This window comes from Pseudomonas sp. A-RE-19 (assembly GCF_019956555.1).
Lineage (GTDB): Bacteria > Pseudomonadota > Gammaproteobacteria > Pseudomonadales > Pseudomonadaceae > Aquipseudomonas.
In genome coordinates, this window is the sequence record NZ_JAHBDQ010000022.1 from 55,344 (window position 1) to 282,399 (window position 227,056).

General features: G+C 59.5%; 225 protein-coding genes, 4 tRNA genes and 1 riboswitch (2 of these 230 only partly in view). Of the genes, 72 read left to right on the forward strand and 157 right to left on the reverse strand.

Annotated elements, in window-relative coordinates:
• The 3 genes from KGB14_RS15305 to KGB14_RS15315 all read left to right on the forward strand — a co-directional run.
• Positions 1-123 carry the final stretch of a urate hydroxylase PuuD gene (locus tag KGB14_RS15305; RefSeq protein ID WP_223487634.1) on the forward strand. The gene continues 1,176 nt to the left of window position 1, outside the view, so the window shows 123 of its 1,299 coding nt (coding positions 1,177-1,299); its start codon lies off the left edge, out of view; the stop codon is at positions 121-123.
• Positions 124-288: 165 nt separating this feature from the next.
• On the forward strand, positions 289-432 hold the full coding sequence (locus KGB14_RS15310) for a hypothetical protein (protein WP_223487837.1): 144 nt from the start codon (positions 289-291) through the stop codon (positions 430-432).
• A 512-nt stretch (positions 433-944) separates the two neighbouring features.
• Positions 945-1,730, forward strand: a complete 786-nt coding sequence (locus tag KGB14_RS15315) for an outer membrane protein OmpK (RefSeq protein WP_223487635.1) — start codon at positions 945-947, stop codon at positions 1,728-1,730.
• 118 nt (positions 1,731-1,848) lie between these two features.
• Here KGB14_RS15315 and KGB14_RS15320 read toward each other — a convergent pair whose 3' ends face one another.
• Positions 1,849-3,021, reverse strand: a complete 1,173-nt coding sequence (locus KGB14_RS15320) for a patatin-like phospholipase family protein (protein WP_223487636.1) — start codon at positions 3,019-3,021, stop codon at positions 1,849-1,851.
• Positions 3,022-3,056: 35 nt separating this feature from the next.
• Positions 3,057-3,989 carry a lipid A biosynthesis lauroyl acyltransferase gene (locus tag KGB14_RS15325; RefSeq protein WP_223487637.1) on the reverse strand — a complete coding sequence of 311 codons (933 nt, stop codon included), beginning with the start codon at positions 3,987-3,989 and terminating at the stop codon, positions 3,057-3,059.
• A 118-nt stretch (positions 3,990-4,107) separates the two neighbouring features.
• Between KGB14_RS15325 and minC the strand changes: the two genes are divergently transcribed.
• From minC to KGB14_RS15365, 8 genes are all read left to right on the forward strand, one after another.
• On the forward strand, positions 4,108-4,845 hold the full coding sequence (gene minC / locus KGB14_RS15330) for a septum site-determining protein MinC (RefSeq protein WP_223487638.1): 738 nt from the start codon (positions 4,108-4,110) through the stop codon (positions 4,843-4,845).
• Positions 4,846-5,046: 201 nt separating this feature from the next.
• A complete protein-coding gene (minD, locus tag KGB14_RS15335; protein WP_223487639.1) occupies positions 5,047-5,859 on the forward strand; it encodes a septum site-determining protein MinD in 813 nt (270 codons plus the stop codon).
• A complete protein-coding gene (gene minE, locus KGB14_RS15340) occupies positions 5,859-6,113 on the forward strand; it encodes a cell division topological specificity factor MinE (protein ID WP_223487640.1) in 255 nt (84 codons plus the stop codon). The genes minD and minE overlap by 1 nt, the downstream gene beginning before the upstream one ends.
• A 181-nt stretch (positions 6,114-6,294) precedes the next feature.
• Positions 6,295-6,930, forward strand: a complete 636-nt coding sequence (locus tag KGB14_RS15345) for an RluA family pseudouridine synthase (protein ID WP_223487641.1) — start codon at positions 6,295-6,297, stop codon at positions 6,928-6,930.
• A gap of 50 nt (positions 6,931-6,980) precedes the next feature.
• Positions 6,981-8,087 carry a hypothetical protein gene (locus KGB14_RS15350; RefSeq protein ID WP_223487642.1) on the forward strand — a complete coding sequence of 369 codons (1,107 nt, stop codon included), beginning with the start codon at positions 6,981-6,983 and terminating at the stop codon, positions 8,085-8,087.
• Positions 8,088-8,162: 75 nt separating this feature from the next.
• Positions 8,163-9,452, forward strand: coding sequence for a M18 family aminopeptidase (locus KGB14_RS15355; protein ID WP_223487643.1), 1,290 nt, complete (start codon positions 8,163-8,165; stop codon positions 9,450-9,452).
• A gap of 122 nt (positions 9,453-9,574) precedes the next feature.
• Positions 9,575-9,751 carry a hypothetical protein gene (locus KGB14_RS15360; protein WP_007898847.1) on the forward strand — a complete coding sequence of 59 codons (177 nt, stop codon included), beginning with the start codon at positions 9,575-9,577 and terminating at the stop codon, positions 9,749-9,751.
• 77 nt (positions 9,752-9,828) lie between these two features.
• Positions 9,829-11,964, forward strand: coding sequence for a mechanosensitive ion channel family protein (locus KGB14_RS15365; protein ID WP_223487644.1), 2,136 nt, complete (start codon positions 9,829-9,831; stop codon positions 11,962-11,964).
• A 195-nt stretch (positions 11,965-12,159) separates the two neighbouring features.
• Here KGB14_RS15365 and KGB14_RS15370 read toward each other — a convergent pair whose 3' ends face one another.
• Complete coding sequence (locus KGB14_RS15370; protein ID WP_095633750.1) at positions 12,160-12,873, reverse strand: UTRA domain-containing protein; 714 nt, start codon at positions 12,871-12,873, stop codon at positions 12,160-12,162.
• A gap of 350 nt (positions 12,874-13,223) precedes the next feature.
• Between KGB14_RS15370 and KGB14_RS15375 the strand changes: the two genes are divergently transcribed.
• The 6 genes from KGB14_RS15375 to KGB14_RS15400 all read left to right on the forward strand — a co-directional run bounded on the left by KGB14_RS15375 (position 13,224) and on the right by KGB14_RS15400 (position 18,581).
• On the forward strand, positions 13,224-14,291 hold the full coding sequence (locus tag KGB14_RS15375; protein WP_223487645.1) for an ABC transporter substrate-binding protein: 1,068 nt from the start codon (positions 13,224-13,226) through the stop codon (positions 14,289-14,291).
• A 180-nt stretch (positions 14,292-14,471) separates the two neighbouring features.
• On the forward strand, positions 14,472-15,278 hold the full coding sequence (locus tag KGB14_RS15380; RefSeq protein ID WP_223487646.1) for an alkaline phosphatase family protein: 807 nt from the start codon (positions 14,472-14,474) through the stop codon (positions 15,276-15,278).
• A 5-nt stretch (positions 15,279-15,283) separates the two neighbouring features.
• The gene (locus KGB14_RS15385) at positions 15,284-16,120 is read left to right on the forward strand and encodes an ABC transporter permease (RefSeq protein WP_223487647.1); all 837 of its coding nucleotides are present in this window, start codon (positions 15,284-15,286) and stop codon (positions 16,118-16,120) included.
• A complete protein-coding gene (locus KGB14_RS15390; protein WP_223487648.1) occupies positions 16,107-16,907 on the forward strand; it encodes an ABC transporter permease in 801 nt (266 codons plus the stop codon). The genes KGB14_RS15385 and KGB14_RS15390 overlap by 14 nt, the downstream gene beginning before the upstream one ends.
• On the forward strand, positions 16,904-17,893 hold the full coding sequence (locus KGB14_RS15395) for an ABC transporter ATP-binding protein (protein ID WP_223487649.1): 990 nt from the start codon (positions 16,904-16,906) through the stop codon (positions 17,891-17,893). Before KGB14_RS15390 ends, KGB14_RS15395 begins: the two co-directional genes overlap by 4 nt.
• A 34-nt stretch (positions 17,894-17,927) precedes the next feature.
• Positions 17,928-18,581 carry an HAD family hydrolase gene (locus KGB14_RS15400; protein ID WP_223487650.1) on the forward strand — a complete coding sequence of 218 codons (654 nt, stop codon included), beginning with the start codon at positions 17,928-17,930 and terminating at the stop codon, positions 18,579-18,581.
• 114 nt (positions 18,582-18,695) lie between these two features.
• On the opposite strand, the gene KGB14_RS15405 is transcribed toward KGB14_RS15400, so the two are convergent.
• Positions 18,696-19,658, reverse strand: coding sequence for a zinc-binding dehydrogenase (locus KGB14_RS15405; RefSeq protein ID WP_223487651.1), 963 nt, complete (start codon positions 19,656-19,658; stop codon positions 18,696-18,698).
• Between the two features lie 279 nt (positions 19,659-19,937).
• Between KGB14_RS15405 and KGB14_RS15410 the strand changes: the two genes are divergently transcribed.
• Entirely contained in the window at positions 19,938-22,019 is a 2,082-nt protein-coding gene (locus KGB14_RS15410) for a carboxy terminal-processing peptidase (protein WP_223487652.1), read from the forward strand.
• Positions 22,020-22,164: 145 nt separating this feature from the next.
• Positions 22,165-23,955 (forward strand): bifunctional diguanylate cyclase/phosphodiesterase, encoded by a 1,791-nt coding sequence (locus tag KGB14_RS15415; protein WP_223487653.1) that lies wholly within the window; start codon positions 22,165-22,167, stop codon positions 23,953-23,955.
• Positions 23,956-24,164: 209 nt separating this feature from the next.
• Here the strand turns inward: KGB14_RS15415 and KGB14_RS15420 are convergent, their stop codons facing one another.
• The 6 genes from KGB14_RS15420 to KGB14_RS15445 all read right to left on the reverse strand — a co-directional run bounded on the left by KGB14_RS15420 (position 24,165) and on the right by KGB14_RS15445 (position 27,679).
• Positions 24,165-24,488 (reverse strand): hypothetical protein, encoded by a 324-nt coding sequence (locus tag KGB14_RS15420; RefSeq protein ID WP_223487654.1) that lies wholly within the window; start codon positions 24,486-24,488, stop codon positions 24,165-24,167.
• 498 nt (positions 24,489-24,986) lie between these two features.
• Positions 24,987-25,394: a sel1 repeat family protein gene (locus KGB14_RS15425; protein WP_223487655.1), complete on the reverse strand. Its 408-nt coding sequence runs from the start codon at positions 25,392-25,394 to the stop codon at positions 24,987-24,989.
• The gene (locus KGB14_RS15430; protein WP_007898892.1) at positions 25,395-25,766 is read right to left on the reverse strand and encodes a hypothetical protein; all 372 of its coding nucleotides are present in this window, start codon (positions 25,764-25,766) and stop codon (positions 25,395-25,397) included.
• The gene (locus tag KGB14_RS15435) at positions 25,763-26,104 is read right to left on the reverse strand and encodes a helix-turn-helix domain-containing protein (protein ID WP_223487656.1); all 342 of its coding nucleotides are present in this window, start codon (positions 26,102-26,104) and stop codon (positions 25,763-25,765) included. Before KGB14_RS15435 ends, KGB14_RS15430 begins: the two co-directional genes overlap by 4 nt.
• A gap of 112 nt (positions 26,105-26,216) precedes the next feature.
• Positions 26,217-26,672 carry a YkvA family protein gene (locus KGB14_RS15440; protein WP_223487657.1) on the reverse strand — a complete coding sequence of 152 codons (456 nt, stop codon included), beginning with the start codon at positions 26,670-26,672 and terminating at the stop codon, positions 26,217-26,219.
• A 293-nt stretch (positions 26,673-26,965) separates the two neighbouring features.
• Positions 26,966-27,679: an FKBP-type peptidyl-prolyl cis-trans isomerase gene (locus tag KGB14_RS15445; RefSeq protein WP_223487658.1), complete on the reverse strand. Its 714-nt coding sequence runs from the start codon at positions 27,677-27,679 to the stop codon at positions 26,966-26,968.
• A gap of 269 nt (positions 27,680-27,948) precedes the next feature.
• Here KGB14_RS15445 and KGB14_RS15450 point away from each other — a divergent pair, with 269 nt between their 5' ends.
• Both KGB14_RS15450 and KGB14_RS15455 read left to right on the forward strand, forming a co-directional pair.
• Complete coding sequence (locus KGB14_RS15450) at positions 27,949-29,781, forward strand: di-heme-cytochrome C peroxidase (protein WP_223487659.1); 1,833 nt, start codon at positions 27,949-27,951, stop codon at positions 29,779-29,781.
• A 3-nt stretch (positions 29,782-29,784) separates the two neighbouring features.
• The gene (locus KGB14_RS15455; RefSeq protein ID WP_223487660.1) at positions 29,785-30,921 is read left to right on the forward strand and encodes a catalase family protein; all 1,137 of its coding nucleotides are present in this window, start codon (positions 29,785-29,787) and stop codon (positions 30,919-30,921) included.
• A 206-nt stretch (positions 30,922-31,127) separates the two neighbouring features.
• On the opposite strand, the gene KGB14_RS15460 is transcribed toward KGB14_RS15455, so the two are convergent.
• The 4 genes from KGB14_RS15460 to KGB14_RS15475 form a co-directional block, all read right to left on the reverse strand.
• Positions 31,128-31,204 (reverse strand) — tRNA-Asp (locus KGB14_RS15460).
• A gap of 19 nt (positions 31,205-31,223) precedes the next feature.
• A tRNA-Val gene (locus KGB14_RS15465) sits at positions 31,224-31,299 on the reverse strand.
• Between the two features lie 186 nt (positions 31,300-31,485).
• Positions 31,486-31,562 (reverse strand) — tRNA-Asp (locus KGB14_RS15470).
• 18 nt (positions 31,563-31,580) lie between these two features.
• Positions 31,581-31,656: transfer RNA gene (locus KGB14_RS15475), tRNA-Val, on the reverse strand.
• 161 nt (positions 31,657-31,817) lie between these two features.
• Here KGB14_RS15475 and rdgC point away from each other — a divergent pair.
• The 3 genes from rdgC (at position 31,818) to sugE (ending at position 34,281) form a co-directional block, all read left to right on the forward strand.
• Positions 31,818-32,738 (forward strand): recombination-associated protein RdgC, encoded by a 921-nt coding sequence (gene rdgC / locus KGB14_RS15480; RefSeq protein ID WP_223487661.1) that lies wholly within the window; start codon positions 31,818-31,820, stop codon positions 32,736-32,738.
• Between the two features lie 143 nt (positions 32,739-32,881).
• Positions 32,882-33,847 (forward strand): bile acid:sodium symporter family protein, encoded by a 966-nt coding sequence (locus KGB14_RS15485; protein ID WP_223487662.1) that lies wholly within the window; start codon positions 32,882-32,884, stop codon positions 33,845-33,847.
• Positions 33,848-33,966: 119 nt separating this feature from the next.
• Positions 33,967-34,281: a quaternary ammonium compound efflux SMR transporter SugE gene (gene sugE, locus KGB14_RS15490; RefSeq protein ID WP_018925158.1), complete on the forward strand. Its 315-nt coding sequence runs from the start codon at positions 33,967-33,969 to the stop codon at positions 34,279-34,281.
• Positions 34,282-34,388: 107 nt separating this feature from the next.
• On the opposite strand, the gene KGB14_RS15495 is transcribed toward sugE, so the two are convergent.
• From KGB14_RS15495 to KGB14_RS15510, 4 genes are all read right to left on the reverse strand, one after another.
• Entirely contained in the window at positions 34,389-36,263 is a 1,875-nt protein-coding gene (locus tag KGB14_RS15495) for an MFS transporter (RefSeq protein WP_223487663.1), read from the reverse strand.
• 99 nt (positions 36,264-36,362) lie between these two features.
• Positions 36,363-37,514, reverse strand: a complete 1,152-nt coding sequence (locus KGB14_RS15500) for a TDT family transporter (RefSeq protein WP_223487664.1) — start codon at positions 37,512-37,514, stop codon at positions 36,363-36,365.
• A 105-nt stretch (positions 37,515-37,619) separates the two neighbouring features.
• Entirely contained in the window at positions 37,620-37,931 is a 312-nt protein-coding gene (locus KGB14_RS15505) for a cupin (RefSeq protein WP_223487665.1), read from the reverse strand.
• Between the two features lie 41 nt (positions 37,932-37,972).
• Positions 37,973-39,166 (reverse strand): MFS transporter, encoded by a 1,194-nt coding sequence (locus KGB14_RS15510; RefSeq protein WP_223487666.1) that lies wholly within the window; start codon positions 39,164-39,166, stop codon positions 37,973-37,975.
• Positions 39,167-39,257: 91 nt separating this feature from the next.
• On the opposite strand from KGB14_RS15510, the gene KGB14_RS15515 reads away from it, so the two are divergent.
• Together KGB14_RS15515 and KGB14_RS15520 are read left to right on the forward strand one after the other, a co-directional pair.
• Complete coding sequence (locus KGB14_RS15515; protein WP_223487667.1) at positions 39,258-39,797, forward strand: TetR/AcrR family transcriptional regulator; 540 nt, start codon at positions 39,258-39,260, stop codon at positions 39,795-39,797.
• 250 nt (positions 39,798-40,047) lie between these two features.
• A complete protein-coding gene (locus tag KGB14_RS15520; protein WP_223487668.1) occupies positions 40,048-43,518 on the forward strand; it encodes a PAS domain-containing hybrid sensor histidine kinase/response regulator in 3,471 nt (1,156 codons plus the stop codon).
• A 141-nt stretch (positions 43,519-43,659) separates the two neighbouring features.
• On the opposite strand, the gene rmuC is transcribed toward KGB14_RS15520, so the two are convergent.
• Both rmuC and KGB14_RS15530 read right to left on the reverse strand, forming a co-directional pair.
• Positions 43,660-45,024, reverse strand: a complete 1,365-nt coding sequence (gene rmuC, locus KGB14_RS15525; RefSeq protein WP_185047204.1) for a DNA recombination protein RmuC — start codon at positions 45,022-45,024, stop codon at positions 43,660-43,662.
• A 175-nt stretch (positions 45,025-45,199) separates the two neighbouring features.
• The gene (locus tag KGB14_RS15530; RefSeq protein WP_223487669.1) at positions 45,200-45,523 is read right to left on the reverse strand and encodes a sel1 repeat family protein; all 324 of its coding nucleotides are present in this window, start codon (positions 45,521-45,523) and stop codon (positions 45,200-45,202) included.
• Between the two features lie 993 nt (positions 45,524-46,516).
• On the opposite strand from KGB14_RS15530, the gene KGB14_RS15535 reads away from it, so the two are divergent.
• From KGB14_RS15535 to KGB14_RS15545, 3 genes are all read left to right on the forward strand, one after another.
• The gene (locus KGB14_RS15535) at positions 46,517-46,741 is read left to right on the forward strand and encodes a hypothetical protein (RefSeq protein WP_007898912.1); all 225 of its coding nucleotides are present in this window, start codon (positions 46,517-46,519) and stop codon (positions 46,739-46,741) included.
• Between the two features lie 274 nt (positions 46,742-47,015).
• Entirely contained in the window at positions 47,016-47,498 is a 483-nt protein-coding gene (locus KGB14_RS15540) for a hypothetical protein (RefSeq protein ID WP_223487670.1), read from the forward strand.
• Positions 47,499-47,643: 145 nt separating this feature from the next.
• The gene (locus KGB14_RS15545) at positions 47,644-48,915 is read left to right on the forward strand and encodes an OmpP1/FadL family transporter (protein ID WP_223487671.1); all 1,272 of its coding nucleotides are present in this window, start codon (positions 47,644-47,646) and stop codon (positions 48,913-48,915) included.
• A 92-nt stretch (positions 48,916-49,007) separates the two neighbouring features.
• Here the strand turns inward: KGB14_RS15545 and KGB14_RS28475 are convergent, their stop codons facing one another.
• The 13 genes from KGB14_RS28475 to cobO form a co-directional block, all read right to left on the reverse strand.
• Entirely contained in the window at positions 49,008-49,130 is a 123-nt protein-coding gene (locus KGB14_RS28475; protein ID WP_263294632.1) for a hypothetical protein, read from the reverse strand.
• Entirely contained in the window at positions 49,127-50,335 is a 1,209-nt protein-coding gene (locus tag KGB14_RS15550; RefSeq protein ID WP_223487672.1) for an MFS transporter, read from the reverse strand. The genes KGB14_RS28475 and KGB14_RS15550 overlap by 4 nt, the downstream gene beginning before the upstream one ends.
• Positions 50,336-50,387: 52 nt before the next feature.
• Complete coding sequence (locus KGB14_RS15555; RefSeq protein WP_223487673.1) at positions 50,388-50,792, reverse strand: MarR family winged helix-turn-helix transcriptional regulator; 405 nt, start codon at positions 50,790-50,792, stop codon at positions 50,388-50,390.
• Positions 50,793-50,943: 151 nt separating this feature from the next.
• Entirely contained in the window at positions 50,944-51,675 is a 732-nt protein-coding gene (locus KGB14_RS15560) for an adenosylcobinamide-GDP ribazoletransferase (RefSeq protein WP_223487674.1), read from the reverse strand.
• 2 nt (positions 51,676-51,677) lie between these two features.
• A complete protein-coding gene (cobC, locus tag KGB14_RS15565) occupies positions 51,678-52,253 on the reverse strand; it encodes an alpha-ribazole phosphatase family protein (RefSeq protein ID WP_223487675.1) in 576 nt (191 codons plus the stop codon).
• Positions 52,250-53,305 carry a nicotinate-nucleotide--dimethylbenzimidazole phosphoribosyltransferase gene (cobT, locus tag KGB14_RS15570; protein WP_223487676.1) on the reverse strand — a complete coding sequence of 352 codons (1,056 nt, stop codon included), beginning with the start codon at positions 53,303-53,305 and terminating at the stop codon, positions 52,250-52,252. Before cobT ends, cobC begins: the two co-directional genes overlap by 4 nt.
• Positions 53,302-53,823, reverse strand: a complete 522-nt coding sequence (gene cobU / locus KGB14_RS15575) for a bifunctional adenosylcobinamide kinase/adenosylcobinamide-phosphate guanylyltransferase (protein ID WP_223487677.1) — start codon at positions 53,821-53,823, stop codon at positions 53,302-53,304. Before cobU ends, cobT begins: the two co-directional genes overlap by 4 nt.
• Before the next feature lie 122 nt (positions 53,824-53,945).
• The gene (locus tag KGB14_RS15580; RefSeq protein ID WP_411740788.1) at positions 53,946-55,406 is read right to left on the reverse strand and encodes a cobyric acid synthase; all 1,461 of its coding nucleotides are present in this window, start codon (positions 55,404-55,406) and stop codon (positions 53,946-53,948) included.
• 8 nt (positions 55,407-55,414) lie between these two features.
• On the reverse strand, positions 55,415-56,407 hold the full coding sequence (cobD, locus tag KGB14_RS15585) for a threonine-phosphate decarboxylase CobD (protein WP_223487678.1): 993 nt from the start codon (positions 56,405-56,407) through the stop codon (positions 55,415-55,417).
• Positions 56,400-57,308 carry an adenosylcobinamide-phosphate synthase CbiB gene (cbiB, locus tag KGB14_RS15590; protein WP_223487679.1) on the reverse strand — a complete coding sequence of 303 codons (909 nt, stop codon included), beginning with the start codon at positions 57,306-57,308 and terminating at the stop codon, positions 56,400-56,402. Before cbiB ends, cobD begins: the two co-directional genes overlap by 8 nt.
• Positions 57,305-57,955, reverse strand: coding sequence for a 5,6-dimethylbenzimidazole synthase (gene bluB / locus KGB14_RS15595; protein ID WP_223487680.1), 651 nt, complete (start codon positions 57,953-57,955; stop codon positions 57,305-57,307). Before bluB ends, cbiB begins: the two co-directional genes overlap by 4 nt.
• Positions 57,952-59,352, reverse strand: a complete 1,401-nt coding sequence (locus KGB14_RS15600) for a cobyrinate a,c-diamide synthase (RefSeq protein ID WP_223487681.1) — start codon at positions 59,350-59,352, stop codon at positions 57,952-57,954. The genes bluB and KGB14_RS15600 overlap by 4 nt, the downstream gene beginning before the upstream one ends.
• Complete coding sequence (gene cobO / locus KGB14_RS15605; RefSeq protein ID WP_223487682.1) at positions 59,349-59,960, reverse strand: cob(I)yrinic acid a,c-diamide adenosyltransferase; 612 nt, start codon at positions 59,958-59,960, stop codon at positions 59,349-59,351. Before cobO ends, KGB14_RS15600 begins: the two co-directional genes overlap by 4 nt.
• 80 nt (positions 59,961-60,040) lie before the next feature.
• A riboswitch (cobalamin riboswitch) is annotated at positions 60,041-60,275 on the reverse strand.
• A gap of 154 nt (positions 60,276-60,429) precedes the next feature.
• On the opposite strand from cobO, the gene KGB14_RS15610 reads away from it, so the two are divergent.
• Both KGB14_RS15610 and KGB14_RS15615 read left to right on the forward strand, forming a co-directional pair.
• Entirely contained in the window at positions 60,430-61,014 is a 585-nt protein-coding gene (locus KGB14_RS15610) for a hypothetical protein (RefSeq protein WP_223487683.1), read from the forward strand.
• A 68-nt stretch (positions 61,015-61,082) separates the two neighbouring features.
• Entirely contained in the window at positions 61,083-62,396 is a 1,314-nt protein-coding gene (locus KGB14_RS15615) for a PQQ-dependent sugar dehydrogenase (protein WP_223487684.1), read from the forward strand.
• 111 nt (positions 62,397-62,507) lie between these two features.
• Here KGB14_RS15615 and KGB14_RS15620 read toward each other — a convergent pair whose 3' ends face one another.
• The 6 genes from KGB14_RS15620 to KGB14_RS15645 form a co-directional block, all read right to left on the reverse strand.
• Positions 62,508-63,170: a class I SAM-dependent methyltransferase gene (locus KGB14_RS15620; protein WP_223487685.1), complete on the reverse strand. Its 663-nt coding sequence runs from the start codon at positions 63,168-63,170 to the stop codon at positions 62,508-62,510.
• Positions 63,171-63,260: 90 nt separating this feature from the next.
• A complete protein-coding gene (locus KGB14_RS15625; RefSeq protein ID WP_223487686.1) occupies positions 63,261-63,797 on the reverse strand; it encodes a C40 family peptidase in 537 nt (178 codons plus the stop codon).
• Positions 63,798-63,962: 165 nt separating this feature from the next.
• Entirely contained in the window at positions 63,963-64,598 is a 636-nt protein-coding gene (locus tag KGB14_RS15630; protein WP_223487687.1) for a C40 family peptidase, read from the reverse strand.
• A 227-nt stretch (positions 64,599-64,825) separates the two neighbouring features.
• On the reverse strand, positions 64,826-65,530 hold the full coding sequence (hda, locus tag KGB14_RS15635; protein WP_007898944.1) for a DnaA regulatory inactivator Hda: 705 nt from the start codon (positions 65,528-65,530) through the stop codon (positions 64,826-64,828).
• A gap of 236 nt (positions 65,531-65,766) precedes the next feature.
• The gene (locus KGB14_RS15640; protein WP_223487688.1) at positions 65,767-66,834 is read right to left on the reverse strand and encodes an AI-2E family transporter; all 1,068 of its coding nucleotides are present in this window, start codon (positions 66,832-66,834) and stop codon (positions 65,767-65,769) included.
• 31 nt (positions 66,835-66,865) lie between these two features.
• Positions 66,866-67,915: a DUF2066 domain-containing protein gene (locus KGB14_RS15645; protein WP_223487689.1), complete on the reverse strand. Its 1,050-nt coding sequence runs from the start codon at positions 67,913-67,915 to the stop codon at positions 66,866-66,868.
• 390 nt (positions 67,916-68,305) lie between these two features.
• Here KGB14_RS15645 and purM point away from each other — a divergent pair, with 390 nt between their 5' ends.
• From purM to KGB14_RS15670, 5 genes are all read left to right on the forward strand, one after another.
• On the forward strand, positions 68,306-69,364 hold the full coding sequence (gene purM, locus KGB14_RS15650; RefSeq protein ID WP_008013877.1) for a phosphoribosylformylglycinamidine cyclo-ligase: 1,059 nt from the start codon (positions 68,306-68,308) through the stop codon (positions 69,362-69,364).
• Complete coding sequence (gene purN / locus KGB14_RS15655; protein WP_223487690.1) at positions 69,364-70,014, forward strand: phosphoribosylglycinamide formyltransferase; 651 nt, start codon at positions 69,364-69,366, stop codon at positions 70,012-70,014. The genes purM and purN overlap by 1 nt, the downstream gene beginning before the upstream one ends.
• Before the next feature lie 8 nt (positions 70,015-70,022).
• Positions 70,023-70,736, forward strand: a complete 714-nt coding sequence (locus KGB14_RS15660; protein WP_223487691.1) for a DUF3108 domain-containing protein — start codon at positions 70,023-70,025, stop codon at positions 70,734-70,736.
• A gap of 238 nt (positions 70,737-70,974) precedes the next feature.
• Positions 70,975-71,391, forward strand: a complete 417-nt coding sequence (locus KGB14_RS15665) for an OsmC family protein (RefSeq protein WP_223487692.1) — start codon at positions 70,975-70,977, stop codon at positions 71,389-71,391.
• A gap of 61 nt (positions 71,392-71,452) precedes the next feature.
• The gene (locus KGB14_RS15670) at positions 71,453-72,313 is read left to right on the forward strand and encodes a pirin family protein (protein WP_223487693.1); all 861 of its coding nucleotides are present in this window, start codon (positions 71,453-71,455) and stop codon (positions 72,311-72,313) included.
• A gap of 166 nt (positions 72,314-72,479) precedes the next feature.
• Here KGB14_RS15670 and KGB14_RS15675 read toward each other — a convergent pair whose 3' ends face one another.
• The 4 genes from KGB14_RS15675 to KGB14_RS15690 all read right to left on the reverse strand — a co-directional run bounded on the left by KGB14_RS15675 (position 72,480) and on the right by KGB14_RS15690 (position 76,186).
• Positions 72,480-73,208 carry a dienelactone hydrolase family protein gene (locus tag KGB14_RS15675; protein WP_223487694.1) on the reverse strand — a complete coding sequence of 243 codons (729 nt, stop codon included), beginning with the start codon at positions 73,206-73,208 and terminating at the stop codon, positions 72,480-72,482.
• A gap of 66 nt (positions 73,209-73,274) precedes the next feature.
• Entirely contained in the window at positions 73,275-75,179 is a 1,905-nt protein-coding gene (gene htpG, locus KGB14_RS15680; protein WP_223487695.1) for a molecular chaperone HtpG, read from the reverse strand.
• Positions 75,180-75,260: 81 nt separating this feature from the next.
• A complete protein-coding gene (locus tag KGB14_RS15685; RefSeq protein ID WP_223487696.1) occupies positions 75,261-75,713 on the reverse strand; it encodes a PaaI family thioesterase in 453 nt (150 codons plus the stop codon).
• Positions 75,710-76,186 (reverse strand): PaaI family thioesterase, encoded by a 477-nt coding sequence (locus KGB14_RS15690; RefSeq protein WP_223487697.1) that lies wholly within the window; start codon positions 76,184-76,186, stop codon positions 75,710-75,712. The genes KGB14_RS15685 and KGB14_RS15690 overlap by 4 nt, the downstream gene beginning before the upstream one ends.
• 156 nt (positions 76,187-76,342) lie before the next feature.
• Here KGB14_RS15690 and KGB14_RS15695 point away from each other — a divergent pair, with 156 nt between their 5' ends.
• Positions 76,343-76,588 (forward strand): hypothetical protein, encoded by a 246-nt coding sequence (locus tag KGB14_RS15695; RefSeq protein ID WP_223487698.1) that lies wholly within the window; start codon positions 76,343-76,345, stop codon positions 76,586-76,588.
• Positions 76,589-76,665: 77 nt separating this feature from the next.
• On the opposite strand, the gene KGB14_RS15700 is transcribed toward KGB14_RS15695, so the two are convergent.
• The 12 genes from KGB14_RS15700 to sdhC form a co-directional block, all read right to left on the reverse strand.
• Positions 76,666-77,067, reverse strand: a complete 402-nt coding sequence (locus tag KGB14_RS15700; RefSeq protein WP_223487699.1) for an MAPEG family protein — start codon at positions 77,065-77,067, stop codon at positions 76,666-76,668.
• Positions 77,067-77,804 (reverse strand): DUF599 domain-containing protein, encoded by a 738-nt coding sequence (locus KGB14_RS15705; protein WP_223487700.1) that lies wholly within the window; start codon positions 77,802-77,804, stop codon positions 77,067-77,069. Before KGB14_RS15705 ends, KGB14_RS15700 begins: the two co-directional genes overlap by 1 nt.
• Positions 77,805-78,073: 269 nt before the next feature.
• Complete coding sequence (gene brnQ / locus KGB14_RS15710) at positions 78,074-79,387, reverse strand: branched-chain amino acid transport system II carrier protein (protein ID WP_223487701.1); 1,314 nt, start codon at positions 79,385-79,387, stop codon at positions 78,074-78,076.
• Between the two features lie 396 nt (positions 79,388-79,783).
• On the reverse strand, positions 79,784-80,665 hold the full coding sequence (sucD, locus tag KGB14_RS15715) for a succinate--CoA ligase subunit alpha (protein ID WP_008032672.1): 882 nt from the start codon (positions 80,663-80,665) through the stop codon (positions 79,784-79,786).
• On the reverse strand, positions 80,665-81,831 hold the full coding sequence (sucC, locus tag KGB14_RS15720; RefSeq protein ID WP_007898980.1) for an ADP-forming succinate--CoA ligase subunit beta: 1,167 nt from the start codon (positions 81,829-81,831) through the stop codon (positions 80,665-80,667). The genes sucD and sucC overlap by 1 nt, the downstream gene beginning before the upstream one ends.
• Positions 81,832-82,027: 196 nt before the next feature.
• Entirely contained in the window at positions 82,028-83,464 is a 1,437-nt protein-coding gene (lpdA, locus tag KGB14_RS15725) for a dihydrolipoyl dehydrogenase (RefSeq protein ID WP_223487702.1), read from the reverse strand.
• Between the two features lie 110 nt (positions 83,465-83,574).
• Positions 83,575-84,789, reverse strand: coding sequence for a 2-oxoglutarate dehydrogenase complex dihydrolipoyllysine-residue succinyltransferase (odhB, locus tag KGB14_RS15730; protein ID WP_223487703.1), 1,215 nt, complete (start codon positions 84,787-84,789; stop codon positions 83,575-83,577).
• A 42-nt stretch (positions 84,790-84,831) separates the two neighbouring features.
• Positions 84,832-87,663, reverse strand: a complete 2,832-nt coding sequence (locus KGB14_RS15735) for a 2-oxoglutarate dehydrogenase E1 component (RefSeq protein ID WP_223487704.1) — start codon at positions 87,661-87,663, stop codon at positions 84,832-84,834.
• A gap of 262 nt (positions 87,664-87,925) precedes the next feature.
• A complete protein-coding gene (locus KGB14_RS15740; protein ID WP_223487705.1) occupies positions 87,926-88,630 on the reverse strand; it encodes a succinate dehydrogenase iron-sulfur subunit in 705 nt (234 codons plus the stop codon).
• Positions 88,631-88,641: 11 nt separating this feature from the next.
• Positions 88,642-90,414, reverse strand: coding sequence for a succinate dehydrogenase flavoprotein subunit (gene sdhA / locus KGB14_RS15745; protein ID WP_223487706.1), 1,773 nt, complete (start codon positions 90,412-90,414; stop codon positions 88,642-88,644).
• Between the two features lie 3 nt (positions 90,415-90,417).
• Positions 90,418-90,786: a succinate dehydrogenase, hydrophobic membrane anchor protein gene (gene sdhD, locus KGB14_RS15750; protein WP_052967227.1), complete on the reverse strand. Its 369-nt coding sequence runs from the start codon at positions 90,784-90,786 to the stop codon at positions 90,418-90,420.
• Entirely contained in the window at positions 90,780-91,154 is a 375-nt protein-coding gene (gene sdhC, locus KGB14_RS15755) for a succinate dehydrogenase, cytochrome b556 subunit (protein WP_223487707.1), read from the reverse strand. The genes sdhD and sdhC overlap by 7 nt, the downstream gene beginning before the upstream one ends.
• 363 nt (positions 91,155-91,517) lie before the next feature.
• Between sdhC and gltA the strand changes: the two genes are divergently transcribed.
• Positions 91,518-92,807, forward strand: a complete 1,290-nt coding sequence (gene gltA / locus KGB14_RS15760) for a citrate synthase (protein ID WP_007936034.1) — start codon at positions 91,518-91,520, stop codon at positions 92,805-92,807.
• Between the two features lie 1,144 nt (positions 92,808-93,951).
• On the opposite strand, the gene KGB14_RS15765 is transcribed toward gltA, so the two are convergent.
• The 3 genes from KGB14_RS15765 to KGB14_RS15775 form a co-directional block, all read right to left on the reverse strand.
• The gene (locus tag KGB14_RS15765) at positions 93,952-95,610 is read right to left on the reverse strand and encodes a cation acetate symporter (protein WP_223487708.1); all 1,659 of its coding nucleotides are present in this window, start codon (positions 95,608-95,610) and stop codon (positions 93,952-93,954) included.
• Positions 95,607-95,918 (reverse strand): DUF485 domain-containing protein, encoded by a 312-nt coding sequence (locus KGB14_RS15770; protein WP_007939152.1) that lies wholly within the window; start codon positions 95,916-95,918, stop codon positions 95,607-95,609. Before KGB14_RS15770 ends, KGB14_RS15765 begins: the two co-directional genes overlap by 4 nt.
• 274 nt (positions 95,919-96,192) lie before the next feature.
• On the reverse strand, positions 96,193-97,044 hold the full coding sequence (locus KGB14_RS15775) for a glycine betaine ABC transporter substrate-binding protein (protein WP_223487709.1): 852 nt from the start codon (positions 97,042-97,044) through the stop codon (positions 96,193-96,195).
• Between the two features lie 329 nt (positions 97,045-97,373).
• Between KGB14_RS15775 and KGB14_RS15780 the strand changes: the two genes are divergently transcribed.
• A complete protein-coding gene (locus tag KGB14_RS15780) occupies positions 97,374-98,927 on the forward strand; it encodes a beta (1-6) glucans synthase (protein WP_223487710.1) in 1,554 nt (517 codons plus the stop codon).
• Positions 98,928-99,040: 113 nt separating this feature from the next.
• Here KGB14_RS15780 and KGB14_RS15785 read toward each other — a convergent pair whose 3' ends face one another.
• Positions 99,041-99,409, reverse strand: coding sequence for a hypothetical protein (locus KGB14_RS15785; protein ID WP_223487711.1), 369 nt, complete (start codon positions 99,407-99,409; stop codon positions 99,041-99,043).
• Between the two features lie 223 nt (positions 99,410-99,632).
• Between KGB14_RS15785 and KGB14_RS15790 the strand changes: the two genes are divergently transcribed.
• On the forward strand, positions 99,633-100,931 hold the full coding sequence (locus tag KGB14_RS15790; protein WP_223487712.1) for a serine/threonine protein kinase: 1,299 nt from the start codon (positions 99,633-99,635) through the stop codon (positions 100,929-100,931).
• A complete protein-coding gene (locus KGB14_RS15795) occupies positions 100,924-101,712 on the forward strand; it encodes a VacJ family lipoprotein (protein ID WP_223487713.1) in 789 nt (262 codons plus the stop codon). Before KGB14_RS15790 ends, KGB14_RS15795 begins: the two co-directional genes overlap by 8 nt.
• Before the next feature lie 193 nt (positions 101,713-101,905).
• Here the strand turns inward: KGB14_RS15795 and KGB14_RS15800 are convergent, their stop codons facing one another.
• The gene (locus KGB14_RS15800; RefSeq protein WP_223487714.1) at positions 101,906-102,820 is read right to left on the reverse strand and encodes a DUF808 domain-containing protein; all 915 of its coding nucleotides are present in this window, start codon (positions 102,818-102,820) and stop codon (positions 101,906-101,908) included.
• Positions 102,821-102,954: 134 nt separating this feature from the next.
• Between KGB14_RS15800 and KGB14_RS15805 the strand changes: the two genes are divergently transcribed.
• Positions 102,955-103,563 carry a TetR/AcrR family transcriptional regulator gene (locus KGB14_RS15805; protein ID WP_223487715.1) on the forward strand — a complete coding sequence of 203 codons (609 nt, stop codon included), beginning with the start codon at positions 102,955-102,957 and terminating at the stop codon, positions 103,561-103,563.
• 126 nt (positions 103,564-103,689) lie between these two features.
• Here KGB14_RS15805 and KGB14_RS15810 read toward each other — a convergent pair whose 3' ends face one another.
• Together KGB14_RS15810 and KGB14_RS15815 are read right to left on the reverse strand one after the other, a co-directional pair.
• A complete protein-coding gene (locus KGB14_RS15810) occupies positions 103,690-104,148 on the reverse strand; it encodes an REP-associated tyrosine transposase (RefSeq protein WP_223487716.1) in 459 nt (152 codons plus the stop codon).
• A 215-nt stretch (positions 104,149-104,363) separates the two neighbouring features.
• Complete coding sequence (locus KGB14_RS15815) at positions 104,364-104,804, reverse strand: GlcG/HbpS family heme-binding protein (protein ID WP_223487717.1); 441 nt, start codon at positions 104,802-104,804, stop codon at positions 104,364-104,366.
• A 266-nt stretch (positions 104,805-105,070) separates the two neighbouring features.
• Here KGB14_RS15815 and gcl point away from each other — a divergent pair, with 266 nt between their 5' ends.
• The 8 genes from gcl to KGB14_RS15855 all read left to right on the forward strand — a co-directional run bounded on the left by gcl (position 105,071) and on the right by KGB14_RS15855 (position 114,641).
• Positions 105,071-106,846 (forward strand): glyoxylate carboligase, encoded by a 1,776-nt coding sequence (gene gcl / locus KGB14_RS15820; RefSeq protein WP_223487718.1) that lies wholly within the window; start codon positions 105,071-105,073, stop codon positions 106,844-106,846.
• A gap of 148 nt (positions 106,847-106,994) precedes the next feature.
• Entirely contained in the window at positions 106,995-107,777 is a 783-nt protein-coding gene (gene hyi / locus KGB14_RS15825) for a hydroxypyruvate isomerase (RefSeq protein ID WP_223487719.1), read from the forward strand.
• A 154-nt stretch (positions 107,778-107,931) separates the two neighbouring features.
• Complete coding sequence (locus KGB14_RS15830; protein WP_223487720.1) at positions 107,932-108,822, forward strand: 2-hydroxy-3-oxopropionate reductase; 891 nt, start codon at positions 107,932-107,934, stop codon at positions 108,820-108,822.
• A 148-nt stretch (positions 108,823-108,970) separates the two neighbouring features.
• A complete protein-coding gene (locus KGB14_RS15835) occupies positions 108,971-110,251 on the forward strand; it encodes a glycerate kinase (RefSeq protein ID WP_223487721.1) in 1,281 nt (426 codons plus the stop codon).
• Positions 110,241-111,656 carry a pyruvate kinase gene (gene pyk, locus KGB14_RS15840; RefSeq protein ID WP_223487722.1) on the forward strand — a complete coding sequence of 472 codons (1,416 nt, stop codon included), beginning with the start codon at positions 110,241-110,243 and terminating at the stop codon, positions 111,654-111,656. The genes KGB14_RS15835 and pyk overlap by 11 nt, the downstream gene beginning before the upstream one ends.
• 118 nt (positions 111,657-111,774) lie before the next feature.
• Complete coding sequence (locus KGB14_RS15845; RefSeq protein ID WP_223487723.1) at positions 111,775-112,689, forward strand: urea transporter; 915 nt, start codon at positions 111,775-111,777, stop codon at positions 112,687-112,689.
• A 21-nt stretch (positions 112,690-112,710) separates the two neighbouring features.
• On the forward strand, positions 112,711-113,535 hold the full coding sequence (locus KGB14_RS15850) for an ion transporter (protein ID WP_223487724.1): 825 nt from the start codon (positions 112,711-112,713) through the stop codon (positions 113,533-113,535).
• A 107-nt stretch (positions 113,536-113,642) separates the two neighbouring features.
• Entirely contained in the window at positions 113,643-114,641 is a 999-nt protein-coding gene (locus KGB14_RS15855) for a sulfate ABC transporter substrate-binding protein (RefSeq protein ID WP_223487725.1), read from the forward strand.
• Between the two features lie 171 nt (positions 114,642-114,812).
• Here KGB14_RS15855 and KGB14_RS15860 read toward each other — a convergent pair whose 3' ends face one another.
• Positions 114,813-115,442: a hypothetical protein gene (locus tag KGB14_RS15860; RefSeq protein WP_223487726.1), complete on the reverse strand. Its 630-nt coding sequence runs from the start codon at positions 115,440-115,442 to the stop codon at positions 114,813-114,815.
• 232 nt (positions 115,443-115,674) lie between these two features.
• Here KGB14_RS15860 and KGB14_RS15865 point away from each other — a divergent pair, with 232 nt between their 5' ends.
• The gene (locus tag KGB14_RS15865; RefSeq protein ID WP_223487727.1) at positions 115,675-116,880 is read left to right on the forward strand and encodes an MFS transporter; all 1,206 of its coding nucleotides are present in this window, start codon (positions 115,675-115,677) and stop codon (positions 116,878-116,880) included.
• Between the two features lie 79 nt (positions 116,881-116,959).
• Here the strand turns inward: KGB14_RS15865 and KGB14_RS15870 are convergent, their stop codons facing one another.
• The 12 genes from KGB14_RS15870 to ccmA form a co-directional block, all read right to left on the reverse strand.
• Positions 116,960-117,364, reverse strand: a complete 405-nt coding sequence (locus tag KGB14_RS15870) for a type II toxin-antitoxin system HicB family antitoxin (protein ID WP_223487728.1) — start codon at positions 117,362-117,364, stop codon at positions 116,960-116,962.
• Positions 117,364-117,576, reverse strand: a complete 213-nt coding sequence (locus KGB14_RS15875; RefSeq protein WP_223487729.1) for a type II toxin-antitoxin system HicA family toxin — start codon at positions 117,574-117,576, stop codon at positions 117,364-117,366. Before KGB14_RS15875 ends, KGB14_RS15870 begins: the two co-directional genes overlap by 1 nt.
• A 320-nt stretch (positions 117,577-117,896) precedes the next feature.
• Positions 117,897-118,301 (reverse strand): hypothetical protein, encoded by a 405-nt coding sequence (locus KGB14_RS15880; RefSeq protein WP_223487730.1) that lies wholly within the window; start codon positions 118,299-118,301, stop codon positions 117,897-117,899.
• Positions 118,302-118,315: 14 nt separating this feature from the next.
• Positions 118,316-119,518: a c-type cytochrome biogenesis protein CcmI gene (gene ccmI / locus KGB14_RS15885; RefSeq protein WP_223487731.1), complete on the reverse strand. Its 1,203-nt coding sequence runs from the start codon at positions 119,516-119,518 to the stop codon at positions 118,316-118,318.
• Positions 119,511-119,984: a cytochrome c-type biogenesis protein gene (locus tag KGB14_RS15890; protein WP_223487732.1), complete on the reverse strand. Its 474-nt coding sequence runs from the start codon at positions 119,982-119,984 to the stop codon at positions 119,511-119,513. Before KGB14_RS15890 ends, ccmI begins: the two co-directional genes overlap by 8 nt.
• Positions 119,981-120,517 (reverse strand): DsbE family thiol:disulfide interchange protein, encoded by a 537-nt coding sequence (locus tag KGB14_RS15895; protein ID WP_223487733.1) that lies wholly within the window; start codon positions 120,515-120,517, stop codon positions 119,981-119,983. Before KGB14_RS15895 ends, KGB14_RS15890 begins: the two co-directional genes overlap by 4 nt.
• Positions 120,514-122,517, reverse strand: coding sequence for a heme lyase CcmF/NrfE family subunit (locus KGB14_RS15900; protein ID WP_223487734.1), 2,004 nt, complete (start codon positions 122,515-122,517; stop codon positions 120,514-120,516). The genes KGB14_RS15895 and KGB14_RS15900 overlap by 4 nt, the downstream gene beginning before the upstream one ends.
• Before the next feature lie 3 nt (positions 122,518-122,520).
• Entirely contained in the window at positions 122,521-122,976 is a 456-nt protein-coding gene (ccmE, locus tag KGB14_RS15905; protein WP_008026817.1) for a cytochrome c maturation protein CcmE, read from the reverse strand.
• On the reverse strand, positions 122,973-123,149 hold the full coding sequence (ccmD, locus tag KGB14_RS15910; protein WP_223487735.1) for a heme exporter protein CcmD: 177 nt from the start codon (positions 123,147-123,149) through the stop codon (positions 122,973-122,975). The genes ccmE and ccmD overlap by 4 nt, the downstream gene beginning before the upstream one ends.
• Complete coding sequence (locus KGB14_RS15915) at positions 123,146-123,901, reverse strand: heme ABC transporter permease (protein WP_056742065.1); 756 nt, start codon at positions 123,899-123,901, stop codon at positions 123,146-123,148. The genes ccmD and KGB14_RS15915 overlap by 4 nt, the downstream gene beginning before the upstream one ends.
• A gap of 93 nt (positions 123,902-123,994) precedes the next feature.
• The gene (gene ccmB / locus KGB14_RS15920; RefSeq protein WP_105339828.1) at positions 123,995-124,663 is read right to left on the reverse strand and encodes a heme exporter protein CcmB; all 669 of its coding nucleotides are present in this window, start codon (positions 124,661-124,663) and stop codon (positions 123,995-123,997) included.
• Entirely contained in the window at positions 124,660-125,295 is a 636-nt protein-coding gene (gene ccmA / locus KGB14_RS15925) for a cytochrome c biogenesis heme-transporting ATPase CcmA (protein WP_223487736.1), read from the reverse strand. Before ccmA ends, ccmB begins: the two co-directional genes overlap by 4 nt.
• 197 nt (positions 125,296-125,492) lie before the next feature.
• Between ccmA and KGB14_RS15930 the strand changes: the two genes are divergently transcribed.
• Both KGB14_RS15930 and KGB14_RS15935 read left to right on the forward strand, forming a co-directional pair.
• A complete protein-coding gene (locus tag KGB14_RS15930) occupies positions 125,493-127,067 on the forward strand; it encodes a flagellar hook-length control protein FliK (protein ID WP_223487737.1) in 1,575 nt (524 codons plus the stop codon).
• Complete coding sequence (locus tag KGB14_RS15935; RefSeq protein WP_223487738.1) at positions 127,064-127,393, forward strand: EscU/YscU/HrcU family type III secretion system export apparatus switch protein; 330 nt, start codon at positions 127,064-127,066, stop codon at positions 127,391-127,393. Before KGB14_RS15930 ends, KGB14_RS15935 begins: the two co-directional genes overlap by 4 nt.
• Positions 127,394-127,510: 117 nt before the next feature.
• On the opposite strand, the gene KGB14_RS15940 is transcribed toward KGB14_RS15935, so the two are convergent.
• From KGB14_RS15940 to KGB14_RS16270, 67 genes are all read right to left on the reverse strand, one after another.
• Entirely contained in the window at positions 127,511-128,032 is a 522-nt protein-coding gene (locus KGB14_RS15940; RefSeq protein WP_223487739.1) for a hypothetical protein, read from the reverse strand.
• Positions 128,033-128,457: 425 nt separating this feature from the next.
• Positions 128,458-128,850 (reverse strand): DUF2802 domain-containing protein, encoded by a 393-nt coding sequence (locus tag KGB14_RS15945; RefSeq protein WP_223487740.1) that lies wholly within the window; start codon positions 128,848-128,850, stop codon positions 128,458-128,460.
• Complete coding sequence (locus KGB14_RS15950) at positions 128,851-129,336, reverse strand: chemotaxis protein CheW (protein WP_008072653.1); 486 nt, start codon at positions 129,334-129,336, stop codon at positions 128,851-128,853. It lies immediately after the preceding gene.
• Positions 129,337-129,419: 83 nt separating this feature from the next.
• Positions 129,420-130,286 carry a CheW domain-containing protein gene (locus tag KGB14_RS15955; protein WP_223487741.1) on the reverse strand — a complete coding sequence of 289 codons (867 nt, stop codon included), beginning with the start codon at positions 130,284-130,286 and terminating at the stop codon, positions 129,420-129,422.
• Positions 130,287-130,403: 117 nt separating this feature from the next.
• A complete protein-coding gene (locus KGB14_RS15960; RefSeq protein WP_030130563.1) occupies positions 130,404-131,192 on the reverse strand; it encodes a ParA family protein in 789 nt (262 codons plus the stop codon).
• Between the two features lie 43 nt (positions 131,193-131,235).
• Positions 131,236-132,126 (reverse strand): flagellar motor protein MotD, encoded by an 891-nt coding sequence (gene motD / locus KGB14_RS15965; protein WP_223487742.1) that lies wholly within the window; start codon positions 132,124-132,126, stop codon positions 131,236-131,238.
• 15 nt (positions 132,127-132,141) lie between these two features.
• The gene (locus KGB14_RS15970; RefSeq protein ID WP_223487743.1) at positions 132,142-132,882 is read right to left on the reverse strand and encodes a flagellar motor protein; all 741 of its coding nucleotides are present in this window, start codon (positions 132,880-132,882) and stop codon (positions 132,142-132,144) included.
• Positions 132,882-134,012 (reverse strand): chemotaxis response regulator protein-glutamate methylesterase, encoded by a 1,131-nt coding sequence (locus KGB14_RS15975; RefSeq protein WP_223487744.1) that lies wholly within the window; start codon positions 134,010-134,012, stop codon positions 132,882-132,884. The genes KGB14_RS15970 and KGB14_RS15975 overlap by 1 nt, the downstream gene beginning before the upstream one ends.
• Positions 134,013-134,061: 49 nt before the next feature.
• A complete protein-coding gene (locus KGB14_RS15980) occupies positions 134,062-136,314 on the reverse strand; it encodes a chemotaxis protein CheA (RefSeq protein WP_223487745.1) in 2,253 nt (750 codons plus the stop codon).
• 54 nt (positions 136,315-136,368) lie between these two features.
• On the reverse strand, positions 136,369-137,157 hold the full coding sequence (locus tag KGB14_RS15985) for a protein phosphatase CheZ (protein WP_008072644.1): 789 nt from the start codon (positions 137,155-137,157) through the stop codon (positions 136,369-136,371).
• Positions 137,158-137,179: 22 nt separating this feature from the next.
• Positions 137,180-137,551, reverse strand: coding sequence for a chemotaxis response regulator CheY (locus KGB14_RS15990; protein WP_003183998.1), 372 nt, complete (start codon positions 137,549-137,551; stop codon positions 137,180-137,182).
• 166 nt (positions 137,552-137,717) lie between these two features.
• On the reverse strand, positions 137,718-138,458 hold the full coding sequence (gene fliA / locus KGB14_RS15995; RefSeq protein WP_007894214.1) for an RNA polymerase sigma factor FliA: 741 nt from the start codon (positions 138,456-138,458) through the stop codon (positions 137,718-137,720).
• Positions 138,455-139,285, reverse strand: coding sequence for a flagellar synthesis regulator FleN (gene fleN, locus KGB14_RS16000; RefSeq protein ID WP_223487746.1), 831 nt, complete (start codon positions 139,283-139,285; stop codon positions 138,455-138,457). Before fleN ends, fliA begins: the two co-directional genes overlap by 4 nt.
• A gap of 116 nt (positions 139,286-139,401) precedes the next feature.
• The gene (gene flhF / locus KGB14_RS16005) at positions 139,402-140,727 is read right to left on the reverse strand and encodes a flagellar biosynthesis protein FlhF (RefSeq protein ID WP_223487747.1); all 1,326 of its coding nucleotides are present in this window, start codon (positions 140,725-140,727) and stop codon (positions 139,402-139,404) included.
• Positions 140,728-140,738: 11 nt separating this feature from the next.
• Positions 140,739-142,868, reverse strand: a complete 2,130-nt coding sequence (flhA, locus tag KGB14_RS16010; protein ID WP_223487748.1) for a flagellar biosynthesis protein FlhA — start codon at positions 142,866-142,868, stop codon at positions 140,739-140,741.
• 254 nt (positions 142,869-143,122) lie between these two features.
• Entirely contained in the window at positions 143,123-144,262 is a 1,140-nt protein-coding gene (gene flhB / locus KGB14_RS16015; RefSeq protein WP_223487749.1) for a flagellar biosynthesis protein FlhB, read from the reverse strand.
• Between the two features lie 3 nt (positions 144,263-144,265).
• Complete coding sequence (gene fliR, locus KGB14_RS16020; protein WP_223487750.1) at positions 144,266-145,048, reverse strand: flagellar biosynthetic protein FliR; 783 nt, start codon at positions 145,046-145,048, stop codon at positions 144,266-144,268.
• Between the two features lie 3 nt (positions 145,049-145,051).
• The gene (fliQ, locus tag KGB14_RS16025) at positions 145,052-145,321 is read right to left on the reverse strand and encodes a flagellar biosynthesis protein FliQ (RefSeq protein ID WP_007948918.1); all 270 of its coding nucleotides are present in this window, start codon (positions 145,319-145,321) and stop codon (positions 145,052-145,054) included.
• A complete protein-coding gene (gene fliP, locus KGB14_RS16030; RefSeq protein ID WP_223487751.1) occupies positions 145,318-146,076 on the reverse strand; it encodes a flagellar type III secretion system pore protein FliP in 759 nt (252 codons plus the stop codon). Before fliP ends, fliQ begins: the two co-directional genes overlap by 4 nt.
• Complete coding sequence (gene fliO / locus KGB14_RS16035; protein ID WP_223487752.1) at positions 146,076-146,537, reverse strand: flagellar biosynthetic protein FliO; 462 nt, start codon at positions 146,535-146,537, stop codon at positions 146,076-146,078. The genes fliP and fliO overlap by 1 nt, the downstream gene beginning before the upstream one ends.
• Positions 146,538-146,996 carry a flagellar motor switch protein FliN gene (gene fliN, locus KGB14_RS16040; protein WP_411740787.1) on the reverse strand — a complete coding sequence of 153 codons (459 nt, stop codon included), beginning with the start codon at positions 146,994-146,996 and terminating at the stop codon, positions 146,538-146,540. It abuts the gene before it with no gap.
• A gap of 66 nt (positions 146,997-147,062) precedes the next feature.
• Entirely contained in the window at positions 147,063-148,031 is a 969-nt protein-coding gene (gene fliM / locus KGB14_RS16045; protein ID WP_223487754.1) for a flagellar motor switch protein FliM, read from the reverse strand.
• Between the two features lie 9 nt (positions 148,032-148,040).
• On the reverse strand, positions 148,041-148,544 hold the full coding sequence (gene fliL / locus KGB14_RS16050; protein WP_223487755.1) for a flagellar basal body-associated protein FliL: 504 nt from the start codon (positions 148,542-148,544) through the stop codon (positions 148,041-148,043).
• A gap of 224 nt (positions 148,545-148,768) precedes the next feature.
• Entirely contained in the window at positions 148,769-150,148 is a 1,380-nt protein-coding gene (locus tag KGB14_RS16055; RefSeq protein WP_223487756.1) for a flagellar hook-length control protein FliK, read from the reverse strand.
• A gap of 105 nt (positions 150,149-150,253) precedes the next feature.
• Positions 150,254-150,601, reverse strand: a complete 348-nt coding sequence (locus tag KGB14_RS16060; RefSeq protein WP_223487757.1) for an Hpt domain-containing protein — start codon at positions 150,599-150,601, stop codon at positions 150,254-150,256.
• Between the two features lie 31 nt (positions 150,602-150,632).
• A complete protein-coding gene (locus KGB14_RS16065; RefSeq protein ID WP_223487758.1) occupies positions 150,633-152,339 on the reverse strand; it encodes a fused response regulator/phosphatase in 1,707 nt (568 codons plus the stop codon).
• A gap of 5 nt (positions 152,340-152,344) precedes the next feature.
• Positions 152,345-152,644: an STAS domain-containing protein gene (locus KGB14_RS16070; protein ID WP_223487759.1), complete on the reverse strand. Its 300-nt coding sequence runs from the start codon at positions 152,642-152,644 to the stop codon at positions 152,345-152,347.
• 165 nt (positions 152,645-152,809) lie between these two features.
• Positions 152,810-153,259, reverse strand: a complete 450-nt coding sequence (gene fliJ, locus KGB14_RS16075) for a flagellar export protein FliJ (protein ID WP_223487760.1) — start codon at positions 153,257-153,259, stop codon at positions 152,810-152,812.
• A gap of 6 nt (positions 153,260-153,265) precedes the next feature.
• Entirely contained in the window at positions 153,266-154,624 is a 1,359-nt protein-coding gene (fliI, locus tag KGB14_RS16080; RefSeq protein WP_223487761.1) for a flagellar protein export ATPase FliI, read from the reverse strand.
• Positions 154,614-155,414, reverse strand: coding sequence for a flagellar assembly protein FliH (gene fliH, locus KGB14_RS16085; RefSeq protein ID WP_223487762.1), 801 nt, complete (start codon positions 155,412-155,414; stop codon positions 154,614-154,616). The genes fliI and fliH overlap by 11 nt, the downstream gene beginning before the upstream one ends.
• A gap of 7 nt (positions 155,415-155,421) precedes the next feature.
• The gene (gene fliG, locus KGB14_RS16090) at positions 155,422-156,441 is read right to left on the reverse strand and encodes a flagellar motor switch protein FliG (protein WP_003184041.1); all 1,020 of its coding nucleotides are present in this window, start codon (positions 156,439-156,441) and stop codon (positions 155,422-155,424) included.
• On the reverse strand, positions 156,434-158,221 hold the full coding sequence (fliF, locus tag KGB14_RS16095) for a flagellar basal-body MS-ring/collar protein FliF (RefSeq protein ID WP_223487763.1): 1,788 nt from the start codon (positions 158,219-158,221) through the stop codon (positions 156,434-156,436). Before fliF ends, fliG begins: the two co-directional genes overlap by 8 nt.
• 15 nt (positions 158,222-158,236) lie before the next feature.
• Positions 158,237-158,566 carry a flagellar hook-basal body complex protein FliE gene (fliE, locus tag KGB14_RS16100; RefSeq protein WP_008072611.1) on the reverse strand — a complete coding sequence of 110 codons (330 nt, stop codon included), beginning with the start codon at positions 158,564-158,566 and terminating at the stop codon, positions 158,237-158,239.
• A 277-nt stretch (positions 158,567-158,843) separates the two neighbouring features.
• Complete coding sequence (locus KGB14_RS16105; protein ID WP_223487764.1) at positions 158,844-160,229, reverse strand: sigma-54-dependent transcriptional regulator; 1,386 nt, start codon at positions 160,227-160,229, stop codon at positions 158,844-158,846.
• Between the two features lie 5 nt (positions 160,230-160,234).
• Positions 160,235-161,440: a sensor histidine kinase gene (locus KGB14_RS16110; protein ID WP_223487833.1), complete on the reverse strand. Its 1,206-nt coding sequence runs from the start codon at positions 161,438-161,440 to the stop codon at positions 160,235-160,237.
• A gap of 128 nt (positions 161,441-161,568) precedes the next feature.
• Positions 161,569-163,044 (reverse strand): sigma-54 dependent transcriptional regulator, encoded by a 1,476-nt coding sequence (locus KGB14_RS16115; protein WP_007894189.1) that lies wholly within the window; start codon positions 163,042-163,044, stop codon positions 161,569-161,571.
• Between the two features lie 168 nt (positions 163,045-163,212).
• Complete coding sequence (locus KGB14_RS16120) at positions 163,213-163,509, reverse strand: flagellar protein FliT (RefSeq protein WP_223487765.1); 297 nt, start codon at positions 163,507-163,509, stop codon at positions 163,213-163,215.
• Positions 163,510-163,519: 10 nt separating this feature from the next.
• The gene (gene fliS, locus KGB14_RS16125; RefSeq protein WP_223487766.1) at positions 163,520-163,915 is read right to left on the reverse strand and encodes a flagellar export chaperone FliS; all 396 of its coding nucleotides are present in this window, start codon (positions 163,913-163,915) and stop codon (positions 163,520-163,522) included.
• Positions 163,916-164,041: 126 nt separating this feature from the next.
• The gene (fliD, locus tag KGB14_RS16130; RefSeq protein WP_223487767.1) at positions 164,042-165,478 is read right to left on the reverse strand and encodes a flagellar filament capping protein FliD; all 1,437 of its coding nucleotides are present in this window, start codon (positions 165,476-165,478) and stop codon (positions 164,042-164,044) included.
• A gap of 82 nt (positions 165,479-165,560) precedes the next feature.
• Positions 165,561-165,926 (reverse strand): flagellar protein FlaG, encoded by a 366-nt coding sequence (locus KGB14_RS16135; RefSeq protein WP_028939988.1) that lies wholly within the window; start codon positions 165,924-165,926, stop codon positions 165,561-165,563.
• Between the two features lie 71 nt (positions 165,927-165,997).
• Positions 165,998-166,849 (reverse strand): flagellin domain-containing protein, encoded by an 852-nt coding sequence (locus KGB14_RS16140; RefSeq protein WP_223487768.1) that lies wholly within the window; start codon positions 166,847-166,849, stop codon positions 165,998-166,000.
• Positions 166,850-167,102: 253 nt separating this feature from the next.
• Positions 167,103-167,372: a hypothetical protein gene (locus tag KGB14_RS16145; protein WP_223487769.1), complete on the reverse strand. Its 270-nt coding sequence runs from the start codon at positions 167,370-167,372 to the stop codon at positions 167,103-167,105.
• Complete coding sequence (locus KGB14_RS16150) at positions 167,369-168,661, reverse strand: motility associated factor glycosyltransferase family protein (RefSeq protein WP_223487770.1); 1,293 nt, start codon at positions 168,659-168,661, stop codon at positions 167,369-167,371. The genes KGB14_RS16145 and KGB14_RS16150 overlap by 4 nt, the downstream gene beginning before the upstream one ends.
• A gap of 97 nt (positions 168,662-168,758) precedes the next feature.
• Positions 168,759-169,685: a ketoacyl-ACP synthase III gene (locus KGB14_RS16155; RefSeq protein WP_223487771.1), complete on the reverse strand. Its 927-nt coding sequence runs from the start codon at positions 169,683-169,685 to the stop codon at positions 168,759-168,761.
• A gap of 229 nt (positions 169,686-169,914) precedes the next feature.
• Positions 169,915-170,967 carry a pseudaminic acid synthase gene (gene pseI / locus KGB14_RS16160; protein WP_223487772.1) on the reverse strand — a complete coding sequence of 351 codons (1,053 nt, stop codon included), beginning with the start codon at positions 170,965-170,967 and terminating at the stop codon, positions 169,915-169,917.
• Complete coding sequence (pseG, locus tag KGB14_RS16165) at positions 170,964-172,463, reverse strand: UDP-2,4-diacetamido-2,4,6-trideoxy-beta-L-altropyranose hydrolase (RefSeq protein WP_223487773.1); 1,500 nt, start codon at positions 172,461-172,463, stop codon at positions 170,964-170,966. Before pseG ends, pseI begins: the two co-directional genes overlap by 4 nt.
• Positions 172,460-173,167 (reverse strand): pseudaminic acid cytidylyltransferase, encoded by a 708-nt coding sequence (gene pseF / locus KGB14_RS16170; protein WP_223487774.1) that lies wholly within the window; start codon positions 173,165-173,167, stop codon positions 172,460-172,462. The genes pseG and pseF overlap by 4 nt, the downstream gene beginning before the upstream one ends.
• Positions 173,164-173,784 carry a pseudaminic acid biosynthesis-associated methylase gene (locus KGB14_RS16175; protein ID WP_223487775.1) on the reverse strand — a complete coding sequence of 207 codons (621 nt, stop codon included), beginning with the start codon at positions 173,782-173,784 and terminating at the stop codon, positions 173,164-173,166. The genes pseF and KGB14_RS16175 overlap by 4 nt, the downstream gene beginning before the upstream one ends.
• Positions 173,785-173,816: 32 nt before the next feature.
• On the reverse strand, positions 173,817-174,974 hold the full coding sequence (gene pseC, locus KGB14_RS16180) for a UDP-4-amino-4,6-dideoxy-N-acetyl-beta-L-altrosamine transaminase (protein WP_223487776.1): 1,158 nt from the start codon (positions 174,972-174,974) through the stop codon (positions 173,817-173,819).
• Entirely contained in the window at positions 174,971-175,972 is a 1,002-nt protein-coding gene (pseB, locus tag KGB14_RS16185; RefSeq protein WP_223487777.1) for a UDP-N-acetylglucosamine 4,6-dehydratase (inverting), read from the reverse strand. The genes pseC and pseB overlap by 4 nt, the downstream gene beginning before the upstream one ends.
• A gap of 30 nt (positions 175,973-176,002) precedes the next feature.
• On the reverse strand, positions 176,003-178,936 hold the full coding sequence (locus tag KGB14_RS16190; RefSeq protein ID WP_223487778.1) for a TIGR00180 family glycosyltransferase: 2,934 nt from the start codon (positions 178,934-178,936) through the stop codon (positions 176,003-176,005).
• Between the two features lie 51 nt (positions 178,937-178,987).
• Positions 178,988-179,725, reverse strand: coding sequence for a cephalosporin hydroxylase family protein (locus tag KGB14_RS16195; RefSeq protein ID WP_223487779.1), 738 nt, complete (start codon positions 179,723-179,725; stop codon positions 178,988-178,990).
• Between the two features lie 17 nt (positions 179,726-179,742).
• Positions 179,743-180,813, reverse strand: coding sequence for a class I SAM-dependent methyltransferase (locus KGB14_RS16200; RefSeq protein ID WP_223487780.1), 1,071 nt, complete (start codon positions 180,811-180,813; stop codon positions 179,743-179,745).
• A complete protein-coding gene (locus KGB14_RS16205; RefSeq protein ID WP_223487781.1) occupies positions 180,803-181,660 on the reverse strand; it encodes an NAD-dependent epimerase/dehydratase family protein in 858 nt (285 codons plus the stop codon). Before KGB14_RS16205 ends, KGB14_RS16200 begins: the two co-directional genes overlap by 11 nt.
• The gene (locus tag KGB14_RS16210; RefSeq protein ID WP_223487782.1) at positions 181,657-182,883 is read right to left on the reverse strand and encodes a class I SAM-dependent methyltransferase; all 1,227 of its coding nucleotides are present in this window, start codon (positions 182,881-182,883) and stop codon (positions 181,657-181,659) included. The genes KGB14_RS16205 and KGB14_RS16210 overlap by 4 nt, the downstream gene beginning before the upstream one ends.
• Entirely contained in the window at positions 182,880-183,440 is a 561-nt protein-coding gene (locus tag KGB14_RS16215) for a dTDP-4-dehydrorhamnose 3,5-epimerase family protein (RefSeq protein WP_223487783.1), read from the reverse strand. The genes KGB14_RS16210 and KGB14_RS16215 overlap by 4 nt, the downstream gene beginning before the upstream one ends.
• Positions 183,437-184,519 carry a CDP-glucose 4,6-dehydratase gene (rfbG, locus tag KGB14_RS16220; RefSeq protein ID WP_223487784.1) on the reverse strand — a complete coding sequence of 361 codons (1,083 nt, stop codon included), beginning with the start codon at positions 184,517-184,519 and terminating at the stop codon, positions 183,437-183,439. The genes KGB14_RS16215 and rfbG overlap by 4 nt, the downstream gene beginning before the upstream one ends.
• Complete coding sequence (gene rfbF, locus KGB14_RS16225) at positions 184,501-185,274, reverse strand: glucose-1-phosphate cytidylyltransferase (protein ID WP_223487785.1); 774 nt, start codon at positions 185,272-185,274, stop codon at positions 184,501-184,503. The genes rfbG and rfbF overlap by 19 nt, the downstream gene beginning before the upstream one ends.
• 267 nt (positions 185,275-185,541) lie before the next feature.
• The gene (locus KGB14_RS16230; RefSeq protein WP_223487786.1) at positions 185,542-189,114 is read right to left on the reverse strand and encodes a glycosyltransferase; all 3,573 of its coding nucleotides are present in this window, start codon (positions 189,112-189,114) and stop codon (positions 185,542-185,544) included.
• Positions 189,115-189,209: 95 nt separating this feature from the next.
• Entirely contained in the window at positions 189,210-190,775 is a 1,566-nt protein-coding gene (locus KGB14_RS16235) for a flagellar hook-associated protein 3 (RefSeq protein ID WP_223487787.1), read from the reverse strand.
• 13 nt (positions 190,776-190,788) lie between these two features.
• Positions 190,789-192,849 carry a flagellar hook-associated protein FlgK gene (gene flgK, locus KGB14_RS16240; protein ID WP_223487788.1) on the reverse strand — a complete coding sequence of 687 codons (2,061 nt, stop codon included), beginning with the start codon at positions 192,847-192,849 and terminating at the stop codon, positions 190,789-190,791.
• A 23-nt stretch (positions 192,850-192,872) separates the two neighbouring features.
• The gene (gene flgJ, locus KGB14_RS16245; protein ID WP_223487789.1) at positions 192,873-194,171 is read right to left on the reverse strand and encodes a flagellar assembly peptidoglycan hydrolase FlgJ; all 1,299 of its coding nucleotides are present in this window, start codon (positions 194,169-194,171) and stop codon (positions 192,873-192,875) included.
• A gap of 11 nt (positions 194,172-194,182) precedes the next feature.
• Positions 194,183-195,271, reverse strand: a complete 1,089-nt coding sequence (locus tag KGB14_RS16250) for a flagellar basal body P-ring protein FlgI (protein ID WP_223487834.1) — start codon at positions 195,269-195,271, stop codon at positions 194,183-194,185.
• Between the two features lie 27 nt (positions 195,272-195,298).
• Positions 195,299-195,994, reverse strand: coding sequence for a flagellar basal body L-ring protein FlgH (gene flgH, locus KGB14_RS16255; RefSeq protein ID WP_223487790.1), 696 nt, complete (start codon positions 195,992-195,994; stop codon positions 195,299-195,301).
• A 52-nt stretch (positions 195,995-196,046) separates the two neighbouring features.
• Positions 196,047-196,832, reverse strand: a complete 786-nt coding sequence (gene flgG / locus KGB14_RS16260) for a flagellar basal-body rod protein FlgG (RefSeq protein WP_008011001.1) — start codon at positions 196,830-196,832, stop codon at positions 196,047-196,049.
• A 45-nt stretch (positions 196,833-196,877) separates the two neighbouring features.
• Complete coding sequence (locus KGB14_RS16265) at positions 196,878-197,618, reverse strand: flagellar basal body rod protein FlgF (RefSeq protein WP_223487791.1); 741 nt, start codon at positions 197,616-197,618, stop codon at positions 196,878-196,880.
• 272 nt (positions 197,619-197,890) lie between these two features.
• Positions 197,891-199,453 carry a sigma-54-dependent transcriptional regulator gene (locus tag KGB14_RS16270; protein ID WP_223487792.1) on the reverse strand — a complete coding sequence of 521 codons (1,563 nt, stop codon included), beginning with the start codon at positions 199,451-199,453 and terminating at the stop codon, positions 197,891-197,893.
• 402 nt (positions 199,454-199,855) lie between these two features.
• Between KGB14_RS16270 and phhA the strand changes: the two genes are divergently transcribed.
• The 6 genes from phhA to KGB14_RS16295 all read left to right on the forward strand — a co-directional run bounded on the left by phhA (position 199,856) and on the right by KGB14_RS16295 (position 204,369).
• Positions 199,856-200,641: a phenylalanine 4-monooxygenase gene (gene phhA / locus KGB14_RS16275; protein ID WP_223487793.1), complete on the forward strand. Its 786-nt coding sequence runs from the start codon at positions 199,856-199,858 to the stop codon at positions 200,639-200,641.
• A gap of 105 nt (positions 200,642-200,746) precedes the next feature.
• A complete protein-coding gene (locus KGB14_RS16280; protein ID WP_123495984.1) occupies positions 200,747-201,103 on the forward strand; it encodes a 4a-hydroxytetrahydrobiopterin dehydratase in 357 nt (118 codons plus the stop codon).
• Entirely contained in the window at positions 201,103-202,296 is a 1,194-nt protein-coding gene (locus tag KGB14_RS16285; RefSeq protein WP_263294634.1) for an amino acid aminotransferase, read from the forward strand. Before KGB14_RS16280 ends, KGB14_RS16285 begins: the two co-directional genes overlap by 1 nt.
• A gap of 356 nt (positions 202,297-202,652) precedes the next feature.
• A complete protein-coding gene (locus tag KGB14_RS28480) occupies positions 202,653-202,784 on the forward strand; it encodes a hypothetical protein (protein ID WP_007902501.1) in 132 nt (43 codons plus the stop codon).
• A 72-nt stretch (positions 202,785-202,856) separates the two neighbouring features.
• A complete protein-coding gene (locus KGB14_RS16290) occupies positions 202,857-203,051 on the forward strand; it encodes a hypothetical protein (protein WP_223487794.1) in 195 nt (64 codons plus the stop codon).
• Between the two features lie 103 nt (positions 203,052-203,154).
• Positions 203,155-204,369, forward strand: coding sequence for an MFS transporter (locus KGB14_RS16295; protein ID WP_223487795.1), 1,215 nt, complete (start codon positions 203,155-203,157; stop codon positions 204,367-204,369).
• On the opposite strand, the gene arfB is transcribed toward KGB14_RS16295, so the two are convergent.
• The 5 genes from arfB to KGB14_RS16320 all read right to left on the reverse strand — a co-directional run bounded on the left by arfB (position 204,366) and on the right by KGB14_RS16320 (position 208,943).
• Positions 204,366-204,779 (reverse strand): alternative ribosome rescue aminoacyl-tRNA hydrolase ArfB, encoded by a 414-nt coding sequence (gene arfB / locus KGB14_RS16300; protein ID WP_007938537.1) that lies wholly within the window; start codon positions 204,777-204,779, stop codon positions 204,366-204,368. The genes KGB14_RS16295 and arfB overlap by 4 nt on opposite strands.
• 396 nt (positions 204,780-205,175) lie before the next feature.
• Positions 205,176-205,862, reverse strand: a complete 687-nt coding sequence (locus tag KGB14_RS16305) for a DUF4225 domain-containing protein (RefSeq protein ID WP_223487796.1) — start codon at positions 205,860-205,862, stop codon at positions 205,176-205,178.
• Positions 205,855-206,355: an Hcp family type VI secretion system effector gene (locus KGB14_RS16310; RefSeq protein ID WP_223487797.1), complete on the reverse strand. Its 501-nt coding sequence runs from the start codon at positions 206,353-206,355 to the stop codon at positions 205,855-205,857. Before KGB14_RS16310 ends, KGB14_RS16305 begins: the two co-directional genes overlap by 8 nt.
• A gap of 227 nt (positions 206,356-206,582) precedes the next feature.
• Positions 206,583-207,995, reverse strand: coding sequence for an amino acid permease (locus KGB14_RS16315; protein ID WP_223487798.1), 1,413 nt, complete (start codon positions 207,993-207,995; stop codon positions 206,583-206,585).
• 735 nt (positions 207,996-208,730) lie between these two features.
• A complete protein-coding gene (locus tag KGB14_RS16320) occupies positions 208,731-208,943 on the reverse strand; it encodes a hypothetical protein (protein WP_223487799.1) in 213 nt (70 codons plus the stop codon).
• Between the two features lie 14 nt (positions 208,944-208,957).
• On the opposite strand from KGB14_RS16320, the gene KGB14_RS16325 reads away from it, so the two are divergent.
• Both KGB14_RS16325 and KGB14_RS16330 read left to right on the forward strand, forming a co-directional pair.
• A complete protein-coding gene (locus tag KGB14_RS16325) occupies positions 208,958-209,095 on the forward strand; it encodes a hypothetical protein (RefSeq protein ID WP_038979531.1) in 138 nt (45 codons plus the stop codon).
• A gap of 67 nt (positions 209,096-209,162) precedes the next feature.
• Positions 209,163-210,128, forward strand: a complete 966-nt coding sequence (locus KGB14_RS16330; RefSeq protein WP_223487800.1) for a leucyl aminopeptidase — start codon at positions 209,163-209,165, stop codon at positions 210,126-210,128.
• A gap of 204 nt (positions 210,129-210,332) precedes the next feature.
• Here KGB14_RS16330 and rluB read toward each other — a convergent pair whose 3' ends face one another.
• The 3 genes from rluB to KGB14_RS16345 all read right to left on the reverse strand — a co-directional run bounded on the left by rluB (position 210,333) and on the right by KGB14_RS16345 (position 213,180).
• Positions 210,333-211,598 (reverse strand): 23S rRNA pseudouridine(2605) synthase RluB, encoded by a 1,266-nt coding sequence (gene rluB / locus KGB14_RS16335; protein WP_223487801.1) that lies wholly within the window; start codon positions 211,596-211,598, stop codon positions 210,333-210,335.
• Positions 211,599-211,889: 291 nt separating this feature from the next.
• Positions 211,890-212,198 carry a cupredoxin family copper-binding protein gene (locus KGB14_RS16340; RefSeq protein ID WP_223487802.1) on the reverse strand — a complete coding sequence of 103 codons (309 nt, stop codon included), beginning with the start codon at positions 212,196-212,198 and terminating at the stop codon, positions 211,890-211,892.
• Positions 212,199-212,211: 13 nt separating this feature from the next.
• On the reverse strand, positions 212,212-213,180 hold the full coding sequence (locus KGB14_RS16345) for a metallophosphoesterase family protein (RefSeq protein WP_223487803.1): 969 nt from the start codon (positions 213,178-213,180) through the stop codon (positions 212,212-212,214).
• A gap of 155 nt (positions 213,181-213,335) precedes the next feature.
• On the opposite strand from KGB14_RS16345, the gene KGB14_RS16350 reads away from it, so the two are divergent.
• Positions 213,336-213,848 (forward strand): sigma-70 family RNA polymerase sigma factor, encoded by a 513-nt coding sequence (locus tag KGB14_RS16350; protein WP_223487804.1) that lies wholly within the window; start codon positions 213,336-213,338, stop codon positions 213,846-213,848.
• Positions 213,841-214,584: an anti-sigma factor family protein gene (locus KGB14_RS16355; protein WP_223487805.1), complete on the forward strand. Its 744-nt coding sequence runs from the start codon at positions 213,841-213,843 to the stop codon at positions 214,582-214,584. Before KGB14_RS16350 ends, KGB14_RS16355 begins: the two co-directional genes overlap by 8 nt.
• A 46-nt stretch (positions 214,585-214,630) precedes the next feature.
• Here KGB14_RS16355 and scpB read toward each other — a convergent pair whose 3' ends face one another.
• From scpB to KGB14_RS16375, 4 genes are all read right to left on the reverse strand, one after another.
• Entirely contained in the window at positions 214,631-215,629 is a 999-nt protein-coding gene (gene scpB, locus KGB14_RS16360; RefSeq protein ID WP_223487806.1) for an SMC-Scp complex subunit ScpB, read from the reverse strand.
• Between the two features lie 11 nt (positions 215,630-215,640).
• Positions 215,641-216,399 carry a segregation and condensation protein A gene (locus KGB14_RS16365; RefSeq protein WP_223487836.1) on the reverse strand — a complete coding sequence of 253 codons (759 nt, stop codon included), beginning with the start codon at positions 216,397-216,399 and terminating at the stop codon, positions 215,641-215,643.
• 60 nt (positions 216,400-216,459) lie between these two features.
• Positions 216,460-217,089 carry an L-threonylcarbamoyladenylate synthase gene (locus tag KGB14_RS16370; RefSeq protein WP_223487807.1) on the reverse strand — a complete coding sequence of 210 codons (630 nt, stop codon included), beginning with the start codon at positions 217,087-217,089 and terminating at the stop codon, positions 216,460-216,462.
• 166 nt (positions 217,090-217,255) lie between these two features.
• Complete coding sequence (locus tag KGB14_RS16375) at positions 217,256-218,104, reverse strand: PHP domain-containing protein (RefSeq protein ID WP_223487808.1); 849 nt, start codon at positions 218,102-218,104, stop codon at positions 217,256-217,258.
• Positions 218,105-218,191: 87 nt separating this feature from the next.
• Here KGB14_RS16375 and KGB14_RS16380 point away from each other — a divergent pair, with 87 nt between their 5' ends.
• From KGB14_RS16380 to KGB14_RS16405, 6 genes are all read left to right on the forward strand, one after another.
• Positions 218,192-218,788 (forward strand): septation protein A, encoded by a 597-nt coding sequence (locus KGB14_RS16380; RefSeq protein WP_123360256.1) that lies wholly within the window; start codon positions 218,192-218,194, stop codon positions 218,786-218,788.
• Between the two features lies 1 nt (position 218,789).
• A complete protein-coding gene (locus tag KGB14_RS16385; RefSeq protein WP_223487809.1) occupies positions 218,790-219,089 on the forward strand; it encodes a YciI family protein in 300 nt (99 codons plus the stop codon).
• A 110-nt stretch (positions 219,090-219,199) separates the two neighbouring features.
• On the forward strand, positions 219,200-219,610 hold the full coding sequence (locus KGB14_RS16390; RefSeq protein WP_223487810.1) for a translation initiation factor 2: 411 nt from the start codon (positions 219,200-219,202) through the stop codon (positions 219,608-219,610).
• A gap of 7 nt (positions 219,611-219,617) precedes the next feature.
• Complete coding sequence (locus tag KGB14_RS16395; protein ID WP_223487811.1) at positions 219,618-220,295, forward strand: response regulator transcription factor; 678 nt, start codon at positions 219,618-219,620, stop codon at positions 220,293-220,295.
• Positions 220,296-220,562: 267 nt separating this feature from the next.
• A complete protein-coding gene (locus KGB14_RS16400; RefSeq protein ID WP_223487812.1) occupies positions 220,563-221,012 on the forward strand; it encodes a Spy/CpxP family protein refolding chaperone in 450 nt (149 codons plus the stop codon).
• A 175-nt stretch (positions 221,013-221,187) separates the two neighbouring features.
• Positions 221,188-222,528, forward strand: a complete 1,341-nt coding sequence (locus KGB14_RS16405; RefSeq protein ID WP_223487813.1) for a sensor histidine kinase — start codon at positions 221,188-221,190, stop codon at positions 222,526-222,528.
• A gap of 117 nt (positions 222,529-222,645) precedes the next feature.
• Here the strand turns inward: KGB14_RS16405 and KGB14_RS16410 are convergent, their stop codons facing one another.
• Positions 222,646-223,212 (reverse strand): nitroreductase family protein, encoded by a 567-nt coding sequence (locus KGB14_RS16410; protein ID WP_223487814.1) that lies wholly within the window; start codon positions 223,210-223,212, stop codon positions 222,646-222,648.
• Positions 223,213-223,334: 122 nt separating this feature from the next.
• Here KGB14_RS16410 and KGB14_RS16415 point away from each other — a divergent pair, with 122 nt between their 5' ends.
• The gene (locus tag KGB14_RS16415) at positions 223,335-224,789 is read left to right on the forward strand and encodes a TrkH family potassium uptake protein (RefSeq protein WP_223487815.1); all 1,455 of its coding nucleotides are present in this window, start codon (positions 223,335-223,337) and stop codon (positions 224,787-224,789) included.
• Here the strand turns inward: KGB14_RS16415 and KGB14_RS16420 are convergent.
• Entirely contained in the window at positions 224,746-225,807 is a 1,062-nt protein-coding gene (locus KGB14_RS16420) for an AraC family transcriptional regulator (protein WP_223487816.1), read from the reverse strand. The genes KGB14_RS16415 and KGB14_RS16420 overlap by 44 nt on opposite strands.
• Positions 225,808-225,964: 157 nt before the next feature.
• Here KGB14_RS16420 and KGB14_RS16425 point away from each other — a divergent pair, with 157 nt between their 5' ends.
• Positions 225,965-226,276 (forward strand): Mpo1-like protein, encoded by a 312-nt coding sequence (locus tag KGB14_RS16425; RefSeq protein ID WP_223487817.1) that lies wholly within the window; start codon positions 225,965-225,967, stop codon positions 226,274-226,276.
• Between the two features lie 99 nt (positions 226,277-226,375).
• Entirely contained in the window at positions 226,376-226,966 is a 591-nt protein-coding gene (locus tag KGB14_RS16430) for an HD domain-containing protein (RefSeq protein WP_223487818.1), read from the forward strand.
• Between the two features lie 80 nt (positions 226,967-227,046).
• On the opposite strand, the gene KGB14_RS16435 is transcribed toward KGB14_RS16430, so the two are convergent.
• Positions 227,047-227,056, reverse strand: partial view of a UDP-2,3-diacylglucosamine diphosphatase gene (locus tag KGB14_RS16435; RefSeq protein WP_223487819.1) — the 3' portion only. Its footprint extends 806 nt past the window's final position; the window shows 10 of its 816 coding nt (coding positions 807-816); the start codon falls outside the window, past its right edge — the gene reads right to left on this strand; it ends in the stop codon at positions 227,047-227,049.

A 227,056-nucleotide genomic window follows, 5' to 3' on the forward strand; every position in this document is an offset into this window, starting at 1 on the left:
CCGCGCATTCAGGCCCAGGCCGTCGCCAGCCAGATCATGCCATTGGGCAACATCACCCAGATGACCCAGCAGGAGCGTGACCTGATCGGTGCGTGGATTGTTCAGGGAGCGCCGACCAATTAAGTAGCAAAAGCATCGCGGGCAAGCCCGCTCCCACAGGGTTTGTATTGCCTGTGTGGGAGCTGGCTTGCCTTCGATTGGCCGCAACGCGGCCCACCTGATTAGAAAACAGCTGCCAGCAGCACTGCAGCTGTAAATCACAAGAATAAAAAAGATCCGAGGTGTTGCATGTCCGAGCTATCCGAAGCCCGCATCCCCGACGCACCCGCCATTCAGCGCTTACCCCTTCTGCAACTGATTCTGGTCAGTCAGCAACACGTTCTGCTGATGTATGACGCAGCCATCAACGACTGCCACGCCCACCCGCATTGACACAGTAAAAACACAACCCCTGTGGGAGTGAGCCGGCTCGCTCCCACAGGGTGGCTGCCTGCGCCTCAAACAATAAAAACAAGAGAGAGCAACAGATGATTCGTACCCAGACAAGCCTGTCGTTCAGCGGCATCGGGCTGACCCCCAACCGTGCCCCAAACCTGTCGCCGGTGCTCTGTTGCGGGGCACTTGAGCCGTGGCGCGGGAGTCAGTATTCTCCGCGCCCGCCCAAATCCGCACTAAAAAAAAGCGTGGATTTAATTCCTGACCAAAAAGCCAACTTACCCCGGCTCCGGACAGTACCAAGGCATTGCGAAATGACGCTCAATCGACTGTTTTCGAACAGCCGAACGGGCATTTTCTGGTTTTTTGAAAGCCTTGGCTCAGCTCTTGCTATCAGCACCAAAGCTGACCGAATGGATGACTTTTTACAGCAGCAAGAAAAGGCGCCACACCAGAGCGCCGACCTTAGAAAAATAACGTGGAACCACCTACTTTTTGGGAGCAACCGAATGAAACGTACGTGCACCAGCCTGATGCTCGCGGGAACCTTGTTGGCCGGGGGCCAGGCAATGGCCGGCGACTTGCTGCAATGGCAGAACAACAGCCTGACCTACCTCTATGGCAAGGACTTCCAGGTCAACCCGCGCATTCAGCAAACCGTCACCTTCGAGCACGCCGATGCCTGGAAATACGGGGACAACTTCCTGTTCGTCGACAAGATTTTCTACAACGGCAAGGATGACAGCAGCGTCGGCTCCAACACCTATTACGGCGAAATCAGCCCGCGCTTGTCGTTTGGCAAGATCTTCGACCAGAAACTGGAGTTCGGGCCGGTCAAGGACGTGCTGCTGGCCATGACGTACGAGTTCGGTGAAGGCGATACCGAGTCTTACCTGATCGGTCCGGGTTTCGACCTGGCGATTCCCGGGTTCGACTACTTCCAGCTGAACTTCTACCAGCGTCACACCGAGGGCAGCCGCCCGGGTGACAACGTCTGGCAGATCACCCCGGTCTGGGCCTACACCATTCCCGTGGGCGATTCGAACATCCTGATCGATGGTTTCATGGACTGGGTGGTCGACAATGACCAGAACAGCAAAGGCACCTACCACGCCAACCTGCACTTCAACCCGCAGATCAAATATGACTTGGGCAAAGCCCTGAACATTGGCGAGAAGCAGCTGTACGTCGGCGTCGAGTACGACTACTGGTCAGACAAGTACGGGATCAAGGACAGCCAGGCCTTCAAGACCGATCAAAGCAACACGAGCTTGCTGGTGAAGTTCCACTTCTGATCGTAAAAAGCATCGCGGGCAAGCCACGCTCCTACAGGTTTTGTGTCGTTCACCGGTTATGTGAACGACTCAAATCTGCAGGAGCGAGGCTTGCCCGCGAACAGCCACGCCGCCAATCTCAAGCCGGAACCGCAGGCTCCACCAACCCCAGAAACCGGCACAACTCATCCCGCTTGGCCAGCGCATCGCGCCGACCCAAATCGATCAACTCGCTGCAATACCCCGACTCGAACAGCAGATAACTCAGCACACCCGCCCCGCTGGTTTTGGTCGCCCCCGGCCCGCGTAAAAACAGACGCAAGGCCGCCGGCAACTCCTGCCGATGCCGCGCCGCGATCTCATCGATCGGCTGACTCGGCGAAATCACCAACACCTCCACTGGCGCCGCCCCCAATGCACGACTCGGCGCGCCGTCGGGCAGCAGATGGCTGAACTGATTCAGACGCTGCAACAACTCGATGTCGCTTTCCAGGCTGTCAATGAACGTACTGTTGAGCAAGTGCCCGCCGACTTGCGCCAGCGTCGGCTGCTGACCCGTGTAGGCACGTTGCAGCGGCTGTTGCGGGTCGACTCCTCGCGGGTTGCCGCTGACGCCCACCACCAGCACCCGGCTGGCGCCCAGATGCAAGGCCGGGCTGATCGGTGCCGATTGACGCACCGCACCATCGCCGAAATATTCTTCACCGATTTTCACCGGCGCAAATAGCAACGGAATCGCCGAACTGGCCAGTAAGTGTTCGACGCTCAATTGAGTCGGCACACCGATCCGCCGATGACGCAACCAGGACTCGATGGTGCCGCCGCCCTGATAAAACGTGACGGCCTGACCGGACTCATAGCCAAACGCCGTGACCGCCACTGCCTTCAGTTGCTTTTGCGCGATGGCATCGGCAATTCCGGACATGTGCAGTTTGTCGTTGAGCAAACCGCGCAGCGGCGAGCTGTTGAGCAGGGCCACTGGCACCGGAGCGCCAATACCCATCAGATTGTGACTGACAAAGCGGGCAGCTTGGTGGATCACCCCCGGCCAGTCGCTGCGCAACACCAGATGGCTGCGGAAACCTTGCCAGAAGGCGGTCAGACGCTGAATCGCACCACGAAAATCCGTTGCCCCACTGGCCAGGCTGACCGCGTTGATCGCACCGGCCGAGGTGCCGACGATCACCGGGAACGGATTCGCCGCCCCCACCGGCAGCAACTCGGCAATCGCCGCCAGCACACCCACCTGATACGCCGCCCGAGCCCCGCCGCCGGAAAGTATCAATCCTGTAACCGGTTCAGCAGAACTCATCGCAACACTCCATGGTGCTTAAAGGGATCGGTGACTCAAGCGCGTTTGGCGTACAGCTTCGGCTCGCCCGGTGGACGGCTCTTGAAGCGTCGATGCGCCCAGAGGTATTGCTCCGGACATTCGCGCAAAGCACTTTCGACCCACTGGTTGATTCGAATGCAGTCAGCCTCTTCCGTCTCGCCGGGAAACCCCTCGAGCGGCGCATGAATCATCAACCGATAACCGCTGCCGTCAGCCAGGCGTTCCTGAGTGAACGGCACCACCAGCGCCTTGCCCAGCCGTGCGAACTTGCTGGTAGCGGTGACCGTCGCCGCCTGAATCCCGAACAGCGGTACGAAGATACTTTGCTTGGCGCCGTAGTCCTGATCCGGCGCGTACCAGATCGCTCTGCCTGCCCGCAGCAGTTTGAGCATGCCGCGCACGTCGTCACGCTCCACCGCCAGCGAGTCGAGGTTGTGCCGCTCGCGGCCCCGACGCTGGATGAAGTCGAACAAAGGATTTTTGTGTTCGCGGTACATCCCGTCGATGGTGTGCTGCTGACCGAGCAACGCCGCGCCGATCTCCAGCGTGGTGAAATGCACGGCCATCAGAATCACGCCCTTGCCGTCGCGCTGAGCCTGCTTCAAATACTCCAGGCCTTCGACATGGGCCAGTTTCGCCAGACGCTTGCGCGACCACCACCAGCTCATGGCCATCTCGAAGAAGGCGATGCCGGTGGAGGCGAAATTTTCCTTGAGCAGGCGCTTGCGCTCGGCAGCGGACTTTTCAGGGAAACACAGCTCGAGATTGCGCTTGGCAATGCGCCGTCGGTCGCCGGCCACCCGGTACATCAATGCACCCAGGGCACGACCGATAAACAGCAACGCCGGATACGGCAGCTGAACAATCAGCCACAACAGCCCCAGGCCACACCACAGCGGCCAGAAACGCGGAGAAAGAAATGCTGTTCGAAAACGCGGGCGATCCATTAAAGCTTCCGTCAAGACAGTGGCCGCGCATTCTACATCGTTCGACCCGGCTTGCGGCCTGCGGGCGTTCTCGTTATAAGTCTCGGCACTTTTAGTGACAAGCCGTTGTATGCCGACCATGAGCCAAACCGAACCGCTAGACCAAGATCCCGTGTTCCAGTTGAAGGGCAGCATGCTCGCCATTACGGTGCTGGAACTGGCCCGTAACGACCTTGAGAACCTTGATCGGCAACTGGCCGCCAAGGTCGCCCAGGCGCCTAACTTCTTCAGCAACGCGCCGCTGGTACTGGCCCTGGACAAACTCCCGGCCAGCGAAGGCGCGGTCGACTTGCCGGGCCTGATGCGCGTTTGCCGTCAGCATGGCCTGCGCACCCTGGCGATCCGAGCCAGCCGCATCGAAGACATCGCCGCCGCCATCGCGGTCGATTTGCCAGTGCTGCCGCCCTCCGGCGCCCGTGAACGACCGCTCGACCCGCACGAAGGCGAAATAAAGAAAAAACCGGAAAAACCACCGGAACCGACCATCAAACCGACGAAAATCATTACCTCGCCAGTACGTGGTGGCCAACAGATTTATGCCCAGGGTTGCGATTTGGTGGTGATTTCGTCGGTCAGCCCGGGGGCGGAACTTCTCGCCGATGGGAACATCCATGTATACGGCCCGATGCGCGGTCGTGTGTTGGCCGGCGTCAAAGGTGACACGAAAGCCAGGATTTTCTGTCAGCAAATGACCGCTGAACTGGTCTCCATCGCCGGCCACTACAAGGTTTCCGAGGATTTGCGACGCGATCCATTGTGGGGCGCAGGCGTACAAGTCAGCCTGTCGGGCGACGTGTTGAACATCATTCGGCTTTAACGGATACTGCCGCATTTTCCAAGCATCTCTAAAACGTAGCGAAAACGGCTCAAACGAAGTAGGAAAAAGGCCAAAAGCAGTGTTTACCGGGGGTAAACGCCGCTCAGAACCGGATTCCAGCCAAGGCTGTCCGACTGCAGTAGTTTTTCAAGAGATGTTTTTCAGGGGCTAAACGTCCTTTTTCCTTAGGGGTAAAACACCTTGGCCAAGATTCTCGTGGTTACATCCGGCAAGGGTGGTGTGGGTAAGACCACCACCAGCGCCGCTATCGGTACCGGCCTCGCACTGCGTGGTCACAAAACAGTTATCGTCGACTTCGACGTTGGTTTGCGTAACCTCGACCTGATCATGGGTTGCGAGCGCCGCGTGGTGTATGACTTCGTCAACGTGGTGAACGGCGAAGCCAACCTGCAACAGGCCCTGATCAAAGACAAGCGCCTGGAAAACCTCTACGTACTGGCCGCCAGCCAGACTCGCGATAAAGACGCGCTGACCGTAGAAGGCGTGGAAAAAGTCCTGATGCAGCTCAAGGAAGACTTCGATTTCGTAGTCTGCGACTCCCCGGCCGGTATCGAAAAAGGTGCCCACCTGGCCATGTACTTCGCCGACGAAGCGATTGTCGTGACCAACCCGGAAGTCTCCTCCGTACGTGACTCGGACCGCATGCTGGGCCTGCTGGCCAGCAAATCCCGTCGCGCCGAAAGAGGCGAAGACCCGATCAAGGAACACCTGCTGATCACCCGCTACCATCCAGAACGTGTAAGCAAGGGCGAAATGCTCGGCGTCGAAGACGTCAAGGATATTCTCTCGGTGACATTGCTCGGCGTGATCCCTGAATCCCAGGCAGTGCTCAAGGCATCGAACCAGGGTATTCCGGTGATTCTCGACGACCAGAGCGATGCTGGCCAGGCGTACAGCGATACCGTTGACCGCCTGCTGGGCGAAAGTCGCGAACACCGGTTCCTTGATGTCGAGAAGAAGGGATTCTTCGAGCGCCTGTTTGGAGGTAGGTAATGAACCTTTTTGACTTCTTTCGTGCCAACAAAAAGCAAAACACCGCGTCGGTAGCGAAAGAGCGTCTACAGATCATCGTGGCGCATGAACGCGGCCAGCGCAGTACGCCGGACTACCTGCCAGCCTTGCAGAAGGAACTGGTGGAAGTGATCCGCAAGTACGTCAATATCGGGTCCGATGACGTGCACGTCGCTCTGGAAAACCAGGGCAGCTGCTCGATCCTGGAACTCAATATCACCCTGCCAGATCGCTGAGTCGATCCGGCGGGAGCCACGGCGGCTCAGGCTCTCCAGCACTTTGTAGGAGCGAAGCTTGCTCGCGAAGCAGGCAACTCGGTCTATCTGATAGACCGAGGTGATGCTTTCGCGAGCAAGCTTCGCTCCTACAGGGCGCGGGGCCTGAGCCGCCGTTGGCGTTTGTTACGAGGCTGTTTTAATGCCGTTGTCCAACATCCGCATCATCCATCAGGACGCCGCCGTATTGGTGGTGGACAAGCCGACCCTGTTGCTCTCTGTCCCTGGCCGGGCCGATGACAACAAAGACTGCCTGATCACGCGCCTGCAAGAAAACGGCTACCCGGAAGCGCGAATTGTCCATCGCCTGGACTGGGAAACCTCCGGCATCATTCTGCTGGCCCGCGACCCGGACACCCATCGCGAACTGTCTCGACAATTTCACGACCGAGAAACCGAAAAGGCCTACACCGCCCTGTGCTGGGGACAACCGGAACTGGACAGTGGCAGCATCGACCTGCCCCTGCGCTACGATCCGCCGACCAAGCCACGTCACGTGGTAGACCACGAGTTCGGCAAGCATGCCCTGACCTTCTGGCGCGTGCTGGAGCGCTGTGGCGACTGGTGCCGCGTCGAGCTGACGCCGATCACCGGCCGCTCTCACCAGCTGCGCGTGCACATGCTCTCCATCGGCCACCCGTTATTGGGTGACGGGCTCTACGCCCATCCGCAAGCCCTGGCTGCCTGGCCACGCTTGTGCCTGCACGCGAGCATGCTGAGTTTCACCCATCCCCAGACCGGCGATCGCTTGCGTTTCGAATGCCCGGCACCGTTTTAAGCACTGCCTGACCAGCAGTCGCCCGCGTTAACAAAAGGATCCCTATCCGGATGCGTTGTACCGATTCCCCGGCAACACCCGTCAAAAAAACCCGCAACCAACTGCTCTACCTGATCTACGGCAACCAGGATGTTTACCGGCGCGAAGCCAAGTTCAGCATCCTGACCGCGCTGTCCCATGCAAAGAAAGGCCAGCCGCCGTGCATCAGGATCCTCACGGATCGCCCGCAGGACTACGCCGGCTGGCCGGTTGAAACCGTGCGCCTGACCGAGCAAACCCTGACCCGGTGGCAGGGCGAAAACGGCTATCCCCATCGCCGCAAGGCCTGCGCCATCGCCGCCGGCCTCAAGCTTGCCGAAAAGACCCTGTTCGTCGATACCGACACCCTGTTCGTCAGCGACCCGAATCTGATCTTCAAACAGATTCAACCCGGGCATTATTTGATGGACCGCTTCGAGTACGACTGGCAGTACGTCTGTGAGCGCGACGATTACGTGAAGCTCGGCAAATGCCTACGCACTCATGGCATCACCCCGGACAACGGCTTCAAGCTTTACAACAGCGGACTCTGCGGCGTGACCGACGGCGATACACCGCTGTTCGAAACGTCGATCCAGTTGATCGACGAATGGACCCGCGACGGTTTCGACATTCACACCATTGAGCAAATCGCCCTGTCGTTTGCGATGCGCGACCAACCGGTGTGTGAAGCGAAAAGATACATCTATCACTACTTCGCGGAAAAACGCTTCTTCCATGCGATGCAGGCGTATTTCTTCTCCCGGCATGGCGAGCAGTTCAGCCAGAATCTGGTGGAGTTGTGCCGCGATGTACCGCGAGTCAAACCGTTCCCATCAGCCTGGCAACGGCTGAAAATCAAATGGAAATTGCGCAACCAGAGCGGCGCGATGAGAAAAGTCGGGCGCGATCTGTTGTATGGCAGTGCAGCGCCCGATCACCCGTACTACACAGCATGCCGACACGAGTGGTGGGAAAGTGCCTCGCGGGAGATTCTGCGCTGGGATAAAAGCCGTCAGAAAAAGCTGCTGGACACCCATCGCAATCGCTGGCCCAAACAACTGCCCAAACCAGAAAAGCCTGGCGATGAGCAGCTCATCATGAAGTACCTGAAAAAGCGGGTAGCCGCAGCCGGTTGACATGAGCAGCGAACGTCAGGCCCAAAGCCCCAAGCCAATACGTTAAACTCCCGCCACTGCTGTCTGGAGCTTCTTATGCGCGAAGAGTTGAACCAAGGCCTGATCGACTTCCTCAAGGCCTCCCCTACCCCGTTCCATGCCACCGCCAGCCTTGTTCAGCGTCTGGAAGCGGCCGGTTTTGTGCGTCTCGACGAGCGCGAGCCGTGGACCACCGAAGCCAATGGTCGTTACTACGTCACCCGTAACGACTCTTCGATCGTCGCGTTCAAAATGGGGCGTCATTCGCCCCTGCACGGTGGCATCCGCCTGGTCGGCGCGCACACTGACAGCCCGTGCCTGCGGGTCAAACCCCAGCCGGAGCTGCAACGCCAGGGTTTCTGGCAATTGGGCGTCGAAGTCTATGGCGGTGCACTGCTGGCGCCGTGGTTTGACCGCGATTTGTCCCTGGCCGGCCGCGTGACCTTCCGCCGCGATGGCAAGGTCGAGAGCCAGCTGATCGACTTCAAGGCGCCGATCGCCATCATTCCGAACCTGGCCATTCACCTCAACCGTGAAGCCAACATGGGCTGGGCGATCAACGCCCAGACCGAGCTGCCGCCGATCCTCGCGCAATTCGCCGGTGACGAACGCGTGGACTTCCGCGCCGTGCTCACCGACCAACTGGCCCGCGAACATGGCCTGAACGCCGACGTGGTGCTCGATTACGAGCTGAGCTTCTACGACACCCAAAGCGCTGCGATCATTGGCCTGCATGGCGATTTCATTGCGGGTGCGCGCCTCGATAATTTGCTGTCGTGCTACGCCGGCCTGCAAGCTTTGCTGACGGCCGAAACCGACGAAACCTGTGTGCTGGTCTGTAACGATCACGAAGAAGTCGGCTCCTGCTCGGCCTGTGGCGCCGACGGTCCGATGCTTGAGCAGACCCTGCGTCGCCTGTTGCCCGAAGGGGATGAATTCGTACGGACCATTCAGAAATCGCTGCTGGTCTCGGCCGACAATGCCCACGGCGTGCACCCCAACTATGCGGACAAACACGACGCCAACCACGGCCCGAAACTCAACGCCGGCCCAGTGATCAAGGTCAACAGCAACCAGCGCTACGCCACCAACAGTGAAACCGCCGGGTTCTTCCGCCACTTGTGCATGGCCGAAGAAGTACCGGTGCAGAGCTTTGTGGTGCGCAGCGACATGGGCTGCGGCTCGACCATTGGCCCGATCACCGCCAGCCACTTGGGCGTGCGCACCGTGGACATCGGTCTGCCGACGTTCGCCATGCATTCGATCCGTGAGCTGTGCGGCAGCCATGATCTGGCGCATCTGGTCAAAGTGCTGAGCGCGTTCTACGCCTGCCCCGAGTTGCCGTAGTCCTCAAGGATCAACACGATCCCCTGCAGGAGCAGCCTTTGGCAGCTCCTGCACATACATCACTACCATTCGTCCGAAAGCCGCCTAGACTTGCAGTACCCCTCCCCGACAAGGCTGTCACCATGATCTCGCTGTCTTCGTTCCACGCCATGCTGATCCCGATTCTTTCCGGGATGATCATGCTGGCCATCGGCTTCAACTTCCGCGACAAGAACGCCGGGGTGTTCGCGATGTGGGTCGGCATGCTGATGATCCTCGCCACCGTGATCTACAAGATCCTCGCCAAACTCAACGAATAAATCCTTGCGCCTGGCTCGCATTGATTTTGACGGGCTCGTACACTCGGCCGATTCGCTCATCCGAGGTTGACCGCCTAGTGTTCGCTCGTCTTTTTGCCCTGCCCTGTTTGTTCCTTGTCTGCCTGATGACGCTGTTGCCGATGGCGCCTGCCCAGGCAGTCAGCTTGCCAGGGCTGCTCAACAACTCGGCAAAAGCCCAGCCAGAAGCGCAAGAGCCATTGGGGCAATCCCTGGATGAAGTCATCAAGTCTCTGGAAAACGATCAGCAGCGGACCAAACTCCTGGCAGACCTGAAGAAGTTGCGCGATGTCACTAAAAAAGCTCAGCCAACCACCGAAGAAGGCGTGCTGGGCCTGATCGGCGGCACCCTGGCCAGTTTCGAAAAACAATTTACCGGCGCCGACAGCCCCCTCATGCGCTGGTCCGAAGAGGTCGAACTGGCCAAGGATGAATTGACGGCATTGCTGCTGCCGGCCAACGAATGGTTGCCGATCATCTTTGCCTTCGCCGTGATTCTAATGGTCTGGAGCCTGCTGGCCGCTGCCCTGATCTGGCTTGGGCACCGGGTGCGCATGCGCTTTGGCCTGACCGAAGAACTGCCGCAACACCCCAAGGCGCTGGACATGCTGCGCTTCGCCTTGCGCAAGCTCGGGCCGTGGCTGATTGCCTTGGTCATGACGGTTTACATGACCTACGCCCTGCCTTCGTCATTGGGTAAAAGCCTGGCCATGGTGCTGGCTTATGCGCTGGTGGTCGGTACCTGTTTCTCGGCGATCTGCGTCATCGCGTTTTCCGTGCTGGATGGCCCGCATCGCCACCGCGCCTTGTACATCCTGCGGCATCGGGCCTTCCGCCCGTTGTGGCTGATCGGCAGTTTCGCCGCCTTCGGTGAGGCCCTGAGCGATCCGCGTCTGGTTGAAAGCCTCGGCAGTCATCTGGCCCATACCTCGGCGACGTTGGCCAATGTGCTGGCGGCAATCTTCACCGGTTTTTTCATTCTGCGTTTCCGTCGGCCCATTGCCCATTTGATCCGCAACCAGCCGCTGTCCCGGCGCCTGACTCGCCGGGCCTTGAGCGACACGATCGAAATTCTCGGCACTTTTTGGTATCTGCCGGCGCTGGTGTTGGTGGGCATCTCGCTGTTCGCCACCTTCGTCTCCGCGGGTGATACCAGCACGGCCTTGCGTCAATCGCTGATCTGCACCGTGCTGCTGGTGTTGTGCATGGTCATCAACGGCTTGGTGCGCCGCCATTCACTCAAACCGCAACGCGGCGTGAAGCGCCACGCGCTGTACTCGGAACGCCTGAAAAGCTTCTTCTACACCCTCGCCCATCTGCTGGTATGGCTGGCGTTCATCGAACTCGGCCTGCGCGTCTGGGGCATGTCACTGATCCGCTTCACCGAAGGCGAAGGCCATGAGGTCAGCGTCAAACTGTTCAGCCTCAGTGGCACGCTGATGTTTGCCTGGCTGATCTGGATCCTCAGCGACACCGCCGTGCATCACGCCCTCACCCGCTCACGCAAAGGCCTGGCCAATGCCCGCGCGCAGACGATGATGCCGCTGATCCGCAACGTGCTGTTCGTGGCGATTTTCATCATTGCGCTGATCGTCGCCCTGGCGAACATGGGCATGAACGTCACGCCGTTGCTGGCCGGTGCCGGCGTGATCGGTCTGGCCATCGGTTTCGGCGCGCAGTCGCTGGTGGCCGACCTGATCACCGGGCTGTTCATCATCATCGAAGACTCCCTGGCTATCGACGACTATGTGGATGTCGGTGGCCACTTGGGGACGGTCGAGGGTCTGACCATCCGCACCGTGCGCCTGCGGGACATCGACGGCATCGTCCATACCATTCCGTTCAGCGAAATCAAAAGTATCAAGAACTACTCCCGGGAATTCGGCTACGCAATCTTCCGGGTGGCGGTGCCCTCCAACATGGACATCGACGAGGCGATCAAACTGATGCGCGAAGTTGGCCAGAAAATGCGCACCGACCCGCTGCAACGACGAAACATCTGGTCGCCGCTGGAGATTCAGGGCGTCGAAAGTTTCGAGTCCGGCAATGCGATTCTTCGCGCACGCTTCAAGACCGCGCCGATCAAACAGTGGGAAGTTTCCCGGGCGTTCAACCTGTCGCTCAAGCGGCACCTGGATGAAGCCGGGCTGGATCTGGCGACACCGCGCATGAGTGTGCATGTCGCCAAGGAATAAAAAGCTTTTGTAGGAGCGAGGCTTGCCCGCGAAGAGGGACTATCAGCCAACATCAATGTTGAATGTGAGTCCCTCTTCGCGGGCAAGCCTCGCTCCTACGCAAGAGCATTTAAATCAAGATCAAAAGATCGCAGCCTGCGGCAGCTCCTACAGGGGGAATCGTGTAGGCAAGTGATGTGCAGTTGAATGTGTGATCTACACCACATCCACCCCGACATGAATTGCATCATGGCGCCAAAACTCCAGGTCACAATCGATCAACCGCTCGTGCTGATCGTAGTTGACCCGGGCAATCCGCAACCCCGGGCTGCCCACCGACACCCGTAAAGCCGCCGCCGCGTCCACCGACAACGCCGTCGGCACAATCTCGAAACGCACCCGCCCGTAGTGCAAGTCGTAATGCCGTGCATACAACTCGGTGATCGACTGATTCAAATCGAAATCGAGAATTCCTGGAAAATACTGCGGATTCAAATAGTGCTCCACGTAAAGCACCAATCGCCCGTCAATCCGTCTTGAGCGGCAGATCTGGATCACGCTCGACAGCGCCGGCAACTGCAACCAGGCACACACTGCCGCCGACGCCGGTTGCAATCGCGCCGAGATCACCTCGGTGGACGGCACCCGCCCCTGTGCACTGACCATCGCGTGAAAGTGACTGCGCTGCATCAGGTTATAAGCCAGCCGCGGTGGCGACACGAACCAGCCGCGCCGTTCCTCGCGGTAAATCTGGCCCTGGGCTTCCAGTTGCAACAATGCCTCACGCACGGTGATCCGCGTGGTACCGAACAACTCACTGAGCTTGCGCTCCGCCGGCAACTTGCTCCCAGGCGCCAACAGGCCATGGTCGAGCTGTTCCTGCAGAACCTGCCCGATGGCTGTCACCGCTTTGGTTGTCTCGATGCGCATCAACGTTACCTATCTGGACTAGACCAGCACTGATTCAGGGCAGAACCGCGATTCAAATCGATTCCTTCAACTGCCTGCAAGCCTAGGCACTGCACATGACTGGCAGATGACAAAGCCGCCGAACGGTTACGCCAGACACCTGCAATTTTATGGCCAAGTCCCTTTCATATCAGCCCTTTAGCCATGGTCTACGCTTATCTCGCACCCTGCGTATCCGAGCGCAGAAAATTCAGGCTGACCGGTCGTCGACATCAAAATGTCATCGAGGCCGCCTAAATTGGCTCAGGTATTGCTGACCTAGACCAACACAACCGCAATCGCAGCGTTGAAAACGCCCAAAGGAGCTTCGGATGAAACAGTTTTTCCTGGCATCACTGTTAGGCTCGACCATTGCCCTGTGCACCACCGCCATGGCGGCAGATAGCGACCTGAAAACCCTGGAAGCCGCTGCGAAAGCGGAAGGCGCCGTCAACAGCGTCGGCATGCCCGATGACTGGGCCAACTGGAAAGGCACCTGGGAAGACCTGGCCAAGAAGTACGGCCTGAAACACATCGACACAGACATGAGCTCGGCCCAGGAAATCGCCAAGTTCGCCGCCGAAAAAGACAACGCCAGCGCCGACATCGGCGACGTCGGTGCCGCCTTCGGCCCGATCTCGGTCAAGCAGGGCGTGGTGCAACCTTACAAGCCCACCACCTGGGAACAGATTCCGGACTGGGCCAAGGACAAGGACGGTAACTGGGCACTGGCCTACACCGGCACCATCGCGTTTATCGTCAACAAAAAGCTGCTGCACGGTTCCGAGGCACCGACCAAATGGGCCGACCTCAAGACTGGCAAGTACAAAGTCTCTATCGGTGACGTGAGCACCGCGGCCCAAGCGGCCAACGGCGTACTGGCCGCCGCCCTCGCCAACGGTGGTGACGAGAAGAACATTCAGCCTGCCCTGCTGCTGTTCGCTGACATCGCCAAGCAAGGCCGCCTGTCCATGGCCAACCCGACGATCGCCACCATGGAAAAAGGTGAAATCGAAGTCGGCGTGGTCTGGGATTTCAACGGCCTGAGCTACAAAGCCAAGATGGCGAACCCGGATGACTACATCGTGCTGATTCCATCCGACGGCTCGGTGATTTCCGGTTACACCACCATCATCAACAAATACGCCAAACACCCGAACGCCGCCAAGCTGACCCGCGAATACATCTTCAGCGATGCTGGCCAAATCAACCTGGCGAAAGGCAACGCCCGTCCGATCCGCGCCGAACATCTGAAGCTGCCGGAAGAGGTCAAGGCCAAGCTGCTGCCTAACGAGCAGTACAAAAAAGTTACGCCGATCAAAGATGCCGACGCGTGGGAAAAGACCTCCAAGGCGCTGCCGCAGAAGTGGCAGGAAGAAGTCATCATCAACATGCCGTAAGGCTGTAGATCCCCATTCGGGGATCTGATGGAGATCCAATGTGGGAGCGAGCCTGCTCGCGATGAGGGACTGTCAGCCAACATCAATGTTGAATGTCAGACCGCTATCGCGAGCAGGCTCGCTCCCACAAGGGATTGGTTGCGTACTTGAATCATCTGTTTTTGCGGAGTTCCAGCCCCTATGAAGCACAACGTCATCCTTGTCGTGCTCGACGGCCTCAATTACGAAGTCGCGCGCCACGCCATGGGGCATCTGCAGGCTTACGTTGGCGCAGGACGCGCGGCACTCTACAAACTGGAGTGCGAACTGCCGGCCCTGTCCCGCCCGCTTTACGAATGCATCCTGACCGGCGTTGCGCCGATCGATAGCGGCATCGTTCACAACAACGTCTCACGCCTGTCCAACCAGCGCAGCATCTACCATTACGCCACTGACGCGGGCCTTACAACCGCCGCCGCGGCCTATCACTGGGTCAGCGAGTTGTATAACCGTTCGCCGTTCGTGGCCGCTCGGGATCGTCATACCGACGACCCCAAACTGCCGATCCAGCACGGTCACTTCTACTGGAACGACCACTACCCGGACTCACACCTGTTCGCCGACGCGGAACACCTGCGCCTGCGCCACGCGCCGGACTTTCTACTGGTCCACCCCATGAACATCGACGACGCCGGGCACAAGCACGGCCTCGACACCCCGCAGTACCGCAACAGCGCCCGTTCGGCCGACATCATTCTCGCTGACTACCTGCAAGGCTGGCTCGACGCCGGTTACCAGGTGCTGGTGACGGCTGATCACGGCATGAACAACGACCGCTCGCATAACGGCCTGCTACCCGAAGAACGCGAAGTACCGCTGTTTGTCTTCGGCGATGCCTTCAGCTTCAACGCCAGCGCCGCACCAAAGCAAACCGAAATCTGCGGCACCGTTTGCGAATTGCTGGGCGTGCCCCACGACAAACCTGTGTGCCGGGAGCTGCTCAAGTGAACGCCATGACCCGTAGTAAATGGCTGGCCGCTCTGTGCCTGGTGCCCTTTGCGATTTTCTTCTTCGTGTTCCAGATTGCCCCGTTGCTCTGGGTGATGATCAACAGCCTGCAATCGGAAGAGTTCGGCTGGGGCCTGGCCAATTTCAGCAAAATCTTCAACTCGAAGTTCTATTTGCAGGCGATCCAGTACAGCCTCGAGATCAGTTTCTGGTCCAGCGTGTTCGGCATCATCATCGCCGTACTCGGCGCCTACTCCTTGCGCCGGGTCGACTCGAAACTGCGCAACTTCGTCAATGCCTTCGCCAACATGACCAGCAACTTCGCCGGCGTGCCCCTGGCCTTCGCGTTCATCATTTTGCTGGGGTTCAACGGCACCTTCACCATCATGCTCAAACAGGCCGGGATCATTCAGGACTTCAACCTGTACTCGAAAACCGGGCTGATCATTCTCTACACCTACTTCCAGATTCCCCTGGGCGTGCTGCTGCTCTACCCGGCGTTCGACGCCTTGCGCGAAGACTGGCGTGAGTCCGCCGCGTTGCTGGGCGCCAACGGCTGGCAATTCTGGCGGCACATCGGTTTGCCGGTGCTGACCCCGGCGCTGCTGGGCACATTCGTAATCCTGCTGGCCAACGCCCTTGGCGCGTACGCCACGGTCTACGCCCTGACCACCGGCAACTTCAACGTGTTGCCGATCCGCATCGCGGCGATGGTCTCCGGCGACATTTCCCTCGATCCGAACCTGGCCAGTGCTTTGGCCGTGGTGCTGGTGGCGTTGATGACCCTGGTGACCATCGTGCATCAGCTGCTGTTGAAGAGGAGCTACCATGTCTCGCGCTGAACTGGGCCCCGTCGGTGTCTACCACCGCGTCGTGGTCTATTTGCTGTTTGCCATTCTGTTGTTGCCGCTGCTCGGAACGTTGATCTACTCGATCGCCAGCAGTTGGTCCGCGACGATCATGCCCAGCGGCTTTACCTTCAAGTGGTACATCCAGCTGTGGAGCGATCCGCGCTTTCTCGACGCATTCGGCCAGTCGCTGCTGGTGTGCGTCGGCTCGCTGATCCTGTCGGTGGTGCTGATTCTGCCGCTGCTGTTCGTGGTGCATTACCACTTCCCGAAACTCGACGCGTTGATGAACATCCTGATCCTGCTGCCCTTCGCGGTACCGCCGGTGGTGTCGTCGGTGGGACTGTTGCAGCTTTATGGCTCGGGGCCGTTCGCCATGGTCGGTACGCCGTGGATTCTGATCGGTTGCTACTTCACCGTGGCGCTGCCGTTCATGTACCGGGCGATCACCAACAACCTGCAAGCAATCAACCTGCGCGATCTGATGGACGCCGCGCAACTGCTCGGCGCCAGCACCTGGCAGGCGGCATTCCTGGTGGTGCTGCCAAACCTGCGCAAGGGTTTGATGGTGGCGTTGTTGCTGTCGTTCTCGTTCCTGTTCGGTGAATTCGTGTTCGCCAACATCCTCGTCGGTACCCGCTACGAAACCCTGCAGGTCTACCTCAACAACATGCGTAACAGCAGCGGCCATTTCACCAGTGCGCTGGTGATTTCCTACTTCTTCTTTGTGCTGGTTCTGACCTGGGCGGCCAATATCTTGAACAAGGACAAAAGCGAATGAGCTATGTCAGCGTCCAACATCTACAGAAAAACTACGCAGGCACCACGGTGTTCAGCGACATCAACTGCGAAATCAAGAAAGGCGAATTCGTCACCCTTCTGGGCCCGTCCGGTTGCGGCAAGTCCACCCTGCTGCGCTGCATCGCCGGCCTGACCTCGGTGGACGGCGGCAAGATCCTGCTGGAAGGTCAGGACCTCGTCCCGCTGAGCCCGCAAAAACGCGGAATCGGCATGGTGTTCCAGAGTTACGCCCTGTTCCCGAACATGACCGTGGAACAGAACGTCGCCTTCGGCTTGCGCATGCAGAAGGTCAACGCCGACGACAGCCACAAGCGCGTCACCGAAGTACTGACACTGGTGGAGCTCAATGACTTCGCCGCCCGTTACCCACATCAACTGTCCGGTGGCCAGTGCCAGCGTGTCGCCCTGGCGCGCTCGCTGGTGACCCGGCCTCGGTTGTTGTTGCTGGATGAGCCGCTGTCGGCATTGGATGCGCGGATTCGCAAGCACCTGCGCGAACAGATCCGTCAGATCCAGCGCGAATTGGGCCTGACCACGATCTTCGTCACTCACGATCAGGAAGAAGCCCTGACCATGTCTGACCGAATCTTCCTGATGAATCAGGGAAAGATCGTACAAAGCGGCGATGCGGAAACCCTCTACACCGCGCCAGTCGATATTTTTGCCGCAGGCTTCATCGGCAACTACAACCTGCTGGACGCCGACAGCGCGACGAAACTGTTGCAACGACCGATCACCCATCGCCTCGCGATTCGCCCGGAAGCCATCGAGCTAAGCCTCAACGGCGAACTCGACGCGCAAATCCGCAGCCATAGTCTGTTGGGCAACGTGATTCGCTACCGGGTGGAAGCCCGGGGCGTGGAATTGGTGGTGGATGTGCTGAACCGCTCGGCGGCCGACCTGCATCCCGATGGTCAGCGCCTGGCGCTTTCCATCGATCCGACGGCCCTGTGTGAGGTAGCCTGATGACTTTGCTGATGTTGAAGAGAGAACTGCACTGATGGCCCTGGCAATTTTTGATCTGGACGAAACCCTGATCCACGGCGACTGCGCCTCGCTATGGAGCGAACAGATGGCCCGCCTCGGCTGGGTCGATGGCGAATCCTTCCTGCGTCGCGACAAGGAATTGATGGATGCGTACGGCAGGGGCCATCTGGCCATGGAAGACTACATGGCCTTCAGCCTGGAGCCGATGATCGGTCGCACACCGCAAGAGCTCGAGCACTTGGTGACGCCTTGGGTAGAAGACTTTATCGAGCCGATCATCTTCAGCGACGCCACCAAAGCCATCGCCGCCCATCGCAAGGCGGGCGACCGGATCCTGGTGATCTCCGCCTCGGGCACGCATTTGGTCAAGCCAATTGCCGACCGTCTGGGCATCGACGAAATTCTCGGCATCGAGCTGGAAGTGGCGCATGGGGTGTACAGCGGCAATACCGTTGGCACGCTGACCTACCGCGAAGGCAAGATCACCCGCTTGTTGGAGTGGCTGGATGCCGAAGAGGAAAACCTGGAAGGCGCGAGCTTCTATTCCGATTCACGCAACGATTTGCCGCTGCTGCTCAAGGTAGATTTCCCACACGTGGTGAACCCGGATCCGGTTCTGCTCGAACACGCCGAAAAGGCCGGCTGGCCGATCCATATCTGGAAGTAAGTTGGCCCCTGTGGGAGCGAGCCTGCTCGCGATGAACGATAACGCGGTCTTGCAGATAAACCGCGTCGCCTGAATCGCGAGCAGGCTCGCTCCCACAGGTTCAGTGCATTGTCGTCAAACCAGGCTCTCGTCGATCACCAACACCAACTTCCCCGATACCTTATTGGTCGCCAGCTCCGCAAACGCCGCTTCGGCATCCTTGATCGCAAATGTCCTGGCCAGTTGCGGGCTCAACCGCCCTTCGGCAAACAGCGGCCAGACATGCTGACTGAGATCGCTGAACAGATCGGCCTTGAACTGATCGTCACGGCTGCGCAGGGTCGAACCCAGCAGTTGCACGCGCTTGGCCAGCACCTGCGCCAGATCCAGTTGCGCCTCACGCCCGCCCATCAAACCGATCAGCACCCAACGCCCATCGCGCGCCAGCAGCTTGAGGTTCAACGCCGCGTAGTTGCCACCCACCGGGTCGAGGATCACGTCGAACGGCCCCAGATCGTTCAAGCTGTCCAGATCGCCGTTGCGCACCACCCCACCCTGCGCACCCAACGTTTCACAGTAGGCCAGACGCTCGGCAGAACCGACGCTGACCCAGCACGGGTTACCAAACGCCTTGCACAGCTGAATGGCAGCTGAACCGATTCCACTGGCTCCGGCGTGCAGGAGAACTTTCTCACCCGGTTTGAGCGCAGCCAATTGAAACAAATTCAGCCAAACGGTCGCATACACTTCCGGCAATGCTGCCGCCTCGGCCAGGGACAAACCTTCGGGAACCGGCAACACATGCCGTCCGTCGACAACTACCTCCTCGGCCATCCCACCCCCGGCCAGCAAGGCGCAAACCCGATCCCCGACCTGCCAGGAAGAGCCCGGACCGACCTCGCTGATCACCCCCGAACACTCAAGACCCAGTACTTGACTGGCTCCCGGTGGCGGCGGATAGAGCCCCGCCTTCTGCAACAAATCGGCGCGATTGAGTCCCGCTGCCGCCACTCGGATACGAACTTGTCCTACATCGCACGTAGGACTCGGCTCTTCAACCCACTCCACTCGCCCCTCAACGCCTTGCAATGCTTTCACAGTGCCTCCATAGTGAGTCTGGACTGAGCCCGAAGCTGTAGCGCCGGGCTTTTTGCATTATGCGACCGGCCCCAGGGTCTGTACGAAAGCTCGCCAAGCGGCGATCAGGCAAGGCAAAAACAGGCGAGGAAGCGGAATTCAGGTTCCTGAATGAGCATTCCGAGCCTGTTTTAACGCAGCACGATCGTCGCACAGGCAGTTTTCGACAGAGTCTAGGGGTACCGGCGACTTCATAGACGGCCTAATATGCGTTATCAATTGTCCCCGCGTCGAATCAGCATGAAGCATTTGTTCTCCAGCACCGCCCTCGCTCTTGTCATTGGTCTCGGTCTTTTGCCGATGTCGACCAATTCGTTCGCAGCCAATAGCTGGGACAAGCTTCAGCCCGATCGCGACGAAGTCATCGCCAGTCTGAACGTCGTCGAATTGCTCAAGCGTCACCACTACAGCAAGCCACCGCTCGACGATGCACGTTCCGCGATCATCTACGACAGCTACCTCAAGCTGCTGGATCCATCGCGCAGCTATTTCATGGCCAGCGATATCGCCGAATTCGACAAATGGAAAACCCAGTTTGACGACTTCCTTAAAAGCGGCGACCTGAACGCCGGGTTCACCATCTACAAGCGCTATCTGGACCGCGTCAAGGCGCGTCTGGACTTTGCCCTTGGCGAGCTGAACAAGGGCGTCGACAAGATCGACTTCACCACCAAGGAAACCTTGCTGGTCGATCGCAAGGATGCCCCTTGGCTCAAGACCACCGCCGAGCTGGACGACCTGTGGCGCAAACGCGTCAAGGACGAAGTGCTGCGGATGAAGATCTCCGGCAAAGAGCCAAAGCAGATCCAGGAAACCCTGACCAAGCGTTACAAAAATCAGCTGGTGCGACTGGACCAGACCCGCGCGGAAGACATCTTCCAGGCGTACATCAACACCTTCGCCATGTCCTACGATCCGCACACCAACTATCTGTCACCGGATAACGCGGAGAACTTCGACATCAACATGAGCCTGTCCCTGGAGGGCATCGGCGCCGTGTTGCAGAGCGATAACGATCAAGTGAAAGTCGTGCGCCTGGTGCCTGCCGGCCCGGCCGACAAGACCAAGCTGGTTGCACCGGCCGACAAGATCATCGGTGTGGCCCAGGGCAACAAGGAAATGGTCGACGTGGTCGGCTGGCGCCTGGACGAAGTGGTCAAGCTGATCCGTGGGCCGAAAGGCACCGTGGTGCGCCTGGAAGTGATCCCGGCCAGCAATGCACCGAATGACCAGACCACCAAGATCGTGCCGATCACCCGCGAAGCGGTGAAGCTGGAAGATCAGGCGGTGAAGAAGTCGGTCCTCAACCTCAAACAGGACGGCAAGGACTACAAACTCGGCATCATCGAGATCCCGGCCTTCTACCTGGACTTCAAGGCCTTCCGTGCCGGCGATCCGGACTACAAGAGCACCACCCGCGACGTCAAGAAACTGCTGACCGAGTTGCAGAAAGACAAGGTCGACGGCGTGGTCATCGACCTGCGCAACAACGGCGGCGGCTCCTTGCAGGAAGCCACCGAGCTGACCAGTCTGTTCATCGACAAAGGTCCGACCGTACTGGTGCGTAACGCCGATGGCCGGGTCGATGTGCTGGAAGATGAAAACCCTGGGGCGTTCTACAAAGGCCCGATGGCGTTGCTGGTCAACCGTTTGTCCGCCTCGGCGTCGGAGATCTTCGCCGGTGCCATGCAGGACTACCATCGTGCCCTGATCATCGGTGGCCAGACCTTCGGCAAAGGCACCGTGCAGACTATTCAGCCGCTGAACCATGGCGAACTGAAACTGACCCTGGCCAAGTTCTACCGGGTTTCCGGTCAGAGCACCCAGCATCAGGGTGTGCTGCCGGACATCGATTATCCGTCGATCATCGACACCAAGGAAATCGGCGAAAGCGCCCTGCCGGAAGCCATGCCGTGGGACACCATCCATGCGGCCATCAAGCCTGCGCTTGACCCGTTCAAACCGTACATCACGCAGCTCAAGTCCGAGCATGACGTGCGCACGGCCAAAGACGCGGAGTTCGTGTTCATTCGCGACAAACTGGCCCTGGCGCAAAAGTTGATGAGCGAAAAAACCGTCAGCCTCAATGAAGCCGACCGTCGCGCACAACACGCCGATATCGAAGCCAAGCAACTGGCCATGGAAAACATCCGTCGCAAGGCCAAGGGCGAAGAACCGCTCAAAGAACTGAAGAAAGAAGACGAAGATGCCGTTGCCGCCGAGCCGGACAAGACCAAGCCAGAAGACGATGCCTACCTGAGCGAAACCGGGCGGATTCTGCTGGATTACTTGAAACTCAACACCGCGGTCGCCAAGCACTAAGTTGTTCCAATCAGGATGATGGCAATTTAATGCTGACGCTCCCCGGAGCGTCATCAAACAGTCATCATTCTGTCGTGAAATACAGGACTGGGCGTGCTCTTTAACGAGAGTACGCCCGGTCCTTTTTTTATCGCCAGAGAACGCCATGACCACGACCGAACAGCTGAGTGCCTTGAGTTCAATACTGACTCAAAGCGGTTTGCACAGCCTGTTCCAACCGATCATTTCCCTCTCTGAACGACGTATCATCGGTTACGAAGCCCTCAGCCGTGGCCCCTCCAACAGTCCGCTGCACTCCCCTGTCGCCCTGTTCGCTGTTGCCCGCCAGGCCGGTCGCCTCAGCGAGCTGGAGATCGCTTGCCGTCAAAGTGCTTGCCGCCGTTTCAATGAGCAGCAACTGCCCGGCAAACTTTTCCTCAATGTGTCCCCCGAATCCCTGCTTGAAGCCGCCCACCAACCCGGACGCACCCTGCAACTGCTGCAGGATTTCGGCATACCGCCGAGCCAGGTGGTGATCGAACTGACCGAACAGACCCCGACCGACGATTTCCAGTTGCTGCAAAACGCCCTGCATCACTATCGGGCAATGGGGTTTTCCATTGCCCTGGATGATTTGGGCGCCGGTTATTCAAGCTTGCGGCTCTGGTCAGAATTGCGCCCGGATTACGTCAAGATCGATCGGCACTTTATCGACGGCATTCATCAGGACGCGCTCAAGCGTGAATTCGTCGGCTCGATCCTGCAGATCGCCAAGGCTTCCCGGGCAAAAGTGATTGCCGAAGGCATCGAATTACCGGAAGAGCTCGCGGTATTGACCGAGATGGGCGTCGATCTGCTGCAAGGCTATCTGCTCTGCCGACCACAAGAGCATCCGCCCCGCGATGCCCGAACCTTGATGCCCAAACCAAACAGCGCTGCAGCGATACTGAACGAAGAAGTCAGCGATCTCAGCGCCTTGCTCAACGACCTGCCGGCGGTGACCAGCCACACCCCGACCGCCACCGTGCTGGAAGCCTTCCGTCGCCAGGCCAACCTGAACTCCCTGGCGGTGCTCGACGAACAAGGCCAGCCCTGCGGCATCGTCCACCGTCATTCGCTCTCGGACGCCCTGCTCAAGCCCTTTGCCACCGACCTGTTTGCCCGCAAACCCATCAGCCGCCTGATGAGCGACGACTTCCTCGCCGTGGAAATGAGCCAGTCGCTGCAACAGGTCAGCCGCTTGATCACCAGTCGCGCCCGACAACGCATCGAAGAAGACTTCATCATCACCCTCAACGGCAGCTATCTGGGACTGGGCCGAGTGATCGACGTGCTCAAGCTGATTACCGAACTGAAAATCCAGCAAGCGCGCTACGCCAACCCGCTGACCCTGCTACCGGGCAACGTGCCGATCCAGCAATGCCTGACACGGCTGCTACAACAGGAAAGGGAATCGGTGATCTGCTACGTGGACATCGACAGCTTCAAACCCTTCAACGACATCTACGGCTACGGTCGTGGGGATGAAGTCCTGCTGTGCCTGGCGCAATGTCTGAGCGACCGCGTCGACCCGGCCCGCGACTTCGTCGGCCATATCGGCGGCGACGACTTCCTGCTGGTGCTCGGCCCGGAAGACTGGCGCAAACGTCTGAACCAATTGCTGGACGACTTCCACAGCCAATGCCGACGCTTTTACCGCAGCGAACACCTGGAAGCCGGCTGCTTCATCGCCCCCAACCGTCAGGGCGTAAGACAGGAGTTCCCGCTGCTGTCCCTGTCTATCGGCGTGGTGCATTTGCATCCACAGGCCTGTGGACAACTCGATGCGAGCCAGTTGGCCGAGATGGCCTCGCAGGCCAAGCACCACGCGAAGAATGTGCCGGGGTACAGCGTGCATGTGATTGATAGCCTGGCGGTGCCGGCAACCGAGGAAGCGTTGGTTGCCGGACATCGGTGATGGCTGCGATCTTTTGATCTTGCTCTTGTGGCGAAGGCCGGCTTAAGACGCAGAACCTGTGGGAGCGTGGCTTGCCCGCGAAGAACGATGACGCGTAATGCCTGAAAAACCGCGGTGCCTTCTTCGCGGGCAAGCCACGCTCCCACAGGATATTCGCTTAACTTACCTGCATTGGGGCAAGCGCCCTCGTCACAAAAAGCTGTTCGGCGCTATTCCGAAGGCCGAGCCCGCAACCGCCGCCCAATCACATCCAGCACATCACACCCATCGCGCAGTGGAATGGCACAGAGCAAGGCAAAGTCGCTGAGTATCGTCGAATCACACTCGACCGAGCCGCGCATGGACAGGTTCTCAAGCACCTGGGTGACGGCGCGGATTCGATAGCTGGCGGCGTCGGTCAGAATGTCCAGCGGCGCGTGGGTATCGACGAACAGCGTGGGCATGTCGTTGCAGTTGCTGGTGAGCGCCATGAAGCGGCTTTTGGGGTGGGGAGTTGGTTTTTCGTAGGGTGGATCAGGATGAAGTGTTGGCATTTGAGACCTTCCGATGAAAATGGGAGCTGCCAAAAGCCTTCCTACAGGCTTGGGTGGCAGCTATACGCGGGGTAGGAATACCGAGCATCGGAGACTCGACCACGCCGAAGCGTGCCCGCGCACAGCCGCCGCAACAGAGCTTACGGACGCACACTGTCGGCCGCAAACCAGGTTTCGACGCTTACGCATTACCGATGCTAATAAAGGGTTCCTACACCCCACCACTGAATTTTCAGTGACCATCAAAGGCTATCGGGTGAACTCATTTCGCACCAGTTCATGCAAATCGCTACAACTTGAAGGAAATCTCCGATGGATCTACCCGGCAATAAACGCGCGAGACTTTGCGGGGGATCAATCAGGAAAGAAGCCGGGAAAGGATGATGTTGATGTAGGGCGATTCGCTAATGGCGATTCATTAATCCACAAACAGGCAAAAACGCAAACGTGGCGGGAGGTTTCCCTCACGCCACGTTAATTTGTCAGACACGCAACGGTTTAATCCACAGAACCGCGGGATGCCAACTCTTTCAACTTGATCTCAGCCAACGGATGCCCGGCCTTCAAGGCGATACGCCAAAACCGCGCTGCTTCAACCGGATCCGGCGCCTTGCTCGGCGTTCCCGCGAGACTGATCACGCCAACCTGATAGGCCGCCTTGCCATCCCCCGCCAACGCGGCCAGGCGCAGCAATCGCATGCCCTCCTCGCGAGCACCAAGACCGACGCCGCGAAAGGTCAGAATGTGGCCGTAGAAGCTCTGGGCGCCGACATCGCCCAGGTTCGCCATGCGCGCGAACTGGCCCTCGAGCCAACGCCAGCCTCGCGGCTGACGCACAAACCACGACCAGTGGAACAACCGGCGGGCCAGCCAGTAACTGGCCCGCGCCTTGAGTCGCAAAAACACTCAGGCTTCCGCCGACTCGGGGTACTCGTATTCGAACACCCGCACCACTTCCGAGGCATGCCAGGACGCGGCAGCCACGCCATCGGACGGGCCGGAGAAGCGCCCGAGGCGCTCGACACATTCAAAGAAGCCGGTGCGCGGCAAGCGACTCGCGCCCTGGCTGATCACCAACGAGCTGCGCAACGGCTGCTCGGCTCTGGCATCCAGCGCGGCCAGATGTTCAAGGGCTGCGGTCAAGGTTTGCATGGCGGGCGTGGGTAGCTGCAAACGCTCCAGCAACGCCCGATAAGTCAAAAGATGGCGCTGACGACGCGCCTGATCCAGCTCCCCCAGCAATCCGTCCCAATGTTGACGACTGATGCGTACGCTCACGATTCATCCCTCCATCCTGGCACCGTCAATTCCCAGGCGAGGCTGCGGCGAATAGCAGCGTCGGGTTGACGCTCACCGCTTTCGATCAAGGCGAGATATGACGGGCTGATGCCTACCGTGCGGGCGAGCGCCTCAATGGCGATGCCCTTCCCTTCGCGCAAATTGCGTAGTTGATCCAGACCCGGAAGAATCTGGTCGGGTGCCGCCGCGGGAGGCACTGTGGCCTCGCGCGGTGGTTGTTGCTTGATGCCTGCTGCTTTCAGTAGAGCCTGATACTGAGCCCATGGCAGAACCGCATATTCGGGCTCGCCTTCGCGTGTAATTATCTGAATATCCATGACTACCCCGTAGGACAACGACACTTAGCGAGTCGGCGCTTTTCCTTAGAAGTGTAATCCTAACAGCGGCCAAGGTCGCGGGGGGCATGAATATGGATGATCCTGAATCGGTTCAGGTTTTTTTCGGGCCCTGAAGTTGCAGTTGTTCCGGGGTATCGGGCAGGCGTTCTACCACCGCGAGTTTTTCCGGCAGCTGGCGTTTGCGCCAGGCGCGGAAAGCGTTGAGTTCGTCATCGAGGACTTTCATCAGCCAGGCCAGCACCGCAATGTCGTCGAGCATGCCGAATACCGGGATGAAATCCGGGATGGCATCCACCGGGCTGAGGAAATACATCAGCCCGGCCACCACCGAAACCATGGCTTTCGGGCTGATGGCCCGATACTCACCACGCCAGTAGGCCAGGCAGAGTGCCTGCAACAGGCGCAGATCGTCTTTGAGCTTGCCCAGACGATTGCCCTGGCTGGCACCTTTGCTGGCAACAGCGAACAGCAGCGTCGGCAAACGACCACGGGCGAGCAGGCGTCCGGCCAGAGGCAGAAAACGAGCGAAATTCCAGGGTGCTTTCATCATTTTCTCCCGCTGAAATGTTATCCACACAAATTGTGGATAACCTTGTGAACAGAGCTATTTTTCACCGCTGAAAGCCCCGTTTCATAAGGGCCTGACTCAGATCGGGCGTTTTTTACTCACATAAAAAAACCCAAGATTTCATTGACTTGGCGCCTCGGCCCGTCTAGCGCCGCGTCCTCAATGGCTATGACTCCAGCCGTCAGTATCCGTTCGCCTTGTTTACCCCCGCGGAACGCCAGATGCAACAACGCCCCGCATAAGCGAGGCGTTGTTTTCAGAGCAGACGCAGATTACTTGGTAGCGTCTTGTTTTGCTGGATCCTTGATCCCCAGCAGCTCCAGGTCGAACACCAGCACCGAGTTGGCTGGAATCGCCGGGCTTGGGCTTTGGGCGCCGTAAGCCAGTTCGCTAGGGATGTACAGTTTGTACTTCTCGCCAACGTGCATCAGTTGCAGGCCTTCGACCCAACCCGGAATCACACCGCTGACCGGCAGATCGATCGGGCTGCCGCGCTCGACGGAACTGTCGAAAACGGTGCCGTTGGTCAATTTACCCGTGTAGTGAACAGTCACTACGTCGGTCGGCTTAGGCTGAGCGCCGTCGGCTTTCTTGACCACTTCGTATTGCAGACCGGAAGCCGTGGTGGTGACACCCGCTTTCTTGCCGTTCTCTTCGAGGAATTTCTTGCCGGCGGTTGCCGCCTCTTCGCTCATTTTCGCCAAACGCTCTTCAGCACGCTTTTGCAGTGCTGCGAAGGCTTCAACCAGTTCCTCATCCTTCAGCTTCTGTTCTTTCTTGCCGACGGCATCTTCGATGCCCTGAGCTACCGCTTTGGAATCCAGGTCATCCATGCCTTCCTGAGCGAGGCTTTTGCCCATGTTCAGGCCGATACCGTAGGAAGCTTTTTGCGCCGGGGTTTTCAGCTCTACGCTGGTCTGCGAATCACAACCCGCAAGTACCAGGCCAACCAGGGCCACCGCCGCCGCCAACCGATGCTGTTTCATGCTATTTCCTTGTTCATGCGCCTAAAGGGCAATCGAGTAAAGCCGCGAGCTTATCAGGCCGCCACGACCAATGGCTACCGGCATGAGAGCAGCAAACGCCTGAGAAGTTCAGGTGTTTAAACGCATTTGGGCAATAGAAGGATGAAGCTTCTGTCATTTAGCTCTTACAGACTCAGATACCGGTTCCCACAGCCTCTGGCGTAATGGCCTCTTGCCGCACTTCGTCAGCTGAGGCATAAGAGAGCTACAAATTGACAAGGATGTTTATTTTGCGCCTTCTATTCCGCTTGCTGATTCTGATCGCAGTATTGCTGGGGCTGGGCCTCGCCGTGGTGCTGTACTACGTCGCCAACCCGAAATTGCCGGCCTCGTCACCGGCGCAACAGGTGCATTACCTGGAGCAATGGAGCGCTGCCGACCGCCAGACTTACTACTTCACGCCCCAGGGCACCCAGGTCAAAGGCTTGCGCTATGACTGGTTCAATGCCCTCGAACTGCCCTTCTCGCAAAAACGCTTCGCCGCCCCCGAATACCTCGCACGTTTTGGTTTTCTGATCGATCCGAGCCAGAAAGCCACGCCGGACAATCCTGGTAACCTGCCCGTCGGTTTTGCCCGCCATCAAAACCCCGGCAGCCCGGACGAGTTTCTGGACATCACCTGCGCCGCCTGCCACACCGGCGAATTACGCTTCAAGGGCCAGGCTGTACGCATTGATGGCGGCTCGGCCCAGCATGTGTTGCCTTCCAGCGTTCCTACCTTGCGTGGCGGCAGCTTCGGGCAGGCACTGGTGGCCAGTCTCGCCTCGACCTATTACAACCCCTGGAAATTCGAACGTTTCGCACGCAACGTTTTGGGTCAGGACTACGACGCAGGGCATCAACAGCTGCGTAAAGATTTCAAAATCTCCCTCGATACGTTCTTGAAAGTGGCCTGGAACGATACCCATCGAGGCCTCTACCCCACCGAAGAAGGCCCCGGCCGCACCGATGCATTCGGGCGTATTGCCAACGCCAGCTTCGGCGACGCGATTTCTCCCGCCAACTACCGCGTGGCCAACGCACCGGTGGACTACCCGCAACTGTGGGACATGTGGACCTTCGACTGGGTGCAGTGGAACGGTTCGGCGCAGCAACCGATGGCCCGTAATATCGGTGAGGCCCTGGGTGTCGGCGCTACGCTGAATTTCTTCGACAGTAACGGACAGCCGCTCAAGGGCGACGACCGCTACCCGTCCAGTGTGCGAGTGCGTGATCTGCACCGTATCGAAGAAACCCTGCAACGACTCAAACCGCCTGCCTGGCCGGAAGCCTTGTTGGGCAACATCGACAAGCCCCTGGCCGCAAAAGGCCGAGAACTTTTCGCTGAAAACTGCGCCGGTTGTCATGTACCCCGCGTCACCCAAAGCGACGGCAGAGCAGTGCAACATCTGAAATTGCTGCCGGTGGAGGTGGTTGGCACAGATGCTGGCGCCGCCAACAACATTGCCGACCACCGCTTCGACCTGACGGCCTTGCAGTGGGATCCGGCAGAGCTTGCGCAACTGGACGTACAACTGCACCCCAAACCCACAGAGCCATTGGATATGAGCCAGTTGTCAGTGGCCAAGGGACTGGCTTACGTCACTGCTTTCGTGGGCAATCAAGCCTACCGCGAAGCCAATGTGACACCCGCAGAGCGCCCGAACCTGGACGGATTCGGCCTGCCGATCGGCGTTCAGGAATTGCGCAGCTACAAAGCTCGACCACTGGCGGGCGTCTGGGCCACGCCGCCGTTTTTGCACAACGGTTCGGTACCGAGCATTTATCAACTGCTCTCGCCTCAGGATGAACGCGCCACCACGTTCTACAAAGGCACCTTCGAATACGACCCCAAACATTTGGGTTATCGCACCGAAGCCTTCACCAACGGTTTCGTGTTCGACACGCGCGTCACCGGCAATCACAACAGCGGCCATGAGTTCCGCGCAGGCGAGCGTGGGAACGGCGTCATTGGTCGCCTGCTGCAACCGGAGGAACGCTGGGCACTGCTGGAATACCTGAAAGTGTTGGGCGGCCCGCTGGAGTCGCAATTGCCAGACCGCCGCCTCAGTCAAAAGGATTGACCCATGCTGATTACTCTCTGGTTGCGCCTGGGCGCCTTCCTCGGCCAAACCCTGCTGTGGTTGCTGGGTCTGGGCGTGCTCGGCTGGACCCTGATCATGGCTTTCTCCGCCTGGCAGCATCGCGGCCCGGTATCGGCTGAAGAACTGATTCCGGACGGCGAAGCGGCAATGACTCAGGACATCATCCAGACGGCCGTGCGAATCGTCGATCAACACCGCGAAAGTACCCGCTACCTGCGCGATGCCCATGCCAAGGCCCATGGTTGTGTGAAGGCCGAGGTTCAGGTGCTGCCGGATCTGGCGGTGGAGTTGCGTCAAGGCGTGTTCAGCGAACCCGGCAAAACCTGGCAAGCGACGATGCGGCTGTCCAATGGCAATGCGTATCCGCAGTTCGACAGCATCCGCGATGCCCGTGGCATGGCGATCAAACTGCTCGACGTGCCGGGTAAACAGTTACTGAGTGACCGGCAAGGGCGCAGCGAACAGGATTTCGTGATGTTCAATCATCCGAACTTCTTTGTCAGCGATGTCGCCGAGTATCGTCAGAATGTGGCCGCTCAGGCTGAAGGCAAAACGGTGATGGCGTTCTTCCCGGATTGGGACCCGCGCACCTGGCAGGTTCGCCATCTGTTTATTGCGCTGGCGACGCTCTCTCCTGCCCCGGCAAGCCCGACGCAGACCACTTATTTTTCGGTTTCGCCGTACAAGTTTGGTGAAGCCAACGCCAAATTCCGGGTGATGCCGGATCCAGATAACTGCCCGGTCTACGCGCTGCCCAAGCAAAATCAAAACCTGCCGAACTTCCTGCGCAGTGCGCTGAACCAGCAGCTGTCGACCGATCGGGTGCCGGCCTGTTTCGTTTTACAGATCCAGCGTCAGAACCCGAGCCAATACATGCCGATCGAAGACACCAGTATCGAATGGCGTGAGCGCGACGCACCTTTCGAAACCGTGGCCCGGATCAAACTGCCCGCGCAGGATTTCGACACCCCGGCGCTGAATCTCCAATGCGACAACCTGTCGTTCAACCCATGGTTCGGCCTTGAAGCCCATAGGCCGATTGGGGGGATCAACCGGTTACGTAAAGCGGTGTACGAGGCCGTGAGCGACTACCGACACCGCCGCAACGCCGAACAATAGGCGACACAGAAACCGTAGGAGCCAGGCTTGCCGGCGAAGGCGTCCTTAAGAGCGCCTTCGCCGGCAAGCCTGGCTCCTACAATTACCCGAACAGGTCGCTTTTTCAGTGGAGAGACTGCACAAAGCCAAATCCCAGACAGCAAAAAGCCCGCATCAAGCGGGCTTTCCGTGGTGACCTGGCGTTCAGTGTTCCAGGTTACCGAATATGGCGCAGCGGACGGGACTCGAACCCGCGACCCCCGGCGTGACAGGCCGGTATTCTAACCGACTGAACTACCGCTGCGCGTAGCGTTGAAAGTAAATGGTGGGTGATGACGGGATCGAACCGCCGACATTCTGCTTGTAAGGCAGACGCTCTCCCAGCTGAGCTAATCACCCTTTACCTTCGTTGCGGGGCGCATTGTGCCACAGATTTTCATAAAGTGTTGATTTAATTGATAAAAAATCAAAAAAATCTGAAAACCGGTAAAACGACACACCCTGCAGGAACTTCAGACAGAAAAAAACCCGCGTTAGCGGGCTTTCCGTGGTGACCTGGCGTTCAGCGTTCCAGGTTACCGAATATGGCGCAGCGGACGGGACTCGAACCCGCGACCCCCGGCGTGACAGGCCGGTATTCTAACCGACTGAACTACCGCTGCGCGTAACACTAAAGCGAATGGTGGGTGATGACGGGATCGAACCGCCGACATTCTGCTTGTAAGGCAGACGCTCTCCCAGCTGAGCTAATCACCCTTCACTTTCGGTGTGGCGCGCATTCTACGGAGCGACCCAACCTCTGGCAAGCACTTTTTTAATTAATTTTCTCATGCCTTCCAAAGGCTTAGAGAAGGGTTGGCCTATGGCACCGCGAAGACAATAATGCCCCCCTTTGTATTAAAGGAGAGACTCACCCCATGTGGTTCAAAAACCTGCTTATCTATCGCCTGACCCAAGATCTGCCTTTTGATGCCGAGGCGTTGGAAACTGCACTGGCCACCAAACTGGCGCGTCCATGTGCAAGCCAGGAGTTGACCACCTACGGTTTCGTCGCGCCATTCGGCAAGGGCGAGGACGCGCCGCTGGTGCACATCAGCGGCGACTTCTTGCTGATCGCCGCCCGTAAGGAAGAACGCATTCTGCCGGGCAGCGTCGTACGCGACGCGGTGAAGGAAAAGGTCGAAGAGATCGAAGCCGAACAAATGCGCAAGGTCTACAAAAAGGAACGCGATCAGATCAAGGATGAAATCATCCAGGCCTTCCTGCCCCGCGCCTTTATCCGTCGCTCGTCGACTTTCGCCGCCATCGCGCCGAAACAAGGCTTGATCCTGGTTAACTCCGCCAGCCCGAAACGTGCCGAAGACCTGCTGTCTACCCTGCGCGAAGTGATCGGCACGCTGCCGGTGCGTCCGCTGACGGTGAAGATGTCGCCGACCGCCACCATGACCGAGTGGGTCACCACCCAGAAAGCCGCGGATGATTTCTTCGTGCTGGACGAGTGCGAGCTGCGCGACACCCACGAAGATGGCGGCATCGTGCGCTGCAAGCGTCAGGATCTGACCAGCGAAGAAATCCAGCTGCACCTGAGCACCGGCAAAGTGGTCACTCAGCTGTCGCTGGCCTGGCAGGACAAACTGTCGTTCGTGCTCGACGATAAAATGGTGGTCAAACGCCTGAAGTTCGAAGACCTGCTGCAAGATCAGGCGGAACAGGACGGTGGCGACGAAGCCCTGGGCCAACTGGACGCCAGCTTCACCTTGATGATGCTGACGTTCGGCGACTTCCTGCCGTCGATGGTTGAAGCGTTGGGTGGTGAAGAGACGCCGCAGGGTATCTAAAGACGTGTGATGCCTACTGTGGGAGCGAGCCTGCTCGCGATAGCGGAGTTTCAGTCAACATCATTGTTGAATGTCAGTCCCTCATCGCGAGCAGGCTCGCTCCCACATTGGTTTTGTGGTGCTACTTAAATAAGGATCAGGCCATGCGCGCACTGGCTGCATTGAGTCGTTTTGTCGGCAACACCTTCGCTTACTGGGTACTGATTTTCGCCGTTGTCGCGTTTCTGCAACCGGCCTGGTTCATCGGTTTGAAAGGCGCCATCGTGCCGCTGCTGGGGTTGGTGATGTTCGGCATGGGCCTGACCCTCAAGCTCGAAGACTTCGCCGAAGTCGCTCGCCATCCGTGGCGCGTGGCCCTGGGCGTGGTCGCCCATTTCGTGATCATGCCCGGTGTGGCGTGGTTGCTCTGCCAGGCTTTCCACCTGCCGCCGGAAATCGCCGTCGGTGTGATTCTGGTCGGCTGCTGCCCAAGCGGCACCTCGTCGAATGTGATGACCTGGCTGGCTCGCGGCGATCTGGCGTTGTCGGTGGCCATTGCCGCCGTCACCACCCTCCTCGCTCCGCTGCTGACGCCGGCGCTGATCTGGCTGCTGGCCTCGGCCTGGTTGCCGGTGTCGTTCATGGAGCTGTTCTGGTCGATCCTGCAAGTCGTGCTGCTGCCGATCGTGCTCGGCGTGGTTGCCCAGCGCGTACTCGGTGATCGGGTTCGTCTCGCGGTAGACGTATTGCCGCTGGTGTCGGTGGTGAGCATCGTGATCATCGTCACCGCCGTGGTGGCCGCCAGCCAGGCGAAGATTGCCGAGTCCGGCCTGCTGATCATGGCCGTGGTGATGTTGCACAACAGCTTCGGTTACTTGCTGGGTTACTTCACCGGACGCCTGTTCAACCTGCCATTGGCCCAGCGTAAATCCCTGGCACTGGAAGTCGGCATGCAGAACTCCGGCCTGGGCGCGGCGCTGGCCAGTGCGCACTTCTCGCCGCTGGCGGCGGTGCCAAGCGCGCTGTTCAGCGTCTGGCACAACATTTCCGGGGCATTGCTCTCGACGTATTTCCGTCGCATGAGCGAGAAGGAGGATCGGAAAATCGCAGCTCAGCAGGCCGCCGACTGATCCGCAAACTTGATCCTCGGGTTAATGATGGGCACTCTATTGCGCAACGCGGGGACGACCTCGCGGCTCGTTCGAGTGATTAATCCGGGGACGACCCCATCCATCGATGGAGGTCTTTGATGTCCTGGATCATTCTGTTTTTCGCCGGCCTGTTCGAAGTCGGCTGGGCCGTCGGCCTGAAGTACACCGACGGCTTCAGCCGCCCTCTTCCTACCGCACTGACCGTCGCCGCCATGGCGATCAGCCTTGGCCTGCTGGGCCTTGCCATGAAGGAATTGCCGCTGGGCACAGCCTATGCGATCTGGACGGGCGTGGGTGCGGTGGGCACCGTGATCGCCGGGATCATCTTGTTTGGTGAGTCCATGGCGCTGTTCAGGCTGGCCAGTGTGGCGTTGATCATTACCGGGTTGGTTGGGCTCAAGGTTAGCGCTTAGGCCACTACCGCAATCGCGAGCAGGCTCGCTCCCACAGTGGATTTGTGAACGGCGCAGAACCATTGTGGGAGCGAGCCTGCTCGCGATGAGGCCCGCAAAGTCACCGACTATCTAACCGCCCCACGCAACTCCCCCACCAACCCTTGCAATGTCGCCGGCTCAGCCGCTTCAACGGCCACCGCCGGCCCCGCCACCAGGGTCACCCGCGACCACAGCCTGCGAAACACGCCCTTGTCCGGATCACGGCTGAAGAAACTCCCCCACAAACCCTGCAACGCCAATGGAATCACCGGCACCGGCGTTTCTTCGAGAATCCGTGTCAGCCCGCCCTTGAACTCATTGATCTCGCCATCGGCGGTCAACTTGCCTTCAGGGAAAATGCACACCAGCTCGCCATCCTTCAGATATTGGGCGATACGGGTGAAGGCTTTTTCGTAAATCTGAATGTCCTCCTGACGCCCGGCGATCGGAATCGTCCCGGCCGTGCGGAAGATGAAGTTCAGGACCGGCAGGTTGTAGATTTTGTAATACATCACAAAGCGAATTGGCCGACGCACTGCGCCGCCAATCAGCAAGGCATCAACGAACGACACATGGTTGCAAACCAGTAGCGCCGCGCCTTCATCGGGAATCAGATCCAGATTGCGATGCTCGACGCGGTACATGGAATGGCCGAGCAGCCAGATCATGAAGCGCATGCTGAACTCAGGGACGATTTTGAAGATGTAAGCATTGACGCCGATGTTCAGCAGCGACACCACCAGGAACAGCTGCGGGATCGACAGCTTGGCGAGGCTCAGCAAGACGATCGACACAATCGCCGACACCACCATGAACAGGGCATTGAGAATGTTGTTGGCGGCGATCACCCGCGCCCGTTCGTTCTCGACAGTACGCGACTGGATCAGCGCATACAGCGGCACGATGTAGAAACCGCCGAAGACCCCAAGCCCGAGGATGTCGATCAATACCAGCCAGGTGTGACCAAACCCCAGGACTTCGATCCAGCCATGGCCGGCAACGCTGTCTGGAATCCCGCCGGAATGCCACCACAACAGCAAGCCAAACACCGTCAGACCGAACGAGCCGAACGGCACCAGACCGATCTCGACTTTGCGCCCTGACAATTTCTCGCAGAGCATCGAACCCAGCGCGATACCGACCGAGAACACCGTAAGAATCAGCGTCACCACGGTCTCGTCACCGTGCATCCATTCCTTGGCATACGCCGGGATTTGCGTCAGATAAATCGCCCCGACAAACCAGAACCATGAGTTGCCGACGATCGAACGCGATACCGCAGGGGTTTGCCCGAGGCCCAGCTTCAAGGTGGCCCAGGACTGACTGAAGATGTTCCAGTTCAGGCGCATTTGCGGCGATGCCGCTGCGGCCCGGGGAATGCTGCGGCTGGCCAGGTAACCGAGTACCGCAATACCGATGATCGCTGCGGACACCACCGGCGCGTAGTTGCTGGAGGACATCATGATCCCGGCACCAATCGTCCCGGCGAGAATCGCCAGGAAGGTGCCCATTTCCACCAGACCGTTGCCGCCCACCAGTTCTTCTTCGCGCAAGGCTTGAGGCAGAATCGAATACTTCACCGGCCCGAACAGCGCCGAGTGAGTGCCCATGGCAAACAGCGCCAGCAGCATCAGCGACAGGTGATCGAACATGAAACCGACCGCCCCCACCGTCATGATGACGATTTCCCCGAGCTTGATCAGACGGATCAGCGCGTCCTTGGCGAACTTTTCCCCGAATTGCCCGGCCAGGGCCGAGAACAGGAAGAACGGCAGGATAAACAGCAACGCACACAGGTTGACCCAGATCGAGCGGTCACCCTCGATTGTCAGCTTGTACAAAATGGCGAGGATCAGCGACTGCTTGAAGATGTTGTCGTTGAAGGCCCCGAGGGACTGCGTGACAAAAAACGGCAGGAAGCGCCGAGTGCGAAGCAAGGTGAACTGAGAGGGGTGACTCATCTTCCATGTGTCCCTGATTTGGGTAGCGAATGGCTTGGATATTGTTATTGGAATATCGAACGTCGATCCAGGCCACACACATTACCTAATCTTTGCCCCTTATTTCTTTAATCCTGCAATGCACGGCGAGACAAACAACTCGCCCCGCCACGCCCCCTGCACCGTACGTTTGGCGACGATCAGCCACATCACCGCCAGCAACGCGACCAATACACAACCAAAGACACTGAAAAACGTCAGGTTCAAGGTGCTGGCCAGTTTCAGCGTGGCCAGGGAGTAGACCCCCAGCGGGAAAGTGAAGCCCCACCAGCCGAGATTGAACGGGATACCGGCGCGCAAGTAACGAAGGGTGATCAGCAGCGCCACCAGCATCCACCAGAGCCCGAAGCCCCACAGCGTGATGCCGGCCACCAGGCCAAGCCCTGCGGCAATCTCACCGATACCCGGCAGACCATTGGCGGAAAAGATCGCCGGTGCGTCGGCGCCCAACAGCAACATGCCCAATGCGCCCGTGCCGATGGGGCCGAGGGCCAGCCAGCTCGAGGCGGCCATGTTTTCGTGGGGCAATTTATGCAACGCCATGCGCAGCAACAGGATGGTCAGAATGCTGAACGCCACCGGCAGGGAAAAGGCCCAGAGTACGTAGCTGGTGACCAGCACCACCAGTTGCGAATGAGCATCGACCAGGTGCGGCGCCAGCAACCCACCACTGGCAGCCGCCACTTCTGCCGCCACCACCGGCAACAGCCAGACGGCGGTCATCTGGTCGATGCTGTGTTCCTGACGGGTGAACATCATGTAGGGAATCAGTACGCCGCAAGCCAGCGACATCGCCACGTCCAGCCACCACAGTACTTCGGCGACATGGATCACGCCGTCACCCCAGCGCGGCAGACCGAACAACAGAAAGCCATTGATGATGGTCGCAAGGCCCATGGGAATGGTGCCGAAAAACATCGAAACCGTGGAATGGCCGAAAATCCGCCGCGCCTCGTCGAAGAACATTGCCCAACGCGCGGCATACATACCTGTGAACAAGACAAACAGAACAATATTGAACAGCCACAGGCCTTCGGCAAACGCATGCAGAGCGGGATTCGACACCGGCAATTGCGCAAGCGCCAGCGCCAATACACCCGTGCCCATGGTCGCTGCGAACCAGTTGGGGGTGAATTGGCGGATGGCTTCTCGAGGGTGCTGCAAATGACTGAGCGGTTTGATACCGGGCTTAACGCTTTGGGTGCATGTCATGGTGAACTCCTGTCCTCTGGTGAGGTGGAGCTCATGGTAGATCCAAATCGAATATCGATATAACGGGCAATATCTCTAACTGTTATCTGCTTTATAGATAACGCATCAGACGCTGCCTTCCGTCTCGATCACCAATATTCTCGCCACACCCAACGGATGAGCCACATGCTCGGTGCCCACCGATGCATAAAAAATATCGCCGACCTCGAGCAGTGTTTCCTTCTCCAGGCCCTCTTCGCGATAACGCATTTGCACTTGCCCATCGAGCACCACGAACACTTCCTGACCGTCGTTTACGTGCCATTTATAAGGCTGATCGGTCCAGTGCAAACGAGTGGTGATGCCGTTCATGTTGGCAATGTCCAGCGCCGCCCAGGCACGGTCGCCGGTGAAGGATTTGCTGCGGATGATCTTCATGGGTCGGTCCGTCGAATGAATGGCAGCGCCAAGGCTAACGGTCATCGAACATCGACGCCACAGGCTTTGGCGGGTTGCTCACGGATCAACCCAAACAGCGCAACGAGCGACAGGATGATGAGCACCGCGCCGTAACCGTCAGTGGTCGCCACCAAACCAAAGGTGCGGGTCAGGTTGCCGGCCAGCAACGACGGCAAGCAGAACGCCAGATAGCTGAGCACATAAAATGCCGACATCAGCCCCGCCCGTTCATGAGGCAAAGCCAGCGGCACGATGCTTCGCAGGGCACCCAGGAAGCCCGCGCCAAAACCGCCGCCCGCCACCAGGGTGCCGAAGAAAAACAACGGCAGGCTGGCGCTGTGTACCGCCAGCAGAATCAGCGCAACGCCTGCCGGCAGCAGGCTCGCCCCCAACAGCAAGACCTTGTCGGCCGGCCGATTGCGCAAGGTGTAGATCATCGATGCGCCCGTTACCGTCAACACGGCCACCGTCGCCCCGCCAATCAAATTTGACGTGGACCCGGTGGCTGTCCGCACCAGAGACGGCGCCAGGGAAGCGAAAAAACCACCGAGCGCCCACACCGCCAGATCTATCGGCAGCACCCGCCACACCATACGCCGCGCTTGAATCGGCACATGCAGGGTCGGCCGTAGCGAGGCCCAGGCACCGGGTTGTCGACTGACGCTTTCCGGCAGACGCCAGACATACAGCGCTTGCATCACAAACAGCGCGAACAGCACCCAATAGGTCAATTGCAGCGGCAGCGGCGCAAACTCGGCCAACAAACCGCAGCCCATGGCGCCCAGCGCCATGCCCAGCAACGGCGCCACACTATTGACCATCGGCCCTTGCTGACGGTCGGTGTCCAGCAGCGCCGCACTCAAAACGGCGGTGGCCATTCCCGTGGCAAAACCCTGCAGGACCCGCGCACCGATCAACCAGGCGACGCTGTCGGCATTGATAAACAGCAACATCGCCAGCATGTTCAGTAACACGGCGGTAAAAATCACCGGTTTGCGCCCCAGATAGTCCGAGAGCGAACCCACTGTGAGCAGCGCCGCCAGCAAGCTGAGGGCGTAAACGCCGAAAATCAGGGTCAGGGTCGCCGCCGAGAACTGCAGGTGCTCCTGATACAAGTGATACAACGGGGTCGGCGCTGTGGAAGCGGCTAGAAAACTGAGTAAGGTGATCGCCAGAAACCACAGGCTGGAACGGTTTGTCGTTAGACGGGACATAAGCACACTCCGCAAAAGCTAATTTTTTGCTTTTGCGGAGTGTGCTACTGGCTTTCGCTTAAAGCAAATTCTTTGTGTTAAGGTCCGCCGCATGGCTATTAAAGAAGGTTTACGCCCTGGCGGCCGCAGCGCCAGGGTTCAGGAATCAATTCATTCGGCAGTCCGCGATCTCCTCGAAGAGCAGGACCGCGCCAGCGTGACCGTCCCGCAAATCGCGGCCCGGGCCGGGGTGACGCCGTCGACCATTTACCGGCGCTGGGGTGATTTGTCGGCGCTGCTGGCCGACGTCGCCCTCGCCCGCATGCGCCCCGACAGTGAACCGGCCAACACCGGCAGCCTGCGCGCTGATGTGCGGGCCTGGGCGGAGCAGTATCTGGACGAGATGAGTTCCGAGCCCGGGCGCAATATGATGCGCGACGTGCAATCCAGCGCCACGCCGGGCTATTGCGTGACGATCATTGGCGGGCAGTTGCAGACGATTCTGGATCGCTATCCCGATCAGCCGAAGCCGAGTGTCGACCGGCTGATCAATATGGTGGTGGCGCCGACGGTGTTTCGCATCCTGTTTTCGGCGCAGGCGCTGGAGGTTGAAGAGTTGCATCGGTTGATCGATATTGCGCTCCGTCAGTGAGGCCGCCTTCGCGAGCAGGCTCGCTCCCACAGTTGATCTCAGTGGACACATAAATTGTGACCGGCATAGATCCAATGTGGGAGCGAGCCTGCTCGCGATGAAGCCCGCACAGGCACCAAAGATCTGACGGTCTCCCCAACCTGCGACACCCCGCCACGCCACGACCTTGGTCGACACTGACTAACTCAGGCGGTCATGCGAGACTGTCCTGACCGGGCGGAGTCCCGGATGTCTTTTGTCTGGAGTTCCCATGTCGCTGTCCACCGGGCTGATCGCCACCGTCGCCCTGGCCTATATGGCCATCCTGTTCGCCATCGCCTTTTACGGTGACCGGCGCAGCGCGCCGTTGCCGCCACGGGTGCGTGCCTGGGTGTACAGCCTGTCGCTGGCCGTTTATTGCACCAGCTGGACCTTCTTTGGCGCCGTGGGCCAGGCAGCCGAACAACTCTGGTCATTCCTGCCGATCTACCTCGGGCCGATCCTGCTGCTGGTCTGCGCACCGTGGGTCCTGCAAAAAATGGTGATGATCAGCAAACAGGAGAACATCACCTCCATCGCCGACTTCATCGCTGCCCGCTATGGCAAATCCCAGTCGCTGGCGGTGGTGGTGGCGCTGATCTGCCTGGTCGGCGTACTGCCCTACATCGCCTTGCAACTCAAAGGCATCGTGCTGGGCGTGAACCTGCTGATCGGCGCCGGCGCCGACGCCATGGGCACGCGCGCGCAGGACACGGCGCTGATCGTATCCCTGGTGTTGGCGCTGTTCACCATCGTTTTCGGTACTCGTAACCTCGACGCCACGGAACACCACCGTGGCATGGTGCTGGCAATTGCCTTTGAATCGCTGGTCAAGCTGTTCGCTTTTCTCGCGGTTGGCGCCTTCGTGACCTACGGCCTGTACGACGGTTTCGACGACCTGTTCGACCAGGCCATGCTCGCCCCGCGCCTCGAAGCGTACTGGAAAGAAACCATCAACTGGCCGTCCATGGTGGTGCAGACCGGTGTGGCGATGATGGCAATCATTTGCCTGCCCCGGCAGTTCCACGTAACCGTGGTGGAAAACATCGAGCCTCAGGACCTGCGCCTGGCCAAGTGGGTGTTCCCGGCCTATCTGGCACTGGCGGCGCTGTTTGTCGTACCGATCGCGCTGGCCGGTCAGATGATGCTGCCCAGTTCGGTGCTGCCGGACTCCTTCGTCATCAGCCTGCCTCTGGCACAGTCTCACCCGGCCCTGGCGATGCTGGCGTTTATCGGCGGCGCTTCGGCGGCAACCGGCATGGTGATCGTGGCCAGCGTGGCGCTGTCGACCATGCTCTCCAACGACATGTTGCTGCCCTGGTTGCTGCGGCGAAACAACGCCGAGCGGCCATTCGAAGTGTTCCGCCAATGGATGCTTTCGGTGCGCCGGGTCAGCATCGTGGTCATCCTGTTGCTGGCCTACGTCAGCTATCGCCTGCTGGGCTCGACCGCAAGCCTGGCGACCATCGGCCAGATCGCCTTCGCCGCCGTGACCCAACTGGCTCCGGCCATGCTCGGCGCGCTGTACTGGAAACAAGCCAATCGCCGGGGTGTATTCGCCGGGCTGGCCACCGGGACGTTCCTCTGGTTCTACACCCTGGTGTTGCCGATTGCCGCCAACAGTCTCGGCTTGCCCCTGAGCAGTCTTCCGGGCTTGGCCTGGCTGCAAGGCAACCCGCTGAACCTGCCGATCACGCCGCTGACTCAAGGCGTGGTGCTGTCCCTGGCGGGCAACTTCACCTTGTTCGCCTGGGTCTCGCTGCTGTCACGCACGCGGGTTTCGGAGCACTGGCAGGCCGGACGCTTCATCGGCCAGGAAATCAGCGCCCGCCCGAGTGCCCGTTCGATGCTGGCAGTACAGATCAACGACTTGCTGCAACTGGCCGCCCGTTTTGTCGGCGAAGAACGCGCTCGTCAGAGCTTCATCCGTTTCGCCTACCGTCAAGGCAAGGGGTTCAACCCGAACCAGAATGCCGACGGTGAATGGATCGCCCACACCGAACGGCTGCTGGCCGGTGTACTTGGCGCATCGTCGACCCGGGCAGTGGTGAAAGCCGCCATCGAAGGTCGGGAAATGCAACTCGAGGACGTCGTGCGGATCGCCGACGAAACCTCGGAAGTGCTGCAGTTCAACCGCGCGCTGCTGCAAGGCGCCATCGAGAACATCACCCAAGGCATCAGCGTGGTCGACCAGTCGTTGAAACTGGTGGCCTGGAACCGGCGTTACCTTGAGTTATTCAACTATCCCGACGGTTTGATCAGCGTTGGCCGGCCCATTGCCGACATCATTCGCTACAACGCCGAGCGCGGTCTGTGCGGCCCCGGCGAAGCGGAAGTGCACGTCGCTCGCCGCTTGCACTGGATGCGCCAGGGGCGGGCTCATACCTCCGAGCGACTGTTCCCCAATGGTCGAGTGATCGAGCTGATCGGCAACCCGATGCCCGGCGGCGGTTTCGTCATGAGTTTCACCGACATCACCGCGTTCCGCGAGGCCGAGCAGGCACTGACCGAAGCCAATGAAGGCCTGGAACAACGGGTCATCGAACGGACCCACGAACTGTCGCAGCTCAACCTTGCCCTGACCGAAGCCAAGGGCGTCGCCGAATCGGCCAACCAGTCGAAAACCCGTTTCCTGGCCGCCGTCAGCCATGACTTGATGCAACCGCTGAACGCCGCGCGGCTGTTCTCTGCCGCCCTCTCCCATCAAGACGACGGCTTGTCCAGCGAAGCCCAGAAACTGGTTCATCACCTGGACAGTTCACTGCGCTCGGCCGAGGACTTGATCAGCGATCTGCTGGACATATCCCGCCTGGAAAACGGCAAGATCAACCCGGATCGCAAGCCATTTGTGCTCAATGAGTTGTTCGACACGCTGGGTGCCGAGTTCAAGGCGCTGGCGCAGGAACAGGGATTGAAATTCCGCGTCAGGGGCAGCGCGTTACGGGTCGACAGCGACATCAAACTGCTGCGCCGGATCTTGCAGAACTTCCTGACCAATGCCTTTCGCTACGCCAAAGGGCCCGTACTGCTCGGCGTTCGGCGGCGCAACGGCGAGCTGTGCCTGGAGGTCTGGGACCGTGGGCCGGGGATTGCGGAAGACAAACAGCAGGTCATTTTCGAAGAATTCAAACGCCTCGACAGCCACCAGACCCGGGCCGAGAAAGGCCTGGGCCTGGGCCTGGCGATTGCCGATGGGTTGTGTCGTGTGCTGGGTCATACCTTGCGCGTGCGTTCCTGGCCGGGGCGCGGCAGCGTGTTCAGTGTCAGCGTGCCGTTGGCTCGGGCACAAACCGCGGCGCCGGCCAAGGCTGCCGAACTCAATGGTCATGTGCTCAGCGGCGCGCAGGTGCTGTGTATCGATAACGAAGACAGCATCCTGATTGGCATGAACAGTTTGCTCACACGCTGGGGTTGCCAGGTCTGGACCGCGCGCAACCGCGATGAATGCGCGACGCTGCTCGGTGATGGAATGCGTCCGCAATTGGCGCTGGTGGATTATCACCTGGACAATGGCGAGACCGGGACCGAGCTGATGGCATGGCTGCGCACGCAACTGGGCGAGCCAGTGCCGGGGGTGGTGATCAGTGCCGATGGACGGCCGGAGATGGTGGCGCAGGTGCATGCGGCCGGGTTGGATTATTTGGCCAAACCGGTGAAACCGGCGGCATTGCGGGCGTTGTTGAGTCGGCATTTGCCGTTGTAGCGCGGCAAGTCTGAACCCTGTAGTGGGGCGATTGACGCCTTCGCGAGCAAGCCCGCTCCCACAGGGGTTTGTGGTGTTCACTCTATTTGTGCAACAACACCAATCCACTGTGGGAGCGGGCTTGCTCGCGAAGCTTTTCGGCTACTCCGGCAACTCGGCCAGGCCATCGACATCCGTCATCGCTCGCTCCAACAGGTCCGCCGGCAAGCTTTTGCTGGCCCGCGCGCCAAGCAATTTGAGCTGCTCGCTGCGACTGACCAGGTTGCCCCGGCCTTCTGTCAGCTTATTGCGTGCAGAGCTGTAGGCCTTGTCCAGTTGCTGCAAGCGATTTCCGACCTCATCCAGATCCTGAATGAACAACACGAACTTGTCGTACAGCCAACCGGCACGCTCAGCGATTTCCCGGGCGTTCTGGCTCTGGCGTTCCTGCTTCCACAGGCTGTCGATAACCCGCAAGGTGGCCAGCAAGGTGGTCGGGCTGACGATCACGATATTGCGGTCGAAGGCCTCCTGAAACAGCGTCGGCTCAGCCTGCAACGCTGCGGAAAACGCCGCTTCGATCGGGACGAAAAGCAGGACGAAATCCAGGCTGTGCAACCCGTCGAGCCGCTTGTAGTCCTTGCCAGCCAAGCCTTTGACGTGACTGCGCAGGGACAGCACATGCTGCTTGATCGCGATCTGGCCGATGGCATCGTCCTCGGCCGCCACATACTGCTGATAAGCCGTGAGGCTGACTTTGGAATCGACCACGACCTGCTTGTCGCCGGGCAGGTAAATGATCACATCCGGCTGGAAACGCTCACCGTCCGGCCCTTTGAGATTGACCTGAGTCTGGTACTCACGCCCCTTCTCCAGGCCCGCGTGCTCAAGCACTCGCTCGAGAATCAACTCGCCCCAGTTGCCTTGGGTTTTCTGCCCTTTCAAGGCGCGCGTCAGGTTAGTGGCTTCGTCGCTCAAGCGCAGGTTCAGTTGTTGCAGCCGCTCCAGCTCCTTGGCCAGGGAAAAGCGCTCGCGGGCTTCAGCCTGATAGCTTTCCTCGACACGCTTTTCGAACGACTGAATGCGCTCCTTCAACGGATCGAGCAATTGGCCCAAACGCTGCTGGCTGGTTTCGGCAAAGCGCTGCTCACGCTCATCGAAAATCTTGCCCGCCAGCTCGGCGAATTGCGCGCGCAGCTCGTCTCGCGAGCCTTGAAGGTCGTTGAGACGCTGCTGATGGCTTTCCTGCTGCTCACGCAGCTCGGCGTTGAGGGAGGCGGCCTGAGCGTCCAGGCGACGCAACTCAGCCTCTTTGCCAGCGCGTTCGATATTCCAGGCATGGGCTGCATCGCGGGCATCATCGCGCTCGATCTGGAGCAGTTCGACTTCACGGCGCACGGCGGCCAGATCGGCTTGCTTGGCCGCGTTGGCCTGGCTCAGGTCAGCGATTTCATCACGACAAGTATCAAGCTGCGCATTCAAGCCATCCTGCGTCAGCTGGGCGATGGCGAGGCGCTCTTCCAGCAACGCCAGTTCGGCCTGCCCCGCGCTCGCCCGACGCTGAAGTTGCCAGGCCAGTGCCAGTAACGGCAGTGCAGCGCCCGCCAGCCCCAGCAATGCGCTGGTCAAGTCCAATGCCATAGCCATTCCTGCCGTTGAGATAAAGCCTGAAGGTTAACCAAGGCGTCAGGTCTTGGACAGCTCAGTCTTCGATCAGACCGAGTTCCTGCTGAGCGCGCCGGTCTCCCGCGCGCGCGGCCTGGCGCAACAAATCCTGGCCAATACGGCGATCCCGGGCATTGCCGCATTCGCGACACATCAACTGGCCAAGGCGACTTTGCGCGGCCACGATACCCTCACGGGCAGGCTGCTTGAGCAAACGTCCGGCGAAGTGTTTGACGTTAGGGTTTTCGCCCAGGCGCGGGCTGTCCAGCAGCCACTCGGCCACACGCATTGAAAAGCGCTTGGGGGTGGTAACACAAGGGGTTATGGAGGTAGCAGAGACTGATTCTGAGCGAAACTTCATAAAGCACTGCGGGACAGATCGGAAGGCGCGCCACTCTACTCTTTTTTTCGTACAGGTAAAGTCGAAAAAAGCCGGCACGCCCGTCCTAGAGCAAGCGCTTGGGACAATCCACAGAAGCTGTGGATAACTCAGTGGACAACCGCCTTTGAACTCGCGCAAAGCCCTGTGGAACGGGGCTCACAGTCAAACTGACGATTTTTTCACCAGTAAAAAAAAGCGATGTTTTTCATTGACTTAAATTTTCGTTACAGGCACCCACTGTCGTTGAGACGAGGATGACAGTGGCATGACAGCTTGCGCAACTTATGTGCACAAGTGCCTTCGAGACGGTTATATCGATGCGCTTTTTCGGCGCGTTTTGGCGGTAACGTTTGGGGATAACCTTGCAAACCCGCGCCACAGACTGATCCCGAGTCGATCCAGCGCTCCGATCAACGGTGAAGTTATGTCCTGTTACGGAGCGCATGCTGGCCCGGGCTCCTTCCCAACGCTCTGTTCGGACCCCATCGGCCAGACAGTCCAGCAGTCTTTTTTGCGAACAGACTTCCCTTCGTCGATTCAATCCGTTAGTATCCGCGGCGTTAGTACCAAGCTGAAAGTCAATTCTGGTCGAACAAATCCCCCCGGTCAGCCTTCCCCAAGGAAGCCTCCACCGACAAAACGGGATCGACCACCTCGATGGTTTCCAGGTAAGCCTTACGCCAACACAGCCTTTGAATCGAAAGCAAAGGGTGTTGCGAAGCTCACTTACTCTGACCGAACCAACCTGCAAATTGATCAGGATCTTCACCCCGGGCCCAGAACCTTTGCCCTTGATGTGTTGCCTGCCCTCCTAAGTACCTACCTGCCAGCCCAAGCGCGCCAATTTATAGCGCTTCAAACTGGCTGCTTTGTTCCAGTCGGGTTCTTCGTTCGACCAATGGTGGTCGTCGTCACTGGAACGTTTTAACTTTGCACGGTTCTTATCCGTGTCGCTTGTAGGAACACCCAATTATGTCTACTCAAATCCACACTCAGGATGCCATTCGCACCCTAACCAATGCTTTTGCTCCAATGAACTGCCTGATCATGGCCGCTCGCAAAGGCTGCTTCAGCTTCACTCTGGTCAATGAACACGGCATCGCTCGTCACAGCGAACGCCTGTACCCTGATCAATACTCCAGCGCAGAACCGCTGCAGGCTGTGATCGAGCGTACTCGTCAGGCACTGGTTGCCTGAGACGCCAGAAAAGCTGAAACCCAAAAGCCCTGCTCAAAAAGCGGGGCTTTTTATTGCCCGATGTTTCTCTTTTGGCCCTCATTGCCTAAGCACTAACCGATATAACGGTTATAACTCGAAGCCGGAAATATTTTAAAAACAGTCCTTTACAGCGAAATAATGACACTACACTTCAACTCAAGCGGCTTGATCCGCTTCCGGCGAGCCTGATTCGATCCATAGCTGCCAAGGCCCCCTTCAGGTGTCGCCGACCACTTCATGATTCGAGGCCTTTATGGGTATCGCTGCCAGCGAACTGTGCCGCTATGTGATCCGTCCGACATTGATCTACCTCGGACGCCATAGCGCAACTGCCGAATCCCTGCTGCTGGGTATTGCCGCCAGTCAGTCAGCCCTAGGGTCAGCCCTGCATGACCGCCGTGGACACGGCTTGTACCGAATCGCCGAACCCCGTCACCAAGCCCTCTGGGATCATTACCTGGCACTCGATCCGGAACGGGCAAGCCTGGTTCGCGGCCTGGCGAGTCAGCATGCTTTTTTAAGCGGGCCGCACCTGGAATTGACCGTCAACCTGCGTTACGCCACCGCCATCGCCTGGCTGCTGGTAGAAGAACAGAATACCCCCCTCCCCGCTCCCGATGATTTGCTGGGAATGGCCCGAATCTGGCGCCAGACCTTTCAGCCCCAAGGTCGTCTGCGAGATTTCACCTGCGCCTGGCAAACCTGTGTTTCATCGTTGAATCAGGTCGCCTGCTGACCCCACCATTTCCGAAGATCGCACAACAGGCGCGATTCTGGTCGGATTGTCCTACAAAACCGCTCTAACTCCAGCGATACAGGCTATAGCGCCCGGACGAAAATGTTGGTAATTTTCGCCCCGGTGATCACCAGGAGTTCTAATAATGAAAAAAGTAATGCTCAAAACCACCCTTAGCCTCGCCGTTGCCATGGCATCCACCCAGATATTCGCAGCTGGCTTTGCCATCAACGAACAAAGTATCAGCGGGATGGGTACAGGTTTTGCCGGTCGATCCTCTGCTGCCGACGACGCAAGCACCATTTTTGGCAACCCTGCCGGTATGTCTCGCCTCAAGCGCGAACAAGTGACAGGTGGCGTTGCATTGCTCGATGCACACACCGACATCAGCCACGCCAGCTCCCGCCCTAACAGCGGCTCCAACGACGGCGACATGGTTCCCTTCCTCGCCGTGCCGATGGGCTACTACGTCAAGCCCATCGACGACCACTGGGCTTTCGGCATCGGCATGTATGCCCCGTTCGGCCTGGTGACTGACTACGAAAAAGGCTTTGCCGGCCGTTACTTCGGCAGCAAGAGTGACGTGAAAATCATGACGTTGCAGCCGACCGTCAGCTACGCCTTCAACGACAAGGTGTCGATCGGTTTCGGTCCGACCATCAACCACATTGAGGGCACCCTGGAATCGAACCTGTCGCTGAACCCGCGCGCGCCGGACGGTGACGTCAAGATCAAGGGCGACGATACCGCACTGGGCTACAACATCGGCGTACTGGTTCAAGCCACCGACAGCACGCGCGTCGGCCTGACCTACCACTCGAAAGTGAAGTACAAGCTTGAGGGTGACACCAAGGTCAACTACAACGTCCTCGCGGCCGTGGGCCAGAATCCAAACCAGAAGTACGATGCTTCGCTGGACCTGACCACCCCTGAATCGGTCGACCTCTCGCTCACTCACGCGCTGAACGACAAGTGGACCCTCTACGCAGGCAGCACCTGGACTCGCTGGAGCCGCCTGAAAGATATCACCGTCGAAAACAAAGGTGTTCCGCGCGCCCTGAACGGTCAGTTCGGCACCATCACCGAAGAACAGAACTGGCACGACACCTGGGCTCACGCCATCGGCGCGTCTTACCAGTTGAACAAGGAATGGGTGTTGCGTACCGGCCTGTCCTTCGACCAGGCACCTACCAACAACGTCAACCGTTCTCCGCGCATCCCGACAGGCGATCGCAAGATTTTCAGCCTGGGCGCCGGCTGGAGCCCGACCGACGACCTGACCATCGACGTGGCGTACTCGTACCTGCGTGAAGAGTCGGTCAAGGTCAACAACAGTAACAACCGTGGCCAGACCTACAACGCCAAGTATGAAAACTGGGCAAACGGTTTCGGTGTAGGCGCAACCTACCGCTTCTGACGGCTTCTCACTCGCCGCCTGAATTGAAAAAGCCCCGCGCTCTTGTACAGAGGCGGGGCTTTTTAGTGGGCGTCAATCGGGGTTTCGAGGCCCTAGCAAGCCCCCATGCCCAACTGCATCAACGCCAGGCCACCCTGACGCCAACCCCACCATGCCAGGGTCAACAGCAATAGGCCGACGGTGATAACCGCTATCCGCGGCCAGAGACTGTTCATGCTGCACTCATCCGGGTTTGCAGACGCGCCACCGGCTGCTCGCGCACCGGCCAGTTCAGGGCTGCAGCCAACAGACTCAAGAGAATCGCCACCTGCCAGATCAAGTCGTAGCTCCCGGTTCGGTCATACACCACCCCGCCCAACCAGCCACCGAGGAACGAGCCGAGCTGGTGGAAGAGGAAAACGATGCCACCGAGCATGGACAAATTTCGTACGCCGAACAAGGTCGCCACCGTGCCGTTGGTCAAGGGCACCGTCGACAACCAGAGAAATCCCATGGTCATGCCGAACAAATAAGCCGTGACCTCGGTGACTGGCGCCCAGAGGAACAACGCAATCACCACCGCCCGCAACAGATACAGACCGGTAAGCAAGCGTGGCTTGGACATCCGCCCGCCAAGCCAGCCCGCGGTATAGGTGCCGAAGATATTGAACAACCCGATCAGCGCCAGCACCGTGGTGCCGACAGAGGCCGGCAAGTGTTGATCCACCAGATAGGCCGGCAGGTGCACACCGATAAACACCACTTGAAAGCCGCAGACAAAGAAACCGAACGCCAGCAGCCAGAACCCCGAATGGGAACAGGCTTCACGCAGCGCTTCAGAGAGGGTTTGCTCATGTCCGAGGACCGGCAGTGGTTTGTCCTTGAGCATGCTCACCAGCGGTATGATCAGCGCTACCACCAGGCCCAGCACCAGCAATGCCGCGGACCAGCCAAGCCAGCCGATCAGCCCCAGCGTGCCGGGCAACATGGCGAATTGACCGAAAGAACCGGCGGCGCTGGCGATCCCCATGCCCATACTGCGTTTTTCCGGCGGCACGGCACGGCCGACCACGCCGAGGATCACCGAGAAGGAGGTGCCGGACAGGCCGATACCGATCAACAGGCCGGCACTCAAGGACAAGGTCACCGCCGAATCGGACAACCCCATGAACACCAGCCCCAGGGCGTACAGAACACCGCCGATCAACACCACCTTCGCGGCGCCAAAGCGGTCGGCCAGTGCGCCGGTGAACGGCTGCGCCAGGCCCCAGATCAGGTTCTGCAAGGCGATGGCGAAGGCAAATACTTCGCGGCCCCAGCCGAACTCGGCACTCATCGGCGCCAGAAACAACCCGAAGCCGTGTCGCACACCCAGGGACAACGCCAGAATCAGCGCGCTCCCCAACAGAACCCAACCGCATGTACGCCACATCGATGTCATTCTTGTTCTCCGGTAGCGGGTATATACCCGCTTAAGTTCGAACAAACTGGCCTCAAGCCAGTTCGTCCAGCAGTTTCAGCAAGGTTTCGCGCTTCTCGGCACCCAGACGGTCGATCAACCGTTGCTGCGCCGCTTCCCAGACCGGCAAGGCCGCTGCCAGACGTTCACGCCCCGTCTCGGTGAGCAGAACGATGCGATTGCGCATGTCCTCACCCTCGACCAGCGTCACCAGGCCTTCACCCTCCAACACCCGCAGATTGCGCCCAAGAGTGCTGCGATCCAGGCCCATGGCTTCGGCCAGAGACGAGATGCTCGGCTGATCCAGACGCTGCAGATTGCACAGCAGAGAATACTGGGCAACGTTGATCCCGAAGCCGTCGAGAGCGCCGTCGTAATACCTGCTGACGCCACGAGCGGCGCGACGCAGATTAGTGCACAAACATTGAGAAGGAAGCATGGTGCGTGTATATACCCGCGGTTAAATGAAAGCAAATTTTTTGAAACATATTACCGTAGGAGCGAGGCGTGCCCGCGAAGGCGGTGTGTCAGTCGATATCAATATTGACTGTACCGCCGTCTTCGCGGGCAAGCCTCGCTCCTACAGGGGTTCAGAGCAGCGCCGCGCCCACCAGCACCGCCACTTCCAGCAATTCCAGCAACGCACCCGCCGTATCCCCCGTCGTCCCGCCCAATCGCCGCACCATCACTTGCCGCAACCAGACAAACAACACCGCCGCCAACACAAGCGCCCACACACCGCTGAGGCCAGCCATCAGCACACAGGCCACCGCACTGATCACCAACACCTGCCGACCGGCCGAACGCGGCAGATGATCGGCCAGCGCTTGCCCCAATCCACCCGGACGCACGTAAGGCGTGGTCAGGAACACCCCCAATAACGCGCTGCGGCTAATCAGTGGAACGATGATCAGGACCACGCTGTGTTGCTGCTCGATCAGCGCCAGCAACGCGGCAAACTTGAGCAGCAACACCAGCACCAGCGTCACCACGGCAATCGGCCCGCTGCGCGGGTCTTTCATGATTGTCAGGGTTCGCTCGCGGTCGCCGTAGCCACCGAGCCAGGCATCGGCGCTGTCGGCCAGGCCATCCAGATGCAACGCGCCGCTGAGCACGACCCAAACACTCAGCAGCAACGCGGCGTGAAGCAACAATGGCGTGCCCAGCAATAGCCAGTTCAGCCCCCACAGAATCGCGCCGAACAGCAAACCGACCAGCGGATAAAACAGCAGCGACCGGCCCAGCTCCTCGGGCGTCGGCATGCCCGGCAGGCGAATCGGCAGGCTGCTCAGAAATTGCAGGGCGATCCAGAACGGCAACATGGTCAGATCGCTTCCCTTAACAAGACACCGGATTCGACCGACAACGAGAACAACGCACCATGGCCGACTTCAACATTGAGCAGCTGTTCTCGAGGCAATCCACGCGCTTGCGCCAGCAATAAACGCATGACGCCGCCATGGCTGATCAGCAAGATTCGCTCACCCGCATAGGCCGCGTGCAGCCGCTCGATTGCCGCCAACACTCGCGCAGAAAAGTCCGCTACCGGCTCACCGTCAGGCGGCGTGAACGAATAGGGATCGGCCCAGAACAAGCCCAACGCCTCGGCGCTGGTTTCCATCAGCGCCGCAGCGCTCTGCCCCTCCCAGGCGCCGAAGTGCAGCTCTTGCAGGTCTTTATCCAGCTGCACCGGCAACCCCAGGTGTGCCCCGAGCTCTTGCGCAAAGCGTGCACAACGCTGCAGCGGTGAACTGACCACGCGATCCCAAGGCCCCTGCTCGACTACTGCGGCGCGCATCTGCTCCCAGCCCTTGTCGGTCAGTGCGTCGTCGAGGCTGCCGCGCAAACCGCCGCCGAGTTCGGTTTCGCCATGGCGCAACAGGTCCAGGCGCAAGGTCATGCCGGGCGATCCGCCACCGCGGCTTCGGCGAATGTCGCCATCTGCCCGTGCAGGTCGCAGGCCAGGCGCAGCAATGGCACAGCCAATGCCGCACCGCTGCCCTCGCCCAACCGCAGGCCGAGGTCCAGCAACGGTTCGGCGTTCAGGGTTTCGAGCACATGACGATGACCCGGCTCGGCACCACGATGACCGAACAGCAACCACTCACGGCAGGCTGGATTCAAACGCACCGCCACCAGCGCGGCGACGCTGCAAATAAACCCGTCGACCAACACCGCAACACCTTCCTGAGCACAGGCCAGATACGCGCCGACCAGAGCAGCGATTTCGAAACCGCCAAGGTTGAACAAGGTTTGCAGCGCATCGCCCCGTTGAGCACTGTGCAACGTCAAGGCCCGTTCAATGACGTGGGCTTTACGGCTGACACCCGCCGCGTTCAAACCGGTGCCCGGCCCGGCCAGATGCACCACCGGGCAATCGAGCAAGGCACAGGCCAAGGCGCTGGCGGCAGTGGTATTGCCGATGCCCATCTCGCCACCGATGAACAACTGCGCACCTGTCGCAATGGCGCGCTGCACGCTGTCGCGGCCGGCCTGCAAGGCGAGTTCGCCTTGAGCCTGAGTCATCGCCGGCCCCTGGACGAAATTCGCCGTGCCCGGGCCGACGTTCAGGTGACGCACACCCGGCAGATTCAACGACGGCGTGACGGTGCCGAGGTCGACCACTTCAAGAGAAGCCCCCAACTGCCGCGCCAACACGCTGATCGCCGCGCCGCCGCTGACAAAGTTGTGCAGCATCTGCCCGGTGACTTCCTGCGGAAACGCCGACACCCCTTCGGCGACCACGCCATGATCACCGGCAAAAATCGCAATCCACAGCTGATCAAGCGTCGGCTTGACTTGCCCCTGCAACCCGGCCAGTTGCACCGCCACCGATTCGAGCTGGCCGAGCGAGCCGGCAGGCTTGGTCAGTTGCTGTTGTCGCGCCTGCGCCTGCTCGACCGCTTGCGCATCGATTGGCTTGCACGGGTTCAGCCACCAGGAGTGAGTCATAACGCAGTTCCTTTCAAAGTCAGGGGCAGGCCGGCGACGGTCAGGACGACTCGCTGACAGCGCTCGGCCAAGGCTTGATGCAGCCAACCGGCTTCATCGACATAGCGGCGAGTCAATTCGCCCAGCGGCACGACACCCATACCGGTCTCGTTGCTGACAAAAATGATTTCACCCGGCAACGACGCCAGGCAGTCCAGCAGGGCTTCGCGTTCGGCCGACAGGCGCTCGGTGTTATCGAGCATTAGCAGATTGGTCAGCCACAGCGTCAGGCAATCCACCAGCAAGCAACGATCGGCACTGGCGTTCTCGCGCAGCACGCGGGCCAGTTCCAGCGGTTCTTCGATCAACGCCCATTCGGCCGGACGGCGGGCGCGGTGATGGGCCACTCGTTCGTTCATTTCACCGTCCAGAGGCTGGCTGGTGGCGATGTAAGTGACATGAAGCTGACTGCCTGTCGCCAGTTTTTCAGCCAGGCGACTTTTACCGGATCGGGCGCCGCCGAGGATCAGTTGCAGCATGGTCATCAACCTTCTAATTGGTGGTGTAGCGACGTACCCCATCGCGAGCAGGCTCGCTCCCACAGTTGACCGCGTTCCAATGTGGGAGCGAGCCTGCTCGCGATGGCGGTCTCGAAATCCCCCTAAAACCCACAGAGTTCACGCAGCAATGAAGTATCCAGATGCTTCTCCACCAAATCCGCCAACCGCTCGATATCGCGCTCGCGCAAGGCGTGGTAATCCACCTCCTGCACATCCTGCAAACCAGCCCAGCGCAACAGTGCACTGCATGCCGCCGGTGACTCGAACAGACCATGCAGATACGTGCCGAAAATCTGCCCATCGGCACTTTGCGCGCCATCGCAGCGACCATCGTCCAGCTGCACGGCGGCGTTTTCCAGCGCCGGCCCGGTGGTCACGCCCGCGTGAATTTCATAGCCGCTGACCTGCGCATCTTCCAGCGCCAGACGCCCATGCACATTGCGTAACTGCTTCTCTTCTTCGAGCTGCGTTTCGAACGCCAGCAAGCCCAAACCGGCACTGGAACCCGGTGCGCCTTCGAGACCCAGCGGGTCATGCACCTGCTCGCCGAGCATTTGCAGACCGCCGCAGATCCCCAGCACTTTTCCGCCGTAGCGCAGGTGGCGCGAGATCGCCGTGTCCCAGCCGTTGGCCCGCAGGTATGCAAGGTCGCTGCGCACGCTTTTCGAGCCGGGAAGAATGATCAGGTCGGCCGGCGGAATCGCCTGACCGGGGCCGATGAATTGCAGGTCCACTTGCGGATGCAGGCGCAGTGGATCGAAATCGGTGTGGTTGCTGATGCGCGGCAGTACCGGCACCACCACGTTGAGCACTTGATCGGCCTTGTCGGTCTGACGCTGATCAAGACCGTCCTCGGCCTCAAGATGCAGGTCCATCACATACGGCAAAACGCCAATGACCGGTTTGCCAGTGCGCGCCTCCAGCCAATCGAGACCGGGTTGCAGCAAGGCAATGTCGCCGCGAAAACGGTTGATGATGAAGCCTTTGACCCGCGCCTGTTCGCTGGCCGACAGCAGCTCCAGCGTACCGACCAAATGCGCAAAAACCCCACCGCGATTGATGTCGGCAATCAGCACCACCGGGCAGTCCACCGCCTCGGCAAACCCCATGTTGGCAATGTCGCCGGCGCGCAGGTTGATCTCGGCCGGCGAACCCGCCCCTTCGACCATCACCACCGGATACGCCGCCCTCAAACGTTCATGAGAGGCCAGTACCGCCTGCATGGCGATCGCTTTGTAGTCGTGATAGGCGACGGCATTCATGGTGGTGACCGCGCGACCATGAATGATCACTTGGGCGCCCGTGTCGCTGTTGGGTTTGAGCAGCACCGGATTCATGTCGGTGTGCGGTTCGAGATTGGCAGCTTGGGCCTGTACCGCTTGAGCACGGCCGATCTCGCCACCGTCGGCGGTCACCGCACTGTTGAGGGCCATGTTCTGTGGTTTGAACGGCACGACACTCACACCCTGGCGCGTGACCCAGCGACACAGCGCCGTCACCAACGTGCTTTTACCGGCGTCTGAAGTGGTGCCCTGCACCATCAAAGTCGCGCCCTGCACCATCAACGTAGTCATTGCGCTTCCTTGACGTAGGCTTCAAGCGCTTGCTCGAGACGCTGCCAATCTGCCTCATCCGCCGGCAAGCCAAAACGCAGGCTGCTGTTGTTCGTGAATAACCGCAGCAGAATGCCGCGTCGGGCCATGAACTCATGCAGCGCTTCGGCGCGCTCGGTGATCAGCCATTGGAACAACGCGCAGCCGCCCTGAGGTTTGAAACCATACTGCTCAAGCAGCAACGCCAGACGTTCGCCCGCCTCATCCGTGCGAATGCGTTGTCGGGTGTGCCCGTCCGTGTCCGTCAGGCAAGCCTGGCCCAGCACACGGGTCGGCCCGCTGACCGCCCAAGGCCCGACCTGTTCGGCCAGTAGTTTGAGCAACTTGCGGTCGGCCAGCACAAACCCCAGCCGCACACCCGCCAGGCCGAAAAACTTGCCGAACGATCGCAGCACGATCAAGCCGATCTGATGGGTGAACGGCGCCAGGCTCAACTGCGGCGTGTTGTCCATGAACGCTTCATCCACCACCAGCCAGCCACCGCGCTGGGCCAGCCGCGTATGCCAGTCCAGCAGGCGAGCCGGGGTCAGGCTCAGCCCCGTGGGATTGTTCGGATTGACCACCACCAGCACGTCGAGGCTGTCGATAAAGAAATCGACTTCCTGCTCCAGCACTTCACGCACGATGTAACCGTTGCGACGCCAGGCTTCGGCGTGTTCGGCGTAACACGGCGACAGCACGCCGACCTTGCCGGCCCGGCGCAAACGCGGCAGCAACTGAATCGCCATTTGCGACCCGGCCACCGGCAACACTTGGGCCGCACCGTAATAGTCGCAGGCAGCCTGTTCCAGACCATCATCGGTTTCCGGCAATCGCGCCCAGGCCCGCAGCGGGATGTCCGGCACCGGAAACGACCAGGGCGCAAGGCCACTGGACAGGTCGAGCCAATCGGCCTCGGCGATGCCATATTGAAGCGCCGCCTTACGTAACCGGCCACCGTGCTCAAGCATAGAATTCAGCCCCCACGCAAAGAATCAGCAGCCATAACCATACCCCGCGCTGGACCAATTGCCAGCCACGGTCGATGGAGTCGGCATCCGCCGGCAGGCCTTCACCCAGTTGTGGACGCTGATGCAGTTCACCGTGATAAATCGCCGCCCCGCCCAACTCGACACCCAACGCACCGGCACCGGCGGCCATCACCGGTCCGGCATTCGGGCTGTCCCAGGTCGGCCCCTGGGTGCGCCAGCACTTCAATGCCAGTCGGGTTTTTCCCAGTAACGCGTAGGTCAACGCCACCAGGCGTGCGGGAATGTAGTTCAGAACATCATCGATCTTCGCCGCGGCCCAGCCGAAACGTTCGAAGCGATCGTTGCGGTAACCCCACATCGCATCGAGGGTGTTGCTCAGGCGATAAAGCACCACGCCGGGCGCCCCCGCCACGGCAAACCAGAACAGCGCGGCGAACACCGCGTCGCTGCCGTTCTCCAGCACCGATTCGGTGGCGGCGCGAGCGACTTCGGTTTTATCCAGTTCGCTGGTCTGACGGCTGACCAGATAACCGACGCGTTGGCGCGCCTCGATCAAGTCATCGCTGCGCAGGGCCTTGGCCACTGGCTCGACATGCTCACCGAGGCTGCGCATTCCGAGGGCGCAATAGAGCGCGAGAATCTCGACGACCCAGCCAACGTAAGGCGCCCAGGAAAGTGCGGTGGCCAGCAAGGTCAGCGGCACGACCGCCATCACCCAGGCCGTAACGCCGTGACTGCGCCAGCCGCGGCCACCGGAGTTGAAGCGTTGCTCGATGCGATCGGCAAAACGACCGAACGCCACCAGCGGATGCCAGCGCTTGGGTTCACCCAGTAGCGCATCCAGCGCGACCGCGGCGACACTCAACAACGCCACACTCATTGACTCACTCCCCAATAGTTTTCATACAGCAACTCGTCGAGCGGACGCGCCTGCGCCCAGCCTTCGAGTACCAGCATCGGCGCTGGATAGAATGCCTCGACCGGCCCCAGGCAAAGAACGGCCAAAGGCTTGGCCCCGGCCGGTAAACCCAACAAGTCCGCCAAGGCTTGCGGCTCGAACAGCGACACCCAGCCCATGCCCAGCCCTTCGGCGCGGGACGCCAGCCAAAGGTTCTGAATGGCGCAGGACAGCGAGGCCATGTCCATTTCCGGCAGCGTACGCCGACCGAAGATATGCCGTTCGCGATCGTCCATCAGCGCGGCGACCAGCACCTCGGCGCAGTCGTTGATGCCTTCGACCTTGAGCTTCATGAATTCGTCGGTGCGCTCGCCGAGGGCTTCGGCGGTGCGGATGCGTTCCTCTTCCACCAGCTGCTGGATCTTGCCGCGCAGTGCCCGGTCGCTGATGCGGATGAAACGCCAGGGCTGCATCAGGCCGACACTCGGCGCCTGGTGCGCGGCTTCGAGCAAACGCCTCAGTAACTCAGGCTCAACGGTGCCGCCGCTGAAGTGACGCATGTCGCGGCGCTCTGCAATCGCGCGATAAACAGCTTCGCGTTCGGCTTCGGAAAATGCGTTGTCGGTCATGGCCGCTTCGCGAGCAGGCTCGCTCCCACAGTGGACCGCGTTTCTTCAGGCGACACACTCTCTAATGTGGGAGCGAGCCTGCTCGCGAAAGCGGTCTCAAGGTCAGGCGCAAACAGCGCAGCAATCGCCAATGGATTGGACGGAAAATAAAAATGCACGTAAGAAGCCGTCATCCGCCCCTCGCGATAAACCGCCTCCGCCCCTCGCCCACCATTGGGGCTCAGCCCACGAGCAATCGGCTCAAGTTCCGTGCTGGTCAACGAGTGGTGATACGTGTGCCCTCGCAGCAAACCTTCCGGCAATTCCACCGACTGCAAGGCCAACGCGGCAAGACGCTTCTGCATCACCGCCTCACCGGCCAGCAAGCCGACCAGCTCAGCACGAGTGCCCTCGACATCGGTCAAGGAATCCAGCAGATACAGCATGCCGCCACACTCGGCCAGCAACGGTTTGCCCGCCGCATGGTGAGCGCGGATCGCGGTCAGCATCGGCGTGTTCTGTGACAACGCCACATGGTGCAATTCGGGGTAACCGCCCGGCAGATAAAGACTGTCTGCCTCCGGCAATTGGGTGTCACGGATCGGTGAGAAGAAAGACAATTCGGCGCCCATGGCCCGCAGCAGATCCAGGCTCGCGCCGTAGGTAAACGCGAAGGCTTCATCCCGGGCCACGGCAATCCGCACTCCGGCAAGTAACGGTTCGGCTGCGATCATTTCAGGCGCGGCAAACTCCACGGCCGGCGGTAGAGCCACGTCGCAACTGCCGGCCAGCGAGGCGGCGGCCGCATCGAGGCGCAAATCGAGGTCATTCAGTTCGCTGGCCTGAACCAGGCCGAGATGCCGACTCGGCAATTCGATCCCGGTCTCCCGGGACAACGCGCCGTACCAGCGCAAGCCTTCAGTCAGGCTGCCTTCGAGCAACTGCGCGTGACGCACAGTGCCGACCCGGTTGGCCAATACACCGGCAAATGGCAAATCCGGCTGATAGCGCGCAAGGCCCAGGGCGAGCGCGCCAAACGTCTGCGCCATGGCGGTGCCGTCGATCACGCCAAGCACCGGCACACCGAAGTGCCGCGCCAGATCAGCGCTCGATGGCGTCCCGTCGAACAGCCCCATGACGCCTTCGATGAGGATCAGGTCAGCTTCGCCAGCGGCCTCCCACAATAGACGCCGACTTTCCTGCTCGCCGACCATCCACATGTCCAATTGATAGACCGGTGCGCCACTGGCGCGCTCGAGAATCATCGGGTCGAGAAAATCCGGGCCGCATTTGAACACGCGAACCTTGCGCCCCTGGTTGCGATGCAAACGGGCGAGCGCTGCGGTCACGGTGGTCTTGCCCTGACCGGAGGCCGGCGCGGCGATCAGTACCGCCGGGCAATGACGTGGTTGACTCACAACTCGACGCCTTTTTGCGCTTTGATCCCGGCCTGGAAGGCATGTTTGATCATGCCCATTTCAGTGACAGTGTCGGCCAGCTCGATCATCTCCGGTTTGGCGCCGCGACCGGTGACCACCACGTGTTGCATCGGCGGACGGGCCTGCAAGTCGCTGAGCACCTGATCGAGGTCGAGGTAGCCGTGCTTGAGGGCGATGTTCAACTCATCGAGCACCACCAGGCCGATGGACGGATCGCGCAGCAATTCGCGGGACACCGCCCAGGCGGCTTCGGCGGCGGCGATGTCGCGCTGGCGGTCCTGGGTTTCCCAGGTGAAGCCCTCACCCATCACATGAAAACGCACCTGCTCCGGGAAGCGCCGGAAGAACAGCTCCTCGCCGGTGCTGTTGCGCCCCTTGATGAACTGCACCACGCCGCACTGCATGCCGTGGCCCATGGCCCGCGCGAGCATGCCGAACGCCGAGCTGCTTTTGCCTTTGCCGTTGCCGGAAAGTACCAGCAGCAGGCCGCATTCATTCGGCGAATTGGCGATGCGTTCATCGATCACCGCTTTTTTGCGCAGCATGCGCGCCAGATGGCGTTCGTCGCGATCGGGGGTATCAGTCATGGGGGAGCTCTCCGTTGAGGCTGGATAACGGCGGGCAGGCACAAGAATAGACGGCAAGAAGCCTGGCATCGCCCACCGTGATGCCGCTGGATGGATCAGGCCGGTCTCCGGGCTCATGAGCGGCGCCAGGCCAACTGCGCGCCTTCCCATATCGATAGTCGACACAGTGGCTCTCGGCGCAGCTTTTACTCATTTACCGTTGCGGGGGCAGCGCCGGGATCATGATCATTCTTCGCTGGAAGAAATCCACTCACCGGCTTCCCTGTTTCACTCTGTCGACCAAGGTCACAGAGCACCTGAAACAAGCCGCGAAGGTTAGAGGGTTGGGGGTGGAGCGTCAATTAAAGCCGGGGCGCCGCTGAGCGAATAACTGCCATCGATCAATAAACTGACGCCAATCTTGTGCCACACTGTCAGCAGTGATATCAAAGAGCCACAACCTGACAACACAATAACAAGGGTGAGCCACATGCAAGGCATGATCATCAGCAATCCGAAGCTGGAATTCCTGCGCCCGGTGCTGGAACGCTGGTTTGACTGTATCGACCGCTACAACGCCGTGCGCGGCGATAACGACACACCTTACTGGTACGACGAAAAAGCCAACCTCGGCCTGCTTTCCGCCGCGGCCTGGATGGCGGAAATGGTCACCTTGCAACAAACGCCGACGCGCAAGCAGAACGAAGAAGGCGAACGCAACGGCCGCGCCGATCTGTTTATCGCCACCCCCGAAGAACGCGCCTACCTTCAGGCCACTCAACGTTGGCCGCGGGTCAACAGCCTGAACCTGACCCAGGCATTGGCAGACATCACCAGCGACGCCAAGCGAATCAGCTACGCCAGCGACCTGAAACTCGGCTGCCTGTTCGTTGCGCCGCAGAAAGCCCAGCACAGCGCCACCCCGGAAGAACTCCAGGACATGGTCGACGACCTGCAAAAGGAACACACCTGCGCCGTGGCCTGGTACTTCCCTTACGCCTACCGCAAGTTGCGCAATGAAGCCGGTCACTACCATCCGGGCATCGCCGTGCTGCTCAAGGAGGCTCGCGGCTGACCGGTTGAACCATCATGCATCTACCCTTCTCTATGATTACGTCAATGCATTCATAGGGAAGATCAGTAATGCACAAACCCCAGCTTGTTTTTATCATCGCGCTCGCCGGAGGGCTCGCCGCCTGTGGTGAAACCTCCAGCCTGCAAGTCTCGGATGGCACAGGCCCTTCGCCCAAACTGCCAGAACCGAATAAAACCCTGATCCCGACGGTGAACATCGCCCCGGCGATCGGCTGGCCTGTAGGGGCGAAACCCATCGCCGCGGCAGGAACTCAAGTCGCGGCGTTTGCCGAAGGCCTCGATCATCCGCGCTGGCTTTACGTGCTGCCCAACGGTGACGTGCTGGTGGCCGAAACCAACGCGCCGCCCAAACCCGATGACAGCAAAGGCATTCGCGGCTGGGTCATGGGCAAAGTCATGCGCCGCGCCGGGGCCGACGTCCCCAGCCCGAACCGCATCACCCTGCTGCGAGACAAGGACCACGATGGCGTCGCCGAAACCCGCACGGTGTTCCTGGAAAACCTCAACTCGCCCTTCGGCATGACCCTGGTCGGCAATGACCTGTACGTCGCCGACACCGATCGCCTGCTGCGCTTCCACTATGAAAACGGCGAGACAGCGATCAAGTCGCAGCCGATCAAGGTGATCGATCTGCCGGGCGGCACGCTGAATCACCACTGGACCAAAAACGTCATCGCCAGCAAGGATGGCAGCAAGCTGTACGTCACCGTGGGCTCGAACAGCAATGTCGGTGAAAACGGCATGGATCAGGAGGAAGGTCGCGCGGCGATCTGGGAAGTGGATCGCGCCACCGGCAACCATCGGATCTTCGCCTCCGGGATTCGTAATCCAAACGGTCTGGCCTGGGAACCTCAGAGCGGCGCACTGTGGACCGCAGTCAATGAGCGGGATGAAATCGGCAGCGACCTGGTGCCGGACTACATCACTTCAGTGAAAGATGGCGGGTTCTACGGCTGGCCTTACAGCTATTACGGCCAGCACGTCGACATTCGCGTCGAGCCGCAAAACCCTGAGCGGGTGGCCAAGGCCATTGCGCCAGACTACGCGGTGGGGCCACATACCGCGTCACTGGGACTGACGTTCGCCGAAGGCAGCAAGTTGCCCGCGCCGTTCACTCAAGGCGCCTTCATCGGTCAGCACGGCTCATGGAACCGCAAGCCACACAGCGGCTATAAAGTGATTTTCGTGCCGTTCAGCGCCGGCAAACCGACCGGTCAGCCGGTGGATGTGCTCACCGGCTTTCTCAACGACGAGGAAAAAGCCATGGGCCGACCCGTGGGTGTGGTGATCGATCAGCAGGGAGGCTTGCTGGTGGCGGATGATGTGGGGAACAAGGTGTGGCGCGTTTCGGCGGCTCAATAACTGCGACACACATCACTGTGGGAGCGAGCCTGCTCGCGATGGGGCCAGCACATTCAAAGACGATGTGGCCTGACGCACCGCTATCGCGAGCAGGCTCGCTCCCACAAGGGATCAGCGCTTACGACAGAGCGTGAGGCCATCTCCCAGCGGCAACAACGACAGATCCACACGCGAGTCATCCTTCAAGGCGCGATTGAGCGCCTGGATGGCTCGGGTGTCTTCGCTCTCGGGATTGTCCTCCAGCACCCGCCCGCTCCACAGCGTGTTATCGAATACCGCCAGGCCACCGACCCGCAGCAGACGCAGCGCATGCTCCAGATAAGCCGGATAGTTAGCCTTGTCGGCATCAATGAAAATCAGATCGAAGTGCCCGCCCTGCCCTTGCCGCTCAAGCTGCGCGAGGGTTTCCAGCGCGGGGGCCAGACGCAAATCGATGCATGCGGCGAGGCCTGCTTCCTGCCAGTAACGGCGCGCGGTGGCGTTGTAATCGCCAGGGAGATCGCAACAGATCAGCGAACCGTCATCCGGCAATGCTGCCGCCATGCACAACGCGCTGTAACCGGTGAAGGTGCCAACTTCCAGCAGACGCCTGGCGCCGATGAGTTTGACCAGCAACGCCAGGAATTGCCCCTGCTCCGGCGCCACCTGCCAGCGAGCCATGGGCAGCGCCTGGGTTTCGTCACGCAGACGCTTGAGCAGCGGCGTTTCCCGCAGGGAAACGTCGAGCAGGTATTGGTACAGAGAATCGTCGAGATTGAGCGTGCGAGCGGTCATGGCAACCTCCGTCAGCGGGTGTTCTCAATGAGTTTCCCCGCCGCACCGGGTTGTGCCTTAAAGCGGCGGGGTAACTGATTGAGAGCGCCCCTAGGGATTATGTGCCAAGTGCTCGGGTTGCAAGACGCGCTTGGCGCTCAGATAGGCTTTCTGCCAGTAAGCCTTGGACAAGCTGTCCAGCTTGACCGTGCCGCCCGTGGCGGGCGCGTGGACGAAGCGGCCTTCGCCGACGTAGATCCCGGCGTGGCTGACCTGGGAGCCGCCATTGGTGGCGAAGAAAATCAGGTCGCCGGTTTGCAGGCCTTCCTTGCCGACATCGGGGGCCTGCATGCCGATCATCTCGCGCGTGGAGCGCGGCAAGGAAATGCCCGCGACATCACGATAGACGTAACCGATCAAACCACTGCAATCAAACCCGGAATCCGGCGTATTACCGCCCCACCGATAAGGCGTGCCCACCAGACCCAGCGCACGGAACAGTACGTCTTCCGCCTCCGGGGAAAAGGCTTGGGAGGGACCGAAAACAACGGGTGCGCGAACCACCGGTGCAGGTGGCGGCGTGCGGCTGGCGCAGGCGCTGAGCAGCGCTGCGAAGAACATGAGTGCGAGGCGGGCCGACATCGTCATAAACAGAACATCCTGATCTGGCTGCGGCTTTTTCCACCGGGAAGGCAGAAAAGAAAACCGCCTGCGCAGAACGCAGGCGGTTTGCCATCAATAATAGATCAGGATTCTAGCGGCTACGCGGCAAACTTCAAGTAAGACTTTAAGTTCGCCTTACAAACTGTCCGCTTACTTGCGTGCCGTAACGATAGTCGGGGCCGCAGCGGGTGCCATTGCGAGTGCACGCTTGGCTTCGATGAAGGTCTTGCTCCAGTAGCTGTCGCCCAGGTTATCGACCCGGACACCACCGCTTTTGCGGCTGCTGGAATGGATGAACTGGTTATCACCCACGTAGATCCCGGCGTGACTGACGCGACCGCGACGGCCATTGGTGGCGAAGAACAGCAGGTCACCCGGCTTAAGATTATTGCGAGCGACCAGCGGAGCATCCACGTTGATCATTTCGCGAGTGGAGCGCGGCAAGTCCATGCCAGCTTCTTCACGGAACAGATAACCGATGAAGCCGCTGCAGTCGAAGCCAGCCTCGGAGGTGCCGCCGAAACGGTAACGGGTACCGATCAGGGACATGCCACGTTCGAGGATGCTGTCGGCCAGAACCGGAAGCTGGTACGACTTGCCGCCGGCGAAGTCTGCCATTTCTTTATCGGTGGCCACATCTTCCTGGAAAAGAACGGAAGATTGCGCGGTAACTGAATTCCTGACCTGCTGTTGTTGCTCTTGCTGGGACACTGGAGAGTGAGCAGCGCAACCGAACAACAGGGTGACGAGTGCGAGAGGCACGAGGGGTGCAAAGCGATTTAGCATGGGCACGACCGTGGCTGATAGTTGTAAAGAAGCCGAGACTATGCCCGCTATCAACCTCATTTGCAAATTCAATCGATCTTTATGTGACTTATCGGTTTCTCGTTTACATCTAAGCGCTTAAGCCCATTTTGAACTTTTGCGCAGCCTGCCACCGTGCGGGAAAGCGGATTCGTTGACGCCTTGAATATGCCGGAACCCGCGAAAAACCTGAGCTGTACCAGTTTTTTTTACCAACCAAGGGTTTCTTTCAGGAACGGAATTGTCAGCTTGCGCTGAGCTTGAAGGGAGGCCTGATCGAGGCGTTCAAGCAGCTCGAACAATGCACTCATGCTGCGGGTACCGCGGGTCAAAATAAAATGCCCGACTTCATCGGTCAGGTGCAGGCCACGACGGGATGCGCGCAATTGCAAGGCACGCAATTTATCTTCGTCAGAGAGCGGGCGCATCTGGAAGATGAGTGCCAGCGTCAGCCGCGACTTGAGGTCGGCCAGCTTCACCGGCAGTTCGCGCGGGGATGTCGAGGCGGCAATCAACAGACGTCGACCGCTGTCACGCAGACGATTGAACAGATGGAACAGCGCCTCTTCCCAATCCGCCTTGCCGGCAACCGCCTGCAAATCATCCAGGCAAACCAGTTCGTATTGTTCGAGGTTGTCGAGGATTTCGATGCCGCGGTCCAGCAACTCGGCCAATGGCAGGTACACCGCCGGCTCCCCCAGCTGTTCGAACCGCAGGCACGCCGCCTGCAGCAAATGCGTGCGCCCTACCCCGTCCTTGCCCCAGAGGTAAATCAGGCTTTCCGTCCAGCCGGCGTCGGCTTCGCAGAGCCGCTCGACATAGCCGAGTGCAGCGGCATTGGCGCCTGGGTAGTAATTGATAAAGGTAGCGTCGTCACGCAGACGCACACCTAGGGGCAGCTGAATCGGTTTCATGCTGACTGAACAGTTCGAAAGGAACCGTTAGTGGCCTCTGTGTAAAGTTTGCGAAGTTTATACCCGTGAAGCTGACCGCACAATGCGACAGACCACAAGCAAAATCAAAGGTTTGCGTTAACACCCTGGTTTTATGACAGTTTCTTTGGCGGTGCATGTGACAGCCGCGCAAGGGAGACAGGCAAACCTGGCATGAAACCAGGCTGCCCGCTACGAGCGATCAAAAAACCTTACCGCTAAGACTCGTCGATACCGCCGTACATATCCGAGTCCTTATACAAATCCTGTACGTGGCGCACCAGGACCATAATCACCGCCGCCACCGGCAATGCCAGCAGCACACCGGTAAAACCGAACAGCTCACCGCCGGCCAGGATCGCGAAGATCACCGCCACCGGGTGCAGGCCGATCCGGTCGCCCACCAGCAACGGTGTCAGGACCATGCCTTCCAGCGCCTGACCGACCATGAACACCGCGACGATACCGATCATGGGATACAGATCGCCACCGAACTGGAACAGGCCGGCAATCAAGGCCGCACCAATCCCGATGACGAACCCCATATACGGCACGATCGCCGCCAGGCCGGCAATCAGACCGATCAACAGCCCCAACTCCAGCCCGACGATCATCAAGCCTGCGGCGTAGATCACGCCCAGCGCCAGCATCACCAGCAACTGCCCGCGCACGAATGCCCCAAGCACTTCATGGCATTCCCCGGCCAGGGACACGAGGCGCTCTTCACGATCACGTGGCAGCAGGCTGCGGATCTTGGCCATCATCAGGTCCCAGTCGCGCAGCAGATAAAAACTCACCACCGGAATCAGTACCAGATTGGCCAGCCAGCCAATCAGCGCAAGGCCTGAAGCCGTCGCATGACTCAGCACCACGCCGACGATGTCGGTGGTCTGGCCCATGTGCTCGCTGATAGCAGCCTTGAGCCTGTCGAACTTCCAGAAGCCTTCCGCCAACCCCATCTTCGATTGCGCCCACGGCAAGGCGGTGTGCTGCAACCAGTCGAGCATTTGCGGTGCCAGCTCATACAAACGAAACAGCTGCTTGGCGAGCATCGGCACCAACACCAACAGCAACGCGGTGACGATCAACGTGAACAAGGCGAACACCGCCACCACGCCCCACGTCCGCGACAGACCGTACTTCTCCAGTCGATCCACCAGCGGGTCAAACAGATAGGCCAGCAGCAGCGCCACCAGGAACGGCGTCAGGATCGGGTGCAACAGGTAAACAAACGCGCAAAGCAGGACCACCCCACCGAGCCAGAACCAACGCCGAGTATCGGCCATGTACCACTCCTGCTTCTATATAAGGAAAAAACTACCAGCGGAAACGCAACATCGGCGTCGGTGCGGGTGCAGCGACAGGTGCAGAGCCAGGTGCCGCAGGCTGAACAGCCACCGGTGCAGGCGCTTGACCAGCCGGAATTTCCTGCAATTTCGCCAGGGACAACTGCGCTCGCAACTGATCGGCGCTGCCATTGACCCGATAGAGAATGCGGTCACCATCGACACTTTGCAGACGCGCGCCAAAAGGCTCCAGCAAACGCCCGAGCGTTGCATAGTGCTCCAGGTTCATGCCCTGCACTTCCAGCAACTGCTCGCTCGATGCCCCCGGCCTGGCGACAAAACGTGGCGCCAAACGCTCGCTGACCGCCAGCATCACTGCATCGGCCACGGCGGCGGTATCGGCGCCCTGCACGCTGCCGGCTTCTTTCTGATCGCCCAGCCACAAACGCCACTTGGCTTGCCATTGGCCACCCTCTTCACGGGCATGCACCGCCAGCAAGGCGTCGGCATTGTATCGGTCAGAGGCGCCCCGCAGCGGCGCCGGGTCGGCACTTTCCAGATTTGGTGCGGTGGCGACGATCTGCTCATTCAGGTCCGCCAGCGGCAAACGCAGCGGCAGGCCACGATGCTGAGCCGCTCGACGCAATGGCGCAGCGCTGGCTTGACCATCGCCGACCAGGCTCGAACCTTCGGTGGAGTCGTTCAACCACCAACCGAGGATCGACGGCCGATTGGCGCCCCACACGGACAACCCGGCACGACGCAAGGCCTGCTCGGTGGTGGCCGGATCGAAATCGATTTTCAGCGCCTCCGGCGGCCCGGCGTCATAACCGAACTGACTGATGATTTGCTGAGGGTCTTTGCGCACGGCCGCCAGAGCAGGGCTTTGCGCCGCCTTGGGGTCGCCGGTCAGGCGCAACACCAGCGTATCCAGCGCCCGCTGAGTCGCCTGGTCGCGCTCCTCCGGTGTCTGGCTGCTGACCGGCTCGCGCACTTGATAGAGGCCTTTGACCGTTTCGGCATGGCTGGTCAGGCTGACCACGGATAGACAGCCCACGAACAAGAATTTAAGAAAGCGCATGAAAGATTCCTGACGACAAGAGCGGCTGGAACAAACCGCATGAACATGAAGACGATTGAGCTAGGCTGTGACCACACACTCAAGCAAAACATTCACACGATCACATTAAGTTTTCGCACTGTCATAACGATAGACGGTTAACGTCGATACCTTATACAGCCATGCGGGATGCCACCAATACGAGCAATATCGGTTTTTTTAACGCGATATGCCTCTGCCCGTCGGCACGAGGATGGCCGCTGCCCCTCAAGCCTGATAAAATCGCGCGCCTTCGCAGACCGGCAACAGCCGGGCACCCTGAAATTCGCGTATGGCAATCGCCCTTCGCCAGCTTCAGTGGTCCCACTGGACTCGGTCGTTACCCCTGAATCCCCCCTAAAGGCCTGGATCATGAGCAAGCAACCCTCCCTGAGCTACAAGGACGCCGGTGTAGACATCGACGCCGGTGAAGCATTGGTCGAACGCATCAAGAGCGTCGCCAAGCGCACTGCGCGCCCGGAAGTCATGGGCGGCCTGGGCGGTTTCGGCGCCCTCTGCGAAATCCCGGCCGGTTACAAGCAACCGGTATTGGTCTCGGGCACTGACGGCGTCGGCACCAAGCTGCGCTTGGCGCTGAACCTGAACAAGCACGACAGCATCGGCATCGACCTGGTCGCCATGTGCGTGAACGACCTGGTGGTCTGCGGCGCCGAGCCGCTGTTCTTCCTCGACTACTACGCCACCGGCAAACTGAACGTCGAAACCGCGACCCAGGTCGTGACCGGCATCGGCGCTGGCTGCGAGTTGTCCGGCTGCTCCCTGGTCGGCGGCGAAACCGCTGAAATGCCTGGCATGTACGAAGGCGAAGACTACGATCTGGCCGGCTTCTGCGTCGGCGTCGTGGAAAAGTCCGAAATCATCGACGGTTCCAAAGTCGCTGCCGGCGATGCCCTGCTGGCGCTGCCGTCTTCCGGCCCGCACTCCAACGGCTACTCGCTGATCCGCAAGATCATCGAAGTGTCCGGTGCAGACATCGAAAACATCCAGCTCGACGGCAAACCGCTGACCGACCTGCTGATGGCCCCGACCCGCATCTACGTGAAGCCGCTGCTCAAGCTGATCAAGGAAACCGGCGCCGTCAAAGCCATGGCCCACATCACCGGTGGTGGCCTGCTGGACAACATCCCGCGTGTTCTGCCAAAAGGCGCACAAGCGGTGGTTGACGTTGCAAGCTGGACCCGCCCGGCGGTGTTCGACTGGCTGCAAGAAAAAGGCAACGTCGATGAAAACGAAATGCACCGCGTGCTGAACTGCGGCGTCGGCATGGTCATCTGCGTCGCTCAAGAGCACGTCGAAACCGCGCTGAACGTACTGCGTGAAGCTGGCGAGCAGCCTTGGGTCATCGGTCAGATCGCCACCGCTGCCGAAGGCGCGGCTCAGGTTGAACTGAAGAACCTCAAGGCTCATTGATGTCCCAGACCTGTGATGTGGTGGTGCTGCTGTCCGGCACCGGCAGTAACTTGCAGGCATTGATCGACAGCACGCGGACCGGCGACAGCCCGGCCCGCATCGCTGCGGTGATTTCCAACCGCGCCGACGCCTACGGCCTGCAACGCGCCAGGGATGCGGGTATCGATACCCGCACCCTGGATCACAAGGCTTTCGAAGGCCGCGAGGCCTTCGATGCCGCGCTGATCGAACTGATCGACGCCTTCAACCCCAAACTCGTGGTATTGGCCGGTTTCATGCGCATTCTCAGCGCTGATTTCGTGCGCCACTATCAGGGTCGCCTGCTCAATATCCATCCCTCGCTGCTGCCCAAATACAAAGGGTTACACACCCATCAGCGCGCGCTGGAGGCCGGCGACGCTGAACACGGCTGCTCCGTGCACTTCGTCACCGAGGAACTCGATGGCGGACCACTGGTCGTACAGGCAGTAATACCGGTAGAGTTGCACGATTCGCCGCAGAGTCTGGCGCAGCGAGTTCACACCCAGGAACACCTGATCTACCCGATGGCCGTGCGCTGGTTTGCCGAAGGTCGTTTATCACTCGGCGAACAAGGTGCTTTACTGGACGGACAGTTACTCGCGGCCAGCGGCCACTTGATTCGAACCTAGGAGATTTTATGCGTCGCGCCCTGCTCTTCGCTTGCGCTCTGTTCGCCCTGCCGTTTGCGCAGGCCGCAGACCTTCAACCCTTCTCCGCCAGCTACACCGCCGACTGGAAACAGCTGCCCATGAGCGGCACCGCCGAGCGCAGCCTGACCAAGGAAGCCAACGGCGCCTGGAAGCTCAGCTTCAAGGCGTCGATGATGATCGCCAGCCTGACAGAAGAAAGCACCCTGACCCTGGACAAGGACACGCTACTGCCGCAGTCCTATCACTTCGAGCGCGGTGGCCTGGGCAAAGCCAAGAAGGCTGATCTGGATTTCGACTGGACCAACAAGATGGTCACCGGCACCGATCGCGGCGACCCCGTCAAGCTTCCGCTCAACCGCGGCATGGTCGACAAGTCCACTTATCAACTGGCGCTGCAACATGACGTGGCCGCTGGCAAGAAAAGCATGAGCTATCAGGTCGTCGACGCCGGCGAAGTCGATACCTATGATTTCCGCGTACTGGGTTCGGAGAAAGTCGACACCAAGGCTGGCCAGATCGATGCGATCAAGGTCGAGCGCGTGCGCGACCCGACACAAAGCAAGCGCATCACCGTGCTGTGGTTCGCCAAGGACTGGGATTACCTGCTGGTCCGCCTGCAACAGGTCGAAACCGACGGCAAGGAGTACAACATCATGCTCCTCGACGGCACGGTCAACGGCAAGACGGTCAAAGGCAGCTAAGCCACAACGACATGAAAGCCCCGCAAACGCGGGGCTTTTTTTCGTCTGGCCATTTCGTTGGGCGGGGGCGATCAGGGCAATCCTGCAGGAGCGAGCGGTTCTGCGTCTTGACTTAGCGGCATCGAGGCAAGGCCGAATCGCCCGGCAAGAAAGTGGAACGCGAACGTGAAGGAATGCTCTATAACTTCAGGCTCTTTTTTGATCGAATGACTTTTTCCTAATGCCTGCGAGGTTTCCCATGACCGTTACCGTCAATACAGTCTCCGCCGAAGGTTTTCTTCACCGCGTCCAGATCGATGACCACGAATTGTTTGCCGATGTGTCGAAAACCTCTGGCGGCGAAGGCACGGCGCCTGAGCCCCATGACTATTTCGATGCAGCCCTCGGTGCCTGCAAGGCCCTGACGCTGAAAATGTATGCCAGGAAAAAGGGCATCCCGTTGACCGGCGTCGAGGTTGAGGTCACGCGCGACAACAGTGAAGAGCAGAAAGGCAAATACGCCCTGCACGTTGAACTCACGCTCAAGGGCGTGCTCACTGACGCCCAGCGCGACGAGCTGCACCGCGTGGCCGATCGCTGCCCGGTACACAAGCTGATTACCACTTCCGAAGTCAGCATCGAAACCCATCTGTCCGAAGGTGCCTTCAGCCAATAGCGGCAAGGGCTGCGCAAGCGGGTTATGCTCCCTGCGTCACCCGCTCAGCCTGGAATGCACCATGAACACGCCACTCGTGATCCGTCCCCGCGCCGAAGATGTCGAAGGCCAGCCGATTCTTCGCCCGCTGCCGTCAGCCAAATGCCGCAACGTCGGGCCTTTCGTGTTTTTCGACCATATGCTCGAAACCCGTTACCCGGCGGGCAAAGGCATGAACATCCGTCAGCATCCGCACATCGGCCTGTCCACCCTCACCTACCTGTTCGAAGGGCAAATCCAGCACAAGGACAGCCTCGGTTCCGATCAGGTGGTGAATGCCGGTGATGTCAGCTGGATGACGGCGGGCAGCGCCATCGCTCACGTCGAACGCACGCCCGAAGCATTGAAGGACAGCGGCTTTACGATGCACGGCTTGCAGATCTGGCTGGCTTCGCCCAAGGATCGTGAACACGGTCCCGGACACTACAGCCATTATCCAGCTGCCACGCTGCCGGTCAGCGATAGCCTTGGCGTGAAGATACGCATGATTGCCGGGTCAGGCTTTTGCCTGGAATCGCCCGTTCCGGTGCTTTCTCCTACGCTGTATGCCGAATTGAACCTGCAAACGGCGACCACGTTGCTGATTCCCACCGAACATGAAGAACGGGCACTGTATGTGTTGAGCGGCGAGGTGCAGCTTGATGGCGAGCTGCTGGAACCGCACTCACTGGTGGTGCTGCCTGCCGGGGAAGAGATGACGTTGTTCGCCCAGAGCGACTGTCATGCTGTGTTGTTTGGCGGCGCGCCGCTGGACGGACCACGGCGGATCAACTGGAATTTCGTGGCCAGCGATCCGGCATTGATCGATGAAGCACGTCGGCGCTGGGCGGCCGGGGATTGGCCGACAGTGCCGGGGGAAAGTGAGCGGATCGAACTGCCCTGAGTTCATCGGCGTCAGTTACACCGCCATCGCGAGCAGGCTCGCTCCCACATTTAGATGTCCAGTGCACACAGATTTTTTTTGCACGAGTGCGGTCCATTGTGGGAGCGAGCCTGCTCGCGATGTGGCCCGCATTAACACCGAGAATGCCGGGGCAAAAAAACAACAATCAGCCCTTGAACACTTCATCCAGCAAGTTATGCATCGACGTGAACGCACGGGCAGCCGTCTTCGCGTCATACATCATTTTTCCCGGCACGTTGGCATGGGGATCGGTGAATGAATGCACCGCTCCACCGTAGCTCAGCAATTGCCAATCCACACCGGCGGCATTCATTTCAGCTTCGAACGCCGGCAGTTGCTCTTTCGGCACCAGCGGATCGGCAGCGCCATGCAGCACCAGCACCGAGCCCTTGATGTTTTTTGCATCGTTCACGTTCGGCGTATCCAGCGTGCCGTGGAACGACACGGTCGCTTTCACCGGCGCTCCCGCACGCGCCAATTCCAAGGCGCAGCAACCACCAAAGCAGAAACCGAACGTCGCCAGTTTCGAGGTATCGACCGTCGTCTCGCCCTGCCCTTGCAGTTGTTCGAAGGCAGCCTGCATGCGTTTGCGCAGCAAGGCGCGGTCATTCTTCAACGGCATCATCGCCGCGCCCGCCTCGTCGCCATTCTGCGGACGAATCGCCTGGCCATAGAGGTCCGCGATCAACACCACGTAGCCCTTGGAGGCCACCGACTTGGCGATTTCCTCGGCACCGGCACTGACGCCCATCCAGTTCGGCGCCATCAACAGACCCGGGTGCGGCCCCTTATGGTCGGCATCGAAGGCCAGACGGCTTTCATACGGCTGGCCATCGATCTGATAGGCGACGGAACGAACAGTGATTTGACTCATGACTCTCTCCCAGTAAAAAACCCCAGAATGAAAAAACCCGCCGAAGCGGGTTTTTATACAACGCGGTTAAACCGACAGTTCAACCAACAGCTTGTTCAAGCGGCGCACGTAAGCGGCCGGGTCTTTCAAGCTGTCGCCGGCCGCCAGGGCCGCCTGATCGAACAGAATGTGCGACAGGTCGCCGAAGCGCTCGTCGCTCTGTTCGTTGTCGAGTTTCTCGATCAACGGGTGAGCCGGGTTGAATTCGAAGATCGGCTTCGAATCCGGAACCTTCTGACCGCTGGCTTCCAGGATCTGACGCATTTGCAGGCCAAGGTCCTGCTCGCCGATGGCCAGAATCGCCGGGGAATCGGTCAGGCGGTGGGAAACCCGCACTTGCGCAACGGAGTCGCCCAACGCGGTCTTGAGACGTTCAACCAGACCTTCTTTGGACTTGGCGACTTCTTCCGCGGCTTTCTTGTCTTCTTCCGAGTCCAGGTTGCCGAGGTCCAGATCACCGCGCGCCACGTCGACAAAGCTCTTGCCGTCGAAGTCGTTGAGGTAGCTCATCAGCCACTCATCGATACGGTCGGTCAGCAGCAGCACTTCGATGCCTTTCTTGCGGAAGACTTCCAGGTGCGGGCTGTTTTTGACTTGCGCGTAGGTTTCACCGGTCAGGTAGTAGATCTTGTCCTGACCTTCCTTGGCGCGGGCCAGGTAGTCGGCCAGGCCTACAACCTGCTCGCCGTCGTTGCCCTGAGTGGACGCAAAGCGCAGCAGGCCGGCAATTTTCTCTTTGTTGGCGAAGTCTTCTGCAGGGCCTTCTTTCATGACCTGACCGAAGTTCTTCCAGAAGCCTTGGTATTGCTCAGGCTCGTTCTTCGCCAGTTTTTCCAGCATGTCCAGAACGCGCTTGGTCAGCGCCGACTTCATGGAGTCGATGATCGGGTCTTTCTGCAGGATTTCCCGCGACACGTTCAGCGACAGGTCGTTTGAGTCGACCACGCCTTTGATGAAGCGCAGGTACAGTGGCAGGAACGACTCGGCCTGATCCATGACGAACACACGCTGCACGTACAGCTTCAGGCCTTTCGGCGCTTCACGCTGGTACAGGTCGAACGGAGCACGGGTCGGCACATAAAGCAGCGAGGTGTACTCGAGCTTGCCTTCAACCTTGTTGTGGCTCCAGCTCAGCGGGTTCTCGAAATCGTGAGCGACGTGTTTGTAGAACTCCTGGTATTCCTCGTCCTTGACTTCAGTGCGAGGGCGAGTCCACAGGGCGCTGGCGCGGTTGACGGTTTCCCACTCAACGGCAGGCTTCTCTTCACCTTCGACGGCTGCCACTTCTTTCGGCAATTCGATCGGCAAGGCGATGTGGTCGGAGTACTTCTTGATGATGTTACGCAGACGCCAGCCATCGGCGAACTCGTCTTCACCAGACTTCAGGTGCAGAACGATGCGAGTACCACGGTCGGCTTTCTCGACGGTGGCGATTTCGAATTCGCCTTCGCCCTTGGACGACCAGTGCACACCTTCGCTGGCAGCGAGGCCGGCACGGCGGCTGAAGACATCAACTTTATCGGCGACGATGAAAGCCGAGTAAAAACCAACACCGAATTGACCGATCAGGTGCGAGTCTTTTTTCTGATCGCCAGACAGGTGTTTCATGAAATCGGCAGTGCCGGACTTGGCGATGGTGCCCAGATGGGTGACCGCGTCGTCACGGCTCATGCCGATGCCGTTGTCTTCGAGGGTGACGGTTTTAGCGTCCTTGTCGAAGCTCACACGGATTTTCAGTTCAGCGCCGCCTTCCAGCAATTCAGGCTTGGCCAGTGCTTCAAAGCGTAATTTGTCGACAGCGTCAGAGGCGTTCGAGATCAATTCGCGAAGGAAAATTTCCTTGTTGGAATACAGCGAATGGATCATGAGGTGCAGCAGTTGCTTCACCTCGGTCTGGAAGCCCAGGGTTTCCTTTTGAGTTTCCACACTCATGGTCATCAAACTCCAATCAGATGGCATAAGCCGCGACCTTGAGAGTCGGCGGCGGGTTGTCATCAGAGTTGGGGGCTGAGATCAGGATTTCAAGGGCTCTTCGATTTTGAAATGAGCGCGGGCCGTGGCAATGGGCTCGACTTCAGTGCTTTGCCAGGCGGTAATTGCCACGTTTGCCACCCGACGCCCCTGCCGGCACACCTGGCATCTGGCCCAGGTATCACGAAACTGCCCCGCGCGCAGGTAGTCGAGGGAAAAGTCGATAATCTTCGGCACCCCCGGCGAGCCGGTGAAAATCAGCAGGTGCAGTGCCGCCGAGAGTTCCATGAACCCGGCAATCACCCCGCCATGAATCGCCGGCAATAAAGGGTTACCAATGTTGTCTTTGTTGGCCGGCAGACGAAACAGCAGCTCATCGCCAACACGCGAACATTCGATGCCGATCAGCCTGGCGTAGGGAATCAGGTGCAACAGCGAGGCGTAGTCCCCCTGCGCGTGAGCCTGTTGAAGTTGCTCCTTGAACGTGTCGCTCATTTCGCACCTCCGGCGATGACGCCGCCAAAACCTTTGGTGCCTTTAACACCCTTGCCCATGCGCATGAAGGTGCCCACTACATGAGCAATGGGTTGTTCGGGGTCGTCCTGATAGGCAAAACCACGCGCAAAAATGACGTCAGTGGTCACTCGGTAGCATTGAGCGAAGCCGTATACGTCCTTGTGCGGCTCGGCGGCGTGCATGTAGTCAATGCGCAAGTCGAGCGTCGGACAGACCTCGAACTCAGGCAGCACGCAAAGGGTGGCCATGCCGCAGGCGGTGTCCATCAGCGAGGTCAGCGCACCGCCATGAATCACCCCGGTTTGCGGGTTGCCAACGATCTGAGGGCTGTACGGCAGAATCACTGTCAGCCCTTCGCTGCTGGCACTGTGAACGCGCATACCGAGCACCTGACAATGGCGCAATGCCGACAGAAATCGCATCGCACGCTCAAAAACGGGGTTTTCGGCCATTTGATAAAACTCTTCTTAGTATCCGGGCTAAATAACAGGCGAACGGGGAAAAGTTCCGCAGCCAAACAAACTTATATATCTGTGCGATTTGAGGAACTTAACCCTGATTGCCGCGCTCGAAAGGCCAGTAGATATTTCCATCAGGAGAAACACCCCATGCGTAAGACTTTAGCTATTGCCTTGATGTTGACCGCTTCCCTCGGTCTCGCTGCCTGCGGTAAAAAACCCGAGGACAAAGCTCAAGATGCTAACCAACATGCCGAGCAAGCTCAGGAAAAAATGAGCGAAGCTCAGGATAAAGTAAACGACGCAGCGAAAGAAAACGCTGAAGCTGCCAAAGCTCAGGCCGAATCGAACGAAGCAGCGACAAAAGAAGCCGCTCCAGAAGCACCTAAAAACTAAAAGCGTTTTTAGTGATAAAAGCAAACCCGCCAAGTGCGGGTTTTCTTTTATCTGCGGATCATGTTTGCCATGCCGTGTTAGACCAACATCGTCCTAAAAGTCGGACTCATCATCAGCAACAACGAACACACTAATCCGACCAACCACATCAAACTGCGCTGCCAGGCCAGATCCCCCCAATAGCACAGCAAGTAAATGATGCGTGTAATCACGAAGATGATTGCCAGCGCATCAATCAGCCATCCGGCCGTCTGCGTGGTGTGCGCCATCAACACCCCGACCGCAAACAATATGAACGCCTCGAAACTGTTCTGATGGGCCGCCACCGCACGGGCGCCGAGGCCTGTCAGTTGCGCCTGTTGCTGACGCGGCAGGTGGTTGTTGTAACCGCCCTGCTCTTTCATGGCCTTGGCCACTGGCATACGTGCCACGTAAATCAACAATGCACTGATAAACACACACCAGAACGGAATACTCATCAAGCAGCCTCCTTGACTACTTCAGGCAATGGCGCCTCTGTAGGTGTATAGACCATGACGTCGAGAACGTCGGAGTGAAACTCACGGCGATACAACACCAGCACGACGCCGGCGCTCATCAACATGAACAACCAGGGGCTGACGAACCACGCCAGCATGGTCATGCCGAAGTAATAGGAACGCAGACCGAAGTTGAACTGGTTGGCGGCCATGGAAATGACACGGGCCGCTCGGGAAGCAAAGGCTTTACGTTCTTGTTCGGAAACATGCCGCTCACCGATCATCGGTGCCGAGCCAACCAGAATCGCCGCAAAGTTGTACTGACGCATGCACCAACTGAATGTAAAGAATGCATAGACAAACACCAGCGCCAGGCACAGTAACTTGATCTCCGACATGCCTTGGGAGGCCTGTTGCACCATCGGGATATCCGCCAGCAACGATACGGCTCTTTCGGAGGCCCCCAGCACGGTGAGAATACCGGCCAGAATAATCAACGTGCTGGACGCGAAGAACGAGGCGTTACGTTCCAGATTACCGATCACGCTGGCATCGGCGATGCGGTTATCGCGCAGCAGCATGCGGCGCATCCAGTCTTCGCGGTACAGATGCAGCACACTGGCCAGGCACGCAGTGTCGCGGCCCTTCCATGAGGCGTAACGGGTGTAGCCGCCCCAGCAGACGACAAACCAGAGCGCGGCGAGGATGTGGATCAGATTGGCGTGGATGAACGACATGCAGGTCCTTGTGATGTAAGAGCGAAGTTCCCGAAACCTTGTGGGAGCGAGCCTGCTCGCGATAGCGGTATATCAGTCAACATCTCTGTTGAACGTAAAGCCGCCATCGCGAGCAGGCTCGCTCCCACATTAGTTTTTTGGCAATGCTTCGACGTTAGCCCAAAAGAAAAGACACTGCATCTCGCCCATAAAAAATGCCCCGTATCGATTGATACGGGGCATTTCAGTTTCTGCTTGATAGGCCCGCTTGTGGCGGGCCATGAAGCAGCTTAAGCCATGGCTTCGGCGCGCTTGCCCAGCAGGCGATCGCAGACCACGGCAACCACCAGGGTCATGACCGACGGCACCAGCCACGCCAGGCCCTGCTCGCTCAGCGGCAGGTGAGCCAGTTGAGTCGGCATCCAGTCCGCCAGACCGGCGCCCTTGAGCGCGTCGATCAGGCCGAAGATGAACGACACCAGCATCACCGGACCGACGATGCGGCCCTGCTCATGCCAGAAGTCCTTGCAGAAGCTCAGGGCGACCAGGGCGATGCACGGAGGGTAGATCGCGGTCAGCACCGGGATCGAGAACGCGATCAGCTTGGTGAGGCCCAGGTTGGACACCAGCAGGGAAAACGCGGCCAGGATGATCACCAGCGTCTTGTAGGACAGTGGCAGTACGCGACTGAAGTATTCGGCACAGGCACAGGTCAGCCCGACCGCTGTCACCAGACACGCCAAGGAGATCAGCACCGCAAGGAAACCACTGCCCAACGAACCAAACGTGTGCTGTACGTAAGCGTGCAAAACCGCCGCGCCGTTGGTAGCACCGGCGGCCACCTCATGACTGCCCGAACCGAGGCGGAACAGGCTGACGTAAACCAGCGCCAGACCCACGCCGGCAATCAGCCCGGCGATGATCGCGTAACGGGTGATCAGCGCCGGCGATTCCACCCCACGGGAGCGGATCGCATTGACGATGACAATGCCGAATACCAACGCGCCCAAGGTATCCATGGTCAGGTAACCATTGATGAAGCCCTGGGAGAACGGTGCCGCCATGTATTCAGGGGTGGCCACGCCGATATCACCGGCCGGCAACGCGAACGCCGCGATACCGAGAGCGGCCAGCGCAATGATCTTCAGCGGTGCGAGGAAACGTCCTACGGTGTCCAGCAGACGCCCCGGGTAGAGCGAGATGAAGAACACCAGCAGAAAGTACACCGAGCTATAGAGAAACAGTGCCAGCGGGCTCTCGCCGGTCAGCGGCGCCAGGCCCACTTCGAACGACACGGTCGCGGTGCGCGGCGTCGCGAACAACGGGCCGACCGCGAGGTAGCACGCGGCTGCCAGCAGGCCACCGGCGACTTTACCGATCGGGCTGCTCAAGGCATCCATCGCCCCACCGACCTTGGCCAGGGCGACAACGGTGATCACCGGCAAACCGACCGCGGTGATCAGAAAACCCAGCGCCGCCATCCAGACATTAGGCCCGGACTGCAAACCGACGATAGGCGGGAAGATGATGTTGCCAGCCCCGACGAACAGGGCAAACGTCATAAAACCCAGCGCCAGGACGTCCTGGCCTTTCAACACTTTCATTAAGGAAATACCACACTACTGAATCGGAATTTAGAGAGGGATTTCCCTTATGGGTGAGGGAAATGCTGTCGGCCCGTATAGGACTGACCCGTTTAGCGCGTCGCTTCCTTGTGGGCCGCGGACGCAAAAATGGCTGCTAGCCTAACGAATTTGCATGACAAACGCACTGTTACAGGGCGAACTATCCGATACACGACATTTCAATGTCGCGTTTTTGCATGTAAATGGTGGACGGTCCGCCATCGCGAGCAGGCTCGCTCCCACATTTAGAACGCGGTCAAATGTGGGAGCGAGCCTGCTCGCGATAAGGCCTTCAATGCCGACACAAACCCCGGAAACGACAAAGGCCACCCGAAGGTGGCCTTTGTCTGGTGGAGCGTCAGTTAAGCGCGAGGCTTACTTGACAGCCCAACCGGTCAGCTCGGCCAGGGCCTTGCCGATGTCTGCCAGCGAACGCACGGTTTTAACGCCTGCGTCTTGCAGTGCAGCGAATTTCTCGTCTGCAGTGCCTTTGCCGCCAGAGATGATTGCGCCAGCATGGCCCATGCGCTTGCCCGGAGGAGCAGTCACACCAGCGATGTAGGAAACAACTGGCTTGGTCACGTGTGCCTTGATGTAGGCAGCCGCTTCTTCTTCAGCCGAACCGCCGATCTCGCCGATCATTACGATCGCTTCGGTCTTCGGGTCTTCCTGGAACAGTTTCAGGATGTCGATGAAGTTCGAACCCGGGATCGGGTCACCGCCGATGCCGACGCAAGTCGACTGACCGAAACCGGCGTCAGTAGTCTGCTTCACAGCTTCGTAGGTCAGGGTGCCGGAACGGGAAACGATACCGACCTTGCCTGGCAAGTGAATGTGACCAGGCATGATGCCGATCTTGCATTCGCCTGGAGTGATCACGCCTGGGCAGTTAGGGCCGATCAGGGTGATACCCAGCTCGTCGCACTTGACCTTGGCATCCAGCATGTCCAGGGTAGGAATGCCTTCAGTGATGCAAACGATCAGCTTGATGCCGCCGAAGGCTGCTTCCAGGATGGAGTCCTTGCAGAAAGGAGCTGGAACGTAGATCACGCTGGCGGTGGCGCCAGTGGCAGCTACAGCGTCTTTCACGGTGTTGAACACTGGCAGACCCAGGTGCTCGGTGCCGCCTTTGCCTGGAGTTACGCCGCCAACCATCTTGGTGCCGTATTCGATGGCTTGCTGGGTGTGGAAACTACCTTGCGAACCGGTAATACCCTGGCAGATAACTTTGGTGTCTTTATTGATCAGGACGCTCATTATTTGCCCTCCGCAGCTTTAACGACTTGTTGAGCAGCGTCGGTCAGGCTGGTAGCAGCGATGATGTTCAAACCGCTTTCTGCCAGTACTTTAGCGCCCAGCTCAGCGTTGTTGCCTTCAAGGCGAACAACAACCGGGATTTTCACGCCGACTTCTTTCACAGCGCCGATGATGCCTTCGGCAATCATGTCGCAACGAACGATGCCGCCGAAGATGTTGACCAATACTGCAGCGACGTTAGTGTCGGACAGGATGATCTTGAACGCTTCGGTAACGCGTTCTTTGGTAGCACCGCCGCCCACGTCGAGGAAGTTGGCTGGTTTGCCGCCATGCAGGTTGACGATGTCCATGGTACCCATGGCCAGGCCAGCACCGTTGACCATGCAACCGATGTTGCCTTCCAGTGCTACGTAGTTCAGTTCGAACTTGGCAGCGTGCGCTTCGCGCGGATCGTCTTGCGACGGATCGTGGAAAGTCTTCAGCTTAGGCTGACGGTACATGGCGTTGGCGTCGATGTTGATCTTGGCGTCGAGGCAATGCAGATCGCCGTCAGCCTTGATCACCAGCGGGTTCACTTCCAGCAGAGCGAGGTCGTGATCCTTGAACAGCTTGGCCAGACCTACGAAGATCTTGGCGAACTGAGCAACTTGCTTGCCTTCCAGACCCAGCTGGAATGCCAGTTCGCGACCCTGGAATGGCTGAGCGCCAACCAGTGGATCGATAGTGGCCTTGAGGATTTTCTCAGGGGTGTCGTGAGCGATTTTCTCGATGTCCACGCCACCTTCGGTGGAAGCCATGAACACGATGCGACGGCTCGAACGGTCAACGACAGCGCCCAGGTACAGCTCTTTAGCGATATCAGTGCACGACTCAACCAGGATCTTGGTGACTGGCTGGCCATTGGCATCAGTCTGGTAAGTCACCAGACGCTTGCCCAACCACTGTTGAGCGAATGCTTTGGCGTCTTCTTTGCTGCGAACCAGCTTTACGCCGCCCGCTTTACCGCGACCACCAGCGTGGACCTGGGCTTTGACAACCCACTCGGTGCCGCCGATTTTGTCGCAAGCTTCTGCTGCTGCTTCCGGGGTGTCTACTGCATAACCGGTGGAAACTGGCAGGCCGTATTCAGCGAACAGCTGCTTACCCTGATACTCGTGAAGATTCATGCTTATTACCGTCTTCGTTAGGTACTGCGCATTCGGTGCTGCACTTGTTCAAGTGCCGCACCACCTGTGACTGCTGCTTGCGTAGCCTTTCCGGGTACCCGGTGCAGCCACGCAAGACTGCGTCCAGCGGACATTCCGCGGTGAGTCTTGCATGCAAGGCTCACGACGGGCCGTACCGCCGTGGTTTCTTATTGTCTTAACGCTTCTTGCGGTTGGCGATGTGGATGGCGCCGCCATTCACAGCCAAGGCTGCTTCGTGCAAGGCTTCAGACAGGGTCGGATGGGAGAAAACCATCATGCCCAGGTCTTCAGCGCTGGTGCCGAATTCCATACCGATCGCGCCCTGCTGAACCAGTTCTGCAGCGCTCGGGCCAATCACGTGGACGCCCAATACGCGGTCAGTCTTGGCATCGGCAATGACTTTCACGAAACCGCCGGTGTCGTTGGCGGCCATGGCACGGCCACTGGCTGCGAACGGGAAGGTGCCAACGTTAACTTCAACGCCTTCAGCCTTCAAGGCCTGCTCGGTTTTGCCGACCCACGCGATTTCCGGGTGAGTATAAATAACCGAAGGGATCAAGTCATAGTTCATCTGGGCTTTGTGGCCCTTGATGCGCTCAACGACCATGATGCCCTCTTCCGAGGCTTTGTGAGCCAGCATCATGCCGCGTACCACGTCACCGATGGCGTAGACGCCCGGCACGGTGGTGGCGCAGTGATCGTCAACGTGCACAAAACCGCGCTCGTCGAGGGTCACGCCGCAATCGGCGGCCAGCAGATCAGTGGTCACTGGACGGCGACCAACGGCTACGATCAGCTTGTCGAAAGTGATGTTCTGTTCGCCGTTGGCATCGGTGTAGTTCACAACGACTTCGTCGCCGTTCACTTTCGAACCGGTCACGCGAGCGCCCAGTTTGATGTCCAGACCCTGTTTGGTCAGGGTTTTCAGCGCTTCCTTGGAAACGGCAGCGTCAGCGGCCATCAGGAAGGTGTCCAGCGCTTCGAGAACAGTCACTTGCGCGCCCAGACGGGACCAGACCGAACCCAGTTCCAGACCAATGACGCCAGCGCCAATCACGCCCAGGCGTTTTGGTACGGATTGGAACTCCAGAGCGCCAGTCGAATCGACGATCACATTCTGGTCGACCGGAGCCGGTGGAATGTCGATCGGACGCGAACCCGGAGCCAGAATCACGTTCTCGGCTTCGATGATTTCTACCGAACCATCAGGCTTGGTGACTTCGACTTTCTTGCCGGCCAGCAGTTTGCCGTGGCCCTGGATCGAAGTAACGCCGTTGGCCTTGAACAGGGTCGCAACGCCGGAGGTCAGGCCTTTGACGATGTTGGCTTTACGGCCGACCATTGCTGGCACGTCCATGGTCACGCCAGCGTGGTTGATACCGTGGATCGCGAAACCGTCCTGGGCTTCGTGGAATTTCCAGGAGCTGTCCAGCAGCGCCTTGGATGGAATGCAGCCGACGTTCAGGCAAGTACCGCCGAGGGCCAGTTTGCCTTCCTTGTCGGTGTATTTCTCGATGCAGGCAGTGGAGAGGCCCAGTTGCGCTGCTTTAATGGCAGCCACGTAGCCGCCAGGGCCCGCGCCAATCACTACCACGTCGAATTTCTGAGTCATGTGTCATTCCTTCTCGAATCAAACCGGACGGCCCCTTTTGGGGACCGTCGTGGGACGAAGCTGGTCATTACGGAAGGGCCGCTCATCGCTGAGCGGCCCGAGCAACGAAATCAGATATCCAGCAGCAAACGAGCCGGGTCTTCCAGCAGGTTCTTGATGGTAACCAGGAAGGTCACAGCTTCTTTACCGTCGATCAAACGGTGATCGTAGGACAGTGCCAGGTACATCATCGGACGGATAACGACTTGACCGTTGATCGCCATAGGACGCTGCAGAATGTTGTGCATGCCCAGGATGGCCGCTTGTGGCGGGTTGACGATCGGCGTCGACATCATCGAACCGAAGGTACCACCGTTGGTGATGGTGAACGTACCGCCGGTCATTTCTTCCATCGACAGTTTGCCGTCACGGGCTTTCTTGCCGAAGGTAGCGATGCCGCCTTCGATTTCAGCCAGGCTCATCAGTTCGGCGTTACGCAGAACCGGTACAACCAGACCGCGGTCGCTGGAAACAGCCACACCGACGTCGGCGTAGCCGTGGTAAACGATGTCGGCACCGTCGATCGACGCGTTGACAGCCGGGAAGCGTTTCAGCGCTTCGGTGGCCGCTTTCACGAAGAACGACATGAAGCCCAGGCGTACGCCGTTGTGGGACTTCTCGAACAGGTCCTTGTACTTCGAACGCAGGGCCATGACTTCAGTCATGTCGACTTCGTTGAAAGTGGTCAGCATGGCCATGTTCGATTGAGCTTCAACCAGACGCTCGGCAACCTTGGCACGCAGACGGGTCATCGGAACGCGTTTTTCGACGCGGTCACCGGCAGCGAATACAGGCGCAGCGGCAGCAGGTGCAGCAGGCTTGGCAGGCGCGGCAGCCGGAGCGGCTTTCTTGGCAGCAACAGCGGCTACCACGTCTTCCTTGGTCACACGACCGCCTTTGCCGGTACCGGCAACGGAAGCGATGTTGATGCCGTTTTCTTCAGCCAGCTTGCGAGCAGCCGGTGCAGCAACAGGATCATCTTCGCCCGCTTCGGCAGGAGCAGCAGCCTGGGCAGCAGCCGGAGCAGCGGCGGCGGCAGGAGCAGCACTGCCCTCACCGATGGAGCCCAGAACTTCGTCGGACAGAACGGTGTCGCCTTCGTTCTTGACGATAGCGCCCAGCACGCCGTCAGCGGTAGCCAACACTTCCAGTACGACTTTGTCAGTTTCGATGTCGACGATCAGTTCGTCGCGCTTGACGGCGTCGCCCGGTTTTTTGTGCCAGGTGGCAACGGTGCCATCGGCAACCGATTCCGGGAAAGTGGGGGCTTTGATTTCGATAGCCATTATCTGTGGGTCCTTAAATTCGGTTTCAGGTGCGCGAAGGCGTTAAACAGTAAAGGCGTCTTGCAGCAGTTGTTCCTGCTGCTCAGCGTGCATCGATGCATAACCACAAGCAGGTGCAGCAGAAGCCTCACGGCCCGCGTACTCGAGTACGAGAGATTTGTTGAGCGTACTGATGCTACGACGCAAGTGGTGTTGGCTGCAGTACCAGGCACCCTGGTTCATCGGCTCTTCCTGACACCAAACGGCATGCTTGGCGTTGGTATAAGGAGCCAGGACTTCTTTCAAGTCGTCCTCAGGGAATGGGTACAGCTGCTCGATACGCACGATGGCGATGTCATCACGACCTTCGGCACGGCGTTTTTCCAGCAGGTCGTAGTAGACCTTGCCGCTACACAGAACAACACGCTCGACCTTTTTCGGGTCCAGGGCATCGATTTCCGGGATCACGGTCTGGAACGAACCTTCGGCCAGATCTTCCAGGGTCGAGATGGCCAGTTTGTGACGCAGCAGCGACTTCGGAGTCAGAACGATCAACGGCTTGCGCAGCGGGCGAATCACCTGACGACGCAGCAAGTGGTAGATCTGGGCCGGGGTGGTCGGGACGGCAACCTGAATATTGTGCTCGGCGCACAGTTGCAGGTAACGCTCCAGACGGGCCGAAGAGTGCTCCGGACCCTGACCTTCATAACCGTGCGGCAGCAGCATGGTCAGACCGCAGAGACGACCCCACTTGTGCTCGCCGCTGGTGATGAACTGGTCGATAACCACTTGGGCACCGTTGGCGAAGTCGCCGAACTGGGCTTCCCAGATCACCAGCGCCTCAGGCGTGGTGGTCGAGTAACCGTATTCGAACGCCAGCACGGCTTCTTCGGACAGGAACGAATCGTACAGGTCGAAACGTGGCTGGCCCTTGTACAGGTTCTGCAGCGGGATGTAGGTACCCGCGTCTTTCTGGTTGTGCAAGACAGCGTGACGGTGCGAGAACGTACCGCGACCGATGTCCTGACCCGTCATGCGAATCGGGTGACCTTCGAACGCCAGGGTCGCGTACGCCATGGTTTCGGCGTAACCCCAGTTGATCGGCAGGCCGCCGGCTTGCATCTTCTGACGGTCTTCGTAGATTTTCGAGACCTGGCGCTGAACCACGAAGCCTTCTGGAATTTCCAGCAGCTTGGCGGACAGTTCCTGCAAGGTTTTCAGATCGAAGCGAGTGTCGTGACGCGCGGTCCAGGCGTGGCCCAGATACGGACGCCAGTCCACGAACAACTCTTTGTTCGGCTCTTTGACCAGGCTTTTTACCACGTGCAGACCGTTGTCCAGCGCGTTGCGGTATTCGTCGACTTTCGCCTGAACACGCTCAACGTCCAGCACACCGCTCTGGGTCAGACGATCGGCATACAGCTCACGGGTGGTGCGCTGTTTGGTGATCTGCTGATACATGATTGGCTGGGTGCCGCTTGGCTCGTCGGCCTCGTTGTGGCCGCGACGACGGTAGCAGACCAGGTCGATCACCACGTCACGCTTGAACTGCATGCGGTAGTCGATGGCCAGCTGGGTCACGAACAACACGGCTTCCGGATCATCACCATTCACATGGAGAATCGGCGCCTGGATCATCTTCGCAACGTCGGTCGCATACTCGGTGGAGCGCGAGTCCAGCGGGTTGCTGATGGTGAAACCAACCTGGTTGTTGATCACGATGTGCACGGTGCCGCCGGTCTTGAAACCGCGGGTCTGCGACATCTGGAAGGTTTCCATCACCACACCCTGACCGGCGAATGCCGCGTCACCGTGGATGGAGATCGGCAGAACCTTCTCGCCGGTAGGGTCGTTACGACGATCCTGACGGGCGCGGACCGAACCCTCGACCACCGGGGAAACGATTTCCAGGTGAGACGGGTTGAACGCCATGGCCAGGTGAACTTCACCGCCGGCGGTCATCACGTTGGACGAGAAGCCCTGGTGATATTTAACGTCACCGGACCCCAGCTCGACCTTCTTCTTGCCTTCAAACTCGTCGAACAGCTCGCGCGGGTTCTTGCCGAAGGTGTTGACCAGCACGTTCAGACGACCACGGTGGGCCATGCCGATCACGATTTCCTTGGTGCCGTAGGAACCGGAACGCTGGATCAGCTCGTCGAGCATCGGAATCAGGCTCTCGCCGCCTTCCAGACCGAAACGCTTGGTACCCGGGTATTTGGTCCCGAGGTATTTTTCCAGGCCTTCGCCGGCGGTGACGCGCTCAAGCAGGTGGCTCTTGATGTCGACGGAGTACGTCGGACGGCCGCGCACGCTTTCCAGACGCTGCTGGAACCACTGGCGCTGCTCGGAATCGGTGATATGCGTAAATTCAGCGCCGATGGTGCGGCAATATGTCTGCTGCAACGCTTCGTGAATTTCGCGTAGGCTCGCCTCCTCTTTGCCGATGAACAGGTCGCCGGCACGGAAGGTCGTATCAAGATCGGCATTGGTCAAGCCGTAATGATTGATTGACAGGTCTGCAGGTGCAGGACGCTGCCACAGCCCCAGCGGGTCAAGCTGGGCTGCCTGGTGGCCACGCATACGGTAGGCCTGGATCAATCGCAGCACTTCAACTTGCTTCTTCTCGTGCTCACTGCTCACGCTGCCGGCGGAAACCGGTTGGGCGCGGCGCTGGTTCTTTGCCAGCAAGACGAAATGATCGCGAATTGTGGAGTGCGAAACATCGGTGGCAGAGTTGCCGTCAGCAGGCAACTTCTGGAAGTAGGTGCGCCACTCTTCTGGCACAGCGTTAGGGTCGTGCAGGTAGAGCTCGTAGAGCTCTTCCACATAGGCAGCGTTACTACCGGATAGGTAGGCGCTGTTCCACATGCGCTGCATCACGCTTTCTTGCATGCTTGGTCACCCTCGGTTAGGGGAACACCACCGGCGTCGACACAGAGAAAACTTGCAGAAGTCCGAATGCAGCGACTAAAACAAGCCACTTAGGATCACGCTGATAGTCCGGGTACCAGCCCGGATGCCCCTGCTTGTCTCATTTCTTCAAAATAAGAGCCGCAGCCTTATAAGCTGCTGCTCAGGTTAAAACTACGGCGCCGGTTGAAGCCTGCGCCGTAGCATCTACGGGTGTTGCGGTCCTACGGGTACAGCAGCTGAATCACACGCCGCTTTGCAGCAGCATGTTACGAATGTGACCGATGGCCTTAGTCGGGTTCAGGCCTTTCGGACAAACGTTGACGCAGTTCATGATGCCCCGGCAGCGGAATACGCTGAACGGGTCATCCAGCGAAGCCAGACGCTCGGACGTCTTGTTGTCACGGCTGTCTGCCAGGAAGCGGTAGGCTTGCAGCAGAGCAGCCGGACCCAGGAACTTGTCCGGGTTCCACCAGAAGGACGGGCACGAAGTCGAGCAGCAAGCGCACAGAATGCACTCGTACAGACCATCGAGCTTTTCACGCTCTTCAGGGGACTGCAGACGCTCGATGGCCGGAGCCGGCGTGTCATTCTGCAGGTATGGCTTAACCTTTTCGTATTGCTTGTAGAAGATGCTCATATCGACGACCAGGTCACGGATAACCGGCAAACCTGGCAGCGGACGAACGATCAGCTTGTTACCTTTTACGACAGCGGACAGCGGCGTGATGCACGCCAGACCGTTTTTGCCGTTGATGTTCATGCCGTCGGAACCGCAAACACCTTCACGGCAAGAGCGACGATAGGAGAAACCTTCGTCCTGCTCTTTGATCAGGGCCAGCACGTCCAGCACCATCAGGTCTTTACCACCGGTATCAACCTGGAATTCCTGCATGAACGGCGCAGCGTCCTGATCAGGGTTGTAACGATAAACACTGACTTGCAACATGGCGGCCACCCTTAATAAGTCCGAATCTTAGGTTCAAAAGTCGGAACAGTCTTCGGCGAGAAGTTCACGGCACGCTTGGTTACGCGCTTGTCACCCGGGAAGTACAGGGTGTGGCACAGCCAGTTTTCGTCATCACGATCTTCGAAGTCTTCACGGGCGTGAGCGCCGCGGGACTCTTTGCGCACTTCTGCAGCGATGGCAGTGGCTTCGGCCACTTCCAGCAGGTTCTGCAGTTCCAGCGCTTCGATACGTGCAGTGTTGAAAGCCTGCGACTTATCGTTGATCTTCACGTTGGCGATGCGCTTGCGCAGGTCAGCCAGCTGGGCAATACCCTTCTGCATGTATTCGCCGGTACGGAACACACCGAAGTAGTTCTGCATGCAGTTCTGCAGCTCGCGACGCAGGGTAGCCACGTCTTCGCCTTCGGTACGGTTGTTCAGAGCGTTCAGGCGCGACAGGGCAGCTTCGATATCGGCTTGGGTAGCGTCGTCATATTCGATGCCGTCGGTCAGCGCCTTTTCCAGGTGCAGGCCGGCAGCGCGGCCGAATACCACCAGGTCAAGCAGCGAGTTGCCGCCCAGACGGTTGGCGCCGTGAACCGATACGCACGCCACTTCACCCACTGCGAACAGGCCAGGGATGATTTCGTCGACGCCTTCGTCGTTCTGGGTGATTGCCTGACCGTGAATGTTGGTCGGAACGCCGCCCATCATATAGTGGCAGGTAGGAACAACCGGAACCGGAGCAACAACCGGGTCAACGTGGGCGAAAGTCTTGGACAGTTCGCAGATGCCTGGCAGACGGCTGTGCAGCACTTCCTCGCCCAGGTGGTCGAGTTTGAGCATCACGTGGTCGCCATTCGGACCGCAACCGTTGCCGGCGATGATTTCTTTAACCATCGAACGGGCAACAACGTCACGACCGGCAAGGTCTTTGGCGTTCGGAGCATAACGCTCCATGAAACGCTCGCCGTGCTTGTTGATCAGGTAACCACCTTCACCACGGCAACCTTCGGTAACCAGTACACCAGCGCCGGCGATGCCGGTCGGGTGGAACTGCCACATTTCGATGTCTTGTACCGGTACGCCGGCACGCAGCGCCATACCAACGCCGTCACCGGTGTTGATCAGGGCGTTGGTGGTCGAAGCGTAGATGCGACCTGCACCGCCGGTGGCCAGTACGGTGGCCTTGGCACGGATGTAGGTGGTTTCGCCGGTTTCGATGCAGATGGCAATCACGCCGACGAATGCGCCATCCTGGTTTTTCACCAGATCAACAGCGTAGTACTCGTTCAGGAACGTGGTGCCGGCTTTCAGGTTGCCCTGATAAAGGGTGTGCAGCAGCGCGTGACCGGTACGGTCGGAAGCGGCGCAGGTACGGGCGGCCTGGCCACCTTTACCGTAATCCTTCGACTGACCGCCGAATGGACGCTGGTAGATACGACCTTGTTCGGTACGCGAGAACGGCATACCCATGTGGTCCAACTCGTATACGGCGGCAGGGCCTTCCTGACACATGTATTCGATAGCGTCCTGGTCACCGATGTAGTCGGAACCCTTGACGGTATCGTACATGTGCCAGCGCCAGTCATCGTTCGGGTCGGCCGACGCGATGGCGCAGGTGATGCCGCCCTGGGCCGACACGGTGTGCGAACGGGTCGGGAAAACCTTGGTGATCACGGCAGTCTTGTGACCGCCCTGTGCCAGTTGCAGCGCTGCGCGCATGCCGGCACCGCCACCACCAATAATGATGGCGTCGAAAGAAATCGTTGGAATGTTAGCCATGGATCAGATACCCCAGAGAATCTGCACACCCCAGACGAAGTAAGCGAACATCGCAACGCCGCATACTGCCTGGAAAAGGAAACGTACTGCAGTCGCGGACTTGCCCAGCGCCATCGGCGTCAGGTAGTCGGTCGCGATGGTCCACATGCCGACCCAGGCGTGAGCGCCCAGGGCCACCAGGGCCAGCAGACTGAAGATACGCATCCAGTTGCTTGCGAACAGTTCGTGCCATTGGGTGTAACCAATGCCAGGATTCGCAACGAGGTATCCGATCAGGAAGATGAAATAAGCCGCGAGAACGACCGCAGACACACGCTGTGCCATCCAGTCATAGAGGCCCGAACGCGAAAGATTCGTAACGCTGGTTACCATATCCAAACTCCTGCCAGAACGATCAACACCACGGAAACGGCGATGATAATTTTCGAGCCCAGGCGGCCGCCTTCCAGCGTCTCACCGATGCCCATGTCCATGATCAAATGGCGCACACCGGCGACCATGTGATACAGCAGAGCGGAGAGGAGGCCCCATGCTACGAACTTGGCCAGAGGACTGGTCAAGCATGCCTTCACGTCGGCAAAACCTTCCTCGGAACCCAAAGACTTGCCCAATGCATACAGCATGAAGCCAAGGCCCAGGAAGAGGATGATGCCGGAAACACGGTGAAGAAACGACGTAACGCCGGTGATGGGGAGTTTGATGGTCCTTAGGTCTAGGTTTACAGGTCGTTGGCTTTTCACGGCTTTTTTTTCACACTGAAGAGCCCCTAACAATCAGGGCAAAGTTGTTGGGGAGTGCACTGGTCAGGTAACCACCACCCAGGGATGCGACCCCCAATAAAGCAGGCCCAAAAGCCCCTGGCGGTCGGTGGCCGAGTATAGACAGTTAGGCTACTAATGACAACGCGTTCACCTTCCCCTAATAGCTGATTGCACAAGTGCGATAAAAGGCGTAAATGGCAGTCAATTTCGAGGAAAAAGTCCGGTTAAAGCCTTCTGGAGCAAGACTTTAGGCAAATTGACATTCGAATTTATCTCACTATAGTGGTGCGGGCCCTGCGTGGGGGGTCTGTCTGATGATTTCAAGCATAAATAGGAGGCCACATGGCTGACAAAAAAGCGCAGTTGATCATCGAGGGCGCAGCCCCCGTCGAGCTGCCCATTTTAACCGGCACCGTTGGTCCCGATGTTATCGACGTTCGGGGCCTGACGGCCACGGGCCGTTTCACCTTTGACCCTGGTTTCATGTCGACTGCCTCCTGCGAGTCGAAGATCACCTATATCGACGGCGACAACGGCATTCTGCTGCACCGCGGCTACCCGATCGAACAGTTGGCTGAAAAGTCGGACTACCTGGAAACCTGCTACCTGCTGCTTAACGGCGAATTGCCGACCGCAGAACAGAAGGCCCAGTTCGTCGGCACCGTGAAGAACCACACCATGGTTCACGAGCAGTTGAAGACCTTCTTCAACGGCTTCCGCCGCGACGCCCACCCGATGGCCGTCATGTGCGGTGTAGTGGGCGCCCTCTCGGCCTTCTACCACGACTCCCTCGACATCAATAACCCGCAGCATCGCGAAATCTCCGCGATCCGCCTGGTTGCCAAGATGCCGACCCTGGCCGCAATGGTTTACAAGTACTCCATGGGCCAACCCATGATGTACCCGCGCAACGACCTGTCGTACGCGGAAAACTTCCTGCACATGATGTTCAACACCCCGTGCGAGATCAAACCGATCAGCCCGGTACTCGCCAAGGCCATGGACCGGATCTTCATCCTCCATGCCGACCACGAGCAGAACGCGTCGACTTCTACCGTACGTCTGGCCGGTTCGTCGGGTGCCAACCCGTTCGCCTGTATCGCCGCCGGCATCGCTGCACTGTGGGGCCCTGCCCACGGCGGTGCGAACGAAGCCGTTCTGACCATGCTTGACGAGATTGGCGATGTTTCGAACATCGACAAGTACATCGCCAAGGCCAAGGACAAGAACGATCCGTTCAAATTGATGGGCTTCGGTCACCGGGTTTACAAAAACCGCGACCCACGCGCCACCGTCATGAAGCAGACCTGTGACGAAGTACTGAAAGAACTGGGCATCACCAACGATCCGCAACTCGAACTGGCCATGCGCCTGGAAGAGATCGCCCTGACCGATCCGTACTTCATCGAGCGCTCGCTGTACCCGAACGTCGACTTCTACTCGGGGATCATCCTCAAGGCGATCGGCATTCCGACCAGCATGTTCACCGTGATCTTCGCCCTGGCGCGGACTGTCGGCTGGATTTCCCACTGGAAAGAAATGCTCTCCAGCCCGTACAAGATCGGCCGCCCGCGCCAGTTGTACACCGGCTATGAGTCGCGTGACATTACCAAGCTGGAAGACCGCAAATAAGACCTGTCTTGCGATAACGTCTTGAGCTGTACCGGAAACGGCCTCTATTTGGATAGGGGCCGTTTTTGTTTGTGCCTGACGTTGAGTGACGCGGCGGCCTGAGGGCCGACCGGGCTCTTGGGTTGTGTACATATCCTTTTCTGCGGTAACGGCTGCTGGCGGTTCCGCTCTTACAGCGGGTCACTTTGGAAAAGCCCCAAAGTAACCAAAGGGCTCTTGCCCCTGTCGTTCGGCCCTTCGCCTAGGCTCAGGGTGCCCTCGCTCCGGTCCTGCTCCGTGGGCCCGCCGCGATCGGCCATCCATGGCCGTGCGCGGCTAACCCGGCATCCATGCCGGGTTGCCCACTGCGCAGAACCTCCACTCGGCCTCTCGAGGGGGCGGTGCGTCAACATCAAAAGCTGCAGGCGAGCTAACGCTCGGCCTGTTGAGTGGTGAAGAGCAGAGCGGATGTGCTTTGATTTTTTGTGGGAGTTGGCTTGTCGGGTCGCCGCATCGCTGCGATGGCGGCCTGTTAGCCGACCAATCTTTCCCGGATGTACCCAGTCCAACTGTGGGAGCGAGCCTGCTCGCGAAGCTGTTGATCTTGCGGTTGCTGTTGCTGTTGCTGTTGCTGTTGCTTTGGCTTTTGATCTTGATCTTGATCTGTCTGCCCCTTTCCCAGAGGCCGAACGCAGGCGTTGCGCAGGGGGCACCGCGGCAAGGATGCCGCGGCAAGGATGCCGCGGTAGCCGCCCCCGGCCATGGATGGCCGATGGCGGCGGCCCCCCGGAGCAATGCCGGAGTGAGGGCATGCCGAGCCGAAGCGAGGCACCGAATGGTGGGGCAAGACCTTTTGGTTACTTTTGGGGCGTTTGCCAAAAGTGACCCGCTGTAAGAGCGGAACCATAAGCAGCCGTTACCGCAGAAACGGATATGTACACCATCAAAAATCCCGGTCGGCTATCAGGCCGCCATCGCGGGCAAGCCTCGCTCCTACAAGGGGCGATAACCACCAGCCGGCGCTACCGCAGAAACGGATATGTCACGATCAAAGAACAGGCCTCCTCCATGGAAAAACCATACAGAGTGCGATAACCGCCCAATAAAAAATGCCCCGATCTCTCAACCGGGGCATTCATTTTAGCGCGGCTTATATATAGAAGCCTTAGTGCGAAACCGCCCCACTCGCCCCCAACCCGGTCTGCGAACGAACAAACTGCGGGAAGAACAGCGCCCGCTCGTTCACGCCCTCGGCCGACTTATCGGTGATCGAGAAGAACCAGATCCCGACAAATGCAATGGCCATGGAGAACAGCGCCGGGTATTCATACGGGAAGATCGCCTTCTCGTGCCCCATGATCTGCACCCAGATGGTTGGCCCCAGTATCATCAGGCCAACAGCGCTGACCAGCCCCAGCCAGCCGCCGATCATCGCACCGCGAGTGGTCAGCTTCTTCCAGTACATGGAAAGCAGCAGCACCGGGAAGTTGCAGCTCGCCGCGATGGAGAACGCCAGGCCCACCATGAACGCGATGTTCTGCTTCTCGAACAGAATGCCCAGGCCGATCGCCAGCACCGCCAAGGCGATGGTGGTGATTTTCGAGACGCGGATCTCGTCCTTCTCGTTGGCCTTGCCCTTTTTGATCACGCTGGCATACAGGTCATGGGACACCGCCGAGGCACCCGCCAGTGTCAAACCGGCCACCACCGCCAGGATGGTCGCGAACGCTACCGCCGAGATAAAGCCCAGGAAGATGCTGCCACCCACCGCGTTGGCCAGGTGCACCGCCGCCATGTTGTTGCCGCCCAACAGCGCGCCCGCTGCGTCCTTGAAGACCGGATTGGTGCTGACCAGCAGGATCGCGCCGAAGCCGATGATGAAGGTCAGGATGTAGAAGTAGCCAATGAAGCCGGTTGCATACAGCACGCTTTTACGAGCTTCTTTAGCGTCACTCACCGTGAAGAAGCGCATCAGAATGTGCGGCAGGCCAGCGGTACCGAACATCAATGCCAGGCCAAGGGAAAACGCGGAGACCGGATCTTTCACCAGACCGCCAGGGCTCATGATCGCCTCACCTTTGGGGTGAACCTTGATCGCCTCGGAGAACAGCATGTTGAAGTCGAAGTTAACGTGCTTCATTACCATCAGCGCCATGAACGAGGCACCGGACAACAACAGCACGGCCTTGATGATCTGCACCCAAGTGGTCGCCAGCATGCCGCCGAACAGCACGTACAGGCACATCAGGATACCGACCAGGACGACCGCAACGTGATAGTCGAGACCGAACAGCAGCTGAATCAGCTTGCCGGCACCGACCATTTGCGCGATCAGGTAGAACGCCACCACCACCAGCGAACCGCAAGCCGACAGCGAGCGGATCTGGGTTTGCCCGAGGCGATAGGACGCCACGTCGGCAAAGGTGTACTTACCCAGGTTACGCAGGCGCTCGGCGATCAGGAACAGAATGATCGGCCAGCCCACCAGGAATCCGATCGAGTAGATCAAGCCGTCGTAGCCGGAGGCGAATACCAGGGCGGAAATACCCAGGAAGGACGCCGCGGACATATAGTCACCGGCAATCGCCAGACCGTTCTGGAACCCGGTGATCTTGCCGCCCGCCGCATAGTAGTCGGCCGCCGATTTGTTGCGTTTGGACGCCCAGTAGGTGATGCACAGGGTTGCCCCCACGAACACCACGAACATCAAAATCGCGGAAACGTTGAGCGGTTGCTTCTGTACCGCGCCCGTCAGGGCTTCAGCCGCCCAGGCGCCAGGTGCGAAGGCTGCGATGCTCAATAGAGCCATTAGACGCCGGATCATTGCTGAGCCTCCTTGAGAATCGCATTGTTCAAGTCGTCGAATTCGCCATTGGCGCGTCGCACATAGATGCCCGTCAGGACAAAGGCCGAAACAATCAGCCCGACACCGATCGGAATGCCCCAGGTAATCGATGACTCAGGGCTGATCTTCGCGCCCAGAATATGCGGCCCGTAAGCAATCAAAAGGATGAATCCGGAGTACAGCCCAAGCATGATCGCTGAAAGAATCCAGGCGAATCGTTCCCTCTTACTAACCAGCTCCTTGAAGCGCGGGCTGTTTTGAATCGAGAGGTAAATGCTGTCGTTCATTGTTTTTATCCTCGCAGCACAGATTTTAGTTGGAACGTTATCCACTCTATGCGGCTGCCGGACAGGTTCCAGACGACCTTAGTATTAGAACGACATGACAGAGTCGCCATTGCGAGAGTGGGCTTGCTCGCGAAGACGGAGTGTCAGCCGGCATCGATACTGAATGACACACCGCTTTCGCGAGCAAGCCCGCTCCCACATAAAAAAGCAAAAGGCCCCTTGGCATTTAAGCCAAGGGGCCTCAAGAGGTGCTGACCAGACGCGTCAGGTCAAATCATTTGGTCCAGTCGGCAACACGATCCGGGTGTTTGGCCACCCAATCCTTCGCAGCAACCTCAGGCTTGGCGCCGTCCTGAATCGCCAACATGACTTCGCCGATTTCGTCTTTCGACGCCCATTGGAAGTTCTTCAGGAACTTCGCAACTTCCGGCGCTTTGGTTCCCAGCTCTTTGCTACCGATGCTGTTCACGGTTTCAGCCGCGCCATAAACGCCTTTCGGGTCGTCCAGGAAGCGCAGTTTCCACTTGGCGAACATCCAGTGCGGCACCCAACCGGTGACGGCAATGGATTCGTTTTTCTTCTCGGCACGGGTCAGCTCGGCAATCATGCCGGCGCCGGAACTGGCCTTGAGGGTGTAGTTGTCCAGACCGTAGTCCTTGATGGCCTGATCGGTCTTGAGCATCACGCCTGAACCGGCATCGATGCCGACGATACGACCTTTGAAGCTGTCGTCGGTTTTCAGGTCTGCAATAGACTTGGCCTTGACGTATTCCGGCACGATCAGACCGATTTTCGCATCCTTGAAGTTCGGGCCGTAATCGACGACCTGATCCTTGTTCTTGGCCCAGTATTCACCGTGGGTCACGGGCAACCACGCCGACAGCATGGCGTCGAGTTTGCCAGTAGCCACACCCTGCCACATGATCCCGGTGGCAACGGCTTGCAGCTTCACGTCATAACCGAGTTTCTGCCTGATCACTTCAGCAGCCACGTTGGTCGTGGCGACGCTGTCCGACCAGCCATCGACATAACCGATCGTCACTGCCTTGCCTTCGGCGCTGGCCACCGTAGAACTGATCGCCAGCACCAAAGCCGCACCTGCGCCCAAGAGTCGTCGCATCTTCATCGTTACTTCCCCGAAAGTGCTGCGCTCGACGGATGCCGAGCCGCTCAACGTATTGTTATGGTGCACAGCGCCCCCATCACGCCTCACCGCAAACTCGTCCGAACATCAGCGGAGTACTGACGCGTCGATAATCAACCCCCCGCCAACGGCGACCTGCTCTGTCAGCGACCTCAAGGCATCGAGAAACGACATCAGAACGCCATTAATCGTGCCCCGTGAAAGGACCCGTACCAACCCCGCCCGAACTTTGCATGTCAAAATTATGCAGGTCACCAAGCACGGGACAAATACAGGTAACATGCGCGGCTTTGCTCCCAGACGGCCTGACCATGCCCGCGACATCACGCTTTCCTTTTCCTGCCTATATATTCGCCTGCCTGCTGGGGCTTTTTGCCCTCGGTGGCTTCTGGTATGGCCTCGGCAAACCGGTGATCCTGCCGGACGTGGCCAGCGCGACGCACAAGCTGCAATGTGCTTCCTATACCCCGTTCGACAAGGACCAATCACCGTTCGATGTGCCGTTCAAACTGCGGCCCGAGCGCATGGACGCCGACCTTGCACTTCTGGCAACCCGTTTCGAATGCATCCGCACCTACTCCATGACCGGCCTCGAGGCCCTGCCCGCCCTGGCGCGCAAGCACGGCTTGAAGCTGATGATCGGCGCCTGGGTCAACAGTAATCCGGTGGACACCGCCAAGGAGGTCGACCTGCTGATCGCCTCGGCCAATGCCAACGCCGATGTAGTGACCTCGGTGATCGTAGGTAACGAAACCCTGCTGCGCAAGGAAGTCACCGGCGCGCAGTTGGCGACGCTGATCAACAAGGTCAAAAGCCAGGTCAAACAACCGGTGACCTACGCCGATGTCTGGGAGTTCTGGCTCAAGCATCCCGAAGTCGCCCCGGCGGTGGACTTTTTGACCATTCATTTGCTGCCGTACTGGGAAGACGAGCCATCGAACATCGACGCCGCACTACAGCATGTGGCCGAAGTACGTCAGGTGTTCGGCAACAAATTTGCGCCCAAGGACGTGCTGATTGGCGAAACCGGCTGGCCAAGCGAAGGCCGTCAGCGCGAAACCGCCCTGCCGAGCCGGGTCAACGAAGCCAAGTTCATTCGCGGTTTTGTCGCCATGGCCGAGCAGCAAGGCTGGCATTACAACCTGATCGAGGCTTTCGACCAGCCTTGGAAACGCGCCAGCGAAGGCGCAGTGGGAGGTTACTGGGGACTGTTCGACGCCGATCGCCAGGATAAAGGCGTACTCGCCGGGCCGGTCTCGAACGTGCCGTACTGGTCGCAATGGCTGGCGGTGGGTGGCTTGATCTTCATCGGCACGCTGATCCTCGGCGGTCGCGTTCGCAGCACTCGCGCGGCGTTGGTGCTGCCACTGCTGGGTGCCTTGGCGGCCTGTTCGATTGGCGCCTGGGGTGACCTGGCCCGTGTCACCACACGATTTGCCAGTGAATGGCTGTGGGTCGCCTTGCTGACAGGGTTGAATCTGTTGGTGCTGGCCCATGCCGCGCTGACCTTGAGCGCTCGTACCGGCTGGCGTGAACGCGCCTTCAATGCTCTGGAACGTCGGGCAGGCTGGTGGCTGGCAGCGACAGGTTTTGCGGCGGCGGTAATGATGCTGGAGCTGGTGTTCGACCCGCGTTATCGCAGCTTCCCGAGTGTCGCGTTCATCCTGCCGGCGCTGGTGTACCTGTGCCGTCCGGTGAACGTACCGCGTCGGGAAATCGCCGTGCTGACCTTTATTATCGGTGCCGGTATTGCGCCGCAGCTGTATCAGGAAGGTTTGCAGAACCAGCAGGCCTGGGGTTGGGCGCTGGTGAGTGTGTTGATGATGGCAGCGTTGTGGCGCAGCTTGCGGGTTCGCAAGGGCTGATCTTCAGCGCCGCAACCGGCCCCATCGCGAGCAGGCTCGCTCCCACCTTTAACCGCGTTCTTATGCTAGATGCGGTCGAATGTGGGAGCGAGCCTGCTCGCGATGACGGACTATCAGGCGCTACGGGACGCCCGGACCAGACGCAAAGCAGCAATCACCACCGCAAACACCGCCAACGTAGTGTTGTACAACGCCAGCGCCGGAAACCCGAATATCAGCGCCAGCACCGCCAACCACCACCCCGCTCGCCCCGGCAGCACAAAACCGATCACGGCGGCGGCCACTGCCGCCCAGCCCAGCACCTTGAAATGAATCATCAAGCCAAGATTCGAGCGAATCTGACATTCCCAACGGGTGGCTTCGTCAACGCAGATGCCGACCCATTGAGCATCCTCCATAAAGCCATAACGCGCGCCATAACTGGCGGCCAGCCACATTGGCAGAAGAACGATCAGCAGAATCACGGGCAGACGGCGAGACATGAAACACTCCAATAAACGAAATCGGCGGCCAGCTTAATCTCCCGACAGCCGTACGCAAGCGCTAACAACAGTTAACTGGCCAGCCAATCACTGCAAAGTGTATCGTCCCGCTACCGTTGCTCCGAAATCAGTCTGTTTGGTGCCGATGCATGGCACTTTGACGCAAATCCGATGGTCATAGCCTGCGAACTTCATCCGGCACCTTCCTCTAAGGGATCTAGTCATGCTCCGTTCCTTGCGCTTCGCCGCCCTGTTTGGCGGCTTGATTTTAAGTGCGTCCGCGCTGGCGGCCGACATTGATGCCGCCAGTTATGGCTACCCCCTGACCAACCCGTTCGAGGCGACCATCGCCACGACACCGCCAGAGTTGCGCCCGGAATTGCCGCTGGATGAGGATATCAATCAGGAAGATCGCAGCGTCAGATTGCGCCCGGAGCGTGAATTCAGCCTGCCGGACAACTTCTGGCCGGTAAAGAAACTCACCTACCGCATCGCCACGCAAGATCACGCCGCACCGTTGATCTTCCTGATCTCCGGCACCGGTGCACGTTATGACAGCACCCTCAACGAGTACCTGAAAAAGCTCTACTACAAGGCCGGCTATCACGTGGTGCAGTTGTCATCGCCCACCAGCTTCGATTTCATGAGCGCCGCCTCGCGTTTCGCCACCCCAGGCGTGACCAAAGAAGATGCCGAAGACATGTACCGAGTGATGCAGGCCGTGCGGGCGCAAAACCCGAAACTGCCAGTCACCGAATATTTCCTGACCGGCTACAGCCTCGGCGCCCTGGATGCGGCCTTTGTGGCGCACCTGGATGAAATCCGTCGCAGCTTCAACTTCAAGAAAGTCTTGCTGCTCAACCCGCCGGTCAACCTTTACACCTCGATCACCAATCTGGACAAGCTGGTACAGACAGAGGTGAAGGGCATCAACAACAGCACCACCTTCTATGAGCTGGTGCTGGGCAAACTGACCCGTTACTTCCAGCAGAAGGGCTACATCGACCTCAACGATGCCCTGCTCTACGACTTCCAGCAGTCCAAGCAGCACCTGAGCAACGAACAGATGGCCATGCTGATCGGCACTTCGTTCCGGTTCTCGGCAGCTGATATCGCCTTCACCTCGGACCTGATCAACCGCCGTGGCCTGATCACCCCGCCGAAATACCCGATCACCGAAGGCACCACCCTCACGCCGTTCCTCAAGCGCGCGCTGCAATGCGACTTCGACTGCTACCTGACCGAACAGGTCATTCCGATGTGGCGTGCCCGCACCGATGGCGGCAGCCTGCTGCAACTGATCGATCAGGTCAGCCTGTATGCGCTCAAGGATTACCTGCACGACAGCCCGAAAATCGCGGTCATGCACAACGCCGATGACGTGATCCTCGGTCCTGGCGACCTGGGGTTTCTGCGCCGCACCTTTGGCGACCGTTTGACTGTTTATCCATTGGGCGGCCATTGCGGCAACCTCAACTATCGCGTCAACAGCGACGCCATGCTGGAGTTTTTCCGTGGCTAAATACCCCCTGCTGATCGCAGCCTTACTCTGTGCAGGCGTCGCCAATGCCGACAACAGCAAAGCCAACGCACCGGTTGTCATCGACAGCGATGGTTTCAAGGAACCGCTGAGCAAACTCAAATTCAACCCCGGGCTGGATCAGCGCGAGTTCGAACGTTCGACGCTCAACGCGCTGAACGTCTACGACCCCCTGGAGGAGTGGAACCGCCGCGTCTACCACTTCAACTACCGATTCGACCAATGGGTGTTCCTGCCCGTGGTCAACGGCTATCGCTACATCACCCCAAGCTTCCTGCGCACCGGCGTCAGCAACTTCTTCAACAACGTCGGCGATGTACCGAACCTGGTGAACAGCCTGCTGCAATTCAAGGGGCAGCGCTCGCTGGAAACCACCGCGCGCCTGCTGCTCAACACCACCATTGGTGTCGCCGGCCTGTGGGACCCCGCCACCGCCATGGGGCTGCCGCGCCGTAGTGAAGACTTCGGCCAGACCCTGGGCTTCTACGGCGTACCGGGTGGCGCCTACTTCGTGCTGCCGATCCTTGGCCCGTCAAACCTGCGTGACACCGCAGGCCTGGTGGTCGATTACACCGGCGAATCGGCGATCAACTTCCTGAACGTTGCCGAAGTCAGCTCCAATCATCCGGAAGTCTGGGTACTGCGCAGTATCGACAAGCGTTATCAGACCAGCTTCCGCTACGGCCAGCTGAACACGCCGTTCGAGTACGAAAAAGTGCGTTACGTGTACACCGAGTCGCGCAAGCTGCAGGTCGCCGAATAGATTCCGTCGGCAACAAAAAAGGCCATTCGATTTGCGTCGAATGGCCTTTTTTCATAACGAACCTGCAAACACCACAAAACAGATGTGGGAGCGGGCTTGCTCGCGAAAGCGGTGTGTCAATCAACATTGATATTGGATGTGCTGGCCTCTTCGCGAGCAAGCCCGCTCCCACAGTTGGCCGTATTGCCAGGCGTCAGCCTTTGACTGCTTTCCAGATTTTGCTCACGAGCATCACCCCGATCAACACCGCCGCACCCGCCACGATCCCGGCCACCGCATTCAGCAACGTCGGCACGATAAACCCGGCCCCACCAGCAGCTGCGGTGACACTCTCGATCCAGTGATGAACCGCCGGCACGCCATGGGTCAGAATCCCGCCGCCGACCAAAAACATCGCTGCAGTGCCGATCACCGACAGGCTTTTCATCATGTACGGCGCGGCACGCAGGATCCCGTCGCCGATACTTTTGGCCATCTGGCCAGGCTTCTGGGTCAGCCACAGACCGAGATCGTCGAGCTTGACGATGCCGGCCACCAGGCCGTAGACGCCGATGGTCATGACGATGGCGATGCCCGAGAGCACGATCACTTGCTGGGTCAGCGAAGCGGCAGCCACGGTGCCCAGGGTGATGGCGATGATTTCCGCCGAGAGGATGAAATCGGTACGAATGGCACCTTTGATCTTGTCTTTCTCGAACGCCACCAGATCGACTGCGGGATTGGCCACAGCTTCAACCAACTCTGCGTGTTCGGCCTGATCCTCAGCTTTGCTGTGCAAGAATTTGTGGGCAAGTTTCTCGAAGCCTTCGAAGCACAGGTACGCACCACCGACCATCAACAACGGCGTGACCAACCACGGAATGAACGCACTGATGGCCAATGCCGACGGCACCAGAATCAGCTTGTTAAGGAACGAGCCCTTGGCCACCGCCCACACCACCGGGATCTCCCGCTCGGCACGCACGCCGGAAACCTGCTGAGCGTTGAGCGCCAGATCGTCGCCCAGTACACCGGAGGTCTTCTTTGCGGCCATTTTGGTCATCAACGCCACATCGTCCAGTACGGTGGCGATGTCGTCGATCAGCACCAGCAAACTGCTTCCTGCCATGAATCAGGTTTCCTTCTTGAATGAATGGTGCGCAGGATAGCGCGACCCGAGGCCACACGGGGCATTCTTGAGCGCCGCGCGAGGCCGGTGCTACCATGCGCAACCGCCAGAACAGGCAAGGAACTCCTTGGTTTATGAGCACTATCCGCGAGCGCAACAAAGAACTGATCCTGCGTGCCGCCAGTGAAGAATTTGCCGACAAGGGCTTCGCTGCGACCAAAACCAGTGATATCGCGGCCAAGGCCGGGCTGCCCAAGCCCAACGTCTACTACTACTTCAAATCCAAGGAAAACCTCTACCGCGAGGTCCTGGAAAGCATCATCGAGCCGATCCTGCAGGCCTCGACGCCGTTCAACGCCGACGGCGTGCCCAGCGAAGTGCTGAGCGGCTATATTCGCTCGAAAATCCGCATCTCTCGTGACCTGCCCTTCGCCTCCAAGGTGTTCGCCAGCGAAATCATGCACGGCGCCCCGCACCTGAGCCCCGACCTGGTCGAGCAGCTCAACAGCCAGGCCAAACACAACATCGACTGCATCCAGACCTGGATCGACCGCGGCCAGATCGCCCCCATAGACCCCCATCACTTGATGTTCAGCATCTGGGCCGCGACCCAGACCTACGCCGATTTCGACTGGCAGATCTCTGCGGTTACCGGCAAGGCCAAGCTGGATGAGGCCGACTATGAAGCGGCGGCGCAGACGATTATCCGGTTGGTGCTCAAGGGGTGTGAGCCTGATCGGTAGAGCGTGGTGCGGCCTTCGCGAGCAAGCCCGCTCCCACAGGGTTGATCTGTGTACACAGACCATTCAAACAACCAGGATTCATTGTGGGAGCGAGCCTGCTCGCGATGGGCGCGACCCGGTTTCTGATCAGACCCAAATAGCATCCCACAACGGATAGTCGCCAAGGCGCTCGACCAATCCCGCCCGCAATGGATTCGCCACAACATAACGAGCCAGCTTTACCAAGTCCTCCTCGCGACGTAGCGCTCGATCATGAAAGCCATGCTGCCAAAGGCCGATCTTACGACCAGAGGACAATTTCACCGCTTTGGTACTCAACGATTTGACCTTTTGCATCAATCCACTCAGCGACCCCTGCTGCAACTCGATCAACCAATGGAAGTGATCAGGCATGACCACCCAGGCCAGTGAGTTAGCGCAGCCCTGATCCTGAGCGGTACGAAATTGAGCGACGACTAATCGGCCCAAGACAAAATCGTTGAAAACAGGCTCCCTACCGAGGGTGTTGGTGGTTAGCAGGTAAATTCGGTTTGGCTCAGCATAGCGACCAATGCGCAGGCGATGTGAAGCAGGTGAATCAGGCATTCCTTTGCCCCCTTTCATGATCAAGTCATGAAGAAGGCTAGACCTGTGAATGCTTTTGGGTGGGGCGGACTTTTAGCTGGATGTGTCTGGTAGATGGCCATCGCGAGCAGGCTCGCTCCCACAATGGTTCCGCGGCGTTCACAAATTTTGTGTCCACCATTGATCTACTGTGGGAGCGAGCCTGCTCGCGATGGCGACTGTTCAGACGCTGAAGATCAACCAACCACCCCCGCATCCGCCCTCAACCCCTGCGCCTCGATCGCGCTGATCGCACATTGCTCATCGACATCAGAGAGATCACCGCTGATGCCCACCGCCCCCAACACACTCCCATCCTGATCCCGGATCAACACGCCGCCCGGTGCCGGGACGACGCTGCCCTGCCCCAGGCTATTCAGCGCGGCGAAGAAGGCCGGGCGTTGTTGGGCGTCTTGTGCCAGCAGGCGTGAGCCCTTGCCCAGGGCGATCGCGCCCCAGGCTTTGCCGATGGCGATCTGCGGGCGCAGCAGGCTCGCGCCGTCTTCGCGTTGCAGGGTTATCAAGTGCCCGCCCGCGTCCAATACGGCAACGGTCAAGGGCGCGGCAGAGACTGCACGACCTGCGGAAAGGGCCTGAGTGGCCAGGTTGACTGCAACGTTCAAGGTTAAAGCGCTCATGGTGCCGTCCTCATTTTGTTATTGGGAAAGCCGTTGGATTGCGTTCTGTTGCGCAATCCGATGCAGCAAATAGAACACAATGAATTATTTTTTTGTATACAATAATTCTCGAAAAGCGCCACATGCGACGAAAAACCACAGTTCTTCGGGCTTCCGACGAATGAAACAGCTGCTTGAGAAAATGGATTGACCTGCGCCGTCCGCCGTGAATAAACTCTGCGCAAAGCCACTTGTATACAATTACAAAACGTAAGAGGCACAAAACCATGAGCAAAATGAGAGCAATCGAAGCCGCCGTTCTGGTGATGCGCCGTGAAGGGGTCGATACCGCTTTTGGCATCCCGGGCGCCGCGATCAACCCGCTGTACTCCGCCTTGCAGAAGGTCGGTGGCATCGATCACGTCCTCGCTCGCCACGTTGAAGGCGCCTCGCACATGGCCGAGGGCTACACCCGCACCAAGGCCGGCAATATTGGCGTGTGCATCGGCACGTCCGGCCCGGCCGGCACCGACATGGTCACCGGGCTCTACAGCGCCTCGGCCGACTCGATCCCGATCCTGTGCATCACCGGGCAAGCACCACGGGCCCGCATGCACAAGGAAGACTTCCAGGCCGTCGACATCACCAGCATAGTCAAGCCGGTCACCAAGTGGTCGACCACCGTCATGGAGCCGGGCCAAGTGCCTTACGCGTTCCAGAAAGCGTTCTATGAAATGCGCTCCGGGCGCCCAGGCCCGGTGCTGATCGACCTGCCGTTCGACGTGCAGATGGCTGAAATCGAATTCGACATCGACGCCTATGAGCCGCTGCCGCTGGCCAAGCCGACCGCTAACCGCGTGCAAATCGAGAAGGCCCTGGCCATGCTCGACCAGGCTGAGCGCCCACTGTTGGTAGCCGGTGGCGGCATCATCAATGCCGACGCCAGTGAGTTGCTGGTGGAGTTCGCCGAGCTGACCGGTATTCCGGTGATCCCGACGCTGATGGGCTGGGGCACGATCCCGGACGATCACCCGCTGATGGTCGGCATGGTCGGCCTGCAAACCTCGCACCGCTACGGCAACGCCACAATGTTGAAGTCGGACGTGGTGCTGGGCGTCGGTAACCGTTGGGCCAACCGTCACACCGGTTCGGTCGACGTCTACACCGAAGGCCGCAAATTCATTCACGTCGACATCGAACCGACCCAGATCGGCCGCGTGTTCACACCGGACCTGGGCATCGTGTCCGACGCCGCAGCCGCGTTGACCGTGTTCATCGAAGTCGCTCGGGAATGGCAAGCCGCCGGCAAGCTGAAAAACCGCAGCGGCTGGCTGCAAGATTGCCAGCAGCGCAAAGCCAGCCTGCAACGCAAGACCCACTTCGACAACGTACCGGTCAAGCCGCAACGGGTGTACGAAGAGATGAACCAGGTATTTGGCAAGGACACCTGCTACGTCAGCACCATCGGTCTGTCGCAGATTGCCGGCGCGCAGTTCCTGCACGTCTACAAACCGCGTCACTGGATCAACTGCGGTCAGGCCGGCCCGCTGGGCTGGACCATTCCGGCAGCACTCGGTGTGGTCAAGGCCGATCCGACCCGCAAGGTTGTAGCGCTCTCGGGTGACTATGACTTCCAGTTCATGATCGAAGAACTGGCGGTCGGCGCGCAATTCAAGCTGCCGTACATCCACGTTGTCGTGAACAACTCGTACCTGGGGCTGATCCGTCAGGCCCAGCGCGGTTTCGACATGGACTATTGCGTGCAGCTGTCCTTCGACAACCTCAACGCTCCAGAACTCAACGGTTACGGAGTCGACCATGTCGCTGTCGCCGAAGGCCTGGGTTGCAAGGCACTGCGGGTGTTCGAACCGGATCAGATCCAGCCTGCCCTGCGCAAGGCTCAGGAGCTGATCGAAGAGTTCAAGGTGCCGGTGATCGTCGAGATCATTCTGGAGCGCGTGACCAACATTTCCATGGGCACCGAGATCAACGCCGTCAACGAATTCGAAGACCTGGCGCTGGTTGGCAACGATGCGCCAACGGCGATTTCGCTGCTCGATTAACTGCTGATCGTTCCCAATGTGGGAGCGGGCTTGCTCGCGAAGGCGGCGGCACAGTCAACATTGATGTCGCCTGACACACCGCTTTCGCGAGCAAGCCCGCTCCCACAGGGATCTGGGAACGACGACCACACCTATACGGGAGACCACCATGCCGCGTTTCGCAGCCAACCTGTCCATGCTGTTCACCGAGCAGGATTTTCTTGCCCGTTTCGACGCTGCCGCCAAGGCCGGCTTCAGTGGTGTCGAATACCTGTTCCCCTACGACTTCAGCTCCGCCGAAATCAAGGCCAGGCTCGATGCCAACGGCCTGACCCAGGTGCTGTTCAACCTGCCGGCCGGTGACTGGGCCAAAGGCGAACGCGGTATCGCGTGCTTGCCGGATCGGGTCGAAGAATTCCGTGCCGGTGTCGATCTGGCCATCGCTTACGCCAACGTGCTGGGTAACACCCAGATCAACTGCCTGGCCGGTATTCGTCCTCAAGGCGTCGACGAGTCCATCGTGGAAAAGACCTTCGTTGCCAACCTCAAATACGCGGCCGACAAGCTGCAAGCGATGGGCATCAAACTGGTGATGGAAGCGATCAACACCCGTGACATCCCAGGCTTCTACCTGAACAACACTGCGCAAGCCCTGTCGATTCGCGAACAGGTCGGCAGCGCCAACCTGTTCCTGCAATACGACATCTATCACATGCAAATCATGGAGGGCGACCTGGCCCGCACCATGGCCGCGCACCTGGGCGAGATCAACCATATCCAGTTGGCCGACAACCCGGGGCGCAACGAACCAGGCACCGGCGAAATCAATTACCGCTTCCTGTTCGAACACCTGGACCGCATCGGTTATCAGGGTTGGGTTGGCTGTGAATACAAACCGCTGACCACCACTGAAGCGGGTCTGGGCTGGTTGAAAACCCATAACGCGATCTGACACTGAACCCTGTGGGAGCGAGCCTGCTCGCGAAGAGGCCGGCACATTCAACATCCATGTTGCCTGGCACACCGCTATCGCGAGCAGGCTCGCTCCCACAGAAAGCGGTCTCCCTATTTGCTTGAAGCAGCAATAAAAACAAGAGGATTTTCTCATGGCTAAAATCGGATTTATCGGCACCGGCATCATGGGCCACCCAATGGCGTTGAACCTGCAGAAAGCCGGTCACAGCCTGTTCCTGTCGGCGCACCACGATGCCGCGCCTGCCGATCTGGTTGCCGGTGGCGCCGTTGCCCTGGCGAACCCGAAAGAAGTGGCTCAGGAAGCCGAGTTCATCATCGTCATGGTCCCGGATACTCCGCAGGTCGATGACGTGCTGTTCCGCGCCGACGGTGTTGCAGCGGGCGTCACCAAGGGCAAAGTCGTGATCGACATGAGCTCGATCTCACCCACCGCCACCAAAGCCTTCGCGGCCAAAATCAACGAGAAAGGCGCGCAGTACCTCGACGCGCCGGTTTCCGGCGGTGAAGTCGGTGCCAAGGCTGCGACCCTGAGCATCATGGTCGGCGGCGATGCCGATGCTTTCGAACGCGCCCTGCCGCTGTTCCAGGCCATGGGCAAGAACATCACTCTGGTCGGTGGCAACGGCGACGGTCAAACCGCGAAAGTGGCGAACCAGATCATCGTCGCGCTGAACATCCAGGCCGTGGCCGAAGCGCTGCTGTTCGCCTCGAAAAACGGTGCCGATCCAGCCAAGGTGCGTGAAGCGCTGATGGGCGGTTTCGCATCGTCGAAGATTCTTGAAGTTCACGGCGAACGCATGATCAAGGGCACCTTCGATCCGGGCTTCCGCATCAGCCTGCACCAGAAGGACCTGAACCTGGCCTTGGCCGGCGCTCGCGAACTGGGCATCAACCTGCCGAACACCGCAGGCACCCAGCAGGTGTTCAGCACCTGCGCGGCCATCGGTGGCAGCAACTGGGACCACTCGGCGCTGATCAAGGGCCTGGAACACATGGCGAATTTCTCGATTCGCGATAAATAACACCCTGCGCAAAACCTGTGGGAGCGAGCCTGCTCGCGATGAAATCACCGCGGTGTTCTGACACACCGCGGAGCCTGAATCGCGAGCAGGCTCGCTCCCACAGGCATCCGAGTTGCCCTTCAAATAACAAGAATTCCGGGAGCCCGCCATGTCGGTCGATCCGCAACAATTGCTGCGCGAGCTGTTTGCCACAGCCATCGACGCGGCCCATCCGCAGCAAGTCCTCGAAGCTCATTTGCCCAAAGATCGCAGCGGTCGGGTGATCGTCATCGGCGCCGGTAAAGCCGCAGCAGCCATGGCCCAAGTGGTCGAGCGCTGCTGGCAGGGTGAAGTGTCCGGCCTGGTGGTGACTCGCTACGGTCACGGCGCGCCGTGCGAAAAAATCGAAGTGGTCGAAGCCGCGCACCCGGTGCCGGATGCCGCGGGTCTGGCCGTGGCCAAACGGGTGCTGGAACTGGTCAGCGACCTTAGCGAAGACGACCGCGTGATCTTTCTGCTGTCTGGCGGTGGTTCAGCCCTGCTCGCCTTGCCCGCCGCCGGCATCACCCTGGCCGACAAACAGTCGATCAACAAAGCCCTGCTCAAATCCGGCGCGACCATCGGCGAGATGAATTGCGTGCGCAAGCACCTCTCGGCGATCAAGGGCGGACGTCTGGGCAAAGCCTGCTGGCCGGCCACGGTTTACACCTATGCGATTTCCGATGTCCCGGGCGACCTCGCCACGGTCATCGCGTCCGGCCCCACCGTGGCCGACCCGAGCACCTCGGCCGAAGCGCTGGCAATCCTCAAGCGCTATGGCATCGAAGTCCCGGCCTCGGTGCGCACCTGGTTGCAAAACCCGGAATCGGAAACGGTCAAACCCGGCGATCCGAGCCTGACCCGCAGTCATTTCCAGTTGATCGCCCGCCCACAGCAATCGCTGGAAGCGGCAGCGGTGAAAGCCCGTCAGGCCGGTTTCAGTCCGTTGATCCTCGGCGACCTGGAAGGCGAATCCCGGGACGTGGCGAAAGTCCACGCCGGCATTGTGCGGCAGATCGTCCAGCATGGTCAGCCGCTGGCAATGCCGTGCGTGATTCTGTCCGGCGGCGAAACCACCGTCACCGTGCGCGGCAATGGCCGTGGCGGGCGCAACGCCGAATTCCTGCTGAGCCTGACCGACAGCCTCAAAGGTCTGCCCGGCGTTTACGCGCTGGCCGGCGACACTGACGGCATCGACGGCTCCGAAGACAACGCCGGCGCCATCATGACCCCGGGCAGTTACGCCCGCGCCGCCGCCCTCGGCCTGAGCGCCAGCGATGAACTGGACAACAACAATGGCTACGGCTACTTCGCGGCGCTGGATGCATTGATTGTCACCGAGCCGACCCGCACCAACGTCAACGACTTCCGCGCCATTCTGATTCTCGAGAGCCCTAAACATGACGCCTGACAAGAAGGTCAAAATCCTCGCCACCCTTGGCCCGGCCACCAACGGGATCGACGACATCCGTGAGCTGGTGCAGGCCGGGGTCAATATCTTTCGCCTGAACTTCAGCCACGGCGATCATGCCGACCATGCACAGCGCTATCAGTGGATTCGTGAAGTCGAGCGCCAGCTGAATTATCCGCTGGGGATTCTGATGGACCTGCAAGGTCCGAAACTGCGGGTCGGCCAATTCGCCGAGGGCAAAGTGCAGCTGCATCGCGGTCAGGCATTGCGCCTGGATCTGGATGCAACACCGGGGGATCAACGCCGGGTCAACCTGCCCCACCCGGAAATCATCGCAGCGCTGGAGCCAGGCATGGACCTGCTGCTGGATGACGGCAAACTGCGCCTGCGGGTGGTGACCAAATACGCCGACGCCATCGATACCACGGTGCTCAATGGGGGCGAGCTGTCGGATCGCAAAGGCGTCAACGTGCCGCAAGCCGTGCTCGACCTGAGCCCGCTGACCGCCAAGGATCGTCGTGATTTGAGCTTCGGTCTGGAGCTGGGTGTGGATTGGGTCGCGCTGTCGTTCGTGCAACGCCCGGAAGACATTCGCGAAGCCCGCGCACTGATCGGCGACAAGGCGTTTTTGATGGCGAAGATCGAGAAGCCGTCGGCGGTCACTCAACTGCGGGAAATCGCTGAACTGAGCGATGCGATCATGGTCGCTCGCGGTGATCTGGGCGTGGAAGTGCCGGCCGAAAGCGTGCCGCAGATTCAGAAAAACATCATCACCATCTGCCGCCAACTCGGCAAACCGGTGGTGGTGGCGACGCAGATGCTGGAGTCGATGCGCTTCTCCCCGGCCCCGACCCGCGCCGAAGTCACGGATGTCGCCAACGCGGTGGCTGAAGGCGCGGACGCGGTAATGCTGTCGGCGGAAACCGCGTCCGGCGAGTACCCGCTGGAAGCCGTGCAGATGATGAGCAAAATCATCCGCCAGGTGGAAAACGGCCCGGACTATCAGGCCCAACTGGACGTGAGCCGGCCGAAAGCTGAAGCGACCGTTTCCGATGCGATCAGCTGTGCGATCCGTCGCATCAGCAACGTGTTGCCAGTGGCGGTGTTGGTGAATTACAGCGAGTCGGGCACATCGAGTTTGCGTGCGGCGCGGGAACGGCCGACGGTGCCGATCCTCAACCTGACGCCGAACCTGCAAACCGCTCGCCGGTTGACGGTGGCGTGGGGCGTGCACTCGGTGGTCAACGATCGGCTGCGCCAGGTGGATGAAGTGTGCTCGACGGCGCTGGAGATAGCGCAGGCACAGGGCATGGCTCAGCGGGGGGATACGTTGTTGATCACGGCGGGCGTGCCGTTCGGGCAGCCGGGGTCGACCAATTCGTTGCGTATCGAGACATTGATTTAGCGCCTGTACCGGCCTCTTCGCGAGCAAGCCTCGCTCCTACAGGGACAGCGCATTCCTGTAGGAGCGAGGCTTGCCCGCGAAGAACGATTACACGGCTCCTCTGACACACAGACCTAAAATGCCTGCCCACCACTTCAACACCCACTGCCCCGACTGGGCCACCGCCCTGCTCAATGGCTTTAGCCAGATCTTTCTCCAGCGCCATCCGCTGTGCGGGCTGCTGTGCCTGTTGGCGATTCTGTTCAGCGCGCCGGCCTTGCTCGGCGGTGCATTGCTGGGAGGGGTCGCCGGGTTGCTCACCGCGCAACGTCGCGGGTACGCCAAGGTGGATCGTCAGGCTGGGCTGTTCAGTTACAACGGTGTTTTGCTCGGCTTGCTGCTGAGCCTTTATTTTCCTTGGTCAGCGCTGCTGCCACCGTTGATCATCGCCAGTGGCGGCCTGAGCGCGATGCTCACCCAGCAATGGCTCAAAGGCGCTCGTGATCATCATTGTCTACCGGCTTACACCGCCCCCTTCGTTGGGTTGAGTTGGTTGTTGCTTGGCTTTGCCGCACCACAGCAACCCGTTCCACCGATCGAACTGAATACCCTCAACCTGCTCGCCGCCGAATTGAAAGGCCTCGGGCAGGTGATGTTTCTCGGCCACCCCCTGGCCGGCGCACTGATTGCCGCCGGTTTACTGATCGCCGACCGCCGCGCCTTCCTGTGGGCACTGCTCGGCTCCGCCGCCGGCCTCGGATTTGCCCTTCTGCATCACGATACCCCCAGCGCCTTGCAAGGCTTAAGCGGCTACAACCCGCTGCTCGCCGCCCTCGCCTTCAGTCAGCAACGCCGCCAACCGTGGTTGCCGCTACTGGGCATTCTGCTGGCGGTGTTGCTCGCGCCAGGGTTCGCCGCGCTGGGTTTGGCCACGTTGACCGCACCCTTCATCCTCGCCTGCTGGCTGATTCGCGCGGGCATTCGGGTGCTGCGTCAGGCCGCCATGGACAGCGCGCCTTGCGCTACCGGGGAGAATCGACCTAGGCTTCGCTGATTCTCGGTTCAGGCGTTTTCCATGGACAGCAGCAACAACTGGCGTAAAAAGCTTTACGTCATCATTTTCCAGGCCGACACCCCGGCCGGACGGCGCTTCGACAGCACCTTGCTGCTGATCATCCTCGCCAGCCTGGTGATCGTGGTTCTCGACAGCATCGACAGCGTTCACCAGAACTACGCCGATGCGTTGGCGTACATCGAGTGGGGCTTCACTGTTATTTTCGCCATCGAGTACGGCCTGCGCCTGTACTGCTCGCCCAAGCCGCTGCGGTACGCGTTCAGCTTCTATGGGCTGGTGGATTTGCTGGCGATCGTGCCCGGGGTCCTCGCGCTGTATTACAGCGATGCGCAGTACCTGCTGATCATTCGAATCATTCGGATGCTGCGGATTTTCCGCGTGCTCAAGCTCAGCCCGTATCTGAAGCAAGCCAACTACTTGATGGCGGCACTACGCGGCAGCAAGCAGAAGATCGTGGTGTTTCTGCTCAGCGTCAGCACGCTGGTGACAGTGTTCGGCACGCTGATGTACGTGATCGAAGGCCCGGAACACGGCTTCACCAGCATCCCCAAAGGCATCTACTGGGCGATCGTCACGCTGACCACCGTCGGTTTTGGCGACATCGTGCCCAGGACGCCATTGGGTCAGGTGATTTCATCGCTGGTGATGATCACCGGTTATTCGATCATCGCTGTGCCGACGGGGATTTTCACCGCGGAACTGGCCAACGCCATGCGCGGCGAACAACTGCAACACGATTGCCCGATCTGTAAGAAAAACAGCCACGAACATGGCGCGGCGTTCTGCTCGCGCTGCGGTAATGCGCTGTTCAAAAAACTGGAATAAGCAAAGTATTTTTTAATCTTTAAATGACTATGCGAAGCCCGGCTATAGTGCCTGGCAAATTGCCAACACTTTCCATCGAACATGTTTGATCACACAAGGAATGCGCAGTGAAAAAACTCTTTGGCGCCTCACTTCTGGCCGCTGGCCTGGCCTTGAGCAGCGTGGCTCAGGCTGCACCCACCCTGCTTAATGTTTCCTACGATGTGATGCGAGATTTCTACAAGGACTACAACGCTGCCTTCCAGAAACACTGGCAAGCCGAGCACAACGAAAACATCACGCTGCAGATGTCCTTCGGCGGTTCCAGCAAACAGGCACGCGCGGTGATCGATGGCCTGCCGGCTGACGTCATCACCATGAACATGGCCACCGACATCAACGCCCTGGCGGATAACGGCAAACTGGTCCCGGACAACTGGGTCACACGCCTGCCGAACAACAGCGCACCGTTCACCTCGGCCACTGTGTTCATCGTGCGCAAAGGCAACCCGAAAGCCCTGAAAGACTGGCCGGACCTGCTCAAGGATGGCGTGCAAGTGATCGTCCCCAACCCGAAAACCTCGGGCAACGGCCGCTACACCTACCTCTCGGCCTGGGGCTATGTGCTGAAAAACGGCGGTGACGAAAACAAGGCAAAAGCCTTCGTCGGCAAACTGTTCAAACAAGCACCGGTGCTCGATACCGGCGGCCGTGCAGCGACCACCACATTCATGACCAACCAGATTGGTGACGTCCTGGTGACCTTCGAAAACGAAGCGGAAATGATTGCGCGTGAGTTTGGTCGTGATCAGTTCGAAGTGATTTACCCAAGTGTTTCCGCTGAAGCGGAACCGCCGGTGTCTGTGGTCGACAAAGTGGTCGAGAAGAAAGGCACCCGTGCCGCCGCTGAGGAATATTTGAAGTATCTGTGGTCGCCGGAGGGTCAGGAAATTGCGGCTGCCAACTACCTGCGTCCGCGTGATCCGGCGGTATTGGCCAAGTACACCGATCGCTTCCCGAAAGTGGATTTCCTTTCGGTGGAGAAGACCTTTGGTGACTGGCGCACCGTGCAGAAGACCCACTTCAATGATGGTGGGGTTTTCGACCAGATTTACAGCGGTCAGTAATTCCTGAGCCCAACAAAAAGGCGACCTATGAAGGTCGCCTTTTTTGTGGGCGCTTGAAGATCAAAAGATCGCAGCCTTCGGCAGCTCCTACAGGTGTACGCAAAACCCTTTGTAGGCGCTGCCGAAGGCTGCGATCTTTTGATTTTGATTTTCGGGGTTTGCGTCATGCCGTTACATTGGCGGGGTTACGCTGTCCTTGCCCGCCGCAATCGATTGGGCGGTCAGCGTCCCGTCAGCACTCTGCGTCACGAACGTCACGATTTTCACGCCCACTTTCAGCAAGCTCCGATCCCCCGGCAGCAGATTCACGATCGGCACATCCTCCGGCACCAGAATTTTCTGCTGGCCGCCCTTGTAGTTGACGGTCAGAACGCGACCATTGCTGACCACCAGATTGCCCACGCTGCCGTTGGTCATGCTGCTGCCCTTGACCAGATCAAAGGGCCGATGGCCGTCGCCGCTGCCAGTCAGTTCCGGTGGGAACACATGGACTTCCAGCGCCTTGAGGGTGCCGTCTTCCTGCGCCACGGCAGCCGAGCCGATGTAACTGCCAGGTTTGATGTCTTCGATATTGGCCAGGGTGACAGCACGGACCGTGGTGTCCTTGGTCAGGTTGATCGCCACGTTTTCACCGCTGTTGACGTGGACTTTGATGACGTCGGCGCTGACGCCGGTGATCTCGCCGCGTATGCCAATACGCATTCCCGGCGCGTCCTGGGCCTGAGCCAAAGTTGTTGTGAACAAAGTGAACAAGGTGATTGCTGAAGCGCCGCGAATCAGGTGACGGAACATCGCATTCATGGAAGTGCCTTCCGTTTTATGAACGTTAAGAGAGAAGATAAGCACGCTATCGAACAAGATGCAGGTGAATGTATCATCGGGCGCGACGATCGCGACCGACGATTCAGAAGTCTAAATGAACCGCCTCCAATCATTCCTCAGAGGCATGATTACTATCACCTTATTCCCTCTTCCGCCGCTCTAGCCAGCCGATTAGCCTCTGCGCATCCTTTCTTGTTCAGCGAGACCCGTTATGAACCCAACGACTCAGGTGCCCCACGGTGCCGCGACAATGACCCGAGGCATGGTGCTGCTCTTCGCCTTCTGCTGCGGCGCCATCGTGGCCAACATCTACTACGCCCAGCCGATCATCGGCCTGATCGCGCCGGACATCGGCCTGACCGACACCATGGCCAGCCTGATCGTTTCGCTGACGCAAATTGGTTATGCGCTGGGCCTGTTCTTCCTGGTGCCGCTGGGTGATCTGCTGGAAAACCGCCGCTTGATGATCATCACTACGGTGGTGGCGATTGCCAGTCTGCTGGGCGCCGCGTTTACCGATCAACCGAATGTTTTTCTGCTGATCTCGCTGCTGGTGGGTTTCAGTTCAGTGTCGGTGCAAATCCTGATTCCGCTGGCCGCCCATTTGACGCCGGAAGAGTCGCGCGGCCGCGTGGTTGGCGCAATCATGGGGGGATTACTGCTGGGTATCCTGCTGGCACGGCCAGTGTCCAGCGTAGTGGCTGACCACTTTGGCTGGCGTGCGATGTTTGTTATCGCAGCAGTGTTGATGGCGGCGATCAGCATCGTACTGGCGCTGACGGTGCCCAAGCGCCAGCCTGATCACAGCGCTTCTTATGGCCAATTACTGGGCTCGCTCTGGACGCTGTTGCGTCGGCAGCCAGTGTTGCGTCAACGGGCCTTTTACCAAGCCTGCATGTTCGCCACCTTCAGCCTGTTCTGGACCGCCGTGCCGCTGGAACTGGCGCGCAATCATGGCTTGTCGCAAACCCAGATCGCGATCTTCGCCCTGGTCGGCGCCATCGGCGCTATTGCCGCGCCCATCGCCGGCCGACTGGCCGATGCCGGCCATACCCGCACGGCCTCACTGCTGGCTTTGCTGTTCGCCAGCTTGAGTTTCCTGCCCGCCTTCATCCATCCGGTCTACAGCGTTATTGGTCTGGCCGTGACTGGCGTGGTGCTGGACTTCTGCGTGCAGATGAACATGGTCCTCGGCCAGCGCGCGGTCTACGCCCTCGACGCCAAAAGCCGCGGCCGACTGAATGCGCTGTACATGACCAGCATTTTCATTGGCGGCGCGTTTGGTTCTTCGGTGGCCAGTGCGGTGTACGAGCATGGCGGCTGGTTGTGGATCGTGATTGTGGGCAGTGCGTTTCCGCTGCTGGCGTTGTTGCGGTTTTTGAGTGTTTCAGAGAGGCCTGCACTGGCAACGGCTTAGGACGTTAAAAGCTTCGCGGGCAAGCCTCGCTCCTACAGGGAACGAGGCTTGCCCGCGAAGGCGATTCGACTGATACCACTCAATGCCGAACCAGCTTTTCCATCGCCGCATCCGCGAGAAAGGAGGAGCGGCTTTTGACATTGTGCTCTCGCACATAACGGTCAATGCGCTGGATCACGTAGCCAGGCAGCGTCACGTTGACCTTCTCGGTCTTGCCCAGATACGGCGAGATGTCGAGTTCCAGCATTCCCCATCCCATGTCGGCAAATTCCGGATTCTCGCGGTGCGCAGCCGCTGAGGTCGGCATCGGAATTGACTCCCCGTCTGCCATGATCTCCTGCAGCAGGATATGGGCAATTTCGACCGCCGCGTTGTAAGCATCTTCAAACGTATCCCCGGCCGTTACGGCACCTGGAATATCGGGGATCTGAATACCGATGGCGGTGTTCTCGTCGCCCCACTCGATACAGATTGGGTATTGCATTATGGATCTCCTGCCAAACTGGCTCCCGGGCAATAAAGCCCGGCTCGCCTCCTGATGCTTTTGACCGTCCCGATCGGCAAATCCTTCTTCGGATGAGGGACGGGTATCGTGTAAGGGCTGTAACGGTGAGTGAAGATGTGATGACTGCCGGTGACCCGGTCCAGTGTCCAGCCCGCCTCTATCAGTTCCTTGATCAATAACCTGCTCTGCACCACCAGCCTCCTTGCTCCGGCCCGACAAAAATAACCCTAGGGTTACTTTTACTCAAGCACAAAAATCCGGATCACGACGCTCGGTTGTTTTACAGGGTGTTGATTTGATCGGACCTATGTCGAGGTGCTCACTCTCTTGTGTTTGTACCCCGCTCCCTGCGCTACACAATCAAGATCAAAGGATCGCAGGCTTCGCCAGCTCCTACCTTTGCGTACACCCGCCGTTCATCGTCGTACGCGATCCTGCAGGCGCTGGCGAAGCCTGCGAGCTTTTCAGCCCCCAAAAAGCAAAACGGCGATCCTGAGATCGCCGTTTCCATTCACTGCCCGAATTGCCTGCCCAACCCACCCGGCACGCCATGGATGTCCGTCTCCTCCCATGGCCCATTCGGGCTGATCGAGCGGCTCCAGCCGTTGTTCCAGCGGTAGTAGGTGCGCTGGCGGTAGAAGGTGTTGGTCTGATCATCGAGAACGTAAACGCCAAGTTTCGCATCCCAATGGCTGTTGCCCCCCGGTGGCGGGGCGAAGCTGGCGGAGGTGCGTGGCAGGGGTTTGGACGGCTTGACCGGTGTGCCTGGTTTGCTCGGTGTCGTCGTTGGAGCCGGTTTGGTGCTCGGCCCCGAAGGCGAGATCGGCGGCAGCCGTTCGGGCTCGGGATGCTGGACCGCACAGGCGCTCAACCCCAAAACCATACTGAGCAAAGTGATACGAGCGATCGCGGTCATGGTGGTGCTTCCTGTTATTTATCCGGGCTGTCGATGGTCAGTTTTTGTGGCGCGGTAGTGCTGGTGGCCAAGGGTTGGCTACGACCGATCCATTCGCCGGCAGTCGGTTGGCCGGCGCGGGAGATGCGCGCAACCAGTTGGACTTCAGGGAAGTTAGACAGTTTCAACTGCGGCATCATGGCATCGGCATCGCCCAGCTCTACGGTCGCCGGCAAGTCGGCGACGGTCAGACGCTTGGCGGCCAGCGGTGCGGGCGGGCCGGAGACGGCGCGGGCGAAAATGAACACGCTGTCGCCAGGCTGGACCTTGGCTTTCAAGTCAGGCGCCAAATCGACACGCACTTTGAGCAGTGCGGCGACCTTCGCGGCTGGAGCTTCGGCCACCTTGCCACCGCTGGCTTCAAGCTTCTCAGCGGCCCGAGTGATGCCGCCTTGCAGCGCGACGCGGGATTTGTCATCCGGTGGCAGTTGCACCAGCAGTCGATTCCAGTAGTCGATGGCGTCCTGATAACGTTCGCCTTCGAAGGCTGCGATGCCCAGCAAACCGAGGCTGGTGACTTCCTTCGGATCGATTTTCAGCGCTTCGTCGGTCAGGGCCTGGACCTTGTCCGACCACTTCTTGCCATCGGCGAAGTATTGGGCCTGGGCCCACTGCCCCAGCAGTTCCGGCTGACGACCGGCCAGGGTCACGGTGCGTTCGAAGATCTTCGCCGCATCGGCTGGGCGGTCCTGGGCCATGTAGGTGCGACCGAGGAAGTACAGGCCTTCAGCCGAGTCGGGCTGAGCGGCGACCGCACGCTCCAGGCGACGGGTCATCTCTTCCATCGACTGTGGCGCCTGGGCGAACTCGCGGGTCAGCTCGACCTTGTCACTGGCCCCGAAATGCAGGTACAGCCCCAAGCCCAGTACGGGCACCAGAATCGCCGCCAGCAATGGCAGCGGTTTGCCCAGACGCGACACGCGCGGTGCCTCGACGCCTTCGGTGTCGGCCAGCAGTTCACGGGCAGCTTCGGCACGGCCGGAGTCCATTTGCTCGGCATTGAGCACGCCCTCTTCCTGCTGGGTCTGCAACTCAGACACGCGTTCCTGATAGAGCGCGACGTTCAGCGCCGTACGATCCTCTTCAAGTTGGGCACGACGACCACGCAGAACGGGGATCAGCAGAAAACTCAGGGCAACCAGAAGCAGCAGGCCTGCAGCGAGCCAGAAATCAATCATTCTTGGTTTTATCCAACAGGTGGTCGAGGCGCTCACGCTCATCAAGGGAAAGCGTGTCCGGACTGTCAGTGCGTTGCACGCGACGGCGGCGAACGATCACGGCGATAAGCACAAAACCGCCCAGCAACAGGCCGGCGGGGCCGAACCAGAGCAAAGCGGTTTTAGCGTTCAAGGCGGGTTTATAGCGGACGAAGTCACCGTAGCGGTCGACCATGAAATCGATGATCTGCTGGTTGTCCTTGCCCTCGCCGAGCATGCGGAAAATCTCTTTGCGCAGGTCGGCGGCAATCGGTGCGTTGGAATCGGCGATGTCCTGATTCTGGCACTTGGGGCAACGCAGTTCTTTGGTCAGCTCGCGAAAACGCTCGCGGTCGCCTTCTTTGGCGAACTCGTAGGTGTCGATGGCCGCGTGGGCCATACCGGCCATGCTCAAACCCAATACGGCGGCGGCAATCCAGCGCTTCATGGCTTGGCCTCGTCGACCAGTGCCTGATACTTGGCCGCCAGTTTTTCGCGCCAGACTTGCTCGTCGATCACCCCGACGAATTTGTCGCGGATGATGCCCTTGGCGTCGATGAAGAAGGTTTCCGGTGCGCCATACACGCCGAGGTTCAGGCCCAGGGTGCCGGCATCGTCGCGGACGTCCAGTTGATAGGGGTTATGGAACTCGGCCAGCCACTTCAAGGCATCGGTGTTGACGTCCTTGTAATTGATGCCGTAGATCACCACGCCCTGCCCGGCCAGTTTATTCAGCACCGGGTGCTCGACCCGGCAGGAGATGCACCAGGTGCCCCAGACATTGACCAATGCCGGTTTACCCAGAATGTCCGCTTTGGTCAGGGTTTTGTCGCCCTGCACCGAGGGCAGCGAAAACTCCGGGAACGGTTTGTTGATCATCGCCGAAGGCAGCTCGGCCGGGTCCAGGTACAGACCGCGATACAGAAAAACAGCGACTACCAGAAAAATCGCCAGTGGCAACAGCATCAACCAACGTCTCATGCAGTGGCTCCCGTCATGCCGAGCGCTTCACGCACGCGGCTTTTCACCTTGACCCGATAACGACGATCCAGCGCCGCCAGCAACCCACCGAGCCCCGTGAGCAGCCCGCCGAACCAGATCCAGCGCACGAATGGCTTGACGTGCACGCGAACCGCCCAGGCGCCCTCGCCCAACGGCTCGCCCAATGCGACGTAAAGGTCACGGGTGAAGCCGGCGTCGATCCCGGCTTCGGTCATCACCGAGTTCTGCACGGTATAGAGGCGTTTTTCCGGGTGCAGCACGCTGACTTCCTTGCCATCACGGATCACCCGTACGGTGCCCTTGTCGGAGGTGAAATTCGGCCCTTCGAAGTGCTTGGCGCCTTCGAATACGAAGTGGTAACCGGCCAGGTCCATGGACTCGCCCGGCGCCAGACGCAAGTCGCGCTCGGCACTGTTCTGGCTCGACAACACGACACCGAGGGCACACACGGCGATGCCCAAATGCGCGACCTGCATGCCCCAATAACTACGGGTCAGGGTCGGGAGGCCTTTGATCAGGCCTTTGTGGCGAGTCTTGTCGAAGATATCCCGCACACCGGCCAGCAACACCCAGGCAGCGAGCATGAAGGTCGCCAGCACCGCCCAGTTGAAGTCGCCATAAGCAACGCCGGCCACCACGGCCAACGCGGCGCTACCCAGCAACACCGGGGTCAACATGCTCATCAGCCATTTGACCGGGGTGTCTTTCCAGCGCACCAGCATGCCGACCGCCATCACGACCATCAGCAACGCCATCAATGGAATGAACAGCGCGTTGAAGTACGGTGGGCCGACCGACAGCTTGGCACCGGTCATCGCATCGAGAATCAGTGGATACAAGGTGCCGAGCAGGATCATCGAGGCCGCCACCACCAGCACCAGGTTGTTACCCAGCAGCAAGGTTTCCCGGGACCAGAGGTTGAAGCCAACGTGGCTCTTCACCACGGGAGCGCGCAGGGCGAACAGCGTCAGCGAGCCACCGACCACAAACAGCAGGAAGATCAGGATGAACACACCGCGCTCAGGATCGGACGCAAAGGCGTGCACCGAGGTCAGCACGCCGGAACGCACGAGGAAGGTCCCCAGCAAGCTCAGCGAGAACGCGGCGATGGCCAGCAACACCGTCCAGCTCTTGAATACGCCACGTTTTTCCGTGACCGCCAACGAGTGAATCAGCGCCGTGCCCACCAGCCATGGCATGAAGGAGGCGTTTTCCACCGGATCCCAGAACCACCAGCCGCCCCAGCCGAGTTCGTAGTAGGCCCACCACGAGCCCAACGTAATACCGATACCGAGGAAGGCCCAGGCGACAATCGTCCACGGACGGGACCAGCGCGCCCACGCCGCATCGAGACGACCGCCCAGCAGCGCGGCGATGGCGAAGGCAAACGCCACGGAGAAACCGACATAGCCCATGTACAGCATCGGCGGATGAACGATCAGGCCGATGTCTTGCAGCAACGGATTAAGGTCGCGACCATCCGCCGGTATCTGCGGCAGGATCCGGGCGAAAGGGTTGGATGTCAGGATCAGGAACAGCAGGAAACCGGTGCTGATCATGCCCATCACCGCCAGCACCCGGGCCAGCATCACTTGCGGCAACTGCCGGGAAAACACCGACACCGCGAAGGTCCAGCCGCCGAGGATCAACGCCCACAGCAGCAACGAACCTTCGTGAGCGCCCCAGACCGCGCTGAATTTGTAGTACCACGGCAGCGCGCTGTTGGAGTTACTGGCCACGTAAGCAACGGAGAAGTCGTCCGCCATGAACGCGTAAGTCAGGCAACCGAAGGCGAACAGCAAAAACGCGAACTGCCCCCACGCGGCCGGCTGGGCCAGGCTCATCCACAAGCGGTCGCCGCGCCAGGCACCAAGCAACGGCACCACGGCCTGCACCAGTGCGAAACACAGCGCCAGAATCATGGCCAGGTGGCCGAGTTCGGGGATAAACAGCCCTGAACCATAGAGAGCAGAAGTCATCAATTAACCCTCTTTCGCGGGAGTGGGTGCCGACTGACCGCTGTCTTTCAGCGCCTTGGTCACTTCCGGCGGCATGTACTTCTCGTCGTGCTTGGCCAGCACTTCATCGGCCACCACCACGCCGTCAGCGTTGAGCTTGCCGAGGGCAACGATGCCCTGCCCTTCGCGGAACAGGTCCGGAAGGATGCCGCGGTAGCTGATGGTCACGGATTTGTTGAAGTCGGTGACGATGAATTTCACATCCAGCGAATCGCCGGAACGTTGCAGCGAACCCTTCTCGACCATGCCGCCTGCACGAATGCGCGTGTCTTGCGGGGCTTCGCCGTTGGCGATCTGGGTCGGGGTGTAAAACAGATTGATGTTCTGCTGCAGGGCGCTCAGGGCCAGGCCGACAGCAGCGCCGACACCGACCAGGATCGCGAGAATGATGATAAGACGCTTTTTACGCAGCGGATTCACTTGCCGTTCTCCCGGCGCAGACGACGCGCCTCTTGTTGCAGATACCGCTTGCGGGCCAGGATCGGCACCGCCACGTTGAGGACCAGCACCGCCAGGCTAATGCCATAGGCTGACCAGACATACAGGGCATGATGGCCCATGGCGAGGAAGTCGCCGAATGAAGCGAAACTCATCGAGCGGCCTCCAGACTGTTCTGCACTTCGGCCTTGACCCAACTGGCACGGGCCTCGCGCTTGAGCACCTCAAGGCGCATGCGCAGCAACAGCACGGCGCCGAAGAAACAGTAGAAACCCAACACCGTCAGCAGCAGTGGCAGCCACATCTCGGCGGGCATCGCCGGTTTTTCAGTGAGGGTGAAGGTCGCGCCCTGGTGCAGGGTGTTCCACCACTCCACCGAGTATTTGATGATCGGGATGTTGATCACGCCGACGATCGCCAATACCGCGCAGGCCTTGGCGGCACTGTCACGATTGCTGATGGCGTTGCCCAGCGCAATAAGACCGAAGTACAGAAACAGCAGAATAAGCATGGACGTAAGTCGCGCATCCCAGACCCACCACGAACCCCAGGTCGGTTTGCCCCAGATCGCACCGGTGACCAGCGCCACGGCGGTCATCCAGGCACCGATAGGGGCGGCGCATTGCAGGGCGACGTCGGCCAGTTTCATTTTCCAGACCAGCCCGACGATGCCGCACACGGCCAGCATCACGTAGATGGACTGCGCCAGCATGGCGGCGGGAACATGGATGTAAATGATGCGAAAGCTGTTGCCTTGCTGGTAGTCCGGCGGCGCGAAGGCCAGCCCCCAAACCACACCGATGCTGATCAGCAGCAACGCCGCGACGCTCAGCCACGGCAACAGTTTGCCACTGATACCGTAAAACCATTTGGGTGAGCCGAGCTTATGAAACCAGGTCCAGTTCATTGCTGTTTCCATCACGGTGCTCTTCGCTGTGAAGAGCCGAAGGGTCTGCCTTTCTTCAAAAAGAAGTGGTTAAAAAATAACCAGGCCTCATTATTATTCGCCGACGCTGATCTTCAGGCCAGCAGCGATTGCAAAAGGTGTCAGGGTTATCGCCAGGGCGGTCAGGCTACCAAGCCACAAGAGATAACCGGTCGCCGGCATGCCCTGCAATGCCGCCTGCAAGGCGCCACTGCCGAGGATCAACACCGGGATGTACAGCGGCAGAATCAGCAGCGCCAGCAACAGGCCACCACGTTTCAATCCTACCGTCAGCGCTGCGCCCACCGCACCGAGCAGGCTCAGTACCGGTGTACCCAGCAATAAAGAAAGCAGCAACACCGGCAGACAAGCGGCAGGCAAACCGAGCATCAACGCCAGCAAAGGTGCGAGCAAAACCAGGGCCAAGCCGGAAAAGGCCCAGTGTGCCAGTACTTTGGCCAGCACCAGAAGAGGCAGGGGGTGCGACGAAAGGACCCACTGCTCAAGCGATCCGTCTTCGAAATCACTGCGGAAAAGCCCGTCCAGCGAGAGCAAAACCGATAAAAGCGCCGCCACCCAGACCAGCCCCGGGGACAAGGTTTGCAACAATTGAGTCTCCGGACCGACCGCCAGCGGGAACAAGGAGACGACGATGGCGAAGAACACCAGCGGGTTCGCCAATTCGGCAGGACGGCGGAACAGCAAACGTGCCTCGCGGGCGACCAACAGGCCGAAAACACTCATACGGCCCAGTTCCCCAAATCAATGTCGCGATAGCCGGCCGGCATCCGGGTCAGCGTGTGGTGAGTGGTCAGCACCACCATGCCGCCCCGCTCACAGTGTGCGGCCAAGTGCTCTTCGAGTTGCGCCACGCCTTGTTTGTCGAGCGCGGTGAACGGCTCGTCGAGGATCCACAGCGGAGGACTGTCCAGGTACAACCGCGCCAAGGCCACGCGACGTTGCTGGCCGGCAGACAGGGTGTGACAGGGAACATCCTCGAAACCGCGCAGCCCGACAGCCGTCAGCGCCTGCCAGATCGCCTCATGGGAGGCCGGTTGATGCAAGGCGCATAGCCAACTGAGGTTTTCCTCGGGGGTCAGCAGATCTTTGATGCCGGCGGCATGGCCAATCCACAGCAGATTACGCGCCAGTTCGCTGCGTTGCTCGTTCAGAGGCTGCCCGTTTAGCAATACTTGACCGGCGGTCGGGTGCATCAAACCGCAAAGCAGACGTAAAAGGCTGGTCTTGCCACTGCCGTTAGGGCCGCTGATTTGCAACATTTCGCCACTGGCCAGTCTCAATTCGAGATTTTCGAAGAGCAGCCGAAGGTCTCGCTCACAGGCAAGGGCAACGGTTTGCAGGACAGGACTGGTCAAGAGATCACGGGCCTTTTGAGGTTCAAGTCGGCAGTGGAGCGGCCGCTAAAGAGATGCAGGATAGATGCATTGGCGGCCCGGTCTAGAGAGCTGCGTCAATCAATTGCAATGTTTTTAGCGCCCAGAAGCAACGGGGCGGCATTATACATGCCATGCCCGACTCTAAAGAGCGCAATTTCCACAGGTTGTGACCGCATATGACAGGCGAAATGAACATCCTCCCACTCCCGCAGACCACACCCGCGACTTCACGTGCGCTGGTGGTCAGCGGCGAGTTGCTCAAGCTGCTGACGCCGATGGAGGGCCTGATCACGGCCGGTCAGACCGCCAAAGCCGAAGTGCTGTCGCTCAAACAGGCGGATCAGACCTTTCAACTGTTGCTCAAGGTCACGCTCGACAGCGGCCGTCAGACCACGGTCCAGGCCACCAGTACTCAACCGTTGCCTCAGGGCACCAGCCTGGCGATCACCCAGCCATCGGCGGGCAGTCTGGCGGTCACGGTGCAACAGGCCATCGCCTCCAGCGTCGCGACCCTCACTCGTATCGACACGGCGCAACTGCCGGTCGGCACCTTGCTGCAAGGCAAAGTGCTGACTTCTCAGGTCATGCCACAGGTGCCGGGCCAGCCGACGGTGTTTCGCTCGATGGTGAGCCTGCTCAACACGGCGCTGAGCGGCAGCACGCTGAGCATCGACAGCCCGACGCCACTGCGCATCGGTACATTGCTGAGCGCCCTGGTGCAGGACACCCAGACCCTGAAATTCGTCCCGTTGAGCAGCCGCCAGGAACAGTTGGCGGTGACGCAACAGCTGGTCAGCCAACAAAGTCGCCAGGGTTCTCTGGATGGCTTGATCAAAGTCCTGCAAAACCTGCCGCCGTCGGATCAGACCTCCAGCGACCTGCGCGTCGCCGTGGACAAACTGCTGGCCGGCCTGCCGGACGTTCAGCAATTGAGTACCCCCAAGGGCCTGGCCCAGGCGTTGGCCAACAGCGGCCTGTTCCTCGAAGCCAAATTGCTGACCGGACAAAACCCGACGCTGACACCAGACATGAAAGGCGACCTGCTCAAACTGATCGCACAACTGACCCCGGGCCTGCCGGCCAACACGAATCTCAATGCAATCATTGCCGCCAATACGCTGGCGCAAGCGCTACCCAGTTTCGTGCGCAGCGCACTGGGCATGCTGGGGCAAGTCAGCGCCAAACCGCAGCCGACCAGTTTCCCCCTGCCCTCGCGCCTGCTGCAAAGTCAGGACGGTGAAGGCGATCTGGAGCACTTGCTGCGCCTGGCAGCAGCAGCCGTCTCGCGCCTGCAAAGCCATCAACTGTCGAGCCTGGAACAGACCGGCGTCACCGACGACGGTCGCCTGCTCAGCACCTGGCAGCTGGAAATCCCCATGCGCAACCTGCAGGACATCGTGCCGTTGCAGGTCAAATTCCAGCGCGAAGAAGCGCCCGAAAAAGAACAACCCCACGAGCGCCGCGACGAGCGTGAACCGAAACAACAAGTGTGGCGAGTCGATCTGGCGTTCGACATGGAACCGCTGGGGCCGTTGCAGATTCAGGCCCAGTTGATCAAGGGCAGCCTCTCCAGTCAGCTGTGGGCCGAGCGGCCGTACACCGCCAGCCTGATCGAAAGCAATCTGGCCGGGCTGCGTGAACGCCTGCTGGCGTCAGGCCTGAACGTCGGCGATCTGGATTGCCACCTCGGCACGCCGCCACAAGGCCCCCAAACCCGTCTCGAACAACGCTGGGTCGACGAAACCGCATGAACGAAACCACCGCACCGCGCCAGGCCATCGCCCTCAAATACGACGGCAGCCACGCCCCGACCCTCACGGCCAAAGGTGACGAAGAACTGGCCGAAGAAATTCTGCGGATTGCCCGCGATTACGAAGTGCCGATTTACGAAAACGCCGAGCTGGTAAAACTGCTGGCGCGAATGGAATTGGGGGAGAGTATTCCGCAAGAGTTGTACCGCACGATTGCCGAGATCATTGCGTTTGCGTGGAATTTGAAGGGTAAGTTTCCGGCGGGGCATGATTCGGAGGTGGGGATGATGGAGAAGGACATTACCGAGCGCGGGGATGATTATTGAATCTTTGTTGAATGCAAAAAGATCGCAGCCTCGTTGCACTCGACAGCTCCTACATTGGGACGGTGTACGCCCTGTAGGAGCTGTCGAGTGAAACGAGGCTGCGATCTTTTGATCTATTCAGTTCTTGTGCAACTTACTCATCAACTCTGCCGGCGTCACGTTATCAGACCTGAAAATGCGCAAAAGCCTGAGACTGCGACCGACAATCAAACCATTGATAAGGCCAGCCCCCAGTGCCGACCATCCAACCGCCGACACTTCATTGGCCAGTTCCGGATACATGGCCGCTTGGTAACCACCGTAATAGCGCCAGGCAAAAAAGCCCCAATACACGATCAGCACCTTGATCGTGCCACCCAGCACCAAACGCTCCCCCTCGCGCTCCACGTTTTGGTACGAGTAAAAGCGCAACGCCAGAAACCATCCTGCCAGTAACCCCAGCGCATAGGCCAAGATCGGGATTGCAAAACCCTGGGAGAGTTTCAGCGAGGTCAGGGAAATGGCGACAAATATCGCTGGTGTGATTTGCAAAGACCTTTTCGACTCATGATTCTTGAAGCAGGCAATGACACCGTAATAAGTCAGGATACAAAAGACCGCATAAACCCACAGCGGTGTACCACGCAAAATATCGAGCATAGGCCTCCTTGGCACTGCACATGTCTGAAACAGCGTCGATGATCAGCAACGATGGCATGTTGATTGCGATCAACAAGCTACTGATCGCTGATTGCGATTACAAGCCGGCGAAATCCGAAAAAACTATAGGCTGGAGACTACGACAGCGTAATCCTGGTCTGAGGACGGGCGATGACGGGGTGAAGTCATTCTGAAGATTCGCACGATTGCCGAGATCATTGCGTTTACCTGGAATCTGAAGGTTCCCGGAGGGGTAGGATCCACCGAGGGTGGAGAAGAATGTCACCGAACGCGGGGATGATTATTGAATCTTTGTTGAATGCAAAAAGATCGCAGCCTCGTTGCACTCGACAGCTCCTACATTGGAATGGTGTACGCCCTGTAGGAGCTGTCGAGTGAAACGAGGCTGCGATCTTTTGATTTTTTCAGTTTCTGTGCAACTTACTCATCAACTCCGCCTCAGCCTGGGTCAACCCGCAAGACTGGGTCAGCTCATCGACGCTAGCCCCCATCCCCACCAGGCGTGCTGCCTGAGCGAATGAAAGGCTCGACGGATCACGCTGTTCCAATTGAGCGAGTTTGTCCGGCAACGGGCCGACGACCGCGCGCAGTTCGTGCAGGTCTTCACCCATGCGCACGTTGCCGCTCTGGTAGTCGTCGACGCGTTTGGCCAGGTCTTTGATGCGCTGATCGCGCAACGCATCGCCCTTGGCCTGTTGTACGGCGATCTGCCTTTGAGCGCGGATGTACGCCAGGAACATCGCCAGCGTGCCTGCCCAGAAGAGGAACAGGACAATGACAGCCACCTCAAGAATCAATCAGATACTCTCCAGTTCCGACCATTCTTCTTCGCTCATCATCTTGTCCAGCTCGACCAGGATCAGCAGTTCGTTGTTCTTGTTGCACACGCCTTGAATGAACTTGGCGGACTCTTCGTTACCGACGTTCGGCGCAGTCTCGATTTCCGACTGACGCAGGTAAACCACTTCAGCCACGCTGTCGACCATGATCCCGACCACTTGCTTGTCGGCTTCGATGATGACGATACGGGTGTTGTCGCTGATCTCGGCGTTCATCAGGCCGAAGCGCTGACGGGTGTCGATCACGGTGACTACGTTACCGCGCAGGTTGATGATGCCCAGTACGTAGCTCGGGGCACCGGGTACCGGGGCGATTTCGGTGTAACGCAGGACTTCCTGAACGCGCATCACGTTGATGCCGTAGGTTTCATTGTCCAGTTTGAAGGTTACCCATTGCAGGATCGGATCTTCAGAACCTTTTGCATTCGTCGCTTGACTACTCATACCCTGACCCCTCGAAAAACCGCCCTGGCGGTGTGTGTTCTGTGTGGCGGCACTGAATGCCGTCACCTGTCTTTTATGCAGCTTTATGTCGGTTTGTGTGGCGGCTTGCTGCCGCCCATGTGCTTGGCCCCGCCGCTGGCGATCAGCTCGGCCAGTGCGGAAACGTCGAGCAAGGCACACATGTGTTCAATCACCGTGCCCGCCAGCCATGGCCGTTGACCCCGATGGCTGCGCCATTTGATTTCGTTCGGGTCCAGGCGCAATGAGCGGCTGACCTGATGCACCGCCAGCCCCCACTCGTAACCCTGAACCGAAATCACGTATTGCAGGCCCTGGCGAAAATCATCGCGGTAGCGGTCCGGCATGACCCAGCGTGCGGTATCCAGTACTTTCAGGTTGCCGGCCTGGCTTGGCAGGATCCCGAGGAACCATTCCGGCTGACCGAACAACGGCGTCAGCTCGTGACCGGCCAGGGAATAAATCGACCCCAGGCATACCAGCGGCACAGCCAGGGTCAACCCGGCGACGTCGAACAACAGGCATTCGAACGGCTCGGCAGCCCACGACGGACGACCGTCGGTTTGCACCGGAGGCGGCGTATTGCTCGGCGGCAGATGAACTTCGACCACCGGTGGCACCAGCGCTTGCAGCAGCGGTGCGATGGTCGAAACGGGTGCCAGAACCGGTGCCGGCGCTTCGATCACGGCCACCGGTGCTTTCACCACTGGCGCAACGACGGGGGCAGCGGCCACTGTCGGTTGATGTGCATCACGGGCCTGTTCTTCAAGCACGGCAGCCTGAAACTCATCCAGTGCCGCTTCAACTTCGACAACCTCGGGCAGCACCTCGACTTCTGGCAGCAACTCTTCAGTCGCGTCTTGCAGCAAACTGTCCAGATAAGACTGGAGCGCCAGTTGCGGACGCGAGGTGATTTTCACCGGCCGATTCATGCGCACTCCTTTGTAGGAGCGAGGCTTGCCCGCGAAGCAGACACCGCAGTGCTCACAGTAAAATCGCGTAATCGTTCTTCGCGGGCAAGCCTCGCTCCTACAAGGGCTGCGCTCATCTCAAGCCACCTGCGGAACAAGTTGTGCCGCCAGCAAATGCTTGAGCAGGGCGCGGTACGCGAGAACGCCACGGCTCTTGCCGTCGAATTGCGAAGGCGTCAGCCCTGCCCGGCTCGCGTCACGCAAGCGGGTATCGATCGGGATGTAGCCTTGCCAGATTTCTTCCGGGTACTTGTCGCGCAGCACGCGAAGGGTGCCGAGGGAAGCCTGGGTGCGACGATCGAACAGGGTCGGCACGATGCTGAACGGCAGCGCCTGTTTGCGTGAACGGTTGATCATCGCCAGGGTGTTGACCATGCGCTCCAGGCCTTTGACCGCCAAGTGCTCGGTCTGCACCGGAATCACCAACTGCTGGCTGGCCGCCAAGGCGTTGACCATCAACACGCCGAGCAACGGCGGGCTGTCGATTACCGCGTAATCGAAGTCCTGCCAAAGTTGCGCCAGGCTCTTGGCGATCACCAGGCCCAAACCACTCTGGCCCGGCGACTGACGCTCAAGGGTCGCCAGCGCGGTGCTCGACGGCAACAGGGAAATGCGTTCGTCACTGGTGGGCATCAGCAACTGCCCGGGCAAGCCTTGCGGCACGCTGCCCTTGTGCAGAAACAGGTCGTAGCTGCTGTGTTCCAGGCTGTCGGGGTCGTAACCGAAGTAGCTGGTCATGGAGCCGTGCGGGTCGAGATCAACCACAACCACGCGCTTGCCCGCCTCAGCCAGTAAACCGGCTAAAGCGATGGAGGAAGTGGTTTTACCGACACCACCCTTTTGATTGGCGACTGCCCAGACTCTCATTCGGATTGTTCCTCCCGGTCGAAAAGGCCGACCGAGAAATAGCTCAACGTATTAATGCGGGTGACGGAGAATTGACGGCGCTCTCTCGTCCCGGCGACTTGACCGGGGTCGGTGCAGTTTGTGTGCCAGCACGCTTCAATGCGGCATCCGGTTTCGCATTGGCGGTTCCGGTACCGGTGAGGCTGCGGCGTACATCGAGATTTCGTGACACCACCAGCACCACCCGACGGTTACGCGCCCGGCCTTCGGCAGTGGCGTTGTTGGCCACTGGCTGGAATTCGCCATAACCCACCGACGCCAAGCGGCCAGGGTTCACGCCCTGCATCGCCAGCATGCGCACGATGCTCGCCGAACGGGCCGAGGACAGCTCCCAGTTGGTCGGGTATTGCGCGGTGCGAATCGGTTGATCGTCGGTAAAGCCTTCGACGTGAATCGGGTTGTCGAACGGCCTGAGGATCGCGGCCACCTTGTCGATGATGTTGAACGCGATGTCGCTGGGCATCGCGTCGCCACTGCCGAACAACAGGCTGGAATTGAGCTCGATCTCGACCCACAACTCATTGCCGCGCACGGTCATCTGGTTGGAGCTGATCAGGTCGCCGAACGCCGCGCTGATGTCATCGGCAATGCTTTTGAGCGGGTCGCTGGCACCGGCGATGCCGGCGTCGACCTGCTCGCTGTCCTTGACCAGCGGCTTGGCCGGGGTCACGGTCTGCGGTCGCTCGTCACCGATGGGAATCGGCTTGAGGGCGCGGTCGGAGTCGGTAAACACCCCGATCAGCGCCTCGGAAATGACCTTGTATTTGCCTTCGTTGATCGACGAAATCGAGTACATCACCACGAAGAAAGCGAACAGCAAGGTAATGAAGTCGGCGTAGGAAACGAGCCAGCGCTCATGGTTTACATGTTCTTCAGGTTGCCTGCGACGAGCCATAATCCATTACTCCAATCAATCCATGAAGCCCTGAAGCTTCAACTCGATAGAGCGAGGGTTTTCACCTTCGGCGATCGACAGGATGCCTTCCAGCAACATCTCGCGATAACGCGACTGGCGCAACGCGATGGACTTGAGCTTGGCGGCAACCGGCAGCAGCACCAGGTTGGCACTGGCCACGCCGTAGATGGTGGCGACGAACGCGACGGCAATACCGCTGCCCAGTTGCGACGGATCGGCCAGGTTGCCCATGACGTGGATCAGGCCCATCACCGCACCGATGATGCCGATGGTCGGCGCGTAGCCGCCCATGCTTTCAAAGACTTTGGCGGCTTCGATGTCGCGGCTTTCCTGGGTGTAGAAATCCACTTCCAGGATGCTGCGAATCGCTTCCGGCTCGGCGCCGTCCACCAGCAATTGCAGGCCTTTGCGCGAGTAGCTGTCGGGTTCGGCGTCGGCCACCCCTTCCAGGCCGAGCAAACCTTCCTTGCGGGCGGTCAGGCTCCAGTTCACTACGCGATCGATGCCACCAGCCAGATCCACCCGAGGGGGGAAAAGAATCCAGGCGAGAACCTGCATGGCGCGCTTGAAGGCGCTCATCGGCGATTGCAGCAGCGCCGCGCCGATGGTCCCACCGAGCACGATCAACGCCGCCGGGCCGTTGGCCAGCGCGCCGAGGTGACCGCCTTCAAGGTAGTTGCCGCCAATGATGGCGACGAACGCCATGATGATCCCGATAAGGCTGAGCACATCCATCAGAGGCACGCCTCGACCAGGTGCCGGCCGATATCGTCCAGGCTGTACACCGCGTCCGCGAGCTCGGCTTTGACGATGGCCATCGGCATGCCGTAGATCACGCAGCTGGCTTCATCCTGAGCCCAGATCGCACTGCCGCCCTGCTTGAGCAGACGCGCGCCTTCGCGACCGTCGGCGCCCATGCCGGTCAGTACCACCGCCAGAACTTTGTCGCCGTAGGACTTGGCCGCAGAACCGAAGGTGATGTCCACGCACGGTTTGTAGTTCAGACGCTCGTCGCCCGGCAGGATTTTCACCGCGCCACGGCCGTCGATCATCATTTGCTTGCCACCCGGTGCCAGCAGCGCCAGGCCCGGACGCAGGATGTCGCCATCCTCGGCTTCCTTGACGCTGATGCGGCACAGCTTGTCCAGACGCTCGGCGAACGCCTTGGTGAAGGCTGCCGGCATGTGCTGGATCAACACGATCGGTGCCGGGAAATTGGCCGGCAACTGGGTCAAAACCCGTTGCAGCGCAACCGGACCACCGGTGGAGGTGCCGATGGCGACCAGTTTGTAGGCTTTGCGTTTCGGCGCTGGCGACGAGGGAGTCGCTGCATGGCTGCGAGCCGGAATCGGTGCCGGTGCCGGACGCGCAGGCGCGCTGCTGCCGTAACTGCCGATGCTCGAAGGCGCAGGTGTCGGGGCTGGCGCGGCTACCGGTGCCGGAGGGGTGTAGGCACTGACACGACGGTTACTGCGCGAGATGCTGAGAATCTTCTCGCACAGCAGTTGCTTGACCTTCTCCGGGTTGCGCGAGATGTCTTCGAAATTCTTCGGCAGGAAGTCCACCGCGCCGGCGTCCAGCGCATCGAGGGTCACCCGCGCGCCTTCGTGCGTCAGCGAGGAGAACATCAACACCGGGGTCGGGCAGCGCTGCATGATGTGCCGCACCGCCGTGATGCCATCCATCATCGGCATCTCGTAGTCCATGGTGATCACGTCTGGCTTGAGGGCCAGTGCCTGATCAATCGCCTCTTTGCCGTTGGTTGCCGTACCGACAACCTGGATATTCGAATCCGCTGAAAGAATTTCCGAGACGCGGCGGCGGAAAAACCCCGAATCGTCCACCACCAGGACTTTGACTACCATAAACACTCCGTTAGACGGGGCGAGGCTCAGTCGCCCCGCTCCCCCAGAATCAAATACGCCGTGCGGCGTAACGCTTGAGCATGCTCGGCACATCGAGAATCAGTGCAATGCGGCCGTCACCGGTGATGGTGGCGCCGGACATGCCCGGGGTTCCCTGGAGCATTTTGCCCAATGGCTTGATGACCACTTCTTCCTGACCCACCAACTGGTCGACGACGAAGCCGATCCGCTGAGTGCCCACCGAAAGAATCACCACATGGCCTTCGCGTTGCTCTTCGTGAGCGGCGGAGCTGACCAGCCAGCGCTTGAGGTAGAACAGAGGCAGCGCCTTGTCCCGCACGATCACCACTTCCTGGCCGTCCACCACGTTGGTGCGCGACAGGTCGAGGTGGAAGATCTCGTTGACGTTCACCAGCGGGAACGCGAACGCCTGGTTGCCGAGCATGACCATCAGCGTCGGCATGATCGCCAGGGTCAACGGGACCTTGATGACGATCTTCGAGCCCTTGCCCTTGGTCGAGTAGATATTGATGGTGCCGTTGAGCTGGGCGATCTTGGTTTTCACCACGTCCATGCCCACGCCGCGCCCGGAGACGTCGGAAATTTCGGTCTTGGTCGAGAAGCCCGGAGCGAAGATCAGGTTGAAGCAATCCGACTCGCTGAGACGGTCCGCCGCATCCTTGTCCATCAGGCCTTTCTTCACGGCGATACCGCGCAGAACATCGGCGTCCATACCTTTGCCATCATCGGAGATGGACAGCAGGATGTGGTCGCCTTCCTGTTCAGCGGACAGGATCACCTTGCCGCTGCGAGGTTTGCCCATCGCTTCGCGATCAGCCGGTTCTTCGATACCGTGGTCGACCGAGTTGCGCACCAAGTGGACCAACGGGTCGGCCAGGGCCTCGACGAGGTTCTTGTCGAGGTCGGTTTCTTCGCCGACCAGCTCCAGGTTGATCTCTTTCTTGAGCTGGCGAGCCAGGTCACGAACCAGACGCGGGAAGCGCCCGAAAACTTTCTTGATCGGTTGCATCCGGGTCTTCATGACCGCGGTTTGCAGGTCGGCCGTGACCACGTCGAGGTTCGACACGGCCTTGGACATGGCTTCGTCGCCGCTGTTGAGGCCCAGACGGACCAGGCGGTTACGCACCAGTACCAACTCGCCGACCATGTTCATGATTTCGTCGAGACGCGCGGTATCGACCCGCACGGTGGTCTCGGCTTCGCTGGCCGGTTTTTCCGGTGGTGGCGCAGCCGGGGCACGGGCAGGCGCCGGTGCAGCCGCGGCCGCCGGTTTCGGCGCCTCGGCTTTAGGCTCGGGGGCTTTGGCCACAGCTTTTGGCGCAGGCGCCTTGGCCGCTGGAGCCGCTACCGAGGCGGCAGCCGAAGCGGTGCCGACTTCAGTGAACTTGCCTTTACCGTGCAATTCGTCGAGCAGCGATTCGAACTCGTGATCGGAGATCAGATCGCCGCCAGCGGCTTTAGCGGTTGGCGCAGCCGGGGCCGGCGCCGAAGCAATCGCCGACTCCAGCGCATCGACCGCAAAGTTGCCTTTGCCATGCAACTGGTCGAGCAGTGCTTCGAATTCGTCGTCAGTAATGTCGGAGCTGTCGCCTGCCGCTTTCGGGGCAGCCGGTGCGGTAGGCGCTGCGGCCACGGCATCGGGGGCGAACTGGCCTTTGCCGTGCAACTGATCGAGCAATGACTCGAACTCGGCATCGGTGATTTCGTCACTGGTCGCCGCATCGCTGGTCGGCGCCGGTGTCGGAACAGCAGCTGGCGCCTCGGCCTGAGCCTTGACGGCATTCAGCGAGTCCAGCAGTTGTTCGAATTCGTTATCGGTGATGTCACCTGACTCGCTTTCGGCGGCAGGCTCTTGCGCCACTTCAGCGACAGGTGCCGCTTCATCGGCGGTTTGCGGCTCGGCCAGACGGGCCAACGCTGCAAGCAATTCAGGCGTGGCAGCCGTGATCGGACTGCGTTCGCGGACTTCGCTGAACATGCTGTTCACCGCGTCCAGTGCCTCGAGAACCACGTCCATCAGTTCCGAGTCGACGCGTCGTTCACCCTTGCGCAGGATGTCGAACACGTTCTCGGCGATGTGACAGCACTCCACCAGCTCGTTGAGCTGGAGGAAGCCGGCGCCCCCTTTTACAGTGTGAAAACCGCGAAAAATTGCATTGAGCAAATCCGCATCATCCGGTCGGCTTTCAAGCTCGACCAGCTGTTCGGACAGTTGCTCTAGAATCTCGCCGGCCTCAACCAGGAAATCCTGAAGGATCTCTTCATCGGCGCCGAAGCTCATTAAGGGGGTGCTCCTACAGGTCTAAAAACCCAAAAAACCTAAAATTCTAAAACTCTAAAATCCCAGGCTGGATAACAAATCGTCCACATCGTCCTGACCGGACACAACGTCTTCTCTTTTATCGGCATGAATCTGTGGACCTTCACCCTGAGAGAGATGTTTTTGCGGATCTTTTTCAGCCAGCATCGCTTCACGGTCATGTTCGATACCCGCAAAGCGGTCGACCTGACTGGCCATGAGCACGAGCTTGAGCAGGTTGCTTTCAACTTCGGTGACCAATTGGGTCACGCGTTTGATCACTTGCCCTGTGAGGTCCTGGTAATCCTGGGCCAGCAGAATGTCGTTGAGGTTGCTCGACACGACGCGGTTGTCCTCACTGCTGCGTGTCAGGAAACCATCGACCCGCCGGGCCAGTTCACGGAACTCTTCAGCCCCGACTTCGCGACGCATGAACCGCCCCCAATCCGTGCTCAGCGCCTGAGCTTCGTCGCTCAGGCTGTTGATCAGCGGCGTGGCGTTTTCCACCAGGTCCATGGTGCGGTTGGCCGCGGCCTCGGTCAGCTTGACCACATAGCCCAAACGCTCGGTGGCATCGGTGATCTGAGACACCTCTTCGGCTTGCGGCATGTGCGGGTCAATCTGAAAATTGACGATCGCGCTATGCAGCTCGCGAGTGAGCTTGCCCACTTCCTGGTACAGGCCGCGGTCACGGGTCTGGTTGAGCTCATGGATCAGTTGCACAGCGTCGCCGAACCTGCCTTTTTCAAGGCTTTCGACCAGTTCGACCGCGTGTTTTTTCAGGGTCGACTCAAAATCGCCCTGTGAAGATTCGTTATGCTCCATAGCTCCCCCGTGGCGCAGTACATCAACCGATGCGTTCGAAAATCTTCTCGATTTTTTCTTTCAACGCCTGGGCTGTGAAGGGTTTGACCACATAGCCGTTAACACCGGCCTGGGCCGCTTCGATGATTTGCTCGCGCTTGGCTTCAGCGGTCACCATCAGCACCGGCAGGTGCTTGAGCTTTTCATCGGCGCGCACGTGACGCAGCAGGTCGATACCGGTCATGCCAGGCATGTTCCAGTCCGTTACCAGAAAGTCGATGCTCCCGCTGTTGAGTACCGGAATGGCAGTGGTGCCATCATCCGCCTCGACCGTGTTGGTGAACCCAAGGTCACGCAACAGGTTTTTTATGATCCGCCGCATCGTTGAGAAGTCATCAACGATGAGGATTTTCATGTTCTTGTCCAATTCGACCTCCAAGCAGTCTTAAACGCGCCCAGCACCTGGACACGCCATTTCAATCAATCCGGCAAAGCACTCAATGACTGTCTGGAGCACAACAGATCGAGACCGGCGCAGTTAACACCACACCAGCTCCATTCGCAGTGTCCCCACACTGCCTTCAGCGCGCTCGCCACTCCCCCAAACGCCCCCGCAAACGGGCCGCGCACTGGCTGTGTAACTGGCTGACCCGCGATTCGCTGACCCCCAGGACCTCACCGATTTCCTTGAGGTTCAACTCCTCGTCGTAGTACAGCGCCAACACCAGTCGCTCACGCTCCGGCAAATTGGCAATCGCGTCCGCCAGCGCCGCCTGGAAGCGTTCATCTTCCAGATCGCGTGACGGCTCAAGATGAGCACTGGCGCCATCCTCGTGCAGCCCTTCGTGTTCGCCGTCCTGCAACAGATCGTCGAAACTGAATAACCGGCTGCCCAGGGTGTCGTTCAAAATCCCGTAATAATCGTCGAGACTCAATTGGAGTTCGGCCGCAACCTCGTGATCTTTAGCATCACGGCCGGTTTTAGCTTCAATCGAGCGAATCGCGTCACTGACCATACGGGTATTACGGTGGACCGAACGTGGCGCCCAGTCCCCCTTGCGCACTTCATCGAGCATCGCGCCGCGGATTCGAATGCCCGCGTACGTCTCGAAACTCGCGCCTTTGCTGGCGTCGTATTTGGTTGATACTTCAAGCAGGCCGATCATCCCGGCCTGGATCAGGTCTTCGACCTGGACACTGGCCGGCAGACGCGCCAGCAAGTGATAGGCAATGCGTTTGACCAGTGGCGCGTAACGCTCGATCAGCTCGTACTGCGCGTCACGTGCCGATTTCTTGTAGAGGTTGTAACCGCTGGCTGTCATAGCACGGGTCCTGCCGTTTGTTGCACGAGACGCTCGACGAAAAACTCCAGGTGCCCGCGCGGGTTGGCCGGCAGCGGCCAGGTATCGACCTTCTGCGCAATGGCCTTGAAAGCCAGGGCGCACTTGGAACGCGGAAAGGCTTCGTAGACGGCACGCTGCTTCTGCACGGCCTTGCGCACGCATTCGTCGTAAGGCACCGCACCGACGTATTGTAAGGCGACGTCAAGAAAACGATCCGTGACCTTGGTCAGCTTGGCGAACAGGTTGCGGCCCTCCTGCGGGCTCTGCGCCATGTTGGCCAGGACGCGGAAGCGGTTCATGCCGTAATCGCGGTTAAGCAGTTTGATCAGCGCGTAGGCGTCGGTGATCGAGGTTGGTTCGTCGCACACCACCAGCAAGACTTCCTGGGCTGCGCGCACGAAACTGACTACCGAGTCACCAATGCCCGCAGCGGTGTCGATCACCAATACGTCGAGGTTGTCGCCGATGTCGCTGAAAGCCTGGATCAGGCCGGCGTGCTGGGCCGGGCTCAGGTGAACCATGCTCTGGGTGCCGGACGCGGCCGGGACGATGCGGATACCGCCAGGCCCTTGCAACAGCACGTCGCGCAGCTCACAGCGGCCTTCGATCACGTCGGCCAGGGTGCGTTTGGGTGTCAGCCCCAGCAGGACGTCGACGTTCGCCAGCCCCAGATCGGCATCCAGCAGCATGACGCGCCGGCCGAGCTCAGCTAGAGCCAGGGACAAGTTCACTGACACGTTAGTCTTGCCGACGCCACCTTTGCCGCCGGTCACCGCGATCACCTGTACGGGATGCATGCTGCCCATGTTATTTCTTTACCTTGTCTTACTTAGACGGAGGCCACATTACTGGCTGCGCGTTCACCAACTGAACAATGCATGGCAGACCATCGATGTAGGTACAAAAACTGTTCATTAATACCTCAGCCAACCCGCTTGGTCGGACTGTGGTAAAGGTCAGCGAACATATCAGCCATGGCTTCTTCGCTGGGTTCTTCCTGCATTTGCACGCTAACGGCGCGGCTGACCAACTGATGACGACGCGGCAGATGCAAATCATCCGGGATCCGCGGGCCATCGGTCAGGTAAGCCACCGGCAATTCATGGCTGATGGCCAGGCTCAACACCTCGCCCAAGCTTGCCGTTTCATCCAGTTTAGTCAGGATGCAGCCAGCTAGCCCGCAACGCTTGTAACTGTGATAAGCGGCGGTTAGAACCTGTTTCTGGCTGGTGGTTGCCAAAACCAGATAATTTTTTGATTTGATGCCTCGTCCGGCCAGGCTTTCGAGCTGCATGCGCAGTGCCGGATCGCTGGCCTGCAGGCCGGCGGTATCGATCAGCACCACGCGTTTGCGCAGCAAGGGTTCCAGCGCCTGCACCAGCGATTGGCCCGGGTCGACGTGGGTCACCGAGACATTGAGGATGCGGCCCAGGGTCTTGAGCTGCTCCTGAGCCCCGATGCGATAGCTGTCCATGCTCACCAGGGCGATGTTTTGCGCGCCGTACTTGAGCACGTAACGGGCCGCGAGCTTGGCCAGCGTGGTGGTCTTGCCCATGCCGGCCGGACCGACCATGGCAATCACACCGCCCTCTTCCAGTGGCTCGACTTCCGGGGTGGCAATCATCCGCGCCAGGTGCGCGAGCAACATGCGCCAGGCCTGACGTGGCTCTTCAATCTCGGTAATCAACGCCAGCAAGTCGCGTGACAACGGGCCGGACAGGCCGATGCGTTGCAGACGACGCCAAAGGTTGGCCTGCGCCGGACGGCTGCCTTGCAGCTGATTCCAGGCCAGCGAGCCGAGCTGCACTTCCATCAGTTCACGCAGGCTGTTGAGCTCGAAACGCATCGAGTCGAAGGCACGCGGGTCGACGCCGGTCGCTGCGGCAGGCGCGGGAGCCGGACGCCGAGGTTCGGCCAGTGTCGACTCGATCAGCGGCTCGGCGGCGGTCAACGGCAGGCCGGCGAACAATTGGCGATTGGTGGTCTTGTCGCTCTCGCCATCGCCACGCAGGCTCAGTTCGGCCTGGGCGGTAACGATCCGCGACTGGGTCTTGCGCAGCTCATCCTCGAGTTCCATGTTCGGAACACGCGGGGCCAGCGCCGACAATTTGTAATCCAGGGCAGCCGTCAGCTCGACACCACCGGCGATCCGGCGATTGCCAATGATGGCGGCATCGGCGCCCAGCTCATCACGAACCAGTTTCATGGCCTGACGCATATCGGCGGCGAAAAAACGCTTAACTTGCATAAACCACTACCTCAGCCGTTGGGCCCTACTGTCGCAACGATGGTCACTTGCTTGTTGTCAGGAATTTCCTGGTAAGCCAACACATGCAAACCCGGGACTGCCAGTCGGCCGAATCGCGAGAGCATCGCGCGAACCGGACCGGCCACCAGCAGAATCACCGGTTGACCTTGCATTTCCTGACGCTGCGCCGCTTCGATCAACGAGCGTTGCAGTTTCTCTGCCATGCTTGGCTCCAGCAGAACGCCCTCTTCCGAGCCTTGTCCTGCCTTCTGAAGACTATTGAGCAATATTTGTTCCAACCTTGGTTCCAAGGTGATCACAGGCAGCTCCGACTCAGTGCCTACAATGCTTTGCACGATGGCACGGGATACACCGACGCGCACCGCGGCCACCAAAGCGGCAGTATCTTGACTCTTGGCGGCGTTGTTCGCGATGGCTTCGGCGATGCTGCGAATGTCCCGTACCGGCACCTGTTCGGCCAGCAACGCCTGCAAGACTTTGAGCAGTTGCGACAGCGAAACTACCCCCGGCACCAGCTCTTCGGCCAGTTTCGGCGAGCTTTTGGCCAGCAATTGCATGAGTTGCTGGACTTCTTCGTGGCCGATCAGCTCGCTGGAGTGCTTGTACAGAATCTGGTTCAAGTGCGTTGCCACTACCGTACTGGCATCGACCACGGTGTAACCGAGGGATTGCGCCTGGGCACGCTGGCTGATTTCGATCCAGACCGCCTCCAGACCAAAAGCCGGATCTTTGGCGGTAATACCGTTGAGCGTACCGTAGACCTGCCCCGGGTTGATCGCCAGCTCGCGGTCCGGATAAATCTCGGCCTCGGCCAGGATCACGCCCATCAGGGTCAGGCGGTAGGCGCTGGGCGCCAGGTCGAGGTTGTCACGGATATGCACGGTCGGCATCAGGAAGCCCAGGTCCTGTGAGAGCTTTTTACGCACGCCCTTGATCCGCGCCAGCAACTGACCACCCTGATTGCGGTCCACCAGCGGAATCAGGCGGTAGCCGACTTCCAGGCCGATCATGTCGATCGGGGTCACGTCATCCCAGCCAAGCTCTTTGGTTTCCTGAGCACGGGCCGGCGATGGCAGCAATTCCTGCTGACGCTTGACCTCTTGCAGCGCCTGAACCTTGACCGCGTTCTGCTTCTTCCAGAACAGATAAGCGCCGCCCGCCGCCAGGGCTGCCATGCTCAGAAAGGAGAAGTGCGGCATGCCGGGCACCAGCCCCATCACCGCCATCAAGCCAGCGGCCACCGCCAGGGCTTTCGGCGAGGCGAACATCTGACGATTGATCTGTTTGCCCATGTCTTCCGAACCGGAAGCACGGGTCACCATGATTGCCGCGGCAGTCGACAACAGCAGTGATGGCAATTGCGCCACCAAACCGTCACCGATGGTCAACAAGGCATACACCCGACCGGCATCGCCAAAGCTCATGCCGTGCTGGAAAATGCCGACCGCCATGCCGCCAATCAGGTTGATGAACAGAATCAGCAGACCGGCGATGGCGTCACCACGCACGAACTTGCTGGCACCGTCCATCGAACCGTAGAACTCGGCTTCCTGGGCCACTTCCATCCGGCGCAATTTCGCCTGGTTCTGGTCGATCAGGCCGGCGTTCAGGTCGGCGTCGATGGCCATCTGTTTGCCGGGCATCGCATCGAGGGTGAAGCGCGCGCTCACCTCGGAAATCCGCCCGGCACCCTTGGTCACCACGACGAAGTTGATGATCATCAAGATCGCGAAGACCACGATACCAACCACGTAATTACCGCCAATCACCACCTCGCCGAAGGCCTGGATCACCTTACCGGCGGCGGCATGGCCGTCCTGACCGTGGAGCATCACCACCCGTGTCGAGGCCACGTTCAACGCCAGTCGCAGCAACGTCGCCACCAGCAGAATGGTCGGGAACACGGCAAAATCCAGCGGTCGCAAGGCGTACACGCAGACCAGCAACACGACGATGGACAAGGCAATGTTGAACGTGAAAAACACGTCCAGCAGGAACGGCGGCACCGGCAACATCATCATGGCCAGCATCACCAGCAGCAACAGCGGCACACCCAGATTGCCCCGACTGAGATCGGCGACGTTTGTGCGTGCAGTGCTGATTAACTGAGAGCGATCCACCGGTTTTCCCCGTTCCTTTAAAGCAAACTTTTGACGCCTGAAGCAGGCGCAGGGCGGCTACTGCAAGAAGCCTTCCAACTTTTGCCAAGCGGGGAAATAGAGGGCTGTCTGGGGGGATTTGTATCGTTCGTATCGGCGTCTTCGCGGGCAAGCCTCGCTCCTACAGTCCCGTGTCGTTCGCATATACCGCGACCGACTTAAAACCTGTAGGAGCGAGGCTTGCCCGCGAAGAGGCCGGCACTACCAACGCACAATCAGGAATCGCGACGCAAATCCGGCGGAATCGGCAAATCATCCCCGGGCAGATCCGGACGCTTGCCCTTGCCGGCGCGGTACTGGCGGATCTGGTAGACGTAAGCCAATACCTGAGCCACTGCCAGATACAGCCCGCCGGGGATTTCCTGATCCAGTTCGGTGGAGTAATAAATCGAACGCGCCAGCGCCGGCGATTCGAGCAGCAGCACTTCATTGGCCACCGCGATTTCACGGATCTTCAAGGCCAGGAAGTCGCTGCCCTTGGCGATCAGCATCGGCGCCCCACCCTTTTCCGGATCGTATTTGAGGGCCACGGCATAGTGCGTCGGGTTGGTGATGACCACGTCGGCCTCGGGGATCGCGGCCATCATTCGCCGCTGGGACATCTCCCGCTGCAACTGGCGAATGCGTTGTTTGACCTCTGGCCGCCCTTCCTGATCCTTGTGCTCGTCGCGCACTTCCTGCTTGGTCATCAGCAGTTTCTTGTGGCTCTCCCACAGCTGCACCGGCACATCGACCGTCGCGATGATGATCAGCCCGCACGCCATCCACAACGTGCTCCAGCCGACCACTTGCAGGCTGTGAATGATCGCCATGTCCAACGGCTCATGGGCGATGCGCAGCAGATCATCAATGTCCGACGACAAGACCGCCAACGCCACGAACAAGACGATGAAAAACTTCGCCAGAGCCTTGAGCAACTCCACCAGCGCCTTGGCTGAAAACATCCGTTTCAGGCCAGCGCCGGGGTTCATGCGACTGAATTTCGGCGCCATGGAGCCCGCCGCGAACAGCCAGCCGCCGAGGGAAATCGGGCCAATCAATGCAGCCAACAGCAAAGTGATCATCACCGGTTGAATCGCCAACAGGGCAATCTGTCCCGAGTGCAGCAAGAAGATGCCCATGCTGCGCTGATCCAGAATCACTTCCCGCGACAGCGTGAAGTTCATCCTCATCAGCTCCATCATGTCCTGGGCCAATGCACCACCGAAAATCAGCAGCGCACCCGCGCCAGCGAGCATGATCGCCAAGGTATTGAGTTCCTTGGAACGCGCAATCTCGCCCTTCTCACGGGAGTCCTTTTTGCGTTTCTCCGTGGGGTCTTCCGTTTTGTCCTGACCGCTCTCGCTCTCCGCCATGACTCAGCGCGCCCGTGCCAGTTCACGTAAAAACTGCAAGGCCTCGGAAGCCAGCGGTTGATACTGATTGAGGATGTCCGCCAGCCCGACCCAGACGATGAACAGCCCGAGCACCAGGGTCAGCGGGAAGCCGATCGAGAAGATGTTCAGCTGCGGCGCCGCCCGGGTCATCACGCCAAACGCAATGTTGACCACCAGCAACGCGGTGATCGCCGGCAACACCAGCAACAATGCGGCGCCGAGCACCCAGCCGAGCTTGCCAGCCAGTTCCCAGAAATGATTGACCATCAACCCGCCACCGACCGGCAGCGTGGTGAAGCTCTCGGTGAGCACTTCGAACACCACCAGGTGACCATTCATGGACAGAAACAGCAGCGTCACCAACATGGTGAAAAACTGCCCGATCACCGCCACCGAGACACCGTTGGTAGGGTCGACCATCGAGGCGAAGCCCATGCCCATCTGGATCGCGACGATCTGCCCCGCCACCACGAATGCCTGAAAGAACAGCTGCAAGGAGAAGCCCAGGACCGCGCCGATGATGATCTGCTCGGCAATCAGCAGCAGCGCACTCAAGTCCAACGCATTGACCGGCGGCATCGGCGGCAGGCCGGGAGCGATCACGAAGGTGATCGCCAGCGCGAAGTACAGACGCACGCGCTTGGGTACCAGCGTCGTGCCGAAAATCGGCATGACCATCAGCAACGAACCGACGCGAAACAGCGGCAACATGAACGTTGCCACCCAGGTACTGATCTGGGTATCGGTCAATTGCAGCAGCGACATGGTCTAGCCGATGACCTGAGGAATACTGCCGTACAACTGCAGGATGTATTCCATGAAGGTCTGCACCAGCCACGGGCCGGCAACGATCAGTGTCACCAGCATCACCAGCAGGCGCGGCAGGAAGCTCAGGGTCTGTTCGTTGATCTGGGTGGCCGCCTGAAACATCGCCACCAACAGGCCCACCAGCAAGCTCGGGATCACCAGCACGGCGACCATCATGGTGGTCAGCCAGAGCGCTTCGCGAAAGATGTCTACGGCCACTTCCGGCGTCATGGCGAAACACCGCCGAAGCTGCTCGCCAGGGTACCGATAATCAACGCCCAGCCATCCACCAGCACGAACAGCATGATTTTGAACGGCAGGGATATGATCAGCGGCGAGAGCATCATCATCCCCATGGCCATCAGCACACTGGCCACGACCAGGTCGATGATCAGGAACGGAATGAAGATCATGAAGCCGATCTGGAACGCGGTTTTCAGCTCAGAGGTGACGAACGCCGGCACCAGAATCGTCAGCGGCGCCTGATCCGGCGTAGCGATGTCGGTGCGTTTGGACAGGCGCATGAACAGCTCCAGATCGCTGCTGCGAGTCTGGGCCAGCATGAAGTCCTTGATGGGTACCTGAGCCTTGGTCACGGCATCCTGGGCGGTGAGTTTTTCCGCCAGATATGGCTGCAAGGCATCCTGATTCACGCGATCGAACACCGGCGCCATGATGAACATGGTGAGGAACAGCGCCATGCCGGTGAGGATCTGGTTCGACGGTGTCTGCTGCAAGCCCAGGGCCTGACGCAGGATCGAGAAAACGATGATGATCCGGGTGAAACTGGTCATCAGCATGACGAACGCCGGGATGAAACTCAGCGCGGTCATGATCAGCAGGATTTGCAGGCTGACCGAGTATTCCTGAGCGCCGTTGGCGTTGGTGCCCAGGGTGATTGCCGGGATCGACAACGGATCGGCGGCCAGCGCCAGCGGCGCGACCAGCATCAGGGCCAGCGTCAAGACGATGCGTAACGCACCCATTACTTCTTATCCTTCTGATCCTTGCCCAACAGCTCCAACAGACGCTGGGCGAACTCCGGAGTCGCTTTTTCAGTCCCGCTCGGCACTTGCACCGGCTCCTTGAGCACATGCAACGCAGTGATGGTGCCTGGGCTCAGGCCAAGCAGAATCTGTTCGTTGCCGACCTGCACCAGCATCAAACGGTCACGGGGACCCAGCGCCCGGGAACCGATCAGCTCGATCACCTGCCCCTTGCCGGCCGGCCCGGCCTGCTGGACCCGGCGCAGCAACCAGGCGAGGAAGAAGATCAACCCCAGCACCAGCAGCAAGCCGAACACCAACTGCGTCAATTGCCCGGCCACACCGCTGCTGACAGCCGGCGCGGCGGCCGCTGTCGCAGCCGTCGTCACGGGCTCGGCCGCCCACACGCTGAACGGCAAGGCCAGCGCCAACCCCAGCACAAAACCCGGAACCTTTTTCACTCAGCGCAGCTTCTTGATGCGTTCGCTTGGGCTGATCACGTCGGTCAGGCGGATGCCGAACTTTTCGTTGACCACCACCACTTCACCGTGGGCGATGAGCGTGCCGTTGACCAACACGTCCAGCGGTTCGCCAGCCAGACGATCGAGCTCGATCACCGACCCCTGGTTGAGTTGCAGCAGGTTGCGGATGTTGATATCGGTGCTGCCGACTTCCATGGAAATCGACACCGGGATGTCGAGAATCACGTCCAGGTTCGGACCGTCCAGCGTCACCGGATCGTTGTTCTTCGGCACGCTGCCGAACTCTTCCATCGGCAGACGGTTGGACGGCGAACTGGCGGCATCGGCAGCCAGCAAGGCATCGATATCGTCTTGCCCGGCGTCACCGGTTTCTTCCAGGGCCGCAGCCCATTCGTCAGCCAGTGCCTGGTCGTCCTGGGCGTTCATATCGTCATTCATCATTTGTCCTCGGCGGGCACCTGCTCAATCAAGAGCAGTCAATTAAAAGGGAGGGTGGAGCGCCGGTCAGCGGCGCTCGATCGGTTCGATCACTTGCAACGCGAGGTTGCCTTTGTGCGAGCCCATCTTGACCTTGAAGGCCGGCACGCCGTTGGCGCGCATGATCATTTCTTCCGGCATCTCGACCGGGATCACATCCCCCGGCTGCATGTGCAGGATGTCGCGCAGGCGCAACTGGCGACGGGCGACGGTGGCCCCGATCGGTACGTCGACGTCCAGCACGTCCTGGCGCAAGGCGTTGATCCAGCGCTCGTCCTGATCATCGAGGTCCGACTGGAAGCCGGCGTCGAGCATTTCGCGCACCGGCTCGATCATCGAGTACGGCATGGTCACGTGCAGGTCGCCGCCACCGCCATCGAGTTCGATGTGGAACGTCGACACCACAATGGCTTCGCTCGGGCCGACGATGTTGGCCATGGCCGGGTTCACTTCCGAGTTGATGTACTCGAAGTTCACTTCCATGATCGCCTGCCAGGCTTCCTTCAAATCGACGAAGGCCTGCTCCAGCACCATGCGCACCACACGCAGTTCGGTAGGGGTGAATTCACGCCCTTCGATCTTCGCGTGACGGCCGTCGCCGCCGAAGAAGTTGTCCACCAGTTTGAACACCAGTTTGGCGTCGAGGATGAACAGCGCAGTGCCGCGCAGCGGTTTGATCTTGACCAGGTTGAGGCTGGTCGGCACGTACAGCGAGTGCACGTATTCGCCGAACTTCATCACCTGCACGCCACCGACGGCAACGTCCGCCGAACGGCGCAGCATGTTGAACATGCTGATGCGGGTGTAGCGGGCGAAACGCTCGTTGATCATTTCCAGGGTCGGCATGCGTCCACGGACGATGCGATCCTGGCTGGTCAGGTCGTAGCTTTTGACGCTGCCGGGTTCGGCGGCGGTATCGGTCTGTACCAGACCATCGTCGACGCCATGCAACAGCGCATCGATCTCATCCTGGGACAGCAGGTCCTGCACGGCCATGTCGTGTTCCTACTGCAGTACGAAATTAGTGAAAAGCAACTGTTCGATCACCACTTTGCCAAGCTCTTTCTGCGCCACTTCCTGGACGCTGGCCGTGGCCTTCTGACGCAACATCTCCTGGCCGACCGGGGTCGCCAGCGTGGCGAAATCCTGACCGGAAAACAGCATCACCAGGTTATTGCGGATCACCGGCATGTGGACTTTGAGCGCGTCCAGATCGGCCTGATTGCGACCCTGCATGGTGATGCTCACCTGCATGTAGCGCTGGCGGCCGTTCACGTTGTAGTTGGCCACGAAGGCCGGCGCCATGGGCTCGAAAATCGCCGGCTGCTTGCCGACCACAGCGGTTTCAGCCGCGGCGGCAGGCTTGCTCTGGGCGCTGTGCATGAAGTACCAGGTCGCCCCCACGGACAAGCCGATCGCCAGCAACAGGGCCACGACGATCACAATGATCAGCTTGATTTTGCCTTTGGTTGCGGGGTCTTTCACTGGTGCTGCGTCGCTCTTAGCCATGCCAATAATCCGTCACTATTCGGGTTTTCACAGTCGCACGGCAAGGCAAGAGCAAGTGTTATGCCAGAAGTGTTGGGAGGGAGTTGAGGCAGGGGATCATCAGCTACAACAAAACAAATGTGGGAGCGAGCCTGCTCGCGATAGCGGTGTGACAATCAACGCAGATGTTGAATGTTACTACCTCATCGCGAGCAGGCTCGCTCCCACAAGGGGGTGGCGTTTGATCAGGCGTAGTAGTCGACGGCGCTGGAGCCAATCACACTGGTGGTGTTGGCGGCGACTTCAGCGACAGTCGCAGGAAGCTCTTCATCCACAGAGTCAACTCGACCGCCACTGGCGTTGGTACGTCCACCCTGCCCCTGTTGAGCCTGCTCCTGCCCCTGCCCCTGCCCCTGCCAGCCGCGGGACTGATCGGAAACGTTGACGTCGACCTGGCCCATGCCCTGCTGCGCAAACATGTCACGCAGGCGATGCATTTGCCCATCGAGCGCTTCGCGAACGCTTGGGTGGGCGCTCATGAAGGTCACCTGGGTCTGCTGATCGGGAACCATGTTCACCCGAATATCGAGGCGTCCCAACTCGGCCGGTTGCAACTGGATGTCGGCCGCCTTGAGATTGGCGCTGGACAGGTACATGACCCGATTGACCACTTCTTCGGTCCAACCGCTCTGATGCATGGCGATTGGCTGGTTCACCGGCAATGCGTTGGCAGTCTTGGGCGTTGCCGCCTGTGTCAGTGCCGCCAGACGGTTGGCGAAGTCGTCGACACGGGTGTCGCTGCTGGCGGATTTGAGATCCTTGAGGCCGTCATCGATCAGGCCACTGAAAGCCTTCTCGCCGCCCTGGCTGGTGCTGTCCTTATCGGCTTGCACGTCGAGCATGCTCGCCATGCCGGCGGCAAAGTTTTGTGCCGAAGTCGGTTCGCCGTCAGCCTGAGCCTGGGCGGGGGACGCTTTTGGCTGGGCCTGGCTAGAAGCGGAAACGTGGCCACCTTGCTCCATGGCCAGACGCACCGCTGGTAGCGCATCGAGCGGATCGGCTTCAGGATCGAAATCGCTGTCGACGGTGGCGGCTTGCGCGGGTGCGGCAACGATGGCAACGGCAACCGGCGCTTCAACCTGCGGCGCACCGCTCGTCACGACCGGCGCAGGTGCTTGCGCTACCGGCACGGCCACCAACGGTTGAACGGCCTGCATCAAGGCTGGATCGAGGGCCGGATCAATGCCCGGCTCAACCGGTGGAGCATCGGCTACCGGCGTATCGGTCGTCTCCGGCTTGTCATCGCGGGTCGTCTTGTCGTCAGTCTGCGCCGGTTTATCGGCGGGCAAGGATTTGCCGCTATCGGCAACCGTCGGTTCCGGGGCGGCAGACTGGTCGTTGCTCACATCCTTTTTGCCGCCAGTGTCCGGGGCTTTGTCGCGTGCGGGTTTGGTCGATGCGTCCGCCACGGCCGCAGGCTTGTTCTGGGCCTGGCTGGCGTAGACCTGAGCGAAGCTGGACGCCTTGTCCCCGGGCTCAGCCGTCAGCGCCGGCGTATTGGCGGATGCGGCTTGAGTCTTGGCCGTAGCGGCGGCCTGAAGAAGAGTATTGGGGGTAACAGGCATGAAACGGTCTCCGCTGCACTGGGATCGTAGGTACAGTTGAGCAAGTTGACTGCAAGGGTCGAGCCAGCTTTGTTCGCTAGCTGCTAAAAGCGTCGGATGGTTGTCCTATTCAGCCAGGGACCGCTGGCGCTCTGCCTCGAAAAGCGGTCGGACAATAGCGAATTCACCGTCGATTTCTCCAACCAGCGCTTCTATGCCTTCGAGTTTTTTCTCTTTGGCTCGCTGCTCCAGCTCATGGCACAGCTCCGCCAGCCGGGTCGCGCCCATGTTGCTGCTGCTGCCCTTGAAACTGTGCGCCGTGGCGCCTAACCGATCGGCATCGTCAGCCCCGCGCAGCACGCTCAAGCGCTCTTCGGAATCGCTGAGAAAGGTATCAAGCAATTCTGGATACCCGTCTTCCATAACTTCCTGCAACGCGCTCAGCACGTCGCGGTCCAGATGTGTGTCAGCCACTTGTTCGCTCCTTGATCAAGAATGTCCGGGATCAGGCCAGGGCCTCCCAGAAGAACTCCACGTGAGCACTGCGCCCATTATCGGTCCAGCGCGCATGATGGCTCAACTGGCGGATCAAACTGACGCCACGTCCCGACAGACGGACACCATCGACGGGGCGCTCCATCAGCCGCGCCACATCGAAGCCCTTGCCACTGTCTTCGACCCGGATCGTCAAACAACCGCCCTCGCCTTTTGGCATCACCTGCAAATGCACCCGCACATAGCCATCCTGCAACTCGTCCAGGCGTGCATTGCGCTGCTGATAATAGCGCGCAAAACCCGAAGCATCGCGCTTGAGGCCCGAGTCCAGGCCCAGCACGCCATGCTCCAGGGCATTGGAATAAAGTTCGGCCAGCACACTGTAGAGCGCGCCACTCTGAGCCCGCAGGCCATGCACCTCAAGCAGCAACTGCAACAGGTACGGCAGCGGATTGAAACGTTTGAGCGTAGCGGCGCGGAACTCGAAGCTCACCGACCAGTCCAGCGGGCTGGACTGGCCGCTGTCGGAGTACACCGGCGCTGGCCGGCTCAGTTGCGCAGCCTCCAGCAGACTGACCTCGACCATGCTCACGTCATCGCGCGCCTCGCCGCGAAAATCCCGCAGGGCCTGTTCGATTTCCTCGAACAGCACATCAGGCTGACGATTGGCTGCAAACACCTGCTCCAATCGCTCTACGCCAAACAATTGTTCATTGGCATCGCAGGTATCGATCACCCCGTCGGACAGCAGGAACACCCGATCGCCGACGGCCATCGGGAACACCTCGGTGCGGTCATCGAAGGTTTGCGAACTCAGCACGCCCAGCGGCAAATGCCGCGCCGTCAGCGCTGTACGTTCACCACTGGTGACGCTGTGCAGGTAACCGTCCGGCATGCCGCCATTCCAGACTTCCACGCAACGGCGCTGAAAACTCAGGCACAGCAAAGTGGCACAGCAGAACATGTCCACGGGCAGGATGCGCTTGAGCTTGGCGTTCATCTCGCGCAGCGTTTCGGACAAGCCGTAACCCTTGGCGGTCATGCCGTAGAAAACTTCGGCCAAGGGCATGGCGCCGACAGCGGCCGGCAACCCATGGCCGGTGAAATCACCGAGCAACACATGCATGTCGCCGGCCGGAGTGAACGCAGCCAGCAACAGATCGCCATTGAACAGCGCATAGGGCGATTGCAGGTAACGGATGTTGCGTGCATTCAGGCAACCGGAATGGGCAACCTTGTCAAACACGGCTTTGGCCACCCGTTGTTCGTTGAGCAGGTAATCGTGGTGCCTGGCGATCAGGTCTCGTTGCTCCAACACCGTGGCTTGCAAACGTCGCAAGCGGTCCATGGCCTTGATCTTGGCGGCGAGGATCACCTGGTTGTAAGGCTTTGCCAGAAAATCATCGCCTCCGGCCTCCAGGCAACGGGCCAGCGCTTCACTTTCGGTCAGCGACGTCAAAAAGATGATCGGCACCAGTGTTTCGCCGGCCAGCGCCTTGATCTGCTGCGCAGCCTCGAAACCGTCCATCACCGGCATCATGGCGTCCATCAGCACCAGGTGCGGTCGTTGCGAGCGAAATGCTTCGACCGCCTCGGCACCGTTGGCGGCCGTCAGCACCTCATGGCCCTGACGACGGACGATACTCGACAGCAGCATACGGTCGGCCGCGCTGTCTTCAGCGATGAGTACTGTCAGCGGCTCGACTGGCGGCTGCATGACGGTCAACTGATGTCGAACAGTTTGTCGAAGTTGGAAATGGCGAGGATTTTCTTCACATCGGAATTGCTGTTGACGAGGCGAATATCGGAATTGTCGCCACCCGCTTGATCACGCAGCAAGAGCAGCATGCCCAGCGCCGAACTGTCGAGGTAAGTCGCTTCCTTCAGGTCGACGACAACTGCAGAGAGCTTCTTGTGCTCGTAGGACTCACGAAATTCCTGATGCTTGGCGAAATCAAATCGCCCCTTGATCGAAATCGTCAGCTTTTGGCCATCCGGGGATACTTCTGTAACGACTGACATTTCACGGCTTCCTTGTCATTGGCGAACGTACGTGTACAAGGTTTAGCACCTGACGAGGGCTGGAGCAAGGTCAAAAGATCGCAGCCTTCGGCAGCTCCTACGGAAGCGGGTTTGCATACGGTCAATGTAGGAGCTGTCGCAGGCTGCGATCTTTTGAAACCACACTCAATACGGATCCTGTCGCGGCAACCGCTGGGACAGTTCATCCAGCAGCTTCTGCTCGCGTTTGTCTTCCAGTTGCCGCGCCTCATCCCTGTAGCGCTGAACCAGTTTGCGCAAACCTTCGACCCGGGCAAACGCCTGCTGCCAGGCTTCCCGGGACTTGTTCAGATTGTTTTGATGCCAGTTCAGACTCTGACGCTGCTGGTCAATGGCCGTGCCCAACTGCGCGAGAAAGCCCTGATAACCCAGCAACCATTGCCCCGAAACGCCGCTACTGCCGCGCACGATCCATTGCTCCTGGTACTCGAGACGAAAGTTTTCCAGGTCGGCGAGTTTGCTTTCCGCCAGACGAACCTGCCCCTGAAAGTGCCCCAGGCGCTGGACCGCGGTTTTTTCGGCTTTTTCAGCCATCTCCACCACCGGCGCCAGGCGTGCCGCGCGACTCAGGGCCATGATCGATTAACCGCCCGGCGCTGGCGCGAAGACCGACGCAAGATGGCCTTCGCTGGCGCCCATGCTGATGTTGTCGTTCAGGCCCTGGCGCAGGTACATGGTCATGGCCGGTTGCAGATTAATCGCGATGTCAGTCTCCCGGTCACCGCCGGGCACATAGGCGCCGACGCTGATCAGGTCGCGGCTCTGCTGATAGCGCGACCAGTATTGCTTGAACATCTGCGCGTGGTTCAAGTGCTTGATGCCGACCACCGACGGCATGACCCGACTGATGGACGCTTCGATATCGATGGCCGGGTAATGCCCTTCCTCGGCCAGACGCCGGGACAGCACGATGTGCCCGTCGAGCACGCCCCGCGCCGAGTCGGCGATCGGGTCCTGCTGATCGTCGCCTTCGGACAATACGGTGTAGAACGCAGTGATCGAACCGCCGCCCTTTTCGGCGTTACCGGCCCGCTCCACCAGTTTCGGCAACTTGGCGAACACCGACGGCGGATAGCCCTTGGTCGCTGGCGGCTCGCCAATGGCCAGGGCGATTTCCCGCTGGGCCTGGGCGAAACGGGTCAGGGAATCCATGAGTAACAGGACATTTTTGCCCTTGTCGCGAAAATACTCGGCGATCCTTGTGCAATACATGGCCGCGCGCAGACGCATCAGCGGCGCATCGTCCGCCGGGGACGCCACCACCACCGAACGCTTGAGCCCTTCTTCCCCGAGGATGTGCTCGATGAATTCTTTAACTTCACGCCCCCGTTCGCCGATCAGCCCGACGACGATGATGTCGGCCTCGGTGAAGCGGGTCATCATGCCCAGCAGCACACTCTTGCCCACGCCAGTACCGGCGAACAGCCCGAGCCGCTGACCGCGACCGACCGTCAACAAACCGTTGATACAACGAATACCGACGTCCAGCGGCTGGCTGATCGGGTCACGCTTGAGCGGGTTGATGGTCGGGCCGTCCATCGGCACCCAATCTTCAGCCTTCATGCCGCCCTTGCCATCCAGCGCACGACCAGCGCCATCGAGCACACGCCCGAGCATGCTCATACCCATCGGCAAACGACCGGTGTCAACCAACGGAACCACACGGGCACCGGGGGCGATGCCGGCAACGCTGCCAACCGGCATCAGAAAGACTTTGCTGCCGGAGAAGCCCATGACTTCGGCTTCGACCTGCACCGGGTGATAGCTGTCATCGTTGATGACCATGCAGCGGCTGCCCATGGCGGCGCGCAAGCCTTCGGCTTCGAGGGTCAGGCCGACCATACGCAGCAGGCGCCCTTCAAGGATTGGCGCGCCAGCCAGCTCCGTGGCCTCGGCGTAGCTGCCCAGGCGCTTGGCGAAGCTGGTGCGTTCAAGGCGCATCAGGGTCGTCCAGGTCAGGGGCAACGGCGGGCTTTTCTTCGATCGGCAACTCAAGGCTGAGGTCCGGCGCGGCCGGGTGCAGCGCCTGATCGTGCAATTGATCGAACAGCTTGGCCATGACCTGGGTAACACGGGTTTCGATGGTGGCGTCGATCCGACTGTGCTCGGTCTCGACCCGGCAACCACCCGGCAACAAGGATTCGTCCTCGACGATGCGCCAGGTTTCTTCATGGCGCTCGCGCAAGGCTTTGACCTGTACGAAATCCTGCGGATTGACGTACAACCGCACGTTGCCCACGCCCAGCGGCAAGAGCTTGAGCGCTTCGCGCATGACGTGTTCGATCTGCGTCGAGTCGATCGCCAGTTCGCGCTGAATCACTTGTCTGGTGATGTGCTGCACAAGGTCGACCAGCGACTTTTCGATCTGCGTGTCCTGCTCGGCAATCGGCTCGAACAGGTTGGCCATCAATTGTTCCAGGCCCGCGATCTTGGCCGTCAGGGCCACTTCGGCTTCCTGACGGACCTTGAGCGTGGTGCTATGGAAACCTTCTTTCTCGCCAACCGCGAAGCCTTCGTTGTAGGCCTCCTGGCGAATGCTTTCGAGCTCTTCGAGGGTCAGTGGCTGGACTTCTTCCAGCGGCACTTCTTCCATTTCCGGCGGTTCGGGCTCTGGTTCCGGCTCGGGTTCCGGTACAAACGGGTCGAAACTGGGCAGCGACCAGATGTCGAAACCACCGACATCCTTGGCACGGATCAGGTCGGTATTGGACTCATCATGTTTGGACGACATAGTGACCTTAGATCATCTCTTCGCCGCCCTTCCCGCCGAGAACGATTTCTCCGGCTTCGGCCATACGGCGGGCAATGGTGAGGATTTCTTTCTGCGCCGTTTCCACGTCGCTGACGCGCACCGGGCCTTTGGCCTCGAGGTCGTCGCGCAACAGTTCGGCCGCTCGTTTGGACATGTTCTTGAAGATCTTTTCCTTGACGCCTTCGTCCGAGCCCTTGAGGGCCAGCACCAACACATCGGAAGAGACTTCGCGCAACAGCGCCTGAATGCCGCGGTCGTCGACATCGGACAGGTTGTTGAACACGAACATGAGGTCTTCGATCTGACCGGACAGGTCTTCGTCGACTTCGCGGATCGAGTCCATCAGCTGACCTTCGATCGAGCTGTCGAGGAAGTTCATGATGTCGGCCGCACGCTTGATGCCACCCAGGGTGGTGCGCGAGGCATTCGAGTTGCCGGAGAACTGCTTCTCGAGAATCTGGTTGAGTTCTTTCAGGGCCGCTGGCTGCACGGTGTTCAGCGAAGACACCCGCAGGATGATGTCCAGACGGACCTTGTGGTCGAAGTTGCCCAGTACTTCACCGGCCTGATCCGGGTCGAGGTACGCCACCACGATTGCCTGGATCTGCGGGTGCTCGTAACGAATCACGTCGGCAACGGCGCGCGGTTCCATCCACTTCAGGCTGTCGAGGCCGCTGGTGTTGCCGCCCAGCAGAATGCGGTCGATCAGGCCGTTGGCCTTGTCTTCGCCCAGAGCCTGGGTGAGCATTTTGCGCACGTAGTCATCGGAGCCGACGCCCAGGCTGGTCTGGTCGCCGACGATGTCGACGAACTCGCTCATGACCTGTTCGACCTGCTCGCGGTGCACGTTGCCCATCTGGGCCATGGCCACACCCACACGCTGGACCTCTTTGGGCCCCATGTGGCGCAGCACTTGCGCGGCGTCGGTAGAACCCAGGGACAGCAGCAGAATCGCGGCTTTATCAACCCGGGACAGTTTGGCGACAGCGGCTCGGTTATCACTCATCTGCGTTAATCCACTCTTTCACGACCTGGGCCACACGACCCGGATCTTCTGCCACCAGACTCTTGATTGCGTTCAACTGTGCGTCATAGCCTTCGCTCGGGCTCGGCAGCAGGATGCTGGTCGGGCTACCGAGGCTGACGCGATCGTTGGCCAGTTCGCCGTCCAGGCCGCCCATGCCACCGAGTTCCACGTCGCCGCCAAAGCCAGCGAGTTGCTTGCCTTTGCCGCCACCGGTGATGTTATTGAGCACCGGACGCAGCACACCGAACACCAGCACCAGGATGAACAACACACCCAGCACTTGCTTGACGATGTCCCAGAACCACGGCTGGGAATAGAACGGAATATCGGCAATCACTTCACCGCGCTCGGCGGAGAACGGCATATTGATCACGCTGACGCTGTCGCCACGGCTGGCGTCGAAACCGACTGCGTCCTGCACCAGGCGGGTGAAGCGCGCCAATTCATCGGCGCTCCACGGCGCCCGGGTGGTTTCGCCGTTAGCCGCGTTGACCTTGACCTGATCATCCACCACCACCGACACCGACAGGCGATTCAAGCGACCCTGTTGTTGTTTGGTGTGACTGATGGAACGGTCGAGTTCGAAGTTCTTGGTGGATTGTTGACGCTTGTCCGCCGGGTACGGCGCCAGCATTGGCTGGCCGGTGGCCGGGTCCATGATTTGCTGACCGTTGGCATCGAGCAGTGGCTGGCCTGGCTGCACCATGCCGGCCGACGCGGTGGCGCCACCGGTGGTTTGCGGCGCCGAGGCTGGCGACGGCGGCTGGTTGCTCAGGGCACCCGGCACACCTTGCGGGCCATTGCTGGCGGTGCGTTGTTCGTTGACCGACTGCTCACTGCGCAACGCCGGCTGGTCCGGGTTGAACTGCTCGGAAGTCGACTCGACGGCGCTGAAATCCACGTCCGCCGACACTTCGGCTTTATAGCGGTCGTTGCCCAGCACCGGCTGCAGGATGTTGTGCACACGCTGGGTCAGCATGCTTTCCATGCGGCGGCTGTAATCGAATTGCTTGCCAGCCATGGTCAGTTCGGAGTTTTCCGCCTGATCCGACAGCAGGTTGCCCTTCTGGTCGACCACGGTGATCTGCGATTTGCTCAGTTCGGGAACGCTGGTCGCCACCAGATTGATGATGGCGAGGACCTGGCCCGGCTCCAGCGAGCGACCGGAATAGAGTTCAACCAGAACCGAAGCGCTGGGCTTGCGTTCGTCGCGCACGAACACCGAGCTTTTCGGAATCGCCAGGTGCACGCGGGCACCCTTGACGTTGTTCAGGCTGGAAATGGTCCGGGCCAGTTCGCCTTCGAGACCGCGACGATAGCGGGTCGCTTCCATGAACTGGCTGGTGCCCAGCCCCTGGTCCTTGTCGAGGATCTCGAAACCGATGTTGCCGTCGCTGGGAGTGACACCAGCGGCCGCGAGCTTGAGCCGCGCACGGGACACATCATCGGCCTTGACCAGCAAGGCACCGGAGTTCGGCTCAACGGTATAGGGAATGTCGGCGGCGGCCAGGGTTTCCATGACCTGCTTGGCGTCCATGCCGGCAAGGCTGCCGTACAGAGGCCGGTAGTCCGGTTGCTGAGACCACAACACCACGGCAAAACCAATCGCCACGCTCGCAGCCAGGCCGACCAACAGGCCCACCTGACGCAACATGGTCATCTCGGAAAGGTTTTCCAGGAAGGACAACCCGAACAGCGGCGGTTTGCCGTCCATTGGAGTGGCCTTGGCCGGAACATTATCGGCGACTGCTTCTGCCATGACTCAATCTCGTCCTTAAACCGGCATCTGCATGATGTCTTGGTAAGCCTGAACCAGCTTGTTACGCACTTGGGTCAGCGCCTGAAAAGACACGCTGGCCTTCTGTGAGGAAATCATCACGTCCGTCAGGTCGACGCCGCTTTTACCGATCTCGAAGGCACTGGCCAACTGATTGGACGCCTGCTGGGTGTCGTTCACTTTATTGACGGCCTGACCGAGCATGTCGGAAAAGCTGCTGCCACCCAATTCAGGGACTGCGGCAGTCGATTTCGGCGCAGACATCGCATCCATTTGCATGGAGCGCATGTCCAGCATCAACCGATTGAATTCAATACCTTGGCTCATGGTTTCTCTCTTTGACGAAGCTACGTCTTTGGCTACCCGCAATTTTTTGACACTCACTCGGCGGGTAGTGAGGTGTTAGCAACAAGGGTGCCAGCTCCGTGGCCGCTCTAAACAAAAGCCCTCCGGGCCTTGCATTAACCGTGAATCACCGCAAAACCATTGTGGGAGCGAGCCTGCTCGCGAAGAGGGGGTGTCAGTCGACATTTATGTACCTGTCACTCCGCCTTCGCGAGCAGGCTCGCTCCCACATTTGGATCGGTGTTGCTGCCGTCAACTTTCAGCTGGCGAACAAGTACGCTTCCACATCCATTCCGGCGTCGCGCATTTGCGCCAGCTTGTAGCGCAAGGTGCGCGGGCTGATGCCCAGTCGCTCGGCGGCTTCTTTGCGACGGCCGCGTTCGGAACGCAAGGTATCGATGATCATCTGGAATTCACGGCGCCGCAGATCATCACCGAGGGCGCCCGCCGATTCGGCTTCGACGTCCACGGCACGTGCGGGCGTCGGCGCCAATGTCGGCAACGGCGCACACGCCACAGGCCCGGACAGGCAAAAATCCTGCGGCTGGATCAAACCGCCCTGCTGCAGAATCAAGGCACGCTGAATCGCGTTATCCAGTTCACGCACGTTACCCGGCCACGGATAACCAATCAGGCACGCCTGCGCCTCAGGCGAGAGCTTCGCCGCCGCATGCTTCATTTTATTGACGTGTTTGATCAGCAGTCGCTCGGCCAGCGGCAGTATGTCGGCGGTGCGCTCGCGCAACGGACGCCAGGCCAGCGGGAACACCGACAGACGATAGTAAAGATCTTCGCGAAAACGCCCCGCCGCCACCTCACCGGCCAGGTCACGGTTGGTGGTGGCGACCACTCGAATGTCCAGCGTGATCGGCTTGCGGGCGCCGACTCGCTCGACCTCGCGCTCCTGCAATACGCGCAGCAACTTGGCCTGAAGGCCGAGGGGCATTTCGGAGATTTCGTCGAGCAGGATCGTCCCGCCATCGGCCTGTTCGAACTTGCCGGCCTGCGCCGCGATGGCCCCCGTGAACGAACCTTTTTCGTGACCGAACAAGGTGGCTTCGAGCATGTTGTCCGGGATCGCTGCACAGTTGATCGCAATGAACGGCTGACTGGCACGATGGGAGTGCTGATGGATGTAACGCGCCAGCACTTCCTTACCGGTCCCGGACTCACCGGAGATCAACACCGTGGAATCACTGCGCGCCACCCGAGCGGCCAGTTCCAGCAATTGCGCACTGGCCGGCTCGAGCGCCACTGGCCCCTCACCCTCGGTCGCACCGAGATTGCCCAGTGCGTGACGCGCCACCAGATCGAGCAAGGCCTTGGGCTCGAACGGCTTGACCAGATAATCCGCCGCCCCCTGACGCATGGCGTCGACCGCCCGCTCGACAGCGCCGTGAGCGGTCATCAGCAACACCGGCAGTTGCGGCTGACGAGCCCGCAGCAACCCAAGCAGTTGGTGGCCGTCCATGCCCGGCATGTTGACGTCGCTGAGCACCAGATTGAACGCCTCGGCGCCGACAGCCTCCAGCGCTTCTTCCGCCGAACCGACAGCCCGGTAATCGTGCCCGGCAAGCAGCAGCGTATCGGCCAATGCCTCCCGTAGCGCGCGGTCATCCTCGACCAGTAAAACCTTGATCGCCATGTCGTTCACTTCGCTCCCCGAGCGCTGCGCTGTTCACCCGAAAAAAGCGGCAGGATCACCTGCGCACAAGTGCCGCGACCCGGCCGCGAGCGCAACTGCAATTCTCCCTGATGAGCACGGGCCACTGCCTTGACCACGGTCAGGCCCAGGCCGGTGCCGGTGGTTTTGGTGGTGAAAAACGGCTCACCCAGACGCGCCAGCACCTTCGTCTCGATGCCACTGCCGCTGTCGCTGACCGATACACGCAAGTTGTTGTCACGGGTGTAGAGATGAACTTTCAAACGTACATCGCCAGCACTGGCCTGGATGGCATTCTCGATCAGATTCAGAATGGCCCCGACCAACGTGTCGCGATTGCACAGCAACTCACCAGCATGACTGTCGCACTGCCAGCGAATCGGCAGGTCCTGAACGTGGGTCAGTGCGGCCGCCTGCAGCGACTGCATCAGCATCTTGGGGGTCACGCGATCAGTCAACGGCAGCTCGCCGCGAGCGAACACCAGCATGTCGCGAACCTGGTGTTCCAGCTCATGCAAACGCTCCTTCAGGCGGCTGGCAAAACGCTGCTGCGTGGCGACCGGCAACGCCTGCTCAGTCAAATGACTGGCGTAGAGCAACGCAGCGGACAACGGTGTGCGAATCTGATGAGCCAACGACGCAACCATACGACCCAGAGACGACAGGCGCTCGTGGCGAGCCAGTTGATCTTGCAGATGACGGGTTTCAGTCAGGTCGTTGAGCAGCACCAACTGACCGGGCTCGGCATCCAGCGAGCGCGTGGCGATCGACAGACGCCGACCGTCCTTGAGAGAGATTTCGTGACCGTCGTCTTCACGCGGAGCAAAGCATCGAGCAATCACATGACGCCACAGTTCGCCTTCGAGGGGCAGGCCGAGCAATTCACTCGCGGCGGGATTGGCTTCGCGCACGATGCCCTGGGCGTCGATGACGATGACGCCGCCAGGCAATAGATCGAGGAGGTTTTGCAGACGGTTGGCCAGGCGTTCTTTTTCCGCCAGCTCCTGCATGCGCTGAGCACTGACCACCGCCAGCTCGCCCTTGAGCTCGGTGACCCGGGCCTCGAGCATGCTGTAGGAATCGGTCAACTGGCTCGACATCTGATTGAACAGCGCAAACGCCTGCTCAAGGCCAAGCCGGCTTGCCTGCTCTACGGACGACGGTTGCCCCGAAACATCAGGGACAGGAGACATCTGGGCGGCTTGGGGCATTGTGCTCTCTCGCGTGGTTGACCGTCAGTTAAACGGAACGTTGCGAGGGATGTAGCAATACCCGTGCCTAAAAAAAACCGCTTATAAATGAAGGAGTTGAAAAACAGGCGTCAATCATCCGCCTGTTCATCACCATCACGACGGCTCATGCCGTACTTGCGCATCTTCTCCACCAGCGTGGTGCGACGAATCCGCAGCCGTTCGGCCGCTCGCGCCACGATGCCATTGGCATCATCCAGCGCCTGCTGGATCAGCCCTTGTTCCAGGCCGCCGAGGTAGTCCTTCAGGTCCAAGCCTTCCGGCGGCAGCAGGGCATTGGCGGTGAAGTCCGGGGTATGACCGTTGATGGCCACCCGCTCTTCAAGATCGCTGCGCAGGCTGTCGACCAACTGCTCGTCTTCGTCGTCGACGTAGCGGAATTTCTTCGGCAACTCGACCACGCCGATTACCCCGTACGGGTGCATGATCGCCATGCGCTCCACCAGGTTGGCCAGCTCGCGAACGTTGCCCGGCCAGCCGTGACGGCACAACGACATGATCGCCGCCGAGTTGAAACGGATCGAACCGCGCTTCTCGTGCTCCATGCGCGAGATCAACTCGTTCATCAGCAGCGGGATGTCTTCGACGCGTTCGCGCAACGGCGCCATCTCGATCGGGAACACGTTCAGGCGATAGTAAAGGTCTTCGCGGAAGGTGCCGATCTCGATCATGCTTTCGAGATTCTTGTGGGTCGCCGCGATGATCCGCACATCGACGCTTTGGGTCTTGTTGCTGCCCACGCGCTCGAAGGTGCGCTCCTGCAAGACGCGCAGCAGCTTGACCTGCATCGGCAGCGGCATGTCGCCGATTTCGTCGAGGAACAGGGTACCGCCATTGGCCAGCTCGAAACGCCCGGCACGGCTGGTGATCGCTCCGGTGAAGGCGCCCTTCTCGTGGCCGAACAATTCACTTTCCAGCAATTCGGCAGGAATCGCGCCGCAGTTGACCGGCACGAACGGCGCGTCACGACGCTTGGAGTGGTAGTGCAGGTTGCGCGCAACCACTTCCTTGCCGGTCCCGGACTCGCCGAGGATCAGCACGCTGGCGTCGGTGTCGGCGACTTGCTGCATCATCTGACGGACGTGTTGAATCGCCCGGCTGGTGCCGACAAGGCTGCGGAAAAGATTCGGTTCACGGTGACGACCACGCTCACGGGCCTGGTCATACATCTCGCGATAGACCTGGGCACGGTGCAGCGAATCGAGCAATTTGCTGTAGCTGGGTGGCATTTCGAGGGTCGAAAGCACTCGGCGACGCTGGTCTTCCGGCAAGTCAATGGAAGAATTATCGCCCATTAACAAAACTGGAAGGAACTCATCCCAGGTTGAGAGTGTCTTTAACAAGCCCAAAAGTGCACCAGGAGCATTTACCGTCCCGATGAGGACACAGATTACTTCACGACTTGATGACAAAGAGCCGACCGCCTGCTGCCAGTCATGGCTGCCACAGGGTAAATTTTCTTCGCCAAGAAAATTTAAAATCACCGCCAAATCGCGGCGACGGACGCTATCGTCATCAATCAGCAGAATTTTGGTTTCACGCCACATGCAATAGCAACTTCCCTAGTCAACTCAATGCCCAAAATGAGGGGCAAGCTAGACGCTTGCAGACACGTTATGCCTGTAGACGCCTGAAATCTGGAACCAGCCACTAGTTAAGTCAAAAAACCGTGCACAGTCAAATTTATGGCGCACTATGTTTGGATTAACTGGGGGTTAACCAAACAGATGGTAAACCTTTGCCGCGCTCTGCGCTTGGTGGATCTGCGACATCTCGTCGACTATCGCCTGGCGCTCCCCTGTCGCCGCCTCCAGAAGCTGTTTATACACTCCCAGCAACTCCTCAAGGTTGTCGCGCAACGCGACCTCGTCCACCGAAGCTTCACTCAAGACGTCTTCCATGCAGGAACGGCAAGCCAGGTCCAATTCACCAATGGCTTCCCAGTTGCGCTCGGCCAATGCACCGACGAGGGCATCGCGGGTTTGTTCGATTCGCTGCAAGACAAGACTCATGGTGATCTCCTTAAAACTGCGGACCCGGCGCGGCAATGGCATCCCAACCGTCTTTGACCGTGCGAAGCAGGTCGGCGACTTCGTCGAGGATCTTTGGATCGGTCTTGATATTGGCTTCAGCCAGACGCTTCATCATGTAGGTGTAGAGGTTATCCAGCTCACCTACCGATTCGGCCTGGTTTTCCAGATCCAGACCTTCACGCAGACCACCGATGATGCCGATGGCCTTGCCGATCAGAACGCCTTTATTCGGAATGTCCTTACGCTCCATCGCGCCTTTGGCCTGGGCGATACGATCCAGGCCACCTTCCATCAGCATCTGCACCAAGCGATGCGGGCTGGCTTCGGAAGTTTGCGCCTGAGCGCCAATCTTCTGGTATTGGCGAAGGGCTAACATTGGATTCATGTTGTACCTCATCAGAAATCTGTGGTTCGTATAACCAGTGTATCGACGACGCGTCAAAAAACTTTAGATTCAAAAACAAAAAGCCCGGAGCGTGAAAACGCTGCCGGGCTTTTGGCACTCTGAGTGTTACGAGTTCTTTTGCTGCGCGGTCATGGCTTCGAACATCGATGTGATGTTACTGGCTGTCGCTTTCAGCTTGCCGACAAGCGTATCCATGTCGTTGTACTTTTTGGTCAGTACCGCGGTCAGAGTCTCGATTCGGCGATCCAGGGCGTCCTGGTCATTGCTCAACTTGGTCTTTGTCTTGTTCAGACTTGTTGTGCGCTGATCCAGAACACCGCCAGTATCGGTGAACGGTGCGATAGCCTTCGTCATGCGCGCCAGCAGACCATTATTGCTGCCAGCGTCGCCGACAAACATCTTCTGGACTTCACCGCCCAGCTTCTTGTCATTCATGGCGCTGGTGAACTTGGTGCTGTCGAAGTTGAGGGCACCGGTTTTTTGATCGGTGGTAATACCCAGCTGCGCCAGAACAGTCAGTTTGTCACCCGCACCGGTTTCCGCCAGCGGACCGCGTATGGACGAGAGAATCGAACGCGGCAACGCGTCGCCGGTCAATGCAGCTGAAACGGTCGGCTTGCCGTTATCGTCGAGCGAAGGCTTGGTCAATGCCGTGATGCCGTTGGCCAGAGCGTTGTAAGCATCGACGAACTTCTGGATCGAAGCTTTCAGACCATCATTGTTGCTGGCCACAGTGACGGTCGAAGTACCGGCCGCCACCAAGTTTAAGGTTAGCCCGGAAACAGCCTTGTCTACTGTATTGCTCTTGCTGGTCAGCGCCATGCCATCGATGGAGAATTTAGCATCAATGGCCACAGCGCCGATCGAACCGGCCGAGGTGGCGGTCATTGCCGGGCCGCCGCTGGCGCCGACGACATTGCTGCCGTCGATAGTCAGTTCCGAAATGCCGCTGACGGAAATGTCAGAGCCCGCACCGGTCGTGGTCGAGCCAAGCACCAGACGCGAACCGAAGGAGTCGGTGACGATGTTGGCACTGATACCCGCGCTCTTGAGCGAGGTATCGGCGTTGATCGAATCGCGAACCGATTGCAGCGTCGCCCCGGCCTTGATGTCGAGGTTGTAGGTGCTGGTGCCCTGCGCGATGCTCAACGTACCCGCAGTGATCGGACTGGTCGTACCGCCGGCGAACGCTGCGCTGGTGACTTTCGAAGCCGTGGCCAGATTATCTACTTTCACGACGTAGTTGCCGTTTACCGCCGAGTTGCTGGCAGTGGCGCCGACGATCTTCACATCGGAGGAAGTGGCTGCAAAACCCGGAAATTGCGGGGTAGTCGTGCTGCCCAGATCCTTCATCGCCTGATTGAAGGCAGCCATCAACGACTTCAAGGTACCAATGCCGGAAATGCTCGCGGTGTTGGTCGCAGTCCCACGGTCGATCTGACCTTGCTTGGCGGCTTTGTCAGCGTTTACCAAGGCTTTGACGATAGCACCGGTATCAAGGCCGGAGCCTAAACCCGTGCCCGGTAGAATTGGACTTGCCATGTGGAACTCCCTTCAGTGTGTCGCCGGCCTTTTGACCACTACAACGCCCAAAAGAACATAGCAACAAAATTCGTGCCAGTTGTCAGACTTTTGCGCTGAACAACAGGCTGCTTGCATCATTCAAACTGTTCGCCAATTTAAGGACTTCTTCGTTGGGGATTTGACGAATCACCTCACCGGAGTCACTGGCAATCACCTTGACCACAACTTTGCCTGAAGGCTCATCAATCGAGAACTCCAGGTTGCGCTTGACCGACTGAACGAACTTTTCGATTTCCTGAACGGCCATCTTCAGTTTTTCCTGCTCGGTCTGCCCGCTTTTACCTTCTTCCTTGACGGCAACTACTGGCGCAGTTTCCGCTCGAGGCTTTTCCGCAGGCTTATCGGCAACAGTCGTCGCCTGCTGGGCCGCAGGATAAGACAAGTTCAGCTTCACGCTCATATCCATGTCCATCACCTCTTAAAGTAAAAAGCGAGAGAGCGCGACAAGCGCACTCCCCCGCCAAAACTCATCAGCTATTACTGAAGCAGTTTCAGTACAGCGGATGGCAGTTGGTTGGCCTGAGCCAGAACTGCGGTGGAAGCTTGTTGCAGGGTTTGTTGCTTGGTCAGCTGTGCAGTTTCAGCAGCGAAGTCGGTATCTTGTACGCGACCCAGTGCAGCACTGGCGTTTTCGTTGATGTTTTGCAGGTTGGAGATGGTGCTGGTCAGACGGTTCTGGGCAGCACCGAGGTCCGCACGGCTGGTGTTGATAGTCTTCAGTGCCAAGTCGATTGCGTTGATTGCAGCCTTGGTGCTGGCTTCTGCGGTGGTGCTGTCGGTACCGGTAACGGCGATGGTGCCAGAACCTACGCTCAAGGTAGCAGCGTCGAAGCCGCTGGCCAGAGTGATGGTGATCTGGTTGGTAGCACCAGTGTTGGAACCGACCTGGAAGGTCATGGTGCCAGCGGTGCCATCGATCAGGTTTTTGCCGTTCAGGTTGGTCGACTTGGCAATACGGGTCAGTTCGTCCGACATGGTTGCGAACTCTTTGTTCAGAGCAGCGCGGTCGTCGGTACCGTTGGAGTCGTTTCGTGCTTGAACAGCCAGTTCACGCATACGCTGCAGAATGTTGGTCGATTCTTGCATCGCGCCTTCAGCGGTCTGAGCAATCGAGATACCGTCGTTGGCGTTTTTGATCGCCATGGTCTGACCGCGGATCTGCGAAGTCATACGGGTAGCGATTTGCAGGCCGGCGGCGTCGTCTTTAGCGCTGTTGATTTTCAGGCCGGAAGACAGGCGAGTCATCGAAGTCGACAGAGCATCAGAAGCCTTGTTCAGGTTTTTCTGTACGTTCAACGATGTAACGTTAGTGTTTACTGTTAAAGCCATGACGAATTCCTCGTTGGTTGGGTACTGCGGCTTCCGGCCCTGGCAACCGCCGGGTATGGCCTAGAGAACCTTCGTAATAGTTATCGTCGGGATTGCAACTTGCTTTAGGGGATTTTCGAAAAAATTTGCCATCACGTTGCCACCCCCCGTAAACAAAGGACTTGGTCACACTCAAGCAGCGAAAAAATGACGTCAGGGAATTGCCGGCGACAGGTTGGCGAAGCCACCCCGGCGCCAACAGAAGAGAAACTGCTTAAAAGGACAGAGTGTCGGTCATCAGCCGGACCAATTCGTACTCGAGGTAATCCGCCAGGGCGAGCCAGTTTTGTGCTTCCTGGCAATCGAGCATCAGGCCGAGCAAAAACACCCATTGCTGCTGAGCATCCTTTGACGTCTGATCGAAGGACAACTGCACCGTCGAGATCAGTTCGATCATTGCCAGCCCTGCCTCCACATCACGCCCCAACCGAAACAACGCCGCACACTGCTGCGAACCGACAATAAAAGACTGCAGCTCGCTCATACCGTCAACTCCGGGTGAAACATCGCACCGGCGATCATCGCCCCCGCCCGGCTGCTGTTATAGAAACGCACCTGTGGATGACCCGCGATAAAACGCTCCAGCTCACACAAATAACTGCGGAAGTTGAGCTGCGTCTTGATCCGCTGGCCATGCCCGTCGAGCACCCAGTGTTTCGCCGCACTCAGTTGCGGGCCAAGGTCGCCATCGTTCCAGCCGGCATGGGTCTTATCGCCGGGAAAGGCAAAGTCGGCGCCGAACAGAGTGATCTGCGTTGCGCCCATCTTCACCGCAAGGTCCACCGCTGGATGAATCACGCTACCGCCCACATAAAGCTCACCCTTGGGCCATTGCTGACGCAGCTGTTGGTAGATCGGGCTGGCGGAATAACCGGTATAACGGCGGCCCTGCCAAGCCTGAAGCACCAGAGGATCGACCATAGGCATGTACGCCAGTGTTATCGCGGATGTGCCTTCGGGAGGCAGATGTCGGGCCGAGATACGCTGGTCAATGCTGACCACTACGTCCGGACGAATGCCATGATTGAGTAGTGGCCGGTAGGCAGTATCGACACAAATGAACAACGGTCGCACCGCTTGCTCGCGAATCGCCCGCAAGCGATCGAAGTGCAGCTCAAGACTCGGGCCCGTGGCAATGACGAACACTTCCTGCCCCGCACAGGAACCGAACAACTCAGCCACATCACCATCGGCCTGCACCAGCGCCAGGCTCGCCTGCAAGCGCTGGACGATGTTTGGAGACTGAGGGTCAAACTCACGGTTATTAAACGTCAGGTGGGTTTCGCTGATCAGGCGATCGCGGATCTTGGCATTAAAGTCATCGGCCAGCACCAATTCCGACGGTAATGCAAAGAACGGCAGCCGGATTTCCGCCAGATCGCCGGCATACAGCAACTCGACTCGCGGATCGCCAAGCCACGGTTGCTGATCAAGCAGTTGCAACACCAGCGCAAACACCGCGCCATTGAGGATGTGCACATACAAACGCTCAAGCCCCTCACGCGCCAGCAACTCCAGTTGCAGATCGCCAAGCCCAGTGCCGTAGACATGCACCACCGGGCTGTCGACGGGCAGGCTGTCGGCCTGAAGCCTGGCCTCGCGGGTGCGGTCATGGCGACTGGTCAACTGGATGCCGTTGATGCTCAATGTCGAACCCAGGCCCTCGACCAGATCGACCTGTAACAGGCTTGCGTCTTCAACCAGCAAACGTGCAGACAGTAATGGCCAGCGGCGCTGTATGACCTCGGCGTTGCGCTCAAAGAACTCGCTCATGGAGCCTCGCTTTTCATTCGGGCAAAAAAATAGCGCTCAAGGTTACACCTTGAACGCTTTTTTTGTGCCTGGCTTTCTTTGACTAAAGAGCCGGGATTCAAGGGCGATAGATGATCGCCGACCCCCAAGACAAACCAACACCGAAACCGCTGAGTGCCACACGCTTCCACTTGGAATCGAGCACATGTTTTTCCAGCAGCAACGGAATACTCGACGACACGGTATTACCGGTCTCGACCATGTCCTTGATGAACTTCTCAGGCTCACCCTCGAAGCGCCGCGCCACGGCATCGACAATTGCCGCACTGCCCTGGTGGATGCAGAAGGCATCGATATCGTCAGCGGTCAGGTCCGAGTCGGCGAGCAGCTCATGCAAATGCGCCGGCACTTTGAGCAGCGCGAAGTTGAAGACCTGACGGCCGTTCATGAAGAACACGCCGTCGGTGACCTTCAGGTGTGGCGCGCCGGAACCGTCGGTGCCGAACTTGGCCTTGCCCAACTGCCATGGTGCGTCTTCGCCCATCCAGGTGGCGGTGGCGGCATCGCCGAAGAGCATGGTGGTGTTGCGGTCTTCCGGGTCGACGATCTTGGAGTACGGATCGGCGGTCACCAGCAAGCCATTCTTCAGGCCTGCGGCCTCCATGAAGCCCTTGATGGCATAGATGCCGTAGACATAACCGGAGCAGCCCAGGGAAATGTCGAACGCAGCCACGGTCGTCGGCAGGCCCAGTTTGTCCTGAACGATGGCGGCGGTGTGAGGCAAGCCTTCTTCGTCACCGTTCTGGGTAACGACGATTAGTACGTCGATGGCTTCACGCTTCAATTCGGGATTGTTGGCGAACAGCGCGTTGACTGCTTCGACACACAGGTCCGAAGTTTCTTGCCCGGCGTCTTTGCGCGGCAGGAAGGCTGAACCGATCTTGCCCAGGATGAACTCTTCATCCTTTTCGAATTTTGCACCTTGTGCGTAATTGTCCACGCCGGCTACAGGAACGTAGCTCGCAATGCTCTTTATGCCAATCATTACGGCTTCCCAATAATAAACAGCCCAATACCACCGCTCGCAATGATTCGAGGGGCGCCGACAAACAACGAATAACGTCGCCCTCAAGGGGCTGACAGCGGGAAGAATAAAAGGCCATCACTGGGCTAAACACAGTCCAGGCGCCATCTCCCCTTTTTATACAATACAGTGAAGATGCGCGTTATGACTCGCAGGTCACGCTATTTTGCCGAATCAGCCCCACAAGCGGTTATTCGACCAACGACCAGTCCAGCGGGGTTCCGCGCTTGATGGGCAGGCGGGCGCGGCGGCCCAGAAGGGTTTCAGCGTGTTTGGGGGCGAGCCCCAGGCCAGGCCGGATGGCCCGCAGATTGGCGACAGAGAAAGGCTCCCCGGCGGCCATGTCCTGAGTGACGTACAGCGAACGGCGGTAGACCAGGGACTTGCGCTCGGCCTCGGTCACGCCGTAATGCACCTGGCCCATGGCCTGCCAGGCACGTTCGGTTTCGATCACCAGGCTGGCGAGTTCTGCCGGTTCCAGGGAGAAACTGGCGTCCACCCCGCCTGCGGCACGGTCGAGGGTGAAGTGTTTCTCCACCACCGTCGCCCCCAGCGCTACCGCGGCGACGGACACTCCGACGCCCATCGAATGATCGGACAAACCGACTTCACAGCCAAACAACTCGCGCAGATGAGGAATCGTACGCACATTACTGTTGGCCGGCGTCGCCGGGTAAGTGCTGGTGCATTTGAGCAATACCAGGTCCTTGCAACCGGCCTCACGGGCGGCGCGCACGGTTTCATCGAGTTCGGCGATGCTGGCCATGCCGGTGGAGATGATCAGCGGCTTGCCGGTGGCAGCGACCCGCCGGATCAACGGCAGATCGGTGTTCTCGAAACTGGCGATTTTGTAGGCCGGCACGTCGAGGCTTTCGAGAAAATCCACCGCGGTGTCATCGAACGGTGTGGAGAACGCCAGCATGCCCAACTCTTTGGCCCGGGCGAAAATCGGCGCGTGCCATTCCCACGGTGTGTGGGCTTTCTCGTACAGCGCGTACAGCGAAGAACCGGCCCACAGGCTGTTGGGGTCCTTGATGAAGAACTCGCCTTCGGACAGGTCCAGGGTCATGGTCTCGGCGGTGTAGGTTTGCAGCTTCAAGGCATGCGCGCCGGCCCTGGCCGCGGCTTCGACGATTTGCAGCGCCACGTCCAGCGACTGGTTATGGTTGCCGCTCATCTCGGCAATGATGAACGGCGGCGCATCGGCACCGATCGAGCGATTGCCGATCTTGAAACTCGTCATGGATGATCCTTTAAAACGCGTGTGAACGAGCAAGCACTCTGAGTGAAACCTGCCTCGCGAAATACGTTCAGCGATGGCTGATTGGCCGGCAGCACCTGAGCGGTGATGGCTTGCAGTTGCGGCCAGTGAGCGGTGACGAAGGCTTCGCCCCGCGCCAGCAGCGACCTGCCCCAGCCCAGGCCGAATCGGCCTTCGAACAGATAAATCGAGACTTCGGCCCAAGCACCGTCGAGGTCATAACGCAGCACACCGACCGGACCATCATCCGCCTCGGCGATCAACAGCAACCGCCGCGGATTGCTCAGGCTCGCGGCCAGCCAGGCCTGATGCCGTTGCCAGTCGATGACGTGCGAATCCAGCGACCAGCGCCGAACCGCCTCAGCATTGCGCCCGCCGAACAACAGTTGCGCATCGTCCTGAGAGGCCTGGCGAACTTGCAGCACCGCCCCCGCCAGCGCCGCCGCCACCCGCTGCGCGCCACGGCCATCAACCAACTGCCGTGAGCGTTCAGCCAGACTTTGACGAAGTCCCTGATTGCCCACGACAAAACCGATGGTCTGGCGCAACTGCTCGACGCTGACGTGCTCGCGATTGCCCAGAAACACATGAGCCCCCGAGGTCGCCATGACCACGCCGTTGGCCTGCTGATTATTCGAGACCGCAATGCAGATCGTCGGCAGCCCCATGGCCGCCCGCTCCCAACTGGTGCCGCCACCGGCACCGATGAACAGATCGACCTCGGTCATCAGCCGGTAGAAGTCGCTGACAAAACTGTGCAGGCGCCAGTTCGGACGATAATCCACCAGCGCCTGCATCTGCTCCCACGCCGGATTGTCGGCCCCCGCCACGAAATCGATTTCCAGCTCATGGAAGTCCGCCAGCGCCAACATCGCATGATGGGTCTGCATGGCCGCATCGAAGCCGCCGAAATTCACCAGCACGCGCCTGGCCCGAGGTTTGATCTCGATCGCCGGGCAACAGAACTCATCGCGCAGCAGGGCAAACCGTGGGCCGAGCAGGGTCTGGCAATCGGGCGTCAGCAGGGAGACATAAGCCTCTGGGGTGCCCGACAGATTTTGATTGAGCAGCAGATCGACGCTGTATTGCCGAGTGGCCAGGTCGTCCACCGCCGCGATTCTTGGCGCCCAACGGCGCGCGGCGGTCTGCCAATGATGATCGAGACCATAGTGATCGACGATGATCCAGTCGAAAGCCGGATGACTTTCCAAGGCTTGCCCCAGCGCTGCAATGTCCGCGTGCCACGGCAGCATCGACTCGATGGCCTGCTGCGGATCTTCATCGTGATAGCGCTCCGGCAGTGCGAAGGTCTCGAAACCCTCGGCCCGCAGACTGTGCAGCCGATGCCCCGGCAACAGACGGCACGCAAAGGCAACATGCGTGCCCTGCTTGCGCAACACCCTGGCCAGGGTCAGGCAGCGGGCGATATGGCCACTGCCGATGGTCGGCGACGCGTCGGCGCGAATCAGCACTCTCATTGCAACTCACCACCCGCCTTCAAGGCGGCGTATAGGTATTCGGCGCGTTTCCAGTCTTCGAGGGTGTCGATGTCCTGCACCAGATGCCGCGGCAGAATCACCGGCAGGCTTGCCGGCGAGAACAGCACATCGCCACGCAACCAGGCTTCGCTGCGTCCCCAGTAGAACTGGCCGGCGTCTTGATAGGCGACCGGTAAATCCTGCGAGCGGGTGTTGCGAAACTCCGGATACAACGCGGTCAATGCGCCCCTATCGTCAACGGTGAGCGCGCGCTGCACTGGAAAGCCGAAATCGCACACCGAGAATGCGAAGGATTTTTCGGGATACTGCTCCAGCAGCTTCAACCCTTGATGCAGGAACCGCGCTTGCAGTAGCGGTGCGGTGGCATAGATGCAACAGGCATAGTCAAAATCCTGACCTTGTCGATGTAACTCATCCAGAGCATGCGCAATCACCGCGGCGGTGCCAGTGAAGTCATCGGCCAGGGCCGCCGGCCGCATGAACGGCACCTGCGCACCACTGGCACGGGCCAACTCGGCAATTTCTTCATCGTCGGTGCTGACCACTACGCGAGCAAACAGCCCCGAACTGATTGCCGTGTGAATCGAGCGGGCAATCATCGGCACGCCGTCGAACGGCTTGAGGTTCTTGCGTGGTATGCGTTTACTGCCACCACGGGCCGGGATGACTGCAATGCTGTTCACCCGCGTTTTTCCAGAAGGAACCAGGTGATGTCATCCACCGGGAATAGCGGGTCGCGATGATAACCGAAACCGTAATCGACCAATTGCAGGTCCTCATAACGATCAAGCATTTCACCGGCAAAATCACGCTTGAACAGCTTGCCGCTGTTACCACGATACAAAACCTCAACCGGTGCCGGATTGTAGTACTCGGCGACCAACACGTAACGATTGCTCAATTCGTACAGCTGCGCATAAGCAGCGGCCAACAGCTCCGGCGCCAGATGAATCAGCACGCCTTTACTCAGTGTAAGGTCAAAGGTGCGCTCGCGAGGAAAATCGAACAGCGAACCCTGCCAGATCTGCGCAATTCCCAGTGCCCGGGCCTGAGCGCAAGCACTGCTATTGATCTCCACGCCAAACAAGTCGCATTGAGGCAACAACTGACGTAACGCCTGCAGGTTGTTACCGGCATTGGTTCCCAGCTCGACCAGGCTCTCGATCCGCCCTACCCGTGTCAGCGCCTTGGCAAACAATGCGAGGTTGGCAGCCACCAAGGGCTGCCCCACATTGCGCTCGACATACTGGTTACCAAAGTCACCCAGCCAGAATTTTTCCTGTTCACTCAGTTCACGCATCACACTTTCCCATCAACCGCCCATGGCAGCACTTATTTGGTCACCAGTCGCAATTGCTCGACCACATAGTCCTGTTGTTCATCGCTCAGCAGAGGAAACAGCGGCAGGCTGATGGCCTCGGCGTAATAACGTTCGGCCTGGGGGAAATCACCCTCGGCAAAACCCAGGTCGCGATAGTACGGCTGCAAGTGCAGTGGAATATAGTGCAGGTTCACCCCGACACCAGCCGCTCGCAAGCCTTCGAACACCTGACGATGACTGAGGTTGATCCGCTCCGTCTGCAAGCGCACCACGTACAGATGCCACGCCGACTCGGCTTCAGGCTGCGCACTGGGCAAGGTCAACGGCAAGTACGTCAGCAACCGGTCATAACGCGCCGCCAGCTCACGACGACGCTCGATGAAGTCATCGAGCTTGTTCAGCTGCGACAGACCGAGGGCCGCTTGCAGGTCGGTGATGCGGTAATTGAAGCCCAGTTCCACTTGCTGGTAGTACCAGGGGCCGTGACTGGGTTCGGTCATCTGCGCCGGGTCACGGGTCATGCCGTGGCTGCGCAGGCGCTGCAAACGCTCGGCCAGTTCTGGTCGATTGGTCAGCACCATGCCGCCTTCGGCACTGGTGATGATCTTCACCGGGTGGAAACTGAACACCGTCATCGCCGCGAATTCACCACAACCCACCGGACGCCCGGCGTAGGACGCACCGACGGCGTGGGAGGCATCTTCGATCACCGTAAAACCATAGCGCTCGGCCAGTTCGGCGATCATGCGCATATCACAGCTCTGCCCGGAAAACGCCACCGCCACCAGCACTTTTGGAAGCTTGCCGTCGCGCTCGGCGATTTCAAGTTTCGACGCCAAGGTGTAGGCGTCGAGATTCCAGGTCAGCGGATCGATGTCGACGAAATCGACCTCGGCGCCGCAGTAGCGACCGCAGTTGGCCGAGGCCAGGAAGGTGTTCGGCGTGGTCCATAGCCGATCGCCCGGCCCGAGGCCGGCGGCGAGACAGGCAATGTGCAACGCCGCCGTGGCATTGCACACCGCCACCGCAAAATCGGCCTGGCAACGCTCGGCCATGGCCTGCTCGAAACGCTCGATGGTCGGCCCTTGAGTCAGCCAGTCGGACTGCAACACGGCAACGACCGCGTCGATGTCTGCCTGATCGAGGCTTTGCCGACCGTAGGGAATCATGCCGACAGCTCCGCGTGCAGGTCGGCGATCTGGCCGACCGAGAGGAAGTGCGGGTTGGTGTCGGAGCGGTACTCGAAGTCTTCGCTCACTGGTCGGCCCTGCTCGCCCAGTTTGTCCACGGCAAAATCCACGTCGACGCTGGTGAAACGAATCGACGGCTGAATGGTGTAGTGATCATCGAACTCCAGGGTCATGCGCGCGTCATCCAGCGGCACCATCAGTTCGTGGAGTTTTTCCCCCGGACGGATGCCGACGTTTTTGTGCGGCAAATGTTCAGCCATGCCCAGCGCCAGATCAACAATGCGAATCGACGGGATCTTCGGCACAAACACTTCACCACCGTGCATGCGGGCGAAGCTGTCGAGCACAAACTTCACACCGTGATCGAGGGTGATCCAGAACCGCGTCATGCGCTCGTCGGTGATCGGCAGCTCCTTGGCGCCCTCGGCAATCAGTTTGCTGAAGAACGGCACCACCGAACCCCGCGAGCCGGCGACGTTGCCGTAGCGGACCACGGCAAAGCGAGTCTGCTGTTCGCCGGCGATGTTGTTGGCAGCGACGAACAGTTTGTCCGACAACAGCTTGGTCGCGCCGTACAGGTTGATCGGGCTGGCCGCCTTGTCGGTAGACAGCGCGACGACTTTTTTCACGCCGTTGTCGATGGCCGCGGCAATGATGTTTTCCGCGCCATTGACGTTGGTGCGAATGCATTCGGTAGGGTTGTATTCCGCCGCCGGCACCTGTTTCAAGGCCGCTGCATGCACCACGTAATCGATGCCGCGCATGGCCTGACGCAAACGGTCGGCGTCGCGCACATCACCGATGAAGTACCGCATGCACGGCGCATTGAACGTCTGCTGCATCTCGTATTGCTTGAGCTCATCGCGGGAAAATACCACCACGCGCTTGGGCTGGTATTGCTCCAGCAGCCGGCGAATGAAATTGCGCCCGAACGAGCCGGTGCCACCAGAGATGAAAATCGATTTACCGTTGAACATGCCTTGAGTCCTTTTACCTGTCAGCCAGGCTTATGCGAGCAACTGCGCCCAGTTCACGCGGGTCGGTTCGCTGAGAGTAAAGCCCTTGCCGGTCAAGGCCAGGTTCTGGTTGTAGGCTGAGTCTTGTTCGAAGCGCGATTGCCATTTGTCGCGCAGGGCGGCGCGAGCCTGGACTGCCTCAGGCAGCACGCCCGGATGCAACAGTTGCGCTTGTGGCGTCCAGACAGTCAGGTAACCGGCATCGGCGACTTTCAGGCACAGGTCGATATCGCCAAAAGCTTCGTCGAAATGCTCTTCGTCCAGCCCCCCCACCGCTTCGAACACGTCCTTGCGAATCATCAGGCAGGCACCGGACACCGCCGAGTAGTTCTGCTCGACCTGATGGCCGTTCATGTAGCCCTTGGCGTCTTTGCGTTCATCGACAAAGACCGAGCCGATATCGCCATTCAAACCCAGGACCAGGCCGGCCTGCGTGGTGACGCCATGCATGTCCATCAGTTTGGCGCCAACGATGCCGACTTCCGGACGCTGAGCCTGGTTAAGCATGGCGTCGAGCCAATTGGCATTGACCACTTCGGATTCCGCCGACAGCAACACCAGGTAGTTCCCCTTGGCCTGGGCACAGGCAGAATTGTTCAGCGCCGAGGCACTCAGGCGCTGACCGCTGCGCATTACACGAAGGCGATCGCCCTTGCCTTCAAGGCTGCTCAGCCAGGTTGCCAGCTCTTCGGATTGGCTGTGGTTGTCGGCAATCAGCACTTCGTGACGCTGATAACGGGTGCGCTGCAGCACACTGACCAGCGCGCGTTGCAGCGACTCAAGGTTGTCCTGGCTCTGGAGGATGATCGACACCAGCGGCCGTTCGGCGTGTTGATAGTCGATCTGGTAAGTCAGCGGCAGTGCCGAGCTGACCTGAGCGCGATAACCGCGCGCCGCCAGAGAGCGGGTCAGCACCTGACGTTCCTGAGCGCTGGATTCTTCTACCGGGGCATTGCAAATCAGCAAGGGTTCGGCCAGATGCGCCAGCCCTGCCAGGCCACCATCCTCGATCAGGCGCAGCAACAGATCGAACTCCAGCGCCTGGGGGTACTCGGTCGAGAAACCTTTGGCCTGAGCCAACACATCACGCTGGATCAACCAGTGGCGCGCCATCAACGACGGCACGGTTTGCAGCAGGTCGAGGTTGACCCCAGGGCGGAATACATCCGCCAGAGCGCCGTTGGCCTGACGCTGAAGCTCGTCCATCGCCACCGCGCGCACACCCTCGGCACCGGCCAGCTCAAGGCTGGCGCGCAGCAAACCGCTGGCAGTGAACTGATCTCCGGCCTCCGCCAGCAACAGCCAATCGGCGGTGGACTGGGCGACGATCTGGTTGATGCGCTCCACATAATTGGTTGTGCTGACTTTGACGAAGTGCACGGTGTCGCGCACGGACGTGGTCGCCGGTAAATCACCGGTGGTGAACACCACCAGGTTGAACGCCCTGCAGTGGCCACCGACCAAGCTATCGAAGGTCGCCTGCAACTTGACCATGTCGGCGTCCAGATCCAGCAACAGGATGCCGAACTGAGGACCACCATTATGCTTGGCCAACTGTGCAGCGATCGCCTTGAACTGCGCGGCATCCGGATTGCGCGCTTCGAGCCAGTTCAGCAACCGGCCGGACGGCATATTCTCGAACAGTCGGCGGTCTTGCTGACCCGGTAAAGCGTTCAGTCGCTCGGCCCAGGCTTGCAGCTTGAGGCCTTCTTCCGGCTCGTCGCTGTCCTTCAACGACTCCGCCAGACGCTTGACCACGGCCCGGTTGAACACGTTCAGGCTCAAGGCCTCCCACAACCGGCTACGCACAGTGCGGTCAGTGTCGTTGGGGTGAACGCGCATCAACTCATGCTGCTTGAGCAGGATGCCTTCCAGTTCCTGAAGTTGCAGGCGACCAGCAGGCATGGCGTGCAGCAGGAATTCAAATTCGGTCAGCAGGTCGAACACCGGTTTGTTGTAGAACGGCATTTCGACGAATTGCTCGGGGCCGAACGAGCGAATCGGCTCTTCCCCCACCTCGCGCCAGGCCGAGCGAATAATCAGGGTGCCTTTGAGCGAGCGACCTTCGATCAGGCAATCGGCCATGGCGGTAAAACTGTCCAGGGCGATCTGCTTGGCCTGGGCCAGCCCCTTGTCGCTGAGTGGCGTCGGGATCGAGGCCAGGAATTCGGCAAACTGCTCGCGCTCGGCAACGCTTTTGGCGTCTTTGAAGGTCAGCACCGTCAACACGTTGGTGTTGTGGTCCGAGGCGCCATAGTTCATTTCCCGCACAGCAAACGGAATCGGCAGGATCCGTGCCTTCGCGCAGGCCAGCAGGTAGAAGGTATGGCCGATTTCCTGCCATTCGAAACCGGTGCCCGGTGGCAGCAGGCTGTACCACTGTTGCAGCAGATCGGTACGGGTGACCGCATAGAACGGCGGCAGGAAATTATCCATGAACCGCACGACACGGTCTTCGGCCTGCTCCGAGTTGTAATCCTCATGAACCTTGCGGTCGCGGCGGAAGTAGTTCACTTCAGTGGCACGGGTCAGGTACATGATCCCGTAGCCATGGCACAAGCCGTAGTCGGGATTGGCTTCGAGAAACTCCACCGACTCGGTCAGTGCGCGGTGCAGCAGGAAGTCGTCATCGGCGGCAAACACCATGTATGGCGTGGTGACCTGATTGACACCGTAGGTGAGTTTATCCTGCAGCCCCTTATAGGTGTATTGCGGCAAGTGGCGATAGTCGACCGCCGGGAAGTCCCGGGTCATGTTCTCGTCACCCTCAGCGGACGAGTCCAGAACCAGAACCGAGCAGGGATAGCTGCTGTAGTACTGCAAGGTGCGCCGCAGGAACGCGCTCCGGTTGTGGGAAATCACCACCACCGTAAACCGTTCGCTCAGCGGTGCAACGTTGTTTTGAGCACTGTTTTGAACCTGCATCTTTCTATCCCCACAACCGGCCAATCGCCAAGAACCTGAAACCACTTTTGATTAACGAACGCGACGCAGATAGCCGTCCGGCGCCACGGTGATCAGCAGCTTGTTTTGCATCTGCTGGTCGATCTCGAAGTCCTTGTTTTCTTCCAGGTACTTCCATACCGCAGTTTTCGGGTTATCGCCCGGGCCCCAAGGACGATCCGGGAAGAAGTCAGCCGGCATGTCTTCGACCACGGTGTCCATCACCACGCAGTAGCTGTCCACCGAAACCAGTGGTGCGTATAGACGCAACTCTTCGAGCACATGATCGTGGGTGTGATTGGAGTCCAGCACCAGAATGACTTTCTTGCCTTCGGCCGCGACGCGCACTTGTGCGGCGATCGCAGGATCAATGCTCGAACCTTCGATCATCGAAATGCGTTTGCTCATCGGGTGGCTTTCGATGGCTTCGCGGTTGTGCGCACGGATGTCGAGGTCGATGCCCAGCACTTCGCCGTGACCTTGCAGCTCCAGCAACGATGCGTAGTAAATGATCGAACCGCCGTGGGCGATGCCGCATTCGATAACCAGATCCGGTTTGACCTGCCAGATGATCTCTTGCATCGCCATCATGTCTTGCGGCAGCTGGATGATCGGACGGCCCATCCACGAGAAATGGTAGCTGTATTTATGCTTGGCCGATTCGTTGAAGAAGTCCCGGGCAAGGCCAGTGAGTTTCTGGTCGTCACCTTGCTGGGCGATCTGTTCCCGGCATTCGGCTTCAAAGGCTTTGTTGATGCTGTTATCGGTCATTTCAAAATTCTCAATGGTCACTGGAACGAAGCGCTGTCGACGGCGTGATAGACGTAGCGTCCACCGGTCATCCGCTTGATTTCTTCGAGGTAATTGGAGTTCATCACAAACAGGTTGGCGCCTTCTGGCAGAGCGTCCATGGCCTCTTGCGGCGAGGACACCCGCACGCCGCTCAGTGGCAGATACCGGCCCTGTTTGGCCGGGTTGATATCCACCACGCGATCCACCGCCACGCCCGCGCGTTGCAGGAACAGCGAATAAATCACGCCTTTGGACGAGGCACCCCAGATCGCCGAACCCTGCTCGGGCGCGGCCTGAATGATCTGCACAGCGCGGTCGAGGCTGGTGGTGAAACCCTCGGGCAGCGTCAGGCGCGGCACCGGTTGTTCCGGGGTCAGGCGCAACGTCGACAGGTCGGCGACGATGTACAGGTATTGGCCACCGAACAGGTGGCCGGCCTCATGCACCGTGCCAAACATCCGGCGCAGGTCATCGAGGCGGAAATAATTGACATGCTCGTAGAACAGGTCGAACCAGGCGCGGTGCTCGAGAATCCAGTCCAGGCACGGCACTTCGATGTAGATCTGCCCGCCCTGATTGGCCTCGGCGATCTCGGCGAGAAAACTCACCGGATCCTGAATATGCTCCAGCACATGCCGCAGCACGATAGCGTCCGCCGACAGACCCAGGCCACGAGTGAACGGCGCTTTGATCACGTCGCTGTTGTCGCCCTCGTAAGCCGGATCAATGCCGGTGATCGAGTAACCCAAGCCTTTGAGCAGTTCTAAGAAATACCCCTTGCCGCAGCCGACTTCGATCAGCTCCTGACCCTTGAAGTGGCGGGCAATGATCCCCTCGACATCGCTCAAGTGCTTCTGGAACTGGCCGGAATGCGCCTGCTCGTTCTGATAGTCGGCGTCGTAGCTGAGCTTGTCGGCATCGAAGGCCTGATTGAAGATCAGCCCGCTCGTCTCGTCTTGCACCAACACCATGTCGGCGCAGGCCGAAGCTTTCGCTGATTGCGCATCGGCAAAGGTACGGTTCTGCAACACCGGCAGGTCGGCGACCCGATACAACTCATGCCTCATGCTCTGCTCCCAGTAGCTGTTGCAAGCGGTCCGCCACACCCCAGAATGCCATCGGCTCATGGGTCGGGTATGGGTAATGGCCCAGGTTCAAACGGATCGATGCGCCGCGTTCACGCAGCCGTTGTTCGACCAACGCCCTGACCGATATCGGCTGGCCGCTGGAACAATTGATCACGCCGTCAAATTCGCGCTGTTGCAGGATCGCGGCGAGGTAACCGGCGGCCGTGTCGATCGCCAGGTAATCGCGCAACTGCTCGCCGGCCGACATGTTGAAGCTGTCGTCCCCGGCCTCGATGGCCCGGTCCAGTGCCGCCAGCAAACTGTTGGGGTTCTGTCCTTGCCCATGCAGGTAAAACAGCCGCGCCCATTGCAAGGTGAACGGCTGTTGCCGTTGCAGATTTTCGAGGAACAGACGCAAGGTGTTCTTGGCCAGCCCGTAGGGGTTACTCGGCCGCGCCTCGGTCTGCTCGCTGAGCGGCCCGCTTTGCAGGCCATATTCGAAACAGGTGCCCGTCACCAACACCTGCGGCACGCCCGCCTCGACCGCGCCCTTGATGAACCGGTAATCGGCCATCAGGTTGTGCTCGACGTGAAACAGCGCCTGATAGTTCGGCAAGCCTGGCCAGGCGAGATGCGCCAAGGCATCGACGCCATCGGTCAGCGCGGCGAGGTCCAGGTCGGCGGCATGAATATCCGCCGCCACGAACTCCACGGCATTGATCCACGGCAGCTGTGCGGCGGTCTCGGCGTTACGCGCCACGGCCCGAACCTCGCAACCACGGGCGAGCAAGGCCGCGATCAGATGTCGGCCGACGAACCCGGTGGCCCCGGTCACGAGCACCTTCACAGCACGGTCAACTCAGGCACGGCGATCACGAATCGGCCGTCCCACTGCCGCACCTGCGCCAGTTGCTGACTGACTTCGTGCAGCAGATTCCATGGCAGAACCAGCACGTAATCCGGTTTCTCCAGATCGATCTGCGCCGGCGAAACGATCGGAATGCGACTGCCCGGCAAGTACTTGCCCTGCTTGTGCGGATTGACATCGGCCACCCAGGCCAACAGGTCCGTTTTGACCCCGGCGTAGTTGAGCAAGGTGTTGCCCTTGGCTGCCGCGCCATAACCGACCACGCGCTTGCCGTCAGCCTTGGCCTGCAACAGGAAACGCAGCAATCCGTGCTTGATGCGTTCAGCTGCGGGCGCCAGGGTCGCGTAGTACTCGGGGGTTTTCACTCCCGCTGCCAGTTCAGCCTGCAACTGCTGTTGAACGGCTGGCTGCACCTCACGGCGAACACCGTCGGCCCGCTGGACGAACACCCGCAACGAACCGCCATGGGTCGACAACTGGCTGACATCGAACACCTCCAGGCCATTGCGCTCGCACAAGGTCTGCACGGCGGTCAGGGACAGGTAGGAATAGTGCTCGTGATACAGCGTGTCGAACTGCTTCCCCGCCATCAGCGTCAACAGCTGCGGAAACTCGAACGTCGCCACACCGGTCGGCTTGAGCAAGCTTGCGAATCCGCCAAGGAAATCATTGATATCCGGCACATGCGCCAACACGTTGTTGGCGGCCATCAGGTCAGCGGCCCAGCCTTCGCTGTTCAGCTGCGCAGCGGTGTCGCGACCGAAGAACAGTTCGCGAATCTCCAGGCCTTTCTCCCGAGCCGCTTGTGCGGTGCTGCGGGTCGGTTCGACGCCCAGGCATGGGATGCCGCGCCCGGCCACGTACTGCAACAGGTAACCGTCATTGGCGGCGATTTCCACCACGCGGCTGTCGACGGTCAGGCCGAAACGCTCGATCATTTGCGCCACATAGCGCTCGGCATGGTCCAGCCAGGTGCTGGAGAACGAGCTGAAGTAGGCGTACTCGGCGTCGAACAGGCTGTCGGCGCTGGTGTAATCCTCGGTCTGCACCAGCCAGCATTGCTGGCACACCGCGACCTTCAGCGGCACCCATTGCTCGGCTTGCTCCAGCTGATCGGCGCGCACGTAGGCGTTGGACGGCGGCGAGGTGCCGAGATCGATCAGCGGCAAGGCCAGAGGAGTACCGCAACCACGGCAGTTCATAGACGCACTCCAGCGAAGTGTTCATCGAGCAAGGGATGGCTGGAATCCCGGGCCGACAGATTATTGACAGGCAACGGCCAGGCAATCGCCAGCCGTGGATCGTTCACCGACAACCCACCCTCATGCGCAGGCGTGTAATCGGCGCTGTGCAGATAGAGCAATTCGGCGTCACCGGTGAGGGTCTGGAAACCATGGGCGAACCCGGCCGGAATCAGCAGGCTGCGACCGTCCCCGGCCTTCAGGTGCTCGGCGTGCCAAGACAGGAAGGTCTCGGAGTCGGGCCGCAAATCCACTGCCACATCCCAGACCTCGCCGCGCAGGCAGGTAATCAACTTGGCTTCCGGCGCATTGGCATTTTGATAATGCAGACCGCGCACACTGCCTTGTTCGCGAGTGCAGGAGTGATTGATCTGGCGGATATGAAACGGCTGTCCGAAAGCGCTCAGGCTGCCTTCGCAAAACAGCCGCGCGAAGTGCCCGCGATCATCTTCGAAGCGTTTGTGCTGCACGCTGAACAGACCGGCCAGCGGCAAGGCTTTCAACAGAAATTCGCTCACAGCGCGCCTCGGTACAGGTTCAACTGGCCCAGGGTGACTTCACGCATGTCATCGCCGTTCTGCCACGCCAAGTGCCAGTCGAGGGTCTGGGTCAGGCATTGCTGCAATGACCAGCGCGGTTGCCAGGCCAACAGTTGACGGGCTCGGCTGCTGTCCAGGCGCAGCAGCCCGGCTTCGTGCAAATCACTCGGTTCGATGCGCAAGCCGCGTGCTTGCGGCCAGCGGCTGGCGAGCAGTTCGACCACTTCGCCGACGCTGCACATGTCTGCTTCGCTCGGGCCGAAGTTCCACGCGCCGGCAAACGCCGGGCCTTGTTCATAGAGGCCAGCGGCCAATTGCAGATAACCGGCCAGCGGCTCCAGGGCGTGCTGCCATGGGCGCACGGCTTGCGGGTAGCGCAGGGTCACAGGCTCGTCTGCGGACCAGGCCTTGAGCACGTCAGGAATCAAGCGCTCAGGCGCGAAGTCCCCGCCGCCCAGTACGTTACCGGCGCGCGCGGTGGCCAAGGCCAGACCGTGTTCGGCGTACTTGTCCGCCGGGAAAAACGACGCGGCGTAGGACTGGGCGAGCAATTCGCAACAGGCCTTGCTGCTGCTGTATGGGTCGTGACCGCCCAGCGCTTCATCCTCGCGGTACGGCCACAGCCATTCCTTGTTCGCATAAACCTTGTCGGTGGTCACCAACACGCAGGCGCGCACACCGCCGACCTGGCGGATCGCTTCGAGCAGGTTGAGGGTGCCCATGACGTTGCTGGAATAGGTACCAAGCGGATCGCGATAGCCTTCGCGCACCAGCGGTTGGGCCGCCAGGTGCAGGACGATTTCCGGCCGGGTTTCGGCGATCAGTTCCAGCAAGGCGCCGAGGTCACGCAGGTCGCCGCGCTGATCGTTGATGCCTTCATGCACCCGGGCCAGTTCGAACAGGCTCGGTTCGGTGGACGGATCGAGCGAAAACCCGCTGACCTCGGCACCGAGGCTTTGCAGCCACAATGTCAGCCAGCTGCCCTTGAAACCGGTGTGGCCGGTCAGCAGAACGCGTTTGCCGCGCCAGAACTCCGGACTCAGGCCCATTGCTTCCATGGGGCCTCCCCGCTCTGCCACAACGCTTCGAGGTGGTTCTTGTCGCGCAGGGTGTCCATCGGGTGCCAGAAGCCTTCGTGCTCGAAGGCCTTCAACTGTTCATCCTGGGCCAGACGGGCCAAGGGCTCGGCTTCCCAAGTGGTGTCATCACCGCCGATGTACGACAGCACTTTCGGTGAAAGCACAAAGAAGCCGCCATTGATCCAGCCACCGTCGCCACGGGGCTTCTCGGTGAAACCGAGCACCTGATCGCCGTGACGCTCCAGGGCACCGTAACGGCCCGGCGGTTGTACAGCGGTGACGGTCGCCAGACGACCGTGGGCGCTGTGGTAATCCACCAGTTGACGGATATTGATATCGGAGACGCCGTCGCCGTAGGTAAAGCAGAAGGCGTCTTCATCCTTGAGGTAACGGCCGGCGCGCAGCAAGCGGCCACCGGTCATGGTTTCCTCGCCGGTGTCGATGAGGGTGACACTCCACGGCTCGCTGTAGTTCTGGTGCACGTCCATGCGGTTGTTGCGCATGTCGAAAGTGACGTCGGAAGTGTGCAGGAAGTAGTTGGCGAAGAAGTCCTTGATCGCATAGCCCTTGTAGCCAAGGCAGATCACGAAGTCATGAATCCCGTGGGCGGAGTACTGTTTCATGATGTGCCAAAGAATTGGCTTGCCGCCGATCTCGATCATCGGCTTGGGCTTGAGGTGCGACTCTTCGCTGATCCGCGTGCCCAGGCCACCCGCCAGAATTACTGCCTTCATCGCTGTCCTCTTGCTCTTCGCGCGTTCCGGCAACCCCCGCAAGGGTCGCGAACCGTCAGATGCACATCATTTACCCGCAGCCATTGAGCCGTTCACACCCATTGGGGTGAAGGTTTTATGGCGATATACGGGGGACTTGCAGGAAGTGAGCCAATTGCGCAGGACAAAAAAGATCGCAGCCTTGGGCAACTGCTACAGGTGTCAATACATCCCTGCAGGAGCTGCCAAAGGCTGCGATCTTTTGACGTTTAGCGGGCAATAACGGAATCAGTCCGGCAACCAACCCCACAACCAGTGATTGAGGTTGTCGCCCCGCAGCATGAAATCCCGATGCACCGCTTCACGCAATTCATCGCCCATGCGGTAACTCGCATCCGGGTCGGCCAGGTGCATGCGGATCGCCTGCAGCCATTCGTCCGCGCTGTTGCTGTAGACCTTGGTGCACGGCAAGTGGCCGCGATAGGCCTCGGTGTCGGTGCAGATCACCGGGTACCCGCAGGCGCCATACTCCAGCAAGCGCAGGTTGCTTTTGCAGTCGTTGAAGATATGGAATTCCAGCGGTGCCAGCGCCAGATCGAGGTTCAGGCTGGCCAGTTTGAACGGGTAGCCCTGCAAGCCGATGGCGGAGTGAAACTCGTGGATGTAGGGGCGCAATTCGTCCGGGCACATGCCGAAGAACACCCACTCCACTTCGTTCGCCAGTTCGCGAACCACGTCGGCAATAATCTCCAGGTCACCGGTATGGCTGGTACCGCCCCCCCAGCCGACCCGCGGCTTGCTGGAGGTACGGCGGCGACTGGTCAGTGTCGCCCATGGCTCCGGCGATAGCATGTTCGGCACCACTCGGATCTCGCTGTGCATGCTCGACAACGCATCGGCCAGTGGTTGAGTGGTGACTACTACACGGTCACACAAGGCAATGCCTTCGCGCAGCATCTGTTCGGTATTGACCGGTTTGTTCCGCGCATGGGTGTTTTTCTTCGGCGCGCTGACCACGTAATCGTCAAGCTCGAAAATCCGCAACGCACTGGAATATTTCTTCATCCGCAGAATGTCACTGACTGCACCTTCGCTGTAACGGCATTGCAGGATGATGGTGTCCGGGGACAGGCGCTCGATCTCAACTGTCGACGGCGACTCATAAGCCCACCGAGCAATGACCCGGCCAGATGCTTCAAGCTCTGCCAAAGGTCCCGTGACGCGATAATGCCCGACTGCCGAACTGTTGACAGGCAAACCGAGAATCAGCGGCAAGGCTCGGGTACAGAACGGGTTCCAGTTATTGCGTAGCGACGGCTCCAGGCTGAAGCTGGAAAACCCAAGGCTCAGCGCCGGGCTGTAGGCCGGATCCTTGGCGATCTTCGGCAGCCATTTGCGATAGAAGATTTCCTGTTCATACTCGTGCAACGCCAATATCGAAGGCGGCGTCGGTGATACATCTTGCGGCACCCACACCACGCTGGCGTAAGGCGTCCAGACCACCAGATAACCATCCTTGCTCGCCCGCAAACACAAGTCGACGTCGCTGAGGCCCTGGGTGAAGGTCGCCTCATCGAACTGCTCGAGTTCATCGAACACTTGCTTGCGTACCATCAGGCAGTGATTGCTCACCGCGCTCCAGTTCTGGGTCACGTGCAAACGCTGCATGTAACCGCGAGAACCGGCCGCCTCGCCATGAAACGGCGAACCGACCGGCCCGGCCAGGCCAAGAATCAACCCGGCACTGACGATCGATCCCTCGGGGCCAAGGATGCGGGCACCGACCACACCCACTTCCGGGCGCTGGGCGTGATTGAGCAATTCATCCAACCAGTCACTGTCGCAGATCACTGTTTGCGCGCTGAGCAGCAGCAAGTACTCGCCATGCGCCAGGCTCGCGGCGAAGTTGCGGATCGCCGCGTCGTTGGCGTCACCGGCGTAACGCAGTACTCGCAGCATCGCGGCGCCCAGTTGCGCCATCGCCTCCAGCCAGTCGAGCATCGCCGGGTCGTCTGTGCCGCTGTCAACGATCAGGATTTCGTATTGGCTATAAGCTGTGCGCTCGATCAAGCCTTCGATGCAACGCTGCAAGGCGTACAGCGAATCGCCGGTCTGGATGATGATCGATACCAGCGGACGCGCCCCATGGAGGTAGTCGATCCGATTGATCAACGGCAACTCTTCTTGCCGGATCGTGTGCGCCACACCAATACGATCCAGGTGCGCGCCGACCATCCCGGCATTGTTCTCGATCACTTCGGGCAACGACAACCAGGCGGCGAAAGACTGACTCGACTCAACCTGGATTTCGGCGATGTGCTCAATGGTTTGCGGCCCGGCCTCTTCCACCAGACGCCATAACAAATCGTGTGGCGCCAGCTCACCGTGAGCCGAATCGAAACCGCCCAGCGTCATGAAGCGCTGCCGCTCGAAGGCCAGGGTTCGGCCGACATAGGGATAGGCGCGCATCAGATCAAGGTTGAAATCGGGTTTGAACACCGGGTCGACCGACTCGCCATCGACCAGCGCGCCCTCGTCGCTATAAGCACAGAGAATGCCCGCCGAACCCGCAATGCGTTCGGCCAGAATCAGCAGAGCCGACTCGCGCAAGGTGTCGCCAGCACGCAGCAGATAAAACCAGTGGGCACCTTCCAGTTGCGGTACCAGGGCATTGAGCTGTTGCGCCCAATCCGCCTGGAACGGCAACTGCACCACACGATCGTCGGTCGCACACACGGCATCGGACAGCACCAGTACGGCCTGAGGCGCGTACAGTTGCTGGCCAATGCTCTGCAGCGAAGTCTTGAGCGCCACACCGTCAGCAGTGCTGTCGATCACGATCGGCACGATCTGCGGACGGAACGCCCAGCTGTCGAGGCGTTGCGGCATGAGCCGCTGCTCGACATCGGAGAACCTGCGGATCGCCAGCCATTCTCGGTAGAAATCGGCGTAGCTTTCGCTCTCCCCGCCCACCCGGCCAGTCACCACCGTGTTGCGGTTGCCCAGAATGCGCACCACGCAAAGCTCTTCCCAGGCGTGGGGCTGGTCAGTGATTTTGGCCAGTTCGATGTAGCGCACCCAACCCGATGCCGGCGCCGACTCACCGCTGCGCGCCGCGAGCATCTGTGAAAGCCAGCTCCACTCCACGGCTGCGGCCTTGACCATTTCCGGGGTTTTGCTCAGACGCTCCGGGTACAAACGTTCGGTGCTCAGCACAGTGCTTAGCGACACCAGATTGCCGCGGCGCATCAAGCACACGAACAAGGCGAAATCGAGCATGGCAACGAAACCGGCGCCTTCCTGAATCAGTGCCGGCAACAGCTCCAGTACATCGGCGCGACGCATCAGGGTCGAACTGAAGTTGCCGAGGAAATTCTTCGGCGTGCCTTCGAAGATCGCCAGCATGTCATCGCCCTTGAGCAAGGCGTCGTTCGGTGAGAACCGGCAGTTGTCGACCCGCGGCGGCAGAATGAAATTACCGGCATCGCTGAGCATCCGCAGGGCAAACACCACATTCACGTCCGCGTGGTCAATCAACACCTGCGCCTGCAAGGCAACGCTGGGTGAAAACAGGCGGTCGTCATCGCACAGCACTTTGATGAACTCGCCCCGGGCTTCTTCGACGCAACGCAATACGTTCTTCTGCAAGCCCAGACGCTGCGGGTTACGCAAGTAGCGAACCGGGTGAGCCGGCTCGATGAAGGCATCGACAATGTCGCGGATCTCGTCACTGAACGAATCGTCACAGATGACGATTTCGATGTGCTCGTAGGTCTGGGCGAGCGCACTTTCCAATGCCTGACTGAAGAAGCGCGAGTTGAAGGCAGGGATGACAATGCTGACGAGGGGGCGTTGATTCACGGCAGGAAACTCTCGAGCGGCGGGCCTCTACCCTTTCAGGCAGAGGCCCCGGAACCGCTTGCAAAAAGACGGTTGGCAGCTCGGCAGATGCAGGCTCAGACCTTGTTGAACAGGCCCAGCTGAGCAATCTTGCTGAAGGCCAGTTGCGAGGCCTGCAACATGGTTTGTTGCAAGGTCAGGCGGGTCATCACTTCAGCCGGATCGGAATCACGGATCGACGATTGGGTCTGGGCATTGGCCAGTTTCAAGCTCTGGTTGGTATCGCTCTGGGTATCCAGAGCAGCACCGCGACCACCGACAGAGCTCAAGGCGCTGGACAGCTGATCGGTGCCGCTGGCCAGGTTGGCAATACCGGAAGCCAATGATGCTTGCAGTTTCTGAGTAGCGATCGCGTTGCCATTGGTGGGCGTATTCAGAGCGGTTTTCAACTGGCTCACGGTGTCCAGGATGTTCTGGGTTTCGTGAGTGTTGACCGCGATGCTGAACTGATCGTTGGCAGCCGGCGTACCGCTCAGAGTGAAGCTCACACCCGATGCGGTGGCGACGCTGCCGGCCATGGTTCCGGTAGACACTGGCTTACTGTTGGCCGTCAAAGGCGCTGCGTACAGGTCGAAAGCGGTGGCGCTGGTGAACTTGAGGATCGCCGAACCGGTAGGGAAGCTGGCGTGGTAGTTCACCGGGTTGGTGATGCTGCTGGTGGTGACCTGCGCCGTCGAAGGGTTGCCCGGGCTAGCGGTTGCGGTGAAGGTGTCCGGTTTGGCCGCCAGGGTAAAGGTGTGTCCAGGCAACACGGTAGCCGCCGTATCACCGGCGCTCAGATTGATATTCAGGGTCAGTTCGACGCCACGGAAAGTGACGGCCTGGCCGGCCTTGTTGGCAGGATCGAAAGTACCGCCCTGGCTGGCTTCGGCGGTCACGTCGTTACCGGCCGAGTCAGTGATCTTCAACTGCGTACCGCTGACGAAGTCCACGGTATACGGCTCGCCACTGCGAAACTTGCTGTTGTAGGTAACGCCCGACGACACCTGGCCATTGGACAGGGTCACGCGACCGTCATCCACCGCCGGCGCAGTCATGGTGACCTGGCTGCGGCTGGTGTTGATCGCCTGCTGGAACGCATCCCAACCGGTGCTGTTGGTGGCCATCGACATGGTGTCGCCGATCGGCAGGTCAAGCGTCACCTGATCACCGTTGTAACTGTAGGTGCCGTCGTTGTTACGCGTGAACGGCACGGTATCGCCCTTGGAGCCGGCGAAGATGTATTTGCCGTTCTCGTCCTTGCTGTTCATCAGGCTCAGCAATTGCTCTTCGATCTGCCCCAGCTCCGAGGCATTGGCCTGACGGTCGGCATCCGTGTAACCGGCGTTACCGGCGCTGACGGCCAATTCCTTGGCCCGCTGCAATACGTTGCCGATGCTGGTCATCACCGCTTCGGTGGTGCCCAGGGTCGCCTTGATGGTGGTGGCGTTGGCCTCGTATTGATCAAGCATCGAAGCCTGTTGACCCAATTGCAGCAGACGCGAAGCGCCAACCGGATCATCGGCTGCGGTGTTGACGCGAACGAGGCTGCTGGCCTCTTCGCTGCTCTTGACCACGTTGGCGAAATTCTTCTGATAGTTGGCGGCAGAGGACTCGTAAAACTGGGCGGTAGAAATGCGCATGGGCTACGACTCCTTAAAGACTGTTGATCAGTGTGCTGAAGATTTCCTGCGCAGCCTTGATGATCTGCGAAGACGCGGTGTAGTACTGCTGATACTTGACCAGGTTGCCGGTTTCCTCATCGAGGTCGACACCGGACAGTGAATCGCGAGCGCCCTTGGCGTTGGCCAGGATAGCGTCGGTCGCGGCACTGTCGAGCTTGCCTTGCGCGGCTTTGGCGCCGACACCCTCGACCAGTTTGCCGTAAGCATCGGTCAGGGAAATGCCTTTACTGGCCGAACCGGTGTCTACAGTCTGCTTGGTCTGCAAGCCGGCCAGTGCGGTACCGTTGCGGTTGTCCAGCGTACCCGGCTGACTGAGCGTGACATTGATCGCGGTACCGTTACCTGGTGAACCGGCCACGGTCATGTCGAAGGTCGCGGTACGCTGCACGGCTGGCGGCCCCGGATCCATGATCGCGGCACCGCTGGCGTCGACCAGTGGAATGCTCAGGCTGAGCGTATTGTTCTGGCCCGGCACAATGGTGCCGCTGCTAAGTGCATTACCTTTGGCATCGAGCAACTGGTAAGTCTGGGTGGTGCCACCGGTGGCACCGAAAACCACTTTGACCGGCGTCGAATTCTTCAGCCCATTTTGAATGGCCAGAGTAGTGGCCGAGTCATAGATATCGAACTTCGTGGTCAGGGTCGGTTGACCGCTGGCCGGAATCGTCAATGTGCCGCTGCCGCCCGGCGCGATGGCCGCGCCCAACGGTGCCGCGATGGCCAGACGTTTGGAGTCGGTCATCTCGGTCTTGATGTTGGTCGCCGCGTTGCGGGTCGGGGTGATCTTGAACGTGTCGCCGGCGGCTGCGGTGCCACCGGAGAGCGTCATGGAGAAACCATCGATCACCGGTGGCGGCGTGGTCAGCGTGCTGAACGCGCCCATGGCGGTGCCTTCAGGCAGACGCTGCACGGTGTAGTTCGTGGCGCTGGTGAAGGTGACCTTGTAATCATTGATGGTCAGCTTGCCGCTGTCCTCGATGCTCACGTCGAAGTTGCCTGAGCCGGCGCTGTTGCCGACCGTGGCAACGCTGCGCTGAGCCATTTGCGCGGCACTGTTGATGCTGTTGAACAGGTTCGAACCGAAGTCACCGTTCTTGTCGATGCCCTGGGCCTGAATGGTGTTCATCTGATCGGCGACGACCAGCGCCACGCGCCCCAGCTCATTCATGGCCGGGTCCAGCACGGTGCTGCGATAACGCAACAAACCGCCCATCTCGCCACCGGTCATCACCGAAGTGATGTCGATGGTGCTCGAACCGCGATTGAGCTGAATGGCCGAACGCGACGGGTCGTCTTTGCCCGGCACCACTTCCAGCTTGCTGGCGGTGCTGCCCATGACCAGCGGCTGACCGCTGCCCAGGTAAATGTCGAGGTTACCGTCACGCTCGATCACTTGCGCACCGGTAAAGGTGGACAACTGGCGCACCGTCTCGTTGCGCGCGTCGAGCAAGTCGTTGGGCTGGCCGCCGGCGTTGGAAACTTCGGAGATCTTCTGGTTCAACTGGGCCACGGTGGCGGCCAGTTTGTTGACCTGATCGGCCATGTCCGCCAGGTTGCCGTTGATGTTCGCGTTCTGCGTCGTCAACTGGCTGGAGATCGAATTGAACCGGTTGCTCAGGGCTTGCGCATCGCTGAGCAGCAGTTGACGGGAAGCATCGTCGCCCGGTTTGGCGTTGACGTTCTGTACCGAGGCGAAGAACTTGGTCAGGGCGCCATTGAGGCCGGTGCCGCTGTCCGACAGCAACGCATCGAGCGGGCTGATCTGCCCGGCGTAGGCCGCCGAGTCGCTGTTGAGCGACGTGGTGGTTTGCAGTTGCGCATCGAGGTAGCTGTTATACACCCGGCGCACATCGGCGAGGGTCGTACCGGTGCCGATGTAGACATTGCCGAACTGATTCGAGGCCTTGCTGCCCTGCACGGTTTGCTGGCGTGAGTAACCGGCGGTGTCGGCGTTGGCAATGTTATTGCCGGTAGTCATCAGCGCGGTTTGGCTAGCGGATAAACCCGACATCCCGATATTGAGCAAACTCATGGTTCAAACCTTATGCCTTATGCCTATAAAGGCGTGGTGGAAGCGCCCGCCGCAGCGTAGTTTTGGTAACTCGTCATCTGCTTGGCTATCTGCGAAATCTTGCTTGCGTAATCCGGGTCGGTTGCATACCCGGCTTTTTGCAACTCGCGTACAAACTGTTCTGGGTTATCGGCCGACTTCAGCACATCTTGATAGCGATTATTGCTTTGCAGCAGCGTTACAAGGTCATGGAAGCTGTCCTTGTAAGAAGCGTAGGAACGGAACTCGGCCGTCTCCTTGACCATCTCGCCATTTCTGAATTCGCTGGTGATCGCCCGGGCCGAATCGCCCTTCCAGTTACCGCTGGCCTTGATGCCGAACAGGTTGTGGCTGCTGCTGCCATCCTGGGCGCGCATGACCGATTTACCCCAACCTGTTTCCAGGGCAGCCTGAGCCACCAGATAACGCGGATCGACACCGATGCGGTCGGCGGCTTCTTTGGCCATCGGCAGCATGGTGTTGACGAATTCGTCGGCGGAGCTGAAGGCTTTCTTCGCCGGCGCCAGGGGTATTTGAGCCATGGCACGACCGTAAATCTGCAGGCGCCCGCTGGCGGTCGTATCCGTTTGCGAAGCCAGCCAGTCGCCGTTGTACAGCGGGCCGGAACCGGTCTTGGTGCTCTGCGGCAACTGAACGTTGTTCAGCGCCGTTGTGGCGGTCGTTGCCGGGGTCGATACCGACGGCACCAGCCCGGCGAGCAAACGGTCGGCCAGTTTCGGCGGCAGCGCCAGACGCCGCTGATTGATCAGCGCCATGTCATTGCGATGAGCGCCCTCGCCCGCGCTTGCCGGCGTCTTCACCGAGCGTGAAGCCCACAACGGGCGCTCACCATTGAGGCGCGACAGCGGCCCGTGAGTAGCGACCGTACCGGCGGCAATCGGTGTTTCCACAGCGGCTTTCGCGGCAGCCTGCTTGGCGGCAGACGCTGCCTCGGCCTCACCCGGCGCCATCGGTTTGTTCTTCGACATCTGGCGCATCAGCACGTCCGCCAGACCAATACCGCCGCCTTCGCGGGACATGGAAATAGCCAACTGCTGGTCGTACATTTCCTGGTATTGCTTGGCTGCCGGTGTGTTGAGCGGATTATCCTGGCCCAGCGCTTCGGTGGCCGAACGCATGGACTTGAGCATTTCACCAAGGAACAGCGACTCGAATTCCTGCGCGACCTTGCGCATGTTCGCATCGCTGTTCTTGTCGCCAACCTTGAGCTGGTTCAGGCGATTCAGGTCCGAGTAGGAACCCGAGTCACTGCTGCTGACCAGACCGCTTTTGCGCATATCCATGATCGCCGTCCTCAGATCACGATCAGGTCGGCTTGCAACGCGCCGGCCTGCTTCAGCGCTTCGAGGATCGCCATCAAGTCACCCGGTGCCGCGCCGACCTGGTTCACCGCTCGGACGATTTCGTCGAGGGTGGTGCCCGGGCCGAACTTGAACATCGGTTTGGCTTCTTGCTGAGCGTTGACCCGCGAGCGCGGCACGACCGCCGTCTGCCCGTTGGACAGCGGGCCGGGCTGGCTGACGATCGGGTCTTCGGTGATGGTCACGGTCAGGCTGCCGTGGGTCACGGCGGCCGGGGAAACCTTGACGTTCTGGCCGATCACGATGGTGCCGGTGCGCGAGTTGATGATGACTTTCGCCACCGCCTGGCCCGGGTCGACTTCAAGGTTTTCGAGGATCGACAAATAGTCGACCCGCTGACTCGGATCGAGTGGCGCAGTCACGCGGATCGAACCACCGTCGATGGCCTGAGCAACACCAGGGCCTAGCATGTCGTTGATCTTGTCGACGATGCGCTTGGCGGTGGTGAAGTCCGAACGGTTGAGGTTCAGGGTCAGGCTATTGCCCTGGTTGAAACCGCTTGGCACTGCACGCTCGACCGACGCGCCACCCGGGATACGACCGGCCGACGGAACGTTGACAGTGATCTTCGAACCATCACGCCCCTCGGCATCGAAACCGCCGACCACCAGGTTGCCCTGAGCGATGGCGTAGACGTTGCCGTCGATACCTTTGAGCGGCGTCAACAGCAAAGTACCGCCACGCAGGCTCTTGGAGTTACCAATGGACGCTACGGTGATATCCACCTGCTGACCCGGCTTGGCAAACGCCGGCAAGTCGGCACTGATCGATACTGCCGCGACGTTCTTCAGCTGCACGTTACCCGAACCTGCCGGCACCTTGATGCCGAACTGCGAAAGCATGTTGTTGAAGGTCTGCAGGGTGAACGGGGTCTGGGTCGTCTGGTCACCGGTGCCGTTAAGCCCGACCACCAGGCCGTAGCCGATCAATTGGTTGGAACGCACGCCGGAAATACTGGCGATGTCCTTCAGCCGCTCGGCTTGAGCATCGAAGGCCGCCGTCAGCAACAGGGCGCCCACCATAAGGCTTTTCAGATTCAACGTAGCCACCTAGAAAGGGAACAGCGGGCTGAGGAAGAAACGGTCGAACCAGCCTGGCTGACTCGCATCGGCAAACGCGCCGGTGCCCGAATAGGTGATGCGTGCATCGGCAACGCGAGTCGACGACACGGTGTTGTCGGTGGCGATGTCATCGGCGCGAACGAGGCCGGCAATCCGCACCAGCTCATCACCGGTATTGAGGGTCAGCCACTTCTCGCCACGCACGGCGATGATGCCGTTGGGCAACACGTCGGCGACGGTCACGGTGATCGAACCGGTCAGGCTGTTGCCCTGCCCGGCTTTACTGTCACCCTTGGTCGCGCGATCGCCGCTATAGCCGGCGTCCAGACTGAGATCACCACTGCCTAACGGGTTATTCGTGTTGGGCACCGAACCAAACAGCGAGGACAGACCGATGGTGGCCTTGCTGGTCTTGTCGACCTGGGAGTTGGCGTTTTTGCTGGCCTGGGTCTTTTCGTTCAAGGTGATGGTAATGATGTCACCCACCCGGAACGCCTTGCGGTCGCTGTACAGGTTCTGTTCGAAACCGGCCTGGTAGATCGAGCCGTTATTGGCCGCAGCCGGCAGCGGCGTGCGCGGCAACACCGGGGCGTAGTAAGGGTCATTGGGTCTCGGCGTCGGACCAACGCAGCCCGCGAGCACGACGACCCCACTCAGTGCCAGAACAGATACAAAGCGATTCATGACCCTACCTCACGGTGTTGCTGGCGACCTCATGGCCGCCTCATAGACTTGATTACAGATTCTGCGTTACGAACGAGAGCATCTGGTCGGCGGTGGAGATCACCTTGGAGTTCATCTCGTAAGCGCGCTGAGTAGTGATCATGTTGACCATCTCTTCAACGGTGCTGACGTTGGACGTTTCCAGGGTGTTCTGCAGCGTGGTACCGAAACCGGCGAGGCCCGGGGTACCGACTTGCGGCGCGCCGCTGGCAGCGGTTTCCAGGAACAGGTTGTTACCCACGGCTTGCAGACCGGCCGGGTTGATGAAGTCGGCGGTTTGCAGGTTGCCGATCACCTGGGACGCCGGGTTGCCGGCAACGGTGATGGACACGGTGCCGTCACGGCCGACGGTGAAGGTCTGGGCGTCGTTCGGAATGACAATCGCCGGCTCCAGGGCGAAGCCGCTGGCGTTGACGATCTGGCCGTTGGAATCCAGGTGGAACGTACCGTCACGGGTGTAGGACGTGGTGCCATCCGGCTGCAGAATCTGGAAGAAACCGCGACCGTCGATGGCCATGTCCAACGGCTGCTCGGTGGTTTGCAGGCTACCGGCGGTGAAGTTTTTCTGGGTGCCGACGATGCGCACACCGGTACCCACTTGCAGACCCGACGGCAATTCGCTGTCCTGGGTCGACTGGGCGCCTGGCTGGCGTTTGATCTGATACAGCAAGTCCTGGAACTCGGCGCGGTCACGTTTGAAACCCGTGGTCGATACGTTCGCCAGGTTGTTGGAAATGGTGGTGAGGTTGGTGTCCTGGGCGGACAGACCTGTTTTGGCAACCCATAGAGCCGGAAGCATTCGATTCTCCTCGTGCGCCTGTTTTACGGCGCGACGTTCTGGTAATTAGCTGATCTGCAAGACCCGAGCCATGGCCTGGTCATCGTCTTTGGCGGTGTTCATCATCTTGATATGCAGCTCGAACTGCTTGGACAGCGCCAGCACCGAGGTCATTTCTTCCACGGCATTGACGTTGCTCGACTCAAGGAACCCGGACACCAGTTTGACGTTGGCATCGGCCTGCGCCGGCTTGCCGTCCTTGGTGTGGATCGAACCGTCCAGGCCTTTGGTCATGTTCTTGAAGTCCGGATTGACCAGTTTGATGCGGTCGACTTCGGCCATTACGCGCGGGCCTTCGCCCATCGCGCGAATGCTGATGGTGCCGTCTTCGCCGACTTCGATTTGTTGCTCGGGCGGCACGGCAATCGGCCCGCCATTGCCTACCACCGGCATACCGTTGCCGGCGCGCAGCACGCCCAAAGCGTCAACGTTCAGGCTGCCGGTGCGCACGTAGCTTTCACCGCCATCGGGGTTCTGCACGGCGATCCAGCCGTTGCCTTGCACCGCGACATCGAGGTCGCGGCCGGTTTCCACCAGCGCACCCGGGGAGAAGTCGGTGGCCGGACGTTCGCTCATGGCAAACGCACGCGCCGGAAAGCTGTCACCAAACACCGGCATCGAACGGGCCTGTTCCAGGTCCTTCTGAAAACCGTTGGTAGAGATGTTCGCCAGGTTGTTGGCATGAGCCTTCTGCGCCAGTGCATTCTGGCTGGCGCCGGTCATTGCCACATAAAGGTACTTGTCCACACTCTTTCCTCTGCATGCCGGACGTTTGCCGCCCACCGCTGTACTGCTGAGCCATAAGCAATTTGCAGACCAACTTTTTTCTGGCGGCGCAGGGCTCGGCAAACAAAGGACTTGAGGGATCTGGAGGGGAAACTGGAAATGTATCGAAGTCGAAAAACCGGCGGTGTTATGCCGCTTCGCGGCAAAGGATCAAAAGATCGCAGCGTGCCGCAGCTCCTACATTTGGAATGCGGTTTCCTGTAGGAGCTGCGGCACGCTGCGATCTTTTGATCTTAAAGGCTGCTGTCCTTGCCAACCTCATACTCACGCAACTTGTTGGCAATGGTGGTATGCGAAACCCCCAATCGTTTGCCCAGTTGCCGACTGCTCGGATGCTCGGAATACAAGCGCTCCAGCACCGCCTTTTCGAAGCGCCCGACAATTTCGTCCAGCCCGCCCTCAAGGGAGAAATCGCCAAGCGGCTGACGCACGCCGTAGTCCGGCAGTCGAATGTGTTCGGCTTTGACGGTGCCGCCGTCGCACAGGGATACCGCCTGGAACAGCACGTTTTCCAACTGCCGCACATTGCCCGGCCAATGGTAGTGACTGAGCCGCTCCATCGCCGCCGGCGCCAGTTTCGGCAACGGGCAACCGATCTGCCGACTGGCCTGATCGAGGAAGTGCTCCACCAGCGGCGTCAAACCGTCGAGGCATTCGCGCAACGGCGGGATGTGCAGCGAGAGCACGTTCAAGCGATGGTACAAATCCTGGCGAAACTCACCGCGAGCGCACAGTTCGGACAAGTCCACTTGAGTCGCGCAGATCACCCGCACATCCAGATAGACCTCTTCATCGCTGCCGACCCGACGGAAACAGCCGTCCTGCAGAAAGCGCAGCAATTTCACCTGCAAGCGCGGGCTCATTTCACCGACGCCATCGAGGAACAACGTACCGCCCGCCGTCAGCTCCAACAGCCCGAGCTTGCCTTCGGCCCGCGCCCCTTCGAAAGCGCCAGGGCCGTAGCCAAACAATTCGGTCTCGGCCATGGACTCCGGCAGACCGGCGCAGTTGAGCGCCATCAGTGGTGATTGCCCACGCGGGCTCGCCAGGTGACAGGCCCGCGCCAACAACTCTTTGCCGGTGCCGGTTTCGCCTTCTATCAAGAGCGGCGCATCCAGCGGTGCCATGCGCCGCGCTTCGCGCACCACAGCCGCCATCACTTTCGAGCTCTGGAAAATACTGTCGAAGCCGCGCAATTCCTGCTTGCGTACGTTATAGATGCGCTCACCCACCCGATCAGCGCGATGCAACGTCAACACCGCACCGGCCATGGCCTCGCTTTCGTCATGCTCCGATTGCAGTGGCGCGATGTCGGCGAGAAACACGTCACCCTTGACCTTGACCCGCAAGCCGTTGATCCGCGACTTGTTGGCGCGCACCAGCTCCGGCAAATCAAAATCCTCGGCGTACCGCGACAGCGGAATCCCCGGCACTTCATCCACCCGCACCCCGAGCAACTGCGCCGCCGCACGGTTGGCCGCGACGATAGAGCCGCCCATGTCGATCGACAGCACCGGAAACTCCAGGGCCCCGAGCAAGGCGTTGAGCTCCATGTGCCGACGTTCGCTGGGCATCAGCCCTACGCGCTTGACGCCGAATACCCCGGCAATCGCCTCGAACTTCGGACGCAACGCCTGGAACTGAATGTTGATCAGGTTCGGACAGTGCAGATAGATCGCATTGCCGTGCTCACCGCCCACTTCGCCGCGGGCGACGTTGATTCCGTACTCGACCAGCAGGTTGAGAATGTCGCGCAGGATACCGATGCGGTTCTGGCAGTGGACTTTGATACGCATATAAAGGCCCGAAAAAGCGGTGAGTGAGGTTAATGCCGAGCGCACAACCTGTGGGAGCGGGCTTGCTCGCGAAAGCGGACTGTCTGATACATCAATGTCGGATGTGCCGACGCTTTCGCGGGCAGCCCGCTCCCACAGGGGTATTCGCAGTGACTCGGACGTATTTTTTTACTGAGCGGCTCAATTGGTCGTCAAGATTATGTGACACCCATGAGCCATTTCAAACCCGTAAATATCAATACTTGCGCCACAGCAGCCAATCCGTAACGAATACTTTACGAAAAGAGAGGATTTTTCCTACTTTCAACGAGAATCACCTGCTGCAACACGGCGCACCTTGGGGTATTTCTAGGTCCATAGCTGTACACACAACAAGAACGAATCCCCTAGCAGGAGAGCAGCATGAAGCAGACGCAATACGTGGCTCGCGAGCCCGATGCGCAAGGTTTTATCGACTACCCCGCCGAAGAACACGCGGTGTGGAACACGCTGATCACTCGCCAGCTGAAAGTGCTCGAGGGCCGTGCGTGCCAGGAATACCTGGACGGTATCGAAAAACTCGGTCTGCCCCACGACCGCATTCCTCAACTCGGTGAAATCAACAAAGTCCTCGGTGAAACCACCGGCTGGCAGGTTGCCCGGGTCCCCGCACTGATTCCCTTCCAGACCTTTTTCGAATTGCTGGCGAACAAGCAGTTTCCGGTGGCGACGTTTATTCGTACCCGCGAAGAGCTGGATTACCTGCAAGAGCCGGACATTTTCCACGAGATCTTTGGCCACTGTCCGCTGCTGACCAACCCCTGGTTCGCCGAATTCACCCACACCTACGGCAAACTTGGCCTACAGGCTTCCAAGGAAGAACGCGTGTACCTGGCGCGCCTGTACTGGATGACCATCGAATTCGGTCTGGTCGACACGCCGCAAGGCCTGCGCATCTACGGCGGCGGTATTTTGTCCTCACCCAAAGAAACCGTTTACTGCCTGTCAAACGAACCTGAGCATCAGGCGTTCGATCCGCTGGAATGCATGCGTACGCCGTACCGCATCGACATTCTGCAACCGCTGTACTTTGTCTTGCCGAACCTCAAGCGCCTGTTCGACCTGGCCCACGAAGACATCATGGGCATGGTCAAACAAGGTATGCAGCTGGGGTTGCATGCGCCGAAATTTCCGCCAAAAGCGGCGTGACCCGCGCCTTTTGGCATCAAGTGAGTCTGTTACGGATCGCCGCTTTGCTTTAGCGTGGTCCCACTGACGACCGTTTTTCAAAACACTCGATTTCAGGAACACATCATGTCCACATTGAACCAAGCCCATTGCGAAGCCTGCCGCGCCGATGCCCCTCAAGTCAGCGACGAAGAATTGCCGATCCTGATCAAGCAGATCCCTGACTGGAACATCGAAGTCCGCGACGGTGTGATGCAGCTGGAAAAAGTTTTCCTGTTCAAGAACTTCAAACACGCGCTGGCGTTCACCAACGCCGTCGGCGAAATCTCCGAGGCCGAAGGCCACCACCCAGGCCTGCTGACCGAGTGGGGCAAAGTCACCGTGACCTGGTGGAGCCACTCCATCAAGGGCCTGCACCGCAACGACTTCATCATGGCCGCGCGCACCGACGAAGTGGCCAAGAACGCCGAGGGCCGCAAATAATGCATTTCGACGCCATCGGTCGAGTACCCGGCGACCCGATTCTCGGCCTGATGGAGGCCTATGCGCTGGACCCTAACCCGCGCAAATTCGACCTTGGCGTGGGTGTCTACAAAGACGCCCAGGGCCTGACACCAATCCCCGAGGCGGTGAAGCTCGCCGAGCAGCACTTGGTGGATCGTCAATCCACCAAGACCTACATCGGCGGCCACGGCAATGTAGCGTTCGGCAAGGTCATCAACGAGTTGGTGCTTGGCGCTGATTCGGCGCTGATCGTCGAACAACGGGCCGGCGCCACTCAAACACCGGGCGGCACTGGCGCGCTGCGCTTGAGCGCCGACTTCATCGCCCAATGCCTGCCGGGCCGTGGCGTGTGGTTGAGCAACCCGACCTGGCCGATCCACGAAACCATCTTCGCGGCAGCCGGGGTCAAGGTCAGTCACTACCCGTACGTGGGCAGTGATAACCGTCTGGATGTGGACGCGATGCTGGCGGTGCTCAATGAAGCCCCCAAGGGCGATGTGGTGCTGCTGCACGCCTGCTGCCACAACCCGACCGGTTTCGACCTGTCCCATGACGATTGGCGCCGGGTGCTGGACGTGGTGCGCAGCCGTGATTTGCTGCCACTGATCGACTTCGCCTATCAGGGCTTTGGCGACGGACTGGAGCAAGATGCCTGGTCGACCCGGCTGTTCGCCGCCGAGTTGCCGGAAGTGCTGATCACCAGTTCCTGCTCGAAAAACTTCGGCCTGTACCGCGACCGTACTGGCGCGCTGATTGTCTGTGCGCAAACCGCCGACAAGCTGGTGGACATCCGCAGCCAACTGGCCAACATCGCCCGTAACCTGTGGTCGACGCCACCGGATCATGGCGCCGCCGTGGTCGCGACCATCCTCGGCGATCCAGAGCTGAAAAGCCGCTGGGCCGACGAAGTGGAAGCCATGCGTTTGCGCATCGCCCAGTTGCGCAGCGGCCTGGTCGAAGCGCTTGAACCCCATGGCTTGCGCGAGCGCTTTGCGCACATTGGCGTGCAACGCGGGATGTTTTCCTACACCGGTTTGTCGCCGGAGCAGGTCAGGCAACTGCGCGAGCATCACAGCGTGTACATGGTCAGCTCAGGCCGGGCGAACGTTGCCGGGATCGACGCTACGCGTCTGGATTTGCTGGCCGAAGCTATCGCTGACGCCTGCAAGTAACCCCTCAAATACCTGCAAGCCCCCCTGTGGGAGCGAGCCTGCTCGCGATAGCGATTTTTCAGTCACATTGATGCTGAATGTGCCGCCGCTATCGCGAGCAGGCTCGCTCCCACATTTGAAATGCAATCTCCTGTAGGAGCTGCCGAAGGCTGCGATCTTTTGATCTTGATCTCCAATACCCCCCAAAAGATCGCAGGCTACACCAGCGCCTACACAGACCTGTCTAGACAATCCCATCCGTCGTAACAATTGGATATAAAAGTCTTTTTGTCATTTCTCCTGCTGTATCCTGCCCAGGCTTTTTAGAAAGCGCGGATCTACCAGATCTATCAACAGACTTAGCGAGGAGCGCGAACATGCACGAGATCCCTAATCTCCCCTTCCCAAGCCTGCACGAAACTGAGCAGACAACCACGCAACAAGCCGGTGCCCAACAGCCCGAGACGAAAGAAGCACCTGAACGCCGCCAGGCCGACAGCGAAGACTGATACCTGCACGACCAGACCGTGTGGAAAGCGCTAATATGCGCTTTCCACACCGCCTGAACCTCGAGCGTTCCCATGACCGATGAATCCAGCATCACATTCAACGAAGCTCAGGCCAGCGTCCTGATCGGCACCGCCGAGAAGATGATCGAGATCTGGAACCGCCTTCCCCCCGAGAAACAGGCCGCTCTGCTGGCCCGCTTCGGCAGTGAAGAAAACGCTCTGGCCGCCCTGGTCACGACGCAACTGGTTGCCCCCGCAAAATCCTGATTATCCCCGCACGGCAAATAGTTTTACTTTTTCACGACCCGCAACCGCCCGCGCCGTTATCATAAGCAGCCTATCTATCCTGCTGCCCCGTGGATCTTTACCCATGTCAGAAACCCAGCGCCCCCTGGCGGTCACGCTGCAAGTCGTTTCCATCGTCCTGTTCACGTTCATCGGTTACCTGAATATCGGCATTCCCCTGGCCGTATTGCCCGGCTACGTCCACAGCGACCTCGGTTTCGGCGCCGTGATCGCCGGGCTGGTGATCAGCGTGCAATACCTGGCCACCCTGCTCAGCCGCCCTTACGCCGGGCGCATCATCGATAATAAGGGCAGCAAACTGGCGGTGATGTACGGCCTCGCCGGCTGCGGTTTGAGTGGCGTGTTCATGCTGATTTCGGCCTGGACGCAAAGCCTGCCCACGTTGAGCCTGATCAGCCTGTTGATCGGCCGACTGGTGCTCGGCAGCGCGGAAAGTCTGGTCGGCTCCGGGTCGATCGGCTGGGGCATCGGTCGGGTCGGCGCGGCGAACACCGCCAAGGTCATCTCCTGGAACGGCATCGCCAGTTACGGCGCGCTGGCGGTCGGCGCGCCGCTGGGGGTGCTGCTGGTGAGTCAATTGGGCTTGTGGAGCATGGGCGTGAGCATCGTGCTGCTGGCCGTGCTGGGCGTGGCACTGGCTTGGCCGAAAACCGCGGCACCGATTGTCGCGGGTGAACGTTTGCCGTTCATGCACGTGCTGGGACGGGTGTTCCCTCATGGCTGCGGCCTGGCGCTGGGCTCCATCGGCTTTGGCACCATCGCCACATTCATCACGCTGTATTACGCCACTCAGCATTGGTCCAACGCGGTGCTGTGCCTGAGCCTGTTCGGGGCCAGCTTCATTGGCGCGCGATTGCTGTTCGGCAACCTGATCAACCGCCTCGGCGGTTTTCGCGTGGCGATTGCCTGCCTCTCGGTGGAAACCCTCGGGCTGTTGCTGCTGTGGCTGGCACCGGATGCCCATTGGGCACTGGCCGGTGCGGCGCTGAGCGGTTTCGGTTTCTCGTTGGTGTTCCCGGCCTTGGGCGTGGAAGCGGTCAACCTGGTGCCCGCCTCCAGCCGTGGCGCGGCAGTCGGGGCTTATTCACTGTTTATCGATTTGTCGCTGGGGATTACCGGGCCATTGGCCGGTGCGATTGCGGCGGGGTTCGGTTTTGCTTCGATCTTCCTGTTTGCCGCATTGGCCGCGCTGAGTGGCTTGGCACTGAGCATCTATTTGTACCGGCAAGCGCCAAAGCACCTTAATGAAAAGCACCGCGAAGAACGCAACGCCCGTTAGAAATCCACCTTGCCCCGCCCGGCCTTGATGCTGCCGCGCTTGGTTTTGGATTCGAGCCGACGCTTCTTCGACCCGAGGGTCGGCTTGGTCGGGCGGCGTTTCTTTTCCACTTTGGTGGCGCTGAGGATCAACTCGGTCAGGCGCTCCAATGCATCGGCGCGGTTCTGCTCCTGCGTACGGTATTGCTGGGCCTTGATGATCAACACGCCTTCGCTGGTGATGCGACTGTCGCGCAACGCCAGCAGCCGTTCCTTGTAGAACTCGGGCAAGGACGAGGCCGGAATGTCGAAGCGCAGGTGCACGGCGCTGGAGACTTTATTGACGTTCTGCCCACCGGCGCCCTGGGCGCGAATGGCGGTCAATTCGATCTCGGCGTCTGGCAGATGCACGTTGTTGGAAATTACCAGCATGGAAATAGGTCCGGTATCAGGGTGTTCAGGATACCGCGAATGACGATTTTGATAGCGGTAGATTGCTGCGATATCTTTCCCGCCGTGGGTCTTGTAATTGAAATGGGAGTTGCCTTATCTGAAATGGTTGTACTAATCTGACAACCAAAATCAAAAGGATATGATTGCAATGACCCTCGAAAACATTCGCTATTATTTTTCCGTAACATGCTTGGTATTAGGTTGCTCCGGCCTACCCGCGGCCGTTGTTGTATGGTGCATAACTGAAGTGATTCCCTTGGAGGGAAAGCATCTATACATCGCCTACCTGACAACATATGCCATCATCGTCTTTTTTGGCTTGCGCTTCTATATTCCGAGGTTGCGGGGGCACGCATAAATAACTTGCCCCACCAATCACCTACCCCGAAACTGTAGAAGCATGGTATTTATGGTAAACGAATCGACCAAGGCTTCCAGAGCCAAAGCCAACTTTCCCGTTTGGTGATAAGCCCTTTCATAATTAATCGGATCATGCCTGAATAGCTCGAACGCGCCATACTTTGGAATTTTCCTATACATTCCGTAGCCAGACAAAATCAAGTCTAGAGAGTAATAAACCATATCAGCCTGATAATCATCCTTAATCACGGCCCGATACATATACCTAAGTGGTCCAATCGTACCCGGCACATCAGGGCCGTTATAGATATTCCCTACCCCCTCATAAATATTATTAGTGCCGTGGCTGATTAAAAACCCGCCCGGTATGACGCCAATTCCTCCAGGAATTGCAGTAGCCGCAACCCCCGCTCTAACCTGCATGACGCCCGCCGCCACACCAACACCATTCTGCAGGTAAAAACGTGCCTTTGACGATAGCTCTTCGTACTCGCTTATGAGCTCCTGAACCCCTTGCCACGCGCTGATTACCCCCTCATCAACGGCTTGGATCACCTCATTGGCGTAGGCAGAAATAATCGAACTGAATCGCAACCGTGTAAAACCGTCAGAAAGATGCGTCATGCCGATGTTGCATCCAACCGCAACCAGATCAGAGGCGGCTCTAGTCACATCGTGAATATCGCACGAAGTTTCATTCATCTTCATTCGCCCAAGTACTGTATGCACTCGTTGCCCCAGGAACGTGCGCCCAGGCAATGTTTCTATAACGAATGGACACCTGTTCTTGCGGCTCTGCATCATTCATACGAATAGCATGAGGAACTTGTTGACTGATATGCGCGATGCGCGCGCCAGTGAGATGGATTGAATAATATCGCTCCTGCCCTCCAGTTGTTGCGGTGCGGTAAAAATTGATAATGCACTCCACTTCTTCACGCTCATGCAACGCGCTCGCCAACAGAGGTGAAGATTTATCGATAGCCTTGGTGATCATGACCGGCATATGCTTGCCGCGACCACCGGCCATGGTACCGTCATTTCCCGTCAGCATATCGTGCAAGTAAGCCAACACCATTATTTCGTCCTGATGGCCGGACTGACATTTATTACCGATGGAGCTTTGACCGGAGCAGCCAGCGGAAATCAAACCTTGACGCTTACCGGTAATAGTCATGTAGCTGTGACTGGCCATAACCACTCCTTATGCATTGGGAGCGCCAGCCTATGACAAAAAGCAACCGACAGGTTGTAGGCTACTTCTGAATTAACGAAGCTCTTTCTGCTTTTCAATTTTTCCGAAATTACTGTAGTAAACAGCGAATGATCATGTAGGAACAAGACTTCAGTACAATCCAAAAGTCATACAGCAGAAACAACAAACCCGGCACATGGCCGGGTTTGTTGTTTCTGCACGCTGCGTTATTTCACTGCAGCCTGCAACGCCTGCTGGGCGCTACGCTTGTTCTTGATGCCGTAGCAGACCCACATGAACGCGACCCACACCGGAATCGCGTACACCGAGATCTGGATACCCGGGATCAGCAGCATCACGCCGAGGATGAACGCCACGAACGCCAGGCAGATGTAGTTCCCGTACGGGTACCACAGGGCCTTGAACAACGGCGTCTGTTTGGTCTTGTTCATGTGCTGACGGAACTTGAAGTGCGAGAAACTGATCATCGCCCAGTTGATCACCAGGGTGGCTACCACCAGCGACATCAACAGTTCCAGCGCGTTTTGCGGAATCAGGTAGTTCAGCAACACCGCGATCAACGTCACAGCGGCCGATGCCAGGATCGAACGCACCGGCACGCCACGCTTGTCGATCTTCGACAGGGCCTTCGGCGCATCGCCCTGCTCGGCCATGCCCAGCAGCATACGGCTGTTGCAGTAGGTGCCGCTGTTGTACACCGACAGCGCCGCGGTCAGGACCACGAAGTTGAGGATGTGCGCGGCGGTGTTGCTGCCGAGCATCGAGAACACTTGTACGAACGGGCTGCCGCTATACGCGTCGCCGGAAGCATTCAGGGTGGCCAGCAGACTGTCCCAAGGCGTCAGCGACAGCAGGACCACCAGCGCACCGATGTAGAAAATCAAAATCCGGTAGATCACCTGGTTGATGGCTTTCGGGATCACGGTTTTCGGTTTGTCGGCTTCAGCGGCGGTGAAACCGAGCATTTCCAGGCCGCCAAACGAGAACATGATGATCGCCATGGCCATCACCAGACCGCTGACACCGTTCGGGAAGAAGCCGCCGTGGGACCACAGGTTGGTCACCGAGGCTTGCGGGCCGCCGTGGCCGCTGACCAACAAGTAGCTGCCCAGGGCAATCATGCCGACAATCGCCACGACCTTGATGATCGCGAACCAGAACTCGGCCTCACCGAAGACTTTGACATTGGCCAGGTTGATCAGGTTGATCAATACGAAGAACCCGGCTGCCGAGACCCAGGTCGGGATATCCGGCGCCCAGTAATGGATGTATTTGCCGACGGCGGTCAGCTCCGACATGCCCACCAGAATGTACAGAATCCAGCAGTTCCAGCCCGACAGGAAGCCGGCAAAACCGCCCCAGTATTTGTGGGCGAAGTGGCTGAAGGAGCCGGCCACTGGCTCTTCGACAATCATTTCGCCCAGTTGGCGCATGATCATGAAAGCGATGAAGCCGCAAATGGCGTAGCCGAGAATCATCGACGGGCCGGCGGATTTGAGCACGCCGGCCGAGCCGAGGAACAACCCGGTACCGATCGCGCCACCAAGGGCGATCAGTTGAATATGACGATTTTTCAGGCCGCGTTTAAGCTCGCCTGAATGCGAGTTTTGTCCACTCATGAAAAGGGTCTCACGCAAGGTTTGATGATGTTCGGTAGACGTTGCTGCTCGGTTGCGATTTCAAGCAGCGCCGATCAAACCCCAGCGCAGGCACCAGGAGTTCAGCGTTTTTACGACAGTCATGCGTCACCTGTTTGTTTTTATCTGTGACGAAATCGAACCCGACACGCTCGTGACGCGGCGGAGTGAACAAGGCGGGTGGCCTTGAGGTTTGCGCTGTTGCGCAGAGGGTCACAGTTAAAACGCGGCGCATTGTACACCTGTAACCCCCTGCTGCCAGACACCACTGGATCAGCGTGTCGGTTGCCGGGATTGCCTGTGTCCGCCTCGAGAGCCTCGGGCGGCTGCAAAAATTGAGTCAGACCTTTGCAGGTCATCGATAAGGGCAGCGTAAAAATCGCCCTTCAGGGGGAGATGGAGATGAGTCACGGCGTTCATTGCGCCTCCTTCTTGTTATGCACCTGCACGACAGGCATGGGGCGCATCTCACCCTTCATACGCTGCTGAAACAAGCGTGCCAGAGCCCTTGAATGCCACCCAGTCGTCGGCGGACGGCAGGTTTTCCTTACAGACCTTTCCTCAGCAGCATTCCATGGGGTTTGAGACGGGTTTTCGTAACGTTTTATTGACAAGGCGTAACGCAAGTTTTCCAAATCAGATCCAGGGGGCGGCTGACTGTAAATTGACGATAGGAAGCTTCCTAAGCAAATATCCGACTTAGTTTTCTGTTTTTTATTAAGAAAATGGGCTTTCAAAAAATGGAATAAATAGTTCAAATGAAAATTGTTTAACTATTTTTTTGCATTTTAAAACCCCGTGAACTAGGTTTTCAGCGACTTGCCGAGCCGCATCGACCGGCACGTTGACGCGCTCTTCAACGAGTGAAAAGCACGCCACTGCTCTTATCAAAAGTGTTCTTACCGAAGCTGTTCTTACCAAAGAAGTCATCTAGGAGATTCACCATGCAAGCACTGGACAAAGACTTGGACACTGAACTGCAACTGGACGATTGGTTTGAAGCACCGACCCATGATGCCGCCGTCGAAATGATGCAAGCCGACGCGGTCGTTCCGTTCGGCACGGCGATGTGGCCTCTATAAGACATCCCGGCAGGCACGATCCGGCCGGTCGCGCCTGCCACTTTCTCGGTTTGTCAGGGAGGATTACATGGATAAGCAGCGCGCCATCTCGCATTTCCTTTACTACCTCGAACATCACCCTGCCGTTGCCGGCATCAACCCGGCGAAGGTCTTGCTCGGCCACACCGCTGATTACGAGGCACTGACCGGCGCCATCGCCGAACAGGCCGGTAACAGCCCACGGTTCAGCTTCAGCATGATGCGTCTGGACCTCGAACCCACCGAATTGCTGACCCAGGCGATTACCGACAGCGATCTGTACATTTTCTTCTACGACTCTTCCACCCTGCCCAACCCGCGTCCCGAGGGCCCGGACTTTGTCCGTGCGCTGCAAGGCGTGATGGCGCAGAACTGGAAAAAGTCGCTGCTGTTCAAGGATTATGGCGATTACTTCTACGACACCTTCAGTGTCACCCCGCAGCGAATTGCCGGGTTGAACAGCCACTTGATCCAGCGCATGTCCCACGCCACCACCCTGAGTTTCAAAGATGATCACGGCTCGTGGTTCGAAACACCGCTAAGCAGCATCAAGAAGTGGACCGACATCAATGGTGTCGGCAACTTCGATCTGGCACCCGGTGAGATCGCCACTCACAGCGAGGCCATTAATGGCCGGGTGAAGTTTATGGGGACGTTCCTCGGCACGATTCCGTTTGCCCGCAAGTACGGCGTGCTGGCATCACCGCTGGAGTTGTGGATCGAGAACTCGACCATCAGCAAAATCGCCACCGATGTGCCGGGGCTGGAACATGACTTCAACAAGTACCTGGACGCCAATCCATCCAATCGGCGAATCGAGGAGTTGGGGATCGGCACCAACGAAGGCGTGAAAAATCTGTATGCGCGCAATGCCGGATTCGAGGAGCGCCATTGCGGCTTGCACCTGGGGCTGGGCGGTGGCGCCAAGGGTAGCCATCACCTGGACCTGATCTTCTCCAGTGGCGTGTTGGCGCTGGATGATGAGCCGGTGTTTAACGGACGGTTTGTTTTCTAGACCGGAATTGGCGGCGCCGCCACCGGCATCATCGCGAGCAGGCTCGCTCCCACAGTGGACCGAGTTCTCAGGGGAAAAATGCGATCGAATGTGGGAGCGAGCCTGCTCGCGATGACGGACTCACAAACACCACAAAACTAAAGACAGCCCCCCAAAAAAAACGCCATCCTCGAAGGATGGCGTTTTTCATGGAGCGCTTACCGATTACTCAGGCTTGCGACGACCGAAGCCCGGACGCTGGCCGGAACCGGCTGGCGCGCCGCGACGCTTGCCCGATGGCGCGTCACGATCAACCAGCACGATGCCTGGGCGTTTCTTCGGCGCGGGCTTGGCCGGGCGCTTGGTGTCGGCCGGGCGGTCTGCCACGGGCGTACCACGACCGGCAGGCGCGCCGCGATCGCTACGACCACCGGACGGAGCACCACGGCCTTCGCCACGCTCAGTGCGACCGTTGGCCGGACGCGGCGTGCGTGGACCGCGTTCGCCGTCCTGACGCGGTGCTGGCTTGCGGGCCGGGCGCTCGCCTTCGATCTGCGGTTCGCGGGCTGGACGCGGGCTGGCAGATGGAGCGCCGGCGGCTGGACGCAGGGTCCGTACGCGCTCGGTCTTGCCCATTGGACGCGACGATTTACGCTGCATCCGATCAAGCTTGTCCTTGCTCTTGGCGTTCATTTGCGGCATCGCCACCGGCGTCAGGCCGACCTCGGCACTCAGAATGTCGACTTCGTACTGGCTCATTTCGCGCCAGCGGCCCATCGGCAGGTCGGAGTTGAGGAACACCGGACCGAAACGCACGCGCTTCAGGCGGCTGACCACCAGGCCCTGGGATTCCCACAGACGACGGACTTCGCGGTTACGACCTTCCATCACCACGCAGTGGTACCAGTGGTTGAAACCTTCGCCACCCGGTGCCTGTTTGATGTCGGTGAACTTGGCCGGGCCGTCTTCGAGGACGACGCCCGCTTTCAGACGCTCGATCATCTCGTCATCGACTTCGCCACGTACACGTACCGCGTATTCACGGTCCATTTCGTAGGAAGGGTGCATCAGGCGGTTGGCCAGTTCACCGTCAGTGGTGAACATCAGCAGACCGGTGGTGTTGATGTCCAGACGACCGATGTTGATCCAGCGACCTTCTTTCGGGCGCGGCATCTTGTCGAACACGGTCGGACGGCCTTCCGGGTCGACACGGGTGCAGATTTCGCCGTCGGGCTTGTTGTACATGATCACGCGGCGTACCGACTCGGCGGCTTCTTCGCGCTTGATCACCTTGCCATCGATGGTGATGGCGTCGTGCATGTCGACGCGCTGACCAAGGGTGGCGTCTTTGCCATTGACCTTGATCCGGCCGTGGCTGATCCAGGCCTCTACGTCACGGCGCGAGCCGACGCCGATACGGGCGAGGACTTTCTGCAGTTTTTCGCCTGCTGGGCCGATTTCCTGGTCGTCTTTCTGGTCGTTGATACTCATCTGGGCACCTCCCGGTGTGGTCTGTTCAGGATGCTCTGGATTGAGGATCCTGAAGCGTTGTAAATCTGTGTACTTGGCGAAGGGATCGCTCGAGGGTCGCGAATCATACGCTCATGGAGACGTTCGCGCATCAGAGACTAGCTGATCAATGGAGACTTACTTGATTTTCCGCCGACCGGCGGTGCCGGGTTCGATCAACCAGACACCGAACCCATGTGGCAGCGAGCCGGCTCGCTCCCACAATGGGGTCAGGGTTTCTTCAGTTCGATCTATCGCAAGTTTCTTGCGGCATCACTGGCTGACCACAATCTTCCCGATCATCTGCGGATGCAGCGCACAAAAATACTCAAACTCCCCCGGTGTGTTGAACACCCAGGAAAAACTGTCATGGGTATCCAGCGCCCCAGAGCGAAACACCTTGTGGGTTTCCGCCACCGTATGCGGAACCTGGTCGTCGTTCACCCACGTCACTTTGGTGCCCACGACCACGGTCAAATCCTTGGGTCTGAACAGAAACTCCTTGATATCGATTTTCACCTCCTGAGCCCATACCGGCATCGACAGCATCAGGCAGACAACAGCCAACAGTCGCGTATTCATCAGAGCCCCTCCACTAAACCAGTGTCGAATCGATCAGTGCCAGCGGATGCGCACCCTGCGTCGCTCGCACATCGGTGATCCCTAGATAATTGCGCAGTTGATCAGCCGCCACCGTCATCGGCCCCGGTGCCGACGCCGCACCCGGTGCGGGTTGCGGATAGGCCGTGCCGCGGGCGGTGTGGAAGGTGATATTGCCTTCGACCTTCTGGATGACCTGATGGATATGCCCGTTCAACACCGTCACCGAACCGTACTTGCGCAGCATGGCAATCGCCTGGTCGCCATCCTCGGTGCCCCAACCCCACGGCTGATAAATCGTCCACAACGGAATATGGGTAAACACAACGATTGGCGTGCTGCTCGTCACGGCGCGCAAGTCATCGTTCAGCCATGCCAGTTGATCGGCGCCAAGCGTCGCTTCATGGCCAGCCTGGAAGTTGAAGACATTCACCAGCCCGATGAAATGCACGCCGTGGTCATCGAAGCTGTACCAGCCATTGCCTTTGGTGCCCTTGCCGTAACGCTCCAGATAGAGCTTGCCGCCGCCCTCGTCGAGGGTGTCGTGCTCGCCCGGCACGTAGTGCACGGTGGACGGGAGGCCCTTGAGCAGTTGCGCGGCAGTATCGAACTCTTCCGGTTTCGACAGGTGGGTGATATCGCCGGTATGCAGGATCAACGACGGCCGTTTCGGTAATGCGATGACTTTGTCGATGGCCACCTGCAAGGTCTTCGACGGTTCCGGGTTGGCCTCCTTATTGAAACCGATATGCGAGTCGCTGATCTGCACAAAGTGGAAGGTGCTGGCCAGCGCTTTGGGGTCGGAGACGTTGCCGGAATCGTCCAACGCAAAAGCCCGCGGAACGCCGCCGCTCAAGGCCCAGATCACGCCGGCTCCGGCCCACGCGGAGCACTTGAGCAGAGTCCGGCGGTCGGGGTTCAGCGGACCGTCGGTGCGTCGTTCGTGTTTTGAATGAATGTCCATCGGTGTGCCCTCGCTAGCGGACTACAGTGATGTAGCTGACACGAGATACAACCTTGCGGGACGAGTCTTTATTCCACGTCGGAAAATTATTTTTTTCCCCGGGAATAAAACACAGCAAATGACGGTTATAGGGGTGGGACGTTACGGGAATCACTATGAAGCGATTTGAGGACTTGTTTGCGCCCCACATGGATGCCGCCTACAACCTCGCGCGCTGGCTCACCGGTAACGACAGCGCCGCGCGCGACGTCGTGCAGGAAAGCGCCCTGCGGGCGATCAGATTCTTGCACCGTTTTGCCGACGGCAATGCCAAGGCCTGGTTTCTGACCATCGTGCGTAACGAAAGCTACACCTGGCTCAAGGCCTCGGCCGGCCACCGCTGGGTGGCTATCGGCGATGAACTGCCCGAAGACGATGCCGCGTTGAGTCACGGCCAAACCCCGGAGTTGCTGGCCATTCACACGGAAAACGCGGCCCTTGTCCAGCAAGCCCTGTGCGCCCTGCCGCCAATATTTCGCGAGGTGATTATTCTGAAGGAGCTCGAAGACATGCCCTACAAGGACATCGCCTTGGTGGCCGATATCCCCATCGGCACCGTCATGTCGAGACTGGCCCGGGCTCGCGCCATGCTCAAGCTCGAACTACTGAAGTTGCATGATCATGAATGAACTCGACTGCACGGCTTGCCAGACGCTGGTTCATGGCTATCTGGACAAGGAACTGGATACGGTGATGGCTGCCCGGATCGCCGGGCATTTGGCCGTATGTGCCCAATGCGCGCGGTTGCATGATCAGGCGCGGCTACTGAAGGTAAGCGTGAAGCGACACGCGCCGTACTACCCGGCACCAACGTCGTTGACTGCCAACCTTTTAGCCCCTGTTGCGCCACAAACCCGTGCAGTGGAACGTTGGCGAAAATGGTTCGCGCCTGTTTTTTCAGCGACAGCGCTGGCCTTGGCAGTGATGCTGTATGTCGTCACGCCAGCCAGCGAACAGCCGTTGATGGATGAGGCGGTCTCCAGCCATGTCCGCTCGTTGATGGGTGAACATCTGAACGATGTGGTTTCGTCCGACCGCCATACAGTGAAGCCTTGGTTCACCGGCAAGCTCGACTTTTCGCCGCCGGTATTCGATTACTCGGCGCAGGGCTTTCCATTGTTGGGTGGACGGTTGGATTACCTGCAACATCAGACCACGGCGGCCCTGAGTTACGGGCGCGCCAAGCACATTATCAATGTGTTTATCCTGCCCACGCAGGAGGCGGATAAGCCACGGCAGAGTCAGACGGTCCGCGGCTTCAACGTCGTGTTCTGGCAAGAAAACCACATGCGATTCGTGCTGGTTTCCGATCTGGAGAAAAGTGAGCTGGAGGCGTTCAGCCAGTTGCTCAAGAACGGCACCTGAAGGCAAGGTTGCGCCGCAACATAGAATCTCCCACATCGGGTTCGTGTCAGTCTTCGAGCAGGCGGCGTTCGTTTTCGATCGCTTCGGCGAGGGCTTGAGCTTCGGCTTCTTCATCGCTGAGCTCAGGTTTCGGCCGTTCCAGCGCGGCTACAGCGGCCAGGAGTTTTTCCCGCGCTTCGGCCACGCCAAGAATGTCATCTTCCTGTTCTGGTTCTGGTTCTGGTTCTGGTTCTGGTTCTGGTTCGACTTCGGCTTCAGTCTCGACCTGAGGTTCAACTTCGGTTTCAGGTTCGGGTTGAGCCAACTCCCCTCCTGCTTCGGTCAACTCGCCATCGCGCAACAAATCATCGAAATCGGTCTTGAGCCCCTCTTCCATGGTGTCCAGTTCCAGCAACAGCGTGTGGAAACTGGTTTCTTCCTTCGGTTCTTCCGGCTCGGCGCTGGCGTCGGCCAGGTCCTGCAAGCCTTGCGGCACCGGCGCGTCGTCGAAATCGAGGACAGGATCAGGTTCCAGCTCACGCAGCTCGGCGAGCGGCGGCAGGTCGTCGAGATTCTTCAGGTTGAAGTGGTCGAGAAAGGCCTTGGTGGTGGCGAACATCGCTGGCTTGCCGGGTACGTCGCGGTAACCGACGATGCGGATCCACTCACGTTCCAGCAGGGTTTTGACGATGTGGCTGTTGACGGCTACGCCGCGCACGTCTTCGATTTCGCCCCGGGTGATCGGCTGGCGATAGGCGATCAGCGCCATGGTTTCGAGCATGGCGCGGGAATAGCGTTGCGGCCGCTCTTCCCACAAGCGACCGACCCACGGCGCGAACTTTTCGCGAATCTGCAGGCGATACCCGGAGGCGACTTCCTTCAACTCGAAAGCACGGCCATCGCAGGATTTGGCCAGAATCGTCAGCGCCTTCTTGAAAACAGGCGGCTCGGGCCGCTCGCCTTCCTCGAAGAGTTCGAACAGGCGTTCAAGCGATTGCGGTTTTCCCGAGGCCAACAGAAAGGCTTCAAGCAATGGCGCCAGCTCGCGGGGTTCAGTCAGGTTCATGATTCAACTCGTTATTCGGCTCGGGCCCGGACATGGATCGCCGCGAACGGCTCATTCTGCACCAGCTCGACCAAGGATTCCTTGACCAGTTCGAGGATCGCCATAAAGGTCACCACCACCCCCAGGCGCCCTTCTTCGGCGGTGAACAACTCGACAAAGGGTACAAAACCGCCGCCCTTGAGTCGCTCCAGCACATCGCTCATACGCTCGCGGGTGGACAATGCCTCGCGACTGACCTGGTGGCTTTCGAACATGTCGCCGCGGCGCAGGACCTCGGCCATGGACATCAGCAACTCTGCCAGACGCACATCCGGCAACAGCTTGCGCGCTCGTGCCTCCGGGGCATCGAGCTTGGGCACCACCACGTCACGGCCCACGCGGCTCAGGCCATCAATGCCTTCGGCGGCAGCCTTGAAGCGTTCGTATTCCTGCAGACGACGGATCAGTTCGGCGCGGGGGTCGTCTTCTTCATCTTCAATCGTTTCGGCCCGTGGCAGCAGCATCCGCGATTTGATCTCGGCGAGCATCGCGGCCATCACCAGGTACTCGGCGGCCAACTCCAGGCGCACCGACTGCATCAACTCGACATAGCCCATGTACTGACGGGTGATTTCCGCCACCGGGATGTCGAGGATGTTGATGTTCTGTTTGCGGATCAGGTACAGCAGCAGGTCGAGCGGGCCTTCGAAGGCCTCGAGAAAAACCTCGAGCGCATCCGGCGGGATGTACAGGTCCAGCGGCATTTCCATGACCGCCTGGCCATAGACCATGGCGAAAGGCAGTTCTTGCTGGGCTCCGGCCTGGCTGTCGACGGGTTCTACTGCAGACATCTAGGCCTCGGCCATGAAGGGCGCAGGATCGCCGCAACCGACGCGGATGACTTCCGGCTCGCCGTCGGCGAGGTTGATCACGGTGGAGGCCTTGATCCCGCCGAAACCGCCGTCAATGATCAGGTCCACCTGATGTTCCAGCAACTGACGCATTTCGTAGGGATCGGTCAACGGGTCGGTGTCGCCGGGCATGATCAGGGTCACGCTCATCAGCGGCTCGCCAAGTTCTTCCAGCAGCGCCAGGGCAATCGGATGACTCGGCACGCGCAGGCCAATGGTGCGTTTTTTCGGATGCAGCAACAACCGCGGGACTTCGCGGGTGGCGTTGAGAATGAAGGTGTAAGGCCCTGGCAAGTGAGCCTTGAGCAAACGGAAGGTGCCGGTGTCGATCTTGGCAAACAGCCCCAACTGCGACAGGTCGCTGCAAATCAGCGCGAAATTGTGCTTCTCATCCAGCTGACGCAGCCGGCGCACGCGTTCCACGGCGTTCTTGTCGCCGATCTGGCAACCAATGGCGTAGGACGAGTCTGTGGGATAAATCACCACCCCGCCGCTGCGGATGATCTCGACAGCCTGTTTGATCAGGCGTGCTTGCGGGTTTTCCGGATGAATCTGGAAAAATTGACTCACATTGTCTACCTGTTCAGACGACGGCAATACTGATGGCGTGAAAACTACTGCACTCGACAATTCTGCGTCAAAAACAGGCTCGGAATGCTCATTTACAAGATGTAAACTCCGCTTCCTCGCCTGTTTTTTCCTTGCCTTGCCTTCGCTCGTCACGTTTTCACATCCATCAGACTAAGGATTTGAATCGACACCACAGTGGTGGCAGATCCTCCGGGAGCGGGCGGTATTCACCGATCTCGGACCAGCCTCCAGGGCCATGAAAATCACTGCCGGCGCTGACCAGCAGACCAAACTCACGGGCAAGAATCGCCAGGCTGCCCACCTGTTCGGCGGGCTGATGGCCATTGACCACCTCTATGGCGTGGCCCCCTGCTTGAATATAGTCAGAAATCAGGCGGCGACGCTTGCTGCGAGTGAAATCGTAGTGCCAAGGATGCGCCAGGCTGACCCAGGCACCCGCGGCGCGCAGGGTTTCGACCGTGTCCTCCAGGGTCGGCCAGTGTTGCTTGACGTCCCCCAGCTTGCCGGCGCCCAGCCATTTGCGGAACGCTTCGGCGCGATCCTTGACGAAACCTTCGCGCACCATCCAGTCGGCGAAGTGCGGACGGGCTGGCGCGTTACCGCTGTCGCCCAGCTCCTGTTGAATGGCCCGGGCACCGTCAAGCGCCCCCGGCATGCCTTTTAACGCCAACTTGCGGCCTATTTCTTCGGACCGTAGCCAACGGCCATCGTGCAATTTTGCGATCGCCTCGACCAACGGTTTGGCATTCACGTCGAAACCATAGCCCAGCACGTGAATGGTCGCCCCGCCCCAGGTGCAGGACAATTCGACGCCATTGACCAGTTGCATCCCCAGCGCCGTCGCGGCGTGACGGGCCTCATCGAGGCCTTCAAGTGTATCGTGATCGGTCAAGGCCAGGACTCGCACGCCTTTCTCGAACGCACGCGCAACCAGTACCGCAGGCGCGAGGGCGCCATCGGAAGCCGTGCTATGGCAGTGCAAATCAACATTCACAGGACTGTGTCACCTCAAATCAGCTGGCGCTATCGCGCGCCCATATGTTTGTTATTATGCCGCCACATCCTGCTTCTGGCTGCCACTGTGAAACAATTCATCGACTTCATCCCGCTTCTGCTGTTTTTCATCGTATTCAAAATCGATCCTCGGGTCGTCGACATTGGCGGTCATCAACTGACTGTCGGTGGTATCTACAGCGCCACTGCGATGCTGATCATCAGCTCCCTGGTCGTTTACGGCACACTGTTCATCAAGCAGCGCAAGCTGGAGAAGAGCCAGTGGCTGACCCTCATCGCCTGCCTGGTCTTCGGCAGCCTGACCCTGGCGTTCCACAGTGAAACGTTTCTGAAATGGAAAGCCCCGGTGGTCAACTGGCTGTTCGCCCTCGCGTTCATCGGCAGCCACTTCGTCGGTGATCAACTGCTGATCAAACGCATCATGGGCCACGCGCTGACCCTGCCGGAGCCGGTCTGGACCCGTCTGAACATCGCCTGGATCGGCTTTTTCCTGTTTTGCGGCGCCGCCAACCTGTTCGTCGCGTTCACGTTCCAGAGCTACTGGGTAGACTTCAAGGTCTTCGGCAGCCTGGGCATGACTTTGCTGTTCCTGGTCGGCCAGGGCATCTACCTGTCCCGCCACTTGCACGACGCCGACACCACAACGCCAAAAACCGAGGACTGACATGCTTTACGCAATCATTGCCACAGACGTCGCCAACTCCCTGGAAGCCCGCCTGGCCGCACGGCCTGCACACCTTGAGCGTCTGCAAGTGCTCAAAGGCGAAGGCCGCATCGTACTGGCCGGCCCGCACCCGGCCGTCGACAGCAATGATCCGGGCGCAGCGGGTTTCACCGGCAGCCTGATCATCGCCGAATTCGATTCGCTGAGCGCCGCAAAAGCCTGGGCCGACGCCGACCCGTACGTTGCCGCGGGCGTCTACGCCAATGTTTCGGTCAAGCCATTCAAGCAAGTCCTGCCATAAAGTTCTCGCGCGCGATGAGTCTTGTCGATTCATCGCGCGTTCAATCACTCATTATTCTCGTTTACCGGCCGACAACCTGCCCAATACTCGTATTGGAATCAGGAGTTGCGATGCGCAAAGGTCCGTTGTGTCTGATGTTGGTGACGTTGTCGATCATGGCGCCCGCCCACGGCGAAGAAAGCGCCGAAGGTGGCAACTCGACGCCGCTGTCCCTGAGCGCCGGCAGCCAGATCACCGAGTTACAGCAGCGCTTGAAGGCAAGCGAACAGCAACGAGAAGCACTGAGCAAACAATTGCAAAATACTGATGGCGAACGCGAAAGCGTTCAGCTGAACCGGTTGCGCCAAGAGAACCAGCGCTTGAAGCTGCAACTCAAGGAAACCCTGGCCAGCCCACTGCCGCGGCTGCTGACTGATCAACAGCAGTGGTTCGTTATTGGCGCCGGAGTAGCGCTATTGGCCCTGCTCTGCGGTATCTTCGCCAGTGGTGCACGTAGAACACGTCGGCAATGGCTAAATTGAGTGAGTCATGAGCGAGCTGTTATTAATTGATGATGACCAGGAGCTGTGTGAGCTTCTGAGTAGTTGGCTGAGCCAGGAGGGCTTTCAGGTCCGCGCCTGCCATGACGGCCAGAGCGCCCGTCGTGCGCTGGCCGAAACGTCCCCCGCGGCCGTGGTGCTGGACGTGATGCTGCCGGACGGCAGCGGCCTGGAACTGCTCAAGCAACTGCGCAGCGACCATCCGGAGTTGCCGGTGCTGATGCTCTCGGCCCGTGGCGAACCGCTGGACCGCATTCTCGGCCTGGAACTCGGTGCCGACGATTACCTGGCCAAGCCGTGCGACCCCCGGGAACTGACAGCCCGCCTGCGCGCGGTATTGCGCCGCAGTCATCCGACGGCAGTCTCCAGCCAGCTCGAACTGGGGGATTTGTGCTTCAGCCCGGTGCGTGGCGTGGTCAGTATCGATGAACAGGAATTCACCCTCACGGTCTCCGAAAGTCGTCTGCTTGAAGCCCTGCTCAAGCAACCCGGCGAGCCGCTGGATAAACAGGAACTGGCGCAAATCGCCCTCGGTCGCAAACTGACCCTGTACGACCGCAGCCTGGACATGCACGTGAGCAATCTGCGCAAAAAAATCGGCCCGCACCCCGATGGCCGCCCGCGCATCGTCGCGCTGCGCAGCCGCGGTTACTATTACAGCCTCTGAATCCGAACGCGATGTGATCTGCGACCACCTCCGTAGGAGCTGCCGCAGGCTGCGATCTTTTGATCTTGTTCCTGGCCGGCAAAAGCAAAATCAAAAGATCGCAGCCTTCGGCAGCTCCTACGCCGGACCGTGGTGCATCGAGGAATTGTCAGGCAGGTAGAAAATCGTCTTTACCCAAGCTTTACGCTCCGCTGACCGCCGCTGACCTTGATCTGCGTAATCTGTACTCATCCGGAACGTACCGGGAACGAGACAAGGAGATACACCATGCGCAAGACTCTTATCGCTCTGATGTTCGCTGCCGCCCTGCCGACCGTTGCCATGGCCGCGCCTGAAGGCGCAGGCCCGATGGGTGATCACATGGACGGCTCACGCCACGGCGGTCAGATGTATGGCATGCATGGTAAAGGCCCATACAGCCAGTTGGACCTGAGCCGCGAACAGCGCGAGCAGATCCGCAAGATCATGGGCGAGCAGATGCACGAGCGTCAGCAGTTGGTCGACAAGTACCTGGAAAAACTCTCCCCAGCCGACCAGAAAGCCCTGAAAGACGAGATGGCGGCCAAGCACAAGAAAGCCGAAGCCGACGTTCGCGCGCTGCTGAAACCGGATCAACAGAAGCAATTCGACGAGATCCAGAAGAAACAGGCGGAGCGCCGCGCCGAATGGGCCGAGTTCAAGGCCTGGAAAGCGCAGCAACAGCAAAAGGCGCAATAATGCGCTAACCCCCGGACCCAACGGCTAAACCCCGTTGGGCCTGTTGCCACTCAATTTAATGTGGGAGCGAGCCTGCTCGCGATGGCGTCCTTTCAGTCACGTTGATGTTGAATGTGCCGACGCTATCGCGAGCAGGCTCGTTCCCACATGGATTTGCGCTAGTTGAGGATTTTCTGTGCGCTCATTGTTCTGGCGTATCCTGGCCAGCTTCTGGCTGGCCATCGCTCTGGTTGCAGGGCTCTCCATTCTGCTCGGGCATATGCTCAACCAGGACGCGTGGATTCTCAGTCGCCACCCGGGCCTCAATACGCTGGCCGAACAGTGGACGCAAACCTACGAAAGCCAGGGCGAAGAAGCCGCCCAGGACATTCTGGAGCAGCGCAAGCGCCAGTATCATATCGACGTTCAGGTGCTCAACGAGACCGGTGACCCGGTCGTACGCGGCACCTTCCCCCGGCGGGCGGCGGCCTTCGAAGCGCGGCAGAACAATAATGATCGGCGCCTGCCGTGGCGTCGTCTGACCGATGAATACACCAGCGCCAAAACGGGCGACACCTACCTGCTGATCTACCGCATTCCGCACCCGGAGCTGGACGCCTGGCACCGTGAAAGCCTGCTTTGGCCGTTGAGTGCGCTGGGTATCGCCCTGGTGGTGCTGACCCTGTTCAGCCTGCTGGTGACCTTTTCCATTACCCGACCGCTGAGCCGTTTGCGCGGCGCGGTGCATGACCTCGGGCAGACGACGTATCAGCAAAACAGCCTGGCGCAACTGGCCAATCGGCGCGATGAATTCGGCGTGCTGGCCAACGACTTCAACCGCATGGGTGCGCGTCTGCAAAGCCTGATCGGCAGCCAGCGGCAATTGCTGCGGGACGTGTCCCACGAGTTGCGTTCGCCCTTGGCCCGGCTGCGCATTGCATTGGCACTGGCCGAGCGGGCCAATCCTGAAGAACGGGAAAAACTCTGGCCACGCCTGACCCGTGAATGCGATCGACTGGAAGCGCTGATCAGCGAAATCCTGGTGTTGGCGCGAGTCGATGCCGACAACGCCAGTGCCGAAGAGGTGGACCTCAATGCGCTGCTCAATACCTTGCAGAAGGACGCTCAACTGGGCTCGCCAGAGCAGAACGTGCGCCTTGAGGCCGAGCCTCAACTGAACCTCAAAGGCTGGCCGACCATGATCGAGCGCGCCGTGGACAACCTGCTGCGCAATGCCCAGCGTTTTAACCCGGTCGGGCAACCGATCGAAATGCAGGCGTCGCGTCAAGGCGACAGGATTGTGGTCAGCGTGCGCGACCATGGCCCCGGCGTAGAGGCCGAGCATTTGAATCAACTGGGGGAGCCCTTCTATCGGGCACCGGGGCAGACAACGGCCGGGCATGGCCTTGGGCTGGCCATTGCACGACGCGCGGCGGAACGACATGGCGGCAGTCTGATGCTGGCCAATCATCCGGAGGGCGGGTTTATTGCCAGCCTGGAATTGCCATTGGTGCCGGGGGCGGTGGTGCAGCCGTAAGTGCAGTGGTGATGCAAAAAGATCGCAGCCTCGTTTCACTCGACAGCTCCTACAGGGATATCTGTACATGTAGGAGCTGTCGAGTGAAACGAGGCTGCGATCTTTTGATCTTCCGCTTCAGGCCTTACCGGGCCAGGCGCTGACGAACTCGGTCAAATCAACCTTCTCCGCAACACGCGGTTCTTTCTGCGGCGTACCGAGATAAAGGAACGCAATCACCTCTTCCCCTTCCGCCAGCCCCAAGCCTTTAGCCACATGCTCCGAATACGCCAGCTCTCCGGTGCGCCACACCGCGCCAATGCCCTGCGCATAGGCCGCCAGTAAAATCCCGTGAGCCGCACAGCCTGCCGCCAACAGTTGTTCGGACTTCGGATATTTGACGTGCTCCTGCAAACGCGCAATCACCACAACCACCAGCGGCGCACGCAATGGACCGTTACGCGCCTTGTCCAGCAAGGCCTCGGACACATTACTGTCTTGCAGCTTCGCCGCTTCGGCCAGCAACTCGCCCATTTGCTCGCGCGCCGCGCCTTCGACTGTCAGGAAGCGCCAAGGCTGCAGATGGCCGTGGTCTGGTGCGCGCATCGCGGCGGCAAACAGCACTTCCCGTTGCTCGGCGGTAGGCGACGGATCGAGCAGTCGTGGAACGGAAACACGGTTGAGCAAAGCGTCGAGAGCCTGCATCGGCCAACTCCTGTAAAAAATGTTTGGCTATTCTAGCGAGAACCCGTCCGGGCTGCCGGTTTACATGACCTGCCCCACAGGTAGAATGGCGCCCTTCCACTATTTCAGCCCGAGCGGACTTCATGGCGTTGCCGACCTTACGGATCATTGGTTTCATCATCGGCATCTTCCTGATCACGCTGTCCATCGCCATGGTCGTGCCCATGGTCACCCTGGTGATCTTCGAACGCACCAGTGACCTGCCGTCGTTTCTCTGGGCCAGCATGATCACCTTTGTCGCCGGCCTGGCCCTGGTGATTCCGGGACGCCCCGAGCACATCCACCTACGCCCGCGAGACATGTACCTGCTGACCGTCAGCAGCTGGCTGGTGGTGTGCATCTTCGCCGCCCTGCCGTTCCTGCTGACCCAGCACATCAGCTACACCGACTCGTTTTTCGAAAGCATGTCCGGCATCACCGCCACCGGTTCGACGGTGCTCACTGGCCTGGACAGCATGTCCCCCGGCATCCTGATATGGCGTTCATTGCTGCACTGGATCGGCGGCATCGGCTTTATCGGCATGGCGGTAGCGATTCTGCCACTGCTGCGCATCGGTGGCATGCGGCTGTTTCAGACTGAGTCGTCGGACCGTTCCGAAAAGGTCATGCCCCGTTCGCACATGGTGGCGCGTTTGATCGTTGCGGCCTACGTCGGTATCACCATTTTCGGCAGCCTGGCGTTCTGGTGGGCCGGGATGAGCCCGTTCGATGCAATCAATCACGCGATGTCGGCGATTTCCACCGGCGGCTTTTCCACCTCCGACCAGTCTTTGGCCAAGTGGCCGGAGCCTGCGGTGCATTGGGTCGCGATCGTCATCATGATTCTCGGTGCCCTGCCGTTCACCCTGTATGTCGCCATGTTGCGCGGTAACCGTCGGGCACTGATCAAGGATGAACAGGTTCAGGGCCTGCTCGGTATGTTGCTGGTGACCTGGCTGGTACTCGGCACCTGGTACTGGTGGACCACCCAACTGCACTGGCTGGAAGCCTTGCGGCATGTGGCGCTGAACGTGACGTCGGTGGTGACCACCACCGGTTTTGCACTGGGGGACTACAGCCTCTGGGGCAATTTCTCGCTGATGCTGTTCTTCTATCTGGGGTTTGTCGGCGGCTGTTCGGGCTCGACCGCTGGCGGGATCAAGATTTTCCGCTTCCAGGTCGCCTACATTTTGCTCAAGGCCAACCTTAACCAGTTGATACACCCGCGTGCGGTGATCAAGCAGAAATACAACGGCCACCGTCTCGACGAAGAGATCGTGCGCTCGATCCTGACCTTTTCGTTCTTCTTCGCCATCACCATTTGCGTCATCGCATTGCTGCTGTCGCTACTGGGCGTGGACTGGATGACGGCCCTGACCGGCGCGGCCAGCACGGTGTCCGGCGTCGGCCCGGGGCTCGGCGAAACGATCGGCCCGGCCGGTAACTTCGCCAGCCTGCCGGATGCCGCGAAGTGGATTCTCTCGTTCGGCATGCTATTGGGCCGGCTGGAGATCATTACGGTGTTTGTTCTGTGTATCCCTGCGTTCTGGCGTCACTGATCCGCATGGGCGCTTCCGTCAGCCTCGCCCGGTATTCGCCGGGGGTGGTATCGAACCAGCGCCGGAAGGCGCGGAAGAAGTTGCTCGGATCGGCAAACCCCAGCAGGTAGGCAATTTCCAGCAGGGTCATGTTCGGTTGCGCCAGGTATTGCTCGGCCAGTTCACGCCGGGTGTCATCCAGCAACGTCTGAAAACTCGTGCCCTCTTCCTGCAAACGGCGCTGCAAGGTGCGTTGCGACAAGTGCAGCATCTGGGCTACCGCATCGCGCTTGGGTTCGCCCTGGGGCAGCAAACGGCATAACACCTGCCGTGCGTTGTGGGTCACGCGGCTCTCGGAAAACCGCGCCAGGTATTCGCCGGCAAACCGGTCGTGCAACCGCGCCATGGCCTCGTTGGCGGTGGGCAGCGGCGCCTCCATGTCAGCGCGCTCGAAGATCAAGGCGTCATACGGCGCGTTGAACATCAACGGGGCATGGAAGGCTTGTTTATAGGGTTCAAGATCAACGGGGTCATCGCCTTGCAGCAAGACCTTGCGCGGCTGGAGCGTGCGGCCGGTCAGCCAGCCGCAGAGTGCCAGGGCGCAGGCCATCGATGCTTCGGCGCTCTGTCGGGTCGGTGGCAGGTGATCGCCATGGACCGTCAGAATCAGCGCATACCCCTCATCCAGCAATCGGACACTCAGGTCGGCACTTTCAGCAATGATTCGCTGATAACGCACCAGACGCTGAAAACCTTCGGCCAGCGTCCGGCTAGACATCAACGCGTAACCGGCGACATGGAAGGACGCCGGTCGCACCACCTTGCCCATGTTCAGGCCGATTGCCGGGTTGCCGGACAGCTCGACCGCGCGCTGCCAGAGCCGCGTCATGGAATCTTGCGGGAAGCGCGCATCCAGATCATCCAGTGCCGCATAGTCGAGCCCTAGCTGTTTGAACAGAACCCGGCAATCCAGGCCATCCATTTCCAGTGCTTTGACAATCCCCATCGCCCAGCTTGCAGAAGTCGTTCGTTCGCTCATGGCGTTCACTACGTGATGGCCGCATGCCACGACCCATTTCCGAAGGATACTAAAGTGGCGCCTATTGTCACTGTCTGATGCCAATGATCACTCTAGACTTAAATAAGCTACCCGCAGAACAACTTGCAGCCCGCCTAAAACCACAGAGATCGCAGTCGTGGAAAACATCAAGCGTTTCAACAACTTCGCTGAGTTTTACCCGTACTACCTCAGTGAACACCGCAACAGCACTTGCCGACGATTGCACTTTGTCGGCACCTCGCTGGTTATTTTCATTCTGGCGCTGATCGTCGGCATAGGCGCATGGTGGATGTTGCTGGCCCTGCCAATGGCCGGTTATGCCTTCGCCTGGACCGGGCATTTCTTCTTCGAGAAGAATCGTCCTGCAACCTTCCGGCATCCCGTTTACAGCCTGCTCGGCGATTTCGTCATGTACCGCGACATGATTCTGGGTCGCGTGCCGTTCTAGGCTCCAATGGCCACAAAAGCGTCCCGTGCAGCCAATGCGGCGCTGGGTTCAGGTCTTACACTTGAAAAATCCCTTTCGATTAGAACAAGAGGATCGCCGATGAATGCCCATGCGCGTTTTACCCACATGCAGGACGGCACGCAGGAAGACTGGGCGATCATTGCCGCAGACTTCAGCGCCTACGCCCGGCAATTGCCCAAACGGATCCTGGCGCACCTGAAGCTACTGGAGGGGGATTTCGGCGGCTTCCCGGTGGATCGTCTGACCCACTCCCTGCAAACCGCCAGCCGTGCCTGGCGCGATGGTCGCGACGAAGAATACGTGGTCTGCGCCCTGCTCCATGACATCGGCGACACGCTGGGTTCCTACAACCACCCGGACATCGCCGCGGCGATCCTCAAGCCGTTCGTCAGCGCCGAGAATCTGTGGATGGTGGAGAAGCACGGGATTTTCCAGGGTTATTACTTCTTCCATCACCTGGGCATGGACCGGCATTTGCGCGAGCAATTCAGCGATCATCCGCAGTATCAGGCGACCATCGAATTTTGCGCCAACTATGATGCGGCGGCGTTTGATCCGGCGTACGACACCCTGCCGCTGAGCTTCTTCGAGCCGATGGTGGAGCGACTGTTTGCGCAGCCAAAGCATTCGATTTACAAGGCGGCGATGGAAGAACACGCGCCAGCCTAAGATCAAAAGATCGCAGCCTTCGGCAGCGCCCACAGGCGCGTAGGAGCTGCCGAAGGCTGCGATCTTTTGATTTTGCTTTTTTATGCCGGC

What these genes read in the sequence shown, in the direction of transcription:
- KGB14_RS15860 (WP_223487726.1), bottom strand. Translation starts at nt 115,442, where the DNA reads ATGAATGCGATGTTCCGTCACCTGATTCGCGGCGCTTCAGCAATCACC.
- fliI (WP_223487761.1), bottom strand. Translation starts at nt 154,624, where the DNA reads ATGCGCCTTGAACGCACCAGCTTCGCCAAGCGCCTGGGCAGCTACGCC.
- KGB14_RS15695 (WP_223487698.1), top strand. Translation starts at nt 76,343, where the DNA reads ATGCGTAAGACTTTAGCTATTGCCTTGATGTTGACCGCTTCCCTCGGT.
- KGB14_RS15395 (WP_223487649.1), top strand. Translation starts at nt 16,904, where the DNA reads ATGAGCTATGTCAGCGTCCAACATCTACAGAAAAACTACGCAGGCACC.
- ccmB (WP_105339828.1), bottom strand. Translation starts at nt 124,663, where the DNA reads ATGAGTGTTTTCGGCCTGTTGGTCGCCCGCGAGGCACGTTTGCTGTTC.
- KGB14_RS15940 (WP_223487739.1), bottom strand. Translation starts at nt 128,032, where the DNA reads ATGCTCGATATTTTGCGTGGTACACCGCTGTGGGTTTATGCGGTCTTT.
- KGB14_RS15835 (WP_223487721.1), top strand. Translation starts at nt 108,971, where the DNA reads ATGTCGGTCGATCCGCAACAATTGCTGCGCGAGCTGTTTGCCACAGCC.
- KGB14_RS15805 (WP_223487715.1), top strand. Translation starts at nt 102,955, where the DNA reads ATGAGCACTATCCGCGAGCGCAACAAAGAACTGATCCTGCGTGCCGCC.
- KGB14_RS15620 (WP_223487685.1), bottom strand. Translation starts at nt 63,170, where the DNA reads ATGACCGCTCGCACGCTCAATCTCGACGATTCTCTGTACCAATACCTG.
- KGB14_RS16295 (WP_223487795.1), top strand. Translation starts at nt 203,155, where the DNA reads ATGTCAGAAACCCAGCGCCCCCTGGCGGTCACGCTGCAAGTCGTTTCC.
- rfbF (WP_223487785.1), bottom strand. Translation starts at nt 185,274, where the DNA reads ATGAAGGCAGTAATTCTGGCGGGTGGCCTGGGCACGCGGATCAGCGAA.
- KGB14_RS16330 (WP_223487800.1), top strand. Translation starts at nt 209,163, where the DNA reads ATGGATAAGCAGCGCGCCATCTCGCATTTCCTTTACTACCTCGAACAT.
- KGB14_RS15500 (WP_223487664.1), bottom strand. Translation starts at nt 37,514, where the DNA reads ATGACATGCACCCAAAGCGTTAAGCCCGGTATCAAACCGCTCAGTCAT.
- KGB14_RS16120 (WP_223487765.1), bottom strand. Translation starts at nt 163,509, where the DNA reads ATGAGTCTTGTCTTGCAGCGAATCGAACAAACCCGCGATGCCCTCGTC.
- KGB14_RS15660 (WP_223487691.1), top strand. Translation starts at nt 70,023, where the DNA reads ATGCGTCGCGCCCTGCTCTTCGCTTGCGCTCTGTTCGCCCTGCCGTTT.
- KGB14_RS16065 (WP_223487758.1), bottom strand. Translation starts at nt 152,339, where the DNA reads ATGCAGCCGCCAGTCGAGCCGCTGACAGTACTCATCGCTGAAGACAGC.
- htpG (WP_223487695.1), bottom strand. Translation starts at nt 75,179, where the DNA reads ATGAGTGTGGAAACTCAAAAGGAAACCCTGGGCTTCCAGACCGAGGTG.
- KGB14_RS15520 (WP_223487668.1), top strand. Translation starts at nt 40,048, where the DNA reads ATGTCGCTGTCCACCGGGCTGATCGCCACCGTCGCCCTGGCCTATATG.
- motD (WP_223487742.1), bottom strand. Translation starts at nt 132,126, where the DNA reads ATGGCTCGTCGCAGGCAACCTGAAGAACATGTAAACCATGAGCGCTGG.
- KGB14_RS16250 (WP_223487834.1), bottom strand. Translation starts at nt 195,271, where the DNA reads ATGGTGGGCGCCCTGTTGCTGACGGCGGCCTTCGATGCTCAAGCCGAG.
- KGB14_RS16210 (WP_223487782.1), bottom strand. Translation starts at nt 182,883, where the DNA reads ATGAACTGCCGTGGTTGCGGTACTCCTCTGGCCTTGCCGCTGATCGAT.
- KGB14_RS15390 (WP_223487648.1), top strand. Translation starts at nt 16,107, where the DNA reads ATGTCTCGCGCTGAACTGGGCCCCGTCGGTGTCTACCACCGCGTCGTG.
- KGB14_RS16290 (WP_223487794.1), top strand. Translation starts at nt 202,857, where the DNA reads ATGACCGATGAATCCAGCATCACATTCAACGAAGCTCAGGCCAGCGTC.
- KGB14_RS15870 (WP_223487728.1), bottom strand. Translation starts at nt 117,364, where the DNA reads ATGCAATACCCAATCTGTATCGAGTGGGGCGACGAGAACACCGCCATC.
- cobC (WP_223487675.1), bottom strand. Translation starts at nt 52,253, where the DNA reads ATGACCTTGCGCCTGGACCTGTTGCGCCATGGCGAAACCGAACTCGGC.
- KGB14_RS15415 (WP_223487653.1), top strand. Translation starts at nt 22,165, where the DNA reads ATGACCACGACCGAACAGCTGAGTGCCTTGAGTTCAATACTGACTCAA.
- KGB14_RS16320 (WP_223487799.1), bottom strand. Translation starts at nt 208,943, where the DNA reads ATGACTTCTTTGGTAAGAACAGCTTCGGTAAGAACACTTTTGATAAGA.
- sugE (WP_018925158.1), top strand. Translation starts at nt 33,967, where the DNA reads ATGTCCTGGATCATTCTGTTTTTCGCCGGCCTGTTCGAAGTCGGCTGG.
- fliE (WP_008072611.1), bottom strand. Translation starts at nt 158,566, where the DNA reads ATGAGCCAAGGTATTGAATTCAATCGGTTGATGCTGGACATGCGCTCC.
- ccmD (WP_223487735.1), bottom strand. Translation starts at nt 123,149, where the DNA reads ATGAGTTTCGCTTCATTCGGCGACTTCCTCGCCATGGGCCATCATGCC.
- KGB14_RS16195 (WP_223487779.1), bottom strand. Translation starts at nt 179,725, where the DNA reads ATGACCGATAACAGCATCAACAAAGCCTTTGAAGCCGAATGCCGGGAA.
- KGB14_RS15700 (WP_223487699.1), bottom strand. Translation starts at nt 77,067, where the DNA reads ATGAGTATTCCGTTCTGGTGTGTGTTTATCAGTGCATTGTTGATTTAC.
- KGB14_RS15770 (WP_007939152.1), bottom strand. Translation starts at nt 95,918, where the DNA reads ATGAACGACAGCATTTACCTCTCGATTCAAAACAGCCCGCGCTTCAAG.
- KGB14_RS15420 (WP_223487654.1), bottom strand. Translation starts at nt 24,488, where the DNA reads ATGCCAACACTTCATCCTGATCCACCCTACGAAAAACCAACTCCCCAC.
- KGB14_RS15800 (WP_223487714.1), bottom strand. Translation starts at nt 102,820, where the DNA reads ATGGCAGGAAGCAGTTTGCTGGTGCTGATCGACGACATCGCCACCGTA.
- KGB14_RS16105 (WP_223487764.1), bottom strand. Translation starts at nt 160,229, where the DNA reads ATGGCGATCAAGGTTTTACTGGTCGAGGATGACCGCGCGCTACGGGAG.
- fliJ (WP_223487760.1), bottom strand. Translation starts at nt 153,259, where the DNA reads ATGGCCCTGAGTCGCGCGGCACGCCTGGCGCCGGTGGTGGAGATGGCT.
- KGB14_RS16365 (WP_223487836.1), bottom strand. Translation starts at nt 216,399, where the DNA reads ATGGTCTATGGCCAGGCGGTCATGGAAATGCCGCTGGACCTGTACATC.
- KGB14_RS15555 (WP_223487673.1), bottom strand. Translation starts at nt 50,792, where the DNA reads ATGCTTCCTTCTCAATGTTTGTGCACTAATCTGCGTCGCGCCGCTCGT.
- KGB14_RS15315 (WP_223487635.1), top strand. Translation starts at nt 945, where the DNA reads ATGAAACGTACGTGCACCAGCCTGATGCTCGCGGGAACCTTGTTGGCC.
- KGB14_RS15435 (WP_223487656.1), bottom strand. Translation starts at nt 26,104, where the DNA reads ATGGATATTCAGATAATTACACGCGAAGGCGAGCCCGAATATGCGGTT.
- KGB14_RS15545 (WP_223487671.1), top strand. Translation starts at nt 47,644, where the DNA reads ATGAAAAAAGTAATGCTCAAAACCACCCTTAGCCTCGCCGTTGCCATG.
- KGB14_RS16110 (WP_223487833.1), bottom strand. Translation starts at nt 161,440, where the DNA reads ATGTCTCCTGTCCCTGATGTTTCGGGGCAACCGTCGTCCGTAGAGCAG.
- scpB (WP_223487806.1), bottom strand. Translation starts at nt 215,629, where the DNA reads ATGAACCTGACTGAACCCCGCGAGCTGGCGCCATTGCTTGAAGCCTTT.
- KGB14_RS15625 (WP_223487686.1), bottom strand. Translation starts at nt 63,797, where the DNA reads ATGACGATGTCGGCCCGCCTCGCACTCATGTTCTTCGCAGCGCTGCTC.
- rluB (WP_223487801.1), bottom strand. Translation starts at nt 211,598, where the DNA reads ATGAGTATCAACGACCAGAAAGACGACCAGGAAATCGGCCCAGCAGGC.
- flgK (WP_223487788.1), bottom strand. Translation starts at nt 192,849, where the DNA reads ATGAGTTTGCTCAATATCGGGATGTCGGGTTTATCCGCTAGCCAAACC.
- KGB14_RS16345 (WP_223487803.1), bottom strand. Translation starts at nt 213,180, where the DNA reads ATGGACATTCATTCAAAACACGAACGACGCACCGACGGTCCGCTGAAC.
- KGB14_RS16285 (WP_263294634.1), top strand. Translation starts at nt 201,103, where the DNA reads ATGCATTTCGACGCCATCGGTCGAGTACCCGGCGACCCGATTCTCGGC.
- KGB14_RS15610 (WP_223487683.1), top strand. Translation starts at nt 60,430, where the DNA reads ATGCAAGGCATGATCATCAGCAATCCGAAGCTGGAATTCCTGCGCCCG.
- pyk (WP_223487722.1), top strand. Translation starts at nt 110,241, where the DNA reads ATGACGCCTGACAAGAAGGTCAAAATCCTCGCCACCCTTGGCCCGGCC.
- sucD (WP_008032672.1), bottom strand. Translation starts at nt 80,665, where the DNA reads ATGAGCGTCCTGATCAATAAAGACACCAAAGTTATCTGCCAGGGTATT.
- KGB14_RS15400 (WP_223487650.1), top strand. Translation starts at nt 17,928, where the DNA reads ATGGCCCTGGCAATTTTTGATCTGGACGAAACCCTGATCCACGGCGAC.
- ccmI (WP_223487731.1), bottom strand. Translation starts at nt 119,518, where the DNA reads ATGATTGATTTCTGGCTCGCTGCAGGCCTGCTGCTTCTGGTTGCCCTG.
- sdhD (WP_052967227.1), bottom strand. Translation starts at nt 90,786, where the DNA reads ATGGTAACCAGCGTTACGAATCTTTCGCGTTCGGGCCTCTATGACTGG.
- purM (WP_008013877.1), top strand. Translation starts at nt 68,306, where the DNA reads ATGAGCAAGCAACCCTCCCTGAGCTACAAGGACGCCGGTGTAGACATC.
- fliF (WP_223487763.1), bottom strand. Translation starts at nt 158,221, where the DNA reads ATGGCAGAAGCAGTCGCCGATAATGTTCCGGCCAAGGCCACTCCAATG.
- KGB14_RS15975 (WP_223487744.1), bottom strand. Translation starts at nt 134,012, where the DNA reads ATGGTAGTCAAAGTCCTGGTGGTGGACGATTCGGGGTTTTTCCGCCGC.
- fleN (WP_223487746.1), bottom strand. Translation starts at nt 139,285, where the DNA reads ATGGGCAGCATGCATCCCGTACAGGTGATCGCGGTGACCGGCGGCAAA.
- KGB14_RS15645 (WP_223487689.1), bottom strand. Translation starts at nt 67,915, where the DNA reads ATGCGCTTTCTTAAATTCTTGTTCGTGGGCTGTCTATCCGTGGTCAGC.
- KGB14_RS16315 (WP_223487798.1), bottom strand. Translation starts at nt 207,995, where the DNA reads ATGAGTGGACAAAACTCGCATTCAGGCGAGCTTAAACGCGGCCTGAAA.
- gltA (WP_007936034.1), top strand. Translation starts at nt 91,518, where the DNA reads ATGGCTGACAAAAAAGCGCAGTTGATCATCGAGGGCGCAGCCCCCGTC.
- fliR (WP_223487750.1), bottom strand. Translation starts at nt 145,048, where the DNA reads ATGTCGCTGCTGCAATTGACCGATACCCAGATCAGTACCTGGGTGGCA.
- KGB14_RS15385 (WP_223487647.1), top strand. Translation starts at nt 15,284, where the DNA reads ATGACCCGTAGTAAATGGCTGGCCGCTCTGTGCCTGGTGCCCTTTGCG.
- KGB14_RS15540 (WP_223487670.1), top strand. Translation starts at nt 47,016, where the DNA reads ATGGGTATCGCTGCCAGCGAACTGTGCCGCTATGTGATCCGTCCGACA.
- KGB14_RS15485 (WP_223487662.1), top strand. Translation starts at nt 32,882, where the DNA reads ATGCGCGCACTGGCTGCATTGAGTCGTTTTGTCGGCAACACCTTCGCT.
- KGB14_RS15495 (WP_223487663.1), bottom strand. Translation starts at nt 36,263, where the DNA reads ATGAGTCACCCCTCTCAGTTCACCTTGCTTCGCACTCGGCGCTTCCTG.
- KGB14_RS15865 (WP_223487727.1), top strand. Translation starts at nt 115,675, where the DNA reads ATGAACCCAACGACTCAGGTGCCCCACGGTGCCGCGACAATGACCCGA.
- KGB14_RS15815 (WP_223487717.1), bottom strand. Translation starts at nt 104,804, where the DNA reads ATGAGCGCTTTAACCTTGAACGTTGCAGTCAACCTGGCCACTCAGGCC.
- minE (WP_223487640.1), top strand. Translation starts at nt 5,859, where the DNA reads ATGAACCTTTTTGACTTCTTTCGTGCCAACAAAAAGCAAAACACCGCG.
- KGB14_RS28480 (WP_007902501.1), top strand. Translation starts at nt 202,653, where the DNA reads ATGCACGAGATCCCTAATCTCCCCTTCCCAAGCCTGCACGAAACTGAG.
- fliD (WP_223487767.1), bottom strand. Translation starts at nt 165,478, where the DNA reads ATGGCAAGTCCAATTCTACCGGGCACGGGTTTAGGCTCCGGCCTTGAT.
- KGB14_RS16410 (WP_223487814.1), bottom strand. Translation starts at nt 223,212, where the DNA reads ATGCAGGCTCTCGACGCTTTGCTCAACCGTGTTTCCGTTCCACGACTG.
- KGB14_RS16350 (WP_223487804.1), top strand. Translation starts at nt 213,336, where the DNA reads ATGAAGCGATTTGAGGACTTGTTTGCGCCCCACATGGATGCCGCCTAC.
- flgJ (WP_223487789.1), bottom strand. Translation starts at nt 194,171, where the DNA reads ATGGATATGCGCAAAAGCGGTCTGGTCAGCAGCAGTGACTCGGGTTCC.
- KGB14_RS15665 (WP_223487692.1), top strand. Translation starts at nt 70,975, where the DNA reads ATGACCGTTACCGTCAATACAGTCTCCGCCGAAGGTTTTCTTCACCGC.
- KGB14_RS16420 (WP_223487816.1), bottom strand. Translation starts at nt 225,807, where the DNA reads ATGAGCGAACGAACGACTTCTGCAAGCTGGGCGATGGGGATTGTCAAA.
- flgG (WP_008011001.1), bottom strand. Translation starts at nt 196,832, where the DNA reads ATGCTTCCGGCTCTATGGGTTGCCAAAACAGGTCTGTCCGCCCAGGAC.
- KGB14_RS15780 (WP_223487710.1), top strand. Translation starts at nt 97,374, where the DNA reads ATGCCCGCGACATCACGCTTTCCTTTTCCTGCCTATATATTCGCCTGC.
- KGB14_RS15675 (WP_223487694.1), bottom strand. Translation starts at nt 73,208, where the DNA reads ATGAGTCAAATCACTGTTCGTTCCGTCGCCTATCAGATCGATGGCCAG.
- KGB14_RS15375 (WP_223487645.1), top strand. Translation starts at nt 13,224, where the DNA reads ATGAAACAGTTTTTCCTGGCATCACTGTTAGGCTCGACCATTGCCCTG.
- KGB14_RS15690 (WP_223487697.1), bottom strand. Translation starts at nt 76,186, where the DNA reads ATGGCCGAAAACCCCGTTTTTGAGCGTGCGATGCGATTTCTGTCGGCA.
- fliN (WP_411740787.1), bottom strand. Translation starts at nt 146,996, where the DNA reads ATGAATGACGATATGAACGCCCAGGACGACCAGGCACTGGCTGACGAA.
- KGB14_RS15410 (WP_223487652.1), top strand. Translation starts at nt 19,938, where the DNA reads ATGAAGCATTTGTTCTCCAGCACCGCCCTCGCTCTTGTCATTGGTCTC.
- flhF (WP_223487747.1), bottom strand. Translation starts at nt 140,727, where the DNA reads ATGCAAGTTAAGCGTTTTTTCGCCGCCGATATGCGTCAGGCCATGAAA.
- KGB14_RS15615 (WP_223487684.1), top strand. Translation starts at nt 61,083, where the DNA reads ATGCACAAACCCCAGCTTGTTTTTATCATCGCGCTCGCCGGAGGGCTC.
- KGB14_RS16070 (WP_223487759.1), bottom strand. Translation starts at nt 152,644, where the DNA reads ATGTCAGTCGTTACAGAAGTATCCCCGGATGGCCAAAAGCTGACGATT.
- KGB14_RS15370 (WP_095633750.1), bottom strand. Translation starts at nt 12,873, where the DNA reads ATGCGCATCGAGACAACCAAAGCGGTGACAGCCATCGGGCAGGTTCTG.
- KGB14_RS15580 (WP_411740788.1), bottom strand. Translation starts at nt 55,406, where the DNA reads ATGGTGCAGGGCGCGACTTTGATGGTGCAGGGCACCACTTCAGACGCC.
- KGB14_RS15810 (WP_223487716.1), bottom strand. Translation starts at nt 104,148, where the DNA reads ATGCCTGATTCACCTGCTTCACATCGCCTGCGCATTGGTCGCTATGCT.
- KGB14_RS16055 (WP_223487756.1), bottom strand. Translation starts at nt 150,148, where the DNA reads ATGCCTGTTACCCCCAATACTCTTCTTCAGGCCGCCGCTACGGCCAAG.
- KGB14_RS15445 (WP_223487658.1), bottom strand. Translation starts at nt 27,679, where the DNA reads ATGAAACAGCATCGGTTGGCGGCGGCGGTGGCCCTGGTTGGCCTGGTA.
- KGB14_RS16140 (WP_223487768.1), bottom strand. Translation starts at nt 166,849, where the DNA reads ATGGCTTTAACAGTAAACACTAACGTTACATCGTTGAACGTACAGAAA.
- KGB14_RS16355 (WP_223487805.1), top strand. Translation starts at nt 213,841, where the DNA reads ATGAATGAACTCGACTGCACGGCTTGCCAGACGCTGGTTCATGGCTAT.
- pseI (WP_223487772.1), bottom strand. Translation starts at nt 170,967, where the DNA reads ATGACGAGTTTCAAGATCGGCAATCGCTCGATCGGTGCCGATGCGCCG.
- KGB14_RS16280 (WP_123495984.1), top strand. Translation starts at nt 200,747, where the DNA reads ATGTCCACATTGAACCAAGCCCATTGCGAAGCCTGCCGCGCCGATGCC.
- KGB14_RS15980 (WP_223487745.1), bottom strand. Translation starts at nt 136,314, where the DNA reads ATGAGCTTCGGCGCCGATGAAGAGATCCTTCAGGATTTCCTGGTTGAG.
- KGB14_RS15895 (WP_223487733.1), bottom strand. Translation starts at nt 120,517, where the DNA reads ATGAGACGTTGGTTGATGCTGTTGCCACTGGCGATTTTTCTGGTAGTC.
- KGB14_RS15320 (WP_223487636.1), bottom strand. Translation starts at nt 3,021, where the DNA reads ATGAGTTCTGCTGAACCGGTTACAGGATTGATACTTTCCGGCGGCGGG.
- KGB14_RS16310 (WP_223487797.1), bottom strand. Translation starts at nt 206,355, where the DNA reads ATGGCCAGTCACAGCTACATGACTATTACCGGTAAGCGTCAAGGTTTG.
- KGB14_RS16175 (WP_223487775.1), bottom strand. Translation starts at nt 173,784, where the DNA reads ATGCGTGAACTGAGTGAACAGGAAAAATTCTGGCTGGGTGACTTTGGT.
- minC (WP_223487638.1), top strand. Translation starts at nt 4,108, where the DNA reads ATGAGCCAAACCGAACCGCTAGACCAAGATCCCGTGTTCCAGTTGAAG.
- arfB (WP_007938537.1), bottom strand. Translation starts at nt 204,779, where the DNA reads ATGCTGGTAATTTCCAACAACGTGCATCTGCCAGACGCCGAGATCGAA.
- KGB14_RS15455 (WP_223487660.1), top strand. Translation starts at nt 29,785, where the DNA reads ATGCTGATTACTCTCTGGTTGCGCCTGGGCGCCTTCCTCGGCCAAACC.
- KGB14_RS15915 (WP_056742065.1), bottom strand. Translation starts at nt 123,901, where the DNA reads ATGAACTGGACCTGGTTTCATAAGCTCGGCTCACCCAAATGGTTTTAC.
- pseG (WP_223487773.1), bottom strand. Translation starts at nt 172,463, where the DNA reads ATGAGAGTGCTGATTCGCGCCGACGCGTCGCCGACCATCGGCAGTGGC.
- bluB (WP_223487680.1), bottom strand. Translation starts at nt 57,955, where the DNA reads ATGACCGACAACGCATTTTCCGAAGCCGAACGCGAAGCTGTTTATCGC.
- fliG (WP_003184041.1), bottom strand. Translation starts at nt 156,441, where the DNA reads ATGAGTGATAACCGAGCCGCTGTCGCCAAACTGTCCCGGGTTGATAAA.
- KGB14_RS15740 (WP_223487705.1), bottom strand. Translation starts at nt 88,630, where the DNA reads ATGTTGCAAGTCAGTGTTTATCGTTACAACCCTGATCAGGACGCTGCG.
- KGB14_RS15735 (WP_223487704.1), bottom strand. Translation starts at nt 87,663, where the DNA reads ATGCAAGAAAGCGTGATGCAGCGCATGTGGAACAGCGCCTACCTATCC.
- KGB14_RS15670 (WP_223487693.1), top strand. Translation starts at nt 71,453, where the DNA reads ATGAACACGCCACTCGTGATCCGTCCCCGCGCCGAAGATGTCGAAGGC.
- KGB14_RS15640 (WP_223487688.1), bottom strand. Translation starts at nt 66,834, where the DNA reads ATGGCCGATACTCGGCGTTGGTTCTGGCTCGGTGGGGTGGTCCTGCTT.
- KGB14_RS15960 (WP_030130563.1), bottom strand. Translation starts at nt 131,192, where the DNA reads ATGAGAGTCTGGGCAGTCGCCAATCAAAAGGGTGGTGTCGGTAAAACC.
- KGB14_RS16135 (WP_028939988.1), bottom strand. Translation starts at nt 165,926, where the DNA reads ATGGATATGAGCGTGAAGCTGAACTTGTCTTATCCTGCGGCCCAGCAG.
- KGB14_RS16390 (WP_223487810.1), top strand. Translation starts at nt 219,200, where the DNA reads ATGCGCAAAGGTCCGTTGTGTCTGATGTTGGTGACGTTGTCGATCATG.
- KGB14_RS15505 (WP_223487665.1), bottom strand. Translation starts at nt 37,931, where the DNA reads ATGAAGATCATCCGCAGCAAATCCTTCACCGGCGACCGTGCCTGGGCG.
- odhB (WP_223487703.1), bottom strand. Translation starts at nt 84,789, where the DNA reads ATGGCTATCGAAATCAAAGCCCCCACTTTCCCGGAATCGGTTGCCGAT.
- KGB14_RS15355 (WP_223487643.1), top strand. Translation starts at nt 8,163, where the DNA reads ATGCGCGAAGAGTTGAACCAAGGCCTGATCGACTTCCTCAAGGCCTCC.
- KGB14_RS15535 (WP_007898912.1), top strand. Translation starts at nt 46,517, where the DNA reads ATGTCTACTCAAATCCACACTCAGGATGCCATTCGCACCCTAACCAAT.
- fliP (WP_223487751.1), bottom strand. Translation starts at nt 146,076, where the DNA reads ATGGGTGCGTTACGCATCGTCTTGACGCTGGCCCTGATGCTGGTCGCG.
- KGB14_RS15785 (WP_223487711.1), bottom strand. Translation starts at nt 99,409, where the DNA reads ATGTCTCGCCGTCTGCCCGTGATTCTGCTGATCGTTCTTCTGCCAATG.
- KGB14_RS15550 (WP_223487672.1), bottom strand. Translation starts at nt 50,335, where the DNA reads ATGACATCGATGTGGCGTACATGCGGTTGGGTTCTGTTGGGGAGCGCG.
- KGB14_RS15900 (WP_223487734.1), bottom strand. Translation starts at nt 122,517, where the DNA reads ATGACTTCTGCTCTCTATGGTTCAGGGCTGTTTATCCCCGAACTCGGC.
- KGB14_RS15990 (WP_003183998.1), bottom strand. Translation starts at nt 137,551, where the DNA reads ATGAAAATCCTCATCGTTGATGACTTCTCAACGATGCGGCGGATCATA.
- flhB (WP_223487749.1), bottom strand. Translation starts at nt 144,262, where the DNA reads ATGGCGGAGAGCGAGAGCGGTCAGGACAAAACGGAAGACCCCACGGAG.
- cobO (WP_223487682.1), bottom strand. Translation starts at nt 59,960, where the DNA reads ATGACTGATACCCCCGATCGCGACGAACGCCATCTGGCGCGCATGCTG.
- KGB14_RS15970 (WP_223487743.1), bottom strand. Translation starts at nt 132,882, where the DNA reads ATGGATGTGCTCAGCCTTATCGGGATCATCATGGCGTTCGTCGCCATC.
- KGB14_RS15440 (WP_223487657.1), bottom strand. Translation starts at nt 26,672, where the DNA reads ATGAAAGCACCCTGGAATTTCGCTCGTTTTCTGCCTCTGGCCGGACGC.
- KGB14_RS15845 (WP_223487723.1), top strand. Translation starts at nt 111,775, where the DNA reads ATGCCTGCCCACCACTTCAACACCCACTGCCCCGACTGGGCCACCGCC.
- KGB14_RS15325 (WP_223487637.1), bottom strand. Translation starts at nt 3,989, where the DNA reads ATGGATCGCCCGCGTTTTCGAACAGCATTTCTTTCTCCGCGTTTCTGG.
- KGB14_RS15510 (WP_223487666.1), bottom strand. Translation starts at nt 39,166, where the DNA reads ATGTCCCGTCTAACGACAAACCGTTCCAGCCTGTGGTTTCTGGCGATC.
- KGB14_RS15685 (WP_223487696.1), bottom strand. Translation starts at nt 75,713, where the DNA reads ATGAGCGACACGTTCAAGGAGCAACTTCAACAGGCTCACGCGCAGGGG.
- KGB14_RS15310 (WP_223487837.1), top strand. Translation starts at nt 289, where the DNA reads ATGTCCGAGCTATCCGAAGCCCGCATCCCCGACGCACCCGCCATTCAG.
- fliM (WP_223487754.1), bottom strand. Translation starts at nt 148,031, where the DNA reads ATGGCCGTGCAGGACCTGCTGTCCCAGGATGAGATCGATGCGCTGTTG.
- KGB14_RS15850 (WP_223487724.1), top strand. Translation starts at nt 112,711, where the DNA reads ATGGACAGCAGCAACAACTGGCGTAAAAAGCTTTACGTCATCATTTTC.
- KGB14_RS15930 (WP_223487737.1), top strand. Translation starts at nt 125,493, where the DNA reads ATGACAGGCGAAATGAACATCCTCCCACTCCCGCAGACCACACCCGCG.
- KGB14_RS16115 (WP_007894189.1), bottom strand. Translation starts at nt 163,044, where the DNA reads ATGTGGCGTGAAACCAAAATTCTGCTGATTGATGACGATAGCGTCCGT.
- sucC (WP_007898980.1), bottom strand. Translation starts at nt 81,831, where the DNA reads ATGAATCTTCACGAGTATCAGGGTAAGCAGCTGTTCGCTGAATACGGC.
- sdhA (WP_223487706.1), bottom strand. Translation starts at nt 90,414, where the DNA reads ATGGCTAACATTCCAACGATTTCTTTCGACGCCATCATTATTGGTGGT.
- KGB14_RS15890 (WP_223487732.1), bottom strand. Translation starts at nt 119,984, where the DNA reads ATGAAGCGCTGGATTGCCGCCGCCGTATTGGGTTTGAGCATGGCCGGT.
- hyi (WP_223487719.1), top strand. Translation starts at nt 106,995, where the DNA reads ATGCCGCGTTTCGCAGCCAACCTGTCCATGCTGTTCACCGAGCAGGAT.
- KGB14_RS15380 (WP_223487646.1), top strand. Translation starts at nt 14,472, where the DNA reads ATGAAGCACAACGTCATCCTTGTCGTGCTCGACGGCCTCAATTACGAA.
- KGB14_RS15985 (WP_008072644.1), bottom strand. Translation starts at nt 137,157, where the DNA reads ATGGAGCATAACGAATCTTCACAGGGCGATTTTGAGTCGACCCTGAAA.
- brnQ (WP_223487701.1), bottom strand. Translation starts at nt 79,387, where the DNA reads ATGAAAGTGTTGAAAGGCCAGGACGTCCTGGCGCTGGGTTTTATGACG.
- flgH (WP_223487790.1), bottom strand. Translation starts at nt 195,994, where the DNA reads ATGAATCGCTTTGTATCTGTTCTGGCACTGAGTGGGGTCGTCGTGCTC.
- KGB14_RS16325 (WP_038979531.1), top strand. Translation starts at nt 208,958, where the DNA reads ATGCAAGCACTGGACAAAGACTTGGACACTGAACTGCAACTGGACGAT.
- KGB14_RS15630 (WP_223487687.1), bottom strand. Translation starts at nt 64,598, where the DNA reads ATGCTAAATCGCTTTGCACCCCTCGTGCCTCTCGCACTCGTCACCCTG.
- KGB14_RS15880 (WP_223487730.1), bottom strand. Translation starts at nt 118,301, where the DNA reads ATGACCGCGATCGCTCGTATCACTTTGCTCAGTATGGTTTTGGGGTTG.
- KGB14_RS15705 (WP_223487700.1), bottom strand. Translation starts at nt 77,804, where the DNA reads ATGTCGTTCATCCACGCCAATCTGATCCACATCCTCGCCGCGCTCTGG.
- KGB14_RS16395 (WP_223487811.1), top strand. Translation starts at nt 219,618, where the DNA reads ATGAGCGAGCTGTTATTAATTGATGATGACCAGGAGCTGTGTGAGCTT.
- KGB14_RS15955 (WP_223487741.1), bottom strand. Translation starts at nt 130,286, where the DNA reads ATGAATCGGCCGGTGAAAATCACCTCGCGTCCGCAACTGGCGCTCCAG.
- KGB14_RS15790 (WP_223487712.1), top strand. Translation starts at nt 99,633, where the DNA reads ATGCTCCGTTCCTTGCGCTTCGCCGCCCTGTTTGGCGGCTTGATTTTA.
- KGB14_RS15935 (WP_223487738.1), top strand. Translation starts at nt 127,064, where the DNA reads ATGAACGAAACCACCGCACCGCGCCAGGCCATCGCCCTCAAATACGAC.
- hda (WP_007898944.1), bottom strand. Translation starts at nt 65,530, where the DNA reads ATGAAACCGATTCAGCTGCCCCTAGGTGTGCGTCTGCGTGACGACGCT.
- KGB14_RS15530 (WP_223487669.1), bottom strand. Translation starts at nt 45,523, where the DNA reads ATGAAGTTTCGCTCAGAATCAGTCTCTGCTACCTCCATAACCCCTTGT.
- KGB14_RS16415 (WP_223487815.1), top strand. Translation starts at nt 223,335, where the DNA reads ATGGCGTTGCCGACCTTACGGATCATTGGTTTCATCATCGGCATCTTC.
- cbiB (WP_223487679.1), bottom strand. Translation starts at nt 57,308, where the DNA reads ATGAGTGTGGCGTTGTTGAGTGTCGCCGCGGTCGCGCTGGATGCGCTA.
- fliL (WP_223487755.1), bottom strand. Translation starts at nt 148,544, where the DNA reads ATGGCTAAGAGCGACGCAGCACCAGTGAAAGACCCCGCAACCAAAGGC.
- rfbG (WP_223487784.1), bottom strand. Translation starts at nt 184,519, where the DNA reads ATGGAAGCAATGGGCCTGAGTCCGGAGTTCTGGCGCGGCAAACGCGTT.
- KGB14_RS16385 (WP_223487809.1), top strand. Translation starts at nt 218,790, where the DNA reads ATGCTTTACGCAATCATTGCCACAGACGTCGCCAACTCCCTGGAAGCC.
- KGB14_RS28475 (WP_263294632.1), bottom strand. Translation starts at nt 49,130, where the DNA reads ATGAACAGTCTCTGGCCGCGGATAGCGGTTATCACCGTCGGCCTATTG.
- KGB14_RS15560 (WP_223487674.1), bottom strand. Translation starts at nt 51,675, where the DNA reads ATGTTGCCGTTCTGGATCGCCCTGCAATTTCTGAGCAGCCTGCCGATT.
- KGB14_RS15350 (WP_223487642.1), top strand. Translation starts at nt 6,981, where the DNA reads ATGCGTTGTACCGATTCCCCGGCAACACCCGTCAAAAAAACCCGCAAC.
- fliA (WP_007894214.1), bottom strand. Translation starts at nt 138,458, where the DNA reads ATGACAGCCAGCGGTTACAACCTCTACAAGAAATCGGCACGTGACGCG.
- KGB14_RS16235 (WP_223487787.1), bottom strand. Translation starts at nt 190,775, where the DNA reads ATGCGCATTTCTACCGCCCAGTTTTACGAGTCCTCTGCCGCCAACTAT.
- KGB14_RS16430 (WP_223487818.1), top strand. Translation starts at nt 226,376, where the DNA reads ATGAATGCCCATGCGCGTTTTACCCACATGCAGGACGGCACGCAGGAA.
- KGB14_RS16155 (WP_223487771.1), bottom strand. Translation starts at nt 169,685, where the DNA reads ATGATTGGCATAAAGAGCATTGCGAGCTACGTTCCTGTAGCCGGCGTG.
- KGB14_RS15345 (WP_223487641.1), top strand. Translation starts at nt 6,295, where the DNA reads ATGCCGTTGTCCAACATCCGCATCATCCATCAGGACGCCGCCGTATTG.
- phhA (WP_223487793.1), top strand. Translation starts at nt 199,856, where the DNA reads ATGAAGCAGACGCAATACGTGGCTCGCGAGCCCGATGCGCAAGGTTTT.
- KGB14_RS16340 (WP_223487802.1), bottom strand. Translation starts at nt 212,198, where the DNA reads ATGAATACGCGACTGTTGGCTGTTGTCTGCCTGATGCTGTCGATGCCG.
- fliQ (WP_007948918.1), bottom strand. Translation starts at nt 145,321, where the DNA reads ATGACGCCGGAAGTGGCCGTAGACATCTTTCGCGAAGCGCTCTGGCTG.
- KGB14_RS15950 (WP_008072653.1), bottom strand. Translation starts at nt 129,336, where the DNA reads ATGAGTAGTCAAGCGACGAATGCAAAAGGTTCTGAAGATCCGATCCTG.
- fliH (WP_223487762.1), bottom strand. Translation starts at nt 155,414, where the DNA reads ATGTCGTCCAAACATGATGAGTCCAATACCGACCTGATCCGTGCCAAG.
- purN (WP_223487690.1), top strand. Translation starts at nt 69,364, where the DNA reads ATGTCCCAGACCTGTGATGTGGTGGTGCTGCTGTCCGGCACCGGCAGT.
- KGB14_RS16200 (WP_223487780.1), bottom strand. Translation starts at nt 180,813, where the DNA reads ATGAGGCATGAGTTGTATCGGGTCGCCGACCTGCCGGTGTTGCAGAAC.
- KGB14_RS16270 (WP_223487792.1), bottom strand. Translation starts at nt 199,453, where the DNA reads ATGCGTATCAAAGTCCACTGCCAGAACCGCATCGGTATCCTGCGCGAC.
- fliS (WP_223487766.1), bottom strand. Translation starts at nt 163,915, where the DNA reads ATGAATCCAATGTTAGCCCTTCGCCAATACCAGAAGATTGGCGCTCAG.
- KGB14_RS15830 (WP_223487720.1), top strand. Translation starts at nt 107,932, where the DNA reads ATGGCTAAAATCGGATTTATCGGCACCGGCATCATGGGCCACCCAATG.
- KGB14_RS15515 (WP_223487667.1), top strand. Translation starts at nt 39,258, where the DNA reads ATGGCTATTAAAGAAGGTTTACGCCCTGGCGGCCGCAGCGCCAGGGTT.
- KGB14_RS16145 (WP_223487769.1), bottom strand. Translation starts at nt 167,372, where the DNA reads ATGAGCGAGCTGCAGTCTTTTATTGTCGGTTCGCAGCAGTGTGCGGCG.
- KGB14_RS15360 (WP_007898847.1), top strand. Translation starts at nt 9,575, where the DNA reads ATGATCTCGCTGTCTTCGTTCCACGCCATGCTGATCCCGATTCTTTCC.
- cobD (WP_223487678.1), bottom strand. Translation starts at nt 56,407, where the DNA reads ATGCTTGAGCACGGTGGCCGGTTACGTAAGGCGGCGCTTCAATATGGC.
- KGB14_RS16190 (WP_223487778.1), bottom strand. Translation starts at nt 178,936, where the DNA reads ATGCAGGTTCAAAACAGTGCTCAAAACAACGTTGCACCGCTGAGCGAA.
- cobT (WP_223487676.1), bottom strand. Translation starts at nt 53,305, where the DNA reads ATGACTCACTCCTGGTGGCTGAACCCGTGCAAGCCAATCGATGCGCAA.
- KGB14_RS15775 (WP_223487709.1), bottom strand. Translation starts at nt 97,044, where the DNA reads ATGAAGATGCGACGACTCTTGGGCGCAGGTGCGGCTTTGGTGCTGGCG.
- KGB14_RS16150 (WP_223487770.1), bottom strand. Translation starts at nt 168,661, where the DNA reads ATGAGCGAGTTCTTTGAGCGCAACGCCGAGGTCATACAGCGCCGCTGG.
- lpdA (WP_223487702.1), bottom strand. Translation starts at nt 83,464, where the DNA reads ATGACTCAGAAATTCGACGTGGTAGTGATTGGCGCGGGCCCTGGCGGC.
- KGB14_RS16400 (WP_223487812.1), top strand. Translation starts at nt 220,563, where the DNA reads ATGCGCAAGACTCTTATCGCTCTGATGTTCGCTGCCGCCCTGCCGACC.
- pseB (WP_223487777.1), bottom strand. Translation starts at nt 175,972, where the DNA reads ATGTTCAACGGTAAATCGATTTTCATCTCTGGTGGCACCGGCTCGTTC.
- cobU (WP_223487677.1), bottom strand. Translation starts at nt 53,823, where the DNA reads ATGCTGCAACTGATCCTCGGCGGCGCCCGATCCGGTAAAAGTCGCCTG.
- KGB14_RS15765 (WP_223487708.1), bottom strand. Translation starts at nt 95,610, where the DNA reads ATGATCCGGCGTCTAATGGCTCTATTGAGCATCGCAGCCTTCGCACCT.
- pseC (WP_223487776.1), bottom strand. Translation starts at nt 174,974, where the DNA reads ATGATTCCCTACGGTCGGCAAAGCCTCGATCAGGCAGACATCGACGCG.
- gcl (WP_223487718.1), top strand. Translation starts at nt 105,071, where the DNA reads ATGAGCAAAATGAGAGCAATCGAAGCCGCCGTTCTGGTGATGCGCCGT.
- rdgC (WP_223487661.1), top strand. Translation starts at nt 31,818, where the DNA reads ATGTGGTTCAAAAACCTGCTTATCTATCGCCTGACCCAAGATCTGCCT.
- KGB14_RS16305 (WP_223487796.1), bottom strand. Translation starts at nt 205,862, where the DNA reads ATGAATGAAACTTCGTGCGATATTCACGATGTGACTAGAGCCGCCTCT.